The sequence below is a fragment of the Dyella sp. 2YAF14 genome (assembly GCF_052114725.1).
Lineage (GTDB): Bacteria > Pseudomonadota > Gammaproteobacteria > Xanthomonadales > Rhodanobacteraceae > Dyella.
On sequence record NZ_JBFRFH010000001.1, the window covers coordinates 168726 to 397230 of the forward strand.

Below are 228505 nucleotides of genomic sequence, written 5' to 3' on the forward strand. Positions count from 1 at the left end.
ACCGACGGCATGTCCTGCACCAGCTCGGGATGTTGCAACGCCTTCATCGCGCCGCAGTCGGAATGGCCGCAGATCACGATGTGGCTGACCTTGAGCACCTTCACCGCATACTCGATCGCCGCCACCACGCCGCTCACGTGCTGCGCATACGGCGGCACGATGTTGCCGATATTGCGATACACGAACAGCTCGCCAGGCTGCGCGGAAAACAGCAGTTCCGGCATCACGCGCGAGTCGGCGCAGGTGATGAACATGGTGCTGGGACTCTGCCCCGCCGCCAGCTTGCGGAACACTTCGCGCTGCGCGGGAAAAACCTCATTGCGGAACTGTTCGAAACCTTCGATCAAACGCTTCATGCGAATACTCCAGACAAGAATCGGTACGACGCCCACGGCGCAACGCGCGCCAGAGGAGGCGACGAAAAAAAAGAACAGATGGCCAACGCCAAGCACAGGCACGACGGGCGCGCCGCGCTAGCGGGTCAGTTCACTGACGGGACCATGGGAGGCGGCAGGCCTAAGCCATGCACGCGAGGAGAACGCGCCGCCTCAGCGGACGCGATTCAGGCGACTTCGGGTGGGCGCAGCAGTCGCGCGGGGTCGTGCGGGCTCAGCTCATCGTGCAGCGAGCGTGGAGCATGGTGGGGCATGGGCGCCCACAGGTAAGCCACATCGAAGGGATGGAGGATGTCGTCCATGCCGCTGCTGGTGTTGTCTTCCAGCGAGCCGTGCTCGCTGTCGTCGGCCGCGCTATCGGCGACATCGTCGGCCGTGACCAGCGTGGCCAGCGCCTTGTCAGCCGACGATGCCGGTGACAGTTGCGCCGGACGAACAGGCGTGCCGACCAGCAATAGCAGGCCGAACAAACACGCCAGAAACGCGGCGAAACGAGAGCGGTGGAGACGCGAAGTCATGCCGCGACGTTATCGGAAAGCGCATGAAAATCGCAAGACCTTGCGAGAAATCCATCGCGCATTCTCTTGCATGCGCCAGCAAACATTCATTTTCGCAGGCCGCTGTCATCGCGCAGAAACACCCGGCCGCAAAAAGAAAAAACGGCGGGCCAGAGCCCGCCGTTTGTCCATCCCTGGGTAGAACTCCCTTGCGATAGCCGTACCGCCGATCCGATTAGAACGGGTAGTAGCGGAAGGAGGTGAAGAACATGTTCTCCGTGGCCTTCGGCGAAGCAAGGCCATTGGCAACCGGACCGCTCACGCCATTGATGAAGCCCTGGCCCGGGAACGCTTCCTTCTGGGTGTACGAGTACTGTGCGCCGAACTGCATGCGACCGAACTTGCCCTGGTAGAACTTCCACCAGAAGCCCGCCGTGCCCTGCCAGATCTGGCGAGCGTTGCCCACGCAGTTGCTGTTGCCGGCGATGTCGCAACCGCTGTTGTTGTAAGCCGGGTTGCCATAACCGAGGGCGACGGTGCCCGCGTTGTAAGCGGTGAAGTCCTTCTTGCTGGCAGCTTCGCGGCCACCGAACAGATAGATGTCCAGATCCGGATTGGTGTGCCAGGTCAGACCGGTCAGCATCATGTTCTCCTTGATCGGAGCCAGATTGCCGTTCGGGCTGAAGGTCACGTCGGAGAGCTGGGCGCTGCCGTAACGGCCGATGCCCTTGCCCGACATGCCGGAGAACTGCCAGTCGAGGGTCTTGTCGATCAGCGGCAGGATCACGCCCAGACCCCAGCCACCGCCGTAGGTGTTGTGGTTCTGGTAGCTGCCGTTGACGGCATAGCGGTTGTAGAAGGCGCGGCCGAGGCCGAACAGCTCGTAGTGACCGAAACCCGGGTCAGCCGCGAACTTCACCACCACATCGGGGATGTGGTTGAGCGACAGCGTATTGGCCGAGTCGAAACCCGAACCCGCGGTCATGTTGTAAGCCGTCTGCTGCACCGGCGCCTTGGCCTGGTTCGGGCTCGAATAGAACGTGGTCTGCGGGTTCTCGATGGAGACGCCCAGCCAGTACTTCTTGTCCCAATCCTTGACCAGGCGGATCTGCGCCTGACGTGCCCAGGTGAAGCCCGGGATGTACTGCGCGTCGATCTGCGGCGGCATCTGCTCGCCACGCGGCATGATGCCCTTGCTGTTGAGCGTCAGCAGCGACCAGTTCTGGCCGGCCAGCAGGTGCAGGCCCGAGGTGTCCCAATCGGACGTCAGGTAGACGTTGCGGATACGCGGGTTGAACGAGTTGCTCTCATTCGAGTTCGCGGTCTGGGCGCCGCCCAGGAAGTCCAGTTCGATGTAGCCGGCCAGATGCGTGGTCGGATCCACGTCACCCTGGGCCAGGGCCGAGAGGCGGCTCTGGCGGGCGGTCATGCGGAACTCGTTCATGTGCGCGGTCTGCACGTTCTTGTACGGCATCGAGCTGTAGTTCGATGCGATGTCCGCGCCTTCGTTGGCCGAACGGTAGATCGTTTCGGCAGCGAGGAAGCCGCCGAGCGTGATGTTCACGCCCTTGTAAGCGATCTTGTCCTGCGACTTCTTGACCGTCGCGTCGGTCGTGGCGACCTGCTTCTGCACCTGCTCCACAGCCTGGCCGGTCGACACGTTGATATCGGACTGCGCGTCAGTGCGCTGCTCGAGCTCGACGACCTTGGCCTGCAGGGCCTGCAGCTGGGCCTTCAGCGCTTCGATCTCGGCGTTCTGCGTCGACTGGGTGCTGGTCTTGGTGCTGGCGCCGGCCGGGTCGGCCATGACGTGGAAGCTGGTAACGCCCAAACCGGCAGCAATGGCCACCGCGAGCAACTTGGAACGCATGGAATATCTCCGCATGTAGGTAAGAATCACCTGGACCGCCCCCTTCGATCTCCGGCCGTCCAAGCAGGTTCGGTGGGCAGGATGGGCTTCGGGCTTTACCGTTACATGGACGTTATGTGACAGAACGGAGACATGCGTTCGCGCACGTACGGATCGTCCGCCCAACGCCGCAGTGGACCTGGGGTCGCCGCCCCGGCTGATATGCTTAGGCGATGGATAAGCTCAATAACAGCATGGCCGGCCGCATGGCCGAGCGGTTTCGCGGCTTCTTGCCGGTCATCGTGGACGTTGAAACCGGCGGCTTCGATGCCGAGCGCGATGCGCTGCTGGAAATCGCCGCTGTCATATTGCGCATGACCCCCGAGGGCTATCTGCAGCCCATGCCGGCGGTCTCGGCACACGTCCACCCCTTCCCCGGGGCCAATATCGACCCGCGCGCGCTGGAGATCACCGGCATCGACCCGGACAACCCGCTGCGCGGCGCACTGGACGAGCGCCTGGCGCTGGACCATGTGTTCAAGCCAATCCGCGACGCCATGCGCGACATGGATTGCCAGCGCGCCGTGCTGGTGGGTCACAACGCCGCGTTCGACCTGGGCTTTCTCAATGCGGCCGTGCGCCGCGTCGCCCACAAGCGCAACCCGTTCCACCCTTTCAGCTGCTTCGACACCGCCACGTTGAGTGGGCTTGCCTTCGGCCAGACGGTGCTGAGCAAAGCCGTGCAGGCCGCAGGCATTCCCTTCGATACGCGTGAGGCGCATTCGGCCATTTATGACGCGGAGCGGACGGCGGAGCTGTTCTGCACCATCGTCAACCGCTGGCGCCGGTTGGAGGAGTTCGAGCGGGACCAGATCGGCATCGAGTCGATGTGAAGGCACCAGGGGACTCGCCCGGATTTCGGGCGACGATTTAATCCCCTGCGTTATCAGTGCCATATGACAATTCCCTGCAAGTTGTCATATCGCTGAAACATTGAGCTCATTTCATTGCAACACGGCGCGCATGAAATAACGGCGGGCGGGAATCCCCCGAAACCCTTATCGCTAAGGAGCAACCGTGTTGATCTCAACCAAATCTCTGACTCGCATCGGCACGGCCGCGGTGTTCGCGACGGCCTCGCTGTTTGCCATGGGCGCGCAGGCGACCGACATCACCGGCGCTGGCTCGAGCTTCGTCTACCCGGTGCTTTCGAAGTGGTCCGCGGGCTACGCCGAAAAGACCGGCAACAAGCTCAACTATCAGTCCGTCGGCTCGGGCGCCGGCGTGGCGCAGATCAAGGAAGGCACCATCGACTTCGGCGCCACCGATGCTCCGGTGAAGGCTGAAGACCTCGCACAGTTCGGCCTGGGCCAGTTCCCGGTCGTGGTGGGCGGCATCGTGCCGGTGGTGAACATCCCGGGCATCGAAGCGGGCCAGGTCAAGCTGGACGGCACCACCCTCGCCGACATCTTCCTCGGCAAGATCACCATGTGGAACGACCCGCGCATCGCCGCGATGAACGCTGGCGTGAACCTGCCCTCCAAGAAGATCACCGTCGTGCATCGCTCGGACGGTTCGGGCACCTCGTTCAACTTCACCAACTACCTGTCCAAGGTCAGCACCGACTGGGCTGCCAAGGTCAAGTTCGGCACGGCTGTTGAGTGGCCGACCGGCGTGGGCGGCAAGGGCAATGAAGGCGTGTCGCAGTACGTCAAGCAGATCGTCGGTTCGATCGGCTACGTCGAGTACGCCTATGCCGTGAAGAACAAGATCAGCTGGGTGAACCTGAAGAACGCCGCCGGCCAGGTCGTTGCGCCGAGCGCCGATGCGTTCGCCGCTGCCGCTGCCACGGCCGATTGGGGCAGCGCCAAGGACTTCAACGTGATCATGACCAACGCCTCCGGTGCGCAGGCATGGCCGATCACCGCGACGACCTGGGTGGTGATGTACAAGAAGCCCAAGAACGCCGAGCACACCAAGGTGGCGTTCGAGTTCTTCAAGTGGGCGCTCGAGAATGGCCAGAAGGACGCCGCTTCGCTCGACTACGTCGCGCTGCCGGACACCCTGGTCAAGAAGATCGAGGCTTACTGGAGCACCGAGTACAAGCACTGAGGCTGGCGTCTCGCCGGTCACGCTACGGCAACCGGCGAGTCTTAAGCTGATGGCTTGACCGCACCACGACGGCCGCCCGACTAACCTCGGGCGGCCTGTTGCTGAAAGGCGCCCGGAAGCGCCATCCATCAACCAGCCGGCCCCCACCGGACTGGCCTGAATGCCGAGGAATCCTCCGCACATGCAAGCGAACGTAGGCGCCATCGCCTCCTCCGTGCCCCAGGAAGCGCGCGCCAAGCGCGACGCCCTGCACGACCGCCTGTTCAGCTGGCTGCTCAAGGGCTGCGCCTTGCTGGTGCTGGCCTGCCTGCTCGGCGCCGCTGGCGCCACCCTGTGGGGCGGCCGCCACGCGTTCGGCACGTTCGGCTGGCACTTCCTGGTCAGCGATGCGTGGGACCCCAGTTCCGACACCTACGGCGCGCTCGTGCCGGTGTACGGCACCATCGCCACCTCGTTCATTGCGCTGTTGCTTGCCGTGCCGGTGAGTTTCGGCATCGCGCTCTATCTTTCCGAAGTGGCGCCGCCGTGGCTGCGCACGCCGGTGGCCTCGGCCATCGAACTGCTGGCCGGCATCCCTTCGATCATCTACGGCATGTGGGGCTTGTTCATCTTTGCGCCCTTCTTCGCCGACCATATCAAGCCGTGGTTGACCAACTACCTCGGCGACAAGCCCGACGACGGCAAGCTGTCGTGGGTGGCGCAACACGTGCCCTTCGTCGGCAAGCTGTTCGGCAGCGACTACCCCTTTGGCGCCAGCATCCTCACCGCGGGCATCGTGCTGGCGGTGATGATCATCCCGTTCATTTCCTCGGTGATGCGCGAAGTGTTCCAGACGGTGCCCTCGCGCCTGAAGGAATCGGCGTATGCGCTGGGTTCGAGCACCTGGGAAGTGTCCTGGGACATCGTGCTGCCGTACACGCGCTCGGCCGTGATCGGCGGCATCTTCCTCGGCCTGGGCCGCGCGCTGGGCGAGACGATGGCGGTGACCTTCGTGCTCGGCAACGCGATGAAGCTGTCGCCCTCGATCCTCGATCCGGGCGCGTCCATCGCTTCCACCATCGCCAACCAGTTCAGCGAGGCTGCGGGCCTGCAGAAGTCCACGCTGATGGCGCTGGCCTTCCTGTTGTTCGTGGTGACCTTCATCGTGCTGCTGATTGCGCGCTGGATGCTGCGACAGATGGCCCATAAGGAGGGTCGCTGATGGCCACCGGTTCGAGTCTCTACACGCAGCGCCGCATCAAGAACATCATCGCGCTGTCACTCAGCGTGGTGGCCACGCTGATCGGCCTGATCTTCCTGGCGTGGATCCTGTGGGAAACGCTGCGCCAGGGCATCGGTGCGCTGCGCCCGCAGCTGTTCACCAAGATCACCGCCTATGGCGAGGATGGCGGCCTGCTCAACGCCATGGTCGGCAGCCTGACGGTGAACATGATCGGCATCGTCATCGCCACGCCGATCGGCGTGCTCGCCGGCGCATGGCTGGCCGAGTACGCCAGCGGCACCAAGCTGGGCGAGTCGATCCGCTTCCTCAACGACATCCTGCTGTCGGCGCCCTCGATCGTGCTGGGCCTGTTCGTGTACACCATCGTAGTGTTGCCGAGCACGGCGCTCACCGACGGCTCCACCACCTTCTCCGGTTGGGCCGGCGGCATCGCGCTGGCGCTGATCGCCCTGCCGGTGATCGTGCGTACCTCCGATGAAATGCTGCGCCTGGTGCCTTCCACCCTGCGCGAGGCCTCGCTGTCGCTGGGCATTCCGCAGTGGAAGCTGACCACGCAGATCCTGATCCGCGCCGCACGCTCGGGCATCATCACCGGCGTGCTGTTGGCGCTGGCGCGCATCAGCGGCGAAACCGCGCCGCTGCTGTTCACCGCGTTCGGCAACAACTATCTGACCTTCAACCCGTCGGACAAGATGTCCAGCCTGCCGCAGGTGATCTACCAGTACGCCAACGATCCGGGTGAAGGCCTGCATGCCATCGCCTGGGCCGGTGCCTTCGTGCTCACCATGTTCGTGCTTTTGCTGAGTCTTGCCTCCCGTCTGGTCCTTTCCCGCAACAAGGTGTCCCATGACTGAGTCCGCCGCCGCCGGCATCCACCCGCAGTCCGCGGCCACGCACGCTCCGCTTGCGCCGACCAAGATCAAGGTGCGCGACCTGCACTTCTACTACAACGGTTTCCATGCGCTGAAAGGCATCAACATGGACATCCCGGAGAAGAAGGTCACGGCCATCATCGGCCCCTCCGGTTGCGGCAAGTCCACGCTGCTGCGCATCTTCAACCGCATCTATGCGATCTACCCCAAGCTCGAGGCGAAGGGCGAGATCGTGCTGGACGAGGAGAACATCCTCGACTCGCGTTATTCCATGAACCGCCTGCGTAGCAAAGTCGGCATGGTGTTCCAGAAGCCGGTGCCGTTCCCGATGACCATCTTCGAGAACGTGGCCTACGGCATCCGCCACCACGAGAAGCTGTCGCGCGCCGACATGGACATCCGCGTCGAACAGGCGCTGCGCAGCGCCGCGCTGTGGGACGAGGTGAAGGACAAGCTCAAGCAGAGCGCGCTCGGCCTCTCCGGCGGCCAGCAGCAGCGCCTGTGCATCGCGCGCGGCATCGCACTCAAGCCTGAAGTGCTGTTGCTGGACGAGCCGACCTCGGCGCTCGACCCGATCGCCACTGGCCGCATCGAGCAGCTGGTGGAAGAACTCAAGAGCGAGTACACCATCGTCATCGTCACCCACAACATGCAGCAGGCGGCCCGTTGCTCGGACCTCACCGCCTTCATGTACCTGGGCGAGCTGATCGAATTCGACCGCACCGAACAGATCTTCACCAAGCCGGGCAAGAAGCAGACCGAGGATTACATCACCGGTCGCTTCGGCTAACCGTTATGCTCCCTCTCCCCTCCGGGGAGAGGGCTGGGGTGAGGGGTCACGAAACCTCACCCTCCCCTACTGGACTCACAAGAGAATCCAAATGAGCGGCAGCAGCAAAGAACACATCATCAAGAGCTACGACGACGAGCTGACCCGTCTCACCGGCGAAATCGTCCGCATGGGCGAGCTTGCCGTGAGCCAGCTGGAAGCCGCCATCGACGTGATCGACCGCCGTGACGAGCGCGCTGCGCAGCACGTGGTCAACAACGACGACGCCATCGACCTGCTCGAACAGGAAATCAGCCACGACGTGGTGCGCCTGCTCGCGCTGCGCGCGCCGATCGCCGGCGACCTGCGCAACGTGTTTGCCGCGCTGCGCATCGCAGCCGACATTGAGCGCATCGGCGACTACGCCGCCAACGTGGCCAAGCGCTCCATCCCGCTGTCGATGGTGGCGCCCGTGAGCCCGACCAATGGCCTCGGCTACCTGGCTGAACTTGCCGCGCAGGAAGTGCGCGACGTGTTGATCGCCTACCGCGACCGCGATGCCGAACGCGCCTACCAGGTGTGGAAGGACGATGCCGAGCTGGACGAAGCCTATACCGGCTACTTCCGCCAGCTGCTCACCTACATGATGGAAGATCCGCGCAACATCACGCCGTGCACGCACCTGCTGTTCATGGCCAAGAACATCGAGCGCATCGGCGACCACGCCACCAATATCGCCGAAAGCATCTGGTACCAGGTCAATGGCGAGCCGCTCACGGCGCAGCGCGCCAAGCGCGACTTCACCTCCAATCCTGAGCTGACAAAGCTGGGCAACAAGCCCGAGTAAGGCAACGAGCTGTCCTGTGGGAGCGCACCCTGTGCGCGACTGCCTCGGTTCGCCGGCCGGCAGTCGCGCACAGGGTGCGCTCCCACAATGGTTTCTATCGCCTTGTCAGTGCGCGCCGCCGGTAAGCTTCAACCCCAGCATCCCCAGCACCACCAGCCCTACGCAGGCCAGCCGCAACGGCGAGGCCGAATCGCCAAACAGCACGATGCCGAGAATCACCGCGCCCACCGCACCGATACCGGTCCAGATCGCGTAAGCCGTACCGATCGGCAGGCCCTTCACCGCCATCGCAAGCAGCACGATGCTGGCGATCATCGCCGATGCCGTGATCACGCTCGGCCACAGCCGCGTAAAGCCTTCGGTGTATTTCAGTCCAATCGCCCAGACCACTTCGAGCAGTCCGGCGAGCATGAGATAAATCCAGGGCATGTGGCGCTCCTCTGGATGAGAGCAGGGCCGTCCCCGCTGAAAGCACTTGCGTGCGGGGCCGTCCCCGCAGACCGGTTCCATTGCAGAACCGGTCCCGCCATTTTACCGGCAACGCCTGAATGCAGCGTCAGGGCGTGAACTTGCTGCCTAGCTCGCGGGCTTCGCGGCGTGCCCGGGCCGAATGCACGATGCCAAAGATGCCGATGGCGATCCACGCCACCTCCATCAGCAACGCAGGCCAGTTGATCGCCACGCCAAACAGCAGCGACAACACCACGCCCAGCGCGCCAAACACGTTCATCAGCTGATAGACCAGGCCATTGCCGTGCAGCTTGCGCGCCTGCAACAACAGGAAGGACGACAGCACCAGCACCACGCCGATATAACCGGCCCAGTCATACCAGAAGAACGTCATCGCTTTTCACTCCTTTGTCGCAATGCCTCGAACAACACGATGCCCGTCGCCACGGACACGTTCAAACTTTCCATCACGCCCGGCATCGGAATCTGCGCCACGAAATCGCAGGTTTCACGCGTCAGGCGGCGCATGCCCTCGCCTTCGCTGCCCAGCACGATGGCCACCGGGCCACGCATGTCGATGCTATAGACGGAGGTCTGTGTATCGCCGGCCAGGCCGGTGATCCACACGCCGGCATCTTTGAGCGTGCGCAGCGCACGGGCCAGATTGGTCGCAGCGATCAGCGGCACGCGATCGGCGCCGCCCGCCGAGGCGCGTCGCACCACGGGCGTCAGGCCGACGGCGCGATCCTTGGGCACGATCACCATGGTCGCGCCCGCCGCCGCCGCGCTGCGCAGGCAGGCGCCGAGGTTGTGCGGATCGGTGACGCCATCGAGCACCAGCACTAGCGCGTTCTGCCCGGCCTCGGTGAGAAGCCGCTCGATGTCGTTTTCCGAAGCCATCGGCGGCGCTTCGTAACGCGCCACCACGCCCTGGTGGCGGGCCTCGCCCGACACGCGGTCGAGCTCATCGCGCGAGCGATGATGCACGGGAATATTCAAAGCCTTGGCGCGGGTCGCCAGCTCCTGCACGCGCGCGTTGCGCTGGCCTTGTTCCACCAGCACTTCGCGTACGCGCGCGGCGTCGTTGCTCAGCGCGCCTTCGACCGGGTTGATCCCGACGATCCAACTGTCACTCATCGTTTGCCTTTCTTCTTTCCAGCTGTCGGTGCGTTCGTGGTGTCTTTCGGCGCAGAGGCTTTCGCCTTGCGGCCCTGGGCGGCCGCCTTCGCCTTGGCGAAAGCCCCCTTGGCAGCGGCTTTGGCCTTGGCAAAGGTGCCCTTGCCAACCGGCGCCTTGTCGCCGTCACGTGTGGCGGACTTGCGATCCGCTGGCGGCAACGACGGCAGGGACGCCGCAGGAGTGGGATTATCGCGCGCCGAGGGGCGCTCCGTCCTGCGTTTGGCCTTGGGCAACGAGTAGCGATCCCCGGCTGCAGCGTAGTTGTAGCGGCGCTCGCCGCTGGGTGGGGCCACGCCCTCCTTGCCTTCCTTGCGCGGCGTGACCAGGCGGAAGTCGATCTTGCGGTCTTCCAGGCTCGCCCGCAGCACCTGCACGCGCACGTGATCGCCGAGGCGGAACTGCGCGCCGCTGCGCTCGCCCTTCAGCAGATGGCGCACCGGATCGAAGTGGTAGTAGTCGTTGGAAAGCTGGCTGATATGCACCAGCCCCGACACCTTCGAGTCGTCCAGTTCGACGAACAAGCCGAACGAGGTCACACCGGTGACGGTGCCGTCGAACTCGCTGCCCACATGCTTGGACATCCAGGCGCACTTGAAGCGCTCGTCCACATCGCGCTCGGCCTCTTCCGCACGACGCTCGCGCTGCGAGCAATGCACGGCCATCGCGGCCATCTCGCTCGGGGTATAGCTGTACGCGGTCGGCTTGCCGCCGGCAATGGCGTAGCGGATCGCGCGATGGACCAGCAGATCCGGATAGCGGCGGATCGGCGAGGTGAAGTGCGCGTACGCCTCCAGCGCCAGGCCGAAGTGGCCGCGGTTGTCCGGCTGATACGCCGCCATGCTCTGCGAGCGCAGCAGCACCGACTGAATCAGCTCGCGCTCGGGGCGGTCGTGCACCAGGCGGAGAATGTCTGCGTAGTCACCCGGCGTCACTTCCTCAACCGGCGGCATGCGCAGCTTGAATTCGCGCAGGAAGTTCTGCAGGTCTTCGTATTTCTCAGCCGGCGGGGGTTCGTGCGCACGGAACAGCGCGGGGATCTTTTTCTTTTCGAGGAACAAGGCCGCCTGCACGTTGGCGGCGATCATGCATTCCTCGATCAGCTTGTGCGCATCGTTGCGCTCGGTGGCGCCCATCGATTCCACTTCGCCGCGCTGGTCGAGGCGGAATTTCACCTCGGGCGTTTCAAAGTCGATCGCGCCACGGCGCTTGCGCTGCGCCGCCATCAGTTTGTAGAGGCCGTGCAGATGCTCGATCTGCGGCATCACATCGGCCAGCTCGTGGCGTGCATCGGCATCGTTGAGGCCAATGGCCTGCCACACGCGGTCGTAAGTGAGGCGCGCATGCGAACGCATCACCGCGTTGTAGAACTTCGAGCGGACCACCTCGCCTTCCTCATTGATCACCATGTCGCACACCATGCACAGGCGTTCGACCTTGGGGTTCAGCGAGCAGATGCCGTTGGACAGCGTCTCCGGCAGCATCGGCACCACGAAGCCGGGGAAATAGGTGGACGTGCTGCGCTCGTAGGCCTCCTTGTCGAGCGCCGAGCCCACCTTCACGTAATGCGAGACATCGGCGATGGCGACCACCAGGCGATAGCCACCGCCGCGCTTGGGCTCGGCAAATACCGCATCGTCGAAGTCGCGCGCATCGGCGCCGTCGATGGTCACCAGCGGCAGCGAACGCAGATCCACCCTGCCCTCGCGCTCGGCGGCGGTCACCTGCGGCTCGACCTGGGCCGCGTCGCGTATCACAGCGTCGGGCCAGTCGTGCGGCAGGTCGTGGCTGGCGATCGCCATCTCGACCAGCAGCGACGGCTGCAGGCGTTCGCCGAGCACGGCACGGATCGCGCCCATCGGACCGCGATGCGGCGTCGGCGGATCGGTGATCTCGGCCACCACGATCTGGCCGGAACGGGCGCCCATGTCCTGGCCGGGCACGATCATCACGTCCTGGTGCACGCGGCGGTCATCGGGCGCGACCAGGGTGACGCCGTTTTCGATCACCACGCGACCGACCAGTCGCGGCGAGCGGCGCTGCAGTACTTCGACAATCGCGCCCTGCTTGCGACCGCGCCGGTCGATGCCGACCACGCTGGCCAGCACGCGGTCGCCGTGCAGCACGATGCGCATCTGCTGGGGCGAGAGATACAGATCATCGCCGCCACCATCCGGACGCAGGAAGCCGTAGCCCTCGGCGTTGGCCAGCACCACGCCCTGGATCAGGTCCAGCTTGTTGGCCGGCGCATAGCCGCCGCGACGCCCCAGCAACAGTTGGCCGTCGCGCACCATGGCGCCGAGGCGCTTGCGCAGGGCATTGAGTTCGTATTCGTCAAACAGCGACAGCGCTTCGGCCATGCGCGCTTCGGTCAGCAATTCGCCGCGTTGTTCGAGCAGCGCGAGGATGGCCTCGCGGCTGGGGATGGGGCGCTCGTAACGCTGCGCTTCGCGCTCCGCGTGCGGGTCACCCACCACGCCCTCGCGCGGGCGGCTCGGTTCCACCGCCGAGCGCCGGCCGCGGCCACTGCCGCTCTTGGCGCTCTTGGGCGCGGGCGCCTTGGAACCCGGCTCCGGCTTGCTGCTGCGCGGTTCTTTTTTTCTGGTCACTTCCTATGCCTTTTTAGTTGGTTTTATGGGGCTTGCGGACTCGAGGCGTGTCGGTCCGGAAAAAATCCGTGAAAGGATAGTTGACAACCCACCGACACATGCCTAATCTACGCGGCTCACGCAGCCCAAAAAGCTCACGTGACACCTGCCCAGGTGGCGGAATTGGTAGACGCACTAGTTTCAGGTACTAGCGGGTAAAACCGTGGAGGTTCGAGTCCTCTCCTGGGCACCAATTGTAGACGAAGCCCGCAGCGATGCGGGCTTTTTCGTGTCTGGCGTTTACATGCGCATGCGACACGCCACGCGCATTCACCCAGTCACGCGCAGCGCGTGCAGTCCACCTGCGAGCGAATACACGTTCTGCCTGCCTTCGTCGCGCAACAGGCGCGCGGCATGCCCACTGCGACGGCCACTGGCGCAGACCAGCAGATAACGGCCCTCGATGAATTCTCCTGCCCGTTCGCCGACTTGAGCCGAGGGCACGTGCATCGCACCAGCGACCGGCATCGGATCGCTGACCAGCTCGTCGGCCTCGCGCACATCCACCAGCTGATAGCCGGCGGCGATGGCGTCGTCGAGTCGATCGAACGCCAGATCAATCTCCTGCTCGTCCACCGAACGGGCCAACGCGCGACGCGCCACCTCGATGCAACCGCCATGCGCGGCGCAGCCGTTGGCCATATCGATCGGCAAGTGCTGGATGCTCAGGTCGATCAGATTCACCAGCGACAATGCGCCAGCGTTCGGCTGCGGCAAGCCGAGCAGATATTTCAGCGCTTCAGTGGCCTGCATCGCACCCAGCACGCCGGGCACCGGACCGAGCACGCCTGACAGCACGCAACTGCCTACCGATTCCGGCGATGGCTCCTGCGGCCACAGGCAACGCAGACAGGGCGCACCCGCTTTGGCCGCCACGAACTGCAGCTGGCCTTCGTATTGATAAATGCTGGCCAGGATCAAAGGCGTGCCGCTGATCACGGCGGCGTCGCTGCTGAGATAGCGGCTGCGCATATCGTCGGTGCATTCGATTACCAGATCGAACTGGCCAAACACATCGACTGCATTGCCGGCATCCAGCGGCTGTGTCCACACCTGCACTTTCACCGTCGGATTGAGCGCCGTCACGCGGCGCGAAGCGAGCTCGGCCTTCAACTGGCCGATGTCGTGCGCGTCGTACATGGTCTGCCGATGCAGGTTGCTCGCATCCAGGCGATCGCCATCCACGATGCCGAGCGTGCCGATGCCCGCACCGGCGAGATAACTGATCACCGGACAGCCCAGACCACCGGCGCCGATCACCAGCGCGCGTGAGGATGCGAGCTTTGCCTGCCCTGCTTCGCCAACTTCGCGCAGCCGCGTCTGGCGCGAATAGTCGGGAACGAAGGGTGCGGCATGCGCATGGCGATGATGGTGATGAGCTTCGTGCTCATGCTCGCGGTAGACATGCGTGCAGGCGACCCAGTCCGATTCACCGGTAACGTAGTGTTCCTTCTTCCAGATCGGCAGCCGGTGCTTGATCTCATCGATGATGTAGCGACAGGCGCGAAACGCTTCGTCGCGGTGTGGCGCGGAGGCGCCGACCCATACCGCCATATCGCCGATCTTCAAATCACCTGTGCGATGCACGCAGCGCGCGTCGGTGACGCCGTAGCGCTCGATGGCTTCGGCGACGATGCGCTCGCCTTCGGCGATGGCGAGTTCCGCATAGGCCTCGTAGGACAGCCCGTCGACTTCGCGCCCTTCGTTGCTGTTGCGCACCCAGCCTTCAAACGCGCAATAGCCGCCGCTGGCCGGATGGCGCAGGCGGTCGCGCTGGCCAGTGGTATCGACGATCGTGCTGGCAAGTTCGAAACGACTCATCCGCCAGCCACCGGTGGGATGAAGACGATGGTGTCGCCATCGCGCAGCGGACGCTCCCATCCGCTGAACTGGGCATTGACCGCCACCTTGAGTGCATCGGCCGCCAGCGAGAAGCCTCGGGCGATACGCAGCTCCTCATACAGCTCGCGCAGCGAACCCGCCATGGTATCGACCTGCTCCGCACTGGTGCCGGCCTGCTCGCGCAGTTGCGCGTAGTACTGGAGGTTCACCACCGTCATGCCAAAGACTCCAGACGTTGCTGCATGGCTTGCCGTTCCTCGGGTGTATTGACGTTGTCCAGCGCATCGCCTGGCGCGGGCAACAAGATGATGTTCGATTGCATCAGCGCCTTGCGCGGGCAATAGCTGCCGTTCTCGTAGCGCTGCCGCAGCAGTGCGTGGCTGCGTGGTTCCCAGATGGCGCACAGCGGTTCGGGAAGACCGTCATGGCTGCTGGCGAACACAGTGGCATCGGCTTGCGGATCGCGCGCGTCGATCAGGCGACGCAGCGTGTCGTTGTCCAGCAACGGCAGGTCGCAGGCCAGGACCAGCCATGCGGCATCGGGATGACGTTCCTGGGCGGAGAGGATGCCGGCGACCGGCCCCACCGCGTCGTAGCTGTCCACGATTTGCGGCAGCGTGACGCGCAAGGCGTCGTCGCGCTGGCTCTCGCGCACCGACACAAACGCGCGCTCGGTCACCGATTCAAGCAATCGCCACGCGCGCAATAACTGCGGCTCGCCCTGATAGTCCAGCGCGGCCTTGTCCTGGCGCATGCGCTGGCTCGCGCCGCCGCTCAAAAGCAAACCGTAAAGCGGAGCCGGTGTGTCGCTCATGCTCGCTCCGTCGTCGAGAAATCCTGCTTGCCGCCGCTCTTGGCGACCAGCCGCACTTCCTGGATGACGATGTCGTGCGACATCGCCTTGCACATGTCGTAAATGGTCAGCGCAGCGATGCTGGCGCCGGTGAGCGCCTCCATTTCCACCCCGGTGCGGCCGTTGCAGGACACGGTGCAGTCGATCAGTGCGTGCACGCCTTCCATGCGAATGCTGACGTCGCACTTGTCGATGCTCAGCGGGTGGCACAGCGGAATAAGTTGCGGCGTGGCCTTGGCGCCCATCACGCCGGCGATCTGCGCCACCGTGAGCACCGCGCCCTTGGGCGTGACATAGCCCGCCTCGTGCAGTCGCGCGGCCACCTCGGCAGGGAACGTCACCCGCGCGCTGGCCTGGGCCGAACGGCGCGTGATCGCCTTGGCGCCGACATCGACCATGCGCGGTTGCTGCTCGTCGTCGACGTGGGATAGCTGGGTGGGTATCGCTGTCACGAACAACTCCTGAGTCTGTCCCGATTATCGGTCCAGCGGCGGCGGCAAGGATGAAGAATTTGTGTTTCCCTCACCGTCATTCCGGCGCAGGCCGGAATCCAGTAGCGGTGAGTCGGCTTGTCGCCTGGCGCCCGCTGCGAAAATCGCAACGCGTCGCCACTGGATTCCGGCCTGCGCCGGAATGACGAGCAGGGTGGCCTGCATATTTCCAGCACCCTCACCCCCCGATGTAATGCATCTCGATCTTCCGTGGCGCCTTGCCATGGTGCTCCGCCCGCTCCTCGCTGTAGCGGTCGTGACGGCCCAGCCAGGTCTGGCGCAGCAGTTCGGTCAGCGCCTCGTCGCTGGCGCCCGCGCGCAAGGGGCCGCGCAGGTCGGCGCCCTGGGTGGCGAACAGGCAGGTGTAGAGCATGCCTTCGGACGACAGGCGTGCCCGCGTACAGCCGCCGCAGAACGGCTGGCTGATGGAGGAGATCATGCCGATCTCGCCGGCCCCGTCTTCGAAGCGATAGCGCGTCGCCACTTCACCGGCGTACTTGGGCAGCACGGCGCGCAACGGCCAGCGCGCGTGGATGCGCTGGACGAGCGTCGCCGAGGGCACCACGTCATCGGCGTGCCAGTCGTTGCGATTGCCCACGTCCATGTATTCGATGAAGCGCACCACGATGCCGCTGCCGCGAAAGCGTTCCAGCAGATCGATCACCGTGTGCTCGTTCACGCCGCGCTGCACCACCGTATTGAGTTTCACGCCGTGCGGAAAAGCGGCGTTCTGCGCGGCCTCGATGCCGGCAAGCACATCGTCCAGCGCGCCACGCCCGCCGCTCATGCGGTGGAACAGCGCGGGATCAAGCGTGTCGAGGCTGATGGTGACGCGGTCGAGGCCGGCATCGCGCAATTCGGCGGCGTGCCGCGCAAGCAGCACGCCGTTGGTGGTCAGCGCGAGATCGGTGATGCCATCGAGTCGGCGCAGCCGTTCCACCAGCTCGGCCAGATGCGGCCGCAGCAAGGGCTCGCCGCCGGTAAGGCGCAGCTTGCTCACCCCCAGCGTCGCCGCCAGCCGGCACAGGCGTTCGATCTCATCGAAGCTCAGGCGCTCGTCGTTGCGCAGGAAGTTGAAGTGCTCGCCATAGGTCGATTCGGGCATGCAATACGGGCAGCGGAAATTGCAGCGATCCATCACCGAAATGCGCAGGTCGTGCAGCGAACGGCCGAGCTGGTCGACCGGCCATGCCGAGGTCTGGTTGAGACTGTTGATCGCGCTCATCTCACCACCGATAAAACGCCGCCACGCTTCCCGCAGGCGCCTTGCCCTGGCCGGGCGGCAACTGCACGAATCCCTGCGTGCGCGGCAACGAGGAAAAATCACCCGAGGTCTTGGACGGTACCGGATACGCCATCAACCGTCCCTGAGCATCCGATTGCACGCGCGCTGGCATGAAGCTCGCCAGCTGCGGATTGACGTCCACGTCGCTGTCCAGGCAGACCCATTCCGGCGCCGGGGCGAGCAGACCCTGCGCGGCGAGCAACGCCGGGCGTGCATAGCGCGTGGCGCATACCAGCGCGGAGACCGGATTGCCGGGCAAGGCGAACACTGCCTGGCCGCGCGGACCGACGCCAAACCACATCGGCTTGCCTGGCTTTTGGGCAATGCGATGAAACACCTTGCGCACGCCTTGTGCCACCAGCGCCGCGGGCACATAGTCGCGCTGCCCCATCGAGACGCCGCCAGACAGCAGCAGCACATCATGGCGCTCCAGCAGATGGGCGATGCGCTCGCCGGTGACGGCCTCGTCGTCGACGATATGTTCCATCACCACGCGCGCGAACCCATCCAGCCGCAAGGCGGCGCGTACCGCGCTGTCGTTGGAGCGGCGGATCTGCCCTTCGCCCAGCGGCGCGCCCACCTCCACCAGTTCATCGCCGGTCGACACGATGGCGATCGACGGCATCACCGCCACCGCCACGGTCGCCACGCCGTTGGCCGCCAGCAAGGCCATTTCGGCCGGCCCCAGGCGCATGCCGGGCGACAGCAGCAGGCTGCCCTGTGCGCAATCGGCAGCGCGGCGATGGATGAACTGGCCGGCCACCGGTGCGCAGTCGTCGGACAGCACATAGTCCTCGCCATCGCGCCGCAGTTGCTCGATCGGAATCACGCCATCGGCACCCTCGGGCAGCATCGCGCCGGTGGTGATTTCAAGACAGTCGTTGCCGGAGGGCAGCACTTGCCTGCGCATGCCGGCCATCTGTGCGCCCGCTACGTGCAGGCGACGGGGCATGGCGGCGGACCAGCGGATCGCGATGCCATCCATCATCACGCGGTCGAACGGCGGATGATCGTGTTCGGCGTGCACCGGCTGTCGAAGTACCCGTCCCACCGCCTCGTCCAAGGGCACGCGCTCGCTGCCAAACGAGGGCATATGTTCGGCGATCAGGGCTTCGGCTTGGCTGACGCTGGTCAATTCGCTCATGGTTTGGATCATGCAAAGAAGGGTGACCGCATGGGGTCGAGCATAGCGCGCCTCTCAGATTCCCAGCGCAACGGCTTTCACCTGCGCCCAGGCGTTGCTGCCGGGCGGCAGGCCCAGCGCATGCCATGAACGCCGCGTGATGCGGGCCAGCAACAGGCAGCCGCCGGCGTCCAGTTGCACCAGCACCTGGGAGGAGTGTCCGGCGTCCACGGCCGCGACGATCCGGCACGGCAGCTGGTTGAGCGCACTGGTGCCGGTCTGCGGTGCGGTGCTCAACACCACGTCGCGGGCGCTGATGCGGCAGCGCAAACGCTGCCCCACGCGTTCGTGGCGATAGGGCAACCACAGGCGTCCGCCAGCAAAAGCCAGCTCGATCAGCTGGTCGTGGGCGTCGTAGGCGACCACCTCGCCTTCGATCACGGCTCCCACCGCATCGCCCAGGGCCGGCGGCAGGTCCAGCCGGGTCAAGGTGTCCTGCAGGCCGCCCTGCGCCACCACATGGCCCGCTTCCATCAGCACCAGATGGTCGGCCAGCCGGGCGACTTCGTCCACGTTGTGGCTCACGTAGATCATCGGCACCTGCAGCGTGGCATGCAGGGATTCCAGGCATTCCAGCAAGTCCGTGCGGGCCGGACCGTCGAGCGCGGACAGCGGCTCGTCGAACATCAGCAAGGCCGGATCCGAGAGCAGCGCACGCACCATCGACACACGCTGGCGCTCGCCGCCGGACAGGCCGTCGACGCGACGCTCCAGCAAGGGCCGCAAGCCGAAGCGGTCGATCAGTCCGTCGCGATCCAGATGCGCCGGGCGTCCGGCGCGGCGAAAACCAAAATCCAGATTGCCCGCCACCGAGTGATGGGTGAACAGACTGGCTTCCTGGAACACGTAACCGATGCGCCGTTTATGCGGCGGCACGAACACCCGATGGCTGCTGTCCTGCCACACCGTCTGCCCGAAACTCACCCGGCCGACGGCCTCGCGCTCCAGCCCGGCCATCGCGCGCAAACAACTGGTCTTGCCCGCGCCGGAGGGGCCGAACAAGGCGGTAATGCCCCGCGGCGGCAGGGTCAGCTCGAACTCGAACGCCAGCGCGCCGCGGCGCCAGGCGAGCTTGGCGTCGAGCCCCAGCTGGCTCTCGCCAGCCCGCTCAGTCACGCGCCTGCCTGCGGGTACGCAACAGCGACATGGCAAGCAAGGCGGCAAACGACACCACCAGCAGGCACAGCGACAGCACATTGGCCTGGTGGTATTCGCCCGCCTGCACATGGTCGTAAATACGCATGGACAGCACGCGGGTCTGGCCGGGGATATTGCCGCCGATCATCAGGACCACGCCGAACTCGCCCACTGTGTGCGCAAAGCCAAGCACGGCGGCCGTGATCACGCCGGGCAAGGCCAGCGGCAAGGCCACGCTGAAGAACCGATCCAGCGGACTGGCCCCCAGGCAGGCGGCCACTTCCAGCGGCCGTTCGCCCACCGCTTCAAATGCGTTGTGCAGCGGCTGCACCACGAAGGGCAGCGAATACAGCATCGAGGCCACCACCAAGCCCTGGAAGGTGAATGGCAAGGCTGCCAGGCCAAGCGCAGCAAACGCACCCCCCACCCATCCATCCGGCCCGAGCAGCATCAGCAAATAGAAACCCAGCACGGTCGGCGGCAGCACCAGGGGCAAGGCCACCACGGCAGCGATCGGACGCCGCCAGCGCGAGCGCGTATGCGCCAGCCACCAGGCCAACGGCACGCCCAGCACGAGCAGCAACACGGTGACGGTGGTCGCCAGTCGCAGGGTGAGGCCCAGTGCCTCGATGTCCGCTTCGGTCAACAGGGCCATAAGGGGCGCTCAGTGCGCGGCGTCTTCCGGCAGGTTGAAGCCGTAGCGCGAAAGAATCGCCTTGGCCGGGGCACTCTGCACGTAGCGCGCAAAGTCCTGCGCGAGCGCATTGTTCGCGCCGCGCTGGGTGATCACGAAACTCTGCTTGAGCGGGTCATAGAGCGCGGGCGGCACCGGCTCGAAACTGCCTTTGACCGACGATCCGAGCACCAGCGATTCGGCCACCAAGCCGACCTGAGCGTTGCCGCTTTGCGCGAACTGCGCGGTCTGCGCGATGTTGTCGCCAAACACCAGGCGCGGCTGCACTTTGTCCCACACGCCCGCAGCACGCAGCGCCTGTTCGGCACGCTTGCCGTACGGGGCGTGCTGCGGATTGGCGATGGCGATGCGGCCGAACCGGGGCTGCGCGAGATCAGCCACCTGCACGCCCTTCATGTCGATGCTGGCGCTCCACATCACCAGGTGACCGAGCGCATAAGGCACCGGCGTACCGCTCGCCTTGCCATGCTCGACCAGTTGCTGCGGATAGCTGCTGTCGGCCGAGAAAAACAGCTCGAACGGCGCGCCCTGCTCGATCTGCGTGGACAGATTGCCCGAGGAGCCATAGACCACCTCGACGCGGCTATCGGGATGCTCGTGCCGATACGCCGCCACGACATCGTCGAGCGCCTGATGCAGGTCCGCCGCAGCCGCGACCGTGATGTGATTGTCGGTAGCGGCCGCCATCGACATCGACGATGCCGTTACCGACGCCAATACCAGCAGGCCCTGCCAAAGTCGACGCATCTTTTGTGTCATTCCTGATCGTGGCGGCCGATGCAACGGCCCAAGACTAGCCCAAGCGTAACCAGCGTCATGTCAACGCTACTGCCTCGGCGCGCGACGATGACGGACGCTGTCGCGCACGTCGACATCGAACAGCAGCTCCAGCGGATCGCCCTCTCCGCTTTCCAGCTGGAAGGTCAAACCCTCCCGCGTGGGCAGGCTGGCGGCATGGGTTCGCACCAGGGCTTGTGGGAGGTCGATCGACCAGGCGTCGGGCTGGCCGCTGAAACGAGCGGCCTCGCTGGCCACCGCCTTGAGCGTGCACGACAGCGACAGACTGCTGGTGAAACGGGTACGCGATACCAGGGGCTCGCCAGCGAGCAGCCTGGATAACTCCTCTTCGCCGATACGCACGCGCAGGCTTTGAGCTTCGATCTGCAGTTTCACGATGCGACTCCCGTTTGATCCCATCCAGCGTCCGGGTGCAGGCTGGCGACGGTCACCAATGCGCCGGCCGCCACCTCGACGGCATCCTGCTCGACCACCACCCAGGCGTTGGCCTGAGCGAACGGCTGGATGCGGAAGGGTTGCTGCTGCGCCAGCACGTGCGCGTGAAGTCGTCCCTGCTCATCCTGCGTCACCGAGGCGCGCAGGAAGTGACGCAGGCCCGGCTTGAGTTGTTGAGGCGTGTCCAGCACCGCTCGCCACAAGGGTTCCCGGGCTTGTCCGCGCATGGCGCGCACCACCGGATCGATCAGGAAGCGCAGGCCCACGGCCACGGCCATCGGCGTGCCCGGCAAGGCAAACACCAATGCATCCCCCAGCACCGCAGCAAGTTGCGGCTTGCCAGGGCGGACCGCGAGCTTGTGGAAAAGCACCTGGGCACCGAGTTTCACCAGGGCATCCGGCACGAAGTCGTAGCGCCCCATGGACACGGCGCCCGTACTGACGATGAGATCCACGCCTGCCTGCTGTGCACGCTGTACGGCGGCAACAAAGGTGTGGCTCGTATCGTCCACGGTTTCGCACGACCACACCTGCACGCCCATCGCCGCGAATGCACCAACCAGATAGGGCCCGTTGGAGCCATAGATCTGGCCATCGCCCAGCGGCTGGGTCAGATCGTCCTGCAACTCCTTGCCCGTGCAGATGATGGCGACGCGCGGCGCGCGCAGCACCTCCACCTGGGCCACACCCAACGCCACCAGCAGCATCAGCTGACTGGCCTGGATGCGCGTGCCCGCCTTGATCACCACCGCGCCCTTGGCCACGTCGCTGCCGGCGTAGCGCACATTGGCTTGGGGCGCGACGTCGTCGAGCAGCCGGATGCGTGCAGGCGAACCATCATCACGACGCTCCAGCAGCGCCGTGCGTTCCACCGGCACCACCGTGTCCAGCCCCTGCGGAAGTCGGGCGCCAGTCATGATCTCCCAGGCCATGCCAGCCGAGCCGCGCGAAACATCGCCAGCGGCCTGCGAGCCCTGCACCGCATGCTCGCTGCCGGCGGCCAACGGATCGGCCGCGTGAAGCGCATAGCCGTCCATTGCGGAGTGATCGAACGACGGCAGGTCCATCGAGCTGACGACATCGGCCGCAAGAACTTTGCCCAAGGCATCGGCGGTCTTGCATGACTGCGCCGGCAACGGCCGCACGTGCCGAAGTAGCTCAAGCAGTGCGTCGTCGTAACCGATCATGCGGAAGTCTGGCCTGCGGCAGAGTGAAGTCGCTACATGCTCGGCGTGGTGCGCATCACATTGCAAGAGTTCGATGCGCCTCGGTTGTCACAATCCGTTGCGTTGCAGCAACACAGTTGGTGCCACCTTGGCATAGTTCAGGTTCAAAGAAGATGTGTACGACCATGGTCGGGTGGCGCGACCGACATGGCGGCTCTAAACATCGCGTCTGCCATCCGGCCGCATGGCCGACGACAACCGGGGGAGATGCTCATGGTGGGTGTATCGGAAACCGATGTCCTGACTACGGCCGACACTAAGTCGGCCGTGTTGTCCCGAGAAAGCACGATTGCCGGGCCGCGCTTCAATCGCTGGCTGGTACCGCCGGCGGCCCTGGCCATCCATTTGAGCATCGGCATGGCCTATGGCTTTTCCGTGTTCTGGCTGCCGATGACCAAACTGGTGACGGAAGCGGACCCCGCGATCTGCGCCAAGCTGGGCTTTCTTGCGCAGCTGTTCACCACCGCCTGCAACTGGACGGTGCCGGCGGTCAACCACATCTTTGAAACCTTCATCGCCATGCTCGGCATTTCGGCGGCGATCTGGGGTGCGTGGCTCGAACATGCCGGCCCGCGCAAGGCCGGTTTCATTGCCGCCCTGTGCTGGGGCGGCGGCCTGATCGTCGGCGGCATCGGCGTGTCGATGCATCAGTTATGGCTGGTCTATCTAGGAGCAGGCGTGTTAGGCGGCATAGGCCAGGGATTGGGTTACATCACACCCGTCTCGACCCTGATCAAATGGTTCCCGGATCGACGGGGCCTGGCCACCGGCTTCGCCATCATGGGTTACGGCGGCGGCGCGATGATCGGCGCCCCGCTGGCCGTGGCGCTGATGAAGAAGTTCTCCATCGGCGACGTACCCGGCGTGTCGTCCGCGCTGATGTGCATGGGTGTGATCTACCTGGTGGCGATGGTCGCCGGCGCCTTCGGCTTCCGCGTGCCGCCGTCGGGCTGGCGTCCGCTGGGCTGGACGCCGCCGGCGGCATCGACCAACAAACTGATCACCCATCGCCACGTGCATCTGAACCGCGCCTGGAAAACACCGCAGTTCTGGCTGATCTGGATGGTGTTGTGCATGAACGTCACCGCCGGCATCGGCGTGCTGTCGATGGCCAGCCCGATGTTCCAGGACGTGTTCGGCGGCAAGCTGCTCGGTCTCGATGCCAGTACGGCGCTGAGCGTGGCGCAAAAGGCCGCCATCGCCGCCTCGGCGGCGGGCCTGGTCGGCCTGATCAGCCTGTTCAACAGCCTTGGACGCATCGCCTGGGCCTCGACCTCGGACTTCATCGGCCGCAAGACCACTTACTTCATCTTCTTTGCGCTGGGCATCGCGCTTTATTGCTCGCTGCCGACCCTGGGCCACATGGGCCTGGCGGGCATGTTCGTCATCGCGGTTTGCCTGATCCTGTCGATGTACGGAGGCGGCTTTGCCACGGTGCCGGCGTATCTGTCGGATATTTTTGGCACCCAGATGGTGGGCGCGATCCACGGTCGCCTGCTCACCGCATGGTCGGTGGCGGGCATTGCGGGGCCCTTCCTGATCGCCGCGGTGCGCCAGGCGCAACTGGATGCGGGCGTGGCCAAGAATCTGGTCTACGACCGCACGCTGTATATCCTGGCCGTCCTGTTGCTGGTGGGCATGATCTGTAACCTGCTGATCAAGCCGGTCAAGGAAACTGCGCTGATGAGCGATGCGGAACTTGAGCACGAAAAGTCCCTGCAACACGAAACGCCCGCCATGTCGGCCCGCGCACAGGAAGCAGCGCGCGGACCGTTCGGTGTCGTCGGTGCGGCGTCCTGGGCCTTGGTTGGCATTCCCTTCCTGATCGGCGTATGGATAGCGATTACCAAGGCTGCTGCACTGTTTTAACGCATAGAGAATTTGATTGATGAAACGCGCGGTTACAGGCTCGTCGTTGCCGGATATTCCCGAATCGGTCCGGGTCGTCGTGCTCCAAGTCACAGGGCGTCTGAAGGATTTGCCAGGCGCCCTGCTGCCGGTGCTCCATGGCATTCAGGATGCGCTCGGCTACGTACCTGAAGCCGCCGTGCCCCTCATCGCCCGCGAGATGAATCTCTCGCGGGCTGATGTGCATGGCGTCATCAGCTTTTATCACTACTTCCGGCAGCAGCCGGCGGGCGAGCACGTGATCTATCTGTGCCGTGCCGAGTCGTGCCAGGCGATGGGCGCCGTCACGCTGGAAAAACACGTCAAACAGCGCCTGGGCGTAGACTTTCACGAGACGACCCAGGACGGCCGCTACACGCTGGAGCCGGTCTACTGCCTAGGCAACTGCGCGTGCTCGCCGGCCATGATGGTGGATGGCGAGTTGAAGGGTCGGGTCACGCCCGAACGTTTCGATGCGTGGCTCGCTGCGGAGGTTTCATGAGCTTCACTGTTTTTGTGCCGCGTGATGCCAGTGCCCTTTCGCTGGGCGCTGAAGCCGTGGCCGTTGCCATCACTTCTGAAGCCGAGCGTCGTGGCGTTGACGTCCAAATCGTGCGCAATGGTTCGCGTGGTTTGTTCTGGCTGGAACCGCTGGTCGAGGTGGCGACATCGGAAGGACGCATCGCCTACGGTCCAGTGCAGGTCGAAGACGTCGCTGCACTGTTCGATGCCGACTTTCTGCATGGCGGCGCGCACGCACTCGCGCTTGGCCTCACCGAATCCATTGATTATCTGAAGAACCAGCAGCGCCTCACCTTCGCACGCGTCGGCATCGTCGATCCGCGCAGCCTTGACGACTATATGGCGCACGGCGGCTATCGCGGACTGGAAGCGGCGTTGCGCATGAGCGGCGCCGAGATTGTGCAGACCGTGACCGATTCAGGCCTGCGCGGCCGTGGCGGCGCAGCCTTCCCCACCGGCATCAAGTGGAAGACCTGCCTGGATGCTCAGGCCGTGCAGAAATATGTCGCCTGCAATGCGGATGAAGGCGACTCGGGCACCTATGCCGACCGCATGATCATGGAAGGCGATCCGTTCGTGCTGATCGAAGGCATGACCATCGCTGGCATCGCGGCGGGCGCCACGCGCGGCTACATCTATCTGCGTGTCGAGTATCCGCATGCGCACCATGCGCTGAAGGAAGCCATCGCTGCCGCCGAGGCAAACGGCTATCTCGGCGACAATGTGCGCGGCAGCGGCAAGGCCTTCCATCTGGAAGTGCGCCTTGGCGGCGGCGCGTATATCTGCGGCGAAGAAACCTCGATGCTGGAGTCGCTGGAGGGCAAGCGCGGCCAGGTGCGCGTGAAGCCGCCGCTGCCGGCCATCCATGGACTGTTCGGCAAGCCCACGGTGATCAACAACGTGGTCACGTTTGCTTCCGTACCCATCATTCTCGACAAGGGCGCTGCCTACTACCGCGACTACGGCAGCGGCCGCTCGCGTGGCACGCTACCGATCCAGCTGGCCGGCAATCTCAAACGGCCCGGACTGGTGGAGCGTGCTTTCGGGCTTAGCCTGCGCGAACTGATCGAAAGCTACGGCGGCGGCACCGCCAGCGGCCGACCGGTGCGCGCGGTGCAGGTCGGTGGCCCGCTCGGCGCCTATCTACCTGCATCACAGCTCGATGCACCGATCGACTACGAAGGCTTTGCCGCCATCGGCGGCATGCTCGGCCACGGCGGCGTGGTGGTCTTCGACGATACGGTGAACATGGCGGCGCAAGCGCGCTACGCGATGGAGTTCTGCGCGATCGAATCCTGCGGCAAGTGCACGCCATGCCGCATCGGTTCCACCCGTGGCGTCGAGGTGATCGATCGACTGCTCACCAGCGACAATGCCGGACGCCAACGCGAGGAAGTGCTGCTGCGCGACCTCTGCCAGACCATGGTGGCAGGTTCGCTGTGCGCGCTCGGCGGCATGGCGCCCTTCCCCGTGCTGAGCGCGCTGGACCATTTCCACGAAGATTTCGCGGGCTCGGCGGAGCCGGTGAACTGAGAGACTGCACCATGTCCTGCGTAAACTCTGGCGCCCCACTCACCGTCATTCCGGCGCAGGCCGGAATCCAGGAGCGGCACGGATCGGTCGCCGCGACAGAGCTAGCCGTGCTCTTTTGCGATAACCGCGCACCCTCGCTACTGGATTCCGGCCTGCGCCGGAATGACGGCGAGGGAAATGAACGCTCGGCCAAAAAATTGAAATAGGCCCCCTGGAGTCACCCTATGCTGTCCATCGTCGAAATCGATCTCGGCACACCCAAATCGACATCGCAAACCATGGTGTCGCTGGACATCGACGGCCGCCGCATCGAAGTGCCCGAAGGCACCTCGGTAATGCGCGCTGCCGCGCAGGCCGGCATCAGCATCCCGAAGCTGTGCGCCACCGAGATGCTCGATGCGTTCGGCTCGTGCCGCCTGTGCCTGGTGGAAATCGAAGGCCGCAAGGGCTATCCCGCCTCGTGCACCACGCCGGTGAGCGAAGGCATGAAAGTAGCCACGCAGACGCCGAAGCTTGCCGATATTCGCCGCGGCGTGATGGAGCTCTATATCTCCGATCACCCGCTCGACTGCCTCACCTGCCCCGCCAACGGCCACTGCGAGCTGCAGGACATGGCCGGCGTGGTGGGCCTGCGCGATGTGCGCTACGGCTACGACGGTGCCAATCACGTCAAGCCCAAGCAAACAGACGGCACCGCCAATCCCTTGTTTGCAGCCAAGGACGAATCCAACCCGTATTTTACGTTCGACCCATCCAAGTGCATCGCCTGCTCACGCTGCGTGCGCGCCTGCGACGAAGTGCAAGGCACCTTCGCGCTGACCATCCAGGGTCGCGGCTTTGAGTCCAAGGTTTCGGCCAGCCAGAACAACCGCTTCCTGGATTCGGAATGCGTCTCCTGCGGCGCCTGCGTACAGGCCTGCCCCACGGCGACCCTGTCGGAAAAATCGCTGATCGACAAAGGCCAGGCCGAACACAGCGTGATCACCACCTGCGCGTACTGCGGCGTCGGCTGCAGTTTCCGGGCGGAGATGAAAGGTCAGGACATCGTGCGCATGGTGCCAAACATGGACGGCCATGCGAACCATGGTCACTCCTGCGTGAAGGGCCGCTTCGCGATCGGCTATGCCACGCATCCGGATCGCATCACCACGCCGATGATCCGCGCCAAGATCTCCGACCCGTGGCGCGTGGTGAGCTGGGAGGTAGCGATCGGCCACGTCGCCAGCGAGTTCAAGCGCCTGCAGGCGACCTACGGTAAGCACAGCATCGGCGGCATCACCTCTTCGCGTTGCACCAATGAGGAAACCTATCTGGTGCAGAAGCTGGTGCGTGCCGGCTTCGGCAACAACAACGTGGACACCTGCGCGCGCGTCTGCCATTCGCCCACCGGTTACGGCCTCAAGGCCACGCTCGGCGAATCGGCCGGCACGCAGGATTTCGATTCCATCCGCAGCACCGACGTCGTGCTGGTGATCGGTGCCAACCCCACGGATGCCCACCCGGTGTTCGGCTCGCAGATGAAGCAGCGCCTGCGTGCCGGGGCCAGGTTGATCGTGGTCGATCCGCGCCGCATCGATCTGGTGCGCACGCCGCATATCAAGGCCGACTATCACCTGCGGCTGCGCCCGGGCACCAATGTGGCCCTGCTCGATACGCTGGCCCACGTGATCGTCACCGAAGGCCTGGTCGACGAGGACTTTGTCGCACAGCGATGCGAACCCGAAGCGTTCGCCAAGTGGCGCGCGTTCGTGTCGCAGGAAAAATACAGTCCCGAGGCCATGGAAAGCGTCACTGGCGTGCCGGCAGACTTGGCGCGCGGCGCTGCCCGCCTCTATGCCACCGGCGGCAACGGTGCCATCTATTACGGCCTGGGCGTCACCGAACACGCACAAGGTTCGACCTCGGTGATGGCGATTGCGAACCTCGCCATGGCCACCGGCAATATCGGCCGCGAAGGCGTGGGCGTGAATCCGCTGCGTGGACAGAACAACGTGCAGGGCTCCTGCGACATGGGCTCGTTCCCGCACGAATTCCCAGGCTATCGCCATGTCAGCGACACCACCGTCCGCCAGTCCTTCGAGCAGGCCTGGGGCGTGCCGCTGCTGGGCGAGCCCGGTCTGCGCATTCCCAATATGTTCGAGGCCGCGATGGATGGCAGCTTCAAGGGCTTGTACATCGAAGGCGAGGATATCGCGCAGTCCGATCCCGATACCCAGCACGTCACCGCTGCGCTGACCTCGATGGAATGCATCGTGGTGCAGGACTTGTTCCTCAACGAGACGGCCAAGTTCGCGCATGTCTTCCTGCCCGGCAGTTCGTTCCTGGAAAAGGATGGCACCTTCACCAATGCCGAGCGGCGCATGTCGCTGGTGCGCAAGGTGATGGAACCCAAGGGCGGCTACGCCGACTGGGAAATCACCCAGTTGCTGGCGCAGGCCATGGGCTATCCGATGAACTACACGCATGCCTCGCAGATCCTCGACGAAATCGCAGAACTGACTCCGACGTTCCATGGGGTCAGCTTCGACAAGATCGAAAAGCTGGGTTCCGTCCAGTGGCCGTGCAACGACGAGCATCCCGACGGCACGCCGGTGATGCATGTCGATGAATTCGTGCGCGGCAAAGGCCGCTTCATGCTGACGGAATACGTGGCGACCACCGAGAAAGTGAGCGCCGAGCACCCGCTGATCCTCACCACCGGCCGCATCCTCAGTCAGTACAACGTGGGCGCCCAGACACGCCGCACCGCCAACGTGATGTGGCACGACGAAGACCGCCTCGAAATCCATCCGCATGATGCTGAGGAACGTGGCATCGTCGACAACGACTGGGTCGGCATCGTGAGCCGCGCCGGTGAAACGGTGCTGCGCGCAGTCGTGTCCGAGCGCATGCAGCCCGGCGTGGTCTACACCACCTTCCACTTCCCGGGCTCCGGCGCCAACGTGATCACGACCGAGAATTCGGACTGGGCCACCAACTGTCCCGAATACAAGGTGACCGCAGTGCAGGTGACCCGCGTCAACCAGCCGTCCGAGTGGCAGAAGCGCTATCGCGCCTTCACCGAGGCGCAGGAAGCGTTGCTCGAACAATCGGCGAAGCCCGCTTGACCATGGCTGACGAAGACGAAGCGATGCGCGGCTATGCCGTGCGTGCCGTCGACCGCTGGCGCAATGGCGAGGCGACGCACGAAGAGGATTTCGTCGCCGAAGAAATACCCATCGCCATGAACTACAACGGCGCGACCTTCGCCGTGATGATGGCGACGCCGCACGACCTGGACGATTTCGCGCTGGGCTTCTCGCTCACCGAACGCCTGATCAGCGAGCCCGCGCAATTGCTGCAATTGGAAGTGCACGCCTTGCTGGAAGGCATCGAGCTGGCCATGCGGGTCACCGACAATGCGCATGGCGCCCACCTCGGCCGCGAGCAGGAACGCCTGCTGCCCGGCCGTAGTGGTTGCGGCATCTGCGGTACGCGGGATCTGGAGAATGCTGTTCGCCACGATGGCTCCGTGGGCGACGGCCCCACCGTGACGCGCGAGGCGCTGGAAATCGCCCTGCACGAACTCAAGAGCCGCCAACCGGTGAACCTCGCGACGGGTGCGGTGCACGGAGCCGCCTGGGCCGACGCGTCAGGCCGCATCCTGCTGGTGCGCGAGGACGTTGGTCGCCACAACGCCTTGGACAAGCTGATCGGCGCGATCACACGTGCGGGCATCGACGTCAACGAAGGCTTTGCCGTGGTGACCAGTCGCGCCAGCTACGAAATGGTCACCAAGGCCGCCAGCGCCGGCATCGCCATGCTTGCCGCCATCTCCGCACCCACCGCGCTCGCAGTCGAACTGGCGCGCAGCGCCGGCATCACCCTGGTGGGTTTTGCGCGGCCCGGCAGCCACAATATCTACAGCCATCCCGGCCGCCTGCTGCCGCCGGTGTCAGAGTAAGCACGATGCGCATCGAACGACTCGTCACCATGGCGAACGACATCGCCACCTATTTCACCGTCGAACCCGATCACGCGGCGGCGGTGATCAGCGTGCGCGACCACCTCAAGCGGTTCTGGGATCCGAGCATGCGGCGACAGTTGAAGGCCTATGTCGCGGAAGGCGGCGAGGGTTTGATTCCGCTCGCGCGAGAAGCTGTGAGTGAGTTGGAGCTGCCACCGGTAGACGTGCGCTAAACCTGCGACACCTTGTGGGAGCGCACCCTGTGCGCGACCGCGGCACAACGGCGGCAACGCTCCGTCAGGTTGTCGCGCACAGGGTGCGCTCCCACATGGCGCTTCGCCTCGTCACGGACGCGTGGTCGTCCCACCATCGACGACTTCAATCGCCGTCACGTTCCGCACCCAGCGCGCCGGCCGCTTATCCCCCGGCACCAGCAAGCGCACCGGACCATCCTTGTCCAGCGCCTTGCCATCGCGCATATCCACCAGCAGCACCTGCGTATGCCCCAGCGTGGGATCAAGATCCGCCAGCCCAAACACCACCTGATACTGATCAGCCGCCGTCACCCGCACGAACGAAGCCAGCGCGCGGCCACGCAACGGCTTGTCCAGCGACACGCCTGCCCGCGCCAGCACATCTTCCAGCTTCACGCCCCGCCACTGGCTGGCCGCCTCATCGTGCGCGGACGCCGTGACTTCTTCATGCGGCATCGCGGCCAAGGCCTTGGCATCCAGCGATAGTGCTGGCTTGCCCGCGACCGATACTTCTATGGCTGTCGGCGCAGCGGACGAAGGTGCGTCAGCGCCATGGGCAAAAAGGACCACCCAAACCCCAAGCAACAGAGCACTAAGGGCATATCGATGCCACCTGCGGATTGCCATGCCTAGCTCCCTATGTGCGGTGAATTCACGCGGCTTTCACCGCTGCGGAAAAACGTGAAGCGTACACTCGACTTGTTGCATACAAGCATGCCTTGTCAGTGATCGCCAATACGGATGGCTGCTCTGATCCAGGTCAGGGGGCCAGGGGAATGATCGGTTTAGCTTAACGCGCAGATCTGGGAAGTAACGTCCAGCCTGTGGGAGGTGCGCGTGGAACCATCGGCCAACCCAAGCACCCGCAAGCAGGAGCGCACCACGTTCCTGTTGCTGCTTTTGCTCTTCCCCGTGCTGTCGGTGATGTTTATCGCCGCCTTTGGCTTCGCCGTGTGGTTCTGGCAGATGTTTGTCAGCGGCCCGCCGCATGTCTGACCTTGGCCAAGCACAGGGGACTGCCATGAGGGATGAGCATCACATCTCCAGCCTGGTCGTGCTGCATCGCCCGGATGCCGCACCAACGCTTAGCGCCTTCGTCAACGATCACGACGCACTGGACATCGCCATACAAGGCGAATGCCGCTGCGTGATGGTGTGCGAAACCGACAACCAGCGCGCCGTGATGGATCACATCGACGCACTGCAGATGCTGCCCGGGGTCATCAACGTATCGCTGATCTACCACCACGTGGAGCCCGCCGCCGTCATGGACGAACTGGTGTCCACGGGCGCAATACATCAAGGAGCCGAGCCATGACCCTGTCCATGACGCGCCGCGAATTCATTCGCAACACGGCCGTTGCGGTTGCCGCCAACGTGGCTGGCCTGGCCGTGCCCGCCGCCGCCACCAATGTGCTGCTCGAAGGCGACATGGTCCAGCTCAAGTGGAGCAAGGCGCCCTGCCGCTTCTGCGGCACCGGTTGCGGCGTCAACGTGGCGGTGAAGGATGGCCGCGTGGTGGCCACGCATGGCGATCAGCTCGCCGAAGTGAACCGCGGCATCAACTGCGTGAAGGGCTATTTCCTCTCAAAGATCATGTACGGCGCGGATCGCCTGACTGCGCCGATGCTGCGCAAGAAGAACGGCGTCTACGCCAAGGACGGTGCCTTCACCGAAGTCTCGTGGGACGAGGCGTTCGACGTGATGGCCGAGCAGTTCAAGCGCGTGCTCAAGGAGAAAGGCCCCGAAGCCGTCGGCATGTTCGGCTCCGGCCAATGGACCGTGTGGGAAGGCTACGCAGCCAACAAGCTGCTCAAGGGTGGTTTCCGCAGCAATACACTCGACCCCAATGCACGCCACTGCATGGCTTCGGCTGTGATGGGTTTCATGCGCACGTTCGGCATGGACGAGCCCATGGGTTGCTACGACGATATCGAAGCGGCCGATGCGTTTGTGCTGTGGGGTTCGAACATGGCGGAGATGCATCCGATCCTGTGGACGCGCGTCACCGACCGGCGCCTGTCCAATCCCAATGTCAAAGTCGCCGTGCTGTCCACCTTCGAGCATCGCAGTTTCGAACTGGCCGATATCCCGATCGTGTTCACGCCGCAGACCGATCTGGTGATCCTCAACTACATCGCCAACCACATCATCAAGACGAATCGCGTCAACAAGGATTTCGTCGCCAAGCACACCAGTTTCAAACGCGGCGTCACCGACATCGGCTACGGCTTGCGCCCCGACGATCCGCTGGAAGAAAAAGCCAAGAACGCGAAGGACCCGACTGCCAGCGAGCCGATCGACTTCGACCAGTTCGCCGCCTTTGTGGCGCCGTACACACTGGAAAAAACCGTCGAGATGACCGGCGTGGACAAAGGCTGGCTGCAGCAGCTGGCCGAGCTCTACGCCAATCCGGACATCAAGGTGGTGTCGTTCTGGACCATGGGTTTCAACCAGCACACGCGCGGTGTGTGGGCCAACAACATGATCTACAACATCCACCTGCTCACCGGAAAAATCGCCACGCCCGGCAACAGCCCGTTCTCGCTGACCGGCCAACCGTCCGCCTGTGGCACCGCGCGCGAAGTGGGCGTGTTCAGCCATCGCCTGCCCGCCGACATGGTGGTCACCAATCCGGAGCATCGCAAACACGCCGAGGAGATCTGGAAGATCCCGCACGGCATCATCCAGCCCAAGCCCGGCTACCACGCGGTACAGCAGAACCGCATGCTGCGCGACGGCAAGCTCAATGCCTACTGGGTGATGTGCAACAACAACGTGCAGGCCGGCGCGAACCTGATGCAGGAGACGTATCTGGGTTACCGCGATCCACGCAATTTCATCGTGGTGTCAGACGCCTATCCCACCGTCACTGCGCAATCAGCCGACCTCATCCTCCCCGCCGCCATGTGGGTGGAGAAAGAAGGCGCCTACGGCAACGCCGAGCGGCGCACACAGTTCTGGCACCAACTGGTGAAGGCGCCGGGACAAGCCCGCTCGGATCTGTGGCAACTGATGGAATTTTCCAAGCGCTTCACCACCGACGAATGCTGGCCGGCGGAGATACTCGCCGCCAATCCGCAGTTCAAGGGCAAGACTCTGTTCGACGTGCTCTATCGCAACGGCAACGTAGACAAGTTCCCCACCACCGAGATGGAAGCGGGCTACGACAACGACGAAGCAGCCGCCTTCGGCTTCTACGTGCAGAAGGGTTTGTTCGAGGAATACGCCGCGTTTGGACGCGGCCATGGACACGACCTCGCCCCGTTCGACGATTACCACAAGGCGCGCGGCCTGCGCTGGCCCGTGGTCGACGGCAAGGAGACGCGCTGGCGTTATCGCGAAGGTGCAGATCCTTATGTGAAAGCAGGCACAGGCTTCCAGTTCTATGGCAATCCCGACGGGCGCGCGGTGATCTGGGCCCTGCCCTACGAGGCACCGCCCGAGATACCCGACAAGGAATACGACCTCTGGTTGTCCACCGGCCGCGTACTCGAGCACTGGCATTCCGGCTCGATGACCATGCGCGTGCCGGAGTTGTATCGCGCCTTCCCCGAAGCCGTTGTATTCATGAATCCGGACGATGCGCGATCGCGCGGACTCAAGCGCGGCGACGAGGTAAAAGTCATTTCCCGTCGCGGCGAAATGCGTTCGCGGGTGGAGACGCGTGGCCGCAACAAGCCGCCGCAAGGCCTGGTGTTCGTGCCGTGGTTCGACGCCGGCCAGCTGATCAACAAGGTGACGCTTGACGCGACCGATCCGATCTCCAAACAGACCGACTACAAGAAGTGTGCGGTCAAGGTCATAGCGGTTTAGGAGAGACATGATGCGCGACAAAGCCCTCATCGTCCTCGCCGTCATCGTGGTGCTGGTGGCCGCCGCGGTTGGATTCGCGGTGGGCAAGAAATCCTCGCCCGAGCCGCATGTGGCCGCCGTACCGGCCACGGCGCCACCGGCGATCGCAAGCACCGCCGAACCCGTGGCCGCAGGCGACCAGATCGACGCCATCCGTCGCGGCGCCCCGGTGAACCAGGAAATCGCCGCCCCGCTGATGGCCCGCGTGGAGAACGCAGACATCAAGCGCGTGCGCGCCTATCCGATGCAGCCACCGACGATCCCGCACTCCATCGACAACTACCAGATCGACAAGAATTCCAATCGTTGCCTGTTGTGCCACGCGCGCGCCAACGCCGACAAATTCCAGGCGCCGCCGGTCAGCGTCACCCACTACATGGATCGCAACGACCAGTTCCTCGCCACCATTTCCCCGCGCCGCTATTTCTGCAACCAGTGCCATGTGGTGCAGACCGACGCCAAGCCGCTGGTCGCGAACAACTTCAAGGACATCGACACCGTGCTCTCCGAGCAGCCCGAGCAGAAGGCGAACTGATATGTGGCCGCGGCTCAAGGAATGGCTCGTTGCCTTATGGCGGACGATCCGCCGCCCCAGCGTCCACTACAGCCTCGGCTTTCTCACCCTGGGCGGCTTTATCGCGGGCGTGATGTTCTGGGGTGCGTTCAACACGGGACTTGAGTTGACCAATACCGAGGCGTTCTGCACCGGTTGCCACGAGATGCACGACAACGTCTTCCAGGAACTGAAGTCGACCATCCACTACACCAACCGCTCCGGCGTACGCGCCACCTGCCCCGACTGCCACGTGCCACATCAGTGGACCGACAAGATCGCGCGCAAGATGCAGGCCTCCAAGGAGGTCTACGGCAAGATCTTCGGCACCGTCAACACGCGCGAGAAGTTTCTCGACCACCGCCTGGAACTGGCCGAACACGAATGGGCGCGATTGAAAGCCAACGATTCGCTGGAATGCCGCAACTGCCATAACTACACATCGATGGACCTCACGCGCCAGTCGACGCGCGCGGCGGAAATCCACAAGCGCTGGCTGGGCTCGGGCGAGAAGACCTGCATCGATTGCCACAAGGGCATCGCGCATCACTTGCCGGATATGACCGGCGTGCCGCAGGGCTGAGCAGGCCGCCCCCCTGTGGGAGCGCACCCTGTGCGCGATCGTATCGCGCATCACCTGCCAGATATGACCGGCGTGCCGCAGGGCTGAGGAGCCCGCCCTCCCTGTGGGAGCGCACCCTGTGCGCGACCGTCCCGCTGCGGCGCACCTCTCCGCCGGGTCGTCGCGCACAGGGTGCGCTCCCACAAGGGCGGTCAGGTAGTCGCAGGCGGCCCCTTCAACTCCACCATATTCCCCTGCGGGTCGTACAGGTAAATCGACGGACCCTCGCCCTTCGCCCCGTAGCGCGAACCGATATCCCCCACGCGCACGCCATGCGCCTTGAGATGGGCCACGATCGCCGCCTCGTCGTAGTTCTCCACCTGCAGGCATAGGTGATCCATGTTGTGACCCTCGCCGCCCGGACCCGCGCCACCCAGACGGCCGAGCTTGCTGTCCAGCGCCACCAGGTCGATCAGCGAGTCGCCAGCGCGCAGTTGGACCAGGCCGATCTCGTCCTGGCGGCGCTCTTCGTGGCAACCCAGCACGTCGATATAGAAGCGCTCCATGGCCTCGGCATCGCGTACGCGCAGCACCACGTGGTCGATCCGGGCCAGCTGAAACGGGGGCTTGGGCATGGGGCGGCTCCTGAGGCGGGCCTTTCATCTTATGCCGTTTGAGACAAGGGCCGCACGGTGGGCGACGCCCCGGACCGCCAGGGAGGAAATCCCGGCCGAGGCAGCTTATAATCGTCGTTTAGCGTGTGGTGGGAGAAGCGGTGAGAACCGCTGCCGAAGGCGCAACGCCCGTAATCGCTCAGGCCCCAGACCATCACACGCACAGAAACTCTGGAGAGACCGGTTAAATCCGGCGCCGAAGGGGCACGAAGCGTGGGCTCGTTGAGCCTGCTCTTCCAAACTCTCAGGCAAAAGGACAGAGGGGCGCTTCGCGTGCGGCATGCACGTTCGGCCTTTATTGGCCATTTTCGGAAGCCCCTGCCATGAGTCAGAACGCCCATCCTTCCCTGCGTGATCTCGAGCACCACGACGCCTTCATCGAGCGTCATATCGGCCCCAACGACGCTGAAATCGCCAAGATGCTGGCGCTGCTGGGCTTCGACTCGCTGGAAGCGATGACCGACGCCATCGTGCCGGGCAAGATCAAGTCGCCGGCGCCGCTGGCCCTGCCCTCGCCGATCACCGAAGTGGAAGCGCTGGCCAAGATCCGCGCCATCGCCGACAAGAACCAGGTGTTCCGCAGCTTCATCGGCCAGGGCTACTACGGCACGCTGACCCCGAACGTCATCCTGCGCAACATCCTGGAAAACCCGGCGTGGTACACGGCCTATACGCCGTACCAGGCCGAGATCTCGCAGGGCCGCATGGAAGCGCTGATCAACTTCCAGACCATGTGCGCCGACCTCACCGGCATGGAGATTGCCAACGCGTCCCTGCTCGATGAAGGCACCGCCGCCGCCGAAGCGATGACGCTGGCCAAGCGTTCGACCAAGTCCAAGTCCAATCTGTTCTTCGTCTCCAACGCCGTGCATCCGCAGACGCTGGAAGTGATCAAGACCCGCGCCGAAGCGATGGGCATCGACCTGCACATCGGCGACGACAGCGAAGCCGCCAGCGTCGACAGCTACGGCGTGCTGCTGCAGTACCCCAACACCTTCGGCCAGATCAACGACTACAAGGCGCTGGCCGACGCAGTGCACGCGCGCCACGGCGTGGTCTGCGTGGCCACCGACCTGCTCGCCCTTACCGTGATCGCCTCGCCGGGCGAATGGGGCGCCGACATCGTGGTCGGCAACACCCAGCGTTTTGGCGTGCCGTTCGGTTTCGGTGGCCCGCATGCCGCCTTCATGGCTTGCCGCGACAGCTACAAGCGTTCGATGCCGGGCCGCCTGATCGGCGTCTCCATCGATGCCGAAGGCAAGCCGGCTTATCGCCTTACGCTGCAGACGCGCGAGCAGCACATCCGCCGCGAGAAGGCGACCTCCAACATCTGTACCGCGCAGGTGCTGCTCGCCGTGATGGCCAGCATGTACGCCGTGTACCACGGTCCGGAAGGCCTGGTGCGCATTGCGCGTCGCACGCATCGCCTTGCCGCGATCCTTGCCGGCGCGCTGCGTGATGCCGGCGTCACCGTTGGCCCGGACTTCTTCGACACGCTGCACGTGGTCAACGTCGATGCCGCCGCCATCCATGCGAAGGCCAAGGCCGCCGGCATCAACCTGCGCCAGATCGACGGCAAGAGCCTGGGCATCAGCCTCGATGAAACCACCACGCGCGCGGACGTCATCGCCGTCGCTGCGCTGTTTGGCGCCACCATCGCCGATATCGACGCGCTCGACGCCAAGACCAACGACGCCCTGCCCGCCGGCCTCGCCCGTACGTCGAAGTTCATGACGCACCCGGCGTTCAACACGCACCACAGCGAGCACGAGCTGCTGCGCTACATGCGTTCGCTGGCCGACAAGGATCTGGCGATGGATCGCACCATGATCCCGCTGGGCAGCTGCACCATGAAGCTCAACGCCACGGCCGAAATGATCCCGGTGACGTGGCCCGAGTTCGCCAACATCCATCCGCTGGCCCCGGCTGATCAGGCCACCGGCTACAAGCAGCTGATCGACGAGCTGGAAGCGATGCTGGTGGAATGCACCGGCTACGACGCCGTGAGCCTGCAGCCGAACTCCGGCGCGCAAGGCGAATACGCCGGCCTGCTCGCCATCCGCGCCTATCACCGCTCGCGCGGCGAAGGCCATCGCGATATCTGCCTGATCCCCGAATCCGCGCACGGCACCAACCCGGCCTCCGCGCAGATGTGCGGCATGCAGGTGGTGGTGACCAAGTGCGACGCCAACGGCAACGTCGATGTGGAAGACATCAAGCGCGCCGCCGAGAAGTTCAGCGATCGCCTCGCCGCCCTGATGATCACCTACCCGTCCACGCACGGCGTGTTCGAGGAAGACATCGTCAAGATCTGCGAGATCGTGCACGAGCACGGCGGCCAGGTGTACACCGACGGCGCCAACATGAATGCGCTGGTCGGCGTGGCCAAGCCGGGCAAGTGGGGTTCGGACGTCTCGCACCTCAACCTGCACAAGACCTTCTGCATCCCGCACGGCGGTGGCGGCCCGGGCGTGGGCCCGTGCGCGGTGAAGTCGCATCTCGCCCCGTTCCTTCCTCGTACTTATGCCGACATCCCTGTCGGCGAAGATCAAGAAGCTGCCATCCATGGCAGCACTCCTCACAAGAGCGCTGGCTCCGTAGGCATGGTCTCCGCGGCGAGCTACGGCTCCGCCTCGATCCTGCCGATCAGCTGGATGTACATCACCATGATGGGCGCCAGCGGCCTGCGCCGCGCCACCCAGGTCGCGCTGCTCAACGCCAACTACATCGCCAAGCGCCTGGCACCGCACTACGAGACGCTCTACACCGGCCGCAACGGCCTGGTGGCACACGAGTGCATCCTCGACCTGCGCCCGCTCAAGGACGCCACCGGCATCGGCGCAGAAGACGTCGCCAAGCGCCTCATCGACTTCGGCTTCCACGCACCGACGCTGAGCTTCCCGGTTGCCGGTACGCTGATGGTCGAACCGACCGAAAGCGAATCGCAGTCCGAGCTCGATCGCTTCATCGACGCCATGATCCAGATCCGCGACGAAATCCGCGCCGTGGACGAAGGCAAGCTCGACCGCGAAGACAACCCGCTCAAGCACGCCCCGCACACCGCCGTGATGGTGTCCGCCTCCGAGTGGACCCACGCCTACACCCGCGAACTGGCCGCCTTCCCGCTACCCAGCCTGAAGTTCCAGAAGTACTGGTCGCCGGTCGCCCGCGTGGACAACGTCTACGGCGACAAGAACGTCTTCTGCAGCTGCGTACCGGTGGAAGCGTTCAAGGGCGAGATCGAGGCTTTCAGCGAACCGAACGTCGCCTGAGCTTGCCCTCAGCGTGAATAGAAAAAGGGCTCCGCATGCGGAGCCCTTTTTTTTGTTGAAAGCCATGCAGCACGTCAGACGCTTGCGACTGCTGGCTCCTGCGGTTTGGCCGCGATCATGCGATGGTAGGCGAAGGTGCCGCGCACGCCATTGATAAAGCAAAACAACAGCACCACGGCCATGAAGATGCCAAAGTAAGCCTGCGGCTGCGTGGCAAACTGGAAAATCTTTTCCAGCACAAACAACACCAGGCCAATCACCGCGAACACCCGCGAGCGACGCCGGATGCGCCAGGCAATGATGGCCAGGAACAGCGCGTCGGCGTAAGCGAACGCATTGATGCCCATGACGCTGTGGTTGGACAGCAGGCTGATGGTGGCGACAACTGCCGTCACGACCGCACAAAACACTGCGGCCCAGAATCCCTGATTGGATGCCTGCTCGGCATCGGCGATGTTTCCGAACGTCGGCCAGTACCAGCGTTCCTGCTTGTAACGCGATCCCATAACTCCCCCTGTGATTTCTTGCGCCGGCACCCCCGTGCCGGCTCAGCGATGGTAAGGGCTATCTGCTGTTTCGGCACCTGGTCAGATCGCCATGCCGACCTTAGACAACGTTGTCAGAAAAGTCTCAACGGAAACGGCTAGCCATCCAAACGTCTGAATCGTTCTAGTCGCAACGCACCATCCCGCATCGCCATAGACCTCAAGCAATCCGCCGTCGAACGCGCTGCAACGCACGAAAAACACGGCACGTCGCGCCATATAACCATCCATCCATAACGATCGATTTGGCGTCCCAAATTCACAACCCCCATCACAGTTCCCATCGTCTTTTAAGGACAACGTTGTCAAGAGTGGACACAAAGACGACATCGTCATGACCACGGCAAGTCATGACCCACAGGGAAAGCACGGGGACGCCCACCGCCGATCGGACTCGGCTCGTCGCCAGGGAAACCTTCCGCCTTAGTGATGCAACACAACCAGGAGACGCTTCCATGCACTTGAAGAAGTCGGTTGTTTGGCTACGCACGGCACTCAACGCCATCGGCACCACCGCAGGTGGTGCGATGGCCATGAGCTTGATGACGCTCGCTCCCGTTCAAGCCGTACACGCGCAGGCCACCTGCGCCGCGGCGTGGAGCGCAAGCACGGTTTACACCGGCGGCCAGACCGCGAGCGAGAACGGCACCAACTACCTCGCCAACTGGTGGACGCAGGGCAATGACCCCGCCACCAACAGCGGCGGTGCAGGCTCCGGCCAGCCGTGGACCTCGCAAGGCGCGTGTACGGGCGGATCCGGTGGTGGCGGCACAGGCGGCGGTGGTACTGGCGGTGGCGGCACGGGTGGCGGTGGCACAGGTCCCACCAATCCGCCCGGCACCGGCGCGAACCTGGTGTTCAGTCCCTACAAGGACGTGACCATCAACCTCAACTGGAACACCAATGTCATGCAGACCGCGGCGGCCACGGGCTCGTCGATACCGGTGGTCGGCAGTGGCAGCCTCAAGTCCAACTACGTGACCAACCTTGGCGCCATCACCCTCGCCTTCGCCACCGGCGAATGCGGCAGCGAAAACTGGGGCGGCGTCCCGGGCGCCAGCTTCGCCAGCGCGAATATCTCCGCGCTTTCCAATGCCGGCGTGTCCTACATCGTCTCTACCGGCGGCCAGGCAGGCACCTTCACCTGCGGCAGCACCGCCAACTTCGCTACGTTCCTGTCGCGCTACATGTCGCCGAAGATGGTGGGCGTGGACTTCGACATCGAAGGCGGCCAATCGCAGGCGACCATCAACAACCTCGTCGCTGCCGCCGTGTACGGCCAGTCGCTATATCCGAACCTGCGCTTCTCCTTCACCCTCGCCACGCTCGGCGCATCCGACGGCAGCTACGGTGGCGTCAACAGCCTCGGCGATATGGTGGTGAAGGCGATCAAGGCCTCCTCACTGACCAACTACACCATCAACCTGATGGCGATGGACTACGGCTCATCCGCCGCCTCGTACTTGTGCGTGGTAGCAAACGGCAGCTGCGACATGGGCCAATCCGCAATCCAGGCGGTGAAGAATCTCGAACACACCTACGGCATCTCGCCGAACAAAATCGAGATCACCCCGATGATCGGCATCAACGACGCCGCGAGTGAAAACTTCACCATCGCCAACGCCGACGCCATCACCACCTACGCCGTCGCCAACGGCCTCGCCGGCATCCACTTCTGGTCGCTCGACCGCGATACGCCGTGTAATCAGAACTACGCATCGCCGACGTGCAACTCGGTGCCGTCGACGACGCCGTTGCAGTATACGAAGCGGTTCTTGAGCGATTTGGGGCGGTAAGCCATCGGATCACGGGTCGGCGCAGACGCCGACCCGTGATCACTGCCCGAAGCTCAGTCCCACCAGAGAAAGACCGTGTGCGTGCGCTCTATCTCTTTCTGCAACGCATCCACCGTCAAAGTGCCTTGATCCACGATGTCCGGGCAGAATGCATACAGGTCCTTTGCGAACGCGCGCATATCACGCGGCGGCTTCTTTAGGCGAAACTGGATGGTGTCCGTTTCCGCCTGAAAAATATCGATGCCATACGCGGCATCCCATGTCCGGAGTTTCTTGATCAGATCTTCCGTACCCATGCCGTGATTGACCGCATCGGATGCAGCAATCCGCAGTACGTCGAATTGCGACGTTCCCTTTCCGATCACAATCTCGGCCCCGACCGAAGGCGGGGCGGCAAGGCTGTTGGTTGTTCCGATGAACGCCACAAGGCCCGGCCCAAGCCTGCCACGAAGATCGCGCAAGAGTGTTTCCGCAAGCTCCGGCTTTACCACCACGGAACGCGCGCCCGAATACTGATCCCGGCCGAAGTCCCTGGTCGAATAGTGGCGAACCTCACCGAGGTTCTGCTGTTCAAGGTAAGCCGAAGCTTCATCAAGAGTACGCAAGCTTTGTACGCCGGACGCGGATGCGCCCGAGGCAAATACCAACCCTGCAATCCATGTCCAAATACGCTTGCTCATGTTCACCTCCCCTGAGATGCGAGTCGTCATCGATGACCACGCGCATGATGCCGCATTCAGCGCTCGCCAAAAACAAGGCCCCGCATGAAGCAGGGCCTTGGTGTTCGGCACACTAATCGTGATCAGGCAAACGGATCATCCAGCACAATCGAGCAAACGGGACAGAGGTAGTTAGTTCGAACAATGACGGTGGGACTTAGCTGCCTCTGTCCCTTTCATCGGTCCCGCTTGTCGTGCGTTTGCCCTTAATCAACAAGAGGCCGATAAGCGCGCACCACAGGCTTTGCCCTTTCCAGGTCGTATCGCGCCTGAAGTGCCAGCCAGTAGAAGGCGGTGGTGTCGAAAGCGAGGGAGAGGCGGATGGCGATCTTGGCGGTGATGGGGTGGGTGTCGGCGATGAAGGCTTTGATCTGATTGGACGGTATGCCGGTGCGGCGGGCGAGTTGGGCGGGATTGAGGGCGTTCGGAATCAGGTAGGCGTGCAGCAGGATGTCGCCGGGGGCTCGCAGCGGTTGCGAGGGGTCGATTTCCGAATGCGGGGTGAGCTGGATCAGTTCCATGGTGGTTCCTCCCTGTCGGACACGGCCGCACAGCGGATAGGCGCTTACAGCGCTCCGTGTCAGTGAATGCTTGGCAGCTTCGTCGGTGATTGCCCGAACGCGGCGCATCGCCATGCCGGCCGATGCGCTGCAACGGCGATCATCGGAGGCGTGTGGTGTTCGCTCGAGGCTCGTCACCGAGCAGGCGGCTGTACTGCTGCAAGCAGTGAATGGCCGTGCCCAAGCTGGCCGTGACGGCCGCGGGAAGCGGCCATGGCAGCGCTCTGCCGGGGAATCCTCGCGCCTGCGCCTGGCGGCACTGCTCGCTGTCGACACGCAGGCGCATGAGGGCGAGCACCGCCAGGGCGATGTCGCCGCGAGTGCTATGACGCAGGGTTTCGGGCCATGCCACCGCCTCGGATAACGAGTCGTCAGGCGGAGGAGCGAGGGTGTCGTCAGGGGGAACGGACGAGCGAATGCGTACCGTATGATCGCGGGTAGCCATGATCAACTCTCTTGAAGTTGGTGATGGTTAGCGGGCTGTGGGTGTTAGTCGCACTCACGGCCCGCGCCTCATGACTTGGTAGTCATGGTCATTCGCGAGACGTGCAACACGACAACGCGAGTGACTGGCTGACCCTAACAATCAGGCTTGCCATCGTCTGTCAGGGATGGGCGAGATGGATGTCCGCGTGGCCACAGGTAAGCGTGAGGGCAAAGGGCTATCTCGGAGTCAACCTTTCCGGCTAGAAATCGAGGTCCAGAAGAGGTGAAAGTGCACTCTGCCCCTGTTTTGGCGAAAGATTTCCGGGTCAATGAGGTGATGTATGTTGGAATTTGAAAAGTTGCGCTTCGACGACGCTGAAATATCCAGCGTCACGTTAGTTGGCGATGAGCTACATGTCGCCTATCTCAACTGGAGAGAGCAAGAGTCCGAACTGGTCTTTAGGCAAGTTGCGGGGTATCAATGGTTCAGTCCTGAAGGCAAGGCGCTAAGCCACGGGACTATCGAGATTGAAGATCCTTTCCTATCGTTGGCCTGTGACATGGCCGATGAGGATTCTGTTGAAGGGTTTAAGGTTTTTTCGTTTGTGTCTGCATGGAACGACGCGAAAATGCTTCGAATTGTGGCTAAGGAAGTCGCCTCTTCAGGGAACTAATGGGCTAACGTAGTTAGACGACCCGTACTACAACAACGACTTTCTGAAAACGGGACGGAGGTAGTTAACACCTCATGTTGTAGCCAGTAACGCTACGCTCGTAGCCAACATGGCTACGCTTTCGAGGCGAACAGACTCCAACGCCATCCGGTAGTAAAAAGAAGCCCCGCGATTGCAGGGCCTTTTTGTTTGCCTTGCCTACGCACTAACCGATCAAGCGAACGGATCATCCAGCACGATCGTGTCATCACGATCCGCACCGGTAGCCACCAGCGACAGCTTGCAACCCGACAGCTCTTCCACCGCGCGCAGATAGGCACGAGCAGCAGCAGGCAGCTTGTCCCATTCGCGGATGCCGGCGGTGGATTCGTCCCAGCCCGGGAATTCCAGGTAGACGGGCTTGCACTCGGCCCAGCCGTCCGCGTCGAGCGGGGCCAGTTCGCGGCGCTTGCCGCGGTATTCGTAGGCGATGCAGACCTTGATGGTCGGCAGGCCGTCGAGCACGTCGAGCTTGGTGATGGCCAGGCCGTTGATGCCGTTGATCTGCACGGCGCGCTTGAGCGCGACGAGGTCGATCCAGCCGCAGCGGCGCGGACGGCCGGTGCTGGCGCCGAACTCGTTGCCGACCTTGCGCAGGCGCTCGCCCATCTCGTCGTTGAGCTCGGTCGGGAACGGACCGCCGCCCACGCGCGTGGCGTACGCCTTGCAGATGCCCAGCACGTAGTCGATGTCGCCTGCGCCAACGCCGGTGCCGGCGAGCGCGCCGCCCACGGTGGTGTTGGACGAGGTCACGTACGGGTAGGTGCCGTGGTCGATGTCGAGCAGCGCGCCCTGCGCGCCTTCATAAAGGATGTGACCGCCTTCCTTGCGCACGTCGTGCAGGATGGTGGCGACGTCGTCGACCATCGGGCGGATGAATTCGCCATAGGCCAGCGCATCGTCCAGCACGGTCTGGAAGTCGACCGGCTCGGCCTTCAGCCACTGGGTGAGGATGAAGTTGTGGTACTCGACGGCGGCCTTGATCTTCTCGGGCAGCTCGTGCGGATACATCAGGTCGGCCACGCGCACGCTGCGGCGAGCCACCTTGTCTTCGTACGCCGGGCCGATGCCGCGGCCGGTGGTGCCGATGGCGCTCTTGCCGGCAGCGATTTCGCGCGCCTTATCGACGGCGATGTGGTACGGCATGATCAACGGCGTGGCCGGGCTGATCTTGAGGCGCGAACGCACTTCCACGCCCTGCGCTTCGAGCTCTTCGATTTCCTGCTTGAGCGCCTGCGGCGAAAGCACCACGCCATTGCCGATCAGGCACAGCGCGTCGTCGCGCAGAATGCCCGACGGGATCAGATGCAGCACGGTCTTCTTGCCACCGATGACCAGCGTGTGGCCGGCGTTGTGACCGCCCTGGAAGCGAGCGACGGCGCTGACCTTCGAAGTCAGCAGGTCGACGATCTTGCCCTTGCCTTCGTCGCCCCACTGCGCACCAAGGATGACTACTGACTTGCCCATGATGATGTTGCTCTCGTCAATTTGAAAAATCGGATGGCCCAAGGGCCGCGAATTCGGCTGGCTACCTCAGCGCGTCATGCCAGCGCCTTCGACGTCGCTGGATCCCGACACCAGCCGGGATGACGATGAGGAAACCGTGGCGGTTTCCGATGGGTTGAACGGCCCATCGCCGCATCAAGTCAATGCACCAACTGCAAGGCCACAAGGCCAATGCCGATGGCCAGCGCGCCAAACACGCGCAGCGTGCGCGGGCTCATGTTGACTGCCTCGCGCATAGTGGCTTGCCACCCGCGCGGCGCGGCAAACAGCACCAGCCCTTCAAACACCAACACCAGGCACAACGCGCCTGCCAATTCCTTCGACATCGTCCCTGCCACTCAATGCTTGGACGATGCGCCGTCGCTGAAATACTTCAGGAATTCCGAATCCGGTCGCAGCACCAGCACGCCCTTGCCGTCCTTGAAGGAGGTACGGTACGCGGCCAGGCTTCGATAAAACGCGAAGAACTCCGGGTCCTGGCCGTAAGCCTGCGCGTAGATCGCCGCGGCCTGGGCATCGCCCTCGCCCTTCACCTTGGCCGCATCGCGCTCGGCTTCCGCCTTCACGACTTGGGCCTGGCGATCGGCGTCGGCCTTGATGGTTTCGGCGGCCTGCTGACCGGTGTAGCGCAATTCGTTGGCGAGCTGCGTGCGCTCGGCGCGCATGCGCTTGTACACCGACTCGCTCACTTCGTCCGGCAGATCGATACGCTTGATGCGCACGTCGACCACGGCAATGCCGAAATTCTTGCGGGCGGCCGTGTCGGTCTGCTTGCGCACGCGTTCGGTGACGTCCTTGCGGCCGGCCGAGACCAGCTCCTGCAAGGTGCGACCATTGAATTCAAAACGCAGCGCGTCCTTCACGATCGGCGTGAGGCGATTGGCCGCCTGCAGCTCGTCGCCCGCAGTGGCGCGGTAATACGCGGCGTTGTCGGCGATGCGCCACTTCACATAGAAGTCGACGTTGACGCTCTTCTTCTCGGAGGTGAAGTAACGCTCGGGCGGCGCTTCCAACGTGAGGATGCGGTTGTCGAACGTCATCACCTGCTGGATGAACGGCAACTTGGCGTGCAGGCCGGGCTGGTCGCCGGTGCGCACGATGCGGCCGAACTGCAGCACGAGTGCGGTCTGCCCTTCGTGCACGACAAACAAACTGTTGAAGCCGAGCAACACGATCAGCACGGCGATGATGGCGGAGACGATCTTCATGGCTGCTTCTCCTTGCCGCCGAGGCTGCTGTCGCTGCCTGCCGATTGCATCACCGAGCCCACGTTCGGCACATCCTTGCCGGTCGCGCGATCGAGCGGCAGGTAGATCATGTTGCGGCCGCCGGAGCCATCGAGCACCTTGGGATTGTTCGACATCACGTCCTCGACGGTTTCCAGCCACAGGCGACGGCGCGTGACATCCGGCGCGGCCTTGTATTCCTTGAGGATGAGGTTGAAGCGCGAGGCATCACCGGTGGCGGTGGCCACGCGTGCAGCGGCATAACCCTGGGCCTCGGCAGAAATGCGCGAGGCATCGCCACGTGCCACCGGTACGACCTGGCTGGCGTAGGCGCGTGCGTTGTTCTCGGTGCCCTGCTTGTCTTCGCGTGCGGCGTTGACGTCGTCGAAGGCGTCCTTCACTTCCTGCGGCGGGGCCACGTTCTGGAAGCTCACGTCGGTCACCACGAGGCCGGCGTCGTATTCGTCCAACGTGGCCTGCAGGATTTCGCGCGTCTGCTGCTGCAGGGTGTCGCGCGTCTGCGCCTTCACGCCGGTCACGGGTACAACGGCCGGGGTCGCCACGGACGAGGCGCCCGCCACGGTGCTGGCAGCGGCGGGCGCGACGGTCTCGCCTTCGCCCTGACTGGTGAGGATGTTGTCCATCACATTGGCGCCCACCACCGTGCGCACGGCGGCCTCGGAGGCCTGGCGCAGCGTGTCTTCCGGCGGGCCGCTGAGCGAGAAGAGGAACTTGCGGGCGTCGGCCACCTGGTACTGCACGTTGAAGTCGACCGAGATGATGTTCTCGTCGCTGGTCAGCATGCGCACCTTGTCGGACACCGATCGGATCTCGGTGGTGCCGACCTTGGTCACCGTTTCAATGGGGCTCGGAAACTTCAGGTGGAAACCCGGCGGCAGGGTGCGGGAGTACTGGCCAAAGCGCAGTACCACGCCGGCCTGGCGCGCATCCACGATGGTGAAGCTGCTCATGGCGATCCAGACGATCAGGAAGGCCAGCAGGATGGTGAAGATGCCGCCGGCGCCGCCGCCAAGCTTGCCCAGCCGGTTGCGCAGCTGCCTGAGCATGTCCTCCAGACCCGGCTTATTGCCAGGCTGGCGGTTCCTGTTCCACGGATCACGTTGCCCGTTACCGGGTTCGTTCCAGGCCATGGTCAGTCTCCTTAAGGCCGCTGGGAGGCCGGCTGCGTTGGCCGGAAAGCGCGTTGAACGGGTTTGGACATAGGGTCGGCTGCTTGAGATGGGTACCGCGCGAGCGCGAATGGCCGCACACAAACAGCGACCATTCTAACAGAGCCCGCCAGGGATTCCTCCCCATGGAAGCGCTCCACTTGTGGGAGCGCACCCTGTGCGCGACTGGCGCCGCAAGGCCACCCCGACAACCGGTGTTCGCCGGGCGCTCGGGCGCCTGTCGCGCACAGGGTGCGCTCCCACAGGGGGTTCGCTGGTTAGAGGGTGCCGTCCTGCAAGGCCTCTTCGGCCGTGCCAAGGATGGGCTGGAGCAAGGCTGCCTCGCTGGCGCTACCGCCGCTCAAGGGCGCAATCACGCTGCGCGGCGCATCGATGTTCAAGCGCCAGCCATCCTCGTCCACCTCTTCGCCCACGATGGCGCCGGCGGCCTTGAGTCGGGCATGCAGGCGGCCGGCGGTATGCGGCAGGCGCAGTTCGGACTGCACGCGCTCGCCGCCCAGCAGCTCGCCCAGGGCCTGCCGAAGCAGGTCCAGGCCCTGCCCGCTGGCGGCCGACAGCCACACGGTGGTGGGGCGACCTTCGGCGTCGCGGTCGATTCGCGGCTCGGTGCCCGCCAGGTCGATCTTGTTCATCACCCGCAGCTGCGGCAGGTCGCCGGCGTCGATTTCCTCGAGCACGTTGTCGACCACGCGGGCGAGGCGCTCGCGCTCCTCGTCGGCCGCGTCGCTCACATGCAGTAGCAGATCGGCATCGCGCGCCTCGGCCAGGGTGCCGCGGAAGGCGGCGACCAGGTCATGCGGCAGCTCGCGGATAAAGCCCACCGTGTCGGCCAGCACCGCCGGCCCGCAGGACAGCCCGTCGAGCTTGCGCACGGTCGGGTCCAGCGTGGCGAACAGCAGGTCGGCGGCGAACACTTCGCCTTCGGTCAACACGTTGAACAGGGTCGATTTGCCGGCATTGGTATAGCCCACCAGGGCGACCCTCGGCACGGTGTTGCGCAGGCGCGCGCGGCGCTGCTGGACGCGCTGGGTCTGCACCTTTTCCAGACGCTTGGTGAGCATCTTCACCCGCTCGGCGAGCAGGCGGCGGTCGGTTTCCAGCTGGGTTTCGCCCGGGCCGCGGTTGCCGATGGCACCGCCGCGCTGGGCGTCAAGGTGAGTCCAGCCGCGCACCAGTCGCGTCGCAAGATGCTTGAGCTGGGCCAGCTCCACTTCGAGCTTGCCTTCGTGCGAACGGGCGCGCTGGGCAAAGATGTCCAGGATCAGGCCGGCACGGTCCACCACACGCACATTGAGCAGCTTTTCGAGGTTGCGCTCCTGCACCGGGGTGAGCAGGTGATCGACCAGGACCAGGTCGGCTTCGAGCGCCCGGGCGGCCTCAGCCACCTCGTCGGCCTTGCCGGTGCCGATGTAATAGCGCGGGTTGGGCTCGACGACGCGTGCGGGGATGCTGCCGAGGATCTCGGCGCCTGCCGAGCGCACGAGCTCGGCGAATTCTTCGGCGCGCCGCGCCGTATCGCCCTCTCCACGGGAATGCGGGAGCACGAGGACGGCGCGTTCGCCTTTCTTTTGACGATCAAACACGAGGGCGGGAAGACCTTTATGAAGACGCGATGCCGCGGACCTTAAGACGGTCCACGGCACGGATCGGAGTGGGAAGTGTATGTGGATACGCCGCCGGCCGATAATGCCGCGACGCCTACCCTACTCAGATGGGTCGACCACCCGTCGTAATCAAGCTTCCGCTTCGGCGGCACCGCCCGGCGCATCGCCCGGACCGTCGTGGCCATTGCCCATGCGCACATTGCGGCTGGGTACTACGGTGGAGATGGCGTGCTTGTAGACCATCTGGCTTACCTGGTTGCGCAGCAGCACCACGAACTGATCGAACGACTCGATCGTGCCCTGCAGCTTGATGCCATTGACCAGGTAAATAGCGACCGGAACGCGTTCACGGCGCAGCGCATTAAGAAACGGATCTTGCAATGATTGCCCTTTGGACATTTCTTGTTCTCCCCTCGCAACGGACGGACCGGGATAAAAGACGCGTGACGCGCCCCGGTCCAAGGCGGAGGAATATTAACCACTTTTAAATCGTTGATGAAAGGGCGAATGCAGCTTTCGTCAGGTGTGAAAATGGTGTTTAGAGAACTGAGCGGCACACTATTGTTCGCCGAGATACAAACGCAGGGCATCCTCGGCAAGATTCCACGTCGCAGAACCCTCCGGATCAAGCATCCGTGCGTCGAGCACGCTGCGCAGCCAGGTGATCTGCCGTTTGGCCAACTGACGTGTCGCGAACACGCCGCGGTCGCGAAATTCTGCCTCGCTGGTTTGGCCGTCCAGATAATCCCAGGCCTGTCGGTAGCCTACGGCGCGTATGGCCGGGAGATCGGCATGCAGGTCGCCGCGGGCGCGCAGGGCGCGAACTTCGTCGAGAAATCCATCGCGCAACATCGTGTCGAAACGTTGTGCGATCCGTTCGTGCAAGGGCGCACGGTCCTGCGGCACCAGCGCCAGCTTGAGCACGCGCCAGGGGAAACGCTCGCCGCTGCCGCCGCGCTGCTGCTCTGACAACGGGCGACCGGTGAGCTCGATCACTTCCAGCGCGCGCTGGATACGCTGCGCGTCGTTGGGCCCGATGCGTTCGGCGGCAGAGGGATCGAGTTGTTGCAGACGCGCATGCAGCGCAGGCCATCCATCATCCGCCGCCTGCGCAGTGAGGCGCTCACGCACCGCCGGATCGGCTTCGGGCAGCTGCGAAAGGCCTTGTTGCAGCGCGCGGAAATAAAGCCCCGTGCCGCCAACGAGCAGTGGCACCCTGCCCTGCGCCGTGATGTCCTGCATGGCGGCTACGGCGTCACCGCGGAAATCCGCGGCCGAGTAAGGCTCGGCCGGATCGCGGATATCGATCAGTCGATGCGGGTAGCGCGCGAGCGTCGGCGCATCCGGTTTGGCCGCGCCGATATTGAGGCCACGATAGACCAGGGCGGAATCGACGCTTACCAGGTCGAGCGGGAACTGATCGCTCAAGGCGCATGCAAGCGCGGTCTTGCCCGACGCGGTCGGGCCCATCAGGAATACGGCGAGTGGGCGCTGATCGATCGGCATCGGCGCATTCTACCGATGAAGCCGGCATCACGACGAACCCTGTCTCACCACGAGCGCCGTTTCATTGTAGGAGCGCACTTGTGCGCGACCGCAGCGCCCTGTCGATGCCTCGGTCGCGCACAAGTGCGCTCCTACAAACGGCGGCATGAGTCTAGGTGTAGAACTCCACCTTGCCGCCAACGAGGTGATACATCGAGCCGACGATCTTGATCTTGCCGTCCTTCTCCAGGCCGGCCAGCACATCGCTGCGACGGCGGATCTCCGCCACCGTCTGACGCACATTGGTCGCGGCCACGGCATCAACGAAAGCATCGTTCTTGCTGGTGCGTTCGCCACTGAACTTGGTGGCTTCGACGGCTGGCTTGATCTTGTCGAGAAGGCCGGTGAGGTTGCCGAGCTTGGCGTTGTCGATGGCGCCCTTGATCGCACCGCAGGCCGTGTGCCCCATCACCAGCACAAGCTTGGCGCCGGCAAGCGCGCAGGCAAACTCCATGCTTCCTAAGAGATCGTCGTTGGCGACGTTGCCGGCGACGCGCCCATTGAAGGTGTCGCCGATCCCTGCATCCAGGATGATTTCGGCCGGCGCGCGCGAGTCGATGCAGCTGAGGATCACCGCTGCCGGGTATTGCCCGCCGGCGCTGGCACGCTTCTGTGCCAGATAGTCGTGTCCCTGCATCTTGCCGGCACAGAATCGCTCGTTGCCTTCCTTGAGCATGGCGATGACCTGGTCTGGCGTCATCGCATCGCGTTGCTCCTTGGTCAACGCGGCGGCCTGTGCAAGTCCAGGCATGAGCCAGGAAACGCCGCCCACCGCGGCAAACGCGGCGGCACCGATGGCAGATTTCAACAGCGAACGGCGCGCGGGATCCGTCGCGCCGGCGCAACAAGCGTCGTCATGCTGCATAACGTCCCCTCCCTAATGGAAGGAACTACTGCACGCCTGGGGGGATGAAACCGGTGTGAACCTCAGTTCGTCGGCTGTCTGTGGGAGCGCACCCTGTGCGCGACTAGCGCCGCGACAGGGTGAGGCCCTCGCGCACAGGGTGCGCTCCCACAGTGGGGGAATCAGCGCCTCGGCACACCCATCTCATTCAGCAACTGCGGGGCCGGATAGACCTTGTCCATCAGCCAACGCATATATCGCAGATCAACATGGATGGCGCGCTTGTAACGCGGATCGAACATCCAGCTCGCACTCACCGCCTCCCAGTTGCTGTCGAAATTGAGGCCTACCAGCTCGCCCTTGGCGTTCAATACGGGCGAACCCGAGTTGCCGCCGGTGGTATCCAGATTGCTCAGGAAGTCGACCGGCATGGCCTTGGTCTTCGCATCCGCATAGCCCTCGTAGTCGCCCTTGGCGATGGCGTCGAGCAAGGGCTTGGGTGCATCGAACGGTTCCGCGCCGGTGTTCTTCTCCACGATGCCGGCAGTCGTCGTCTGCGGTTCGTAGGACACGGCATCGCGCGCCTTCAACGGTGTGACCTTGCCGTAACTCACGCGCAGCGTGCTGTTGGCATCGGGATAGACAGCGCGCCCCTGCTTTTCGCGATAGGCAATCAGCGCATCCATATACGCCGGACGAAGGCGCAGCAAGTCGCCTTCGCGCGACTTGCGCTCGCCTTCCACGCGCAGCAGCGCAGGTTGCAGCTGGGCAGCCAGCGCGAGCAGTGCATCATCGGACTTGCTCACCGCCGCAGGCTCTGCCTTGAGCCACGCCAGCCGTTTCGCTTCGTCACCCAGCTGCGTGGCGCCGTAAACCTGCTCGAGCTTGTGCGACAAAGTTTCAGGCGTACGCCCGAACGCAGCGTCGAATTCAGGCAGGCGTTGCGCATCGGGCAAGGCCTGATAGCGCGTGAGCAAGGCCCGCAACAAATGTTTCTCGACCGCCGGATCGTAGCGGCGCTGAACCTGGCGCAGCGTGCCGGCGATCAGTTCTTCATCGCGCTGTTGATAGCCCGCCTCGCGCTGGGCATCCGCCTGGCCGCGCTCAATGGCGAGTCGCTGCAGCATGATGGCCGAACGCAACAACTGCGTTTGCGCCTGCATCATGCCCAACAGCAGATCGCGTTCGCGCATCGCATTGCCGGCGGCAATCAGGCGATTGACCTCGTCGATCTGCGGACGCAGCGTGCCAGCCTGCGGCTCTGCTGCCAGCCACGCCATCATCGCGTCCTCATCCGTGCGGCGGATCGTCACCGCATCACTGCGCTTGAGGCCATCCAACTCGCCCTCATAGCGCTTGATGTTGTTCTTCAACGACTGCAGTTGCGAGGCATAGCGGATGGCTGCAGGCCGATCATCGCGTCCGGCGTCTTCAATCACATGCTGCAGCTGCTGCATCACCGCCACCGTGGTCGGCAAGCGCCACTGCACCTGATCGGCAAACTCCGCCGCCGTGCGATGGCGATACGTCGTACCGGGATAACCCGCCAGCATCACGAAATCCCCATCGCGCACGCCATCGCGTGCCACCTGCAAGTGCGCAGGCGGGTGATAGGGAACGTTGTCCTTGGCGTAATCAGCCGGCTTGCCGTCGGGGCCGACGTAAGCGCGCAACAAGGTGAAGTCGCCCGCGTGGCGCGGCCACACGAAGTTGTCCACTTCGTCGCCGTAGTTGCCGATGGCGCGCGGCGGCGCGTAGACCAGGCGCAGGTCGCGCAGTTCAAGTTGTTTGACCAGGTAGAAGTCGCGGCCATAGAACATGTTGACCACGCTGCAACGCACGCCGGCTTCGCGCTCGCAATCGGCCACCAGGGTCTTGCTGATGGCGTCGATCGCATCGAAATAGGCCCGCCCCGTCTTGCCCCTGGCGGCCGCCAGCACCTGCTCGCTGACCTTGTCGAAACCGGTGGTCACGCGCAGGCGGAAATCAGGGTTGGCGAGCAGCTCTTCCGTGCGCTCGTGCGAGACGAAACCGTTCTGGATCAGATCGCGCTGCGCGTTGCTGTTGTACTGGATCACGCCGAATGCGACGTGGTGGTTGGTCAGCACCAGGCCGTCGTCGCTGATGAACGAACCCGTGGCCCCGCCCACCTTCACCACCGCGCTCAGCGGCGCCTTGGTCAGGTCAGCCAGGTCGGCCGGATTGCCCTGGAAGCCCGCCGCATGCAGCTGCTTGCCGATGGAGGGCAGCTGCGAGGGCATCCACATGCCTTCGTCAGCGTGGCTAGGAATGGCCATCATCAAGCCCCATGTTGCCGCCAGCAGCGTGAATATCCGTCGTTTCATGCCTGTTCCCGACCCGGGTTGTCGCAAAAAATTGCGACCATAATCCCTGGCCGTCCCGGGGGCAACGCTGCACTGCACGAAGGCGGCGCCCTGCCCAGGCTTCTATAATGTCCGTTTTCCCGCCCTTCCCCCACGGAAATACCATGCCTCAGATGATGAAAGCCCTGGTCAAGCGCAAACCCGAACAGGGCATCTGGATGGAAGAAGTGCCTGTTCCCGAGGTCGGCCCCAACGAGGTGCTGATCAAGCTGGAAAAGACCGCGATCTGCGGCACCGACCTGCACATCTATAAGTGGGACGAGTGGTCCCAGCGCACGATCAAGCCCGGCCTCACCATCGGCCATGAGTTCGTCGGCCGCATCGTGGAGATCGGCCCGGGCGTGACCGGCTACAAGATCGGCGACCGTGTCTCCGCCGAAGGCCACATCGTCTGCGGCCACTGCCGCAACTGCCGCGCCGGCCGCCAGCACCTGTGCCCGAACACCGTGGGCATCGGCGTGAACCGCAATGGCGCGTTTGCCGAATACATGACCATGCCGGCCTCGAACCTGTGGCCGATCCCGGACCAGATCCCGTCGGAGCTGGCCGCCTTCTTCGACCCGTATGGCAACGCTGCACATTGCGCGCTGGAGTTCGACCTGATCGGCGAAGACGTGCTGATCACCGGCGCCGGCCCGATCGGCATCATCGCCGCGGGCATCGCCAAGCATGTGGGCGCCCGTAACGTGGTTGTCACCGACGTCAACGACTACCGCCTGAAGCTGGCGGCGGACATGGGCGCCACGCGTGTGGTGAACGTGGCCAACCAGTCGCTGAAGGACGTGATGAAGGACCTGCACATGGAAGGCTTCGACGTGGGCCTGGAAATGAGCGGCAACCCGCGCGCCTTCAACGACATGCTCGATTGCATGTACCACGGCGGCAAGATCGCGCTGCTCGGCATCCTGCCCAAGGGCGCCGGCATCGACTGGGACAAGGTGATCTTCAAGGGCCTCACCATGCAGGGCATCTACGGCCGTCGCATGTACGAGACCTGGTACAAGATGACCCAGATGGTGCTCACCGGCTTCCCGCTTCAGAAAGTTCTCACGCACCAGATTCACATCGACGATTTCCAGAAGGGCTTCGATCTGATGGATGCGGGCAAGTGCGGCAAGGTCGTCTGCTCCTGGAGCTGAGCGAACCCTGTCACACCTCGGAATTTCCTGCGGGAAATCCAACCTGAAAGGTCGGCCGCCCTAGTACACTTCGACCAAGGCGGCCGACTAATCGCTGGGATTGTGAAGGTATCCGGCCCAAGGGCTGGATACGGTCGGCGCGCGATGGCACGGGAGCATCGTCCGCATGGCTGATCTGTTCAGCAATCGTCATCTGGCCGCGGGACGCGACCGCGCCATCGCCGTCTACCAATCGCATCGCACACGCAAGATCGCCTTGATCGTTGCGATCGTGGTGATTGTCTTCGGCATCCTCGGCTTTCTTGCGGCGCCATCGATCATTCGAAGTCAGATCGAAAAGCGCGCCAGCGCCGCACTGCAACGCCCCGTCACGCTGGGTGCCGCGCATCTCAATCCGTATACGTTGCGGCTGCAGCTGGATCAGCTGCATATCGCCGACAGCGATGGCAAGTCGGCCTTCGTCGATGTGGACCAGGCCGTGATCAATGTGTCATGGGCCTCGCTGTTCCGCATGGCGCCCGTGCTGGATGAACTGGTCGTGCAGCATCCGCGCGTCCGCATCGTGCGCACCGGCGACCAGCGCTTCAATTTCAGCGACATCATCGATCGCTTCAACGCCACGCCGTCCGACCCGAAGGCGGCACCGGCGCGCTTTGCGCTTTCCAACATCAGCGTGCACAACGGCGATATCCAGTTCGCCGATGAGGCGATGAAAGCCAACCATCACGTGGAAAAGCTGGAGCTGGGCATTCCCTTCATCGCCAACCTGCCCAGCGATACCGATGTATTCGTGCAGCCGCTGTTGTCGATGAGCGTGGATGGCAGCCCGCTGCGCGTCGAAGGCCACACCAAGCCGTTTGCCGACAGTCGCGATTCCACCATCAATTTCCGCCTGGATCGCCTCGATCTGGCGCGCTACATCGGCTATGCGCCCACCACCCTGCCGGTGGCGATACCCAAGGGACTGCTCAGTGGCGATCTGGTGCTGCATTTCGTGCAGGCCAAACCGACGCCGCAGCTCCAGCTCACCGGCAAACTGCAGATCGACGACTTCGTGCTCAACAGCAGCAACGGCCAGTCGATCCTGAGCCTGGGCAAAGGCACGGCCGAGCTCAGCGACGTGCAGCCGCTGACGTCGCGTTATGTGCTGGGCGCACTCGTGCTGGACCGTGCGCAGCTCTTTTACACCGCTGCCGCCGGCGGCCACAGCAATTTCGACGCGCTCACGGCGGCCCCCGCCAAAGCGGATGCAGACAAGAAGGCCGCACCCACCGATCTGCGCATTGCCTCGATGACGCTCGCCAACAGCGCCATCCATTACACGGATGCTGCCGGCAGCAAGATCGACCTGGGCAATCTGCGCGGCAATATGCAGGGCCTGAGTCTGCAGGCAGCCCCTGTGGCAAAGCTTGATGTGACGGCGCAGTTCTTCGGCGGCGACCTCGGTATGAAGGGCACGGTGGATCTGGCCAAGAACAAGCTGGTCGCTGCGCTGACGCTCAAGCAGGTCGACATGGCGCCGCTGCAGGCAGCCACCTATCAAGGTATCAATGCACGCCTGACCAAGGGCAAGCTCGATGCCACCGGTCAGCTGCAAGTGGATTGGGGCACACCGTTCAACGTCCACCTCGCCGATGCGCACGCCACGGTGACCGACTTTGCGATGGAGCCGCAGTTCAAGGGACATGGTTCGCCCGTGTCCTGGAACACGATGGAAGCGGAGATCACCCAGGTCGACCTGGTCACGCAACAGGCGCAGCTGGGAACCGTCAAAGCCACCGGCCTCAGCCTGGACGTGCAGCGCGACAGCAAGAAGTACATCAGCCTGGTCGATCTGTTCGCTGCCAAGGACGCGCCGAAGAAGCCCGTAGCCGCCAGCGGTCCGCCGTGGCACTGGAGCGTGGCTCACCTCACCTTCGACAATGCCGCGGTTGCGTTCACCGACATGGCGGCCGGCGACAAGCCGGTGAAGATCAAGATCGATTCGGTCAGCGGCTCGATGGACAACCTGAGCGACAAGCTCAACGAACCGCGCGATATGAAATTGTCGGGCACGGTGGCCAAGGGCAGCTTCACCGCCAACGGCAAGCTGCAACCGCTGCCTACGATGGCCGACCTGCAGATCGATACCAAGCGACTGGATATCACCAATTTCCAGCCGTATATCAGCGTGCCGTTGAACGTGGTCATTTCCAGCGCGCGCGTCACCAGCAACGGCAAGCTGCATTACGACGGGCGCAGTGCGGAACCGAAGTTCACCTATAAGGGCAATGCGGCGCTGGAACAGGTGCGCATCCAGGACAAACTTACCGGCGATGATTTCCTGCGCTGGCGCACGCTCAGTGGCTCGAACCTGGATGTCGCCTATGGCTCGGGCGCGCCGCGCATGCATGTGGCCGGACTGGTGCTCAGTTCGTTCTACGCGCGCGTGATCGTCAATCCCAACGGCACCTTGAACCTCTCCGAAGTGGTGGCCAATCCCGAGGTGGCACCGGTGTCCGTCACGCGTGCCGCCAACGAGCAGCCTTCCGGTGCAGCGGTGCCGCCCACCCCGGCACCAGCGGCAACGGCACCAGCGCCTGCCGCTGCGACCGCCGCTGCGCCGTCCAAGACCACCAAGGGCACCACCACTACGGCGGTCGTCCCTGCCACCAACGCACCGGCGACACCGGCTGCGGATGTGCGTATCGGTGGCATCACCCTGGTCAACGGCCAGCTCAACTACACCGACAACTTCATCAAGCCCAACTACACGGCCAACCTGACCAAGGTCACTGGCAAGATCGGCACGATTGCGACCACGCCTGGCGATCCGCCGGCGGAGCTGTCGGTGCAGGCGGCGCTCAACGACAACTCGCCGGTGGATATCGACGGCACCATCAATCCGCTGCAGCCGGTGGCCTTCCTCGACATCAAGGGCAAGGCCAACGAAGTCGAGCTGACCGGGCTCAGCGCCTATTCCACCAAGTACACCGGCTATCCCATCACGGCCGGCAAGCTGACGATGGACGTCCATTACACGCTGGACCAGCGCAAGCTCAACGCCGACAACCATATCTTCATCACCCAGCTGACTTTCGGCGATCGCGATGAAAGCCCGGGCATCAAGCACATGCCGGTCAAACTGGCCGTGGCCTTGCTCAAGGACACGCAGGGCAATATCGACGTGGACGTGCCGGTATCGGGTTCGCTCGACGATCCGCAGTTCAGCATGGGTGGCTTGATCTGGCGCGCCATCGGCAACCTGATCGCGAAGGCCGCCACCGCGCCGTTCCGCCTGCTCGGTGCAGCCTTCGGTGGCGGCAGCCATGAGGATCTGGGTTACGTGGAGTTCGATGCGGGCTCGGCCGTGCTCGACAAGAATGCGCAGGATCGCCTGGGCAAGGTCGTGGCCATGCTCAACCAGAAGAACACCTTGAACCTGGACATCATCGGCCGTATCGATCCGTCCAAGGATCAGGACGGCCTGCGCAAGGTGACCGTGGACAACATGGTTCGCCGCGCGAAGGCGCTCGACCAGGACGGCAAGAATGCCGATACGTCGGATGCCGCACTCGCCTCGGTCAACGTGACGCCCGACGAGTACGAAAAGTACCTCAAGCGCGCCTATAAGGACGATGACTTCAAGGGCAAGCCCAAGAACATCATCGGCCTGAAGAAATCGCTGGAACCGGACGAGATGCGCAGCCTGATGGAAACCAACATCTCCGTCGACGATGCCGCCATGCGCGACCTGGCGCAGCGTCGTGCCACCGCGGTGCAGGCGTGGCTGAAGGGCAAGATCGACGACAAGCGCGTTGCGATCAAGGATCCGAAGCTGGATACCAAAGACATTGACGACAAGGGCAAGACGACGCGGGTGGAGTTTGGGTTGCACCAGGGGTGAGGGGCTTCTTTGCTCCCTCTCCCCTGCGGGGAGAGGGCTGGGGTGAGGGGCCGGCCTAGCCTCATGCTTTGATGGATGCGAACTCGGGGCTCTGAAGAGCCACCCAGGCTAAAGAAGAAACGCTGTCGCGAGCACCCGCCCCTCACCCCAACCCTCTCCCCGCAGGGGAGAGGGAGCAAAAAGCTCGCCTTCCCAGTCCGCTCTTAAAGGCTCAAAATAGCCTTTTGCCCCAGCGGAACTATCCCCATGAGCTACCCCGGCCAGTCTCGCTACGCCAGCGAACTCGAATCGATCCGTGAGCAGGGCCTGTTCAAGGCCGAGCGCATCATCGTCTCGCCGCAGTCGGCGAAGATCCGCCTCGACAGCGGCAAGGAAGTGCTGAACTTCTGCGCCAACAACTACCTGGGACTCGCCGATCATCCCGAGGTGATCCAGGCAGCGAAGGACGCGCTCGACACGCATGGCTTCGGCATGGCGTCGGTGCGTTTCATCTGCGGCACGCAGGATCTGCACAAGGAACTGGAAAAGAAGATCTCGGAGTTCTTCGGCAAGGAGGACACGATTCTCTACGCCGCCTGCTTCGACGCGAACGGCGGTCTGTTTGAGCCGCTGTTGGGCGAAGAAGATGCCGTCATCTCCGACGCGCTCAATCACGCCTCCATCATCGATGGCATTCGTTTGTGCAAGGCCAAGCGCTTCCGCTACAGCAATTGCGACATGGCCGATCTGGAAAAGCAGCTGCAGGCTGCCGATGCTGCAGGCGCGCGTACCAAGCTGATCACGACCGACGGTGCATTCTCGATGGACGGCTTTATCGCGCCGCTGGATCAGATCACTGCGCTGGCCAAGAAGTACAACGCCCTGGTGCATATCGACGAATGCCATTGCACCGGCTTCCTCGGCGACACCGGCCGCGGCTCGGCCGAGGTCAACGGCGTGCTCGACAAGATCGACATCATCACCGGCACGCTGGGCAAGGCACTCGGTGGTGCGCTGGGCGGTTTCACCACCGGCCCGCGCGAAGTAATCGAGATGTTGCGCCAGCGCTCGCGCCCTTACCTGTTCTCCAACTCGCTGCCGCCGCACGTGGTGGCCGCCGGCACCAAGGTGTTCGAGATGCTGGCCGCTGCAGGCGATCTGCGTGACAAGGTCAAGGAGAACACCCGCTACTTCCGCGAAGCGATGACCAAGGCAGGCTTCGACATCAAGCCCGGCGTGCATCCCATCGTGCCGGTGATGATCTACGACGCCAAGAAAGCCCAGGCCATGGCGACCGAGCTGCTTGATGAAGGCATCTATGTCACGGGCTTCTTCTACCCCGTGGTGCCGCAGGGCCAGGCGCGCATCCGCACGCAGATGAGTGCGGCGCATACGCGTGAGCAGCTGGATCAGGCGATTGCGGCGTTTACGAAGGTGGGTAAGAAGCTGGGCGTGATTTAAAGCGGATTGGAGCTGCGCCTTTCCCGATGGGAGAGGCGCGGTCTCTGGCTTTCTGTAGGAGCGCACTTGTGCGCGACCGCCGACCACATCCCTTGCGTGAGAGGCTGGTCGCGCACAAGTGCGCTCCTACAAGGGAGAAACAGGTTATCCGGCGCCGCCTAGAGATCGCACTTCTTCTGCGGTCAGATGCCGCCACTGCCCCTTCGGCAATTCGCCAAGCGGCATCGAACCAATCGCCACGCGGATCAGCCTCAGCACATCGATCCCATGCGCTGCCAGCAATCGCCGGATATGGCGGTTGCGTCCCTCATCGAGCACGATTTCCAGCCACGCATTCTTTTCGCCATGTCGCAGCAAGATCGCGCGACGTGCAGCAAGGCGTTCGCCCTCTTCCACCACACCGGCGACCAACTGATCCAGTAGAGCCTGATCGGGAATATCGTTGACCTGCACGTGATAGGTCTTGTCGACGTGATGCCTCGGTTCGGTCAAGCGCGCCGCCCAGACGCTGTCGTTGGTCAGCAAGAGCAGGCCTTCGCTGGCCTTGTCCAGTCGCCCCACCGGTCCCAGCCATGGCAGGCCGGCATCCTTCAGCAAGTCATACACGGTGTCGCGACCGCGCTCATCGGCAGCACTGACGACTATCCCGCGAGGCTTGTTGATCGCGATATAGACGCGCGTACTGGCGGCAATGGGTTCGTTGTCCAACAAGATGCGTTGGCGCTCCGCATCGGCGGGACGCTCCGGATCGAGCACGACCTTGCCGTCGACGCTGACGCGTCCTTCGCGTATCGCCTTCTCTGCCTGGCTGCGCGAACACACGCCCAGCTTGCTGAGCACGCGCGCCAGACCATGGCGAGGCGCCGATGGTGTGGACGGGCGTGAAGCGGGACGAGGCGGACGCATGAGTGAAACTCGCAAAACAGATGACGACACCACGCATGGTAGGCGATACCTGCGTGTCCACAAAAGAAAAGCCCGGCTTGCGCCGGGCTTCTCCGTACAGCTTGTAACAGATCCTATTACTGCTGGACCTGCAGTTCGGTGCGACGGTTGCGAGCGCGACCGCTGTCCGTGTCGTTGGAGTCGATCGGGTCGTTCTTGCCGTGACCGATCGGGCCAACCAGACGATCAGCCGTGATGCCGTGGGCCGTCAGGTACTTGAACACGATCGCAGCGCGACGCTCCGACAGATCCTGGTTGTACTGGTCCTTGCCGACCGAGTCGGTGTAACCGGCAACCGTGACCTTGACCTGCGGGTAACGCTGCAGGGTGTCGACAGCCTGGTCGAGGATGGCAACCGAGTCGGTGGTCGGCTCAGCCAGCGCCTTCTTGATGTCCGTCTCGCCCTTCTTCGGGCGGTCGAACTTGAAGTTGACGCCGCGCAGGTCGATCACGACCTTCTGCGGGCAGCCGTCCGGACCAACGATCGTGCCTTCCGGCAGATCCGGGCACTTGTTGTCGCACAGGTTCACGCCGTTGCGGAACTGCTTGGAGCAGTCCGGAGCGGCCGGAGCCACCGGAGCGGCAGCCACGGGAGCAGCAGCCGGCTCGCCGAAGCGCGACACGATGCTGAAGCCCAGGAACCAGTCGCCGTAACCGTTCTTCTCCGGCTGGGACTTGTCATCCCAGTCGTAACGGTAACCACCTTCCACGCGGAAGTCGGTGCTGTCGGTGACCGTCTTGGAGAGGCCGACGCCCACTTCAGCAGCCGGCGACCAGGCGTGGTCAGCCGGGTTCATGTGGTAGCTGCCCATCACGCCCACGAGAGCGTACGGACGCCATGCGTTCCAGTCACCGTAGTAGAAGCGAGCAGCAACGCCGACGTTGTTGTTGGCCCAACGATCCGAACCGCCGTCGATGGTGCGCTTGGTGCGGTCGAAGAACACGTCGATCGAGGTGTTCGGCGCAATGAAGCGACCAAAGCCCAGACCGTAATAGACCTGGCGGCTGTTGGTGTTGCGATCGGTATCGTTGTAGTAGCCGCCCACGGTCGGGGCGATGTACCAACGGCCGTCGTAGCTCGACGTCGTCGACGTGGTGGTGCTGTCTTGCGCGTGAGCGGCACCTACGCCGCCCAGAGCCAGGGCAATCAGGAAATACAGGCCCTTACGATTCATCAGGTGTCTCCTCATATTATTGGTATTCGCGTCCGTTCCACCCCAGACGGAAAACGCGCGTCTCCTACTACGGGACGTTTCCTGTCCCGTGCTTTGCGTCCCGATCGGGGGAAATGTCACAAGACTTCAAGCGCGGCGGAGTGTAGCAAAATCGTTAAGAGCATCGCACGGCTCGCAAGACGCTGTTGGTGAGCCACTGTTCAGGCAAAGAACGCGTCGATGACGATGTTGTTGAACAACTGCGACAACCTGTCACTGCAAAACAACGCCTTACTTCGATAAGCCATATTGCAAAAAAGAAAAGCCCGGCTTTTGCCGGGCTTTTCCTACATCTAACGCAGTGGTTCGATTACTGCTGAACCTGCAACTCCGTACGACGATTGCGGGCGCGACCAGCATCCGTGTCGTTCGTGTCGATCGGATCGTTCTTGCCGTGACCGATCGGACCTTCCAAACGACTTGCATCGATACCGTGCGAGGTCAGGTAGTCGTACACGATCTTCGCACGACGTTCCGACAGACCCTGGTTGTACTCCGCCGTACCCACGCTGTCGGTGTAACCGGCAACGGTGACGTGCACCTGCGGATAACGCTGCAAGGTATCGACAGCCTGGTCGAGCACGGCCAACGAATCCTTCGTCGGCTCAGCCAGCGCCTTGCTGATGTCCTTCTCGCCCTTCTTCGGACGATCGAACTTGAAGTTGACGCCGCGCAGGTCGATGACGACCTTCTGCGGGCAACCATCCGGACCAACGATGGTGCCTTCCGGCAGATCCGGGCACTTGTTGTCGCACAGATTTACGCCGTTGCGGAACTGCTTGGAGCAGTCCGGAGCCGGCGGCGGCGGCGGCGGAGCCGGCGGGGCCGGCGGCGCACCGATGCGCGACACGATGCTGAAGCCCAGGAACCAGTCGCCGTAACCACTCTTGTCCGGCTGGGTCTTGTCGTCCCAGTCGTAGCGGTAGCCGCCTTCGAAGCGGACGTCGGTGCTGTCGGTGACGGTCTTGGATACACCAACACCCACTTCAGCCGCCGGCGACCAGCCGTGCTCGAAGTCGCTGATGTGCTGGCTGCCCATCACGCCGCCCAACAGGTACGGACGCCATGCGTTCCAGTCGAGGAAGTAGTAGCGAGCTGCCACGCCGTAGGTGTTGTTCGACCAACGACCGCCGCCGGCAGCGGTATCCACGGTGCGCTTGGTGCGGTCACCGAAGAAATCCAGCGAGAAGTTGGGCGCGAAATAGCGACCAAAGCCAATGCCGTAATAGAACTGGCGGCTATTGGTGTTGCGGTCGGTGTCGTTGTAGTAGCCACCCACCGTCGGCGCGATATACCAGCGGTCGTCGTAGCTGGACGTTTCGGTGGTGGTGACCGGTGCCGCAGTGCCGGTGTTGTCCTGTGCATGGGCGGCGCCTGCGCCGCCCAGGGCCAGGGCAATCAGGATGTACAAGCCCTTACGTTTCATCAGGTGTCTCCTCGTTTATTGGTGTACGCGTCCGTTCACCCCAGACGGGAAAAGCGATCAAGCCTCGATTCCTACTCCTAGTGAATCTCGGACCTGACTTCTAACCTAGTGCTTGTTTACCCGAAACGGGCGCGGAGTAGCTTAGCAAAAGTTAAGCAATTGCAAATCGACCCCAAACGCCCGTTCATTTTCAGCTCACGCCGTCTTTACAGCGTGAAGAAACCAAGGAACTGCTGGATTGGCATGGCGTCTAGCTTAACGGGGTCTGCCGTGGCGTTCAGGATGGTTTTGACCTGGTGGGAGGGCAACTGGCTGCGCATGGCGGCCTCAAACTTCTTTAACAACACCGGGATACCCTCCCCCCTGCGCTTGCGGTGGCCGATCGGGTAGTCGATGGATACCTTCTGGGTGCTGCTGCCGTCCTTAAAGAAGACCTGAACCGAGTTGCCGATATAGCGCTTTTCCGGGTCGTAGTAGTCCTTGGTGAACTGTGGATTCTCGCTGACCACGGTCTTTTCGCGCAGGGCGTCGATGCGGGGATCGGCGGCCACCTCGTCGCCATAGTCGTCGGCGGTCAGGCGGCCGAAGATCAGGGGCACGGCCACCATATACTGGATGCAGTGGTCGCGGTCGGCGTAATTGGCCAGCGGGCCGGTCTTGTCGATGATGCGGGCGCCCGCCTCCTGGGTCTCGATCACCACCTTGTCGATCTGCCCAAGCTTGCCGGCGACCGCGCCGTGCAGCTGCATGGCGCATTCCACCGCCGTCTGGGCGTGGAATTCGGCCGGATAGCTGATCTTGAACAGCACGTTTTCCATCACATAGCTGCCGAACGGGCGTTCGAACTGGAAAGCGTTGCCCTTGAAGGCCACGTCGTAATAGCCCCAGGTCTTGGCGCTAAGGGCCGAGGGGTAGCCCACCACCCCGCGGTAGACCGCATTAATGGCATGCATGACGGCGCGGCGGCAGGCGTCGCCGGCGGCCCAGCTCTTGCGCGGGCCGGTGTTCGGGGCGTGCCGGTAGGTGCGCAGCGCCCCGTTGTCGACCCAGCTATGGGAGACCGCGGTGACGATCTGCTCCTTGCTGCCCCCCAGCATCGCCGTGGCGACGGCCGTGGAGGCCAGGCGCACCAGGATCACATGGTCCTGCCCGATGCGGTTGAAGCTGTTCTTGAGGGCGTAGCAACCCTGGATCTCGTGGGCCTTGATGGCATAAGTCAGCACGTCGCGGACGGTCATCGGCTGCCCGCCCTCGCGCTCGGCCTTGCGACTGAGGTAGTCGGCCACCGCCAGGATGCTGCCCAGGTTGTCCGAGGGATGGCCCCATTCGGCCGCCAGCCAGGTGTCGTTGAAGTCCAACCAGCGGATCTGGCTGCCGATGGCAAATGCCGCCTGCACCGGATCGAGCTCGTGGCTGGTGCCCGGTACGCGGGCGCCGCCCGGCAGGTTCGCCCCCGGCACGACCGGGCCGAGGTGCTTGACGCACTCGGGAAACTTCATGGCCATCATCGCCGTCGCCAGCGAATCCAGCAGCATGTAGCGCGCCGTGTCATAGGCCTCGGTGGAGTCGATGCGGTAATCGATCACATAGTGGGCGACGTCCACCATCGGCTGATCCGGATCGGGACGCTGGGCGGAGCGGATGTCATGCGCACTCATGGGGACCTCGCGGCTGGGGACGATGCTGCATGGAGGATCGGAGCGATCATCGCATTAACTGATAGCCGTCACCCGCAGAGCCAGCCTGAGGCGGGTCGGGAACGCTGCGTTACAATAGCGGGCTTCATAGTGCGATTTCGGCCTGCGGTCAGCCGCGCGATTACTCCAGGGTTCTTGATACTTATGAATACCGTCTACCGCCAATCCCTTCCCGGCACGTCGCTGGATTATTTCGATGCGCGCGCCGCCGTGGAGGCGATCGAAGCCGGCGCCTATGACGCGCTGCCCTATACCTCGCGCGTGCTGGCAGAGAATCTGGTGCGCCGCTGCGATCCGGCGATCCTCACCGCGTCGCTCAAGCAGATCATCGAACGCAAGCGCGATCGCGATTTCCCCTGGTTCCCGGCGCGCGTGGTATGCCACGACATTCTCGGGCAGACCGCCCTGGTCGACCTGGCCGGCCTGCGCGATGCGATTGCCGAGCGAGGTGGCGATCCGGCCAAGGTCAATCCGGTGGTGCCGGTGCAGTTGATCGTCGATCACTCGCTGGCGGTGGAGTGCGGTGGCTTTGATCCGAACGCGTTCACCAAGAATCGCGCGATCGAAGATCGCCGCAACGAAGATCGCTTCCACTTCATCAACTGGACCAAGAAGGCGTTCGAGAACGTCGACGTGATCCCGCCAGGCAACGGCATCATGCACCAGATCAATCTGGAGAAGATGTCGCCGGTGATCCAGGTGCAACACGCCGATAACGGCAGGGGTGTGGCCTATCCCGATACCTGCGTTGGTACCGACAGTCATACGCCGCACGTCGATGCACTCGGCGTGATCGCCATTGGCGTCGGTGGTCTTGAAGCAGAAAACGTGATGCTCGGCCGCGCGTCGTGGATGCGCCTGCCCGACATCATCGGCGTGGAGCTTACCGGCAAGCGTCAGCCTGGCATCACCGCCACCGACATCGTGCTCGCGCTCACCGAATTCCTGCGCAAGGAAAAAGTCGTCGGTGCGTACCTGGAATTCCGCGGTGAAGGCGCGGCCAGCCTGACCCTGGGCGATCGCGCCACCATCTCCAATATGGCGCCCGAATACGGTGCCACCGCCGCGATGTTCTTCATCGACGGCCAGACCATCGACTACCTGCGCCTCACCGGTCGCAGCGACGAGCAGGTCAAGCTGGTGGAGACCTATGCGAAGGCTGCCGGCCTGTGGGCCGACACACTGGCCCATGCGCAGTACGAGCGCACGCTCACTTTCGATCTGTCGTCGGTGGTGCGCAACATGGCCGGCCCGTCGAATCCGCACAAGCGCCTGCCCACCTCTGATCTCGCCGCACGCGGCATTGCCGGCGAGTGGACCGAGCAGCCGGGTCAGATGCCCGATGGCGCGGTGATCATTGCCGCCATCACCAGTTGCACCAACACTAGCAATCCGCGCAACGTGATCGCTGCTGCCTTGCTGGCGCGCAATGCGAATGCGCGCGGCCTTGTGCGCAAGCCGTGGGTGAAGAGTTCGCTCGCGCCCGGCTCCAAGGCGGTGGAGATGTATCTGAAGGAAGCGAACCTGCTGTCGGATCTGGAGCAGCTTGGCTTCGGCATCGTCGCGTTCGCCTGCACCACCTGCAATGGCATGTCCGGTGCGCTCGATCCGGTGATCCAGCAGGAGATCATCGATCGCGACCTGTATACGACCGCCGTGCTTTCCGGCAACCGCAACTTCGACGGCCGCATCCATCCGTATGCCAAGCAGGCGTTTCTCGCTTCGCCGCCGCTGGTGGTCGCCTATGCGATCGCCGGCACCATCCGCTTCGATATCGAGAAGGATGTGCTGGGCCTCGACGCCCATGGACAGCCGGTGACGCTCAAGGACATCTGGCCGTCCGACGAAGAGATCGATGCGATCGTGGCATCGAGCGTGAAGCCCGAGCAGTTCCGCAAGGTCTACGAACCGATGTTCGCGCGCAGCGGCAGCAAAGGCACCAGCGCTGCGCCACTGTACGACTGGCGCGCTCAGAGCACCTATATCCGCCGTCCGCCGTACTGGGAAGGCGCGCTTGCCGGTGAGCGCACGCTAAAGGGCATGCGTCCGCTGGCGGTGCTCGGCGACAACATCACTACCGATCATCTGTCGCCGTCGAACGCGATCATGCTCGACAGCGCCGCAGGCGAATACCTCGCCAAGATGGGCCTGCCGGAAGAGGACTTCAATTCGTACGCGACCCATCGCGGCGATCACCTCACCGCGCAGCGCGCCACCTTCGCCAACCCTACCCTGAGCAATGAAATGGCGGTGGTCGATGGCGCCGTGAAGAAGGGCTCGCTGGCGCGCGTGGAGCCCGAAGGTAAGGTGATGCGCATGTGGGAAGCCATCGAAACGTATATGGAGCGCAAGCAGCCGCTCATCATCATCGCGGGCGCCGACTACGGCCAGGGCTCGTCGCGCGACTGGGCCGCCAAGGGCGTGCGTCTTGCCGGCGTGGAGGCGATTGCGGCCGAGGGCTTCGAGCGCATCCATCGCACCAACCTGATCGGCATGGGCGTGCTGCCGCTGGAGTTCAAGCCGGGCACCGACCGCAAGACGCTGGGCATCGACGGCACCGAAACCTTCGACGTGATGGGCGCGCGCACGCCGCGCGCGGATCTCACGCTGGTCATTCATCGCAGCAACGGCGAACGCGTCGAAGTGCCGGTGACGTGTCGCCTGGATACCGCCGAAGAAGTATCGATCTACGAGGCGGGCGGCGTGCTGCAGCGTTTTGCGCAGGACTTCCTCGAAGCCTCGCAGGCGGCGTGATCACATGTTGATGCGCGGGGCGGCAACGCCTCGCGCCTGGCGGCTCCTGCCTGCAACGCGGTGAGCCCTGGTCATTACAGGACAATCCATTCATGGCATCGCTTCCCCAGATCCGCATTCCCGCCACCTACCTGCGCGGCGGCACCAGCAAGGGCGTGTTCTTCCGCCTTGAGGACCTGCCGGCAACGGCGCAGGTACCGGGCGCGGCGCGTGATGCGCTGCTGCTGCGTGTGATCGGCAGCCCCGACCCGTACGGCAAGCAGATCGACGGCATGGGCGGCGCCACCTCCAGCACCAGCAAGACGGTGATCGTGTCCAAGAGCACGCGCCCGGACCACGACGTGGACTACCTGTTCGGCCAGGTGGCGATCGACAAGGCCTTCGTCGACTGGAGCGGCAACTGCGGCAATCTCTCGGCAGCCGTCGGTCCGTTCGCCATCGCAGGCGGCCTGATCGACCCTGCGCGTGTGCCGCGCGACGGCATCGCCATCGTGCGCATCTGGCAGGCCAATATCGGCAAGACGATCATCGCCCATGTGCCGATGACCGACGGTGCGGTGCAGGAAACCGGCGATTTCGAGCTGGACGGCGTGACCTTCCCCGCCGCCGAAGTGCAACTGGAATTCATGGATCCGGCCGCCGAGGAAGATGGCGCCGGCGGCGCGATGTTCCCCACCGGAAACCTGGTCGACGAGCTGGATGTGCCGGGCGTCGGCACGCTCAAGGCGACCATGATCAACGCCGGCATTCCCACCATCTTCATCGAGGCCGCCGCGATCGGCTACACCGGCACGGAGCTGCAGGACGCCATCAACAGCGACGCCGAGGCGCTGGCAAAGTTCGAGACCATTCGCGCGCACGGCGCGCTGCGCATGGGCCTGATCCCATCGCTGGATGAGATCGCCACGCGCCAGCACACGCCCAAGGTGGCCTTCGTTGCCGGCCCCGCCGATTACGTCGCCTCGAGCGGCAAACCGGTAAAGGCGACCGACATCGACTTGCTCGTTCGCGCCATGTCGATGGGCAAGCTGCATCACGCCATGATGGGCACGGCAGCCGTAGCCATTGGCACCGCGGCGGCGATCCCGGGCACCCTGGTGAACCTGGCGGCGGGCGGCGGCGAGCGCCAGGCGGTGCGCTTTGGCCACCCGTCGGGCACTTTGCGGGTGGGCGCCGCGGCGGCGCTGGTGGATGGGTCGTGGACGGTCACCAAGGCGGTCATGAGCCGCAGCGCACGCGTGCTGATGGAAGGCTGGGTGCGCGTGCCGGCAGCTTGACCCACGCACGCCATGGCATCGACAATAGATAAATACTGATCCCAAAAGGGAGTAGTTCAGGACACCGGTTCCATCGGTGTCCTTGCAGTGGTCGTCATCACGAGCGTCAAAAACGCTCCGGTCACTGCGGCGGTTCTGCCGCGAACGAGACTTTTGCAGTCATCACGGGCCGCGCGCGTCCGTCTTGATTGCATTCGTCTTGACGCGCAGAGACCCGCACATGGACCTTGCTGTTACCGAATTCCTCTCCGGCCTGATGGCCATCATCCTGCTCGATCTGGTGCTCGCGGGCGATAACGCCATCGTGATTGCACTGGCTGCGCGCAAGCTTCCCCGCGATATCCAGAGGAAAGCGGTGCTATGGGGCACCCTCGGCGCCATCATCGTGCGCCTGGCGCTCACCGGCGTGGTGGTCTATCTGCTCAAGCTGCCCGGCCTGATGCTGATCGGCGGTGTGTTGTTGCTGCCGATCGCGTGGAAGCTGATGAAGCCGGATGACCACGCGTCGCATCACGTCGGCGCCGCCGGCAGCTTCTGGGCAGCCATGCGCACGATCATTGTTGCCGATGCGCTGATGGGCATGGACAACGTGCTTGCCATCGCGGGCGCCGCCAAGGGTCATATGGCGCTGGTGATCATCGGCCTTGCGATCAGCGTGCCGCTGGTGGTGTGGGGCTCTTCGCTGATCCTGCGGCTGATCGAACGCTTCCCGGTGATCATCTATATCGGCGCAGGTGCCATCGCATGGACGGCCGCGCGCATGATCGCGCACGATCATTGGGTATCGCCGTGGTTCGATGCGCATGAGTGGGCGCGTTACGTGCTCGATGCGGTACTGGTGATCAGCGTGTGCCTGGGCGGTTGGTGGATGCAGCGCCGCCGCCTGCGCGCGCAAGCGTCGGCTTGAGCTGCAGGCACCCGGCGGGCGACACTTCAAGGCTGACGCCACCCAAGGAATTCCCATGAAGTTGTACTACCTGCCGGGCGCCTGTTCGCTCGCCGACCACATCGTGCTCGAATGGATCGGCCAGCCGTACGAAGCGCATCGCGTCGCGCGCGAAGAACTGGGCTCGCCCGAGTATCTGCGCATCAATCCCTCGGGCGTGGTCCCTGCCCTGCAGGAAGCGGACGGCTGGGTGCTGACCGAGAACGCGGCCATCCTCAATTACCTGGCGGACAAGTTTCCGCTCGCCGGTCTCGGCGGCGAAGGCGCGCGCGGCCGCGCCGAAGTCAATCGCTGGCTGGCCTATCTCAATTCGGATCTGCATCCGACCTTCAAGCCGGTGTTTCGTCCAGAGCGCTACATCGATGGCGAGCACGCGCAGGAAAATCTTCGCAGCAAGGCGGTCGATCGGCTGCGCATCTACTACCAACGCCTCGATGCGCAGTTGCATGGTCGCGACTGGCTGACGGGCACGCGCTCGTTCGCCGATCCGTATCTGTTCGTGGTGCTGCGCTGGGCCATGGGCAAGGGCGTGGATCTGTCAGGCCTGGACAATCTGACCCGCTTCCATGCACGCATGCAGGACGACGCCGGCGTCAAGGCGGCGATGCAGCAGGAAGGCCTCTGAGCGGGCCTGCGTGCGAGGCTTAGAACATCATCGGCACGCGCACCGTCACCGTCGCATCCGGCGTGTCGCGCGTGACGCCTACGCCCAACGTGAAGTTGAGGGTGCGCTTGTCGCTGAAGCGCCATGAGCCACCGATCAGCAGCGTGCCCAGCACGACCTTGGTCGAACCGGGAACATTGTGATTGTTCTGTTTCGTCGCGCCGACGAAGCTTTGGTCGTAACCAATACTGATCGACGCCTTTTCGTTGAGCGAAAGACCCATGCCGATGCTCACGTCGACGATATCGCCCAGCTTGACCTTGCCCAGATCTTCCGTACCGCCCAGGAGGATTTTGCGGGTCACGTTGTCGCGCGGCACGTTGTAGAGATAACTGAGGTTGCCGAAGAACACCACCGGATCGGTCGGATACAGCCAGGTCACGCCTGGCTGTATCGCCCAGAAGCCGGTACCCACCGGCTGCGACAGGGGCAGGCCCGTGCCGGTGGCCGACAAGTCCACTTCGTTGATCACGTTTTCCACGCAACGCTGCACGCAATCGGTGGTGACCTGGAACGGGTCCCTGCCCGTGTTCGACTTCACGCGCAGCCAGCCCACGTAGTACGCCTTGTCCGGGCCACCGACATTCAACTGGTAGCGCAAGGTGGCTTCGACGTCGCCGAGGCCATGTCCGCTGTTGCCAAACGCCTTGTCGGTGGCGCTGCCGGTGAATATCTCGCGGCTGGTCACGTCTTCATGCGCATAGACATAGGGCACGCGGACTTCCACTTCCATCCGGTTGCTGATGCCGTAGCGGCCGGTCAGCCAGCCCACTTGCGTGGTCGTCCTGACCTGCCGCGCATCGATAAGGCCGATGAGGATGGCGGGAATCACCGTATATCCCACCAGCGCCACGCGATCGACGTTCGAATAGCCGAACTGATACGCCGGCTCGATGATGAACTTGCCCTTGGGCGTGAGTACGCCGGGCTGCTGGAAGATGGGCGCCACTTCCGGCGGACGCGTATCGGCCTTGGGCGCCTCGCCGACCGGCTGTTGCTGTTGTTGCTGGGGTGCGTTGGCTGCCACCGCATCGCCGGCCGGCATCGGTTGCGCGGATGCCATCGGGCCGCCGGCGGCGATGCTGCCTGCACGTTGCTTGTCCAGCACGTCCATGCCTACGGCATGCCGCAGCGATTGATAGTCGGCCTCCTGCTCGGCCAGCGCACGTTTCATTGCATCCAGTTGCGCGATCTGCGCACTGATCTGGCTGCGCATGGCATCGATGCGGTCGCCCTGTTCGGCGACCTGTTTGCGCAAGTCGGCTGGATCGATTGGCGCGGGTTTCGCGGATGGGGCCGCCGCAATGGCGTTAGCCGCTACCGCCGGCGTCGTCCCGGTATTGGCCTGCTGGGACGGCGACTCCTGTTGGGCCGCGACAGGCATGCCGAGCGCCACCAGCCCCGCACATCCTGCCGACCATACGTATCGCAACGCTGAGTGTCGCATCATGCTTCCTCATGCCCGTTGTTCAAATCGCGCAGACGAACGCGCCGCGGCGAGAGCCGCGGCGCGTTCGCGGAAAGGTCCAAAGCTTGGCGGTGCGCGTCCCATGTCAGTGCCCCAGGGACTGCAGCTGCGCCTGTTGCAACGCTTCCTGGAGACTTCCTGCCCGGAATGCGTTGAGCGAATTGGTCGCTGCGTTGATCGTGGTGATGTTCTGGATGTTCTGATTGTTCAACGTGTTCTGGATCACCGTGCCGCCCATCTTGCCGGCCAGGGCGGACGGATCGAAGCTGTTGTTCGGGCCGATCTGCGTCACTTGCACGGTGTTCAGCGCCGACTGCATGGCCTGCGCCTGCGCTGTCGTCATATGCGCGATATCGGGCACGTAGAAACTGGTCGAGGACACCAGGTTGCCGTTGACGTAGACCGCGCGATCGATACCGAAGGAGGCCACCAGGCCGTTGCCAAGGTCGAAGCCGCCGCGTGTCTGATCGAGCGTGTCCTCGCCCACCGGCGTCCAGCCCGGCATATCCTTGGAGGTGGGGATGCCGGCGACCACCGTCTCCAATGCTGCCGTGGGCGCCGCCGCAGTCGCCATCGCCGGCGGCGACGCCAGGGTGGAAGCACTGTCCTGCGCCTGTGCTCCCACCATCCCCGATACGCATGCCACGCAAAGGACGGCGAAACCAGCGATGTGTGCGAGCGGTTTCATCATCCGTCCTCAAATGTCGTCCGGCCCGTGCTTGGGCATCACGGTGTTGTAGAGACCGTTGCGATCGATCGCGTTGCTGATGGGCGCCGCTGGCGCCACTCTCCAATCGTTGGGACTGTTGAACACGGCCAGGTTGCGACGGTTGTGGATGACGAACACCAGGTCGTTCTTCCACAGCGCCTTGAACTTGGCAGTCGACATCACGCGCGTGCCTAGCGCGGGATCGCCCACCAGCAGCCGATCGTTGCGCATGCCTTTGACGACGACGAAGTGGTGGTAGCCCTTCTCGTCGATCAGCACGATCGCCGGCAGGTTTTCCTGCGCCAGCTTCTCGATGGGCACCTTGAAGCCATCGGCTTCGAAACCATTGGCGGCAAGGAAGCGCTTGATGTCCAGCAGCGAAAAGCCCTCTTTGCTGATCTTGGCCTGGTCGCCGTGCGTGTACATCTGCTCGAAGGCAACCTGCTCGTTGACGGGATAGCCGTACTGATAAGTCAGCAGCGTCGCCACCGCGGCCGATCCGCAGCTGAAGTCGTATTTCTGGTGGATGGTGGCCTTGTAGCGGGCCTCTTTGAGGCTCGTCAGATGCACGGTGTAGTTGCCGGGGCCGTTGCTGACCACGCTTACCGGCGTGGACGCATGACTCCCCGGCGGCAGCGCCGCGATGAGGATCAGCAGCGCCGCGAGCTTGTTCATTGCTTGAATTCGACGTTGAGTACCGTCGCGTTCTGGATCAGGACGTTGTTGCCCGAATTCTGGATGATGGTCGGGAAACCTGTTGCCCCTGCGACGGATCCACCGGTGATCGTATTGTCGCCCGTGGTGAGATGGTCAGCCGAGTTGTCGGACACGGTGCCCGTAAGATTGGTGTTCTGCACGATCAAGGTGCCGCCGCTGAGCTTCTCCAGCGTCGCGCTGTCGACGCTTTCGCCCAGTCCGGACGCTACGCCCTGGTGATCCACCTCGACCGCCGCGTTGTAGATCGCAAGAGGAGAATCCGCGCCCTGCACCATATACGCGGGAGGAATGCCTGCGTCTTCCGCGCAGACAACCGCAGGAAGAGCGAGCGCGCTTAGCGCGGTGATACCCAGTAGCCACTTGCACGATTGCACGGCACTTCTCCCTCACGCATGAGCTAACCCATGACCGACGCCGATATCGGCGAGGCCATTCCCTTTGAAACCGACACGAGGGAACGCAAGCGTTCCCTCGTGCCAGCCGCCCTATGGCTCAGTGCGCGAAGTTCAGGTTGGCCTGAACGTTGACGCTCTGCTGTACCAGCGCTGCCGCGCCGCTGTTCTGCGCAAGGATCGACACACCGGCTGCCGCCGCTGCCGAGCCGTTCATCTGGTTCGACATATCGAACGCACCAGTCGTCGACGATGCCGTACCGCCTGCGCCGCCAGCACCGCCAGCCGCACCTGCGCCGCCCGTGCCTGCGCCACCCGTATTGGTGCCGCCTGCGCCGCCCGCACCGCCGGTGCCTGCCGTAGCGGTATCTGCACCGCTCGTGCCGCCCGTCGCGCTTGCTGAGCCGCTGGTTCCGGTCGGTGATGCTGCACCTGCCGTGCCACCTGCGCCTGCGCCGCCCGCTCCACCGGTACCACCGGTGTTGGCGCCGCCACCTGCCGTACCGCCACCGCCGCCAGCACGATTGTGGTTACGGATGCCACCGGCGTTGCCGCCGTCGCCGCCGTCACCGCCGCCAGCCAACGAAGCACCCCAACCACCGGCGTCGCCCGAATCGGCGCCCGAACCACCGGCGCGACCGCTGTGAGCACTGGCGCGACCGCCATTACCGCCGTCGCCACCGTTGGCGCCGCCGGCCTTGCCGCCGTAGCCCTTGCCGCCATCACCGCCGCTGCCTCCACGACCTCCGTTCGCGTTGCCATCGTTGTAAGACGAATTGCCGATGCCCCACACGGCTACTTTGGTGACTTCGCCGTTGAGGGTGCTGTTCGCTACTGCCTTGCTGGTGTTGAAGGAACTGGCCGTGCCACCGCTGCTAGCGGCTGAACCATTCGCACCAGCCGCTGAGGTGGTGTAGGTGCTGGTGTCAGTCCGTGTACGGGTGCTCGAATCGGTATTAGTAAGCGTGCTTGAACCTTTCGAAGTGTTGTTGTCGTCTGCAAACGCAGGGAGCGTAAGCCCCAGACCCAACACAATCGCGGTCGCTATTAGAGTCTTGCGCATAGTCTTTCTCCTGGAACGATGCGGTGACCCCCTGTGTTGCCGGAGTTGCAAATCCAGCACGCTCTTGTCGCAACATGCGTGCCACGGCTTGTGCACGTCAGCTCACAAACATGAAGACCATGAAATCAGCCACTTGAAGAGAATCACGGAGGCTGAGTTTGACTACGGTCAGGGAGCTGGAAAGCAGGACTGCATCAAGGCTGTTACACCGCGTCGTCGACCAGGCCTTGCACCTGGGACATAAACGCTCGTGCATGAGTCTATATTTCAGCGCTTTAGCGCGTGTTGCTGTCTTCTCATAACGCTGTGGAACACATGTATCAGGTGGTTTACACCGACGCATACGAAACCATAGCAATGTCGTACAGGGTCCTGAACCATAACGAAACTTGGAAAGAATGAAGGAGCCTTTCGGCTCCTTCATTCGACATAGGCCTAGGCCGCGATCAACGCTTTTCGATCGGCACGTAGGCCAGATCTTCCGGACCGGTGTAGTTGGCGCTGGGGCGGATGATCTTGCCGTCCTCGCGCTGCTCGATCACGTGGGCGCTCCAGCCAGAGGTGCGGGCGATCACGAACAACGGGGTGAACATGGCTGTCGGCACGCCCATCATGTGATACGCGCTGGCCGAGAACCAATCGAGATTCGGGAACATCTTCTTCTGCTCCCACATCAGCTTCTCGATCTTCTCCGACACGTCGAACAGGGTCGGGTTGCCGCCTTCCGTGCACAGCTTGCGCGAGACCTCTTTGATGATCTCGTTGCGCGGATCGGACACCGTGTACACCGGGTGGCCAAAGCCGATGATGATTTCCTTGCGCTCGACGCGGGCGCGGATGTCCGCTTCCGCCTCGGCTGCATTGCGGTAGCGCGCGATGATCTCCATCGCCACTTCGTTCGCGCCGCCGTGCTTGGGACCGCGCAGCGCACCGATCGCACCCGTGATCGCCGAGTACATGTCCGACCCCGTGCCGGCGATGACACGCGCGGTGAAGGTGGACGCGTTGAACTCGTGCTCGGCGTACAGGATCAGCGACTTGTCCAGCGAATGCGTGCACAGCTCGCTCGGCTTCTTGCCATGCAGCAGGTGCAGGAAGTGACCGGCGATGGATTCGTCTTCGGTCTCCGTTTCAATGCGCTTGCCGTTGTGGCTGAAGTGGAACCAGTACAGCAGGATCGAACCGAAGCTCGCCATCAGGCGGTCGGCGATGTCGCGCGCGCCGGTGACGTTGTGGTCGTCCTTCTCCGGCAGCACCGTGCCCAGCACCGAGCAACCGGTGCGCATCACATCCATCGGATGCGTGGCGGCGGGCAGCAGCTCCAGCGCGCTCTTCACCGGCGCCGGCAGGCCACGCAGTCGCTTGAGCTTGGCGCGATAGGCATTGAGCTCGGCCCAGTTCGGCAACACGCCGTGCACCAGCAAATAGGCGACTTCCTCGAAGCAACCCTTGGCCGCCAGGTCATGGATGTCATAACCGCGGTAATGCAAGTCGTTGCCGCTGCGGCCCACCGTGCACAGCGCGGTGTTGCCGGCGGCCACGCCCGACAGCGCGACGGATTTCTTGGGCTTGGGAAGAGTTTGCTCAGTCATTCGGTACATCTCCTGAAGACATGCTTGCGTCAAACGTGGGCGGCACCGCGGTGCCGGTTATCTCGATGGGGACGATCAGCTCTTCTTTGAGAAAAGCTCATCCAGGCGGCGCTCGTACTCGTGATAGCCGATGCGGTCGTAAAGCTCTTCACGCGTCTGCATGGTGTCGATCACGTTGCGCTGGTGACCATCACGGCGGATGGCCTGATAAACATTTTCCGCCGCCTTGTTCATGGCGCGGAACGCGGAAAGTGGATACAGCACGATGCCTACGCCCGCGCTGGCGAGCTCTTCCACGCTGAACAGCGGGGTCTGGCCGAACTCGGTGATGTTGGCCAGCACCGGTACCTTCACGGCATCGACGAAGCGGCGATAGGTCGGCAAGTCATACGCGGCCTCGGCGAAGATGCCGTCGGCACCGGCTTCCACGCAGGCGATGGCGCGCTCGATGGCGGCGTCCACACCGTCGACGGCAATCGCGTCGGTGCGGGCGATCAGGAAGAAATCGGCATCGGTCTTCGCATCGGCCGCGGCCTTGACGCGATCAGCCATCTCGCTGGTCGACACGATCTCCTTGCCCGGACGATGACCGCAGCGCTTGGCGCCCACCTGGTCTTCGATATGGCAGGCGGCCGCGCCGAACTTGATCAGGCTCTTTACCGTGCGGGCGATATTGAATGCGCTAGGACCAAAGCCGGTGTCGATGTCCACCATCAGCGGCAGATCGCACACGTCGGTGATGCGGCGCACGTCGGTGAGCACGTCGTCCAGCGTATTGATGCCCAGATCTGGCAGACCCAGTGAACCGGCCGCCACACCGCCGCCCGAGAGGTAGATCGCGCGGTAGCCGGCGCGCTTGGCCAGCAAGGCGTGGTTCGCGTTGATGGCGCCGATCACCTGCAAGGGGTGTTCGGCCGCCAGGGCCGCGCGGAATGCCGCGCCAGGGGATGCGATGTGGGCCATGAAACCTCCGCTTAAAGGGGAGATTTTAGCGCAGGGTTTGTAAGGGGGCTGTTGCGCGGCAGCATGAATGGTTTCGAAGGGAGCGTGTAGTGGATTGGGGGGTGGTTTTTTTCTTCGTCGCGCGGCGGGGTGGCGATTTGTTCGTCGTCTGGGCGCACCCCACAAGTGGGGGCGAGGGCCGGCGCTTTTCAACAGCCGAAGGCTGGTTATCCGGAGGCTCGGTTTCTGGTTGTTGCGTTACCGTCAGGGTGCCGCCTACGACGCGAAGCTAGTCCCTGTGGGACGCGGCGGGCGTTTCGATCGGCTGCCGCCGCTCGAGTCACTTTTCTTTTGCTGGCCCAAAAGATCCCACAGGACTAGCTTCGCGTCGAAAGTAACCCAAAGAAAATGGCCTGATGACGCCCGCAGCATCGTGTTTGGATAAGCCCGAACGCTCGAGGCGCGCTGTTGTGGGACAACCTCCGAGGGTACACAGGGGGTACTGCAAAGCGCTGCGCAACGCGCCCGAATCGCTGAGGACTTAAAGCCGGGCCTCGCTGCGCATCGGCTTTAGTCAGCCCTTCTTCCGTCTGCCGCGCCTGCTTGTCTGTGGGAGCGCACCCTGTGCGCGACAGCCACGCTGCGGTGTACCGCTCCGTAGGTTCGTCGCGCACAGGGTGCGCTCCCACAAAGAGCCGATCGATACTGGCTTGCGCGATCCCTTGTAGGAGCGCACTTGTGCGCGACCGCGGCGTCGCAGTGCATCGCTCCGGTTGGTCGCGCACAAGTGCGCTCCTACAAAAAGACCTGCTCGGCCCCGCAACGCCGGGTGTTGGGCTCTTGATGTGGCTCTGCCCCGGGGTCCCCGTATGACGCGGCGGGCGGGTGGAGGAAAGCCCGAAGGGTGGCCGCAGGGATGCGGCCAGTTTTTCGACAGGACAGGGATGTCCTGTCGAAAAACCCCGTAACCCGTCCGCGCACCTGGAGGGCGCAGCCCGGAAGGCGCGTCATCCGGGGGGCCCTTTCTTTTGGTTACTTTTCTTTGGGCAAGCAAAGAAAAGTTACCCGGCCTCCGGCAGGAGGTCGGAAGCCCGCGGCAGGCGAGCCAGGTCGCGGCAGCGCGACAACTAAATACCGAGGCTCTGGATCCCGGCCTACGCTGGGATGACGAGCAGAACGAAGATTGTGGCACTGCCACACAATGGGGCTAGGTTGGCCCCTCACCCCAACCCTCTCCCCGGAGGGGAGAGGGAGAAACTCAACCTTGATCGGGCCCCCTCTCCAACGCCCTGCGAATCTCCTCCAACGCCGCCGGATCATCCAACGTAGAAAGATCCCCAGGATCCGTGTGCTGCACCAAAGCCTGCAGCGACCGTCGCAGCAGTTTTCCGGAGCGTGTCTTGGGCAACGCATTGACCACATAGATGCGCGCCGGCTTCGCAATCTTGCCCAGTTGATCCACCACGCATTGCTGCATGCCTTTGGCAACCTCCACCGAAGCCTCCGTCACGCCTTGGCGGAGCGTGGCAAACACCACCGGCACCTGCCCCTTCACATCGTCGTGCATGCCGATCACCGCAGCTTCCGCGCAGGCAGGATGCATCGCTACGGATTCTTCGATTTCGCGCGTGCCCAGGCGATGTCCCGCCACATTGATCACATCGTCGGTGCGTCCAAGGATGGTGGTATAGCCATCCTCGTCGCGGATCGCCCAATCCAGCGAGCTGTAGAGCAGTTCCTTGAAGTGGCTGAAGTAACTTGCCACGTAGCGTTCGTCGTTGCGCCATACCGTGGTCAGGCAACCGGGCGGCAGCGGAGGAACAAATACGAGCACGCCCTTCTGGTGCGGTGGCAGTTCCTCGCCGGTGTTCTCGTCGATCACCTTCATGCGATAGCCGGGGCTGGGCAATCCGGGCGAGCCGAATTTCAGCCTTTTCAAATCCAGGCCGGGCATCAAGGTGATCGCGGGCCAGCCGGTTTCGGTCTGCCAGTAGTTATCGATAACGGGTACGCCCAGGCCTTCGGTGGCCCAGTGCGCGGTGGGTTCGTCGAGTGGTTCGCCGGCGAGGAACAACCAGTGCAGTTTCAGCAGGTCGTACTTCTTGAGCCAGCTCGGGTCCTGTTTCTTGAGCACACGCAACGCCGTGGGTGACGAGAACATGCTGTGCACGCCGTAGCGTTCGCACAGACGCCACCAGATGCCCGGATCGGGGTGTGCCGGCAGACCTTCGTATAGCAACGACGTGGCGCCGCCGATCAGCGGCGCGTACACGTTGTACGAATGGCCCACGGCCCAGCCCACATCCGAGGTGGAGAACATCACCTGCCCCGGCTTGATGTCGAAGATCGCGTCGATCGACATCGCCATGGCGACAGCGTAGCCGCCCACGTCGCGCTGTATGCCCTTGGGCTTGCCCGTGGTGCCCGAGGTGTAGAGCAGATAGCTGGGCTCGTTCGATTCGAGCCACTCGACCGGCACTTCGGCGCCCTCATAGGAGGCGCGCAAGCTGGCGTAGTCGAGATCGCGTCCGGCGACACGCGTCATCTGGGGATCGAGTCCACGATCGATGATGAGCACGTTTGACGGCTGGTGTTTGGCTTCCTCGAGCGCAGCGTCGACCAAGGGCTTGTACGGGATGATCTTGCCGCCACGCATGCCCGCGTCAGTGGCAATGAGCAGCGCGGGCTCGGCATCATCGATGCGCAACGCGAGGTTGTGCGCGGCAAAGCCGCCGAAAACCACCGAGTGGATTGCACCCAGGCGCGCGCAAGCGAGCATGGCGAACACCGCTTCGGCGATATTGGGCAGGTAGATCACCACGCGATCGCCCTTGCCTACGCCCAAGGAGGCGAGCACGGCAGCGAAGGTGTTCACTTCACGATAGAGATCGCGATAACTCAGCTCGCGCGTGATCCCGGTTTCGCTGGAGATCGCCACCAGCGCGAGCTGGCCGCCGCGCTCTTCGAGATGGCGGTCGACGGCGTTGTAGCAGAGATTGGTGGTGCCGCCGACGAACCACTGGCGGAACGGCGGATGGGAAACGTCGAGGATGCGCTGGGGTGGCGTATGCCAATGGATGCGCTGCGCCTGCTCAGCCCAGAACGCTTCGGGCTGCTCTATCGAACGCTGATAGAACTCCTCATAGCGCATCGCGATCACCCTCGTTTCAACGGCTGATCGGTCTAGCCTAGATCAGCGCTGCCCAATGGGCTTTGCGACCTTGGTCGAGTCGTGCGTGGACGATCGCCATGCGCGGCGATCATCCACGCGCATAACTTACAGGCAGGACACCGCCGCGTCGCGATAGGCGGAGTTGTAGTCCTTCTTCATGTCCTGGCCTTCGTACATCACGACCAGGGCGCCGGTGCCGTCAGCCGTCACGTTGATCAGTTCATGCGCGCCCTGCTTGTCGTTGCCAGACAGCTCGCCCGACTGGTCCTTGTGCGACATGCTCACTTGGGCAGTTTCGGCCCACTTGGCGCGCACGCATTCCAGATAGGTCGGAATGTCCTTGTTGGTACGGCTGCTCATCTTCGGCGTGGTGTCGCGCAAGCCGTGGGTGCCACCGCAGGCGGTGAGCAGGGCGCAGAGGGAAAGGGTCGCAAGAAGTCGCTTCATGTCTGGGTTCCGGTTAATGCTCCGCCGATTCTACCGTTCCCAGGGCACGCCGCCAGCCACCCCCGGGGAAATGGCTGCCCTGCCCCCAAAAAGAAATGGGCAGCCGAAGCTGCCCATTTCGATCATCGCAAAGCTTGCGCGTGCGACTTACTTCTTGGCGAACAGGTGCTCGACGCCGGCGCGCTCTTCGCGCAGTTCCTTGTTGGTGGCGTCCATGCGGGCGCGCGAGAAATCGTTGATTTCCAGGCCCTGCACGATGGCGTATTTGCCATCCTTCACCGTCACCGGGTAGCCGTAGATCACGCCCGGCTCGATGCCGTACGAACCGTCGGACGGGATGCCCATCGAGGCCCAGTCGCCTTCCGCGGTGCCCATCGCCCAGGTGCGCATGTGGTCGACGGCAGCCGAAGCAGCCGAAGCGGCCGAGGAAGCGCCGCGCGCCTTGATGATCGCCGCCCCGCGCTGCTGCACGGTCGGGATGAAATCGCTCTCGTACCAGGACTGATCAACCAGCGACAGCGCCGGCTTGCCGCCCACGGTGGCGTGGTGCAGGTCCGGGTACTGGGTGGAGCTGTGGTTGCCCCAGATGGTCATCTTCTTGAAGTCGGTGCTGTGCTTGCCGGTCTTCTCGGCCAGCTGCGACAGCGCGCGGTTGTGGTCAAGACGAACCATCGCGGTGAAGCACTTCGGATCCAGATCCGGTGCGTTCTGCTGGGCGATCAGCGCATTGGTGTTGGCCGGGTTGCCAACCACCAGCACGCGCACGTCGCGCTTGGCGTGATCGTTCAGCGCCTTGCCCTGCGGGCCGAAGATGGCGCCGTTGGCTTCGAGCAGATCCTTGCGCTCCATGCCCGGGCCGCGCGGACGCGCGCCGACGAGCAGCGCGTAATCGACGTCCTTGAAGGCGACGTTGAGGTCGTCGGTGGCGACCACGCCGGCCAGCGTCGGGAACGCGCAATCGTTGAGTTCCATCACCACGCCCTGCAGCGCGGGCAGCGCCGGGGTGATTTCCAGCAGGTGCAGGATCACCGGCTGATCCGGACCCAGCATGTCGCCCGCGGCGATGCGGAACAGCAGGGCGTAACCGATCTGGCCGGCAGCGCCGGTAACGGCAACACGAACGGGGGCTTTCATCGGAGAAACTCCTTCAACTTGGCTAGCGTACAAAAGACAAAGGCCCACGCCGTACGGCGCGGGCCCAAGACCATCAGGTCAATTCTGCAAAGAACGCCTGGATGCGTTCCAGCCCGGGCTGCAATTGTGCCGTTGGGCAGGTATAGGAAATGCGCAGGGCGCGCGGCTCGCCAAATGCCGAGCCTGGCACGCAGGCCACGCCCGCCGCTTCGAGCAGCACAGCGCACAACTCGACGTCGTCGTTGATGCGCGTGCCCTTGTAGCTCTTGCCGAATGCCACCGAGATATCGGGGAACGCGTAGAACGCGCCCTGCGGATACGGGCACACCACGCCGGGAATCGCACGGAGCGCATTGACCACGATGTCGCGCTTCTCGGCAAATTCCTTGCACTTGGCCTGCGGAATATCCTGCGGTCCGGCAAACGCGGCGATGGCGGCGGCCGTGATCACTTCGGGCAGACTGGTGATGTGGTTGGAGTTGAGCGTGGTGATGGCCTTGGCCACGATTTCCGGCGCGGCGATCAGGCCCACGCGCCAACCCGGCATGCCATAGGTCTTGGACACCGAGTCGACGAAGATCAGTCGATCCTTCAGCTCCGGCCTGGCATGCACGAAGTTGTGATAGCCGATGCCGTCGAACACCATCGAGTTGTAGATGTCGTCGGTGATGATCCAGGTATCCGGATACTTCGCCAGCACGTCGGCCAGCGCGGCGATTTCGTCGCGCGTATAGACCATGCCGGTGGGATTGGACGGATTGTTGAACAGGAACACCTTGGGCTTGCGCGCGAGCGCCGCATCGAGCTGCGCCGGCGTGAGCTTGTAGTTCTGCTCGGGGCCGCAATGCAGGATGTTGGCCTTGGCGCCCAGGATGTCGGCGATGTCGCGATAGGTGGTCCAGAACGGTGCGGCGAAGCAGATTTCATCGCCTTCGTTCAACAGCGCTTCGCCCAGGTTGTACAACACCTGCTTGGCGCCGATGCCGATCGAGAGATTCGCGCGGCCATAGCCGGTGAAACCGAGCTTTTCGATGTGCACCAGGAAGGCATCGAGCAGCGCATCCGCACCGCGGTTGCTGCCGTACTGGCCGGAATCACGCTGCAGCGCTTCGCGTGCGGCGGCATACACATGCTCGCCAGGTAGAAAATTGGGAACGCCAATCGAGAAGCTGATGATGTCGCGACCGGCAGCCTTGAGCTGCTTGGCCTTTTCGGCGATGACCATGATCGCGCTGGGCTTGGCGCGACCGACACGCTGGGCAAGCTGGGGCATGACTTCCTCGTGTATGGGGAACGAAGACAGCAAACCCCACGATTTTAGCATGTGACAGCGCGCCATCCGACGCCCCGGGTTCACCCGATGGTCTAAAGCCCCGCCCATGCGTGAGATGGTCAGGCCCATGCCAGTGACGTTCGTGACTTGCAAAACCGTGCCGTCAACTGGCTGATCTGCCTATGGATTGGCGCACGATGTAAGCCTAGATTCGACCCACCAATGGCCGCCAAGGAACGCATATGCACTGGCTCTGGGTATTCATCGTGGGTCTGGTCGTGGGTCTGATCGCCAAGATGCTGATGCCGGGCAAGGATCCGGGCGGCTTCATCATCACCGCGATCCTGGGCATCCTCGGCTCGGTCATCTCCACCTATATTGGCGAAAAGCTGGGATGGTGGGGCGAGACGGGCCTCGCGCATTTCCTCGGATCGATCGGCGGCGCGATCGTCCTGCTGCTGCTTTATCACCTGCTGTTCAAGCGCAAAGCCAACGCCTGACCTCCTGGCGCAGGGACGCGAAACCGGCGACGCCTTGCGCGTCGCCGGTGTTTTTTTCAGTGCCTGGACTCAGGCCCGGTTGGCCCCGCCGAACAGCTTGCCTGCCAGCGACGCCAGCGAACCCAGGTCGAAACCACCCTGCCCCTGCGCCGGCAACTGGCCCTCGGGCGTCAGATGATCGACCGCATGCGGCAACACCTGCGAGAGCTGGCCCAGCAGCTGGCCCTGGTCGACACCCAGCTTGCCTGCCGCCTCTTGCAGCACGGTGCCGAGCCCGCCGTTCTGCAGTGCCTGGCCGAGCTGGTCGCCCGACACCGCCTGGTTGCCACCGGTACCGACCCACGACTGCACGGCATCGCCCAGACCGTGCTGCTGCAGCATGGCCACCAGGCCCTGCACACCGCCGGCCTTTTCGATCAGCTGGCCCGCCACGGCCACCAGGGATGAACCACCTGCCGGATTGCCCTGACCGCCGCCGAGCAGATCATTGAGAAAGGACATTACTGCATCTCCTTGGGAATGGGATTGACGCACATCGCTTCTTGCGTGGAGCCGTCCGATTCTAGGCCCCTGTTTCCCACATCGCCATGACAGCGCAGCCACAAAAAAAGCCGCCGTCGATGACGACGGCGGCTTCTTCACGCAATGACGACGAACGGACTCAGCCGCGCTCGTCGAGCACTGCGTTCCATTCCTTCACGCGGTCGGCCTGGGCGGCCAGCAACGCATCGACGTCGCCTTCCACAGTGACTTTCTCGACGATGTCGCCCTGGCGGATCGCATTGACCACGGCCTGATCTTCCGGGCCGAGGATTTCGCCGAACACGCTGTGCTTGCCATCCAGCCACGGCGTGGCGCCATGGGTGATGAAGAACTGGCTGCCATTGGTGCGCGGGCCGGCATTGGCCATGGACAGCACGCCCGGCTTGTCATGACGCAAGGATGCGTCGAATTCGTCTTCGAAACGGTAGCCCGGGCCGCCGCGACCGCTGCCTTCCGGGCAGCCGCCCTGCACCATGAAATCGGCGATGACGCGATGGAACGACAGGCCATCGTAATAGCCGCGACGGGCCAGGTTGACAAAGCTGGCCACGGTCACCGGCGTCTTGTCATCGTGCAGGCGCAGATGGATGGGACCGCGGTTGGTGGTCATGGTGACGTTGATGGTCATCAGGGGATCCTTCGTTGAAAGGCAGCGCGCAACCACAGGCGCCCTGCAAGCACGCAAGGATACCGCAGCTGGGATGAGCCGCCAGCCTCTGGTTCAGCGAGGGGCCTGGGTCCAGGTGGCGGGGAGATCCAGCGCATCGCGAGCCAACGCGTTCGAACCGCGCGGCCGTGGCGATGGCGTCGGCACCAGGGCGGGCCACGGCGCGCCTTCATAGATATGCGACCACAGCCGATCCAGCGCCGCATAGCCGTACGGCAGCAAGGGCACGTGGCGGTCGCCGAAACCGGGGATGGCGAGAAAGGCATCGAAATGCTGGGCGTGCGGCACTTTCCAGTACAGCGGATGGCCGCCCTTGCTGCGCAGCCAGGTGACATAGGGTTCGGAGGTGAACGCCGTCGGCAACAAGCCGTCGGAGGCGCCATGCACCACCCATACCGGCAGGCTGGCGCGTGGTGCTTTCACCGTGGTCGCGGCGACGCCATCGCGCAGCGCCTGCGTGCTCGCATCCCGGTCTTCCCATAGCGAGCGCAAACACAGCACGCCGGGCAGCGTGGGATCGCCGGAACGATCGGCGCCGCCAAACAAACCCACGCCATTCCCGGGCGGAATGCCCGAGGCATCGGCCCACCAGGTGGCACGTGCCGCTGCATCGACCGGCACCGATACGCCTGATGCAGCCACGCCGCCGTAGCGAAATCCGCAAGGCATATCGTCGGGCCCACGACGCATATACGCGGAGGCATAGGCGACCGTGATGGCACGCCACAGATCCAGCGAGGTGGTGGAGGCTGCGGTGGTCATCGCCTCGTCAGTCCAGCCGCTGGCGCGCAGGTGCTCATACGCCTCGGCAGCCTGCGCCGCCACGCGTGTGCCGCTGACCAGCTGGCGCTCATGAAGTTGATGGCAGCGCTGTGCCCAGCGCGGCGGCACCTCACCCTGCGGCGTGCGTGCCATCGGTGCCGCATCGAATCGCGCATCGGCGAGCGCACACGGCAACCAGATCGAGGCATCGGTGGCGTAATCGAACAACGCACGCCCCTGCTCAGGCACGCGCACATTGGGCTCGAGCGCCACGACGCCAGCGAGCATGCGGCCGTCATCCAGTCCCGCCGCCTGCAGCACCGCACCGCCACCATTGGAAAGGCCGGTGGCAATGATGCGTGTGTTGTCCGGCGTAAAAGGCGCCTGGTCGGGGAAGGCGCGATTGAGCATGGCCAGCCCAAATTGCGCTGCCTGCAGGACATGCCGGCCCCAGTCGGCCTCGGGGCTGTCGCCTGAATGGGCGTGCTTCACACCTAGATCGACGCGACTGGCGTGGGAGGTCGGTTCGAATTCCAGTGTGGTCGTGCCGCGCTTGACCCGCGTGCCGTCGAGCGCGACGCCTGAGTCGTTGGCGGGGTCGAAATAACCTGCGCCAGCGGCCTTGTCCGTATAGGCCACCGCGCAGCCGCGCGGCAGGCCCCAGGCGCCAGCCAGCGCAATCGCCCCATAGATGCCGCGCGAACCCGACGACGCCGTTACCACCAGACAACGGCGCGAGCGGTCGAAGTTGTCGGGCGCCTGCAACAGCACGCGGTGCGGCGCGTTTGCCCCCGAAATCCAGGCGAACGCCTGGTATTCGCGGCCGGGCACATCGGGCACTCCACCATAGACATGGCCGTAGCCGCCCAGCGGTCCCAGATCGGCAATGCCCTTCCAGCTCGCCTGGATCGCACGGCGGCGCAATTCGGCGGCCGTGGGCTGCAAGGGATGTGCGATCGGCGATGGCGGACCGGCCAAGCCATCCAGCCCCAGGCCCGCGCTCAGAAGGTCGTCGCCCTGGCGATGCTCGGTCTGGAGCACCTCGCCACGCACGAAATCGGGGGCATGCATGCCGGAATCCTTGGTCAACGGCGGTGCGGCGCACGACGCCAGCAACGGTGCGACCAAGCATATCCACTGGGAAAGGCGATGGCCCATGCCCTCCATCCCTCTCGGGCGACAGGCCGCCCTCGGGATCAGTCCAGCACAGGTTCGGTCGCTCCCGGGTGACGAACCCCTCCCGGAGCGGCCTTAAACCGTCGTCGAGTCACGGTCTGAACAATTTACTAAGACTTTTCAAGCAAGCTGTCACATAACCCCGTATAATTCTCGGGTTATCCCTCCAGAAACCTCACGCGGCGGCTTTATCCCGCCCGAGCCGACCTCATGTCCATCGAAAATCTGCGCAATATCGCCATCGTCGCCCACGTCGACCATGGCAAGACCACGCTCGTCGACCAGCTGCTCAAGCAGTCCGGCACGCTCAATGAGCGCACCGTGCTGGCCGAGCGCGTGATGGACAGCAACGACCAGGAAAAGGAGCGTGGCATCACGATCCTGGCCAAGAACACGGCCATCACCTGGGAAAACAAGAAGACCGGCGCCAAGAACCGCATCAACATCGTCGACACCCCAGGCCATGCCGACTTCGGCGGCGAGGTGGAGCGCGTGCTGTCGATGGTGGACACCGTGCTGATCCTGGTCGACGCGATGGACGGCCCGATGCCGCAGACGCGCTTCGTGACCCAGAAGGCGTTCGCCATGGGCTTCAAGCCGATCGTCGTGGTCAACAAGGTCGACCGTCCGGGCTCGCGTCCGGAGTGGGTGGTCGAGCAGGTGTGGGATCTGTTTGAGAAGCTCGGCGCCACCGATGAGCAGATGGACTTCCCGATCGTTTACGCCTCGGCGCTGAACGGTTACGCCTCGCTGGACGAGAACGCCCGCGAAGGCGACATGACCCCGCTGTACGAAGCGATCATGCAGCACGCGCCCAAGCCGGACGTCGATCCGGACGGCGCCTTCCAGATGCGCATCAGCCAGCTCGACTACAACAACTTCGTCGGCGTCATCGGCATCGGCCGCATCCAGCGCGGCACCCTGAAGAAGGGCATGCCGGTCTCCGTGATCGACCGTGAAGGCAAGAAGCGCCAGGGCAAGATCGGCCAGGTGCTCGGCTTCCTCGGCCTCGAGCGCATCGAGCAGGAGTCGGCCGAAGCTGGCGATATCGTCGCCATCTCGGGCATTTCCGAGCTGACCATTTCCGATACCGTCACCTCGCTGGAAGTGCCTGAAGCGCTGCCGGCGCTGAGCGTCGACGAGCCGATGATCAGCATGACCTTCCAGGTCAACAACTCGCCGTTCGTCGGCAACAAGGATCTGTCGGGCGGCAAGTTCCTCACCAGCCGCCAGCTGCGTGAGCGCCTCGACCGCGAAAAGGTGCACAACGTGGCACTGCGCGTGGAAGACGGCTCCGACGCCGACAAGTTCCTGGTCTCGGGCCGTGGCGAACTGCATCTGTCGGTGCTGATCGAAAACATGCGCCGCGAAGGCTACGAGCTGGCCGTGTCGCGTCCGGAAGTGATCATCAAGGAAATCGACGGCCAGAAGATGGAGCCGATCGAACAGCTGGTGGTCGACATCGAAGAGCAGCACCAGGGCGGCGTGATGGAGCGCCTGGGCATCCGCAAGGGTGACCTGAAGAACATGGTGTCGGACGGCAAGGGCCGCGTGCGCCTTGAATACCTGATCCCGGCCCGTGGCCTGATCGGCTTCCAGAACCAGTTCAAGACCCTGACCCAGGGTTCGGGCCTGCTGTTCCACGTGTTCGACCATTACGGTCCGTACACCCCGGTGGCCATCGCCAAGCGCCTCAACGGCGTGATGATCGCCAACGCCGGCGGCACCACCCCGGCCTACTCGCTTGGACCGCTGCAGGATCGCGGCAAGCTGTTCGCCGCCGAAGGCGACTCGGTGTACGAAGGCCAGCTGATCGGCATCCACGCCAAGGACAACGACCTCACCGTCAACGCCATCAAGCCCAAGCCGCTGACCAACATGCGCGCCTCCGGCAAGGACGATGCGATCCAGCTCACCCCGGCGACCAAGTTCTCGCTGGAGCAGGCGCTGGACTTCATCGACGACGACGAGCTGGTCGAAGTCACCCCGAAGGAAATCCGCATGCGCAAGAAGCACCTGACGGAAAACGACCGCAAGAAGGCTTCGCGCGGCGTGGCTTGATCTTTGGATCAGCGATACGAGTAAAGAAAAGGCCGCCGAAAGGCGGCCTTTTTTATTGCCTCAGCTCTACTGTGGGAGCGCACCCTGTGCGCGACAAACCTACGCAGCGATACACCCAGGCGTGGCCGTCGCGCACAGGGTGCGCTCCCACAAGGGGTGTCGGTGTCACACGGGCGGCGGTGTCCCACGGAGGGAAACAGCGCCGCAACACGCAACTCCAGCCGTGGCCCCAGAAAGCAAATTTGAACCCCACGACATCGGGCCGATCTCGATGAATGCGTGAGCTCTAAACTGTGGGAGCGCACCTTGTGCGCGACAAACCTACGGAGCGATACACCCAGGCGTGGCTGTCGCGCACAGGGTGCGCTCCCACAGGGGTGCCAGGTACCTCGTAGAGGGAGATATCAAGCGGGTGACTGCGCGCGCTCCAGCGCCGCAACGCGCCGTTCCAACCGCGGCCCCAGATAACAATGCGACCCGCACGGCATCAGGCCCACTTCGTTGAACGCCTTCAAATACCAGGACGGCGCGCGTGCATGGAAGCCGTCCATATCGCCATCCACCCCGTCCTTGCTGGTGAACACTTCCAGGAAGGCGACGCCCTCGAGCATGTCGCTGATGCCGGTCAGGCCCGCTCGAATTTCCGCAGGCTTGAGGTAGTGCAGCACATCCGTGCAAACGATGATGTCGAAGCGCTGGTCAAAGCGCAGATATTCCAGTTGCCCAAAGCGCGCCAGGCCGATATTGCGGCTGCGCCCATAACGCGCCACGGCGTATTCACTCGCATCGATGCCCTGGTAAAGCAGGCCGGGACGCAGCTTGAGCAGCGGCGCACGCCACACCCCTTCCCCGCAACCCACATCAAGCACTGAGCGTACCGGCTGGCCAAGGTAGTACTCGGCCTGTGCCACTACCATGGCGACTTTACGGCGCAGCTCAGCGGCTGATGCCACGGTGTGGTCGGGGTGGCGATACCACTTGTCGAAATAGTCGCGGTCGTAAATCTTGGGCACAAGCGATCTCCGGCTTAAGGATAAATAATAGCCCAGCGACGGCGATCACCTGGCCTGAACATGCCATGCAGCAGCATTTACGCAGGAACCTGGGAGCCGCCCCTGATGCCCACGATCCGCATCCGCATGACCGGCACGCGCGACGATGCCGATACCTTGCTCACGATCCTGCACGGGATCGATGGCATCGAACACGTCGAGGAAATCGACGACGAGACCGCCTACCCGCGCGACGATTCCAGCTCCACCGAACTGCCCGACGACAACGGCAGTGAGCTCTTCATGATCGAGGTGCTTGCCTCCGATCGTTTGCACAGTGACGCCGTGCGCGCGGTGACCGAAGTGGAAGCCTCCCTGCTTGGCGCGGTCGTCGAGTTCGTCGACGAATTCTGACGACGCCCGCGCTGCCAAGGCACGCTCGCCACCAAGGACTTGCGCGACGAAACCTGCGGCGTGTCACAGCGCCTACCTGCTTCGTGCATGGACCATCGGTTACAACCCCCGCTGCGTCTGGCTTTCGCGAGTATGACGAAATCGAACCAAACGCCTCGCCGACGGGGCGCGCCGCATGAATCCGCGCCGAACAAAATCGCGAGAGCCGTGCACCCCACGGTAAGCCGGGCGTGCGGAACTGCGTTCCCATGACTGAATCCCAGCCCTCACCTCAGGACATCCGCCGCATGCGTGATACCCCGAACCGCCCTGGCATTCGCCCCTGGCTGGCCGCCTGCAGCCTGTTGTTGGTACTCGGTCCCGGCGCCGCAGCGGCACGCGATGCGCATGCGCTGTCACAGGACGATGTGGACTGGCTGCGCCGCGACAGCTTCGAGCTCGACAGCGCCACCGTCGCCACATATCGCGACCTGGGCCGTTCCCGCCTGCTCGACCGACAACTCGATGGGCGCATCAGCGACGACCTGCCCGCGCCGATCCAGTCGCTGATCAACTCCTACGAAGCCGCCAATACGCCGACCGAGCAACTGCTGGGCAACCTGCGCGACGAGCAGGAGAAGATCAAGAACATGCCCGACGGCGATGACAAGACCGCCGCCAAGAAAGCGCAGCAACAACACGCCAATGATCTGCTGCAGCAGGCGCAGGAAATCGAACTGCTGCACGCCATCTACGGACCGAACCAGCTGAAGGAACAGATGGTGTGGTTCTGGCTCAACCATTTCAGCGTGTACGGCGCCAAGGGACGTGTGCGCTGGGTGGCGGCCGACTATACGCAGAACGCGATTCGCCCCCACGCGCTGGGCAAGTTCCGCGACCTGGTGATGGCGACGCTGGAAAGTCCGGCGATGATGGAGTTCCTGGACTACGCGCAGAATGCGAAGGGCCACGTCAACGAAAACTATGCGCGCGAGCTGATGGAGCTGCACACGCTGGGCGTGGGCTCGGGCTATACGCAACAGGACGTGCAGCAGCTCGCCCTGATTCTTACCGGCGCCGGCGTGGCGCCATTGCGTGACCCCGGCGTCATGCGCCCTCGCCTTGCCGAGATGGTCGTACGCAATGGCCTGTTCGAGTTCAATCCCAAGCGCCACGACTATAGCGACAAGATGTTGCTCGGCCACACCATCAAGGGCAGCGGCTTCGATGAAATCAGCGAAGCGGTGGACCTGATCACCAAACAGCCGGCGTGCGCGCAGTTCGTCTCGAAGAAAATCGCCGAGTACTTCGTTGCCGATGATCCGTCACCCGAACTGGTGGCGAAGATGGCGCACACCTTCCAGCACACCGATGGCGATATCGCCCAGGTGTTGCGCACGATGTTCGAGTCCAAGGAATTGGCCGCCAGCTATGGCAAGAAGTTCAAGGACCCGATGCAATTCATGGTGTCCTCGGTGCGCATGGCTTATGACGGCAAACCGATCGCCAACGCCAAACCGCTGCTCAACTGGCTCAATCAGCTGGGTGAGCCGGTGTTTGGGCGCCTGACGCCGGACGGCTGGCCGCTCGACAGCGCCGGTTGGTCCAGCTCCGGACAGATGGCCAAACGTTTTGAGATTGCCGGCGCCATCGGCACCGGCAACAACCGCCTGCTGACGCCGGAAGGCCAGCCCAAGAGCGGTGGCGATTTCCCCATGCTCACCACGCGCCTGTATTACGACACGTTTGATACGACGCTGAGCGCGCCCACGCGTGATGCGCTGGCCAAGGCGACGACTCAACAGGAATGGAACACCTTCCTGCTCTCGTCGCCCGACTTCAATTATCGCTGAGGCATCGCCATGAATCGTCGCGAATTTTTGCTTGCCGCTGCCACCGCTGCCGTTGCCGCACCGGCGATGTCGTTCTCCGGCAAGCTGTTTGCCGCACCGGCGAATACGCCGCGCTTTTTGCTGGTGTTTCTGCGCGGCGGCTACGACTGCAACAACCTCTTGGTGCCCTATAGCAGCGATTTCTACTACGAGTCGCGTCCGACCCTGGCCATCGCCAAGCCAGATCCGTACAACACCAACAGCGCCATCGGCCTCGACAGCAACTGGGCTTTGAACCCGGTGCTGCGCGATTCCATCTATCCGTTATGGCAGAAGCGCCAGGTCGCCTTCGTTCCCTTTGCCGGCACCGATGATTTGTCGCGCAGCCATTTCGAAACGCAGGACAATATCGAATCGGGCGAGCCATCGGCACAACGCAGCAATTACCGCTCGGGTTTCATGGCGCGGCTGTCGGGACAGATGAGCACGGTGCCGTCGATCGCCTTTACCGACGCGCTGCCGCTCAGCTTCCAGGGCAGCGGCCGCGACATTCCCAATATCTCGCTGCGCGGCAATCCCAAACCGGTGTACGACGAGCGCCAGGCAGGCATTCTCGCCAGCATGTACCGCAATACCTCGCTGGCCTCCGCCGCGGCGGATGGCCTTGAACTGCGCCAAAGCGTGTCCAAGGAGCTGCAGGACGAGATGGTGAAGGCCAATCGCGGCGCGCCGAACGCCAAGAATTTCGCCGACGAGACCCAGCGCATCGCCACCATGATGCGCGACCAATATCGGCTTGGCTTCGTCGATGTCGGCGGCTGGGATACCCACGTCAACCAAGGCAATACCACCGGCCAACTGGCCAACAATCTCGCCAACCTCGGCAAGGGACTGGCCGCCTATGCCGATGCACTGGGCGACGAATGGAACAACACCGTCGTGGTCGTCGTGTCCGAATTCGGCCGCACGTTCCGTGAGAACGGCAACAAGGGCACCGACCATGGACACGGCACGGTGTACTGGGTGCTGGGCGGCAAGGTGAACGGCGGTCGCATTGCGGGCGAGCAAGTGGCCGTGAATGCGCAGAGCCTGCTGCAGAATCGCGACTATCCGGTGATCAACAATTACCGCGATGTGTTGGCTGGGGTGATGGGAAGAATGTGGGGATTATCGAACAGCCAGTTGTTGTCGGTGTTTCCGGGGGCAAGGCCGCGAGATTTGCAGCTTGTCTGATCGCCGAGTCGCGCACAGGGTGCGCTCCCACAAGGGTGAGCGGCAGCCCTACCCCTGTGGGAGCGCACCCTGTGCGCGACGCTTTTCACCCACAACGGCCATAACGCCCCGTCATCACCAACTCCCAACTCACGCCACCATCAAACGAACTCTCGAGCTTCAGCGTAAACACCTCATCGCTCTCGAACACGTACACATGTCGTGTCTGCCCGCGCGGTGAACTGCGCACGAAGGTCAGCCGCTCGCCATTCCACAATCCCGGCGCCGGCGTGCCCGGCACGAAGCCGTAGCTATCGAACCAATAGAGGCTGTACTGATCATGCTCGGGTTCGGCCACGAACACTGCGTGTACCCGCAATGACGGCTTGCCGTCGCGTTCCTCGCGGTAGTCCTGGATCAGCACGCGCCCATTGAGTTGCATGTGCGCCGAGAACCAGCCCATCGCCACTCCGCCTTGTCCCCAGCGCGTGGTGGCGATGGTTTCCTCGCCCTGCCATTCGCCTGCGAGGCGGGTCAGCATGTTCGCGGACATGACTCAGGCGCCCTCGTTCACGCTGCGCACCAGCAAGCCCTTGGCGATGGCGCCGTGCAGTTTGCCCAGGCCGCGCACCATATGCAGCGTTGCGAACAACAGGAACACGCCGCCGATGCAGGTGAGTATGGCCAGCGGCCAGTAATTGTTGTCGCACAGCCAATGCGGGATGCCGCATTGCAAGTAGATCACATCGGCCACGCTGAGCGCCTTGAGGATCGGCGTGGCGATCAAGCCCAGCGAGATGCTCAGGAAGGTGATGGTGAGCGTGAAATACAGGATGCCAAGCGGCAGCATCAGGATCATGTAGAACATCGTGGTCCAGGTGCGGCCATCGGTGAAGATCGCACCCACGCGCCCCCAGAACGACTTGCTGCCGTTCGTCGGATACGGCGGGCGACGCGGCATGCGCACGCCAAGCATGGTTTCCACGATGCGCCCTTCCAGCAGCGACAGCGCACGCACTGTGCCGAGGAACAAAATCATGAAGGGAATGCCGATCACCAGCACTGCCAGACCCAGCGAAAGCGAAAGCCCGGTCACGGCCCACGTGAAGTAGAAGATGCCCGTGCCCAGTGCCAGCAGCATGTAGAACAAGGCGCCCCAGGTATGGGAATCGACCGCGACGCCAAAGAAGCGGCCCAGTGCCGAGCGACGACGCGGCACCGGCGGCGGACGCAGCGCGCGCTGGATCTTGATCTCCTGGTCGCGATAGATATCGGCAACCTCTTCCGGCGCGCCATAGGTGCTCACCACGTGGGCCAGCATGTCCGCTTCGCTGCGCTTGGGGTCTTCGGCCAGCTCGGCGCGCAAGTGTTCCTCGGCGTCGTACAGCGCATCCTGGATCAAGGCCGGATCCGCGCCCTTGAGCGCAGCGCGCAACTGATTCAGATATTCGGCAATCGTGCGTGGTGCGTTCATTACACCCCTCCTTGCAAAACCCCGTCGACAGAATCGCGCGTGGCCGCCCAGGCTTGCACCCAGTCGCGCAACACCTCGCGCCCTTGTTTGGTGATGCGGTAATAGCGCCGCGGCGGACCGCTGATGGAAGGCTCCACCTCGCTGGCCAACAACCCCGCCCCTTCGAGATTGCGCAGCACCGGATACAGCGCGCTCTGCTTGCCGGCGAGCACGCCTTCTCCCACCTCTTCCAGCCGCTTGGCGATCTGGTAGCCATACATCGGCTGCCGCGACTGCCCCAGCACCGCCAGCAGCACCAGCGACACCGTGCCCGCCGACAGCTCCTTCTGGAATTTCTTCAGATGGCTGCTGTTGTCTTCCACGCCCCACCCGCACTGCTACTCATCATGGAGTGAACAATAGTGTGAAGTTCGTACTAGTGCATGGGTATGAAGTCATGGGAGGCCGCTCCAGATACAAACATTGGTGTCAGAGGGGGGTACAGACATTGGTGTCAGCGCGCTTAGGCGGCTGAGGGGACACGCGGCACCTCGGGACTCGGGGATCAGTTCGCGTGGGTCGGGCGACGGGCTCAGCTCGGCCGCCTAGCTCCCGGACTTGATCGCCTAGGCCGATTTTGACCTTCCCCACCGTCGATGCCGAATGCGATCCCATGCTGTATGTCGTGGTCGCCGGACGCGCGCCGGCCTAGCACCCCGAGGCGAGATAGCTTGTATTAACTCCTACAGATACGTAGAGTTCGTGACCATGCATAAGGCACGAAGCTGGCTGCTGTTGATTCTCACCTTGCCGACCGAGAACGCCACGGCGCGCATGCGCTTCTGGCGCGCTCTGAAAGCGATGGGCTGCGCGGTGCTGCGTGACGGGGTCTATCTGCTGCCCCAGGCCCCTCAACACCGCGAGGCGCTGCAGGAGCTGGCCGACGCCATCGTCGAAGCCGGCGGCACGGCCATGCTGATCGACACCTCAAGCCGCGATGAGACCCAGGACATGTTGTTCCTCGGCCTGTTCGATCGCAGCGAGGCCTACACGGAATTCGGCCAATCGCTGTCCACGGTGCGCAAGTCGCTATCGGGCCTGTCCGCACCCGAAATGAATCGCCTGCTACGTCGTTTGCGCCGCGAGTACGACGCCTTGCGAGCCATCGATTATTTTCCTGGCGAGGCTACGGTACGCGCCGAAGCCACGTGGAGCGATTTCGTAGGCGTCGTCGATATGCTGCTTTCACCCGACGAACCACACGCCGCCCATGGATCGATTGCACGGCGAAATATCGGCGACTACCAAGCTCGTACATGGGCGACGCGGCGGGGCCTGTGGGTAGACCGCGTTGCCAGTGCCTGGCTGATCCAGCGCTTCATCGATACACAAGCGCGCTTTCTATGGCTGGAGAAGCCCTCGGCCTGCCCAAAAAAAGCGCTGGGCTTCGACTTCGACGGTGCAGCCTTCACCCATGTTGGCGAACGCGTGACCTTCGAGGTGCTGCTGGCCAGCTTCGGGCTGGACGACGATCGCGGCCTGTTACGCCTGGGCCAAATGGTGCACGTGCTCGACGTCGGCGGTGCGCCGGTGCCGGAGGCGGGTGGCTTTGAAGCCTTCCTCGGCGGTGCGCGCGAACGTGGCCTCAATGACGATCAACTGCTCGAACAGGCGGGCTACGTACTCGACTCCCTCTATGCCCATTTCGGCAAAAGCGATACCCAACAGAAGCGCTCATGAGCCGCTCTCCGCGATGCTGCATGTAGCGATGCCATGAATGTTTTCCGTCCCCAAGGAAATAACGCCATGAACAATGATTCTCGCCGCCAATTCCTGCAAACCGCCTCAGTCGCCGTGGCCGGTGCCATGCTAGCTGGCACGGTTCAGGCCGCCGACCAAGTCGGTGCTGCCGCTGGCGCGACGACAGTCGCCAATCCTGCTTTCACGCCGCGGCACCAGCCCAAACCGCTGCCGTTCGATCCGACCAAACTGCACGGCATATCCGAAAAGTTGATCCGATCGCACTGGGAGAACAACTACGGCGGTTCGGTGAAAGCGCTGAACACCGTCAAGCAGAAGCTGGCCCTGGCCCTGACCGACAAGGAAACGCCGCCCTACGTCTACGACGACCTCAAGCGCGAGCACCTGATGCGCACCGGTTCGGTGGTGTTCCACGAACTCTATTTCGAGAACCTCGGTGGCGATGGCCAGGCCGACGAGACGCTGCGCCGCGCCATCGGCGAGGCCTTCGGGAGCTACACGGCCTGGGAGGAAGAGTTCCGCAAGATCGGTGCGGGCCTGGGTGGTGGATCGGGCTGGGTGATACTTGGCTACAACCTGCACACTGGGCAGATCGAAAACTACTGGCTGTGGGACCATCTGCACGGTCCCGCCGCGACCTGGCCGCTACTGGTCATGGACATGTACGAGCATTCCTACCAGATGGATTACGGCGCCGCCGCGCCCAAATACGTCGATGCCTTCTTCCAGAATATCCGCTGGAGCGTGGTGGCAACGCGTTTGGCTAGCGCGCACCGCTTTGCCGAGGCGAGTTAGACCTTCCTAAGCCGATCGCTGGCGTAACTTGCTGGCCTTCGCCCGACCGTTGCCCGTCGTTAAGTGAAAAGAATTTAGGCGACGCGAGCTGGAACGCTCAGAAGTGAACTGCGATCAGCTTCGCGATGAGTGCGTCGGGCGAAATTGCGTCGACCACGGCATTTCTTCGGGAAGCTTCGGTTAGCGCTCGGCTAGGAGATCTTCGATGCAAATCGGAAGATCAAGCACGCTTTACCCGTAGCGAGAGCAAACGGGACGGAGGTAGTTAATTCGAACAATGGCGGTGGGACGCAACTATCTCCGTCCCGTTTGTCGTGTCGCGCGTTTGCCCTCAATCAACGAGCGGACGATAAGCGCGGACCACAGGCTTCGCCCTTTCCAAATCGTATCGCGCCTGAAGTGCCAGCCAGTAGAAGGCAGTGGTGTCGAAAGCCAGGGAGAGGCGGATGGCGACCTTGGGGGTGATGGGGTGAGTGTCGGCGATGAAGGCTTTGATCTGATCGGAGGGTATGCCGGTGCGACGGGCGAGTTGGGCGGGGTTGAGGGCGCTGGGAATCAGGTAGGCGTGCAGCAGGATGTCGCCGGGGGCTCGCAGGGGTTGCGAGGGGTCTACTTCCAAGTGCGGGGTGAGCTGGATCAGTTCCATGGTGGTTCCTCCCTGTCGGACACGGCTCCGCAGCGGCTCAGGCGCTTACAGCGCTCCGTGTCAGTGAATGCTTGGCAACTTCGTCGGTGATCGCCCCGATGCGGCGCATCGCCATGCCGGCCGATGCGCCGCATCGGCGATCATCGGAGACGTGTGGTGGTCACTCGAGGCTCGTCACCGAGCAGGCGGGCGCACTGCTGAAGGCAGTGGATGGCCGCGCCCAGGCTGGCCGTGACGGCTACGGGAAGCGGCCATGGCAGTGGCCTGCCGGGGAATCCCCGCGCCTGCGCGTGGCGGCACTGCTCGCTGTCGAGACGCAGGCGCGTGAGGGCGAGCACCGCCAGGGCGACGTCGCCGCGAGTGCTATGACGAAGGGTTTCGGGCCATGCCACCGCCTCGGATGACGAGTCGTCAGGCGGAGGAGCGAGGGTGTCGTCAGGGGGAACGGACGAGCGAATGCGTACCGTATGATCGCGGATAGCCATGATCAACTTCCTATGAGTTGGGGATGGTTAGCGGGTCGTGGGTGTTCTCAGCACTCACGGCTCGCGCATCATGACTTGGTCGTCATGGTCACCCTCTAAGCCTTGCAGTACGACAGCGAAAGTGACGGATCGACCCTAACAAGCAGGGGCGGCATCGTCTGTCAGGGTTGAGCGAGATGGACGTCCGCGTGGCCGCAGGCGAGCGCGAGGTCTCTGGGCCGGCGAAATGTCAGCGCCCTTCCCTTTGAAAGCAGAAGAGAGCATGCGACTTTCTGCGGAGCAAGCGGGAAGGAGATAGTTTATTCGAACCATGGCGACGGGACTTAATTACCTCGGTCCCGCTTGTCGCGCTCTCGCATCAAATCAGCCTGATTCCCAGCGGGCGCACGGCCCACGCAAACAAGGCAAAGCACACGATGGTGATGACCGCGCTGAGACCGAGTGCCGGCCAGAATCCAAATCGTGCAAAGAGGCGCGGGAACGCCAAGAACATCGGCAAGGTCGGCACCACATACCAGAAGGTGTACCAAGCATGGTTGGTGATTTTCTCAGCCGGCTGCTTTTCGATGTAAAGCCATGTCAGCGCCAGTAGCGTCACCAATGGCAGCGACGCCAGCAGAGCACCCGCCCGATCGCTGCGCTTGGCGACTTCTGACACAGCCACGACGATGGCGGCTGTGATGAAGTATTTCGTAATGATCCAGAGCATGGTCGGAGTCTAACGCGCGGCGGGATCTGCGGATTGAAAAACGTCCGCTATGGATCGAAGGCAGACCCTGTGAATCAAGCTGCCTCGCTTCAACAAGCAGGTGATCTGCACGCGGCGGGAACGTCGTGACAACGGAATCACGCTCGCGGTGCTATTGAACGGTGCGAACCGCCCGAGACACCAGGGGACAGACCACGAGAGGAGGTGTCAGTAATGGCTACGATCACCACGCCGGACGGCGTAGAGATCTTTTATAAAGACTGGGGCTCCGGTCAGCCGATCGTCTTCAGTCATGGGTGGCCCTTGTCGGCCGACGACTGGGACGCCCAGATGACGTTTTTTCTTCAGCACGGCTACCGGGTGATCGCCCATGACCGGCGCGGGCACGGTCGGTCCGAGCAAGTCGGCACCGGCAACGACATGGACCACTGGGTCGCTGACCTCGCTGCACTGACCGAGTACCTCGACATCCACGACGCTATCCACATCGGGCACTCGACCGGCGGTGGCGAAGTGGCCCGCTACGTCGCTCGCCACCAGAAGCGTGTCGCCAAGGCAGTGCTGGTGGCCTCGTTGACACCGAACATGGTGAAAACCGACGCGAACCCTGGCGGCCAGCCGCAGGAGTTTTTTGAAGGGGTCAGGTCAGGCGTGCTTGGCAACCGGTCGGAGTTTTACCGGGCCGTCCCTGAGGGTCCGTTCTACGGATTCAACCGTCAGGGCGCCAAGCCGTCCGAGGCGGTGATCGCGAACTGGTGGCGCCAGGGCATGGCCGGCAGCGCTCAGGCCCACTACGAAACCGTCGCCTCCTGGCTGGAGGACTACACCGAAGATCTGAAGAAGATCACGGTGCCGGTCCTGGTCATGCATGGCGAAGACGACCAGATCGTCCCATTCGCCAGTGCGGTGCCGCGCGCGGTCGACCTGCTCGCGAACGGTAAGCTGAAGACATACCCTGGCTACCCGCACGGCATGCTCACTACCCACGCGGACGTCCTCAACCCCGACCTTCTCGCATTTATCAAATCCTGACGGGACACCCGCCCGAACCAGAGCCAGGCAATTTGAGTGGCGCGCCCATGGGTGTGCCACTCAATCTAAGTGCCGCTTCGCGTCGGAAACGGGGACATCTCGATCGACCTTATGTAACCCCGCAACGGCCGCAATGTTCTACCGTGTACGGCCACCGTCGGTCATTTCGTCGGTACGGAACATGGTTTGCCAGCGCAGTGTCTCTGGCTCCGACGGGTAGGTGGCGTCCGGGCTCCGCGCTGGGCGGGGCTCGATCACCCTGAGGCGATGACCCAGATCCCGCTTGTCCATTGTCTGGATAACTACGGAACGGCAGTCGTGCGAAACGCCGGCATCGAGCGACACGATGCGGCTCCCTGACAGCACCGGCTGCGGGCAGCCTTCATCCGTGGTCACGAGCCAGACATCCTTATGCGATCCGTCCACGGTATAGACGGCAATACGATGATCGCCGAGCGGATCCACGCTAGTCACGACGGCGGTATCGGCGATGCTTTCCACCGCATGGCCGGCGGACTTCATGTAGGCATCGCGCTCGGCGGCCTGCAGATCTTTTTGCGGACCCGCCATGGCAACGCCACTCGCTATCAGCCATGCGAAGCAGGCCAGACTCCAAACCTTTCCCTTGCGCATCTTCATGACGACGCTCCCTGGGACGATGCTCGGTTACCTCTTCTACAAGCCGCGCCCCGCAGGATCAACCGGCGGCGCATGAAGACTGTTTCATGCGCTGTCTCGAGGGATGAGGGCATGGCAAACCAATCGGAAAAGAGACCGAGGTAGTTAACCTAATTAACTGCCTCCGTCCCCTTTTCCGACTCAGACGGCTCCTCGGATGCCGCGAGAATGTCACCCCCTTTGGGGATCTGTACCAACGCGGCGGTCGACAAACCTGACGACGACATTGGCGGCAATGCGAACGAGAGCGGCGCTCCGTTCCACGTCCCCAAGTGAACAAGCTCGTGCACAACATTGCGATGCAGCAGCGTACGGCCACTGTTCTCCCCCGCGCGAACATGGACACTGACCGCACGAGGGTCATAACGCACCAGCCACACGTCGCGGGGCGACGATGCCTGGCCGGCGCCTATCGCAAGTTGGCCTCTGTCCCAGCTCATGGAGGGGCCTTGGCTGGAGGCATGTTCAATGGCCTCGTCGAGCTGGCGGCGATTGGTTCCCACCAGGTCGACCTGACCGTTGATATAGATCTGTGGCGTCCAGACGTTATCGTGCTTCTTGTTATGCGCGTAGTCCCACTGCCTTTGTGTATAGGCGTCTCGAGCAAACGTATCTTTCCACCCGAGGTTATCCCAGTAGGTCACGGCAAAGGACAGCGCAAGAATCCCTGGCTTTCCGGCAATGGCATTGAGGTTGTCCTGCGCGGGTGGGCATGACGAACAACCTTGGCTCTGGAATAGCTCGACAACGACCAGTGGACGCTGTGGCGTCGGCGGCCCGTCCTGTGCGTGGCTTAGGGCTGCGAATCCCCCTGCCCCGATGATGCTGACAAGCAACTTCAGTAACGCTCGAGCAATCATGGCCATGCCCCTCCGAGTCGGTTGTCAGGTCAGCTACGCCTAGTGCGCGCCTTCGTAAAGTACTTCGTTGCGGCCGGAGGCAAAGTTACACGAAGCGGGATGCGCGTATCCGGCCCAAGTCATTGGAGCGTGATACTCGACGAGCGGATAGCCAAGATCCCCGAATGATGGGATGTCGATTGTTCCCGGGGCCACTTTGGGTCGACAGCGGACATTCCCTTCTACGCTTCAACGGACTACGCGACAAGTCGATGTTCTGCACGCAGCCCGCTTCGGCCGCAGACCAGCTGACTCCCTTGTTGACATGGCGCTCTTCAGGAAATCGCGTCTGAGCACACCGTTCTCACGAGGCGCGGAACTGATCAGCGCGGCGGGGGATGGTGTGCTTCATCGCCATTCCTTCCATGCGTCGGTAGCCGCCGTATGTTTACGATCGGCCTGCGAGCAAGTCATCCAGTTGTGCGAACTGTTCGGGCAGGCCTTCCGCCGAACCCGCGAGGGCTTCGTCGAGTGCCGCTTCTGTGGGGTAGAGTTCGTGAAAGGTGACCAGCGTCTTGCCGGCATTTTCTTCGAACGTTACCGTGGTCAATGCGCCTTGGTCGCTATCTTCGTTCGTCCATACGAGGCGCCTGTGCGGCGTTACTTCTCTGTAGGTGCCGAAGAACGCCATCGGTTGATCGAAGGCCGGATGGCTGAACACGAGGCGATACGTGCCCCCGGTGCGAACATCCATGTCGCACGAGACCAGCGACATGCCCACCGACTTCGGAACCCACCACTGCTTGAACAATTCGGGTTTGCTCCACGCTTCGAAGACGATGCGCGCGGAGGCATTGAACGTTCGCCTCACCACGAGTTCGCGGTCGGACATGCGTTCCACGGTGGTGCGGTTCGTGGCGGCGGGACTACCTTTTTCTTCGTTGGGCATCTGCCTTCTCCTTGGATTTCAAGTGCTCGACAAGCTTGTCCAGTGCATCGAAGCGTGCGCTCCATAGTTGGCGGTGCTGCTCGATCCAGGCGGCCTCTTCTTCAAGTCGGCGCTTTCCGAGCTTGCAGGTTCGTACACGCCCGACCTTCTCCGTAGTCACAAGGCCCGCCTGCTCCAGGATGCTGACGTGCTTCTTCATGCCCGTGAGCGTCATGTGAAACCTTTGGGCGAGCTCGGAGATCGAGGCGTCTGAACCCCCAAGCTGCTCCAGCACGCCGCGTCGGGTGACATCGGAGAGAGCGGCGAACGTTGTGTCGAGGCGGGCTTGATAGTGAACCATATGGTTCACTGTATGGCACGCATTGCGGGTTTGCAAGCGGATGATCCGCGGGAGCAAATCGCGCAGTTTGGGCTCGGCCGCTCCGGGCCCAAACTGCGCATGCCTGGCGCAGCCAACGTTCCGACTGGCGCCCTCGGCCTTCCGCGCTGGATTTTGTTCATAAGAGCAGCGTCGCCACTGTGCGCCACTCGCTGGATCATAGGCGTGCCGGTTGGCGGGAACACGATGCCTTGACGCCACCTTCTCGCACGACCGCCATCCGCCTCACACGCCAGGCCGCACGCTCCGTCTACTCTTCCACTCAACGCGAGAACACCGTGGACGCCATCCAATTGCTGAAATCCGAGCACAAAGAAGTCAAAGAGCTCCTTGTTGAGCTCACCGAAACAACATCACGTGCTGTCAAACGACGCGCGGAGCTGATCGCGACGATTCAAACCAAACTGTCCGCACACGTCGCCATCGAAGAAGAAATCTTCTACCCGGCCTATCGGGATGCGGGTGGCAAGGAGCAGGAGAAGATGTATTACGAGGCTCTTGAAGAGCATCGAGCTGCGAAGGACCTGGTTCTAGGCGACCTCTTCAAGACCGAGCCAGATTCAGAGAAATTTTCGGGTCGCGCAAAGGTGCTCAAGGAGCTCATTGAGCATCACATCGAAGAGGAAGAACAGGAGATGTTAAAACAGGCCAAGGAGCTGCTCGACAAGGACCAATTGCGGTCCCTTGGCGAAGCGATGGCAGAGCGGAAAAAGGAATTGGTCGCCGAGGCCAAAAAGCAACAGGCAGCCTGAGCAGGCACTCCCCAGTTGGCAAAGCAAAGCCGGTCGAACAGTTCAGTCGCCGTCTTTGCTCGGCGAGCACATCGACGCCAAACGTGGCGCGTATCTTTATATCGCCGGCCACCCGTCCGGCTCCAACTCATAGCCGCCGCGTAGCAAGGTAGCCTCGATATAGAGCTGCAAGGTCACGTGCATTCTGATATCCGGATCTGCTAACGGCGACCAGTCGTTGCGGACCGAACCCAGCGCTTCGGATGTTTGTCCGTCGTAGTGAAACCTGGCGTGCCAGTGCGTTTGCCCGTCTTGCTCGCGTGATGTCGCTCGATACGAGACGGTGCGGTGCACACCTCTGATGTCGCCCATGGTCGATGTCCTGTAGGGCACCCTGCCGTTGGAGTTTATCCAGACGGTTGTAGGGCATCGTGAAACACGGCGGTATTCACCGTTAACAGGGGAGGCGCACGTCGCTAATGCTCAGCGACTTCTAAAAATGCGTCAAAGCCGTATACCGCCCGTATTTTCTCACGTGCATCGACGGCGTTATCGACTGCGTCGGACTCTAATGTGAAGGGCCCCACGTCGGTCTTATGATGCGCATAATTGGTCACGACCCAGTAGCCGCTATAGTCTTTCTCGCAATACACGTCCCAATGCATGTGGACACTGTATGCCTCCATGGAGCGCTGTGCGGGACGAGGGCTATCGATCTTCAGCTGCCGGTCGGCTAATGATGGCCAGGGTTGCCACGCTTTGACGAAGGAGCTCGCGATACGACGCGCGCATCAAAGCCACGAGGAGTCCGCATGCTTCATGTCAGGTCGAACCATGCCTGTTCGATATCGTTAGCGACGGCTTGGTCGGTTTCGACTACCGTAAAGGTACCGACGCCGAAGACCCTCCCGTTGCGCCTTCCGCTATAGACCCCGTCCTTACGATAGGTCGCGGCCCAAACGACACTGTTCGAGGCTGCATGGGTGTACAGCCCAGTGAAGCTGACTCCATCACTGGTATTGCCGGCTACATCGAACATGGAATAAATCTCTAGAAGGACGCACTGCAGACGCTGCTCCCGCGAGCATGCGTACCCAACCTCGCGCTCGTGCACCAAAGGGCCGCGCAAAGGCGGCCCTCATGGCGATCCAATGGTCGTTACTTCTTCGAATGTCCCGGGTTATCGGACGGCTGTCCCTTCGTGTCCTTTTCATCCTTGGATCGATCGGTACGCTGCGCTTCCTTTTCTTGAGGCGCTTTGGACGGATCCGTCTGCGGGGTGCGGGGTGCATTCATGTTGTTGGCGTTGCTCATGTACTACTCCAGGGCGGTAGGTATGCCGCGGGGTCCACACTGGCCATTGGAGGGTCGCGGCAGCGTGACATCTCTGTTGGGGGCTGATGTTTGCATTCATTCCTTCCGAGTTGTCCGCAACGAAATGCAAAACCTACACACCCATCACGTCTCCTGTGCGCCACCGTGAACTGCAAGGAGAAGTCAGGTCAATTCGCTCGCCGAGCACTTCAAGCGTACGCACCGTGAAAAAAGCAGGTGCAGTCGCACGCCGCAAACGACTAATCTTCCTGGCTCGCTTCCTCCGAATCCGTGCTTGCGAACCGACACGTCCCCGTTTGTGTCACTCTCAACACAATCGCCACTTGGCATAGAGGTCTCGACATGGCTGAGCGTCACGAACGGATTGAGACTGTAGACAACAGCGGCAAGCGTGTTGCCATCACCAAGGTCACGCCGCGGCTGCCGGCAGCATCGGCCAGCGACCCGCACGCCAGCTCCGAAGGTCCACCGACTTACTTTCTAGCCGATGGCACACGGCTCCATCGAACACCTAACGGCTTCGAAACAGTGTGCGGCACGTCCTGGTTCACTCGCGTGTAGCTCCGTGGTCACCATGCCAAGCCACCCGCCGCGAATCGGCCAGAGTGGAACGGCGCTACCCCGTTGCCAGTAGATCTTCGATGCGTACGGGAAGATCACGCACGCGTTTACCTGTAGCGTGATAGACCGCATTGGTAATCGCCGCGGCGATGCCCGCCAGGCCGATTTCGCCGATACCGCGCACGCCCATGGCGTTCACCTTGGTATCGGGGTAGTCGAGGAAAATGACCTCCATCTCTGGCGGCATATCGGCATGGCTGGTCATGATGTAGTCGGCCAGGTTGCTGTTGACCGCCATGCCGTTGCGCGCGTCGTACTGCGTTTCTTCGAACAGGGCCATGCCCATGCCCATCACCAGCGCGCCTTCGATCTGGTTTTTGCCGGTCAACGGATTGACGATGCGGCCCGCATCGATCACAGTCACCACGCGATGAACGCGTAGCCGCGCCAGCTCAGGCTGCCAGCGCACTTCGACGAAGTGTGCGCCGTAGGAGTGGGTGGAATAGCTCTTTTTCTTCTGCCCGAAGGTGCCCTCGGCCTTGCCATGTCCTTCGACCTGTCCCAGACGCGCCTGGCGCAGCAGGTCGGAAAAATGCGTGCCTGAGCCCGGCTCCTGGCCCTGGCGATGCACCCTCCCCTGTGTAAAGGCAAGCTGGTCGGGCGTGGCGCCCGAGAACGACTTGGCATCTTCGGCGGCGATCTGGATAAGTTGATTGCCCGCCTGCTCGACGGCCTGCACCAGCGCGGGGACCATCGATCCGGTGGCCATCGAACCGCCAGACCATGGGCCAGGCGGCAGCTGGCTGTCGCCGATGGTGACCTTGACCTTGTCGACATCGACGCCGGTAAGGCCGGCGACCATCTGCGCGATCACGGTATAGGTGCCCGTGCCTATGTCCTGCGTACCGCTGGCGATGCGCACTGAACCATCCGCGAGCAACGTAACGGCGGCCTCCGCACTGAATCGCTCGGCGATCCAGCTACACGCGGCGACGCCCCAGCCAAGAATGCTCTCGCCCTCGCGCATCGATCCCACCTTGGGATTGCGGCGAGCCCAGCCGAAGGATTCGGCGCCTCGCGTGAGGCACTCCTCAAGATGCCGCGACGAGAACGGGATGTTTTCCTTCTCGTCGATCTTGGGCTCATTCTTGAGACGCAACGCAACGGGGTCCATCTTCAGCGCGATGGCGAGTTCGTCCATCGCCGATTCAAGCGCATATAGCCCAGGCACGGCGCCGGGCCCGCGCATGGAGGTGGCCGGTCCGACGAAGTGCTCTGCGTAGGTGCCGGTCACGCGCAGATGGGGCGTGCTGTACAGGAAGCCCGTGGCCTCGCCGCAGTCCTCCTTGTAGTCGGCCAGCAGTGCGCGCTGGTAGACGTAGTCCTGCCGCAACGACGTGAGCTTGCCGGACGCATCGCAGCCAAGGCGTATGCGTTGTTTGGTGGATGGTCGGTGGCCCACGTTGTGGAACATCATCTGGCGATCGACGACCAACTTCACGGGACGATGAAGATCGCGTGCCGCAGCCGCGGCGAGCAGCGCCTGCGTCCACGGCCATAGCTTGCCGCCGAAGCCCGAACCGAGATATTCGGTGATGACGCGCACATGGTCCGTCGGGACACCGAGCATCTGCGCCATCACGGCGCGAAAGTTCATGATGGCCTGAGTCGTTTCATACAACGTGAAGCGCACGCCATCCCAGAGCGCCAGGCTGGCGTGCAGCTCGATGGGGTTATGCGTTTCCACTGGCGTGCTATAGGTGTGGTCGACCTTGATGGCAGCATGCTCGAACGCGGCATCGGGATCACCGCGCTCGGTCTCGGTCTGCGGCGGCTGGCTGGAGTCCAGTGTGGGCGAAACGGATGGCGTCTCCACGTTCGCGTAACGGACCGCTACGGATCGCGCCGCTGCAGTGGCCTGTTCGAAGGTATCGGCAACGACTAGCGCGACGTACTGACCGTAGTAGCGCACCTCATCGTCGTCGAGCGGCGGCCGGCTCTCGTCGATCTTGGCCTTGCTGCCTTTGGAGACGCGATAGAAGCGTCCGATATTCTCTCGCGTATAGATCTTGCGGACACCGGGCAGCGCTTGCGCCCGCACGATATCGATGTACTCGATGTGCGCCTTGGCCACGGTGGCGCAAACTGGTACGGCGTAAACCATGTTGGGGAAGGAGAAATCAGAGGCATAGCGAGCGGCGCCACTGACTTTCAGAGGGCCGTCGATGCGACTCATCGCTTTGCCGACGATCGGCAGTTCGACGTAGTTTGCGGGCTGACTCATGCTCAGCGTCTCCTGTCACGCCGCCGTGGACACGTCGCTCATGGCCTTGATCAGGCAACGGCGGGCCAGTTCCACTTTGAATCGGTTGTCCGCCTGCGGCTGGGCGTTGGCGAGGAAAGCGTCGGCGGCGCGCTTGAACAAGTCGGGGCTGGGCGCGTTGCCGCGCAGCACCTGTTCGGCGGAAGCGGAACGCCACGGGCGCGTACCGACGCCGCCCATGGCCATGGCCACCTGTTGGATATGGCCATCCTGCAGCACGAGCACGATGGCGACGGAAGCGAGCGCGAACTCATAGGAAGCACGATCGCGCAATTTCAGATAGAGCGATTTCGCATGGTCCGTCGCCTTGGGCAGACGAACCCCGGTGATCAGGTCACCCGGCTCCATCACGGTCTCGCGCTGCGGCGTCGCGCCGGGCAAGACGAAGAACTCCGCCACCGGTACATCACGCCGTCCCTGCGGCCCTTGGATGGATACAACGGCATCGAGCGCCGTGAGTGCCACATTCATGTCCGACGGGTTGGTAGCGATGCAATGCTCGCTACCGCCAAGGATGGCGAGATTTCGATGATAGCCACTCAACGCCGAGCAGCCGCTGCCAGGCTCGCGCTTGTTGCAGGCGCTGTGAATATCACGAAAATACACGCATCTGGTGCGCTGAAGCAGGTTGCCGCTGGTCGTGGCCATATTGCGTATCTGTCCCGACGCCCCGGCGAGGATGGCCTGGGACAACACCGGATACTTGGCGCGAATCTCGGGATGATTGGCGAGATCCGAGTTACGCACCAAGGCGCCGATCGTGAGGCCACCCTCCGCGCTCGATTCAATGGACGACAACGGAAGCCGGTTGATGTCGACCACCTGCACGGGGTGCTCAACGTCCAGCTTCATCAGATCAAGCAGGGTGGTGCCACCAGCGACGAAGCGAATCTCGGCGCCTTGCTGCGCCGTGGTGGCCTGCGCGGCGGTCGCGATCGCCTGGTCGATGCTCTTTGCGCGTGTGTAGTTGAATGCCTGCATGGGGATCGCCTAGGCAGATTGGACCTGTTTGATCGCTGCGAGTATGTTTTTGTACGCGCCGCATCGGCAGATGTTTCCGCTCATCGCCTCGCGGAGGCTGTCATCGTCCCTGCCCCATGGCTCTTTCAGCACGGCGACTGCCGACATGATCTGTCCAGAGGTGCAGTAGCCGCATTGATAGCCGTCGTGATCGACGAACGCCTGCTGCATCGGATGCAGCGAGCCGGGCTGACCCAGGCCTTCGATCGTCGTTACGGTGTCGCCGTCGTGCATCACGGCGAGACTCAGGCACGAGAGCACGCGGCGACCGTTGACGTGGACGGTGCAGGCCCCGCACTGGCCGTGATCGCAACCTTTCTTGGTGCCCGTCAACTGAAGATGGTCACGCAGCGCGTCCAGCAGCGACGTCCGGCTGTCGACCGACACGTTTCGCGTCTGGCCATTCACCGTCAGCTTGATGGTTTCCCGCCCCGAACCTGCCGTTTTTTCCGGTGCGTCTCGTGTGGGCACCGACGCGGCAATCAAGTTGAATGACGCGAGCCCTGACGTGGCTCCCGCGACCGTGATCATCTGCAAAAATTTGCGGCGGCTGAAGGGCAGTCCCGCAAATGGCAAGTGTTGTTGGTGAGCCATGCCAACACCTCACAAGGGAATGGCGTCATTCCAAACCAGAAAGAGTTAGCGCGATGTACAGGGAGGGCGAAAGTCAGCTCGCGCGAGTCACGTTGGACGCATGTGCATAGCTTCCAAAGCCCTCTTCCGCTCCATCACGCAAGCAGGCGCAGCTTGGGCTCGCGATCCCACTGTCGCGTCTTGGCAGCCTTGATGAAGGCCTTGATATCGGCTGCCTCGACCACGCCGGCGTCCCGGCCCACGTTGCCAGCCTTGAGCACCTGCTGGCCGCCCGCATCCATTGCGATGGCCTTGAGGTGAGCAAACGCATCGCGCGCGAAATCCACCGCCGATCCATTCTTGGCAAGGCGCTTACCGGCCTCTTCGGAAAGGATCAGGGCCACGGCGTCAAACACGGTCGATGGGGTACCCGCGAGTTGGGCATCGGCGTTCAATCGCTTACCGTCACTCAGGGTCGTGCCCAGCTTGGGTGCCACCAGTTTCACGGTGGCGCCGGCGTCCGTGGCTGCTTTCCGCAGTGCCTTGACCGCGGCAGCGTCGGAGCCATCATCAACGAGGATGCCGACGGCACGACCCTCCAGCGTGTCCTTCATCTTGCCGATGATCTGCAGGGCCGGCGACGGCGCCATATCGATGGGCTGGACGGCGGCGGGCGGAGCTGCAGGCAGCGAGGCCAGTCCGAGCCCATTGGCCACGCGCTGGGCCAGGTCGGGATCGACATGACGAAGATGACCAACGATAGCCTCGCGCACATGCGGCGTGCCTACCTTGGATAACTCGAAGGTGATGGCGGACGCGATATGCGCCTGCTCCGTCTTGCTCTGGCTCCGGAAGAACAGCCGAGCCTGGCTGTAGTGATCGGCGAAGCTATCGGCGCGGATACGGCCTTTGGCGCCCTCTTCTTCCGGCACAGCGGCGCTGCGAAAACCGTCAACCGTTTCACGCGGCGAATCGGCCTGCAGCGAACTCGGCTCGTAGTTCACCCGCCCTTTCGGCACCTGCATTTGCATGTGGCCATCGCGCTGCAGATTGGCGAACGGACACTTGGGCGCGTTGACGGGAATCTGGTTGAAGTTGGGCGAACCCAGCCGCGAGAGCTGCGTATCGAGATACGAAAACAGGCGCCCCTGCAGCAGCGGATCGTTGGAGAAATCGATACCGGGCGGAACGTTGGCAGGGCAGTAGGCCACCTGCTCCGTCTCCGCAAAGAAATTGTCCGGCCAACGATCCAGCACCATGCGCCCGATCATGGTGAGCGGCACCATCTCTTCGGGGATCAACTTCGTCGGGTCAAGATGGTCGAATGGGAACTTTGACGCGTCTTGTTCCGTGAACAACTGGACGGCCAGGTTCCACTCCGGGTAGTTCCCGCCCTCGATCGCTTCGAACAGATCGCGGCGATGGAAATCGTTGTCAGCCGCCTGCAGTTTCACCGCCTCGTCCCACACCGTGGACTGGATGCCCAGTTTGGGCCGCCAATGGAACTTCACGAACGTCGATGCCCCATTGGCATCCACCAGGCGGAAGCTATGCACGCCAAAGCCTTCGATCATGCGCAGGGAGCGCGGAATGGTGCGATCGCTCATCGCCCACATGATCATGTGCATGGCTTCGGGCATGAGCGACACGAAATCCCAAAAGGTGTCGTGCGCCGAACCTGCCTGTGGGAAGGCGCGATCCGGCTCCATCTTGACGGCATGAACAAGGTCCGGGAACTTGATCGCATCCTGGATGAAGAACACCGGGATGTTGTTGCCCACCAGGTCCCAGTTTCCTTCCTTGGTGTAGAACTTCACCGCAAAACCGCGTACATCACGCGGTGTGTCGACTGAGCCGGCGCCACCCGCCACCGTGGAAAAACGAGTGAACACGGGCGTCTTCACTCCTACTTCGGTGAGTATTTTTGCTCTCGTGTACTTCGCCAGCGATTTGGTGAGTTCAAAGAAACCATGAGCGGCGCTACCGCGCGCATGCACGATGCGCTCTGGAATGCGCTCATGGTCAAAATGCGTGATCTTTTCACGAAGAACGAAGTCCTCGAGCAGCGTCGGTCCCCGCGGTGTGGCGCGCAACGAGTTCTGGTTGTCCGAAACGGGAAGGCCCTGGTTCGTCGTCAGCACCGGATGATCGCCACCGGCTTGCTCGTGCAATTCATCCCCTGACCCGCGATTAGCCGCCTGCCGGTGGGAGGTTGGGGTTTTCTTGCCTGGCTTGGGCGACAATTTCTTCGATGCCATGATCTCAGCTCCGATATCCAACGATGGGTGACGGTCGAGTCCACCGAGAAAAAAAGAGTGTCCCTGTCCACGTGAAACCCATGTCGTACTCGTGTTTCCTACTCAGGGCCAGAAGAGCGCTGTGGCTGAACCTTTGTGCGCTCGGCTGCGGGGCTCAATCGGCGTCGTGGCTCGAGAAATATTCGCTTGATCTCGGGATGGTGGGTTCGGATGTGGTCCTCGATTTCGGCGATGACTTGCTCAAGCTGGGGGACCGTAAGGCGATCGCTGAACTTGATGCTGGCCGTGAGTAGCACGTCCTCCGGCGCAAAATGCATGGTCAGTACGCGGTGTACATCCTCAACGGCAGTGTTCTGGTACAGGAGTGCGCAGATCTGCTTGCGCACCGCTGCGCTGGCCGCTTCGCCCGTGAGCAGGCCCCGGCACTCGTTGGCGAGCAGCGTTGCCGTGGCAGCCAGGATCAATCCAATGACGATGGAAGCCACGGCGTCATAGATCGGCTCGCCCGTGAGCTCCGACACCCAGATGCCTGCCAGTGCGACAAACAGGCCCAGCAAGGCCGCCGTGTCTTCGAACAGTACGGTGAATACGGTCGGGTCCTTGCTGGAGCGGATGGCTCGAATCCATCCGAGCTTGCTGTTCGTGCGGCGAAATTCGCGCAAGGCGAATGTCCAGACGGCGCCTTCAAACACCACCCCTACGCCCAGTACCACGTAGTTGACCCAGACGTTCCGAATGGGCTCCGGATGGAGGATCTTCTCAATGCCCTAGTAGATAGAAACGCCCGCACCCAGGCCAAAGATCATGATGGCAACGACAAACGACCAGAAATACAGCTCCAGGCCATGCCCGAACGGGTGTGTCTCCGAGGGTGGCCTCGACGAACGGCGCATGCCCAGCAGCATCAACCACTGATTGCCCGTATCGACCAGCGAATGGACGGCCTCGCTCCACATCGCGGAGCTCCCGGTGAAGCTTGCTGCGATGACCTTGGAGATCGCAATGGCGAGATTGCCGCCCAACGCTGCCCAGACCACCGCCTTGGAGCGATGGGCCTGACTTTGCGGCTGGGACGAGGTGCCGTCCATATCGCTCCTTTACAGGGATTGGATTGCCAGCCTGGCAGCGGTGCCTAGGCTTTCCTTTTCAGTTCGCGCTCCACGTCCTCGGACATGACCCCCACTTTGGCGATGGCGTCGCAGATCTCTTGTTCGGTGACGCCGAATTCCTTTGCCCAGGCGCGAAGTTCATAATCCTCGTGAATATTGATGCGCTGCCTGTCCCTGATGCCTGTTCCGGATTTGTCATTGCTCATTGCGCACCCTCCATGTTCTTGCAACGAGCAATGACACAGCGCTTGTAAAGCGAAGCACTCACCCGTGTGAAGCGCAGGTCTTCAATCACGGCCGGGTCAGGTTGGCTGCCGCCGGGCCTGTTGCCGCGTGCACCCAAGCGAACTGACGTTGATTGCGCGGTCCGCTCGCTTTGTGTATCGCTTCCATCAAGTCCCGGCGCCCAAACGGTTTCGGCAACGCACGACGTCAGATCCGGACCCCGAGGGCAGTTCGGCGCCCCGTTCCTTTGGACGATTCAGAGCGCGATGCCGAGGCGCCGACCGGAACGCCGGCGTCTTTGCGCGGCCGCGAGCTGATCGAGGGCGTCAATCTATCGTTCGCAGGCGATGGATTTGTCGCAGCAGCCTGCCAGGTGACGACACGCGACAACTAGACGTCCGCCTTGCCCACACTCGCCCTCAACTCATCCAGATGGGCGAGGAACAGCTGGAGAATCGGCGATGGATTGGACTCGCTGTAACCCACCACCAGGTCGATGGTCGGCGCCTTGCCCGCCAACGGTCGACTGACCACCGACCAGGGCATCAGCGGTTCCACGTAGGACGGAATAAGTGCGATGCCGCGGGTAGACGCCACCAGGGACATCACCATCGCGGGGTTGTCGACCACTTGCGCAGGCGTGATCTCGATGCCGGCATCTTCGAGGTATTGGTCGATCACCGCGCGCAGCACTTTCGCCTTGCTCGCCATGGCAATGAACGGCAGGCCGACGAGATCCTTTGCACGTACGGAAGCACGCGCGGTCAACGCATGGTCGCTCGGCATCAGGGCCACCAGAGGTTCCTTCGCTACGCGCCGGTAAGTCAGCTCCAACTCCGGCTCGGCTCGCATGAAGGCCACATCCAGTCGCCCGCGGGCCACTGCTTCGCCGAGATCGGGCGAGTAATCGCTCGACACGATGACCTCGATATTGGGCAGTTCGGCGCGAAGTACACGCATGACTTCAGGCAGCCACGTCATCTCCTGACCGGTCAGAAACCCAAGGCTGAAACGTTGTTTGGCAGGTTGCGCAGCACGCCGTGCTGCCTCCACCGCGGCATCCACCTGGTGGAGTGCAAGTCGTGCGTGATCCAGGAATGCCTTGCCGGCCTCGGTGAGGGTAACGCCGCGCGCACTGCGGTTGAGCAAGGGCGTGCCGACCTGGTCTTCAAGATCCTTGATCTGGCGGCTCAGTGAAGGCTGCGAGGTAAAGAGCTTTTTCTCGGCGGCCACGGTAAGGCTGCCTGTCTCGGCGATGGCCACGAAATAGCGAAGATGGCGAAGCTCCATGGCGGCTCGACTTGGCCATGCCTGCTCGGCATGGGGAGGAGCTTACAAAGTCTTATTCAAAAGCGCCATGAAGGCCTAAATTTCGCGCCATCGGAAAACGCATCGCGCAGCGGCGATGCCTCAAAGGCCTTCCCGCCCGCACCAAACGCAGCCCGCCCCAGACACCGAAACCAACGGCACGTGTTGCCCAGGAGGATCGACCATGAACCAGCCTCAGCCATCCACCACCCGCACGATCAGAGAGCCCGGACCCGACCATCCGATCGACATCGCCCCCAATGCCCGTCGAGTCGTGGTCACCGTCGCTGGACGCGTGGTTGCCGATACTCATCGTGCCTTGACGCTCAAGGAAGCCGGCTATCCGGCCGTGCAATACATCCCGCGAGAGGACGTAGCCATGTCCTTGCTCGATCGCTCGGCTCACACCACGTACTGCCCGTACAAGGGCGAGTGCAACTACTTCAGCATCCCGTCCGGCGGCGAGCGCTCCATCAACTCGGTATGGACTTATGAAAACCCCTACCGCGCCGTTGCTTCCATCAAGGACCACGTCGCGTTCTATGCGGATCGCGTCGATGCGATCGAAGAAATCCTCTAACGCCCCACACTGGCAGGATTCAACCATGTCGACGCTTACTGGCAAGACTGCCCTGGTCACCGGGGCATCCCGCGGCATCGGTCGCGCTGCCGCACTCGCGCTCGCCAAGGAAGGCGCGCAGGTCATCGTCCACTACGGCAACGCGCAGAAGGAAGCCGATGCCGTCGTGAAGGAGATCCTCGCCGCGGGCGGCCGCGCGCAGAAGGTAGCGGCCGATCTGAGCAAGCCCGACGGCGCGCATGAATTGGCCAGGCAGGTGCGCGACATAGTCGGCCACCGCCTCGACATCCTCGTGGCCAATGCCGGCATCTCCAAAGCGGCATCGATCGAAGAGCTCACCGTGGATGAGTTCGACCAGCTGTTTGCAGTGAACGTACGCGCACCCTACTTCTTGGTGCAGCAGCTGCTGCCGATCATGTGCAAGGGCAGCAGCATCATCTTCACCTCATCGCTGGTGGCGCGTGCCGTTGCCGGCACGCTGTCTGCCTATGCGGCCACCAAGGGCGCCGTCGACACGCTGGTGAAGCACTTTGCCGCAGCGCTGGGCGAACGTGGCATTCGCGTCAACGCGGTGGCGCCGGGCGTGGTCGATACCGACATGTCCAACTTCACCAAGACCGAGGAAGGTCGCGACCGCGCACTGTCCATGCAGGCACTCAAGCGTCTCGCGACGCCGGCGGACATTGCCGACGCCATGCTGTTTCTCGCTACCGACGGTGCGCGCTGGGTGACCGGCGAGACCCTGCGCGTCGATGGTGGCTCCAGGCTCTGAGCTTTGTCATCGCCCGGACTGCGCGCAACGCAGTTCATCTACGCAACATGCAATCCCGTTCTTCTCAACCCCCCCCTCCCCCATGAAACCCGAGGAAATTCCATGTCCAAGTTAGCCAAGAAAGTAGCCCTTGTAACCGGTGGTTCGCGCGGCATTGGCGCAGGCATCGCCAAGCGCCTGGCCGCCGATGGAGCAAGCGTGGCCATCACCTACGCGAAGGACGCCAGCATGGCGACCGCCGTGGTTCAAGCCATTGAAGCCAATGGCGGCAAGGCTATGGCCATCCAGGCGGATGCCGCCGACGCCGACGCCGTGAAGAGCGCGGTGGGAAAAGCGGTTGCCGCGTTCGGCCGGCTCGATGTACTGGTGAACAATGCCGGCACGGCCATTCCCAAGCCGTTTGAAGAAACCACGCTGGAAGAATTGGATCGCGTGATCGATATCAACGTCCGCGGTGTCTTCATCACGACGCAGGCAGCGTTGAAGCACATGAATGACAACGGCCGCATCATCATGATCGGCTCGTGCGTGGGCGAACGCGTGCTGACGCCCGGACTGGTGCCGTATGCAGCGACGAAGGGCGCCGTGAAGATGTTCACCCAGGGCCTGTCCCGTGAAGTGGGCAGTCGCGGCATCACCGTCAACAACGTGCAGCCCGGCCCGATCGACACGGATCTCAATCCCGCCGCAGGCGAATGGGCGGTGCCGCAGAAGGCAGCCACGGCGCTCAATCGCTACGGCCAGGTGGATGAAGTCGCCGCGCTGGTGGCATTCATTGCTAGCCCGGAGGCCGCCTATATCACCGGCGCTAATCTGACTGTTGATGGCGGGACGAACGCGTAAGCGCACGCGCCAAGTCGTCTGTAAGCCAGCATGGGCGCGGAGCGGATCGAAAGACCCGCTCCGCGCTGCGTAATGAAACCCCGCCCAACGACGGCGTCGTGCCGCCTTTCGCAAGCCATTGTCCACGCGAAATCGACACCGCTGGAGCGATAAACGCTTACCTAGACACGGACGCGCCGCCATGGCCCTGAGCACCTGTCCTGAGTGTGGAGCAGAGGTTGGCGAAGGTGAGCTCGTCTGTCCTTCCTGCGGGGTGACCCTTTCGAAAGCGGCATCCACACCTGCGGATACCGTCACCGGAAAGAAGTCCTTGGGATCGTTCCCCCTGCTTCCGGTGCTCGTCGGCGCACTGCTCGTTGTGGGAGTCATCGCTGCAGTCTGGTCCGCAAACCACTACCGCAAAGCTGCCGATGCCGCCATGGCGCCCTCTGCAGAGAAGCGCGAGCGGAGCGACGCTGACGCGAAACGCCATGATTCAATACGCCGAGCCATGCTTGGCAGCATCATGCTTCACGATGCCCAGCTCCACACGGATGGCTACGGCGTGGATCGCGCGATGCTCATGGATGATGGCACCGTGTGTTACAGCTATCACACCCAAAATCCATCCGGCGGCACGGACGCCAAAACTGCTGTCTTATTGCCGGATAGCCAGGTGCTCAAAGCCGATGTCGGCAGCGAACAAACCTCTTGGGCGAAGTCATGTGCGCAGCAGACGGGCATGGATGTGACTGCCCGTGTCCGCTTGCAGTGACAGATATCATTCGTCGCGCGCAGATCGAAGACCGTCACGCAAGGCGACAGTCGCTTACAGCAGCCGCGAGAAATCCTTCTTGGCGCTCGATGCTTAGCTATCGAAGGTGCCAACAATCAGGCTCGATGCCTTGATGATCGCGACGACGGGCGTCCCTTCGCGCAGGGCAAGCGAATCGAGGCTCGCAATGGTGATGATGGAAACGAGGGCGTTGCCGCCATCCAGCTCGATGCCGACTTCGGCATTCACCGCGCCGCGCTTGATCGAAGCGACTTTTCCCTGCAACTGATTGCGTGCGGACAAGCGCGTCGATTTATCCGGCAGGCCGATGATGACGGAGGATGCCTTGATCAGTACAAAGGCACTCTTGCCTGCTGCAAGACCGAGGTTCTGGGTGCTCTCATGGGTCACGGTGGCAACCAGCTGCTGTCCACCCTGGATGTCCAGCTGGATCACGTCGTTGACGACGCCGGACTCCACGGCTGCCACCGTACCGGCCAATTGATTTCGTGCACTCGTCTTCATCGTGAAGCGCCTCACCAGGTCGATATCGGAAAGCGGGTTGTCCGCAATCTGGGACAAATGCTTGAGGAATTGCTGATGGACGGCTTCCATGCGCTGAAAGACGTCGATGAGCCGCCGCGCGCGCGCCGTCAGCACGGTGCCTCCGCCGCTGCGTCCACCGACGGCCCGAAGCACCAGGGGCTCGCCCGCCAGGTTGTTCATGGCGTCAACAGCCTCCCACGCGCCCTTGTAGCTCATGCCCACTTCACGGGCAGCGGCTGCGATGGAGCCTGATTCGTCGATCTTCATCAGCAACGCGATGCGTTCGCGCCCGCCGAAGTTGCGGCCATCGGCTTCCAGGCCGAGTGTCCCTTTGATGGCTAGCATGGGGCTTGCTCCTTCTTCACGCCCGACACGTGCGTCCCCGCGCCGAGGGTGCCGGGGTGCGACCGTCCTAGCGTACATCCCGTGGATGCAGGCATCGACCGGCCACGCCCCACGCACCGTCGCGCCTGCTCAGGCCCCGACCTCGACGCCCCCGATAGCTGCCTAGACAAATAATTGCGCAGCAGACGCAAAAATTTGTCGCAAGAAGCTGATGCAAGCCTGATCTTCGCTATATAGTTACCTACATAACGGTAGGGCAAGGCTACCCCGCCCTCACGTGCGCCAGTCCACCGCTGTGTCGACCAAAAGGACTCAACACCCATGCGTCGTGCACCTCTGTTTGCCGCCATGCTGGCGTGTTCGACCACGATGGCCGCCTTCGCCCAGCCCGATGATGCGCCGGCACCAGCACCACCGCCGCCCGCCGACAAGAACGACGCCGCTACGCTCGACAAGATCACCGTCACCGCCCGCCAGCGTGAAGAGGAGCTGCAGAAAGTTCCGGTTGCCGTATCCGTCGTGAGCGGTGAATGGCTCGACCGCTCGTACACGGTCAACACCCAGCAACTGAGCCTGCTCGTACCCTCGCTCTATTACAACTCCGCCAACCCACGCAACACCGCTTACACGATACGCGGGCTGGGCTCGAACACCTTGTCAGTCAGTGCGGCCAACGATGGCATCGAGCCGGGCGTGGGTTTCTATGTGGATGGCGTCTATCACGGCCGCCCGGCGACGGCCGCGTTCGACTTCACCGATATCGAACGCATCGAAGTGCTGCGCGGCCCGCAAGGCACGCTGTACGGCAAGAACACCACGGCCGGTGCGATCAACATCACCAGCCGTGAACCTACGTTCGTGCCGGAGGGCAGCGGTGAGCTTTCGGTCGGCGAGAACGGCTTCCTGCAGGCCAAGGCGAATGTCTCCGGCCCGCTCAGCGATACGGTCGCCGGTCGTTTCGCCGCGCAATTCACCGAGCGCGATGGCGTCTTGCACAACGTCAACACCGGCAAGGATGAGAACTCACTGGACAACTACGCCCTGCGCGGCCAGTTGCTGTTCAAGCCCAACGACGATCTCAACGTGCGCCTGATTGCCGATGTGTCCAATCTCGATTCGGACTGCTGCACGCAAAACTATCTGCGCGTCGGCACCAGCCTGAAGAGCGCGGCGCGGCAATTCGAAGGACTCGCCCTCAACCTGCCCGCGCATGGCTTTCCGGTGTATGTGCCGCCTAGCCGCAACGTCTACGATCGGCTCACCGATATCGACGCGCCCTTGCACATCAATACGCAGGATGGCGGCGTGTCGCTGAATGCGGATTGGAATCTTGGCGCCGTCACGCTGACCTCGATCACGGCCTGGCGCTACTGGAAATGGGATGTCGCCAACGATCGCGACTACATCGGCCTGCCGATCCAGACAGTGCAGCGCATACCGTCGCGGCAGGATCAGTACAGCCAGGAGTTTCGCGTTGCCTCCAACGGCGAGGGGCCTTTGAGCTACGTCGGCGGCCTGTATTTCTACACACAGGAAATCAATGGCAAGCCGATCAGCGTGTATGGTCCGGCCGCCACGTACTGGCTGGTGAGCACCACGAATTTCCCGCGCATGCCGGACAATCTTGCCGACGGCTATGGCCAATACGGCAACTCGCATTTCGAAATGAAGAGCTATGCCGCCTTTGGCGAGGCCAACTACCGCATCACTGACAAGCTGACCGCGACGCTGGGCCTGCGCTATACGTACGAAGACAAGAATGGCGACTATTCGACCACGGTGTCGGGCGGCCTGCCGACCACGCCGGGCAGCATCCAGGACAACGCCAAGCTCTCGCTGTTCCGGCCGCAGAGTTACTCGGCCTCCGACAGCGGCGGCAACGTTTCAGGGCGTACGAATCTGGCCTATCAGTTCACCGACTCGCTGATGAGCTACTTGAGCTATGCACGCGGTTACAAATCCGGCGGTCTCAACATGTCCGGCCTGCCACTGGACGCCTTGAACAATCCGGCGCTCGCCACGGCCGTGATCAAGGACGAAACGAACAAGACGTGGGAAGCAGGCCTGAAATCGGCGTGGTGGAACGGCCGCGCGACACTGAACCTCGCCGCTTATCACACGACTGTCGACAACTACCAAGCCAACATCACCTCCAGCGTCGAGACGGCAGCACTGCGCACGTATCCGGCGAATATCCCCGAAGTCACCGTCAAAGGCTTCGAAGCGGACTTCGCGGCACAGGTGTTCCAGGGGTTCGTGCTGCATGCATCGCTAGCCTATGCCGATGGCAAGTACTCCGATTACCCACTGGGGCCCTGTCCGCTGGAATGGCAGAACCCCAATGCCACGGGCGGCTGCCAGCCGTTCAAGGCGCCGGCCTCGCTGGCCAACAAGACGTCCAATCCCCGTGGCAACCCGAACGTGCCGGGTGCCTACGTGCTGACCGGATTGCCGTTGGCGGGCTTGTCCAAGTGGGCGGGTTCGCTGGGCTTCGACTACGTGTTGCCGTTCCGTACCGGCGCCTTCCTCTTCCATGTCGATTCGAGTGCGCGCAGCGGCTACAACAGCGATACCAGCAATTCCATCTATACGAGGATTGCCGGCTACAACGTCACCAATGCGAGCGTGGGCTACCGCTTCAACGACCATTGGGAAGCAGACGTGTTCGCGCGCAACGTGTTCGACAGCAATTACATCACGGCACTCACCATCCATACGGGCAATTCCGGCCTGATCCTGGGACAGCCCAGTGATCCGAGGATGGTGGGCGTGACGGTGCGTGCGAACTTCTAGGTTTTTTTCGCCCGGGCAGCTTTAACGCTGCGCGGACCGTTGACTCGGCCCGCGCAGCGATCGATCACGATGGCATCGGCGAAAAGAGCAAGACGATTTCCGATTGCCCGCCGCAGATCCCGTCAGACCTGCGCCTGACCGCCGTCCACGAACAGCTCGGTCGCGGTGATGTAGCTGGCTTCATCGGATGCAAGGAACGACATCGCGCTGGCGATTTCCTCGGTAGTTCCCGCGCGGCCCAGCGGCGTGATCTCGGATACCTGGGCGACGAATTGCTCGATCTGCTCGTCGTTGAGGCCAAGTTCCGACTTGTACGCCGGCGTCACCACGGTGCCGGGGGCGACGATATTGACGCGGATGCCCCGACCCTTGAGGTCCGATGCCCATGTGCGGACGAACGAACGCAAAGCGGCCTTGGTCGCCGCGTACACGCCAAAGGCGGGAGCCCCTTTGACCGCAGTGATCGACCCGGTCACCACGATCGAAGAGCCCTGCCCCATCAACGGCAGTGCCTTCTGGACAGTGAAGAGCGTTCCCTTGACGTTGATGTTGAAGTACTTGTGGAACTGCGCTTCGGTGATCGCGCCCAGTGGAGCAAACTCACCGCCGCCGGCATTGGCGAAGAGCAGATCCAGGCGGCCTTCGGCGGTCTGGATGACCTCATAGATCCGGTCGAGATCGGCGTTGTCCGACACGTCTCCCTGGATCGCCGTCGCGTGATGTCCGATCTCGGCGACTGCCGCGTCCAGCTCGGTCTGGCGACGGCCAGTGATGTAGACCTTGGCGCCCTCCAGGGCCAGACGCATGGCGGTGGCCAGCCCGATGCCTGAGCTCCCGCCAGTCACCAGGGCGATCTTCCCCGCATGACGTTCGACATTGATTTTGCTGCGATTTACGGTGTTCATGTGCTCTCCTGTGGGTCAACTCGCCCGGTGAGCTCAGTTAATGGGTGTCCAATCTGGTGAATAAATGCCGCTTCGGTGGTTTGTTTATCCACGCGTGTGGATAATCGAGCGAAGTTCTGGAGCCTCCCATGGATCATTTGCAAGCCATCCGAGTCTTTTGTCGCGTGGTCGAAACTGGCGGCTTCAATCGAGCCGCCCAATCGCTGCAGATGCCCAACGCCACCGTGAGCAAATGGGTGCGCTCGCTGGAGACCCACCTTGGCGTGGCCCTGCTTGAGCGCAACACGCGTCGGGTGCAGGTCACCAACGAAGGCACGGCTTACTACGAACGCATGCGCCAGTTGCTGGCCGAACTGGACGATGTCGAGTCGACGCTCGGCCGGACCCATGCCAATCCGCGCGGCCGCCTGAGGGTCGACACCGGAGGTTCAACCGCAAGCGGCATCCTGATACCCGCCCTGCCGGAATTTCGCGAGCGCTATCCCGACATCCATCTCGATATCGGCGTGACGGATCGCGTGGTGGATGTCATCGGCGAAAATGTCGACTGCGCCATCCGAAGCACGGCCAATGACGGTTCGCTGATCGCCCGTCGCATTGCCAAACTCCGTTGGACCACCTGCGCCAGCCCCGCCTATATCGAACGCTACGGCGTGCCTGGCCATCCTCGCCAGATCCTCACCGGCAGCTATCCCGTCGCCGGCTATTTCTCCGCGCGAAGTGGCCTGGTCCAGCCACTGCACTTCCAAGACCAGGACGGTGCGTTCCAGATCGAGCCGGTCACCAGCGTGACCGTTAACGAAAGCAATGCGCATCTGGCCACGGCACTTGCTGGTCTTGGCCTGATCCACACGCTTGATTTCATGGTGCGACCCTCGATCGCGCGTGGGGAGCTTGTTCCCATGCTGGAGCCATGGCGCCCCGATCCTTTGGACGTCTATATCGTTTACGCCCCGAGTCGGCAATTGAATGCCAAGGTCCGGGTCTTTGTCAGCTGGATTACCGAGGTCTATGCGCGGTATCAGGATGCTTAGCAGCGCAGCTTGCTTGTTGCAGACCAGCCGTCGATGATGGCGAATCAGTCGTCGGCATGCACGGTGGAGGCTCCATGAACAAGATCGACGCACCTGTCTTATTTCTCGCTCTTTCCCTGAGCCTCGCCGGGACCATCCAGCCCGTGCATGCGGAGGATGCCACCAAGAATGCGGCCGCCATCGCCGACGCCATGCCGGCTGGCTACCGGGATTGGAAGCTGGTCTCCGTGGCCCACGAGGAAGGGAGTCTCAACGATATACGGGCCATCCTTGGCAACGATATCGCGATCGAGGCCTATCGAACGGGCAAGCTGCCCTTCCCTGACGGCGCCATCATTGCGCGAATCGCCTGGCAATACGTTCCGTCGGAAGAGAACAACAAGGCGTTCGGCCGTGCCCAGTCTTTCGTCGCGGGCCAGCCGACGAATGTTCAGTTCATGATCAAGGATTCCAAAGCCTATGCGTCATCGGGCGGCTGGGGATTCGTGCAGTTCAACGATGGGAAACCGGCCCACATGGATGCGCACGCCTGCTATGCGTGCCATGTGCCGGTCGAGAAACGTGACTTTGTGTTTACGCGCTATTCGCCCTGAGCATTCAGGCGGAAGCCTGCTGTCATCAGGGCTCGAACTCAGTGGCAACACGCGATGCCAACCTGCTTGCAGTCGTCAGCCGCTGGCCGCCTAGCAGACGTGGGTGCGCATGAAGATCAGGAACTGCACGATGCGAATCGAAGCGAACAGGTAACCCAGGCCCAGGGCGATCTGCAGCACCACATGCCAACGCAAGCGAGCCAGCTTGCGCAGTCCGTCGAGAAAGTTGAGCGCAACGAGCGCACAACCGAGCCCCGCAACGACATAGCCAGCGATCAGCGGATACGGGACACCAATCAAGTCAGTCAGGTCCTGGGTGCGGGCCGTGCCGAGTCCCGCTGCCACGATAAGCGTGGCGACCACCGCATTTCTGGCATGGTCGAAGATGGCTCTCAAGCCGCCTCGATCAAACAGCCCGGCGATGAGAGAGTCAGAAGTCGTACGCATGAATGCCACTCGTTAGCGTCGGCCGAAAGAACGACCACAGCGCCACTCCGGTTCGGCCCAAGGGCGGGATTGAGAGCAATGCAGCCAGCGTGGCCGATATCCGCCAGCTTGCGCGCTCAGTCAGCCAGCTTGCGATACAGGCGGACGATCAGCTCTTCGGCGACCAGCATCACCACGACCACAACGATAAGCGCGACGATGCCGTGGAATGCACCGTAGAACCGCACGTCCTCGCCAAAGAGCTGGACGATCGCCTCCAGTATCACGAACTTCGATCCGAACAGGATCAGCCACGCACAGAAGAACCGGAGGAACTTCATCCACCCACCGGGCTTCTTCTTGAAGTAGCCGCCGACTTTATGTTCGAGGGCTACCGTCAGTTTCAGCAGCACCTGCAACACGATCGCGCAAAGCAAGGACGTCGTGAAGGTATCGACGTAGACATTCTTCCAGTACTCGGCAAAAAGGTTGAGCACCACCAGGTCCATCAGGATCCCGGTGTAGTAGCGCACGAACAGACGCTGCCTGTTCGACGGTGCTTCACCTGTGACCGGCAGGAGCGCTTCGCTCGTCATGGCTATTCCCCAACGGTGTCAGTTCAAGGCGCATGGCAGCCCATCTGCGGATACGACAACCTCCCGCGCCGTTACCCCAAGATAGCGCAGAGTTTGTCGATGCGGTGGTTAGCTGATTCGCCCGAGGCGAGTGGATGCGCATGCCTAATCGATGCATGTTGGAGAACGCGAAAAAGATATACGTAGTGATTTTAGGTAGATCTACTGAACGCCGCGTCATCAAGACGGGATAGCTCAGATTACCCATGCGCATTTTTGATGGGAGCGCGATCGATAGCGCGCAAATTCACGAGGATGCTACGTCACGCGTCTCATGATTTGGTAGGGATCTTCCATGCGATCGGGGTGTCGCGTGAATCATCTGACCACGACCGGCTGTGCGCATCAGCGCATGGTCAACGGGTAGTGATTCAACGAAGGGGGATATATGAAGTATCCACTCATCGCCTTTGCGCTGTTGTCCTGCGTGCTTGCCGATGCGCTAGGTCCCGCCTTGGCCGACGACCATCCGATGCTCGATTACATCGCCGTCGATGCCGGCATTTTTTCCAATGACCTGTCTGCGACGATGCGTGTCGACGGTGACATCAAGCGTTCCGGTACCTCGCTCGATTTTTCTCGCGACCTTGGCCAGGGCGGAACCAAGAGCCTGCCTTTCATCTCGGCGAGCTGGCGCCCGTGGGAGCGCCATGAATTTGAACTGACTTACTTCCATGACGACAGCGACCATTCGCGCACGGTCAACCGGACGCTGGTGTTCAACAACCAGACCATTGCGGTCGGTAGCACCCTGAGTTCCAAGTTCACGCTGGATGCGGGCGGGTTGACGTACCGGTATTGGATCTGGATCGGCGACAAGGGCGCCTTTGCTCTCGCCGGCGGCTTGCAGAATTACAGTTTCGACCTGCGTCTGAAGGGCACGGTCAACGCGGCCGGTGCAAGCGGCAGCGCCTCGGCGACGCGCACGGTCTCGGCCAGCGCATCCACCGACTTGCCTGATCCGTCCGTTGGCGTGTCCTATCGTTACCAGTTGGAAGATTGGGCCCGCTTTGTCGCTGATGCCGGCGCCTTCAAGGCCAATATCGGCGACATCGACGCCAAGCTTTACAACGCGCGCCTGGGCGTGGAGTTCTATCCATGGCCAAACTTCGGCGTCGTGACCCAGTACGCCTATAACAAGATCAACGCCGACATCGACAAGAGCAGCTTCAAGGGGCACACGAGCTTCAAGTTCAATGGATTCCAGCTGCTGCTCAAGGTCCGCTTCTAGTGGCAGATCCCACAGCATGTTCGTTTCCGATCGCCCGGGCGAACGTGCGACCTGGCCACCCGTGGTCTTGAGCCAACGCGAGAGGGGGAAGCGTGAGTCGCAAGCCGCGAATCGACCAGCTCCCCTTAGCCATCGCGATGATCGTCGTCGCGATGGCATGCGTGGGTTCGGGCTGCACACTCGGCCCCGACTATGCACGGCCGACGGTCGATGCGCCGCAGGGCTATCGCTTTGCCGATGCCGCCAAAGGCTACGCCATACCCACGGCGACCCTGGCTGATGTACCCGCCTGGTGGCGCAGTTTTGGCGACACTGAGCTCGATGCGTTGGTGGATGAAGGATTGGCGGCCAACCACGATCTGCGTATTGCGACGGCTCGCGTCGATGAATTCGCCGCGCTGGTGATCAGCTCTCGGGCGCAAGGTCTGCCGCAAATCGGCTATGGCGCCAATGCCAGCCGCCAACGCGTGAGCCAGAGCACGACGCCGCTGCCGGCGGGCGCCAATCCCGAAATCACCAGCTATTCCGCCCTGCTGTCGGCGAGCTGGGAGCTCGACCTTTGGGGGCGTATTCGTCGTGAGAACGAAGCGGCGCGAGCCAACCTGTTCGCGACTGAGGAAGCGCGCCTGGGCGTCGCCCTGACCCTGGTGTCCAGCATCGTCTCCGGCTATATCACGCTGCTCGATCTGGATCGCCAGCTGGAGATTTCCCAAGCCACGCTGGATGGCCGCAAGCGCACCGTCGAAGTGTTTCAGCTGCGCCTGGATGGCGGCGCGGTATCGGAGTTCGAGATGATGCAGGTCACGGCGGAGTATGAAACCGCCGCGTCCGCGATCCCGGTGCTGCAGCAGGCCATTGCGCAGCAGGAGCATGCCTTGTCGGTGCTGATCGGTCGCAACCCGGGACCAATCAAGCGCGGACACACCCTGCAGCAATTGAGCGTGCCGCGCGTACCTGCCGGCTTGCCTTCGGAGCTGATCACGCGACGTCCCGATATCCTGCAGGCAGAGCAACAGCTGGTGGCGGCCAATGCCCTGATAGGTGCAGCACGCGCGCTGTACTTCCCCACCCTCTCGCTGACTGCTGCCGGCGGCGGTGCAAGCCCGGAACTCAATGGGCTGTTCTCCGGACGTTCCCGCACATGGTCGTATGCGGGCCAACTGCTCGGCCCCATTTTTTCAGGTGGCGCCATCGATGCCGCCAACCGTCAGGCCGAAGCGCGCCGCGACCAGGCGCTGGAGGCCTATCAGAAGACCATCCAGAGCGCCTTTCGCGATGTCGACGATGCGCTCGCGGCCATCCAGGCCAAGCGCGTCCTGGTCGCCTCGCTGGAACGGCAGGTGGCGGCGCTGACGCGTGCCGTCGAGCTCACGCGGGAACGCTACGACAACGGCTATACCGACTATCTCGAAGTGCTCGATACCGAACGCAGTCTGTTCTCCGCGCAACTGTCGTTGAGTTCGGCGCGCGGCGACGGCTATCGCTCGCTGGTGGATTTGTACCGTGCGCTGGGCGGCGACTGGATCGCCCAGGTGGCGCCGCTGCCGGTAGCCACCAAGGCGAACAGCCAAGACCATGCCACCGACGCATCGCGCCGTCCCGGCGCCCGGCCCGCTTTACCGTGAGTCACGTGACGAGAGCGCCCATGCCCACCGAGCCATCCAACGAGAGCCAAGAGCGCGCCCAGAGCACAGCGAAGGAGTCGCCATCTCCTGCGCCGGCACCCGCCGCCCCAGCAGCAGGCGCGTCGAGGGAACGCCGTATCGTGCTGGTGACGCTGCTGGTGTTGCTGGTGATCTTCATCTATCACATGATCGCCGATCGCTTCACGCCGTACACATCGCAGGCAGCGATCGACACGTTCCTGGTGCAGATCGCACCGGAGGTTACCGGACCGGTGGTGACGGTCGAGGTGTCCGACAACCGCCGGGTGAAGCAAGGGGACGTGTTGTTCCGCATCGATCAGCGGCCGTTCCAGATTGCGCTGCGGGCAGCCCAGGCCAACCTGGTGCTGGCGACGCAGGCCGCCGACGCGTCGGTGGCCGACGTTCAAGTGGCCGAAGCGCAACTGAACCGGCAGCGCGTGGATCTGGCCGCGTCCCAGCAATTGGGCAAGATCGTGCTGGATCTGTCGGCCAAGCGCGCGCTCTCGGAGACTTCGGCCATCCGCGCCCGCTCCGATATCGCCAAGAACATTGCCGATATCGGCCAGGGCGAGGCGCAAACCGAACGCGCACGCATACGCATGGGCGAGACCGGTGCCAGCAATGCGCAGGTACGCCAGGCGCGCGCTGCCCTCGACCAGGCCGAACTCGACCTGCGCCACACGACCGTGGTCGCCCCGAGCGATGGCGTGGTCACCAACCTGCGTCTCTCGCCCGGCCAGTTCGCCAGCCGCGGCCAACCCGTGATGAGTTTCGTCGCCGACGGTCCGCGCTGGATCAGCGCGGCCATGCGCGAGAACCAGCTCGGCCATATCGCCACGGGCAACCGCGCCCTGGTGGTGTTCGACGACCAGCCGGGCAAGGTCTTCCCCGCGCACGTCGACAGCGTGGGCTGGGGCATCGCACAGGGCGATGAAGCGCCGAACGGCCAGCTGCCCACGGTCAATGCACCCAGCGGATGGCTGCGCGAGCCGCAGCGTTTTCCGGTGCGCATCATGCTCGATCCACCCCGCAGCCCGGACCAACAGCTGCCGCCCGGCCGCAGTGGTGCGCAGGCCAACGTGGTGGTCCTCACGCGCGAACACTCGCTGATGAATCCATTGGCGCGGGTGTGGATCTGGATGATCGCCATGCTCAGTTACGTGCGATGAGCGCCTCGCGCACCGAGGCTCCCACACAAGGCGATGTGACCTTGCATGCCACCTTGCGCTTTGCGGTGGGTGTCACGGCGGCGTTCGTGCTCAGCGAGATGCTGCAATGGGCGCCAAGCTTTCTGGGGCCGGTGCTTGCCGCGGTACTACTGTCGAACCTCCCGATGCGACCGCCGCTGAAAATGGCGATAGGCCTGATGGCGGTGATGTCGGTGACGTCGCTGTTCGCCTTTGCCATCGCCTCGCTGTTTCGCGACACGCCGGTGGTGCTGTTCGGCTTAATTGGCCTGGGCGTGTTCCTGGCCTTTCTTCGCATACTCAGGGGCTCGCCACCGCTGCCGCCGCTGCTGCTGTTGATCAGCCTGGCCACTATCCCCGTGGTCGTGATGGTGGCGCCCGCCCATGCGGGCATCCTGCCACTCGCCTTCATTCGCAGCATGGCGGTCGCGCTGCTGGCGATCTGGCTGGTATACGCCGCGTGGCCGCTCACGGCGGCGCCCAAGCCGCCGGCCAACGCCGCACCGGGCCGGGAGGCGCCCGTAGCCATGGCCGTGGCCGGCGTTGCCATCGTAATGCCCTTGATGCTGGTCTATCTGCTCTTTGGCCTGACCGATGTCTTGCCGGTGATGATTGCCACCGTGATGCTGGTGGCCAATTTCGACCTGCAGCGTGGCCGCGCCCACGCGATGGGCATGATCATCGGCAACTTTGCCGGTGGTTTGCTGGGCTTGTTGATGCATACGTTGTTGCTGACATCGCCCAGCCTGCCCTTCCTCGCCGGATTGTTGCTGGTGGTGCTGATCGGCTTTGGACAGCGCGTCTGCGCCGGCGGGCCGGCCGCCGCCGTGGCCGTGCTGGCGTGCAACGCGATGTTGATCATCCTCAGTACGTCGATTTCCTCTGACACAGGCACGCTTTGGCTGTGGCTGACTCGCGTCATCCAGTTCGCCCTCGCCGGTGCTTTTGCGGTGGGCATGATGACCCTGGCCTGGCATCGCGCGATGAGTCGGCCGCTCGCGAAACACCCTTCCGCCACTCATTGAAGGGTATGGGGCGGTATGAGCCTGCGCAGGTCTACGAGCGGGGCGTGGATAATCTTCGCGCGGTGAGCCGCGTGTTGGGATCGCGTGATTATGTGTTCGGCGCAAGGCTGCGTTCGCTCGTTGCATGAGGACATGGCCAAGCGCCAAGGCTGAGAACCGACGCGCGTAGTGCCAACCTGTGGGAGCGCACCCTGTGCGCGACAAGCCGACGAAGCGATACACCCAGGCGTGGCAGTCGCGCACAGGGTGCGCTCCCAAAGGGGCTTTTCGCACGCCGCTGCATGGCGGATGAAATGACCTGGGCGGCTCCCTTGTAGGAGCGCACTTGTGCGCGACAAACCGACGGAGCGGAACACCACAGCGCTGCGGTCGCGCACAAGTGCGCTCCTACAAAGGGGGCGCAGGCCGGCGAATGGTGGGTCAACGTTGCCGTTCGGCCATTTGTGGGAGCGCACCCTGTGCGCGACAAGCCTACGAAGCGATACACCCAGGCGTGGCAGTCGCGCACAGGGTGCGCTCCCACAGGGGTGACCCTACGGTGTTGGCTTTCGAATGAAAGGACGCAGCCGCTCCCTTGTAGGAGCGCACTTGTGCGCGACAAACCGACGGAGCGGAACACCACAGCGCTGCGGTCGCGCACAAGTGCGCTCCTACAAAGGGGGCGCAGGCCGACGAATGGTGGGTCAACGTTGCGGTTCGGCCATTTGTGGGAGCGCACCTTGTGCGCGACAAACCGACGAAGCGATACACCCAGGCGTGGCAGTCGCGCACAGGGTGCGCTCCCACAGAGGTGACCCTACGGTGTTGGGTTGCGAATGAAAGGACGCAGCCGCTCCCTTGTAGGAGCGCACTTGTGCGCGACAAACCAACGGAGCGGTACGCCACAGCGCTGCGGTCGCGCACAAGTGCGCTCCTACAAAGGGGGAGCAGGCCGACGAATGGTGGTCAACGTTGCCGTTAGCCCATTTGTGGGAGCGCACCCTGTGCGCGACAACCCGACGGAGCGGTGCACCCGAGCGTGGCCGTCGCGCACAGGGTGCGCTCCCACAGACAAGCAGCGGGGCCCGTCTTACGCGCAATCATATTTTTATACCATTGCGCACAAAAACTCTTGACTTCCCGCCGCCACTGATTATTATGCGTACTTGTACAAAATAAGACGCGCCCAGCAGGGATGCGGATTCAATGCAGGGAGCCAGCTCGGGGCGGTCGTCGCCACCATCTATCGGAACCCTAATCATGAACGTCACTTATTCATCTAACTACCGCAGATTTTCAGCCAGGCGCCTGGTTGCAACCTCCATGATGTTGGGGGCTGCCTTGGTCGCCACCCCGCTGCTTGCGGAACAAAACGCCCAAGCCGAGGCCGTGGCGCAAGCCGCCGTGCAAGCGCAATCCCTGGCCGCCGCCCACAACAGCGAGGCTCTTGAAGTGTCGAGCAGCCGCATCAACGGCCGTATTGACTGGGATGTGGACTACCCTTCCCAGCTCGCGCCGCAACCGGTGCAGTCCGCCAGGCATGCTCAAGACGTCGCGGTGTTTGCCACCACGGCCGCGTCTACACAGGTCACAGTGCGCTGAACCATCTGAAGCCGCGACTGACCGCGGCGCAACCAGCAACGACACGACGGGTCTGAAGCGATGGCGCGAGTGTGATTCGTCGCCCTGTGCGGTGACGCGCCATCGCGGATGAAGATCACTTGTCGGGCCGGGCGGCGGTGATCGCAGGCTTCACCACCGCCACGGGCAACCATGGCGGCTACGAGCAGCGCTGCGGCGGAACAACCTCAAAGGCGCAACATCGCGGCGCCCATATCCCGCCTTCGTGTTGTTTCAATACCTCAAGTTCAACTCCGGCACATGCGGCCGGTTGCGCTCGAACAGATCCTGGAACTCCTCCTCGCTGAGTTCGTCGGGCGCATACACAGCCACCGGATCCCACACGCGATCGGTCGTCTGGGGCTGGCGCGGTCCGCCACGCAACGAGAACAGCACGCCATCGCGCTCAAGCAGCTCGGGGGCATCGTCGACGCGCTCGGTTTTCACGTCGTGGGGGGCAACAAGGAACACGGCGAAAATCATGGGTCACTCCTCGTGCAACTACATCAGGCCGTTACCGGCCGATGTTACCTGCTTGCGCGATGAGGTGCCGGCCATGCGACAAGCCGCTCCTGCCCACCGCGTCGATACCAAAGTATCGGTGACACTTTGGTGCAATGGTGCCGGCCAGATGGCCTGCCTATGGTGCCCCCTTGGGTGACAGCGTCTTTCGGGGGCAAGCTCAGGCGTGGCGTCTCGGATAGCGCGTTCTTCGGGAAACATCCGGCGCAAGCCGTTCGTCAAACCGCAGCGCTCCATCGAGGCCTTACACCATGGCAGTGAGCAAGTTGCCCGTTGTTCCTGCGAGCTTCTTCGGCATCGTGCTTGGCATTGGCGGCCTGGGCAACGCCTGGCGGGCGGCGCATCAGGTTTGGCAACTGCCTTCGTGGGTCGGCGAGACCCTGCTCGCCCTGGCGGCCCTGGTATGGATCGGTTTGATCGTGCTGACCTCGGCCAAATGGATCTATGCGCGACCGGCCGCGCTCGCTGAACTAAGCCATCCCGTGCAAAGTTGCTTCGTGGGACTTGCCGGCCTCACCACCATGGTGATGGCTGGCGCCGTATTGCCCTATTCGCGCGCCACCGCGCTGGTGCTGTTCGTGCTCGGCTTTCTTCACACGGTGAGTTTCGCCGTGTGGCTGACGGGTACGCTTTGGGTGGGTGGACGGGACAAAGCGTGCACCACCGCCGCGCTCTATCTGCCGGTGGTGGGTGGTTCGTTCGTGGCGGCAGCCGTGGCAGCGAACCTGGGCTACGCCGACTGGGGCCAGCTGGCATTTGGCGCCGGCGCGTTCACCTGGCTGGCGATCGACGCGGTGCTGTTGCATCGGCTCTATACCGCCGACGCCATGCCGCCGATGATGCGCCCCACCCTGGGCATCCAGCTGGCGCCGCCGACGGTCGGCGCGATCGCATACATCAATCTGAGCAGCGGTCCGCCGGACCTGTTCATCCACGCCATGCTGGCCTATGGCCTGATGATCGCGGTGGTGTTGCTGCGCCTGCTGCCGTGGATACGCGCCCAGCCTTTTGCAGTGAGCTACTGGGGCTTCACCTTTGGCGTGACGTCCCTCACGGCGGCACCACTGCGCCTCATCCAGCATGGCGAACAAGGTCCGTTCGCCCTGATGGCGCCGTATCTGTTCATCGGCGGCAACCTGGTCATCCTGATCATGACGGTGGCGACTATTCGTCTGCTCGTGCCGGGGAAACGTTCGTCTCCGCAGTGAGTCGACTCCATGGGCGCCGAGGCTGCCCCTGATGTGCGCGGAGTTGTCAGCCATGAGCCACGTCGTATCCGTCAATGTCGGCCTTCCCGCAGAAGTGTCGTGGCGCGGCAAAGTCGTTCGGACGGCCGTATGGAAACGCCCCGTGAGCGGACGCGTGATGGCGCGCCGGCTCAATCTCGATGGTGACGGCCAGGGCGACCTGCAAGGCCACGGCGGCGTGCATCGTGCGGTGATGGTTTACCAGGTTGCCTCGTACCGATACTGGGAACAGGTGCTGCAGCGAACGCTGGGCGAATACGGCATGTTCGGTGAAAACCTGACGGTGGATGGACTGCCCGACGACGACGTATGCGTCGGCGACCGTTATCGCATCGGCGGAGCCCTGTTCGAAGTATCGCAACCGCGAGTCACCTGCTATCGCGTCGGTATACGCATGGATGAACCGCGCATGCCCGCCCTGCTCGTCTCGCATCGTCGGCCAGGCTTTTATTTTCGGGTGATCGAGGAAGGCGAGATCGGCTCTGGCGACGAGATCGTGCGCGTCGAGCGGGGACGTGAAGGCATGACCGTGGCCGAAGTAGATGGCTTGCTCTACCTACCTGATCATCCCAAAGACCGGCTGCAACGCGCAGCCAGCGAGCCTTCGCTCAGTCCTGGCTGGAAGCAGTCCTTCGATGCCTTACTGGCGAATACCGAGGGCCTGCCGGGCAACGCCGGGCTCGCACCAGTGCTGCCACCGGCTGCGTGGCCGGGCTTTCGCACCTTGAAAGTAGTGAGCGTGGTGGAGGAAAGCAGCGAGGTGAAGTCCCTGCTGCTGACCGCGACGGAGCCACCCTTTCTCGCGCCGCCGGCCGCAGGATCGTTCGTGGTGTTGCGCCTGCCTGCGGCCGATGGCGGCAGCGCGGTCACGCGCAGCTACTCGATCTCCAATATCGGTGAAGACGGCTGCTATCGCGTGAGCATCAAGCGCGGTTCCGGCGAGGGCAGCCAATATATCCACAGCCAAATTCATGCGGGGGACCTGCTTGAGGTCAGCGCGCCACGCGGGACGTTTACGCTGCAGGCGGGTGATGATCCGGTAGTGTTGGTGAGCGCGGGCATCGGCGTTACGCCGGTGCTCGGCATGCTGCATCAATTGGTGGCGGAAGGAGCGGCGGCCAGGCGCGAGGTCTACTGGATCTATGGCGCACGCAACGGCGCCGAACGTCCGTTTGCATCGGAAGTCCGCCACCTGCTTGGCGCACTACCGCATGTACATGCGCTCGTCGCCTTTAGCCAGCCTCGCGCTGAAGATCAGTTGGGCCACGATTTCGATGTCGCCGAACGCATCAGCGCCGCGACGATCCAGCGACTGGGCGTACCCGGCAACGCCCAGTTTTACCTCTGCGGCCCAACTGCCTTCATGTCCGACCTGATGGACGGACTGGCAGCGGCGGGTTACGCGTCCACGCATCTGCATACGGAGATCTTCGGCAGCGTAGGGTCGATCACGCCGGGCATCGCTGCAGGGCCCGCCAGGTCTCCGCATCTGCCGCAAGGTCCGGCGGGGCAAGGCCCCACGGTGTCTTTCAGTCGTAGCGGCCTGGCGCTGCCCTGGTCCGATCGCTATCAAAGCCTGCTGGAATTTGCCGAGGCCTGCGATGTGCCCGTGCGCTGGTCGTGCCGTGCGGGCGTGTGCCACACCTGCGAGACCGCGCTTATCGCCGGCCAGATTCGCTACGACACCGAACCGGTGGGCGCGCCCGCCAGTGGCAGCGTGCTGATCTGCTGTGCACGCCCCACGACCGACATTGAGCTTGATCTCTAAGGCAGTCCGCCCACTTACTTACGCCGCGGCACGAACCCAGGAACACCAGTCTCGACCACGGCATTCAAGCGCACCGAGGTGGTGATGTCCTCTTTCATCTGGCGCATCGCTTCGTCGGGCAGTGAATCGATGGCGAAGTTCTCCTCGATATGCGCGGGGTTGGTCGAGGTGGTCAGAAAGGCCGTGCCGCGTTGCGCCGCCCAGGCCAGCGCCACTTGCGCCGGCGTCTTGCCAACGCGCTGGGCGATGCCGGTGATCACCGCGTCGTCGGTGATGCGCGGCTCCATGCCATGACCCAGCGGCGCAAACGCGAGCAGCACGATGCCATGTTGCTGGCAGTACTCCAACAGCTCCCATTCGGGCAGATACGGGTGGCACTCCACCTGCACCGCCGCGGGCTTGATGCGCGCCACGTCGACAATCTCCTTGAGCTTGGGCAGCGTGACGTCCGATAGCCCGATGGCGCGGCACTTCCCTTCGTCCACCAGGCGTTCCATCGCGCGCCAGGTTTCCACCAGGGCCACGCCGGTGTCGTAGATGGGCTGGTCGTGCTCGTCACGGGGATCCATCTCGTCGCCCGGCTTGAACGCAAACGGCGTGTGGATCAGGTAGAGATCGATGTAGTGGAGCCGGAGCCGGCGGAGGCTCGCTTCAAACGCAGGCCTGACGCGTTCCGGGCGGTGATTGGTGTTCCACAGCTTGGTAGTGACGAAGAGCTCCTCGCGCTTCACGGTGCCGGCCGCAAACGCCGCTTGCATCGCCGCGCCGACGACGTCTTCGTTGAGATAGCGTTCTGCCGCATCGAGATGACGGAAGCCGGTTTCCAGTGCCGCCTTGATGGCCAGCCTGGCGGCATCGCGGTTGGCGATCAGGGTGCCGAATCCCACCGCCGGCATGTCACCGGTGCCGTGGGCCAGGGGAATGGTGGTGTGACGAAGATGGTCGGACGAACGCATGTCGTGCTCTCTGGTCGTATGGGCGGCTTGCACAGGGCAGCCGCCGCGTGAGTTGAAGATTTCTATCGGCGCCGCTGCTCAGGGTTGATCGCGCGACGCCACGCGCTGCTCGGAGACGCCGTTGGCGTTGCCACCCAGGGCGATCGAAAGCTGCACGCTGTCGAGGTGGCGTGCCGTCTGTGCCTGGATATGGCCAATCAAGGCACGCTGGTAAGCACGCTCGGCATCCAGCACTTGCAGCACGCCGATCTCGCCGACCCGATAGCCCTGCTGGTTCAATTTCAAGCTGGCCTCGGCCGCGTTCAAGGCGCGCTCCTGCGCTGCGTATTCCTCGGTGTCGTGGTTGATCGCCTGCAGCACGTCCGCCACCTGGCCCAACGAGGTGATGACGGTTTGCTGGTAACCCGCGAGCGATGCCTTATAGCCGTCGACGGCGCCGCGCCGGTTGGCCTTCAGGGTGCCGCCGTCGAAAATCGGCCCGGCCAGCGCGCCGGCGAGTCCAAACAGTGTTCCGATGCCAGGACCCGCCTGGGTGAGCGACGCGGACAGGGTCAGATGCGGATACATATCCGCCGTAGCCACACCAATCTCGGCGCTGGCCGCATGCAGTTGCGCCTCAGCCTCGAGGATGTCGGGGCGTTCGCGCGCCAGCTCAGAGGGCAGCGTCACGGGCAGGCTTTCCGGCAGCGCAAAATCGCTGAGATCGAAATCCGGTGCGGTCCAGTCGCCTGGGCTCTTGCCGACCAGGATAGCCAAGGCATGCCGCGCAACATCACGCTGCTGCGCCAGCGGCGGCAGCAGGGTTTCGTCCTGCGCCAGCTGCGTGGTGGCCAGCGCGATATCCACTTGCGTGGCCGTGCCGTATTCGTGCGCCTTGCGCACCAGGTCCAGGTTTTTCTGGTCGTCGGCAATCAGCACTTGCACTGCCTTGATCTGTGCACGGGCCGAAGCCAGTGCAATCGCTTCGCTGGCCACATCGCCGGTCACCGTGAGGTAGGCCGCATCGAAGCGATGCTTCTCCAGCTCGGCGAGCGCGGTGCGCTCTTCGACCTTGCGCTTGGTGCCGCCGAAAAGGTCGAAGTCAAAACTCACCTGCGGCCCGACGGCATAAAAGTTGGACGTGCCAACTCCCGCACCGTTGCTGCCCTTCTGGCGACCGCCCGTGGCGCCAAATCCCACTTGCGGACTCAAGGCGCCGGCAGTGGCAGCCACCGCTTCATTCGCTTGCGCGATCGTGGCATCCGCGGCCTGTAGATCAAAATTGCCAGCGATGGCTTTGCGCATCACTTGATCGAGCTTGGCCGAGCCGAGCGTCGACCACCAGTCGCCCTGCATGGTTTTGCCAAGCTCGACGTGCGCCGTGCCCGCCGACGCATGGCTGCCGTCGAGCGCCTGCTCGGCCTGGGCGTCGTAGTGCTCGGTGGTCGGCGCTGCCGGACGTTCAAAGTTGGGCCCCACCATGCACGCGGACAAAAGCGCGGGCGCAGCAGCGGCCAGCAGGAGCGTTCGGACAAAAGGCCCCAACGCGAGTGAGTTCATCGATTTCATGGCGTGACTCCAGAAGATCAGTTGCCGGCACGCGGCTTGCGCAGGAACAGAGCCAGCGGACTGACGATCAGCATGGCTATCATCAAAAGCTTGAACTGGCCGATCACCGCGACCACCGCCGCCTGGCCGGTCACCAGTTCATTCATCATGGCGAGCGCCTGGCCCGTCAGAGGACCGGTACGATGCGGCGTGAGGTGGTTGGCGAGCGCCAGGTGCATGCTCTGTGTGTTGCAGTAGAAGTAGATCTGCACGATGGCGATGCCGATCGTGCTGCCGTACAAGCGCGAGAGGTTGAAAAGCACGGTGCCTTCCGCGCGGAATTGGGGATCGAGCGTACTGAAGGCAGCACGGGTAAGCGCCGGCATCAGCACGCCGAGCCCTGCGCCTTGAATGGCGCCCGCGACGGCGACCGGCCACCAGTCCATCAAGGGCGAATAGCCCAGCATCCGCCAGTTGCCGTAGACCACCAGCGCCAAACCGCCGAGGATCAGCCAGCGATTGTCCAAGCGCGACGGTGCGCGCCAGGTCAGCAGCAAGGCTGTCACCAAGGCAGCACCGCGTGGAATGCTGAGGTAACCCGCCGTGTCGGCTGGATAGCCGAGCAGTTCCTCGAGCATCGGTGAGGTCAGCGCCAGGGTCGGCAGCAGCACAAAGCCAAACGCAAAGAACATCACCGTCGCCACGCGGAAGTTGCGGTCCTTGAACAAGGCCTTGTGCAGGAAGTGATGGTCCCTGGTCAGCACGTGCACGATGTAGAGATAGAAGCCCAGCGCCGAAGCGATGGCTTCCACCCAGATCTCCGGCGACGCAAACCATTCCAGTCGTTCGCCGCGGTCGAGCATCATCTGCAGACCGGCGATGCCCATGGAAAACGTCACCAGCCCGAAGAAGTCGAAGTGCTCAAGCTTGTGCAGCTTCTTTTCCTTAAGGTACGCACTCATCGCCAGCGCGATAAACGCAGCCATCGGCAGGCTGAAGTAGAAGATCGCGTGCCAGCCGACATATTCGCCCAGCCATCCGCCGATCGCCGGTCCACTTAAGATGCCCAGCAAGGCAATCACGCTCCAGGCCATGCCGATGCGGCCATGACGCAGGGGCGGCAGTTCATGCAGCAGGATCGCCATCGACAGCGGCGCCAGCCTGCCGCTCGCGGCACCTTGCAGGATGCGCGCGGAGACGAATTGCAGCGGCGTCGTCGCCAGCGTGTCGAGGATCAGTGCCACGGTGAACAGCGCCAGCGAGACCAGAAACACTTTCTTCCTGCCAAACCGGCCAGCCAGCCAATGCGTCAACGGCATCACGATGGCGCTTGCAGCGATATACGAAGAAAACACCCAGCCAATCTCGTCGTCCGTCATCGACAGGCCGCCCTGCACGTGCAGTACCGCTGCGTTCGGGATCGAGATGTTCACGGCTTGCATATACGTCGCCATCAACGCGGCGGCGACAAGGCTCCAATGCGCCCGCACCTCGCTGTTGTGGGCATGGGCGGCATTCACTGCCTTGCTCCCCCGGCTTGCCGACGCGTATCGACTTGCGCGGTGACGCTCATGCCCGAGTACAGCGGCCAGTTGGGATCGATCGCGTCCAACTCCAGGCGCACCGGCAGGCGCTGCACCACCTTCACCCAATTGCCGGTGGCGTTTTCCGGCGGCAGCAGCGCGAATTCCGAGCCGGTGCCGGGACTCATGCTCACTACGTGGGCCTTGAAGCCGTGACCGGGATAGGTATCGACATCGATGATGGCTGACTGGCCCGGCCGCATATGGGTCAGGCCGGTTTCGCGGAAATTCGCTTCAATCCACACATGCCGGCTCGACATCATCGAGAACACGGTGGCGCCGCTGCTGACGAAATCGCCGACCTGCAGATCGTCCACCTTGGTCACCACGCCATCGTCCGGCGCCAAGACGCGGGTATAGGAAAGATCGAGTCGCGCGCGGTCGAGCTGTGCACGCGCTTCGCGCACGGTCGGATGGCGATCGACGTCGATATTGGGATCGCCATTCAAGCCCGCGACGGTGTTGGCGACATCCTGCTGCGCCGATGCAATGTGCTGACGCGATACCTGCATGTCGGTTTCGGCACGCTCGTAGGAAGCGCGCGAGGCGAAATCCGAGGCGAGCAATTCCTTCTTGCGCGCGTATTCGCGGCCGTCGAAATCCGCCGATGCCTTGGCCGATTGGAGATCGGACAACTGGCGGCGATAAGTCGCCTTGAGCGCTTCCACCTGCAGGCGTGCGCTGTTCAGGCGCGCCTCGGCCTGTTCCACCGCAATGCGGTAAGGCTCGGGATCGATCTCGAACAGCAATTGGCCGGCCTTGACCGGCTGGTTGTCGATCACCGCCACTTTCACCACCTGGCCGGGAATGCGGGCATTGATGGAGACCTTGGCGGCTCGCACGAACGCATCGTCCGTCGCGACATCGCGCTCTCCATGCAGATATCTGGCGCCACCGCCGACGAGCAACAGCAGTGGCAAGGCCGCCATCAGGGGCCAGCGCAGCCGCTCCTTCAAGCTTCGGCCCGCCGTCTCGGCACTGCCTGAGCCCAGGCCGTCGCTCGTTTCATCAAATTGCTTACGCATGACTTCGATCCCGTTGACTGGCCACCGCTGCGAACCTCCGCGCAGTGCCTGTTGAATTTTGTACTGATCAGGATAATAATCCCGGCACATACGAGAGGTCAAGTTTTTTATGCGATCAGGAACAAAAATAGAGAAGACCGAAAAAAGGCCCCGCGGCCGGCCCCGTGCCTACGAACCGGAAACGGCGTTGCGGCAGGCCGCCGAGGCGTTCTGGAAGACTGGCTACTCGGGCACCTCGCTGGACGACATCTCCGCCGCGACCGGCATGAACCGCCCCAGCCTTCGGGCCGCGTTTGGCGACAAGCACGACATCTACGTCAAGGCGCTGAACGACTATTGGGAACGCAAGTTCAACCTGATGCACAAGGCCTTCGCCAGCGGCGGCAGCCTGGCCGAGACCTTGATGAAGGTTTACGACGCCGCGCTGTCGATTTATTTCTCCGGCGACGACCAGGTGCTGGGATGCTTCGTGGTGGGCACGGCGATTACCGAGGCGCCGGGCGATCCGCAGATCCAGAAGCTGGCCGCGGATGGTTTTCGCAAGCTGGATGCCGATTTCGAAGCGCGCTTCAAATTGGCACGCAGCGCAGGCGAGTTGAAGCCCGATGCCGATCCCAAGGCGCTCGCCCTGCTCGCCTCCGCCACCATGCACTCGCTGGCCGTGCGCGCCCGCTCCGGCAGTTCAAAGGCGGAGCTGCGCAAGCTGGCGCAGAAGGCGGTCAGCGTGATGTGCGAGTGACGGGCCGATCGTGAGCAACGAGCTCCCCGACCTCCTGGCCGACCGGCTCGAGGTCGTCTTCTGCGGCATCAATCCGGGCATGACGGCGGCCACGGCCGGCCATCATTTCGTGAGCGGGAGCAATCGCTTCTGGCGGGTGCTTCATCTCGCGGGATTTACGCCCGAGCAGATCGCACCCGCGCGGGATCGCAGCATCCTGCGCTATGGCTATGGACTGACGACGGTGGTGTCCCGGGCGACGGCAGCTGCCGATGAGTTGTCGCCCCGCGAATTCACCGCGGCCGCTGCAGCATTCAAGCGGAAGATCGCGAGCCACGCGCCGCGTTTCGTGGCCTTTCTCGGCAAGGCGGCTTATGCGGGACTTTCCGGCCAGCGTGAACTCAACTGGGGAAGACAAGCGATGGGCTTCGAAGGCGCGATCGTGTGGATACTGCCCAACCCCAGCGGCAGGAATCGCGCTTTCACCCTCGACGGTCTGGTGGCTGCGTATCGCGAGCTTTATCTGGAAATGATGGCGCCCGCAGCGCACAACGTGCGGACGGAGAACTAGGGTGGGTCAAAGGAAAGCTGCGCCGATCAGCTGGCCGGGCAAGCCCTTGTCGCGTGCCTTCTTCCAGCGCCCGGCCACCACGTTGGCGCCGCGACTGCTCAATAAAGTGCTGGCGTCCGCGGATGGCCGGGCGGGACGGATCGTGGAAGTGGAAGCTTATCTCGGCGCGCTCGATCCGGCAGCGCACACGTACCGCGGAAAAACGCCGCGCAATGCCGTCATGTTCGGACCGCCGGGGCATATGTATGTCTACTTCACCTATGGCATGCATTGGTGCAGCAACTGCGTCAGCGGTCCGGTGGGTAGCGGTTGCGGCGTACTTATCCGCGCCCTCGAACCCATCCACGGCCTCGCACAAATGCGTGCAGCGCGGCCCCACACCTTGCTCGATCGCGACTTGTGCCGCGGGCCCGCCCGGCTGACGCAGGCGATGGGTATCGACAGCGCACAAAACGGCATCGACCTGGTGGTGGGGCTCGAGGGTTTCGCCATCGTCGACGATGGCGTGGCGCCGCCCAAAGATCCGCTGGTAAGTCTGCGCATAGGCATCAGCGTGGGCAAGGAACATCCATGGCGCTGGAGCGTGCGCGGCAGCCCTTACGTCTCCGGCTCGTCGGCACAGCGCGGCTGACAGATCACGCGCGTTAACGGCGATTGCACATGGATTGCATCGGAACTAACACAAGGCCGCGTAGTATCAATCTGCGCTTCAACCATAGGCTCTCCAGGCACCGCATGTCTTGGCAGATGCTTCGGTAAGCGCAACGGGGCAGTGTCCCAATGCGTTTCATGGGACCCACTGCCCCTCTTTTATGCGCGGCGCGAAAGTGAGATCACTTCCCAGGCATGGCACTCGTCATGGAAGCCGCAATGTCCCGATGCGTCGCCCGCCACTGCGCCAGCGAAAAGGCGTGGATATGTTGATCCTTGCCGCTGTAATAGAGCGTGGAAAGATCGGGCGTAAGCCGCGCCTCGATGCCCATCGGGCCCAGCGGCTGCGGCGCACTCCAGCCCTGCGGCGTGGCGACGCTGATAAGTAGCGCGCTGCCACTGGACGCCGTCGCCGGTGGCCGCGACGAGCTGAACACCAAGAAGGACTGATCGGGCGCGACCGCCGGGTCATAGTCGCCCGCCGTCCCGTCGCTGAAACTCAAGGGACTCGGCGCCTGGTACTCACCGTGCTGCCAGCGACTGAGATACAGCCGGAACTTGCCGGTGCCGGGATCGGGCTTCATGAAATACAGGCTGCCATCGGCCGCGATGGCCGGCGAGAAGATCGCGTTGCCGTCATTGATGGTGTCCGGCAATCGCTGCGGCACGCCCCACCCTTGCGCCGTGCGATCGACCCGCCACAGGTTGCCACCACGTCCGGGCCTGGGCTTGCCCATGAAATAGCCGTCCAACGCCGCGCCATCGTTGTGCGCCGGCCGGTTGGATGCAAACACCATGTACGAGCCATCCGGCGCCATCGCCGGCTCCAGGTCCATCCACGAGGCGGAGAACGGCGCCAGCGTCGCCGGCATCCAATCCGCCGTGCCACGCTCGGCGACATAGAGATGCCGCTCGGCGCCCTCGCCACGGGAGAACACCACCGATCGTCCATCAGGAGCGAATGCGGGCGAAGCATCTTCGACCTGTTGCCAAGGGTCGGTGGCATGGGCTGTACCAGCGACGAGGAGAGCAGCCAGCAAGATCGTAGGGCGCATGGTGTGGGTCCGTCGGGAGATTCGCCAAGGCTAGGGGCGATCTCGCCGGACGGTCCACGCATCTGTGTCGACCGGCTTCGCTTGGGTGACCAACGGCCTGCGCTGGAGGCCGAGCGGTCTGCAGCGATGATGGGCGCCGAGGTATACGCCTTGCGCTCGGAGATCTCGACCGAGAACAGCGGCGCATCATTCATGCGATGTTGCAGGACAAGGTTGCCATGCACATCCATCACGGACACCGCGACCGGCACCTTGACTCGCGCTGCCTCGGCTTCCACGCGTTCCGCCAGGGCCTTCGCTGTCGCAAGCAGGTCCATACGTCACTCCTTTCGAAGACAGTCACTGGCCCAGTTGGCCGATGTAGTAGGCAAGACGTTCTTCCACATCGCCCGGCTTGTGGAAGCCCTTGGCCATCAGCGCCTTGATGCTCTGCTGCGCGTGCTCGCGGCCAATCGAGGCCATGCAGGTATCCCACCCGGCGCCGATCTCCACGTCCGGCGGCAGCTGGGTATTGACCAGGCGCTTGGTATTGGCCAGCGCCCATTTGTCGAAGCGCGAGATGCGCAGCGCAAGCGCCTCCACGAAGTCGTCGAGTTCGGCATCGGGCAAGGCGCGATTGACGTAGCCATAGGCGGCCGCCTGATCGCCGCCAAGATCTTCCGAGCTCAGCAGCACTTCCAGTGCACGATTGCGGCCGATCAGTTGCGGCAAGCGCGCCATCGGCCCACCACCCGCCACCAGGCCGACGCCCGCCTCCCACTGCGAGATGATGGTCTTTTCGCGACTGGCAAAACTCATATCGCAGGCGAGCGTGAGTTCGCTGCCATTGCCCGTCGCGCGACCGCGTATGAGCGCAATCGACGCCACGGGTGCATGCGTGAGGCGCACCAGCACGTCCGGCCATGGCGGCAAGCCGGTAGGCCCGTTCGGCATGCTGGTCAAGTCCTCGAACCGTGCGTTGAAATCGGAGTGGTTGAGGAAATAGCCGTCTACGGCACTGTCAAATACCACGACCCGAACCTGCTCATCCGCTTCGATCGCGTTGATGACGTCCTGGAAGTCTCGCACCATGGGCGGGCCCATGACGTTGATGGGCGGGTTGTCGATGGTGACGCGCCAATACGCGGGAGTGCGACGCGTGATGCGAAGTTGCGCGGAAGGCTGGCTGTCATTCATGGCGGCTCCTGTCGCTGGCATGGGTGAAGGCAGCTGCCAGTGTCCCGCCAGCCATGGCGCCAGGCCACCACACTTTGGTATCGCTACGAACCCGTCACGCTGGCTGCGATCGCGCAACACTCATTGGGCGACACCTTGGTGCCATGGCGTGCACCAAGGCGTCTGCCTGGCATCGCGTCTCGACACGGCGGCGGCGATTTTGTGGGAGCGCACCCTGTGCGCGACAGCCTTTGGCGAGGACGCCCGGGACCGTGGTACACCGAAGCGCCGCTGTCGCGCACAGGATGCGCTCCCACAAGAAGCGCGGCACCTCGCGCCAGCCTTCCTGCTCGCCACCGGCTTATTCGTCCATGGCGGCCATCGGCACCAGCAGGCCGCGCTTGAGCGTGCTCAGCGCGACGCGCGTGTGGAACCGGCGCACATTCGCGTTCTCGGCAATCATGCGTTGCATCGACGCTTCGAAGTCATCCACGTCGCGCGCGATCACGATCAGCACGTAATCACCTGCGCCCGTGACGTACCAGGCCTCCTGGATGAAGGACTGGGCGGCAATCCACTGCTTGAGGCTCGCCAGCAGCTCCGGTCGTTCGCGCTCCACTTCCACATCGACAATCATCGTCAACGGGTGACCGACGCTCATCGGGTCGACTACCGCCACTTCCGCCGTGATGACGCCCTCGTCGCGCATCCGCGCCATGCGGCGCTGCACGGCCGAAGCCGATAGTCCGACATCCGCGCCGATCAGCTCGGCCGGACGGCGTGCGTCCTTTTGCACGATGGCCAGGATGCGTCGATCGATCTTGTCCAGCGGCGGGGCCATGGGCGCGAAACCTCCGTAAGGCGGGGAAAAATCCTGTCTTGCCTTGCACAATCGCGGCCTGGCCGCGCGAGCGCACCCTAGCATAGCTCGCACCGTCCACCACCGAAGCGTGCATTCGTCTCATGAGGCTCCTGTATCAGTCCCATTCGCCATATGCGCGAAAAGTGCTAGTCGCCGCGCACGAAATCGGTCTCGCCAACCGGCTCGACGTGATCCATCACGAAACCAGCCCGACCGTGCGCAACAGCGAGGTGTTTGCACTCAATCCGCTGGGCAAGGTCCCCGTGCTGATCTGCGATGACGGCACGGTCTTGTTCGATTCCAGCGTGATCTGCGAATACCTGGATGGCCTGCATCAGGGCCGCCCGCTCATTCCTGCCGAGCCAAAACAACGCTTCGTCGCGTTGCGAAATCAGGCCATCGCCGTGGGTATCGCCGATGCCGGCATCGCCGTGCGTTGGGAAACCACGCGCCGGCCCGAGGCGTTCCGTTGGACACCGCTGCGGGATGGGCATCTGCAAAAGATCGAGGCTGCCTGCGATTTCCTCGAAGCGCATATCGGCCATGAGCCAGACATCGACATCGGCGATATCGCACTGGCGACGGCGCTCAGCTGGATCGAATTTCGCCAGATCCTCGCCTTCCGGAACGGCCGCCCGCGGCTGGCCTCATGGTACGAGCGCATCGGCGAACGTCCATCGATGAGGGCCACCGGCTTCGCAGGCGACACCGTCGATGCTGCGCCAGTCGCCGATGCCAACACGGGAGGCTCGCATGCGCTGGCCGTGGCTTGACCTGCTGTTCCTGCATGGCCATATCGTTCAACCGTTGCCCACGCCCGCTGCCGAGGCGGATGAAAGCTCGGCCAAGTCTGGCGAGACGGAGCAACCAGCGTCCCCAGGCTTCGGTCGATGCAGCCTGGCCGCCTTGCGGCTCTGCCTGGGTATCGGCGATGGCGCCATTCGCACGCAATAAGTCCATCCGGCGGTCGTCACGGCGCGAGTGAAGCATGCACAGGGCAGCCACCGCATCAAGCGGATGGCTCCGCATCGCTGCGGAGCCAGGTCATGCTCAGTGCCGGTGATCGGACAACTTGGGCGTCGCGATGAAGCCGTGACGCTTGCCGGTCGTATCGAAGTACTCGCCCGCGACCACGCCGAAATTATTGATCGCCGTGACGATCGTTGCTGCGGCGCCCGGCAGGTCGAGTGTCTGGAACTTGCCCTTGGTTTCGACGAAGCCGTGGATCGCCCCGCTCGGCTCGGTGTAGTAGCCCGCGATCACACCGTTGTCGGTGATGCCGAAGGCGACGCTGCTCGCGGCGCCGGGCACATCGACGTTGGTGATCTTGCCGTTGGCGCTGCGATAGTAGCCGTGCGTCACTGCCGGATCGTTGTCCCAGTAGCCGACGATCTCGCCGCTGCCATTGATGCCCAGCGGATAGGTATCGCGCGCGCCGGGCACGTCGATCGGCGTGTCCCAGCCAAAGCCGCGGCGCAGGACGCCGTGATAGATGCCGTCGGCGTCCCAATACACGCCGGCGATGGCGCCAAATTCATTGAGACCGTCCACGTTCGAGTTGAGATGGCCGGGGAAGTCCACCGTGACGGTGCGCTTGCCGATGATCACAAAGCCGTGCTGCCGCCCTGCTGCGTCCGTGTAACCGCCGAAGGTCTGACCCAGGTCGGTGGGGCCGCCGGCTGCACTGAAGTAGGTGCCCATCAGCGCGGGATCCAGTGGCTCGAAATGGCCGTGTCGATAGGCCATGGCGTGCGAGGTGCCTCCATTGACGGCGTATTGCCCCGCCACTTCGCCGAAATCGTTGATGCCCCAGAAGATCGTCAACGACGAGCCCGGTACATCCAGCGTTTGATAGCTATAGGTCACGGCCTGGTTGTTGGACGACGCTGCGGCAACGCTGGTGTCCGCCATCGCGGCGGTGGAAAAGCCGGCCAGCGCAATCGCCAGCAGTCCAGCGGCCCTTGTGAGAACGCCGTGCGTAGAGCGATGATTCCACATGATTTCATTCCTCTGTAGGGTGCGACGGGCGATGGCCTTCCCAGGGTGTGCAGCCGTTCCGAATCACGCCATCTCTCCCTACAGCGCAAAGCGGGAGCATTTACCGACACGCTCTGCGCAAAGTCAGCCAGCGGATATCCAGGGCGCATGACCGCCGACTCGCCCATCACCGAAGTGCTCGCGCGCGCCGCCCACGGTGACGCCGCCGCGCTCGACACGCTGATCCCCAAGATCTATGCCACGCTGCATCGCCTCGCCCGCCACCAGCGCGCGCGCGAAGCGGCGCACACGCTGGAAACCACGGCCCTGGTCCACGAGGCCTATCTGAAGCTGGTCAGCCAGGACGCCGTCTCGTTCACCGACCGCGGGCATCTGTATGCGTATATGAGCCAGGTGATGCGCCACATCCTGATCGACCACGCAAGGCGCAGGAAGGCGCAGAAGCGCCAGGCGCCCGAGATGACCGCGGGCCAGGATTCGTCGGACATCATCGACGTGCTGGCCATCGACGAAGCACTGACCCGGCTGGCAGCGACCGACGAGCGACTGGCTCGCGTGGCGGAACTGCGCCTGTTCGCCGACTTGTCCAGCCCGGATATCGCCGAGGTGCTGGGCGTCAATGCACGCACTGTCGAACGGGACTGGTTGAAGGCGCGTACCTTTCTCAGCGCCTGCCTGATGCCCGAGCCGAGTTGATGTCGGTAGTCGCGCGGTAAATACGCTATAGAGGTAGGTCACCGAACCGGAAATGCGCCGCCGATGATTTCCGCCTTCTCCCAACGCTGGCACGAGATCGAACCGCTGATCGACCGGCTGTTCGACGTGCCCGTCGCCAAACGCACCGAGTGGCTGCGCCAACACTGCGCAGACGCCACCTTGCGGACCCTGGTCGTGCAGGCGCTGGACAACGCATCGGGCATCGAAGCGCTGGAACGCGGCATGGCGCAGTGGCTGCCTGCGCTCGCCGACGAGGCCGCGCAGGCGCTGCCGACCATCGCCGGCTATCGCGTGCTTCGCTTTGTGGGCGCCGGCGGCATGGCCAGTGTGTTCGAGGCCGAGCGCGAGCTGCCAGGCGGTCCGCAGCGGGTGGCGCTCAAGCTGTTGCGCATCGATGTGCACGATGCGGACGAGCGTCGTCGATTCCTGCAAGAACAGCGCATTCTGGCGCGGCTGCAGCATCCGCATATTGCCCAACTGCTCGATGCAGGCTTTTCGCCCACGGGCACGCCGTTTCTCGCCCTCGAATATGTGGCGGGCGACAACCTGGTCGCCCATGCCCAACGCATGCACCTGTCGCGGCGCGAACGGCTGGCACTGTTTATCGATGTCTGCGCCGCGGTGGAGCACGCGCATCGCGCCCTGATCGTGCACCGCGACCTGAAACCCAGCAACGTGCTGGTGGGGGCGGATGGTGGCGTGAAGCTGGTGGATTTCGGCATCGCCAAACTGCTCACCGGCGATGGGGAGCGCACGCGCACCGAGGCACGACGTCTCACGCGTTCCTATGCGGCACCGGAGCAGTTTGCGGGCGACGTGGCGACGACGGCGATCGACGTCTATGCCCTGGGCATCCTGCTTGCCGAGTTGTTGGAGGAAAAGGCGCCGCGCAGGGACGGCGAGCACGGCATCGACGAAGAGGCATGGCGGCGAACGCTGGGCGTCGATCTGCACGCCATCGTGCAGCAGGCCACACGTGCAGAACCCGCTCGCCGCTACGCAGGCGTCGCGGCCTTGAGCGACGATGTCCAACGCTATATGGATGGCAAGCCGCTGCAGGCGCGCGCCGATACGCTGAGCTATCGCGTTCTCATGTTCACCCGCCGGCATGCACTCGCCGTGTCGCTGGGCGCAGTGATTGCCGTGCTGCTCGCTACCGCGACGGCTGTCGGTGTGTACGAAGCGCGCGAGGCCAGTCGCGCTGCGAACACAGCGCACGCACAAGCGATCGCCGCCGAGAGCGAAGCGCAGCGTGCGGGCGCGCTCAAATCATTTCTGGAAGGTCTGTTCGATAGCTCATCGCACGGCACGGAAGCAAATGAGACGGCACAGGAACTGCTTGCGCGAGGACGCGAACGCGCCGACCGTGACTTTGCCATGCAGCCTGCCCTGCGCGCGGAAATCATCGCCCTGGTCGGCGATCTCGAACGCCGCAGCGGTCATCCGGAACGCGCCTGGCTGCCGCTGCAGGAAGCGGCTGCACTTGCCAACATGCAGTTTGGTCCCACCGACCCGCGCACCCTGCACGTCGAATACCTGCTGGCCAAGGAAGCCGACGAGCTGGGCCGCGTTCGCGACGCCACCGCAAGATTGCAGCACGCCATCGAGGCGTTCGAGCGAGGCCCGCATCGGGATTCCACCGAAGAGGTCCTCGCGCTGGCCTGGCTGGCCGGGCTGGACGAGCGTATCGGCGAATCCGCCAAGGCCATCGAGGTGGGCGACAAAGCGCTCGCCCTTGCACGGCGCTCGCTACCGGTGGACAGCGATGCACTGACCGAGGCGGTGATGAATCTGGGCTGGATCCAGATGGATGCCGGCCACGCCGACAGCGCCGCGCCGTTGCTGCGCGAAGCGCTGGCCCGCAAGCGCAGCCATCTGGGCGCCGGCCATGCCGAGGTAGCCGATGCGATGACCATCCTGACCTCGGACCTGGTCAAGCAGGGCCGCTATGCCGAGAGCGAACAGACGATGCGCGACGCGCTCGATATCGATGCCAACGCCTACACGCACCCCAATGCGCACACGGCGTGGCACCTCAACGACCTGGCCAATGTGCTCGCCTACGAAGGCAAGTTCGACGAGGCCAGCGTGTTCTACGCCAAATCCGTGGCCATCGACCAGGCGCTGGCGCCGGCCGGCGCGCTCAATGAAGCCATCAGCATCGGCAATCTGGCGCGGCTGCAATTTACGCAAGGCGCATATGCCGCCGCCGAAACCGGGCTCAGGGAGTCGATCAACCGCAAGCAAAGCTTGCTGGGCGCCGACTATGCCGACAACGGGCGCAGCTATGATCGAGCCTGCCTCGCGCAGGTGCTGATTGCACGCACGCATCTGGACGAGGCGCGGCTCATCATCGACAGCGCGCTGCTGGAAGCGCGGCAGCGACACCGCGACGCCCACCCCGACATCGCGTTTGCGCTTACCGTCGAAGCCCAATTGATGGCCGCGCAAGCGGCGAAAGAGCGCGCTGCCGCAGTCGCGGGAGAAGCGGTTGCCATGTATGCCGGCCTGGACGACCGTCATTCGGAAAAGGCCATACGCGCGGACCTGCTGTTCGCCGACACGCTGCATGCGCTGGGTCGCAACGACGAGGCTGCCGCCCAACTGGGCAAGGCTTTGGATGCGGCCAAGGCGATCACGCCACGAGCAACCGCACTGATGGCCTTGATCGATGCGCATCTGGCCCGTGTCGATGATGCGCTGGACCAACATGCCGAGGGCGATCAACGGCGCGCTGAGGCCACGTCGCTGCTGGCCGAGCTGCAAGCAGGCCCCAACAGCGACCGCGACGCCGCGACACGCTGGCTTGCCGGCATCACGACCAGGCCACGCAGTCCATAAAAGCTCCGGTTGTTACCCTGCCCGATGCGGTGCGACCAGGCTCGTATCCTGGCGATTCGCCCACCGGTTCAACCAGGCACACAACACCAGCAGTACGGCAGTGACGAAGAACACATCGCGCAATCCCACCCACGCGCCGATCTGGCCGCCGATCAGCGGCCCTATCACTTGACCGGCAAATTGCGCGGATTGCAGATAACCCAGCGTCTTGCCGGTCTTGCGGTCCTCGACCAGGGCGCGCACGCCCTTGGCCACCGCGGGCAGCATGCCGGCCATCGACATGCCCATCAGCCCGCGCAGCACGGCCAGTTGCCACCACTGCGTCACGAACGCCTGCGGCACCATCAGCAGCGCCGTGACCAGCAGACATCCGATGATCACCTTGTTGCTCCCGACGCGATCGGCCAGGGAGCCAAGCCGCGCTGAAGTGAGCATGCTGCCGAAGGCGGACGCTGCCATCACGATGCCGGCCATGCGCGCGAGGTGGTCGTGCGGCACGCCAAGCTGGGCGATATAGACCGTGATGATGGGCTCGATCGACATATTGGCAAGCAACACCATCATGGCTGTAACCAGCAGGGTGACGATCAAGCCCTTGTGCGCCATGCCGGTGGTGTCGTCGCTGCTGCCCAGCGGCGCGCGAGTGTCCAACTCGTGGTTGAAATCCTCCCGCACGAAAAAAATCGTGACCAGGGCCGCCACGCCGATCACGCCGCCGCCTACGAAGAACGTGCCGCGAATACCGACGAGATCCGGCAGAAAGCCGCCGACCAGCGGTCCGATCAGACTGCCGGACAGCGCACCGATCGACAGCACGCCGAGCGCCCAACCCGACCGCTCGCGTGGCGCCTGCGTGCCGACCATCACGGTAGCCGCCGACGCATAGCCACCCACCAGGCCAGCCACCAGGCGCAGCGTCACCAGTTGCGTGACGGTATGCGCGGTGCCGATCAGCGACATGACAATCGCCATGCCGATCGCCGCGCGCACCAGCATGGGTTTGCGGCCGTAGCGATCCGCCAGGTGGCCCCACAGGGGCGCGGTCAGCGCGGTGCCAAGAAACGTCGCGCCGAAGGCGATACCCGACCACTGCACAATCGCCGATGGTGTATGAGCGCCCAGCTGCTCCACATAAAGCGGCAGGAACGGCAGCAACATGCTCAGACTCACCAGCGTGGTGAACGAACCAAACACCGCGATGGCAAGATTGCGCTTCCAGTAGGCCTCGTTGCGTTCGGCGTAGCTGGCGGTAGCGCGATTCAATGGGACGGACGGCTGGGATGCAATGATCTGGGCGGACATGCGTTCGGTTCGACTTTCGTGGCAACGTTGACTCGGCGCAAGCGTTCGATGGCGCGATCGCTCGCGCCACCGCAGGCGTTATTTCTTTTCCGCGGCGCGTTGCGCTCGGAATTCGGCGGCTGGCAGTCCACCCCAGCCCCAGTTTTCCATCTCCACTTCATCGATGACGACGAAGGTCGAATCCAGCGGCTTGTGCAGCACGTCGAGCAGCAGCTGGCTCACGCCCTTGATCAGCAGCGCCTTCTCTTCGGCGGTCACTGCGCTGCGGCCCGGCGCGGAACCCTCACGGGTGACCTTGATGTTCACGATAGGCATGGTCTTCTCCTTGAAGTAATGCACGGTGGACGAAATGCCACCTCGTTACGGCGGCAAGGGGTGGACGTTTGCCCACCCCTCGTGAGGACTTAGTGACCGGCGCTCTGGCCACCGTCGACGTGCAGGATCTCGCCGGTGACAAAGCCCGCGTTGTCGAGGTAGATCACCGCGTCGGTGATGTCGGCGATATCGCCCATGCGACCCACCGGGTGCAGGCCCGCCAGCGCACCGTGCGTTTCCACGCCGTGCATCGGCGTCTTGATCACGCCCGGCGCCACGGCGTTCACGCGGATGCCGCGCTTGGCGTACTCGATGGCGAGCGAACGCGTGGCGGCGTTCAGGCCACCCTTGGTGAGCGAAGCGAGCACCGAGGGCACGCCGTCGATCGCGTGATCGACCAGGCTGGTGGTGATGCTGACGATGTGGCCGCTGCGCTGCTTCTCCATCTCCGCAATGGCGAACTGCGTGATGTGGAAGAAGCCGTTGAGATTGACCGAGATATTGTCGGCGTAGTCTTGCTCGGTGAATGCGGTGAACGGCTTGGCGGTGAAGATGCCGGCGTTGTTCACCAGCGTGTCGATGCGACCGAAATGCTTGATCGCCTCTTCCACCACGCGCTTGGCCACGGCACGGTCGCCGATATCACCGGCCACCGTGATCACGTCCGGATCGCTGGACGGCTTGATCGAACGCGAGTTGGCGACCACGCGATAGTTGCGGTCGCGGAATGCCTTGACCAGGCCCGCGCCAATGCCTTGCGACGCACCAGTGATGACGGCGACTTTCTGCTGATTGCTCATGAGTGTTTGCTCCAGATGGGGTTGGGGGATTCAGTTGAAGACTGATCGGCTTCGTTTGCCGACACCCACAATTTAGGAGCGCAACAGGCGTTCGAGAATTCCTGCTACTCGGCAGACACTCTTCCGCGTGGCGGTTGAATCAGCGTTTCCGGCGGGGAGGCCGCGTCCTTGGCCAGGGAGGCGAAGCGTGCGCGCAGGCGCGGCAAGGCGAAGTCGACGAAGGCCCTCACCTTGGGCACGGCAAGTCGTCCGTACGGCGACACGATGTTGACGGGAAACGGCGCCGGCTCCTCATCGGCCAGCAGCACCTGCAACTTGCCCTGTTTGATTTCCGGCGCCACGTGGTAGGACAGCAGGCGTGTCACGCCGTATCCATCCACCGCCGATTCAACCGCTGCGCGAATGTTGTTGACCACCAGTCGCGCCGTGAACGACACCGAACGCGACACGGACGAGCCTTCCAGTGGCGGAAAACTCCAGGAATCCATGCCCATGTTCTCCATCGCGATGATCTGCTGCTTGCCCAGGTCGGCGATGCCGGCAATGCGCGGGTGCGTGGCCAGGTACCGCGGCGACGCCACAATCACGCGGCGCACCTCGCCGATGGGATGCGCCACCAGGGTGGAGTCGGACAGATGGGTGATGCGCAGGGCCAGGTCCATGCCCTCCTCGACCAGGTTGACCGGCCGCTCGAGCAGATGGAGCCGCACATTCACGGTGGGAAATTCATCCATGAAGGCATCGACGATGGGGCGCAGGATTTCCACGCCGGAAAATACCGTGGCGGAAATCGTCAGCGTGCCGCGTGGCACCGAACGTTCGCCAGCCGCATTGCGATCGGCTTCCTCAAGATCCGCCAGCAGCTTGCGGCAGGCGATGGCGTAGCGCTCGCCTGCTTCGCTCAATTTGATCGAGCGTGTGGTCCGGTGCAGCAAGGGCACGCCCACGTGGTCTTCGAGAAACGCGATGGCGCGACTCACGGCCGCCGCCGAACGCCCGGTCTTGCGGCTCGCGCCGGCGAGGCTGCCCTCGTCGAGCGCGGCGACGAAAACCTTCATGGCATCGATGCGATCCATAGGACGAGCCTTGCCTGTCAGCGCGAAAACGTGGGTCGGGGAAGTGTCCTACAACTGGTCCAATCGCGCATCGAACCCTTCAACTCAGCCCGTGGCTTGCCGCCATTCGCCGATCAAGACCTGCATCAATGAGCGCGTGGACATGGCGCGCGCCAGCGGCGCGCCCTGCCCGGCCCAGTGTGCGCCATAACCTGCTTCACCGGCCGCGCGGCCCGCTGCATTCAGTGCCTTGCCTGCGTCGTAGGCGATCGGATAGTCGGGTACGTCGGCGTTGGGCACGCTGGCGCCCAGCCGCGTGAACAGGCTCGCCAGGCTGCGCGCCGGTCGACCGGAGACGGCACGCGTCATCACGGTGGCGTAGGCAGCATCGCTGGCCAGCGCCTTGCGATAGCCGGCATCGGCGAGGGATTCGTCGGTGGAGACAAAGGCCGTGCCCAGTTGCGCCGCGGCTGCGCCCAGCTTGAGCACGGCGGCGATGCCGGCACCGTCCATGATGCCGCCCGCGGCGATCACGGGAATGCGCACGTTTTCCACCAGCAACCGGGTCAAGGCCAAGGTGCCCAGCTGGCTGTCCTCATCATCGGGATCGAACATCCCCCGATGACCGCCCGCCTCATAGCCCTGCGCAATCACCGCATCGATGCCGGCGGCTTCCACCGCCTTGGCTTCGCGCACATTCGTGGCCGATGCCATCAGGTAAATGCCGGCGCCATGGAGCGCCTTGATCTGTTCGGCCGTGGGCAGACCAAAATGAAAGCTCACCACGGCCGGTCGTTCCTCGACCAGCATGGCGAGCATGTCGTTGTCGACCAGGAAAGACGTGTAGATCTCGCCCAGCGACGATGGCGGGGTCGCCCCGAAGCGTTGGAACTCCGGCGCGAGTCGCGCGATCCAAGCCGCCTGCCTGGCGGCATCCGCATGCGCCGGCCGGTGCACGAACAGGTTCACATTGAGAGGGCCCTTGCTCAGCTGGCGAAACGCGTGGATGGCTTCACGCGCCTTGCCTGCCGTCATGGCGCCCACGCCCAGCGAACCCAGGCCGCCGCTATCGCTCGCCGCTGCCGCCATGGCCGGAGACGATATGCCGGCCATGGGGGCCTGGATGATGGGCACGCTGATGCCGATCGCGCGGAGCAATGATGAAGACGCGGCATTCGCCATGACGGGCCACTCCAGGCTCTGGGGGGATGCATGCGACTTTACGCGCCCCGCCCGTCACCTCGAAACCATCAGAGCCGGCAGTCAGTCTTCCATCGTGCGGAACAATCCCCGCACGCCGCTTCAGGCCTTGGCCACGCCGTAGCGCGACGCGGGCTGCGAATGGGACAGGTTGGGCATCAACTTCTGGCGCGCGTCTTCATAGGCGCTCCAGTCACCCGCATCGGGCAAGGCCGGCACGGTGAACACTTCGCCCTGGTCCAGGCCTGCCAGCGCCGCGTCCACCATGTCGGCAGCCGACATCACCCATGCCGGCGGCAGGTTGCTGACCGGATGGCCGAGCACGTCCCAGAACTCCGTCGCGGTCGCACCCGGCAGTACGGCCTGCACACGCACGCCCTTGTCCGCCAGCTCGTGCTGCAGGGAGCGGGTGAAGGCGAGCACATAGGCCTTGCTGCCGCCGTACACGCCGTTGAGCAGTTCCGGCGCCACCGCCACGATCGAGGCGATGTTGATCACCGTGCCATTGCCCCGCTCCACGAGGCCCGGCACCGCTGCATAAGTGAGGCGCGTGAGTGCGTTGACGTTGAGCGAAATCATCTCCGACATGCGCGCCACATCCGACTGCAGCAGCGGCGTGGCGGCGCCGAAACCGGCGTTGTTCACCAGCACGGTGATGCTGCGATCGGTGCGCAGCAAGTCTTCCACCTTGGCCAGATCGGCGGGCTCGCTGAGGTCGGCGGGAAAGACCTGCACGCTGCGGCCGGTCGCGTCGGTCAGGCGGCGCGCCAGCTCGGTCAGGCGTTCGCGGTTGCGCGCCACCAGGATCAGGTCATGGCCGCGGCGAGCCAGGCGCTCGGCGTAAATGGCACCAATGCCCGAGGAAGCGCCAGTGATCAGGGCGGTGCCCTTGGTTTGCGTCGTCATATCGATACTCCACAGCGTCCGGCGGGATGCCGGCGTCTGGAGAACGTTGTAAGCTCTGCGCTTGAAGACTTAAATGTCGCATATGCCACCTTTTAGGCCATAGCGAGGCCGAGCCATGCAAGTCATTGGTTTTGTAATGTTTCCTCAGTTCCAGGCGATGAGCCTGGCGGCGGCTTCGGCCTTCGAATTCGCCAATATCGAGCTGGGCGAGACGGTTTACGACGTGCGTTTCCTGTCCGAAACCGGCGCCACCATCCGCAGTTCGTTCGGCATGGCCACCCAGAGCGAACCGTTTTCAGCGCAGCCGATCGATACCTTGCTGATCTGCGGCGGCGTGGGCGTGCCCGAATCGACGCCTGCGCTGCTCGACTTCATCCGTGAGGCGCCCGCCCGCACAAGACGCATCGCTGCCATCTGTACAGGCGCGTTTCTGCTGGCCGAAACCGGCCTGCTCGATGGACGCCGCGCCACCACGCATTGGCTGCTCGCGCGCGACCTGGCCGAGCGCTTTCCCAAGGTGCAGGTGGAAGAAGACCGCATCTTCATCATCGACGGGCCGATCTGGACCTCGGCCGGCATGAGCGCCGGCATCGACCTGGCGCTGGCCATGGTGGAGAAGGACCTGGGCGCCGAAGTGGCGCGCCAGGTGGCGCGCAAGCTGGTGCTGTATCACCGGCGCGCAGGCGGACAATCGCAGTTTTCCACGCTGCTGGAACTGGAACCCAAATCGGACCGCATCCAGAGCGCGCTGACCTACGCCAAGAGCCATCTGCAATCGGCACTGTCCGTGGAAGAGCTCGCGGCAGCCGCCAACCTCAGCGCTCGCCAGTTCAGCCGCGCGTTTCGCGCGGAAACCGGGCAATCGCCGGCGAAAGCGGTGGAGCATCTGCGCATCGAGGCGGCGCGACTGATGATGGAGCAGACGCGCCATCCGGTCGAAGTGGTGGCGCGTGAAGTGGGTTTCGCCGATCGCGAACGCATGCGCCGCGCATTCCTGCGCGCGTTCGGGCAGCCGCCGCAGGCGATCCGGCGACAGTCATCGCTGCCTGAAGCGGACGAGCTGGCGACGGCCTAGGATGCGGGTCGATCAGCGCGGGCGTGCATGCGGCCGTAAGCGCCGGGCGGCGCGCCGTAGCGCGTCTTGAAGGCGCGCGTGAAAGCCGCTTCCGAGGCATAGCCGGCGAGCTCGGCCGCCCTGCCCGCCGACAAGGTGCCAGCGCGCAGCGATTGCGCGGCCACGGCGAGCCGCACGCCATTGACCCACTCCATCGGCGTCATGCCGCTGATCTCGCTGAAGTGCCGCGCAAAGCTGGCGCGCGAGATATGCGCAAGGTCAGCCAGGCTCTGCAGCGTCCACGCCTGCGCCGGGTCCTTCAGCACGGCATCCACCACGTTGGCCAGCCTTGGATTGGCCAGCAGGCCGAGTATGCCCAGCTGCAGATGTCCGCTCGCCGTCATGCTGCGCAGGATCAGCGTGAACATCGCGCCAGTGACCATCTCGACCACCGCGCCGCCGCCCGGCAGCACGCGCGCCGCTTCATCGCGCAATACCTGGATCAGGCCCAGCAGCGCATCGCGACGATCAGTGCGCACATGCAGCACCTTGGGCAAGCCCGTCCATAACGCGTCCGTCGCACCCGACAGCTCGAACTGGCCGCACAACATGTCCAGTGCCGGGCCCTCGCCGCCATGTTCAATCAGGGTGACGCGTCCCTGCGAGCGGCGGCGGTTTTCCAGCTCAGGCCGACGACCGTCGGCGCCTGCCACGGCGCTGCGCAGGATGTGCGCGTCGCCATAGGGAAACAGCAACACGTCGCCCGGCGCCAGTGCGGTGGTCTTGCCGTCGATCTCCAGCTCGGCGCTGCCCTGCAGGATCACGTGGTAGGGCAAATGGTTCGGCGGCAACGGCGGGTGATCGAGCGTCCACTCCCCGGCAAAGCGGCATTGCAACTCCACCGAACCGGTGGGTGCAATGGCATGGACCAGGCGATCGAGGCCATCCATCGAGGTGAGACTCCGGAGCAAGAGGTTGAGACGCGCGTGTGCGGACCAGCGCGGCCGTCGTTCCTATCATTTTCACACGGTCAAGCTTCTCCCACACCGGTTTCATCAACTCAATCTCGGAGTACATGTCATGAACCGTCTCACCACGATCAACAATATCGCCGACGCCCCTGAAGCCTCTGCCGCACTGTTCGCCGGCATCAAGAAGGCCATGGGCAAAGTCCCCAACGCCTATGCCACGGTCGGCAGCAGCGCACCAAACGTGCTGGCCAACGTGCTGCAGACCAATGCCGTGCTGAAGCAAGGCGAGCTGTCCGCGCTGGAACTGGAAGCGATCAACCTCGCCGTGAGCGAAGCATCGCAGTGTGACTACTGTCTGGCCGCGCACACCACGACCGGCAAGATGGCCGGCTACACCGCCGAGCAAATCATGCAGCTGCGCAAGGGTGGGCTGGAAGGCAACGCCAGGATCGATGCGCTGGTGAAGTTTGCGCTGACCCTGGTCACCACCAGCAACACGCTGTCCGCCGACGCCGTGGATCGCGTCAAGAACGCCGGTTACAGCGATCGCCAGATCGTGGAAGCCATCCTCGCCATCAGCGCGATCCTGTTCACCAACATGGTCAATCGCGTCAACGACACGGTGCTCGACTTCCCGAAAGCGGCGTAACGCACGGGCACGGCCGCGACCCTGATCGCGGCCGTGCCGGTTCAGATGGCCGAGCCGTCCTGGTCCTCTTCGGATCGGCCCATGCAGGCGGGATGACCGCAATGGCACTGGCCCTCGATGTGACCCGAAGCCTGCGCCTTGCGGCAATGGGAGCTGCAGAACTCACCCGGCTTCTCCACATAGCATTGGCAGGGTGGATACGCGCATTGGAAACCGGTCGGCATAGCCAAGCTCCCGTGTTGGAAAACGCTAGCGTAGGCTTCCCCGCCCCTGCATAGGTCACGGCCGCGTCAGCAAGGCGTTGCCGTTTCGATAGGTTCACTGCGACGTCTGGTGTGTCCATCGCATGTGAATCCAGCGTTTGGACAACGGTATATGCGCGACAAGAAGATGCACACACCGATGTCACACGTCCGGGAGTGCGCTGGCACTACGGTCGACGCCACTCCCCTGCGGATCAAGGTGGCAGCCATGAAACAAACCTCTCTCATCATCGCCGCGGCATTGTTGATCTCCGTGCCGGTATGCAACGACCTGTGGGCACAGGCCGCCACATCGGGCGCGTCGCCGTCGGCCAAGAGCCCGGTGTCGGACCAGGAGTTCTTCACCAAGGCATCGAGCGATGGCGCGGGCGAAGTGCAGATGGCGCAACTGGCGCAGCAGAAAGCGTCCTCGCCCCAGACCAAGGCCCTGGCACAGCAGCTGATGAAGGATCACACCGCCGCCAACAAGCAACTGGCGGCACTGGCCAATCGCAAGCACGCCAACGTGGTGCTGCAGCCGCAGCCCTCTGACGTCATGGACAAGTTGCAGAGCTTGAGCGGCAGTGATTTCGACAAAGCCTATGCCTCGGCCATGGTGGGCGGACACCAGAAGGCCATCGAACTGTTCGATGCCGCCTCGCACAGCAGCGATCCGGATGTCGCCGCTTTCGCCGGCAAGACACTGCCCACGCTCAAGCATCACCTGGAAATGGCCCAGGCCTTGTCGCCCGGCCAGCCCTTGAGCACGCCCTGAGCTGTCGCACGGCAGCAGCAAACCACGCGATCCCGCGCCACGGGATCGCGTGGTCATGGCTTGGGCGCCGTCAGTGCGTAGACGCAGCCGGAGCCGGTGAGCTCTGCGGATACGCCGGGCTGGGCGTCATCGCGGTGCTGCTGGGCGACGTCGTCGTGGCGGGCATCGCCGGCGATGGCGCTGCGGAGCTGGCGGGTGCCGGCGGCGGCGAGGCGCTGTCGTCACCCTGGTGACTGCAGCCGGCAACGGCTAGCAAAGCGAGCAACAGCGGCGCACAGACCTTGCGGGTCGGGAAAACCATGTCTTACCTCCATGGGCGTTGGTTCAACTGAGTTTGACGCGATGCGCAGTGATTCACGCACGCGCCTTGCGGGTACGGGCAGCTTTCTTGGCGGCGGCGGAACGGCCTGCTGCACCTTTGGTACGCGCGGCCTTCCTGGCTGCCGCCGATCGCGATGCGCTGGTCCGTTTGCGCGCACTGCTCTTGGCCTGCCTGGACAAGGCAGTGTGGGATGCCGCCGCATGACCTTCCTTCTTCAACGCGCCACTGGTGGCGCGCGAACGGGTGGTAGAGGTCTTGCGGCGATGCTTGGATGCGGTTTCGTCCTGCGCGGCTTTCTTGCGCGTGGCCTTGCTGGCGGTCTTGCTGACCGGCGCTTTCACGCCGGCGCGGCGGGCCTTGGACAAGCCAATGGCGATGGCCTGTTTGGCCGAGCGTGCGCCGTGTTTGCCTTTGCGCACATGCTCCATCTCTTCACGCACGAACTCGCCAGCCTGCGTGCCGGCCGATTTTCCTTGCCGTTTATCGCGCGCAACGGCCTTGCGCGTTTTTGCCTCGGGCATGGGGCGGACTCCTGTTCGAGTGTGTCTAAACGTCTAAGCCACGAGATGTGCAGCTGGCGTCATCCTTTTGCACATCAAGGGAAAACATTCAGTGGACACTCATGCTGATGCCCTGCCGGTCACGCCGCGCCATCGCCCGGTTAACACCTGTCATGCAAGGCTTTGCGAGCCGAGCCATCCCCGCGGGAGAGAGCCATGAGCGCCCTTATCGTTGCCAAGTTCAGCAATCAGTTCGGCGCGGCGTCCGCGTTCGACAAACTGATGTCGCGCGGTCTTCCTCGTCGCAAAGGTGTGGTCCAGTGCGATGAAAGCGTGGGTGGGTGCGCGGCAAGCGCCAGTGCGCCGACCAGCGTGGTGTCGCGCGTCAGCCACCGCGGCGAACGCGAAGGCAAGCAACATCATCTGCGTGAACCCGCCAGCTTGCCGCCGGCGGTCGAGATCGGCTTCGCGGTGCTCAGCGTGGAAATCGATGACGATGCTCAGATCGAGGAAGTCTCGGACATCCTGCGTGGTCTGCACGCTGTCGACGTGCACGTGCTTCCCGGTGAATCGCTGCGGGAAGACGATGCGTCGCTGTGGCCGGAACAGGCCATGGGCAGCCAGACAGACGTGGATCGCGCGATTTTTGCCTCGCAGCAAGGCAAGCCGCGCCTGCATTGAGTCATCAGCTCGCCGGTGGCGCGTCGTATCGGGACAGGCCATCGAGCACGGGACCCAGGGCCTTCATCAGCTTGTTCAGCAGGCGCTCGACCTCCTCTGGTGGCGCACCTTCCTTGCAAGCATGCTGCAACTCGCCGGCGGCCGCGGCGACATCGATCGCGCCGATGTTGGCGGCCGATCCACGCAGGGTGTGGGCCATGCGATAGGCCACAGACGCGTCGTCCCCCTGCCTCGCCTGATGGAATGACTGCTCGAAGTGCGCGTTGCTCTCGAGGAACAGGTGCAGCAGCCGCCGATACAGCGAGGCGTTGTCGCCACAGGTGCGCAGACCCGCCGCTTGATCGATGCCGGGAAGCACAGCCGAGGCCACCACGGTTTCCCCGCCAGGCCCAGGCGATGCAGACTCCGCGTGACGCGGTTTGATCCATCGCGCCATGGTGGCGAACATGCGGCGGATGTCGAGCGGCTTGGCGATGTGGTCGTTCATGCCCGCCGCGATCGCCCTCTCGCGATCGGCAGCGAGCGCGTCGGCCGTCATCGCGATAATGGGCAGGGCGGTGAGGTGCAATTGCTCACGGATGGCGCGCGTCGCGGCGTAGCCATCCATCACCGGCATCTGGCAATCCATCAGCACGCCGTCGACATCGGCATCCTGCCTCAGGCGCTCCAGCGCTTCGCGCCCGTTGCCGGCCGTGACGACTTCGATGCCCGCGCGCCGCAGCAATTCGGTGGCCAGCTCGCGGTTGAGATCGTTGTCCTCCACCAGGAGCACGCGGCTACCGGCGAGCGACACGGCCTCAGGTTGCGACGGATGAGCCGTCATCTGGGTTGAGCCTGCCAAGGCCGGCGCAAGCGCGTTCCGCAACGACTCGCGCAAGCCCTTCGGCGTGATTGGCTTGGTCAGCACATCAAGGCGTGCATCCACCTCCATGGCATGGGCGATGGCAGCGTCGTCGCCCTGGACAAAGGCGATCACCACCAGTTGCTCCGCGCCCGTCGCGTGCGCGGGTTGCTTCAGTTTGTCGATGACGGTTTGGAAGCCGGGCAAGCGCGCATCGATCAGCACGACGCTGTACGGGCGTGCCGCGTCCCTGGCGTCCGCCAGCTGCTGCTGCGTCTGCTCGTCGCTCGCCACCGCATCCACCTCAAAGCCCAGCCTGCGTGCCATGCCGGCGACGACGGCACGCGTCACCGCGCCACCTTCGACGACGAGCAGCCGTGTACCTGCCGGCGCCAGCCACGGCCTCTCACCTGCCCCCTCTGGCGCCGCGCCCACGCGCACTTCGACGTGAAAGGTGGATCCTTGTCCCGGCGCGCTGTCGACCCAGATCGTGCCGCCCATCATTTCCGCCAGTGTTTTGGAGATCGCCAGGCCCAGTCCGGAGCCGCCGTATTTTCGCGTGGTGGACGAATCGGCCTGCACGAAGGGATGGAAAATGCGTTGGCACTGTTCCTCCGTCATGCCGATGCCGGTGTCGCGAATGCGGGCGTGCAGGATCACCTCATCGCCCTCCGCGCCGGACTGCTCGATGCCCACCACGATGGCGCCGTGCTCTGTGAATTTCACCGCGTTGTTGCCCAGGTTGATCAGGATCTGTCCCAGCCGCAGCGGATCGCCGATCCAGTAACGGCGCAGACCCGCGCCGTATTCGAACAGCAAGTCCAGGCCCTTCTCCTGCGCCTTGAGGCCGATGATGCCGGCGACCTGGCCAATCACGTCGTCCAGATTGAACGCCACCCGCTCCAGGCTCATGCCACCGGCTTCGATACGGGAAAAATCGAGAATGTCGTTGATGATGCGCAGCAGGTTTTCCGCGGATCGATGGATGTTCTCCAGGTAGCCGCGCTGCCTGGCATCCTGCGACGACTCCAGCGCGAGATGACTCATGCCGATGATGGCGTTCATCGGCGTGCGGATCTCGTGGCTCATATTGGCGAGGAAGGCGCTCTTTGCCCGTGTGGCCTCCTCGGCCACTTCTTTGGCGTGGCGGATGGCCGCTTCGGCCGCCCTTGCTTCGGTGACATCGAGCAACCAGGCAAGCACGCCCGCTTCGCCGTCGAAATCGATCGGCAGGAACGTCGCCACCATGTCGCGTTCGCGACGCTGCGCATCGTGCATGCGGATCTCTTCATTGGTCACCGAGCCTTCCCGCGCCAGCGTCGCCCAGATATGCGCGCGCGCCGCGGTTTCCACGTAGATCGGCGCGGTACTGTCGCCCAGGCCGGTGCCGAAGGTCTCCACGAATTTCGGATTGGCAAAGCAGATGCGTCCCTGCGTGGAGACCGCAATGCTGATGGGCGAGTTGTCGAGGATGGTCTGCAGGCGCTCCTGGCTCTGCACCAGCGCCATCTCCATCATCCGACGCTCGCTCACGTCACGCACGGCGGCGCAGACGCAACGGCCCTGCCCGTCCAGTTCGGGCAGGAACGACACGCCGATCTCCACCGACAGCTCGCTGCCGTCCCTGCGCCTGCCGCGCAGATCGACATTGCCTCGACCCATCTTGCGGCTGACGCCCTCGGCGAAGAACGCTCCGCGCAGCCCCCGGTGTTTCCCATGGATGCCGGCAGGCACGAGCTGTTCCACCGGCACGCCGTCCAGTTCGCCCTTGGCATAGCCGAAAATGGTCTCCAGACGCGGATTGGCCAGCAGGATGCGCCCCTCCTGGTCGACGATCATCATGCCGTCGGGTGCCGATTCAATGATTCCGCGATACCACGCACGGGCGGCTTCGATGGCGCGCTGGGTGGCCTCCAGCTCCCTGGTTTTCTCCGAAAGCGTGGTGGCCTGCCGCGCGGCCAGTTCGGCGTGCTCCTGGCTCTTGGCGAGCAGACTGCGCAGATCCGCGGCGCGCTCGAGCAGATCCACGTTCATCGCCAGCAGCGGCATCAATTCGTCCAGCAGTTCCAGCTGCGCCTCATCGAATGGCGACAGGCTGGCCAGTTCCACCACGCCCAGCGGTCGATCGTTGCGCAGGATAGCCATCACCACGAGCTGGGCGGGCCTGGTGCCGCCCAGGCCGGAGGCAATCTTGAGGTAGTCCGCCGGCACCTCGCGCAGGCTGAGCGTCTTGCCATCCAGCGCGCATTGTCCCACCAGCCCCTCGCCCAGCATGACGAACTCGCGCGCATCGGCGGCGGCATAGCTGCCTGTCAAACGCAGTCGCTGCATGCCCGGTTCGAAGATATAGAGCGCGCCATGGTTGATCGCCAGCAGGGGCGCGAGTGCGCAGAGGAAGCGATCGGCCAGCGCATCCATCCCGGTCAGCGATTGCAGCTCGCCGGCGATCGCTGCCACGTGTGTCTTCACCCAGCGCCGCGCCGCCATCTGCCGCGCCTCGTCCCGCAAGGTGACGATGGCGCGCGCCAGTTCGCCGGCTTCGTTTGGATACTCCGTATAAGGCACCGCGATATCCAGTTGCCCGGCGCTCAACGAATCCAGTGCGCGCCGAAAGGCGGCGGCGGGTCGCCGGATGGTGCGGCTGATCAGGCTGCCGAACAGCACGCCGGCCACCAGTCCCAGGATCAGCAACCAGACCGTGAGCTGCACGCCGAACAGGTAGCGGGCATTGGCGTTCTTGACCTCGTCGTCGGCCCCTTCCCGCTTGAGGCGTTCAACGCGCTCAAGCGCATGCTTGGCCGCTTCGTCGGCGCGCTGAAATTCCGGCGACACGATCAGATCGGCGGCGGAGCGCCCACTGTCCGCCTTGGTTTCCAGCAGTTCGGCGATGGTATCCACCCGCCGCTCATAGTCGGAGAATGCGAGCTCGAACTCGGCCAGGCTGCGCACAATGGCGTCGCGGTAGATCCTGGTCCTGGCCAGCTCGATTTCGCGTCGCACCAGCGTATGCGCTCCGGCCAGCTGGTACAGCGCCTCCGCGCGCGCCGGACCCTGGCGCATGAAGACGGCTTCGCGCAGATCCTGCCCCATGTCGGCCAGCGCGGCACGTGCCGCCTCGATATGCAGCAGGCCTTGCATGTCCTGCTCGTAGAGCCGGCGCATCTGTTCTTTCTGCAGATGCTGTACGCCAAGGCTGTACACACTCAGCAAGGTCATCAGCAGAAGGATGCCGCCAAACCCCAGCTGCAGTCGTCGACGTAGCGACAGGCGTTGCAGGCGTTCGAGCAGCGCGTTCATGGCGTAGCGTCAGGTCGCCAGGTGATGCGCCGAGCCACTGTGGGCGGCCTCGTCATCGGCAAAACGATGGGCTATACCGCGAAACGTGTCCTGGATGGAAAGAAAGGCATCCACGATGTCGGGATCGAAATCGATACCGCGCTTGGCGGCAATCGCCGCTGCCGCCGCATCGTGCGTCATGCCCTGCTTGTAGACGCGCTTGCTGATCAAGGCATCATAGACATCGGCGACCGCCATCAGGCGTGCCGAGATGGGAATCGCATTTCCTTTGAGCCCCTGCGGATAGCCGCTGCCGTCCCAGCGCTCCTGGTGGCCATAGGCCATCTCCTTGGCGATGCGCAGAAACGACACGGGCGTGGTGAGCCGCTCTTCGGCGCGCTGCAAGGCGTCGCGCCCCAGCGTCGTGTGCGTCTTCATGATCTCGTATTCTTCAGGCGTCAGGCGTCCCTGTTTGAGCAGGATGCGATCGGGTATGCCGATCTTGCCGATGTCGTGCAGCGGCGCCGACTGGAACAGCATCTGGCGCGTGACTTCATCCAGCGTCGCGGCGAAACGCGGGTGATCCTGCAACTTGTCCGCCAGCGCTTTCACGTAATGCTGCGTGCGCCGGATGTGATTGCCCGTTTCGTTGTCGCGTGTCTCCGCCAACGAGGTGAGCGCGACCACGGTGGCCTCCTGGATGGCCGTCACTTCGCGCGTGCGGCGCGAGATCTCCTGTTCGAGAAAGGCATTCTGGTCGCGCAGGAAATCCGCCGCCGCCCGCAGGCGCAGATGGTTGGCCACGCGCGCCATCACCACCGGCGGATTCACCGGCTTGGTGATGTAGTCGACGCCGCCCAGCACCAGCCCGCGCGTTTCATCCTCGGGCGCGTTCAACGACGTCAGGAAGATCACGGGGATGCCGCGCGTCTCGCCATGGGACTTCAGCTGGCGACAGACATCGAAGCCCGACATGCCCGGCATCACCACATCCAGCAGGATGATGTCCGGTTGTTCGGCGGCGGCCATGTGCATGGCGGTCTCACCGTCCGGCGCCTCGATGACGCGATAAAGCGGCGTCAGCAGTTCGCACAGGATCATCCGGTTGTCGGGGGCATCGTCCACCACCAATACGGTGGGGATGCCGGTCACGCCAGTCGCACCCATGGCAACGCTCCTTCCGCATGCGGTGTGATGAGTCGTCGTGGTTGCAGGCCATAAGGCATGTCCAATCCCCCGCGGGGAACCCTGCCGATGCCGCAAAGACGCGACGTGCGCGCTGGTTTCCCAGCCGGAATAAGCGCGCAACCGACGTGAAGATCGCGCGTAGGTCCGTGTCCTCTGCGTGAGCCTCGCCAGATCTGCATCTACTTAGGGGAAATTACTTAGTCATATGCACGTAGATGTTCGCTAGCACCCTGTGTATCCAAGCGTATGAAATAGCCCGGGTCTACGCTTCGCGGGACGCCTCCGGCGCAGGTGATCCCCGACCCCACCCGGCCTGGCGCATCGGCGGAGAACAGCATGGGAGCCATGGCGAAAATCAAACACGAAATGTTGAAGATGCTGCCGCCCACCATCTTCTTCTTCGTCATGCTCAATATCGTCCTGCTGGTGCGCGCGCTGCTGACACGGGGAACCGGCCTGTCGCTGCCCACCTTCGCCACGGTGCTCATTTCCGCGCTGATCCTGGGCAAGGCGGTGCTGCTTGCCAATATGCTGCCCTTCATCAACCGCTTTCCGGAAAAACCGCTGATCTGGAACGCGGCATGGAAAACCGTGATCTACACCGTGGTCGCCACCTTCATCCACTACCTGGAGCGTCTGCACGAGTTCTGGAAGGACACGCACGATCTTTCCGCCGCCAATCACCAGCTCGTCGCCAGCATGAACTGGGCACACTTCTGGGCGATCCAGATCCTGCTGCTGGTGTTGATCTTCAACTACTGCGTGTTTGCCGAACTGGCGCGCGTGATCGGCGTGGAGCGGCTGCGCGCGATGTTTCTCGGCCCGCTGCCGCCCAACCCGAATGCGCTGGGTGGTTCTTAGGAAGCAGCCGCGTCCCGGGCTTCCACCACCGTCACCGTGGCGCTGCCCTCGGCTATCGCCAGGCATTGATCGGCTACCGCGGCGACGCCGGCGCGATGGGATACCACAATCAGCACCGTTTGCGACAAGCGGCGCTTGAGCACGGAAAGCACGGACAGTTCCGACTCCGCATCCAGCGCGCTGGTGGCCTCGTCCAGCAGCGCGATCGCCGGCCCGTGCAGCAGCACCTGGGCCAGCAGCAAGCGCTGCAGCTCGCCGCCAGACAGGCGGCTGGACGAACTGTTCAAGGTCGTATCCAGCGCGGTGGATGCATCGGCGAGGCGCTTGCCCAGGCCAACGTCGACCAGCGCCTGCAGCATCATCGCCTCCGTGGCATCCGGCGCGGCCCACAACAGGCATTCGCGCACGGTGATTTGCCACGGTCGCACGCTCTGGCTCACATAGGCCGACTTGCGCACGAGTGCGGCGTAGCTGGCGAAGTCGATGGATTTGCCGCCGACCCTCGCACGGAACATGGCGGGCGTCACCATGCCTGCGAGCACATCGACCAGGCTGCTCTTGCCGATGCCCGAATCGCCGCAGACCAGGGTCAGTTCACCGGGCACCAGGGTGAGTTCGCGCAAGTCCAGCGCCGTGGGCGCCTCAAGCCGAAGCTGATGGATATGCAGGGCCTCGTTCAAGCGTGCCGAAGAGGCCGCCTGCGGTGCCTTGGCCGCAGCCATGCCCACATGGCGAAGCCACAGTTCGAACGCCGGTATGGAAGAGCGAACCTGCTGGAACCCTTGCCGGGTGGAGACGAGATAAGGCAGCAGACGCCCCAGCAACAGGCATACCGCGATCAGGGCGGCACGGTCCACGCCGTGCCATCGATTGGCGATCAGGAAGATCGACGCAATACCGAGCGCTGCCAGCATCTCCAGCGCGAGCCGACCGGACGCGATCAACTCCTGCTGACGTCGATAGCCGCGGCCAAGCCGCTGCGCGATATCGGCGTAATGGGCCTTCTCGGCGTCTTCGCGCCCAAAGGAGCGGATATGCCGCCAGCGCCGCGGGAAATCCTCGCTCAACCAGAACAGGCGCGTGAGATCGGCCACGTATTGCCGGCTCACCACCACCTGCTCGCGACTGCTGATGCGAGCAGCGATCAAGCCGAAAGCCAGCACGAACGGAACCGCCAGCAACAGCGGTGGCGACAACCACAACGCCATGGCCAGCGTCACGGCCGCGGTCATGCCGGCTACCAGCAACTGCAATAGCGCGTTGAAGCCCTGGGTGACGACTTCGATATTGTAGGTGAGCACATTGGCCACCTCGGCCGAGGTGGCATCCGACAACGACGACAGTCGTGCATCGATCAGACGGGCATGCACCGTCTGCCTGAGCGTCATCGCATAACGCCCGCTCAGGCGCGCACCGACGCGCGCAGCCTGCCAACGCAGCAAGGCGAACAGTGCTGACGCCACCAGGAAGGCCACCGCTTGCGTATCGGCCTGGCCGCGCACCAGCCAGCCAAAACCCGACGGCAAGGGCTGGCCCGGCTCGACCAGCGGCACCAGGCAGATCGCAGCGAGATTGCCGATCAGCGCGCTGGCCAGCGACAACGCGACATACCACGCGATGCCGCCAGCCCCGAGGCTGGCGAGCGTGGCAAAAAAAGGCCGCGACAGGCCACGTAACTGCTGATGCGATCGTGCGGTTGCGTTCTGCATGACTAACCAACCACACGACTTCTTACACGCGCCCGTCGCGGCACAGGTGGCACCTGATGACAGTGCAGAAAAACCTCTCGATCCGCTTCAGCTCCCATGCCCATGGGTGCGCGGCGGGGCATGGAAGGTTGCATGCCGCGGCGGTCGCGTCAGCCCAACAGCTGCATCAAGGCGTCGACCGAGTCAGCGGGATGACGGCCACGCCGCAGCTCGTACGCGCCACGCCGCCGGATCGCGCCGACGAACGCGTCCCACCCTGGCTGCGACGCCGCGTAGGGCTGTTCCGCGCGCAGGCGCTCTTCGATCTGGTGATCGGGAATGGCCTGCACCAAGGCCTGCGGATCATCGGCCGACCGGGCCGAAGCGAACACCACGCAGGCCAGCTCCAGCGGCTCCGGCGCCAGCCGACCGTGGCCATGGCGCAGGTCCACTTCGTACTTCTCCACGCCGCTGCGGCGGCGGATCACGGGCGATTGCCCGATCCAGTCACGCAGGCGCTGCTCGTCGACGAAACGCAGGGCGTCCGCCTGCACGTGCAGATAGTTCGCCACGCCGGTGACCTTTCCGCTTGGCGGATGCACGAACACCGCATCCTCGGAAAGAAAGTCCATGCCCCGCAGCAGGCTGTGCAAGGCCAGCGTGGACTTGCCCGCACCGCTGCTGCCCATCACCAGCGCAGCCCGCCCGTGCCAGCCCACGCAGGCGCCGTGCAGCGGCGCCAGTGAAAGCGCACGCGTGGCCAGCGTGAACACGGCGAATTCGATCAGCTCATAACGCAGGTGATACGGACGCACCAGCTGATCGGCGGAGGCCACCACCAGCGCCCGGCGCTGTTCGGGAAACAGCACCGCATAGTTGTTTGCGTCCATCACGCCGCACAGGAAACCAGCCCCCGACTGCATGCGCGCCGGCGGGAGATCCTCCGTCGATGGCCCGGCACCGGCAGGTGCGAGTCGCAGCTCGACGTGAAAGCCCGGTGACGCCACCGGCAGCGCGTGGGCTGGCAGGCCCGCATAGGCCGTCGCCACCACGTCGATCAGCGCGGCGCTGTCGCTGGTGAAATGGAAATGGCCGCCCAGCACATGGACGTCCATCGAATACCGTTCAGGCATCCGTTCGAGGAAGGGATCGGGGCTGAGATCGCCCGTCAGGAGGTCCAAGGTCGCGGCCATGAGCTTCATTCGCAGGGTTGCGGCGCTGTGATAGCACAAGCCTTCACGCGGCGACATCGAAATATTTTCGAAACAGCCCGCAACCCCTGCGTCCCTGCCCGGCACTCACGTGCGACGAGCTTTGAACGCAGGAGACCGGGCCGTCGGTCTGCCGTGGAACGGGCTCACCCATTGAGGCTCTTCGAAGATGCTAACGATTCAGGTCGGCCACTCCTACTTCCTGCGGTTCGACCGCAAGCAATGGGAGCGCGGCAAGCCGTATCCGCCGCTCGCGACCCTGCATGTTGCTGCCTTGTTGCGGCGCATGGGCCACGAGGTTTCGCTGTTCGACTCCATGCTCGCCGAAGGCGTGGACGAATTCGACACGTCCTTGCGCGCCGCGTCGCCCAAGGTCGTTGTCATCTATGAAGACAACTTCAACTACCTGACCAAGATGTGTCTTGGCCGCATGCGCGACGCCGCATGCGAGATGATCGCCATGGCGCGCGCCAACGGTGCACGCGTGATCGTTGCCGGTTCCGATGCTTCCGATCAGCCGGAGGCTTTTCTCGCAGCCGGCGCCGATGCGGTGTTGATCGGCGAAGGCGTCGCGCCGTTGATCGAACTGATGGGACGGCTCGACAAGAATCCGACGATCAGCACCCAGGATTGGGTGGCCAACCTTCCCGGGGTTGCCTCGCGCAGCGCCGGACAGTTGCAGCTGACGCGAATCGGCGCCGTGCCGCCCGATCCGCGCATCGTCGGCCAGCCTGCGTGGGACCTGGTCGACATCGAGCGCTACCGCACGCTGTGGAAAGAACGCCACGGCTATTTCAGCCTCAACATGGCGGCTTCGCGCGGCTGCCCGTTCCGCTGCAACTGGTGCGCCAAGCCGATCTGGGGCAATCACTACAACCGCCGCACCGCTGAAGACGTGGCGGCGGAGATGAGTTACCTCAAGCACACCTTCCAGGCCGACCACATCTGGTTGGCCGACGACATCTTTGGCTTCCACGTGGATTGGGTGGAGGCATTCGCTGCGCATGTGAATGCATCGAACGGTTCCATTCCCTTCACCATCCAGACCCGCGCGGACCTGATGAGCGAGCGCATGGCTGCAGCACTGAGCCACGCCGGTTGCAAGGAGGCATGGATCGGGGCGGAGAGCGGCAGCCAGCGCGTGCTCGATCACATGAACAAGGGCACCAAGGTCGAAGAACTGATCACGGCGCGCGAGCGGCTCGGCGCGGCAGGCATTCGGGTGGGCTATTTCATCCAGCTGGGCTATCTGGGCGAGCAGCTCGAGGACCTGATGGCCACGCGCGATCTGATTACCCGCGCCGCGCCTGATGACATCGGCGTGAGCGTGTCCTATCCCCTGCCCGGCACGCGCTTCTACGAACAGGTGAAGGCGCAGCTCGGCGAGAAGACGCATTGGCAGGACAGCGATGACCTCGCCATGATGTTCCAGGGCGCTTACGATTCGGAGTTCTATCGCCACGTGCGCGACCTGCTGCACGAACAGGCGATCGTGCAGCAGTGGAAAGTGGTGGGCCAGACCGATCGCCATCGCACGGCGGCGCATGCGCTGGACGCGCGCTGGGACGCCCTGATCGCCACCGAGGCGGTGCACCGCACCGGCGCCGCAGAGATCACGCTGCGACCGCGAACCTCGTGCCATGTGTGATGCCTTCGCCATGTCCACCTCCATGCCACCGCTGGACGCCATCAAATCCGGTCTGAAACACACCACCGAGATGCTGGCTGCCGAACTGGCCCACCCCAGCGGCGAGACGCCGGGCTGGACCGAACTGGAATGGCGGCTGGCCACCGCGGTAGCTGCCGCGCACGGCGTCGCGTCGTTGTTCGCCCTGCAGCCGCGCTGGCAGAACCCGGGATGGTCCCGTTTCATCGACAGCCAGTACGAACACGTGGCACTGCGCCATCAACGCATCGCCTCCCTGCTGAAACGCATCGATGCCGATGCGCGCCATGCGGGTATTGCGCTGGTCGCGCTGAAGGGTTCGGCGTTGCATGCGCTCGGCGTCTACTCGCCGGGCGAACGGCCGATGGCCGACATCGACCTGCTGGTCAGCGAAGCCGACGCCGAACGCGCCGGCGCCTTGCTGGAAGCGCTGGGTTACGCGCAGTCCTACGCGTGCTGGAAACACCGCGTCTACAAACCGCTCCATGGCACGCCGACGGTGGGCCTGGGCGACCATCGCGACACGCCGGTCAATATCGAGCTGCATACGCGTATCCAGGAACGGCTGCCGGTGGCGACCGTCGATATCACTGAGCGCATCTATCCGCGCCATCCATTGCCGGGCATCCAGCCCTACCCCTCGCTCGGTGCGTTGATGTGCCATCTGCTGCTGCATGCCGCGGGCAATATCTGCAGCCGCACGCTGCGCCTGATCCATCTCAACGACATTTCGCTGCTGGCCTCGCGCATGCAGCGCAACGACTGGCATGTCCTGTGGGATCACGACACCGACGAGGCACCGTGGTGGGCACTGCCGCCGCTGCAGCTGGTGTCGCGCTACTACCAGGGCGCCGTGCCGGCTGCCTTGCTGTACGAGCTGGAATTGGACTGTCATGCGCTGCTGCGCAGCGTCTCGCGCCATCACACGCTCACCCAGGTGTCCTGCTCGGAGCTGTGGCTGCATGCGTGGCCGGGCCTGGAATGGGTGCGCTCGGTACGCGAAGCAGGCCACTACCTGCTCAACCGCCTGCGCCCCTCCGAGGAGGCCAAGCAGGAACGCGACGACATGATCCGCACCCAGCTCTGGCTGCAAGGCTCGCCATGGGCGAAGTCGCGCCAGCTGAGCCGCATCGTCACCCTGCTGACCCGTTCGGTGCCACGCATGGACACCATGTACGTGGTGCGCGCCGCGCTGACGCAAACCACCACGAGCCGGGCTCAGCGCCCGGAACCGGCCGTCAGCACCTGCAGATAAAGTGCTTCGAAGGCGCGGGCGGTGTAGTCCGCATCTTCGGTGACCGCGCGACGCTGCGCAGCCACCGCCAGGCGCAGGCGCAGCTCGTCATCGGCCAATACCTGCCTGATCGACTCCGCCAGCGCTGCCCAATCACCCACCGGTACTGCCAACGCCGCACTCGGCGACCATTCCGCCAGATGGCCCACGGCGGTGCCGACCGTGGGCAGCCCCATCACTGCCGCTTCCAGCAATACCAGCGGTCCGGCCTCATGGCGCGATGACATCACCAGCACGTCGGCCGCTTCCATCATCGGCCGCAACTCGCGCTGCGTCTTGAAACCATGAAAGTGCACGTGGCCGTTGAGCCGCAGCTCGCGCGCAAGTCGCTGGATCTCGCCATCGAGCGTGTCCACGCCCACGATATCCATCTGGAAGTCCACACCCGATTCGGCCAGCACGGTCAGCGCCCGCAGCAAGGTCGATTGATCCTTGACGCGATTGAGGCTTGCCACATGGATCAAGCGCGCGCGACCGGTGCGACGACAGCGCGGCGGCAACGGCGGCCACGCGCGCAGATCCACGCCCAGCGGCACGCGACGGGCGCGCAGTCCCAGCGCCTGCAGCGAGTCGATGATGGGCACGCTCGCCGCGGTCACGGCGTCCGCACTGCGCAGCACCAGCGCTTCGCGAATCCGCCCTTTCAGGCGCTGGCGGCCGCCATAGCCGATATCGTGCAATGCGACCAGCTCGCCGCCGGCGATATGCACGAAGCTGGGCAGGCGCAGCAGCATCGCTGCCGCCACCGCTACGAAACTGCATGAGCCGGAAAAAATCGCCTGCACCAGGTCAAACGGCGCACGGCGATGCTCGTTGCGTATCGCCTGGATGGCGCGCAGGCGCGACCAGCCATCGCCGATGTTGTGGATGTGCGCGCCGGCCAGATGCCAGCAGTCGGCCGACGCTTCCTGGCGCAGGGCAAACACGTGCACTTCGTGCTCGCAGGCAAGACGGCGAATCAAGGCCAGCAACACGGGGATCACGCGGAATTCGCCGCTGCGATCGACGCCGCCGGGGACTACCAGCGCCAGTTTCATGCGGCGCCTCCCCGCCGACCGGCGTGCAGCTGTGCATACGCGTCGGCCCAGCGGTGACCCACCGCCTGCAGCGACAGACAGCGGTCGAAATGACGGCGCACGTCGGCAGCCGACGGGCGGCGCGTCGCACTGCGCAACAAGGCGCTGGTCAGCGCCTTGGCGTCGCCGCGCGGCCATAGCTCGCCCATGTCGCCTACCAAGGCGCGAAACGAAGGAATATTGGTCACCACCGGCGTCACGCCGCAGGCCATCGCCTCCAGCAGGGCGTAGCCGCAGCTTTCCGCATGGCTGCCTGACACGAAGATATCGGCGGCGCGCATCAGCGACTGCACCTGCTCGTGAGGCACCTTGCCCAGCAGATGCACGCGCCCGTGCAGGCGCGCATCGCCATCGATGCGCTGCTGCACCTGCGCCAGCAACGGCGCGCTGCCAAAGGCGCACCACAGTTGCAGGCCAGGCAGATGCGTTGATGCCTCGGCGACACCATCCAGCACCGTCAAGGGATCCTTGCCGGACTGCAGATGCCCCACCCAGACCACGCAGGGGTCACCGTGCAGACCGGTCTCGGCCCGCGCCTGCTCGCGACTGCCCGGGGTGAAGCGGCTGGTGGATTCGGGTATCACGAACAGTCGCGTCGACAAGCCCAGCAGGCCAGCCGTCACGTATGGGCGCGCAAGTTCCGGCGCGGTGAAGGCAACGCCTGCCGCCGCCGCGTACCAGCGCCGCCAGCGCAGCCGGCGCCAACGCGGCGGCATGCGGTCGGCGTGATCCTGCAACAGGATCGGCAGTTGCGGCAGCGCGCGCGACAGCGCATAGGCATCGCCGGCTGCGCCAAGACTGTGGACATGTGCCACCTCGACGTTCAACTCGCCGAGCAACCGGGCGATCCGTCGAACGCGATCGGTGGCGTTGCCGTCATGGCCCGCGACAAAGTGATAGTCGACGCCGTTGCGCTGCAGGCTCTGCGCATGCGCCGCCAGTTGCACCACGCTGACCCGCGTGCCTGCGCTCGCGGCGATCTCGGCAATGTCCACCAGCGAAGGCCATGTTTGGAGGATGTCAGCCGGCATGAGGTCCACCGGTGCAGGAATAAAATTGATCTGCGCAACATGCAATGGCACGGGTCAGAGTCCCGAAACCTGAGGCATGCGCAGGCGCACCAGGCGGTTGGCGAGATTCAACTCCCACGGCCGGTCGTAGCGACGCATCCGGTAGCGCCACGAGGCCGCCGCGGACAGCGTGCGCTTGGCCCAGGTCGGCGAACGCAGGTCCTGCACAGTCGGATAACGGCAGCGAAGCACGGTGACAAAATCGTGGATGCGTTGACGCAGCTTGTCGGTCACCCATGGCGCATCCGCATGGCAGGCGTAGTCCACCCACCGCTTCTGCGTCCATTCCTCCGGTGTCGAGGGAAACACCAGGGGCTCGCCGTTGAGGTCGAGCAGCGGCGTGGAAGCACGCTTGCCGCGATCCTTCTCATGCTTGCTGCTTTCCGGCAGCGGCGTATAGACGTAGACGATGATTTCCGATTGCGGATTGACGCGCTTGAGTTCGCGGATGAACTCGAACGTATGCTCGGTCTCCTCTTCGGAGTTCTCCGGCGGCGCGACCATGAAGGACAGCTCGGGGATCACCCCATGCCGCCGGCACAGCTCGGCCACCGCCAGCGTCTGGTCCGGACGCGTGCCTTTGCGGATTTCCTTCAGCATGGTCGGGCTCGCCGATTCCGCGCCGATGTAGGCCATGCGCAGGCGACTCTTGCGCACCAGCTTCCAGGTACTCTCGGAGAGATTGAGCAAGGCATCCGCGCGCGCATAGCACCACCAGGGCAGCTCATAGCGCGCCATGATTTCCAGCAGCGGAATCATGTCCTGCTCGCGGTCGAAGAAATTGTGGTCGAAGTACTGGATGGAATCGGCGCCCAGCTCGTACTTCAGGTATTTGAGATCGCGTTCCAGACGCTCTAGCGGCGGCAGCGCGGTGGCGCCGCCAAACATCGCGGCCACGCCACAGAACGTGCAACGGAATCGGCAACCCACCGACGCCTGATGCGCAGCCGTGCGACGACCGAGGAACGTACGCGCCAGATAGCGGCTGGGATCGCCGAGCTTCTCGTACGGCAATACCGTCGGCGGCCCATTGCGGGAGAACGGCCGGCTCGTGTTGTTGACCAGCTCGCCATCCTTGAGCCAAGACAGGCCGTTGATGGTGGAAAGCTTGTCCGGATCGCCCGCATGCAGGGCGGCGACCAGTTCCGGCAGGCTGTCTTCGCCCTGCCCGCGTATCGCGTAATCCACGTACGGCGCACGGAGCGCCGTCTCGGTATAGAGCGTGGGAAAATAGCCGCCCCACACAATGGGCACGTCGGGCCGATGCGCGCGAATCGCGCGTGACACCGCGATGGCCGGCTCGATCTGCGGGCCGCCCATCACGCTGATGCCGACCGCCGTGCAGTGGCCTTCATCCAGCGCGTGCAGCGTGCGCTGGACGAAGTCGCGCTCCATATTGCCGTCGATGATGCGACTACTGCCCGCACGATCGAGCGAGGTCGACAGGTGCAGCAACGACAGCGGAAAGCGCGCGCTGGAACGCGACGTGATGGTCGGGTTGATCAGAATCGTGTGCGGCGCGTGGTTCATGGGCGGACGTGTCGTGGCGGTGATCATGGCTTGCGCCACAGCTGGAAAATAAGGGCGACCGGCACCTCCAGCGCGGCGCGGTCGAAATGCGCGCCGGGCGGAATATCGGTGGGGTCGAGCATGGGTTCGAGCACGCAGCCGATATCCAGGCCCAGCCTGCCGCAGGCAGCGTGCCAGTGGCTGTAGAGATGGGCCGTGTGGCGCACGGCGTAGCGACGGCCCTCGGCCTTGAAGTCGCGCAACCAGCCCAGCGCATGGCCGATCGGATGGACGTCGCTGCACAACACCATGCCGCCCGGCTGGGTGACGCGGCACAGCTCGGCGAGCACGGGCTCCAATTGTTCGACATGGCCCACGGCCAGTCCGCAGATGGTCAGGTCTGCCCAGGCGTCGGTGACCGGCAGCTGGTCCAGGCTGCCCTGCATCAATTCGATCGAGGCGCGTCGACGAACGTTGCCCAGTTCATCGTGAGCGCGCATCAACATGTCGGGCGACAGGTCCACGCCCACCACGCGCGCGGCGCCGCGCTGCACTGCATGCCGCATATAGCGGCCGGTGCCGCAGCCGGCGTCGAGCACGTTGCGTCCGCTGAAATCCTGCGGCAGCAGGCTGAGCATGGCGCGTTCTTCAGCCAGCATCACCGGGTTGTGCGCCCGCGCCGGGTAGCTGGGAGCCCACAGCGCATACGCGTCGGAGGGATCGAGGATGGGAGTGTGGTGCAGCATCAGCAGCGCGCCTCGACGGATACAGCGTTGACCGGCGCGTGGCGCACCGTGGCAAGTTCGAGCCCCGGTTCCAGCGCCAGCAACTCGGGATCGGCCAGCGCCTTGGCCAGCAATTTGGGACGACCATCCAGCAGCACTGACACGGTCTCCACGCCCGCCACGGCAAACCAGTCGGCAAAGTCGGTATCGGCAATGCGCGGCAGACCGTCGCGCACCACCGCGCGGATGTCGCTGCGCTCCAGTCCGAGCAGGCTCGCCTGCGGGTCGCCGCCGCGGTCTTCCACGATCAGCAGATCGGCGTTCGCGCCAGCCTGCAGGCTGCCGTGCCATGGCAGGCGCAGCAGTCGCGATGCATCGGTGGAGACCAGGCCAAGCAACTGTTGTGGGGTGAGGTCTGCGTGCATCGATGCAGCCCGCAATTCCTCCAGCAGGTCGCGCGAACCGCTGAGCCGGGAATCCGTACCCAGCGCGAGACGTCCCGCCTCGGCCAGGCGACGAGGATCCAGCGTGCGGCCCAACAGACGTTGATTGCTGGTGGGACACCACACCACGCCCGCGCCGCGTTCGATCACCCGATCGATATCCTGCTCGCGCATGCCCACGCCATGTACCAGCACGCTGTGGCCCGCCAGACCGCCCAGCTCGTCCAGCTCCGCCAGTTCGCCCTGCGCCGTGGCATCGCTGCCTTCGGCCAGATGGATCATCCAGGGTTGGTCGATCGGCGTCTGCGCAAAGCTCTGTTGCACCGGCGGCCCGTACGAGCTCCAGCCCAGCGCATAGCTCCAGCCGTAGTCGCGCAGCAGCGCCACCGGGAAATCCTCCGCGTCCAGCGCCTCGTGCCAGGGATCGTGGTGCGCCACGCAGGTGGTGCCGGCCAACAGGTTTTTCAGTGCGCCGTGGCGCAGGCGCAGCGCCTTGGGCACGCGCAGGGCCGCCAACACGGCCGCATCGCCGAAGTGCGACTGGAACGCCTCGATCCACGCGTAGCTGTTGGGAAATACCTGCGCGCCCGGCAACGGCGGCACGGCATTCACCTGCAGGTGTTCGTGCGAGTTGATCAGGCCTGGAAAAATCAGGTGATCGCGCAGGTCGATGCGATGCGCCCAGGCCGGCACCGAGGCGTCGATGCGGCTGCCGCGTATCCGCAATGGCCCGCGCGTGATGCCCTCAGGCACGACGCATGCCGCTCCGCAGAGACTGGCATGGGTTCGAGCGAACCAGGCGTCCATGGCGTCAGCGCTTGCGCATCACGATCAGAAAGTGATCGCCCATGTCGCGCAGCAAGGGCAGCGCGCCGAGGCGGTCGTCGAGTCGGCCCAACTTCTCGTACCAGGGCTTGCGGCGACGGTAGTAGTCCACCAGGTAGGGCGGCGGCATGAACAGGCTGAGCGCGCGATAGTCGTCCAGTGTGAACAGATCGGCGAACGCCCGGTAGAACTCGCGCGGCAGGTAGTAATAAGTCCAGATCGTGTGCTTGTTCATGCCCACCGCAGCGGGACCGCGGGTGCCGCGCACGCTGGCGCGGCGGAAGCGTCCACGCATCGCGTAGTGCCCCATTTCCCACGGACAGATGCGTCCGATCACCGAGAAGATCAGTTTGCCGCCGGGCTTGAGCAGCCGTGCGCACTGCTCGGCCACCGCGTGCAGGTCGGGTGCGCAATTGAGCGGACCGAAATTGGAATAGATGCCGTCGAACTGTTCCTGCAGCTGATCCAGTTGCTGCACGCCAAGATGCCTGGCCTCCACATGCGATTCCAGACCCGCCACGGCGGCGCGCGAGCGCGTGCGTCCCACCATCGCCGGCGACCAGTCGGTGGCCACCACCTGGTAACCGCGGCCGGCGAATTCCAGCGCATCGATCCCCGTGCCGCAGCCGATGTCCAGCAGCTGGCCGTTGGCCGGCACCTCGCGGCAGACGGTATTCCACAGGGTGACGCGCATGCGCTGGATCAGCTCATTGTTGCCGCGCGGACCGTCGTAGTCGGCGGCCACGCTGTCGAAGGCGCGCTGCGTGTCGAGCAGTTGCGCCTCGTTCAAGGTGGCTTCCAGGGGGCGCCGGCTCGCTTGTTCCATGGCTGATTCCAACAGTGTTTGCAGGTTGATCGATGCGACCGCGCATGCGGTCCGTTGTAGGTGCCGTCAGGCGTGTGTTTGGTTGAATGAGACCGTGGCGACATGCGCGCGGCGCAGCGCATTGCGCACGATCGCAGCCAACACGCCCAACGACAGGCCAAACAGCACGCCCATGCCCCAGATCAGCGCAAGATTCGGGGATGCCGGCCCTTGAGGCACGTAAACCGGCCACATCAGCGAGGTCTGGTAGGTGAAGTTATGGGCCAGGCGCACGCTGAGCTCGCCCTGCGTCTGGCGCAGCTCGCGGATCTGCGCATCCGTGGCCGTCAACAGCATCGAGGCGACGCCCGCGCCCTGCGCATCCTTGTCATGGGCACCTGCCGGCGTGGCCGCCTGCAACAACTGGCTGCGTTCGGCCTCGGCCGCCTTCAGGTCCGCACTCACTTCATCCAGGCGCGCCTGGGTCAATGCCAGCGGCTTGGCCATCAAGGCCTGATGCACGACCTGCAACTCCGCCACGGTGGCCTCGGCGAACTTGCGCGCCTGCTCGGGCGACCAGCCGCGCACGCTGAATTTGATCAGGGGGCCGGCATAGGGCAAGGGATCCAGTTTCACGCTCTTGCGATACAGCTTCGCTTCCGGCGCGTCTTCCTTGATGCCCAGATTGGCCAGTACGTGGTTCTGGAACGGCACCAGTTGAAGACGTTCAAGGACGCGCGCCAGGGGCTCCACCTTGGGATCGGTACCCTGAAGCGCCGGCACCTGCCCGATCTGGATGAACGCCGTGGCTTCCCACTGTCGTCGCGCCGTGTGCGCATACGCAAACACCGCCAGCAGCACCACCAGCAGGCCGGCCAGGAACCACGCCCATTCGCGCGCCAGGATGTGCCATAGATCCATTACGTAGACTTCGTCGTTTTGCATGATGGCGTGACTCATGGAAGAGAAGGTGGGACCACGCCGCTCGGCAGCGCGTGGGCATGGGAGTGTTGGGGACGGGCGTGCCGGCGGTTCGGCAGCAGCGCCGCAATCAGCTGCATCAGCAGGCACAGCAGGATGAAACCGGCATTGGTCCAGGTGAAGGCTTGCGGCGCGAACGGCGCCATCAGGCAGGTATAGGACACGCGCAGAAAGATCAGCCAGCCAAACAGCGGCACGGTGGGCTGCAACCGCCGCACGCTCCACAGTAGCAACGCGTAAAGCGCCACCATCGATCCCACGGCGCCGACGGGGCCGAACGCCATCAGGAACGGAAAGAACTCCGTGCCCACGTTGATGTTCGCTGCATCCAGCGGGATGCCCGTGCCGGCCGTGGCAATCGAACCGGACATCGGCACCAGCTGATTGATCAGGAAATGACTGTCCGTGTAGTGCTTGGCGAGAATGGAGCCGAAGTTGTACGGCCCCGCGCTGGCGTAGAGCAGCAACCACTTCACGCCTTGCGGCGAGGCCTTGTACATGTCGCTGAAGGGAAGCGTCACGTAGTCGAGCGTGCCCGAACGCAGGATGCCCAACACCGAGAACATCACCGCCCCGCCCACCGCCAGCACGGTGACGGTCTTCCACGGCAAGGGGCGCGCGTCGTCGCGACGGAACAGGAAGATCAGCGCCATCGAGAACAAGGCGGCGAAGATGCGGTTGCGATCGATCACCAGCACCGGGAAGAGCAAACCCGCCACCACCAGCGCCGCACGCAGCCACTTGTTGCGCGCGCAGAGCAGGCCGATGGGTGGCAGCACCCAGCACATGTCCGATACGTGCCGGATATGATCGCGACCGCCCTCCATGTTCGCGTAGGCCGACGGCGTCGCGAACAACGGGATGGGAAACAGGGTGAGATCGAGCGCGCAGAACACCACGATCAAGCCGGCAAACAGCAGCGCGACCAGGCCGTCGCGCGTGCCCACGTAATCGCGATGACGGAACACCGTGCTGCGCGGCAGCCGTATGCCAGCCACCGCATCGAACACAAAGATGGCGACCGCCATCACCGCCAGCAACAGGATGCCCTGCAGGTAATCCGGCGGCAGGTCGTAGCTGAGCAGGGTCAGCCCGCAGGTCAGCAGCAGCGGAAAGCTGATATAGAACGACGGCAGGCGCAGCAATTGTTTCATGCCCGCTCCAGTTGGTGGTGCGGCCAGCGGCTGCGCGTGCGCGACATCAACCTCAGCAAGGCGTAGCCCGCCATGTGCACGCCCACCGCCCACACCCGTCGCTCGAGGAAGGCGATCTTGGCGCCCATGTGATGCGACTGCGCCAGCAGCAGGGTGCGATACGGCTCTTCGAACATGGCCGAGCGCCGGATGGCCACGTCGCGCGCCTCCATCAGGTTATGGATGCGCGTACGCGTGTCGCGCGTGCGGCTCAAGTTGTTGCCATGGATGCGGTAGGCGCACACATTGCGATCGATGAAGCCGATCGCATCATGCGCGGCCAGGCGCAGGAAGAAATCCCAGTCGTCGATACGCAGGGTCTCGCTCCAGCCGGCCACGGTTTCCAGCGCGCGGCGGCGCACCAGCGTCACCGGCCCACCGATGGCCCACTGGGTGATCACCGCGCGGCGGATGCCCTCGGCACTGCCATACAGCCCCTTGTCCGCGTGGTGCAGGTCGCGCATGCCGCTGTCGTACAGGCGATGTCCGTCCTGATCCACCACTTCCGAATCGCCGATCACCGCCCATTTGTCGGGATGCGCCAGCAGATAGTCGACCTGCGCGTCGAGGCCGCCCGGCAGCAGGTAATCGTCGCTCGCGCCCAGCCGCAGAAATTCGCCACGCGCCCGCGCCGCCAGCTCGTTGAGCGTGGCCGCCACGCCCTTGTTGGCGCGACGCACGTACTCCACCGGCACGTCGTTGCCGTGCCTGGCGATCCACGCGGCAATGCGCAGACCCGTATCGTCCGTGGAACCGTCATCGATGATCACGATTTCCTTGCACGGGTACGGATCCTCCAGCACGCTGTCCAGGCAGCGTTCCACGAACCGCTCGTGATTGAACGCGGGCACCAGGATGGAGACCAGCGGCATGCGCGCCCCCGTCGAGTTGGCGTCGTTCATCGTCATAGCTCCCTCAGGTAGCGGCGAACCACGATCACGTTGAAGACCAGGTACAGCGCGTAGTTCACCGTAAATGCGTACATCGCCCCGACCAGCCCGAAGCGCGCGGTGAACAGGTACACCAGCACCACATAGCTGATCGCGAAGGCGAATTCCGAAGCCACAAACAGCCGCGTCATGGCCTTGGCGAGCATCACGTAGGAGAGTACGAACGAGGCGATCTTCACCACGTCGCCGACCAGCTGCGGCGCGTACAGGCTGTTGGCGGCGGAGAAATCCGCGCTGAACAGCAGCGCCGTCACCCAGCCGCGGCAGACATAGATGCCCACCGCCAGCAGCAGCACGGCCGGCATGATGTAGCGATAGGCGAGGCGCAGTTCCGCCAGCAGCGGCGCGCGCTCGTGGGTCGAGGCCAGTTTCGGCAGGTAGTAGACATTGATGGCGGTAGTGAGGAACAACAGATAGGCGTCCGACACCTTGCTCACCGCCTGCCAGTAACCCACCTGCCCCCAGCCGAACTGCGCGGCCAGATGATCGCGCACGGCGATATTGACCAGCGGCGGCACCAGCGCGGAGGTCAGCGTCATCACCGAGAAGGTCGCCAGCCGCAGCGTCATGTCGCGGTCAAAACGAATGCGCAACATGCCGCGGTGGAAATACGGGCTGCGCCACCACGCCGGCAGGCCCACGGCGAGCACCAGCAGTTGCCCGATCACGAGCGCCAGCAGCGCGCCGTAGAGCTGCAGCCAGCGCGCCAGCAGCAAGGCCACCACGATGCTTAGCAACGAACCCAGCGCCTGCACGAAGGCCAGGCGCTTCACATCCATGAAGCCATTGATCACGGCAAGGATGTAGTTGATCAGCGCAATGCCCAATTGCGCAGCCGCCAGCACGGCAATCAAGCCCTGATAGCGGATATCGCCCAGCAGCCAGCCGGCCAGTTGCCGGCTGAGCAGCAGGCCGAGACAGCCGATCAGGCAGGACGCACACAGCGCATACCACAGCGCGGCTGACAGCAGACGCGACAGGCGCTCGGGATGATCCCGATATTCGGCGACGTACTTGACCACGCCCGCACTGATGCCGCCGCCGGCCAGCACCGCCAGCATGGACATCAGGCTCATGAACTGGCCCAGCCGGCCCACGCCCTCCGGCCCCGCCATCCACGCCACCAGCTTGAGTATCACCAGGCCCGCGAGCAGTTTTGCCGCGGTGGCGAAGGAGGCATAGAAACCGGCGCGCAGGATGTTCATGGCGCACGCTCGAATGCATTGCAGGCGGCGACCACGCGGTCGATCGCCTGGTCATTCATGGTCGGCCCCATCGGCAAGCTCAGCACTTCATCGTGCAACTGCTCGGTGATGGGCAGGCTCAACGTGTGCAAGGACGGATACGCCGCCTGGCGATGCGGCGGCACCGGGTAATGCACCTGGCTATGCACGCCCTGGGCTTCCAGATGTCGGCGCAGCGCGTCGCGCTGGCCACAGCGAATCACGAACAGATGCCATGCGTGGCGCTCATTGCTCTCGACGCGCGGCAACACGATGCGGGGGTGATCGATGCCTGCGCGATAGCGGCTGGCCACTTCGCGGCGGATCGCCACCTCCTCATCCAGATGCGCCAGCTTCACCCGCAACATGGCGGCCTGGATTTCATCCAGTCGCGAATTGGCGCCTTGGTACAGATGCTGGTACTTCACTTCCGAGCCGTAGTTGCGCAAGGCTTTCACGCGCGCCGCCAGTTCGTCGTCGTTGGTGACGATGGCGCCGCCATCGCCCAGCGCGCCCAGGTTCTTGGCCGGGAAAAAACTGAATCCGGCCGCGTCGCCGAAAGCGCCCGCGCGCTGCCCTTTGCTGCTGGCGCCGTGCGCCTGGGCGGCATCTTCGATCAGCAGCAGCTTGTGCTGGCCGGCGATGCCCGATAGCGCGGCCATATCCGCCAGCTGGCCGTACAGGTGCACCGGCATGATGGCGCGCGTGCGTGGGCCAATGGCCGCCTCCACGCGCTGCGGATCAAGGTTGAAGGTCGCCGGATCCGGCTCCACCAGCACCGGCACCAGTTGATTGGCGGTGATCGCCAGCAAGGTGGCGATGAAGGTGTTGGCGGGAACGATGACTTCGTCGCCGTCGCGCAGCGCACCGAGTTCCTTGTAGCCACGCAGGATCAGCGACAAGGCATCCAGACCGTTGCCCACGCCCACGGCATGGGCAACGCCGCAGTACCCCGCGAACTCGCGCTCGAACGCGGCCAGTTCATCACCCATCACGTACCAGCCCGAGTCGATCACGCGCGACGCAGCCGCCTTCAGCTCGTCGGCGTAACGGGCATTGACGTCGCGCAGGGAGAGAAAGGGCACGTCCATCACAGCACCCACTCGTAGATATCGTGCACGATGCCGCGGGCGCCGAACGATTCCTTCTGCGCGATCAGGCCGCTGTTGAGCACCGTGCCCTCCTGCTCGGTCGAGATGCCGAAACTCAGATAACTGCGGTCCGCATAGGCCTCGGTGACCAGGCTGCCCAGCAGCAGGCTCAGCGCATCGACGCGCCTGCCCTCCTCCGACGCGGCGAGGTATTGCGTATGCACCGTGCGGCCAAAGTCGTAGACCAGCGCACCGGCAAGCAGCAGATCGCCCTGCCGCGCTTCGTGCAAGGTGATCTGTCCCGGAAAGCGCGAGCGCAGGAGTTGCAGCTCGGCCAGGGTGTGCGTCGGCACGGCGTCGTGCCGGCGCAGCACGTCGCCAAGCAGCGCGTGATAGCCGGCCAGATCGTCGCTGCGACGAACTTCCACGCCCATCGCACGCGCACGCCGGATCGCCCGCCGGCGCGCCTCGGAAAACCCGACGGCGTGCTGCAGCGGCACCACCGAGGAGATGTCGCGCCGCTTCAGGTTGGCGCCCACCCGCTGCAGGGCGTAGAGATCCTCTTCCGACGGATAGGCATGGAAGATATGCGGCACCGCCTTGTAGATCAGGCGATCCACGGCCGCCTGCTGGTAGTGCTCGCCCATCATCTCGAACACCGACAAGGTGGAGTCGGCGCGCAGGTCGTGGGTAGTAATCAGGCCGGCATAGGTCAGGCCGCCATGGCTGGTGACCACGTTGTCGCGACGGCTGGCGGGAAATACGGCGACGATCTCGGTGCCGCGTTCCACCACCAGCGAACTGTCGAGGAAACGATCGGCGTGATAGTCCATGTAGCCGCGTCGATGCAGAAAGTTGCCGTTGCGCGAACGGCCCACCACGGCGTCCCACGCGGCGGCGTCTTCGGCGCGATACGGGCGCAGCCTAAACATGCGCCATCCCCGCCAGCGGCTCGCGGGCCACGGCCACGCCGAAGCCATCCAGGCCCATGTCGTTGCCGTTGTAGAACATCAGTACGTCGTCGCCGCGCTCGATCAAGGCCGGGTAGCAGATGGTCCGCGAGTCCCAGCCGCTCTCGGACAAGGCCATGCCCAGGGCCTCGTCGCGGCGTTCCCAGTGGATGCCGTCGTCGCTGAAGGCCACGCCAGGGAAATAATCGCCGCCGACGTTGCCGCGGGTGAAATACATCGCGTACCGGCCATTCATGCGATACACGCGCGGTCTCCCTATGCGGTACTCGCTGCCTCGCGGCTGCAGGCAGACGTGGTCCTCGCGTGGGATACGCGAGAGGTCGTCGGTGCTCACGCAACGAATGTGGTAGCGGGGAAATGGACGCCCGTCGATGACTTCCCAGTCATCACCCACGGCATACCACAGGCGCCATTGCCCGCCCTCAAACATGGCCGAGTGCACGGCCGCTATGGTGCTGCGTCCCGGCGCGCGGTCGAGGATGGGGGTTTCCTGCACGCGCTCGAAATGCTCGCCGCCGTCGGTGGACACGGCCAGGCCGGTGAAGGCCAGGAACTTCGCGCGTGCCACGCGCTGGAAACCCACGTAGAACATATGCAGGCCACCGGGCGCCTGCACGATGTCACCCAGGATCATGCCGTTGTCGTCGAAACAGCCGCCGCGCCCGATGTCGAGCACGGGCTCCGCACTGACCCGCAATACTTTTGAAGGATCGCTCGCTCGCACGTCGACATAGCCGATGCGGCTGACCCCGTCCTCGTCGCGAAACCCCGCGTAGACGCGGATGGTTTCGTCATCCAGTCGCCACGGCGTAGGCGTCAGGGCGGAATGACGCATCCACCCGCCCACGCCCTGCCGCGCGGTATCAAATACCAGCCCCTGCTTGCGCCACGCCGCCATGGGCGTCAGAGCCTCACGTCAAAGCTGGATCGGTCCGGCACCGCCTTGGCAGGCGAGCCGACGTAGATGCGCCCTTGCTCGGTGTCCCGATGCACCAGCGCACCGGAACCGATCACGTTGTCCGCGGCCACCTTGATGTGGTCGTTGAAAGTGGTGTTGACCCCGATGAAGCTGCTCTCGCCGATTTCGCAAAAGCCGGAAATCACGGCATGCGAAGCGACGAATACGTGATCGCGCACCACCGTGCGGTGACCCACGTGGTTGCCGCTCCACAAGATGCAGTTGTTGCCGATGCGAACGAATGGCTGGATCACATTGTTCTCGAAGATGAAACTGTTCTCGCCGATCTCTGCATTGCGCCACACGAAGGCGCGCGAACTCACATAGGTGGCGAAGTTGTAGCCGCGTCGCTTGGCGTCTAGGTAGAAGCGCGTACGCAGGCGGTTGAGCTGGCTGGCGGGAATGGCCACGAACGCATCGAACTCCCCCGGCGGGTAATGCGTCTCCAGTTCTTCATAGGGAACCACCGGCCGGTCAGCCAGCGTGGATTGGGTCAGGTATTGCCTTTCGACACTGAAGCCGGCGACTTCGTAGTCACTGTCGTGCTCGAAGTATTCGCAGGCGATCTGCGCCATCTCGCCCGCCCCGATCAGGACTAGGCGCTTTGGCATGCGACCAGTTCCGTGGCAAAGACGACACCGCGCACTTCGCGCAGGAACTCGTCGTAGTCGGTGATGTAGTCGGCGGGGTCATAAAGATGGTCGGCCAGCACCATCAGCACGCAGTCGTCGCTGAAGTCGTATAGCTCGCGCCACACCATGCGGCCAAGCAGCAGGCCCTGCGACGGGTCGTTGAGCACTACCTCGACCGGCCCGGTGCCGTCATCGAGCATGAAGGTGACCGAGCCGCGCACGGCCACGGCAAGCTGGTGCAGATGGCGGTGCGCATGCTTGCCGCGGTGCACATCGTGCTGGGTCGCGAAGATGTAATACACGCGACGAATTTCGAAGGGCACGTTGCGGTCTTGCTCAAGGGCAATGAGCATGCCGCCGTGATCGCCATGTTTCTGCAACTGGACGCGTTCGATTTCCATGTTCTCGGCCGGGGCTCAGGGGCCGTCGACGACGACCCACGCAACTGAGTGCCAGCCCCATCGCGAAAGGTTGCCTCACGCGCGGGCCGTCAGATTCCCGACAACCTTTCCGCGCCTTCCTGGCACATACCCGCACAAAGTGAGTTTCATTCCACGCGCCCCCTGTCCCCAGGTCGTTCCCGGAGGGACGCGTGCGAGGTGGATGCCCCCGATTGAGATGCAGAGGTCTGGACATGGAATGGCAGAAAGACGCGCCGCCAGCAACGCATGCCGACGAGACGCCCAGCGTTGATCCTCGCCTGCAGGAGGACGCGCCGACGCGGCCACGCGCCCTGGTCGTCATGCACTGGCTGACGGTGCTGTTTCTCATCGTTGCCGCCACCCTCATCCTGTGGCGCGACCAGGTGGACGGTCGCAGCCTGCGGCTGTGGCTGCTGGAAGGCCACCGTCATTTCGGCCTGTTCATTCTGTTGCTCTTTGTGGCCCGCGTCGCGTACCGCTTCCGCGTGGGCAAGCTGCCCAGCGAGGGCAATACCTCCGCCCTGCTCCGCCTCGCCGCGGGGTCGACGCATGTGGCGTTGTACGTCTTGCTGCTGGTCCAGCCGCTGTTGGGCTGGGCGCTCAGCAATGCCGAGGACAAGCCGGTGCATTTTCTCGGCCTCACCCTGCCGACGCTGGTGGCCAGCGACGAAGACCTCGCCGACACGCTGACCACCTGGCACCAGGATGTGGCCTGGGTGCTGCTTGCCTTCATCACGCTGCACGCGGGCGCCGCGTTGTGGCACCACTTTGTACTGCGTGACCGAACGCTACGCATGATGTTGCCGAAGCGTCGTCCCTGATGAGCGTCGGAGCCCGCCCCTACCGCCGCACCACCCGAGACAAGGAGCTTTCATGTCGCCCTCTCTGACCCGAATCCTGCACCGGGCCGCGTATGCGCCGTGGATCCTGCTGATTGCATGCCTGATGCTGGCCAGCAACCGCGCCCATGCCGTGCCTGCCTATGCCCGCCAGACCGGCAACGCCTGCGCCGACTGCCACGCCGGCGCCTACGGCCCGGCACTCACGCCCTACGGCATGCGCTTCAAACTCAACGGTTACACCGACACCGACGGCCAGGGCACCAAGATTCCGGTGGCGGCGCAGCTCACCGGCGCGCACAACGTGCCCGCGCGCGGCGACAACACCACCGAGCTCACCGAGGTGGACGTCTATCTCGCCGGCCGCATCAGCGATCACTTGGGCGGCTTCGTCAAGGTGGTGACGGAAAACACCGGCGACGATCACTACAACACCAAGCTGAGCAACCTGGACCTGCGCTTCGTGGCGAAGGATCTGAAGGTCGCCGGCAAGGACACCATCGTCGGCGTGAGCGTCAACAACAGCCCCGGATTCGACGATCCGATTTCCGCACTGCCGTATGCGTCGGGCCTGGGCCCGCCGGCCGTGTCCGGCACCCTGCTCAACCTGTCCAGCGCGAACACGCTTTACAACCGCGTGATCGGCGGCAGCGTGTATGCCCTTTACAACAATGACTGGTACGGCGAAGTCGGCACCTACAACACCATGCCGACCTCGGTGCAGGATCACCTGGGTTTCAACCCGGCCAGCGATCCGGGCCATATCAGCGATACCGGTTATTTCCGCTTCGCTTATATGAAGGACATGAAGCGGCAGTTCTTCTCCGCCGGCGTGGTGGCGCTCACCACCAAGCGCCAGTTGCCTCGCAATGGACCCAGCGACGACATCACCGATCTGGGCTACGACCTCACCTACCAGTTCCTGGGCAATCGCGAGAACATCATCCAGGCGAGCTACGTGAACATCCTGGAACAACGCGACTATGGCAGCACGCCGACCATCAACGGCATCATGGCCAAGCCCAACGGCAACGCACGCGATCAGACACTGAGCGTGACCTACACCTTCAAGCAGAGCTACGCGCTGCAGGTGGCGCATCTGATCAGCACGGGCAGCCAGGACCCGGCGCGTTACCCGCCTTATGGCAAGCCCGACAGCACCGCCAACATGATCACCTTGTACTGGACGCCGTTTGGCAAGGACGACTCGTTCACCTCGCTTGCCAATCTGAAACTCGCCGCCACGTGGTACCGCTTCACGCGCTTCAACGGCGCCAGCGCAAACATTTTCGGTGCACCGCCCGGCGCGCTGATCACCGATGCGAAAGATCTCAACGCCTTCACCTTGAGCGCAAGTGTTGCGTTCTGACACCCCCCTAGGAGCCTGGACGTGACCAAAGCAAGGCTTGCAAGAGCGGCGCGCTGCGCCTTGATGACCGGTATGTTGTGCTACGGCGCGGGCGCCCTGCCCGCGCTGGCCGGCGACGCCGATGCCGGCAAAGATGTGTTCAAGCAGGAATGCTCCGAATGCCACAGCCCCAGGGAAGGCAAGAACAAGAAAGGACCCAGCCTGTTCGGCATCGTGGGCCGCAACGCCGGCAGCATTTCCGACTACAACTACTCCGATGCGCTGAAGAATGCGAAATGGGTGTGGACCGAGGACAAGCTGCACTGGTACCTGTCACAGCCTGCAAAACAGGCCAATCCCGGCACCAAGATGAAGTATTCGGGCCTCAACGATGCCAAGCAGCTCGACGACCTGATCTCGTATCTGCAATCGAACCATTGAGAACACCGCGCCTGGTGTGTGCACAAACGCCTTCCTCCTACTAACCTTGGACGGCGCCGACGCGGCTCGCTCAAAGGACCGATGTTGCAGGTCGATTTTTTAGCCAGTGATTGCCAGGTACCTCTTCCCGCGGCGGGCCAGCTTCCGCGGCGTGCGGGTGTGGGTGCCTGAAGGTGATACCGCGACGGCTTCATCGTCGCCTTGCGCTCGCGGCTCTGGCCACGGGCGCCGGGCTGCCGTGGCCAGTGGCGCAGGCGCAGACCGCGACCTGGAGCGGCACCGTGGCGCTCAGTTCCCAACTGGTGGATCGCGGCCTCGCGATTACGCCCGACACCGCCATCCTGCAGGCGGCCGGCTCGGTGAGCCTGCCCTCGGGCTGGGTCTTCGGCGCCTCGGCCAGCGGGGAAGTACGCGATCTTTCGCCGCTGGCCGAAGCCTTCGTGCAGGCATCCCATTACTGGCGACTGACACCGGACTGGCAATTCCAGGCCGGGCTCATCTACTACGACTATCCCAGCCGCGGCGGCGGCACCTTCAACCGTGTGGAAGCCAGCACCAACTGGATCTACCGCGACGTGCTCACCTTGGGCGTCTCCGCCATCCAGCCCGTCGGCAGCAGCAGCCACAAGCTGCGCGGCGCCGCCGACGTGGGCTTCCACTGGCCCTTGCCCTGGCAATTCTCGTTTTCCGCGGGGGCCGGCTATGCCCAGGCCCAGGTGCCCTATTACGTGACCTACCCCAACGGCCACAGCAGTTACGGCTATCACGGCGGCGACCGCGTAAACTCTTATGGCTACGGGCATCTTGGCCTGATCTGGAGCCAGGGCCCGTGGCGCGTGGAGGTCGATCGCATGGTGGTCGACCATGCCATGCGGGCGGAAAACTTGGCCGCCTCGCCTTGGGTTGCCACGATTTCGTTCACTTTTTGATCACGCAACCATTTCGGCCTGGGCGGGCACTTACGTGGTAACCCCCATGGGTAGTTCTAGCCATGAAAGACGCCGATATCGACGCTGACGAGACAGACCGCCTGCTGCTTCAACGCATGGTCGCGGGCGACCGCGCCGCGCTGGCGACGCTTTACCGCAGCTATCACGGACGCTTGTGCCGGTTCCTGTCGCGGCTGACGCGGCGGGCCGACCTGATCGAAGAGGTCATCAACGACTGCTTCTGGATCGTCTGGCAGAAGGCCGGCAGCTTCAAGGGCGAGTCGCGGGTGTCCACCTGGATCATCGGCATCGCCTACCGCTGCGGCCTGAAGGCGCTGCGCCAGCGCGGCGACGAACCGGTGGACGACGAAGGCATGCCCGAAGACCGCATGCCCTCCCACGACCCCGGCGAGGACCGCGAACTGCGCGACTGGCTGGGCAAGGGCATGGAGCGGCTGTCGGCCGACCAGCGCGTGGTGGTGGAACTGGTTTATGGCGTGGGCCACACGCTGGATGACGTGGCCACCATCATGCAATGCCCGGTGGGCACGGTGAAGGCGCGCCTGTTCCACGCCCGAGTGAAATTACGAAACGTACTGCCAGCCTTGGCTGGTGACCAGCTCACGCAGAAAGAGAGCGTGCCATGAAGTTGACGAAGGATACTGACAGGGACTGTTCCCGAGCCTGGGAAGCGATGCCGTGGGTGCTGCAGGACAGCGCCCCGCAGGAGCAGAGCGCCTGGCTCACCGAGCACCTTGCGCAATGTGAGGCCTGCCGCGAGGAATTCGCGCAGCAGAGCCAGTTGCGGCTTGCACTTGCGCTACCCACGGACGTACAGCTCGATCCGGAGGTCGGCCTCAAGCGCCTGATGACCCGCATCGACGACCAGGTCCAGGAAACCACGGCGCACGCGCGCAGCGGCACCTGGTTCCAGCGTGCGCTGGTGGCCGCCGTGCTGGTACAGGCGCTGGGCATCGGCGTGCTGGGCGTGAAGCTGTGGTCCGAAGATGCTGCGCAACCGTATCGCACCCTCAGCCAGCCATCGCCGGTGGCCATGCCGGGCGCCATCCACGTGGTGCCGGACGCCAACATGAAGCTGGCCGACTGGGACCACCTGCTGCATTCGCTGCAGCTGCAGGTGGTGGGCGGCCCCAACGATGTGGGGGCGTACACAGTGGTGCCGGAGCATGCGACGGCCACGCAGGACACGCTGCAGCAGTTGCGCGCGATGCGTGGCATCCGGCTTGCCGAACCGGCCACCACGAGTCCGTGAACACGTGCCCATGAAGATCCGCGCCCTGCTGCTACTGCTGGCCATGACGGTGTTGGGCGCGTGCACGGCGGCGCGCCCCTCCTCGTTGCCTGGCGCGACGGTCGGCCCCGGCGCATCCGGCGGCGACCACGTGGCCAGCATGAACAGCTCGCGCGACATCGTGCTGGCGGTGGCCAACCCGCAGGAGCCGCCGCCGACCCACGCGGGCTCCAGCATGCTCGGCTATGCGCCGCCGTCCAATTACGGCAAGGGCCAGCGCGCCATTTCAATGCTCGACAGCATGCGCGAGCACTACGGCTGGCATGAAGTCGCAGGCTGGCCGATCAAGGCGCTGAGCCTCTACTGCATCGTGCTCGAACCGCCCGCAGGCATGAGCCGGGATGACCTGCTCGCCGCCCTGGCCAAGGACGAACGCGTGGCGCTGGCCCAGCCGCTGCAGGATTACACCGTGTATTCCGCGCAGAACACCGACGACGCACACAAGTACAACGATCCGTATGCGGACCTGCAACGCGGCTTCGTCGAGACCGACGCTGCGCTCGCGCACAACAGCAGCCAGGGCGATCACGTGGAGATCGCCATCGTCGACACCGGCATCGACACCTCGCACCCCGACCTGCAAGGACGCATCCACGACGCCAGCAACGAAGTGGATGGCGACGATGCCGCGTTCAAGCGCGACGCGCACGGCACCGAAGTCGCCGGCATCATCGGCGCCATCGGCGACAACCATGTGGGCATCGTGGGCATGGCGCCCAAAGCCATCATCAGCAGCTACAAGGCTTGCTGGTACCCCACCACGGTGGAAGCCGGCGCACGCTGCAACTCGTTCACCCTGGCCAAGGCGCTCGCCGCGATCCTCGATACCGATGCGCGCGTGATCAATCTCAGCCTGGGCGGTCCGTCCGATCCCCTGCTCAACAAGCTGTTGATGCAACTGCTCGAGGAGCGGCGCATCGTGGTGGCCGCGATGCCGCCCAATGGCAGCACCCGGGGGTTTCCCGATAGCGCTCCCGGTGTGCTGGTGGTGCGCGTGAGCGGGCCCACGCCCGCGCCTCCCGAGGTGTTGAGCGCGCCAGGCAGCGACATCCTGACCACTCAACCCGGCGGGGGCTACGATTTCACCTCCGGCTCGTCGATGGCTGCCGCTCATGTGAGCGGCATTGTTGCGTTATTGCTGTCGATATCGCCGAACCTGGATCCAGGCAGCATCCGCGAGCTGCTGCTGAGCAGCAGCAAGCTGGTGGGCGGCATGCGTCAGGTGGATGCTGCCGCCGCCGTCACCGCGCTCAACAAGAACCTCAGTTCCTCGCGGCGTTGACGCCCCCGTTTCCTTCCCTTATCGCGGATCCCCAACCGTGAAGCAGATTGCCGAATCCCCCTCCTGCATGCCCGATGTCGCCGCCCAGCCCTATCTTGGCGGCCCACTCGACTGGGTTGGCATGGCAGGTATCGACGCCCCCGTGCGCATCGGCGCGGGCGACGGAGACATCCAAAGCGTGCATGCGCGACTGGATGCCTTCGTCAACCTGGTGCGCACCGACCGCCGCGGCATCCACATGTCGCGCCTGTACCTGTTGATCGACGAACACCTGGGCGCTGCCGCGCTCAGTCCGTTTGCGCTGGAACGGCTGCTGCGGGCCTTCCTGCAATCGCATCATGAGCTGGCCGATCGCGCGCGCATCCGTTTGCGCTTCGACCAGTTGGCGCCGCGCAAGGCGCTGCGCAGCGATTACTACGGCTGGCGCAGCTACCCGGTCACGCTCGAAGCCACCCTTGGTCACGAGGGCTTCGAGCTGACGCTGGCCACCGACATCACCTACTCATCGACGTGCCCTGCTTCGGCAGCGCTGTCGCGCCAGCTGATCCAGCAGCGTTTTGCGCAGGACTTCCCTGCCCATGAGCCCGTGCAGCACGCCGATGTGTTCGCCTGGCTGGGCAGCGAGCAAGGCATCGTGGCCACGCCCCATGCCCAGCGCAGCGTGGCGCACGTGTCGGCACGGCTCGCCCACGGCGCTCCGCTGGATGTGATCGGCCTGATCGACCAGGTGGAAGCGGCGCTCGGCACGCCCGTGCAGACCGCGGTCAAGCGCGAAGACGAGCAGGCCTTCGCACTCGCCAACGGCGGCAATTTGATGTTTTGCGAGGATGCCGCGCGCCGCATCCAGCGCGTACTGGACGCCGACGATCGTCTCGCCGATTTCCATGTGCGACTGGAGCACCAGGAGAGCCTGCACGCGCACGACGCCGTCGCGTACGCGAGCAAGCGTCGATAAGCAGGGCCATGCATGTCGGGGCGGCAGTGCCGCCCTTCACATCTCGTTGGCGAGCGTGGGTATGCACTGGATGGGACCCCAACGGAGACCATGCGCATGTCCGACCACGTCTACAAGTCCATCGAACTGACCGGCTCCTCCAAGACCAGCTGTGATGACGCCATCCGCACCGCCATCGCGCATGCCTCCAAGACGATCCGCAATATCCGCTGGTTCCACGTGATCGAAACACGCGGGCACGTGGACGAGGGTCAGGTGGCCTATTGGCAGGTGACGCTGAAGGTCGGCTTCACGATCGAATAGCGGGCGCTTCCTGTCTGCATTGGCGACAGGCGCCCTGCCACCGCAGCGTTGATCACGCGGCCATCGCTGGCGCCGCGTGATAGCTGCGCTTGAGATCCAGGAAGTCGATGGTCCGTTCTGCCCGCAGCCACTGCGCCAACTGCGCCTCATACGCCTGCCGATACGGCTTGCCCAGGTGATGCTGCATGAAATGCTCCCGGCTGCACGCCCACACTTCATACAACACGAACGTGTCCGGATCGTCGGGCTGTTGATGCATATAAGTGGTGACGAAATCCGGTTCGCTTGCCATCGCATCAAGCACGCCGAGCAGACCCTGCTCGAGTTCGCGCACATGGGCATGCTTGGCCGGCAGTCGCACGATGAAGGCAATCGTCTCGTTCATGGGGATCACACTCGGACGCGTTGAAGGGGTGATGCATGATCGGACGCGCCCGATGCCAACACGTCCGGGGCCTTCGATGAACATATGCGATTTCATCGAACGGGACGCGGCGTGGACTTGCGCTTGACGTGGCCAGCCTCAACCTGACCCGGACAGGTCAGTTCGACCACACCTTTCCGCCCCTACTTCCGGAGTCAAAAGCATGCATATCGACCTCACCGGCCGCACGGCCATTGTCACGGGTTCCACCGCCGGCATTGGCCTGGCCATCGCCAGCGGCCTTGCCGGCACCGGCGCTCACGTCGTCGTCACGGGCCGCACGCAGGCCCGCGTGGACGAGGCCATCGCCACCATCAAGAGCGCCGTGCCGAACGCCAGGCTCACCGGCGTGGCGGGCGACCTGGGCAGCGCGGAGGGCGCGCGCCAGCTGATCGCACAGGTGCCTGAGGCGGACATCCTGGTCAACAACCTCGGTATCTTCGAGCCCAAGGCGTTCTTCGATATTCCCGATGAAGACTGGACGCGCTTCTTCGAAGTGAATGTGCTCAGCGGCGTGCGCCTCTCGCGCCACTATGCGCAGGGCATGGCCAAGCGTGGCTGGGGCCGCATCCAGTTCATCTCCAGCGAATCGGGCCTGCAGATTCCCGCCGAGATGGTCCACTACGGCACCACCAAGACGGCGCAGCTCGCGGTGTCGCGCGGTCTGGCCGAGTCGCTCGCCGGCACCGGCGTAACCGTCAATGCGATCCTCCCTGGTCCGACGCGCTCCGAAGGCGTGGGCGACTTCTTCGCCAAGATCGCCAGCGACCAAGGCATCACGCAGGATCAGGTGGAGCGCGATTTCATCCAGACCCATCGCCCCTCGTCGCTGATCAAGCGCCTGGCCACGGTGGAGGAAGTCGCCAATCTCTCGGTCTATCTCGCCTCGGAACAGGCCTCGGCCACCAACGGCGCATCGGTGCGCGTGGACGGCGGCGTGGTGCGCTCGATCGCCTGACCGGCAAGCTCGACGGACGCCCGATCATGCGGGCGTCCGTCGGCGCAGCAGCCTCAATGCGATGAAACGAAGTCCGATGCCGCTGGCATCGGGGGCACCGCAAAGTCGTTGCGCATGCGCCGCACTTCGGCCACCGGCGTGCGCCCGAACAGGCGCTTGAACTCCCGGTTGAACTGCGACGCGCTGGCATATCCCACGGCATAGGCGGCTGCTTCCGCCGTCATGTCCCGCCGAGCCATGAGCAGTCGCGCCTGATGCAGTCTCGTGGACTTCAGGTATTGCATCGGCGATGTCCGGGTGACCGACCTGAAATGGCTGTGGAACGTGGGCACGCTCATGCCGGCTTCGCGGGCCAATTGCGCCAGACGAATCGGCTGGGCGTAGGCAAGATGGATGTGGCGCAGCGCCTTTCCTATCCGGCCGAAAGCACCCTGCATTTCCAGGGTCGAGCGCAGCGCCGCACCCTGTGCCCCGCTGAGCACGCGGTAATAGATTTCCCGCACGAGACCGGGCCCAAGAACCGCTGCGTCCAGGGGTTCATTCAATGCCTCAAGAAAGCGCACTACCGATGTCTGCAACGCCCGATCCATCGGGCTGGACATCATGCTGCTGGGCGCATCCTGGACGGCGTGCGAGGGATGCTGGGCGATCTGCAGCATCAGATCGGCGGCGACCTGGAAATCCAGATGCATATAGATGGCTAAAAGCGGACGCTCCGGCGTCCCGTCCGACTCCATCGTAAACGGGACAGGCACGCCAACCGCCAGATAATGCTGCTCGTCGTAGACATAGACCTGGTCGCCAAAATAGCCACGCTTGCATCCCTGGCACACGATCACGATGCCGGGGTCGTACAAGACCGGAGTTCGGTGCAGGGCGCGGTCGGAACGCAGGATTCGCACCCCCGGCAAAGCAGTGAGGTTGTAGCCCTCCTGCGGCGCAAGCTGTCGAGCAAGGCTGCCCATCGATGGGCTTTCGACCGGCACCTCCTGGGGCTTGGATGAGACGCGTCGGCTCATAGGAATGGGCAATACTTCAAGAACATCAGACGTAAAATATCCTCCCGTCATTCACTATTGTGCAAGCACCAAATTCAAACCCGAGGTGCAGTCGCCATGTCGGCAAGCAAAACGTTGTTGATTACCGGAGTCAGCAGTGGCTTCGGCAGGGCCCTGGCCCAGGAGGCCCTGGCCATGGGGCATCGCGTGGTGGGGACCGTACGAAACGAGCAAGCGCGCGAGGAGTTCAAAGCGCTTGCCGGCGGCGATGCCACAGGGCGCCTGCTCGATGTCACTGACTTCGACGCCATCGATGGCGTCGTTGCCGACATCGAGAAGACCGTGGGACCGGTGGACGTGCTGGTCAACAACGCCGGCTATGGCCATGAAGGCATTCTGGAAGAGTCGCCGCTGGCCGATATGCGACGGCAGTTCGATGTGAACGTCTTTGGCGCCGTGGCCATGATGAAGGCCGTGCTGCCCTACATGCGCAGTCGCCGCCGGGGACACATCCTCAACATCACCTCGATGGGCGGCCATATCACGCTGCCCGGCATCTCCTATTACTGCGGCAGCAAGTTTGCCCTCGAAGGCATTTCCGAAGCCGTCGGCAAAGAAGTGAAGCCCCTGGGCATTGCCGTAACAGCCGTGGCCCCCGGCTCGTTTCGCACAGACTGGGCAGGACGCTCGATGGTCCGCACGCCCCGCTCCATTGCCGACTACGACGGGCTGTTCGACCCCATCCGCGAAGCCCGCCAGCAAAAAAGCGGGCGGCAGCTTGGTGATCCCGTCAAAGCAGCACGAGCCATGCTCGAGCTGATTGCCCATGACTCGCCTCCAGCACACCTGTTGCTGGGAAGCGATGCACTCGAGCTGGTGCGACAGAAGTTGTCGTTGCTCGGCGAGGACATCGATCGATGGGAGTCCATCACCCGTTCAACGGACGGCTGACAACGCCGGCCAGTCACCGGGAGCAGCGTCGGCACTGCTCCCCCAAGGTTCACTCCCCGATCGAACATTGCGGCGAGAACCGGCACGGCTATTGAACAAGAAACGCCACGCGTTCTGGCACGCCCCGTAAAGCAACGCAATGGCAGCGGCGTAGATGAGCTTGGGCGAAATGGTGGAGGAACGCAGCAACGCCACGCCTGCCGAGGCAAGCATGAGCGTGGCCAGCATCGGCACGAAGTAGTCGGTGAGTGAGGTCCTGAACGCGTCGGCGCTGCGATAACCGCGCAAATGCTTGACATGCCAGGCGATGCGGGCCGTCGCGATCAACAAAGCGGTTCAGCCGACGAAAACCAGCGAACCTGCGGGAATCAACAGAAGGAGCGCGATCCCAAGCACCGCCAGAAAGTCGAAAAAACTGCGCTTGGCGACCAGCAACATCCACCCGCGGTGCTCGCCGGTGACGGCATGCAGCTTCATGGATAGCGAAACAAACAGCAGCCCGCTCAACGTGGCGGCAACTTCCGCCATGGTCGAGTAAGCCGATTGCCATTCATTCATAGCTTCGGCTCCGTAAAACGGCTCGGTTGCGCCGCAGCCTAATGCGCAGTCAACCATTGTGCGCAGCGTTCGATGTCTCTCGTGTCATGCCACCCATGCAGGGCAATGCGCAGATAGCCCTCGCGTGTGCTGGTGCTGATGCCTTGCGCGTCGGCGGCACGCAGCAAGCGTTCGCAACGTTCCGCCGGAACAGCGAACGACAAGATGGATCCCAACCTGCCTGCGTTGAGGAGTTCATCCAGTCGCTGTGCTTCAGCAACCCACGCTGCGTTTGCCGCCAGAGCGGCCAGCAAGGCGCGCTGCAAGCCAGCGATGTGCGCCTGCAGCCTGACCGCGCCGCCGCTTTCCACCAGCAGGCGAATGGACGACGCCAGCGCCGCACATGACACGATCGACGGGCTGCCTGCTTCCAGGCGCCGACCGTCGGTGGCCCACAGCGCATCGTTCTGCGCCTGCGCGCCGCTCTGCGAAAAATCATCCGGTGCCGAAAGCCAGGTGCCCAGCGGTACGAGCTGTTGACGGAAGCTCCGCTCGGTCCACAGCAACCCCTGCCCCTGCATGCCGAGCAAACCCTTGTGCCCGCCACTGGCAAACGCACTGATGCCCTCGAACGAGGTCGCGACGGTGCCCGCGCCCTGGATGCCATCGACCACCAGATGCACGCCGCGTGCGCGACAACCGCGACCGAGTTTTTCCAGGTCGAGGCGGATGCCATCCTGGTAACGCACCCACGAAACCGCCATCACGCGCGTGCGCGGCGTGATCGCATCCAGCAAACGCTGCTCCGGTTCGATCTGCGCATCGGGCGCGACAGACGGCTGGGCAAGCTGGCCGGCCCACAGCTCCACTTCCGTACACGTCACGCCCTTGCCGGCCAGCGCCAGCCACGGCAGTCGATTGCTCGGGAATTCGCCGGCGGGAATCACGACCTCGTCGCCCGCCTGCCACGCATAACCCAGCGCTACCACTTCCAGCCCGGTGGATGTGCAGGTGACCAGGCTGATGTCCTGCGCGTCGACACCGAGCAAGGTGGCGCCGATCTCGCGCAGCGAACGCTGCACGTCGAGGAAGTCTTCGTTCCAGCGCACGTCCCAGGGCCGCAACTCCGACGCCATCAGCGCGCGCACTGCGTCGGCCGACGCGCGGGGCAAGGGGCCATCCTTGCAGTGCGAAAACCACCGCACGGTCGGCGGCATATCGAACAGGTCGCGGGAAATCAGGGGCGCTATCGGCGGCACAACGCGTATTCCTTGATGCGGTAACGCCTATGGCCGCTCATAAACGATGTGCGCGGCCGCGGCAAACAGATGGCGCACGCTAGCACAAGGATTTGCGCGCCCGGCCTGTCGCTGCGCCAATCGAAAGCACCGACGTTCACACGGTCTGCACGTCTTGCGCGTCCGCTGTACGTGTCCGCAGTCCGCCGTGCTTGTCCGGACACCGTCCGCGGACACTGACGATCCAACGTAGCGATGCGCACAAATGGCTTGGGAATGCGGGATGCCAGCGATGTGCGAGGTTGGCACGGGGCTTGCCATATATCCAGTGAAAGGCCCAGTAAGAGCCACCCGACAACCCCCGTGAAGGAGAACGACCATGAAATTCGAAAACCTGATGCTGCACAGCCTGTTCGCCGCCTGCATGCTGGTCTGCGTGTTGACCCTGGGTGCGATGATCGCCGCCCCGACCTATACCAACGCCGCTGTCGCCAGCGCGGCTCCGGTGGCCACCACGGCACAGCCGGCCGGTTGAGTCACTCGCTTGCGCACCGCGTCGCTTGCCGTCGCACGCTCGAACGATCCCATCAGCGAGATCCGCACCGACAGCTAGCCCCGGGGATATCCCGGGGCTAGACCAGCGCCAGCACCCGCACCTGAAGGCCGCACCCGATGCCTGCACGCGCGGCATCGCCCATCCGTCGCTGCATCGTCGAGGGCTTCAGCCCGCGGCGGAGGCCTGCCGGCTGAGTTCGGTCAGTCCGTGACGTTCCATCGCGGCGTAGACCTGCTCCCACCACCATCGGCTATCCCCGCGATCGATCGATGATGACGGCACCTGGACCAGCTGCTCGAATGCTGCCCACAAGTCCTCTTCCGGCGCATCGCGCCTTGCCAATCCGTTGAGTTCCTCATCCAGCGCGGCAAACATCGTTGCCCATTGCTCTTTGGAGTAACGCACGATCTTGGGCCCTCGGTCGAAAGTGGCTACGGTTGCACCGGTCCCTTTCTCGTCCATTTCGCAGCGCTCGCGGCGAGCCTTGCGACTGGCAACGACGAGCCACCCGCTTGACGTCCACTTCACTCGCAAAAGTGGACTCTTTTTCGGCGTGTCGTGCGACCGGCGCTGTGACGCAACGCTGGGATCCCCAGCCAATCACCTGCCCGGCATTGGCGGCTCCCCGCGCCCGGTTCGGATGCCACGCCAGCCACAGGGGTCAACGAGTACGGGAAACGGTCACGTTTCCACGTCGTCGTGCGCGGCTGCATTCGCCATCACCGCTTATCGCTCCACTCCTCAACTGGCGTCGTCGACGCCAGGTCTTAAGTCACGCGCAACTCAACCAACAGGTGCAAGCACATGGGCAGCAGTACGATCACCACCAAAGACGGCGTCGAGATTTATTACAAGGATTGGGGCAAGGGCCAGCCCATCGTTTTCAGCCATGGCTGGCCGCTGTCGGCAGACGACTGGGATGCACAGATGTTGTTCTTCCTCAGTCATGGCTATCGCGTCATCGCGCATGACCGTCGCGGCCATGGTCGATCCACGCAGACCGAAGACGGCAACGACATGGACCACTACGCGGCCGACCTGGCCGCGCTCACCGAGAAACTCGATCTGCACGACGCCATCCACGTGGGTCACTCCACTGGCGGTGGCGAAGTCGTTCATTACGTGGCCAATCACGGCCTCAAGCGCACGGCCAAGATCGTGCTGATCAGCGCCGTGCCGCCGCTCATGCTCAAGACCAAGGACAACCCCGATGGCTTGCCGCTGGAAGTGTTCGACGGTTTTCGCGAGGCACTCGCGGCCAACCGCGCGCAGTTCTACGTGGATGTCGCCTCAGGGCCGTTCTACGGTTTCAACCGTCCGGGCGCCAAGCCCGTGCAGGGCACCATCGACAACTGGTGGCGCCAGGGCATGATGGGCGGCACCAAGGCCCACTACGACTGCATCAAGGCCTTCTCCGAAACCGATTTCACCGAAGACCTCAAGAAAATCGACAAGCCCGCCCTGGTCTTGCACGGCGACGACGATCAAGTCGTGCCGTACAAGGACGCGGCCCTGCTGTCGGCCAAGCTGCTCAAGAACGCCACGCTGAAGATTTATCCGGGCTACCCGCATGGCGCATTCACCATCCATCATGACGTGATCAACAAGGACCTGCTCGAGTTCTTCAAGAGCTGATGCACCCCGCAGCCCCTGCGCCCGGCGCGGGGGCTGCTTTCATCGCAGCTGAAGCACCGCCCGCGGCACGCCCTGTGACCGCAACCACAGCGTGCTCACAAATACCGGCGGATAGTCTGGCGCACACGAATGCCCGGGGGTTTTATGGCCGTGTCGGCTCCGCTATCCACCGACGAAGGACGACGGCTCGAGCGCCTGCTTTCGCTGGGCGTACTCGACACGGAAGCGGAGCCCCTGTTCGATGCCCTGACCAAGGCCGCCTCCCTGCTCACCGGCGCCCCTATCGCGCTGATGACCCTGGTGGACGATCAGCGGCAGTGGTTCAAGTCCAACGTGGGCCTGGAGGGCACCCGCGAAACCTCGCGTGCCGTGGCCTTCTGTTCGTACACCATACTTGGCGATCAGCCATTCGTCGTGCCCGATGCGACCGAAGATCCGCGCTTCGCCGACAATCCCCTGGTCACTGGCGACCCGCATATCCGTTTCTATGCCGGCGCGCCGATCACGCTCAATGATGGCCTGCGCATGGGTGCGCTGTGCGTGATCGATCGCCAGCCGCGACGTTTGTCCAGCGAGCACGCGGCCATCCTGCAGGAGCTGGCGATCGCCGCTGCCGAGGCCCTGGAACAACGCAAGGCCGCGCTCGAACACAGCGAGTCCCTGCACCGCGAGGCCTTGCTGCATCGCCTGTTGATGGAAGACCGCACGCGCCTGGCAGCCATCCTCGATGCCTCGCAGGCGGGCACCTGGGAATGGAACGTGCAGACCGGCGAGATGCGCTTCAACGAACAGTGGGCCAGCATTCTCGGTTATGCGCTGGAAGATCTGGACCTGCTCTCCTCCAGCGTATGGCGCGATGTGCGGGCGGACGAAGGCGGCATCATCCAGGGCGCGCAACGCCGCCTCACCCATCCCGACGACTTGCCGCAAATGGACCAGTGCCTGCAGGAACATCTGCGGGGCGAGCGCTCGCTGTTCGAGAGCGAAGCACGTCTGCGCCATAAGGATGGCCACTGGTTGTGGGGCCTGCTGCGCGGCCGTGTGATCAGCCGCACCGACGAGGGCAAAGCGCTATGGATCTACGGGACGCTGGTCGATGTTTCCGAGCGCAAGCGCATGGAGCGTCGCCTGCATGAAAGCGAGGCCTTCCTCGATCGATCGGGACGCGTCGCCGGCGTGGGCGGCTGGCAGCTGGATCTGGCGACCCATCAACTCACCTGGTCGGATCAGACCTGCGCCATCCATGATCTGCCGGCAGGCCATATCCCCACGCTTGGCGAAGCGATCCACTACTACGCTCCCGAAGCGCGCGAGCAAATTCAGCAGGCCGTGGCCAGGGGCGCCGAAGACGGCAAGGGCTGGGATCTCGAACTGCCGATGATCACCGCGAAGGGACGCCACATCTGGGTTCGCGCCGCCGGCGCGGTCGAGTTCGAGCATGGCAGGCCGTGCCTGCTCATTGGCGCGATCCAGGACATCACGGCGCGCAAGCAGGCGGTGGAATCGGTTCAGCGCAGCGAACGCCGCTTCCGCAAACTGTTCGAGGAAAGCCTGGGCCTGATCTGCACGCATGACCTCCACGGCACCATTCTTTCGGTGAATCCGGCGGCGGCGCAGTCGCTGGGCTATTCGATCGGCGAACTGTTGGGACGTCCGTTCAAGGAGCTGATCGATCCTTCGCTGCACGGCAGTTTCGATGCGTACCTGCGCCGCGTCACCGGCGAAGGCGTTGCGCACGGCCTGTTGCAGATCAAGGCCAAGGACGGTCGCAACCTGGTCTGGCAGTTCCACAATTCGCTGGATACCGAGGACGAGGAACCCTATGTGCTCGGCCACGCGCTGGACGTGACCGAACGCATGCGCCATGAAAGCCAGCTGCGCGAATGGAGCGTGCGCGATTCACTCACTGGCTTGTTCAACCGACGCTACCTTGGCCAGGTTTCCGAGCAGCTTGGACACAACGATCGCTGGGGCTGCATCGTGATCGATCTGGAAGGGTTCAAGTCGGTCAACGATACGCATGGCCACCAGCGCGGCGACGAAGTGCTGGTGGCCATGGGCCACTTCCTCACCATGCACGTGCGTCCCGACGATATCGTGATCCGCTCCGGCGGCGATGAATTCCTGGTGTTGCTGCCGCACGCCGGCGAGCAGGAAACGCTGGCCATCGTGCGGCGACTGGAAGCGGCGCGCGCCAGCGCGCCCAACCGCTTCACCATGGGCTACGCCATACGCATCGGCGGCATGCCGCTGGATGCCGCGCTGGCCAGCGCAGACAGCCAGTTGTATCGCGTGCGGCGCGACCGCGGCTACCAGGGGCGCTGAGTCCGCTCAGCGGAACAGATTGGTCTTGGCCAGTTCAATCAATTCGTCGCCCCGTCCGTTGATGACCGTGCGCAGCGCCCACAAGCCAAAGCCCTTGGCCTGTTCCAGCTTGATGCTGGGCGGCATGGCTAGCTCCTGCGTATTGGTCACCACATCGAGCAAGGCGGGGCCGTCGTGCGCGAGGATATCCTTGATCGCGGCGGGCAGATCGCCGGGATCTTCCACGCGTATGCCATGCACGCCGACGGCACGAGCCATCGCGGCAAAGTCGGGATTGACCAGCGACGTGCCGGTTTCCAGATAACCGCCTGCCTTCATCTCCAGCGCCACGAAGCCCAGCGTGTGGTTGTTGAACACCACGATTTTCACCGGCAGCTTCTGCTGCACGAGAGTGAGAAAGTCGCCCATCAGCATGGAGAAGCCACCGTCGCCGGAAAGGCTGATCACCTGCCTGCCCGGATAGGCCGCCTGCGCGCCAATGGCCTGCGGCATCGCGTTGGCCATCGACCCGTGCACCAGCGAACCAATCAGGCGACGTCGCCCATTCATCTTCAAATAGCGCGCCGCCCAGATCGATGGCGTGCCTACGTCGAAGGTGAATACCGCATCGTCCGTCGCCGCCTCGCTCAGCAGCTTGGCGAGGTATTGGGGATGGATCGGCTTGCGGCCGGGCTTGCCCGTGGCCAGTTCGTCCAACCCCTCGCGCGCCTTGCGATAGTGCGACACGCTAGCGTTGAGATGGGCCTTGTCCTGCTTCGCCTTCAGTTGCGGCAGCAAGGCCTCGATGGTGGCCGCCACATCGCCCACCATGCCCAGGTCCAGGCGCGCGTGCTGACCAAGACTGTCCGGGCGAAGATCCACCTGTGCAATCTTCGCGTCGGTGGGATAGAACTGCCGATACGGGAATCCCGTGCCCAGCATCAGCAAGGTGTCGCAGTTCAACATGGCGTAATAGCCGGAACTGAATCCGATCAGGCCGGTCATGCCCACGTCGTACGGGTTGTCGTATTCCAGGTATTCCTTGCCGCCAAACGCGTGCACGATGGGTGCCTGCAGGGTCTCTGCCAGCTTTACCACGGCGTCATGCGCGCCTGCGCAGCCGCGACCGCACAGCAAGGTGATGTCCTTGCCGCTGTTGAGCAGTTGCGCCAGTGCATCGATATCTTGTTGCGCCGGACGCACCACGGGCGGACGCAGCGCGATGGATGAACCGGCCGACGGTTTGGCATCCAGTTCAAGCAAGGCCACGTCGCCGGGAATGACAACCACCGCCACGCCGCGCTTGCCGATGGCCGCGCGCATCGCGCTTTCCAGCACGGCGGGCAATTGCTCGGGCGTGGATACCAATTCGCAGTAGTGGCTGCACTCGCGAAACAGCGATTCCGGATGAGTCTCCTGGAAATAGCCGCGGCCGATTTCCGCGCTGGGAATCTGCGCCGCAATCGCCAGCACCGGCACGCGCGAGCGATGGCAGTCGAACAGGCCATTGATCAAATGCAGATTGCCGGGGCCGCAGCTACCTGCGCAAACCGCAAGATCTCCCGTCAGATGCGCCTCGGCGCCGGCGGCGAAAGCCGCGGCCTCCTCGTGGCGCATATGGATCCAGTCGATGTCGCCGCGCTGTCGCAAGGATTCCGTGATGCCGTTGAGACTGTCGCCCACCACGCCGTAGATGCGTCGCACGCCGGCGACGTGCAGGGTTTCGGTGATGACATCAGCCACTTTCGTACGCGCCATAACTCGACCTCTTCGATGGAAGGCCCGCGCCAGAGACGGCATGACGGGTCCAGCGAGTATCGCGTCGGCGGCGTGACAACCATGTCAGCCTCGCGCGCCTCCGCACGACCTGCGTGGGTCGTGCGGAGGCAAGCTTGCGAACTACTTGGAGATCAACAACAGCAAGGACTGCCCGCACTGCCCGTAGGTTGTTCCGGCGCCACCAATCAAGGCTTCGTTGCCGGGTGATACGAAGGTATTGGCGCCATCGTTCCAGTTGCAGGTGTCGGTGACGCGATACCACTGCGTGCCCGAGGGCGGCGCTGGCAGCGTGAAGGTGACGCTGCCCGACCAGCCGTTGTAGGCGATATACATGGAGTTGCTGTCGCCCAGCGCCGGACCATTGATGGTGTATGCAAGCGCGTAGTTGCTGGTGTTGTTCCAATAGTTGGTGTCTGCCGTCGCACCGCTGGACTGGTACCAGACCACCTGGCTGGCGGAATACCAGCTGGCCGGGCGCAGGGCCGGATGCGCCTTGCGGAACGCGATCAGGCGCTGTGCAAACGTGTAGAAATTGCTCTGATCCGTGGTCCAGCTGTTGGTGAGCCAGTTCGCGCTGGAGTCCAGGTTGTAGGCGTTGTTGTTGCACTGGAGCGTGCGCAGGTATTCATCGCCACCCTGCATCAGCGGCGTGCCCGCCGAGAGCATTTCGAACGCCATACCGGTGCGCGCGGCACGACGCTGGTCCAGCGCCGTACCGGTGCCGGCCGACATGCCCTGGTCCCAGCTGTAGTTCGTGCTGGTGCCACCGTCGGATGGGCCGTAAGGCCATGCCTGGCTGTTGCTCGCGCCGTTGCACGAATAGACGTCCTTCAGCGTCATGCCGTCATGCACGTCGATAAAGTTCACCGAGTTCCACGGCGAACGTCCATTGGCCTGGAACAGGTTGGACGAACCGGAGAAGTCGTTCGCATCCTGCGTGATATGGATGGTCATGCTGCCCAGTTCGTTCTGCGCCTGGCGCAGGCTGTCGCGGAACACGCCGTTCCACTCGGACCATCCTTGCGGAAAGCCGCCTAGCTGATACGAATTGCCACCGATCGCCCAAGGCTCGGCAAACAGGTCCAGGCCGCTGCCACCCGTGGCCGGGCGCACGCTGAATTCGCGCAGGATACGGTTGATCGCCACATTGGAATCGGCTGCATCGAAGTTGTATCCGCCGCTCGGGCAATTGGGCGCCGCCGAGGTGTACGCACCGTTGAGGCAACTATTGCCCAGCACGGAAGCAAGATCGAAGCGGAAGCCGTCCACGCCCATGGTGTTCGCCCAATAAGCCAGCGAATCCACGATCAGGTTCTGCGCCACCGTGTTGTACGTGTTGTAGTTGGCGCCAATGCCGGTGTTGTCGTAGAAATATTGGTTGCCGGAGGTCAGCTCGTAATAAGTGGCGTTATCCAGGCCACGCCACGATTCGATCGTTGCCGTGGTCGGGTCGTTGCTGGTCCACGTGCCGCCCTCGGCCGTATGGTTGTAGACCACGTCCATGTACACCTTGATGCCGGCATTGTGGAAGGCCTGCACCATCGCCTGAAATTCCGCCGTGGGGCCGCCGGGCGCCTTGTTATAGGCGTAGCGTCGGTCCGGCGAAAAATAGTTCTCGGTCATGTAGCCCCAGTAGTTCTGGTTGGCATCCGAGTTGGGCACCACATCGTTGGCGTCGTTCTGCGTTTCCTGCACGGGCAGGAATTCCACCGCGGTGACGCCGAGGCTGGCCAGATAACTCGCCTTCAGCCCCGCCCCGTAATAGGTGCCGCGATACTGCGCGGGAATCGACGTGTCCTGTTCGGTGAAGCCGCGCACGTGCACTTCGTAGATCACGTCGTCCTTCTGCGCACGCGTGGGCTTGGTGCCGGTGCCTTGCGTGCTCGGCGCCAATACAACGCCCTTGGGCGCGTAGATGCCGCTGTCCGTCGTGCGATAGCTGGCGCCAGAGGCGAACACGTTGCCGTTCTGGTTCGACGGGTTGAGCGGATCCTGGCTCACTTCCTGTGCATAGGGATCGAGCAGCAGCTTGTTGGGATTGAAACGATTGCCACTGGCGTCGACATCGGAAACGAAGCCCACCTGCGAGCCCTTGCCCCAACTGCTGCTATACGGCCAGTTCGGTCCCCAGGCGCGGTATCCGTAGTACACCGAACCGGTGATGCCCGCCGCCTGGATCGACGACACCGGCACCGTCACCGCCCATACGCCGCTGCCGACGGAGCTTAGTGTGTAAGTAGCCGATTCCTGCGCGCCATAGCCGCTCGCATACAGGTACAACACGATGCGCGTGGCGCTGGACGAGTAGACGCGAAAGGTGATGCTGGTCTTTTGCGCGTTGTAACTGGCGCCAAGACTCATGCTGTTGATAGCCGCGTGGGTCGTTGCAGCGGGCACGCCGGCGAGCGCCGCGCAGGCCAGCAGCGCGGCGAGGATTTTCGAGCACTTCATGGGTGAGCCTCCATCCTGCTTCGTTGACGATCAGGTCGAACAGCAGCAACGCCATGGGGCACTCCCTGCCACGGCTGGCGGCCTAGCGAACACCACTGTCGTTCGCAACTTCAGCGCGGTCGCGCGCACTCCCCTCGCGCAACCGCCTTTCGGGCGGCAGTGCGTCGCATCCTAGAAAGCATCGCAGTGCAGCAACCAGCGGCTGCATACGTATTCATTGCGAACGGGGTCCGCAAAAACGTCACTCGCTGGCGGAACGTTCCCATCGGGCGAGCTGTTCGCGCAGCGCTTCGTTGTCGGCCTTGAGCTCCGCCACTTCGGCCTTGAGCTCGGCAACGCGACGCTGCAGGGTCGGCAAATCCTCGCCCTCGCCTGCTTCCACCACCGGCTTGGGCTTGCGCTTGGCCTCGCGCACGCGCTTGGCCGCCTGCTTGAGTTCGTCGTCGCCGGCGCTGGCAGCGGCGCGCTGCTCGTCCTCCGGCAAGGTCGCCACGGCCGCGGCCGCATTGATCGACAACACGCCGGATTTCACCGCCGCCACCACTTCCGGTGCAGCCTGCTTCTGGATCTTTTCGATCATCACCACCTGGTTGTTGCTCAGCCTCGCCTCGCGCGCGATGGCCTGGCGGCTGGGCAGCGGCTCGGACTTGGCGGGCGCTTCGGCCACGTCGGCCGCCGGGGACGGCGGCACCTCGTCGGCAGCCGGTGCGGTTTCCTGCTCCGCCGGCTTGGTGCGCGTGCGACGCTCCTGCAGGATCTCGCGCTTGCGCAGTGCCAGCACGCCGCGCTGGAAATCGGACACGCTGCGACGTCCAAGGTGCTGCTCGATCATCCACAGGTGCACGTCTTCCATCGACTGGAAGCGCGTGTTCTGCACCGTGTTGAACGGCAGGTCGTGCTTGCGGCAGATGCCGTAGCGGTTGTGGCCGTCGACCAGGACATCGCCCCATAGCACCAGCGAGTCGCGGCAACCCTCCGCGAGCAGGCTGCGTTCCAGCGCCTCGTATTCGTCCGGGGTGAGCGGGTCGATATAGGCCTTGAGTTCTTCGTTGACGACGATGTCCATGGGAGCGTGCTGCGGCGGGCAAAGGGGCGGCATTGTAGAGAACCTGCGCGCTGGTTTCGCGGCTTGCGCGGGGCGGCGGAACGTGCGCAGGCACTGGTAAGGCCGTCGCGCACAGGGTGCGCTCCCACAGGGATGGGCATGGAGGCGCCAGGACAGCTCTGCTACCTTGCTGGCTTTCCGACGAGGGGGATTCCATGCTGCTGCGCCAATGCCTTGCCCTTGCGCTCGCTGTCTCGCTGTCCGCCACCGTGGCGGCCGACGAAGCGAAGCCTGCCCATACGCCCTCGCCGAAGGAACTGCTGGCCAAGTCGCAGGCGCAGGAGTGGCGCACGCCCGACCCGCAGAACCTGCTGGTCATGCAACTGCCGCAGGGGCGCGTGCTGATCGAGCTGGCTCCCGATTTTGCGCCGCTGCATGTGGCCAATATCCGCACCATGGCGCACGAGCACTATTACGACGGCCTCGCCATCGTGCGGGTGCACGACAACTTCGTCACCCAGTGGGGCGACCCGGCCAGTGACGATGAGGGCGACAAGAGCAAGCTCAAATCCCTGGGCTCGGCCAAGGACCGGCTGCCGCCGGAATACACCCGCCCTTACGACGCCAAGCTCCCGTTTACCGCGTTGAAGGACGGCGATTTCTACGCAGCGGAAGTCGGCTTCTCCGAAGGGTTCCCGGTAGCGCGCGACAAGGCCAGCCAGCAAGAGTGGCTGACCCATTGCTACGGCATGGTGGGCGTGGGCCGCGACATCGATCCTGAAACCGGCAGCGGCAGCGAGCTTTATGCCGTGATCGGCCAGTCGCCGCGCGCACTCGATCGCAACATCGCCGTAGTCGGCCGCGTGCTGCAAGGCGTGGAATACCTCTCGGGCCTGCCGCGCGGTACCGGCCCGCTGGGCTTCTATGAAAAGGCCGAACAACGCGTGGCGATCCCCTCCGTGCGCCTCGCCGCCGATCTTCCCGCTGACCAGCGCCCCCACGTGGAAGTGCTGCGCACCGACAGCGCCACCTTCGCGGCTTTGGTGGATGCCAAGCGCAATCGCCTGGACGACTTCTATCGATTGCCGGTGCACAAGGTGGACCTGTGCAGCGTGAGCATTCCCGTGCGCGACGCCAAGCCGGCGCACTGATCAAGTCAGACGTTGCCGCTCCCTGGCGGCAACGTCCTGGTTTCAGCTACTACGGGGGCGCTTCGCGCAGGCGGGACTTGCGCGTTACGCGGCGCCAGATCCAGCGCCATCCCAACGCCAGCGGGAACGCCAGCAACAGGAACGGGATGCCATAGGCAAGCATCGACAAGGCGTCGCGAATGCCGTCGTATAGTTGGTCCATCCATTCGCCGAGCGACACACCAAGCCGGTGGCCGCGACTCTTATCGGCGAAATCCAGCTGTAGCAGATTGGTGTCGAGACGCCGCTGTTGTTGCGCGGCCGTGTTCTGAAGGCTTTCGCGCTGCACCTGGATCTGAGCGCGTTCATGGCCCAGCGCAATGAGGTCGCTGGTGGCCAGGTCCTTGCGTTGCGCCAGCTGTTCCATCTGCGCTGAATAAGCTTCCAGCTGCTGCAGCTTCTGCTCGTTGTCATTCACCGCGTCCGCCAGGTCTTCAGCGCGGGTTTGCCGCCACGCCACCGTCCCATCCTTGCTGGCCATGCCGGTCAGCGGCTCCACGCCGGACGGCACCACGCGCAGCGTCAACATCGCGCTGTTTTCGCCCTGCTCGATGCGCAACACATTGCATGCGCCAAACTGTGCCGACTCACACGCCTTTCGCACGGCGGCCATGCGCGCTGGAATCTCTGCTTCAGGCAAGGTGATGCGCAGGTGGTGCTCATACGCAAGCTTGGCCCCACCGCTGGCCGTTTCGCCTGGCACAGGTAACGGTGCCACTTCCTGCTTCTTCGAACATCCGGCTGCTACCACCACAAGCGCTGCCAACAGCACTGCTCGTTCCAACATGCGCATGCCTTTCCCCTGTTAGTCGACGTTTCTGATCCCGCGCGTCGGCAGCGTTCAGCGCCATGCTGCGTGAACATTGCCGCGGCCCTATACCCAAAGACGACGCGCTCTTCACCCCTCGCACCGGCAGGATGGCCGCAGACCCTCACGGGAGCAAGGCATGCGGCGGGGTTGGAAAATAGTGGCATGGATCATCGGCGTCTGCCTGGCGCTGATCGTGGTGTTGTTGATCGTGATCGCCACGTTCGACTGGAATCGTCTCAAGCCCACCATCAATGCGCGTGCCAGCGAAACCTTGGGGCGGCCGTTCGCCATCAATGGCGATCTGAGCGTGCGCTGGCGACGCGAAGAGCGCGCCAGCGGCATCGAAGGCTGGGTGCCGTGGCCGGAGTTCATCGCGCAGAACATCAGCATCGGCAATCCCGACTGGACCGAGCAACCGCATTTTGCACAGCTCGATGCCTTGCGCTTCCGCATTTCGCCGCTGCCGCTGATCGTGCATCGGGTGGAAATCCCGGTGCTCTATCTCACCCAGCCCGCCATCGACCTGGAGCGCAATGCGCAAGGGCAGGCGAACTGGGAGTTTGCGTTCACCAACAACACCACGCCCTCGGCATGGAAACTCGATCTGCATGCGATCGGTTTTGACCGCGGTCATATCATGCTGAACGATGCGATCAACAAGGCCGATCTGCAGATCACCATGGAGGCCTTGCAGCGCGCCATCCCCTATGGCGACATCGTCTCGCAGCAATCGGCCGATGCACGCGAGCAGGCCAGCAAGACCGTCGGCGCCAATGCGAAGACCACGCTTGAGAAGGATGCGGGCACACAGGAAAACCAACCGGGCCACACCAGCGCCACCTACCAGTTTGCGTTCCAGGCCCAGGGCAAATACCAGGGCGCCGCGGTCGACGGCAACGGCAAGACCGGCGGCGTGCTCGCGCTGCAGGAGACCGACCAGCCGTTCCCGCTGCAGGCCGACATGCATGTGGGAGATACGCATATCGCCATGGTGGGCACGCTCACCGACCCGCTGCACCTGGCCGCGCTCAATATCCGCCTGTGGTTCTCCGGCAGCAGCATGGCCAAGCTGTATCCGCTGATTGGCGTCACCCTGCCCGACACGCCGCCGTATGCGACCGAAGGCCATCTGCGCGCGACCCTGAAAAAGGGCGCCAGTCATTTCTCCTACGATCATTTCCGCGGGCGGGTGGGCGGCAGCGATCTGGCCGGCGATCTCGCCTTCGACACCGGCAGTGCACGTCCGACATTGACCGGCACGGTGAAGTCGCAGCTGCTGCGCTTCTCTGACCTTGCTCCTTTGATCGGCGCGGACTCCAACGCAGAGAAAGATCAACGCGGCGACGCCACACCGCAACCTAGCGACAAGGTGTTGCCCGTCGAGCCGTTCCGCACCGATCGTTGGCGCGCGATGGATGCGGATGTCACGTTCAGCGCGGCCAAGATCGTGCGCGATACGGCGCTGCCGATCGATGCGCTGCAGACCCACATCGTGATGACTAACGGCGTGCTGACGCTCAGTCCACTGAGCTTCGATTTCGCCAGCGGCAAGATCGACAGCAACCTGCGCCTCGACGGCAGCACCAGCCCGATGAAGGGCGACATCAAGCTCAAGGCGCGGCACCTCAAGCTCAAGGAACTGTTCCCCAAGTTCGCGCCGATGCAGACCAGCTTTGGCGAGATCAATGGCGACGCGGCGCTCAATGCGCGCGGCAACTCGGTGAGCGAACTGATGGGCACCTCCACCGGCGAGCTGAAGCTGCTGATGAACGACGGCGCCATCAGCAAGGCGTTGCTGGAAACGGCCGGCCTCAATGTGGCGAACATCGTGATCGTCAAGCTGTTCGGCGACAAGACGGTGAAGATCAATTGCGCGGCATCGGATCTGTCGGCCACCAACGGCTTGTACCAGACCCAGCTGTTCGTGTTCGACACGGAAGACGCCACCATCCGCGTGAATGGCACGGTCAACTTCGCCAACGAAAAGCTCGACCTCGACGTGCGGCCCGAATCGAAGGGCGTGCGCATCCTCTCCCTGCGCTCGCCCCTTTACGTGAAGGGCACGCTCAAGGATCCCGATGTCGGCGTGCAGCCGGGGCCGCTGATCCTGCGTGGCGGCGGCGCCGTGGCGCTGGCCGTGTTCGCCGCACCGGTCGCCGCGCTGCTGCCGCTGGTCGCCACCAGCAAGGGCGAGCAGGACAATACCTGCGCCACCGTGCTCGAGCAGATGCGCGGCGCATCCAAGGCGCGCACCGCACCGCTGCCGGACAAGGCCAAGGCCGCCGCCACGCACCAATGATCGCGCCGCAAGGCTAGAATGCCGGACTCCCTCTTCGTCGACATTCGTGCATGCAACCGGTCAACAAGGCCCGCTGGCAGATCCATTTCTGCGTGCTGCTCTGGGGCTTCACCGCCATCCTGGGCAAGCTGATCACCCTGCCGGCCATGCAACTGGTGTGGTGGCGCATGCTGCTGGTGTCGGGCGCACTGTTGCTGGTGCCACGGGTATGGCGTGGCTTGATGGCCATGCCGGCGAGACTGCGCTGGGCTTATGCCGGTATCGGCGTGCTGGTGTCTCTGCACTGGCTGACCTTCTACGCCGCCATCAAGCTTGCCAATGCCTCGGTCGGCGCCACCTGCATCGCGCTGGGGCCGGTCTTTCTTTCGCTGGTGGAACCCTGGATCGCCCGCCGCAAGTTCGACCCGCGTGAGCTGTTGATCGGCGTCGCCGTGGTCCCCGGCGTGGCGATGGTCGTGGGCGGCGTGCCGATGGGCATGCGCATGGGCATCGTCGTGGGCGCACTCTCCGCACTGCTGGTGGCGCTGTTCAGCGCCTTCAACAAACGCATGGTGGAACACGGCGACCCGCTCACCGTTACCTGCATCGAGCTGGGCACCGGCACGTTATTCCTTACGTTGCTGGCTCCGCTGCTACCGCACTCCGGGCCTGCGTTTGTATGGCCCAGCCTGCACGACGCCACCCTGCTCACCGTGCTCTCGTTCGGCTGCACGTTGCTGCCGTTCGCCCTGGCACTGGTGGCCTTGCGCCATATGAGCGCTTTCGGCACGCAGATGGTGACCAACCTGGAGCCGGTCTACGCCATCGTATTGGCGATCCTTCTGCTGGGTGAACAACGCCAACTGGATGGCTGGTTCTATGTCGGCGTCGCGGTGATCCTGGCTGCCGTATTCGTTCACCCGCTGTTGACGCGCAAACAGACGGCGACCACCCAGCCGGAACTGCTGGGCACGGCCGAAAGCCACAATGTGGTTGAATAGGCCGCCGTCGCTACGGTGACTTACGCCACCGGGTGAACGTGCACGACGCCCAGCGTCGATCACGGCTGCGGGGAGGTGCTTGCGATGACGCGGGTCAGATTCCCTAGAATCGTACGGCGCGAGTGGTTCCTGGCCATCAGTGCGGCCACCGCCCTCGCCTTCCTGCTCTTTGGTCCGCGACTGCTGGACGGGCTCGATCATCCGCTGTGGCTCGCCGTCATTTTTGGATGGCTGTTCACCGTGATCCTGGGTTCCGCCCTGGCCGTGGTGCGACACGCGGAACACCTGGGCGAACAGCTGGGCGAACCCTATGGCACCTTGGTGCTGACGCTGTCGATCACCACCATCGAAGTGATCAGCATCACCGCCATCATGCTGCACGGGGCGAACAACCCCACGCTCGCGCGCGACACCTTGTTCGCCGTCACCATGATCGTGCTCAACGGCATGGTCGGCCTGTCGCTGCTGGTCGGTGGCTGGCGGCATCGCGAGCAGCAGTACAACCTGCAGGGCGCGAACGCCTACCTGGCCGTCGTCATTCCATTGGGCATCCTGGCGCTCGTGATGCCCAACTACACCATCGACCCGCACAAGACGCTCACCTTGGCACAAGAGGTCTTCCTCGCGGTGATCTGCGCCGGGTTGTACATCGCGTTCATCGGCCTGCAGACCCGTCGCCACCGTGCCTATTTCGCGGCCGTGGAGGACGACGACGAAAGCCCTTCTGAGATGCAAGGAGGCGCGACACGCACCACCTTTCACGCGCTGCTCTTGCTGGCCTATATGGTTCCCGTGGTGTATCTGGCGGAAAAGCTCGCCCACCCGATCGATTACGTCGTGGAAACGCTGGGCAAACCGGCGGCGCTGGCCGGACTGGTAATGGCCGTGCTGGTCGCCACGCCGGAAGGCATCGGCGCCGTGCGTGCCGCGCGCGGCAACCATATGCAGCGCTCGGTAAACATCTTCCTGGGCTCGGTACTGTCGACCATCGGCCTCACCATTCCGGCCATCCTCGTCATCAGCCAGCTCACCGCGCATCCCATCGAGCTTGGCCTGCAGCACACCGACCTGGTGTTGTTCCTGCTCACGCTGACGGTGAGCCTGGTGACGTTTTCCAGCGGTCACACCAACGTGCTGCAAGGCGCCGTGCACCTGATCCTGTTCGTGGCCTATCTGTTCTACATGTTCCAGGTCTGAGCCCATCAGCCCGAAGCAGCGAGCGTCGCGCGCAGGTGGTCGATGAAGGCGCGCACCTTAGCCGGCGGCTGGCGTCCGGGATACACCGCGTAGATGCCACACACCGGCAAGCTGTATTGCGCCATCAGCACGACCAGCCGGCCCTGGCGGATATCTTCCGTGACCAGATAATCCGGCAGCACGCTGACGCCCGCACCATGGCATACCAGCGCATGTGCGGTCGTCACATTGTTCGCTTGCACGCGCTGGCGCATGCGCACGGTGCGTCGTGTGCCGTCGGGCGCGGTGAACGTCCATCGCAGCGGCGTGGCCAGCAGGGTGAGCGCGACCCAGTCGTGCGATGCGAGATCGGTGATCACACGCGGCTGCCCGCAGCGCGCGAGATACTCAGGCGCAGCGACCATCAACTGGCGAAACGTGCTCAGGCGGGTGGAACGCAGATTGGAATCGCGCAACCAGCCCATGCGGATGGCCAGGTCGAAACGCTCGGCGATCAGGTCGCTCATGTGATCGTTGAGCACCAGATCCGCCTGCAACGACGGATGCTCGCGCAGGAATTGCGCCAGCGCCGGCGCGACCACGGCCGTGCCGTAATCGCCGGTGGCAGTGAGCCTCAGCGTGCCGCTGGGTTGCTCCTGACTGCGCCCGACCTGGGCGATCGCGGCCTGGGCCTCGGCAAGAATGCTCAAACAGGCGGCGTGAAACGTGCTGCCGGCCTCGGTCAAGGTCATGCGCCGCGTGCTGCGCGACAACAGCGTTACGCCCAGCTCGCTCTCCAGACGCGCAATGTGCTGGCTCACCATGGCCTTGGTCATGCCGAGCACGTCGGCTGCCGCGGTGAATGAGCCCGCGCGCACCAGCGCGGTGAACACGGACAAGCGATTGAGATTGACCTCGGCCATGCCATCCTCCGTACTGTCAACTTAAACTTTACAGTGAATTCTCCTTTGATGCGTTTATCTGGATCTGTCGCGGGCGCATGCTGGGCCTTGTTGGTGGCGCTGGCAGTTTTTTCACGGCAGCCCCGTCATCGTCCCCCGCACTCCCCTATCCCCGCTGGAGAGCACTACCCATGAAGATCGCCTTGTTCGGCGCTACCGGCCATGTCGGCCACGCCATCCTCGACGAAGCGCTTGCACGCGGTGCCGATGTCACCGCCATCGTGCGTGATCCGTCGCGCCTGACTGCCAGGGACGACCGCGTCGACGTCGTCACCGGTGATATCGCCGATCCGGAAAGCTGGCTGGACGCGGTACGTGGTTCCGACGTTCTCGTCGTGAGCATCTCGGCCCGTCGCGATGGCTCCAACGACGCGGTGCCTGCCATCGCCGCGACAGTGCTCGACTACCTGCCCAAGGCGGGCGTGAAGCGCCTGGTATGGGTGGGCGGCGCTGCGTCGCTGGAAACCTCGCCTGGCGTGCGCGTGATCGATGACCCGCACTTTCCCGCGGCATGGAAGGACGAAGCCCAAGGCCAGATCAAGGCGCTGGAAGTCTTTCGTCACGACAAGAATGCGGTGGAATGGACGTATATCAGTCCCTCTGCGCTGCTTGAAGACGGCCCGCGCACCGGCAAGTATCGCGTCGGCAGCGACCAGTTGCTGGTGGACGCCAACGGCAAGAGCCATATCAGCGTGCCGGACTATGCGGTGGCGTTGTTGGACCGCGTCGAGAAGAACGATGCGCGCCGGCAGCGGATCACGGTGGGCTACTGAAGCTGCGGGCCTGCGATCATTACGGGAGGCGCGGGATGCCGACGAATGCCGGCATCCCGCTGCTCACCTTCAAAACCACAAGCGCACACCTGCCACCCACGTTGTCTCGCGCGCTTGCACGGGTGGCAAGCCGGGCTCGCTTTGAATATCGCCGAACCGTCGCGCCCAATCCACGCCGATATACGGCGCAAACTTGCGACTGACTTCATAGCGCAGACGCAGACCCGCCTCGACTTCGGAAAGGCCGGATGAGATGCCGCGCTGCGGATCGTCCTTGCCGTAGAGATTGACCTCCAGCTTTGGCGTCAGGATCAGCTTCTGCGTGAAGCGCAGGTCGTAGCTGGTCTCCACGCGCAGCGCGGTACGCCCCTGTTCGCCCACGTAGAACGTGGCCTGCGTTTCGAACCAATACGGCGCCAGGCCTTCCACGCCCATCGCCAGCCATGTGCGATTCGGACCCTGGCCGAAATCCTGGCGCACGCCCAGCTGCCCGTCCCAGAAGCTGGTCCAAGCATGACTCCAGAGCGCTTCGATGCGAGCATCCTGCGTGCCGTCGCTGCCACGCTCGCCTTCGGTCTTCAGCCACAGGCGGTTGATGGGGTTGCCATACCAGCCTTCGGCTTCCCAGTTGGTCGCGTAGTCACCGGAGGTGCTGCGACTGCGCTCGAGCCGGTCGACCAGCAGCATGCCGATCGATTCGTTGTCGTCCATCTGCATCATCGCGTTCATCTGCGAGGGCGACATGTCATGCAGCACGTATTGCGGTGGCGGCGGCGCCATGTGGCCGTTGGCCGGCAACACCTTGGCCTCATCCATATTCGCCATGTCATGGCTGCCGTGCTGCCTGTCGTCATGCTGCGACGGTGTTTGCTGGTTCGCGTGTGATGGCGCCGCGCCGCCTTGAGGCATCGGCATGGCCATGCCCGGCATGTCCTGCATGTCCATGCTCTGCGCCTGCAGGCTCATCGGCAGTGCGCCAAGGCACGCCATGATCCATCGCCTGGATGCGCGGCTCATGCCACCACCACTTCGCGGAACATGCCCGCTTCCATGTGGTACAGCAGATGGCAGTGATAGGCCCAGCGGCCCAGGGCATCCGCATTCACGCGATAGGCGATGCGCTGCGCCGGCTGCACCATCACCGTGTGCTTGCGCACCTGGAAATTGCCGTCCGGCGATTCGATTTCGCTCCACATGCCATGCAGGTGGATGGGGTGCGTCATCATCGTGTCGTTCACCAGCACGATGCGCACCTGCTCGCCGTAGTGCAACCGCAACGGCTCGGCACCGGAATAGCGCTTGCCGTCGAACGACCACAGGTAACGCTCCATATTGCCGGTCAGACGCAGCGTCATCTCGCGATCGACCCGCGGAGCAATGGGCGCATCGACGGCGTGCAGATCAGCGTACGTGAGCACTCGGCGCCCGTTGTCGCGCAGGCCCACGCCCGGGTCGTCGAGATTGCTGCGTGGTGTGGTCACGCGCGCATCCACCTCGGGTCCCGTCTTCAACGGCGCGGCTCCCTCGTGACCATGCGACATCGCCATCCCCGGCATGCCGCCCATGTCCATGCCGGGCATGTCGTGTCCCATCGCGCCGTGATCCATCGTGCCCATCATGTCGCCCATGGCGAGCAAGGGACGGGCGTCGAGCGAAGGCACTTCAGTCGTCATCCCTGCACGCGGTGCCAGCGTGGCGCGTGCATAGCCGGTACGGTCCATGCTCTGCGCAAAAATCGTCCACGCACGATCGGCCGACGGCTGCACGATCACGTCATAGGTCTCGGCAGTGCCGACGCGAAATTCGTCCACGCTCACCGGCTCGATGGCCTGACCGTCCGCAGCGACCACGGTCATGCTCAAGCCGGGTATGCGCACGTCGAAAAACGTCATCGACGAACCGTTGATGAAACGCAACCGCACTTTCTCGCCTGCATCGAACAGACCGGTCCAGTTGCCTGCCGGCGTGCAACCGTTCGTCAGATACGTATAGGCGACGGAAGAAACGTCAGCCAGATCGCTGGGATCCATCCTCATCTGGTTCCACATGCGGCGTTCGTCCAGGGCCTTGGCGATGCCTGCGCCATTGGCGTCGTGGATGAAGTCGCCCAGAGTGCGCTTGCCGATGTTGTAGTAGTCGCTTTGCTTCTTGAGGTTCGCGTAAATCGTTTCCGGATCGAGATCGGTCCAGTCGTTGAGCATCACCACGTAGTCGCGGTCTGCACGATGGCGCTCGCCCTCGCGTGGCTCGACCACGATCGGACCGTACAGACCCGTCTGCTCCTGAAAGCGCGAATGGCTGTGGTACCAGTACGTACCCGACTGGTTCACCGTGAACCGATAGGTGTACTCGCCCCCGGCGGGAATCCCGTCGAAACTCAGCCCCGGCACGCCGTCCATATCCGCCGGCAACACGATGCCATGCCAGTGGATGGAACTGCTGACCTTCAGGCGATTGCGCACGCGCAGCGTCACCGTCTCGCCCTGCCGCCAGCGCAACAGTGGCGCCGGCAGCTGACCGTTCACCACCGTGGCAATGCGCTTGCGGCCGGTGAAGTCCACCGGCAGCTCATCGATATCCAGTTCGAAATGGTTGCCACGCAACTCCGCCCGCGGCGCTGCCACCTGCGCCATCGCATTGCCGCGCCAAAGGCCCAGCCCGGCAGCGACGCCGCCCAGCGCCAGACCTTGTACAAACCGCCGGCGCGGCAGTTGAAAACCGCGCGGTTCCTGCTTGTTCATTGCATTGCTCCGTGCCGCGCGCCCGCATGCAGGCGCATCGAATCGGCCGACGCGTGCCGGCCCGTTGCCTTCAACGGAGAATCAGGCGACCGGTGGCCGCAGCGGTGGTTCGTAGACGGGTTGCGGCGCAGCCTCGCGATGCGACTGCCGCGGCGAACCATCGGCCCGCACATGCAGTACGTGCGGCACCATCGACAGCGGCACACTCGCGGGAGCGTGGCTGCAGCAGCTATCGGACATCACGTTCGAGGGATGCGCCGGCGCGTGATCCGGCGACGCGTGCTGCATGGTCATCATGCCCATGGCCGCCGTCGACGGACAGCAATCGTCATGCCGCGGCATCGCCCAGGCCACGCTGGACAGCGCCAGCCACGCGCACATCACCAGCACCAGCAAGGTGCGGCAGCGGCGGAGGTGGCGGAGCAAAAGGCGAGGCATGGGGTGGAGGATAGCGATGCGATGGGTGGCGGCTCAACTCTGGAGGTGGGTCTTGTTGGGTTTGGGGGGCGATTGGGGTCCTCCATGGCACCGAATAGCGGGTTCCCGATTTCTGCCTCGCATCGACTTTAGCCGCCGCTCCCTGTCGCGCCCGCCTGTCTGTGGGAGCGCACCCTGTGCGCGACAGCCACGCAGGGGTGTACCGCTCTGTAGGTTTGTCGCGCACAGGGTGCGCTCCCACAGAAGAGCCGACCGGCAAGATTGATCCACCATCCACAGGCCAGCGCGATCCCTTGTAGGAGCGCACTTGTGCGCGACCGCGGCGCTCGGATGTACCGCTCCGTCGGTTGGTCGCGCACAAGTGCGCTCCTACAAAAGACCTGCCCGGCCCAGTAGCGCCTGGCGTTGTTCGGCTCTTGATCCGGCTCTTCGCTCCCGGAGTCCCCGTATGACGCGGCGGGCGGGTGGAGGAAAGCCCGAAGGGTGGCCGCATGGATGCGGCCAGTTTTTCGACAGGACAGGGATGTCCTGTCGAAAAACCCCGTAACCCGCACGCGCACCTGGAGGGCCGAAGGCCCGGAAGGCGCGTCATCCGGGGTGCCGTTTCTTTTGGTTACTTTTCTTTGGGCAAGCAAAGAAAAGTAACTCGGGCCGCGGCAGCGGCACGGAAGCCCGCGGCAGGCGAACCAGATCGCGGCATCGCGACAATCAAAGACCGCCGCTACTGGATGACCAGCCATCCGGCTGTTGAAGAGCGCTTCCGGCCCTCGCCCCCTCTTGTGGGGTGCGCCGGGATGACGAGCAAGAACTACGCACCGTCTCTGTTTCACGATGAGTCTAGATTGGCCCCTCACCCCAACCCTCTCCCCGGCGGGGAGGGAGTAAAGGCGCGCCCCACCACCCCCTATACTGTCCCTCCGCCCGGCGCCCCCTCCTCCCCATGAACTACCGCCACGCCTACCACGCCGGCAACTTCGCCGATGTCCTCAAACACAGCGTCCTTTTCGCGCTGATCGAAGCCATGCAGGCGAAGCCGACCCCGTTCGCCTTCATCGATACGCACGCCGGCAGCGGCTGCTATGCGCTGGACAGCACCGAGGCGGGCAAAACGGGCGAATACAAAGACGGCATCTCGCGCCTGCTGTTTCCGGACCTGTCTCCAAACAACGGCAAGGCCCAGGCGCTGCCGCCGCTGCTGCGCCGCTGGCTCGATGCCATCCTGCGCCTGCCGGGCAACGATCACGGCCTGAAGCTCTACCCAGGCTCGCCGCTGCAAGTCGCCAACGCGATGCGCGACATCGACAGCGCCCAGCTATGCGAACTGCATCCGGAGGAAGCCACGCGCCTGCGCGACCTTTTCCATCGCGACCACCGCGTGCACGTGCATCAGCGCAACGGCTATGAAGCACTCAAGGCCCTGCTGCCGCCCAAGGAAAAACGCGGCCTGGTGCTGATCGACCCGCCTTATGAAGCGCAGGACAGCGAGTATCGCGTGATCGAGAAGGCGCTCAAGGCAGCGCTGGAACGCTGGCCCACCGGCGTGTATGCGGTGTGGTATCCGATCAAGCTGCGCAGCCAGGTGCAGCCCTTCCATCGCTGGTTGCAGCACTGCGGCGCGCGGCGCGTGCTGCGCGCGGAGCTGATGGTGCATCCGGACGATTCGCCGCTGCGACTCAACGGCTCGGGCATGGTGATCCTCAACGCCCCGTGGAAGCTGGACGACGCCCTGCGCGATTCGCTGCGCGCCATGGCGCCCATGTTGTCGCAGGAACGGCCTGCCCAATGGCGGCTCGACTGGCTGGCGCAGGACAGCGCCAGCTGAATGCCTGATCCGGTTTCCACTTGCCGTATACCTTCCGCGCGACGAGCCCGTTAAGCTCAAACCAACTCACGCGGAATACGGCCATGACCCACGCCTCCAGCACCCTCCTGCGCAGTGCCGCCGCCCTCGCCATGCTGACGCTCGCGGCTTGCGCGCCGGCGCCCATCTACAAGCCGTCGGCCAACACCGTGGTCACGACGCCGAACAACGTGGCGCAGTCACCGGACCGCTATGCCAATGCCGACGTGATCTGGGGCGGCACCGTGGTCGAAGTGCGCAACTTCCCCGACCGCAGCGAAGTGGAAGTGGTGGGTTATCCGCTGGACAGCTCGCAGCGTCCCAAGCTGGACAACAACGGCGGCTGGGGTCGTTTCGTCGCGGTGATGCCGGGCTTCGTGGAGCCATTCAACTATCCGACCGGCTCGCTGATCACACTGGCCGGCCGTATCACCGGCACGCGCCCAGGCAATGTGGGCCAGGCCAGCTACGTGTTCCCGACGGTCAGCGTGGCGCAGTCGCACGTCTGGACCGCCTCCGAAATGGAAGCCGGCAAGTCGAACGTGAGCTTCGGCATCGGTGTGGGCGGCGTCATACACTGACGCGACGCATAGCCGGCTAAACTCAGCGCCTTCGTCCAAAGGAAGGCACGATGTCCGGTCAGGCAAACTCACTCAGGGCGATCCTGCTCGCCCTCGGCGCCAATTTCGCCATCTTCATCAGCAAGCTCGTGGCCGCGTTCATCACCGGCTCGGGCGCCATGCTGGCCGAAGCGGTGCATTCGCTGGCCGACTGCGGCAACCAGGGCCTGTTGCTGCTGGGCATGCGCCAGGCCGACCGACCGCCTTCGGATGAATACCCGCTGGGCTGGGGCCGCGCCCTGTATTTCTGGTCGTTCCTGGTCGCCATCCTGCTATTCAGCGTGGGCGGCATGTTTTCCATCTACGAAGGCATCCACAAGCTCAACCATCCGGAGCCGCTGAAATGGGCGTGGCTGGCGATCGGCGTGCTGACGTTCGGCGTGGTCGCCGAATCCATTTCGATGCACGGCTGCCTCGTGGAAGTGAACAAGGCACGCGAAGGCCGCAGCCTGTGGCGCTGGTTCCGTGAAACCCGCTCGAGCGAGCTGCTGGTGATCTTCGGCGAGGATCTCGCCGCCTTGCTCGGCCTGACCATCGCGCTGGTCGCCGTGCTGGCCACCATGATCACCGGCAACCTGCTCTACGACGCCGCCGGCACCGTCGCCATTGGCGCGCTACTGATGCTGGTGGCCGTGGTGATCGCCAACAAAGTGAAGGATCTGCTGATCGGCCAGGGCGTGGAGCCCAGGCGACGCGAGGAGCTGGTGGCCTTCATCAATGCGCGCCCTGAAGTGGACGTCGTGCTCAACCTGCTCACCCTGCAGATGGGCCCGGACGTGATGGTCGCCGTGAAGGCGCGCATGTCGCCGGCGCCGGATCAGTCGGCGTTGATCGAAGCGATCAACAACGTCGAGCGTGCGATGAAAGAGCAGTTCCCTGATATCCGCTGGAGCTTCTTCGAGCCCGACGTCGCCGATTGAATGCGGCATACCTTGTAGGAGCGCACTTGTGCGCGACCGCCACCTCCAGGGCCTTCGCTCCGTGAGGCTGTCGCGCACAAGTGCGCTCCTACAATGGCTTGGCTATTTGAGCTGCAACAAATCCCACTTGTTGCCATACAGATCCTGGAACACCACCACGGTGCCATAGGCCTCTTCGCGCGGCGTTTCGCAGAACACAGCCCCCGCCGCTTCCATGCGCCGATAGTCGCGCCAGAAGTCGTCGGTATGCAGCAACAGAAACACGCGACCGCCGGCCTGATCACCCACGCGTGCGGATTGCTCCGGTGACGTCGCCTTCGCCAACAACACACGCGTTTCCGTGGCACCCGGCGGCGCCACCACGACCCAGCGCTTGCCGCCGCCCATATCGGTGTCGTCAATCAGCGTGAAGCCGAGTACGCGCGTGTACCAGTGGATCGCTTCGTCGTAGTCCGCCACGACGAGGGCGATGCTGCCGATGTATTGCTTCACTTCTTGTGTTCCTTTGATGGCGGCCACTCGCCCAACTCGGCCTGCAGTTTTTTGGTCAGCTTGGCGCGGATCAGCCCGTAAGCCGTGCCGATCAGCTCCGACAGTTCCGCGGTGCTGAAACGCTTGGGCTCCACCACCGAAATCCAGCGGGCGCGGGCCAGATAAGGGGCGGCGATCATACCCGGCTGGTCGCTGAGTTCCAGGAAGCGCTCGTCCTCCACCTTGAAGGAGATCCGTCCGCCGTCGGTGGGCATGACCGCAAACATCTTGCCGCCCACGCTGAACACCAGGTCCGCGCCCCATTTGATGTCCCGGGTCACGCCGGGCCAGCCCCCGCAGAGCTTCTCCAGTTGTGCCGGGGTGATGCCTTTGGACGCAGTCGCCATGGATTTCACTCTCTCTCAACGCCGTCACAGGCGTGCTGGCGCATTCTGCCCGGGTCCGGCCCGCTCTCGCAGAATTTCGCGTGCGCTCAGCCATGCGGTGCGACATAGAGTCACCAAGAAGCGCTGCCTTGAAGGCCTTTTGTTCATGTTGCACTGCACACAGTACGGTAAAGTATGGGCATGACTCCCGCCATCGACTACTACTCCAACAGCCGCGCCCTGGTGCCCCTGCGCAGCCCCGAGCGTTTTGCACGCCCGCGCCTGGTGGAGCCGCCCAAGGCGAAAGGCGAGCGGGTGCAGACCCATGATG

General features: G+C 63.8%; 213 protein-coding genes, 1 tRNA gene, 2 pseudogenes and 1 riboswitch (2 of these 217 only partly in view). Of the genes and pseudogenes, 88 read left to right on the forward strand and 128 right to left on the reverse strand.

Annotated elements, in window-relative coordinates; all coding sequences use genetic code 11:
- The 3 genes from AB4Y82_RS00815 to AB4Y82_RS00825 form a co-directional block, all read right to left on the reverse strand.
- Positions 1–356: the 5' portion of a carbonic anhydrase gene (locus tag AB4Y82_RS00815; protein WP_441603511.1), read on the reverse strand. It extends 328 nt beyond the left edge of the window; 356 of the gene's 684 nt are visible here — the first part of the coding sequence; its start codon is at positions 354–356; its stop codon lies beyond the left edge, outside the window.
- Positions 357–562: 206 nt separating this feature from the next.
- A complete protein-coding gene (locus AB4Y82_RS00820; RefSeq protein ID WP_441603512.1) occupies positions 563–913 on the reverse strand; it encodes a hypothetical protein in 351 nt (116 codons plus the stop codon).
- A gap of 214 nt (positions 914–1127) precedes the next feature.
- Positions 1128–2762: a hypothetical protein gene (locus tag AB4Y82_RS00825; protein ID WP_441603513.1), complete on the reverse strand. Its 1635-nt coding sequence runs from the start codon at positions 2760–2762 to the stop codon at positions 1128–1130.
- A 212-nt stretch (positions 2763–2974) separates the two neighbouring features.
- Between AB4Y82_RS00825 and rnt the strand changes: the two genes are divergently transcribed.
- The 6 genes from rnt (at position 2975) to phoU (ending at position 8563) form a co-directional block, all read left to right on the forward strand.
- The gene (gene rnt, locus AB4Y82_RS00830) at positions 2975–3634 is read left to right on the forward strand and encodes a ribonuclease T (RefSeq protein ID WP_046970448.1); all 660 of its coding nucleotides are present in this window, start codon (positions 2975–2977) and stop codon (positions 3632–3634) included.
- A 184-nt stretch (positions 3635–3818) separates the two neighbouring features.
- Positions 3819–4853 (forward strand): phosphate ABC transporter substrate-binding protein PstS, encoded by a 1035-nt coding sequence (gene pstS, locus AB4Y82_RS00835; RefSeq protein WP_441603514.1) that lies wholly within the window; start codon positions 3819–3821, stop codon positions 4851–4853.
- Positions 4854–5034: 181 nt separating this feature from the next.
- Entirely contained in the window at positions 5035–6054 is a 1020-nt protein-coding gene (pstC, locus tag AB4Y82_RS00840; RefSeq protein ID WP_441603515.1) for a phosphate ABC transporter permease subunit PstC, read from the forward strand.
- Positions 6054–6929 (forward strand): phosphate ABC transporter permease PstA, encoded by an 876-nt coding sequence (gene pstA / locus AB4Y82_RS00845; protein ID WP_441603516.1) that lies wholly within the window; start codon positions 6054–6056, stop codon positions 6927–6929. Before pstC ends, pstA begins: the two co-directional genes overlap by 1 nt.
- Positions 6922–7737, forward strand: a complete 816-nt coding sequence (pstB, locus tag AB4Y82_RS00850; protein ID WP_121879214.1) for a phosphate ABC transporter ATP-binding protein PstB — start codon at positions 6922–6924, stop codon at positions 7735–7737. The genes pstA and pstB overlap by 8 nt, the downstream gene beginning before the upstream one ends.
- A gap of 91 nt (positions 7738–7828) precedes the next feature.
- Positions 7829–8563, forward strand: coding sequence for a phosphate signaling complex protein PhoU (gene phoU / locus AB4Y82_RS00855; RefSeq protein ID WP_121879212.1), 735 nt, complete (start codon positions 7829–7831; stop codon positions 8561–8563).
- Positions 8564–8668: 105 nt separating this feature from the next.
- Here phoU and sugE read toward each other — a convergent pair whose 3' ends face one another.
- From sugE to rnr, 4 genes are all read right to left on the reverse strand, one after another.
- Positions 8669–8992, reverse strand: a complete 324-nt coding sequence (gene sugE, locus AB4Y82_RS00860; protein WP_441603517.1) for a quaternary ammonium compound efflux SMR transporter SugE — start codon at positions 8990–8992, stop codon at positions 8669–8671.
- Positions 8993–9119: 127 nt separating this feature from the next.
- Positions 9120–9407, reverse strand: coding sequence for a CBU_0592 family membrane protein (locus AB4Y82_RS00865; RefSeq protein ID WP_046970454.1), 288 nt, complete (start codon positions 9405–9407; stop codon positions 9120–9122).
- Positions 9404–10150 carry a 23S rRNA (guanosine(2251)-2'-O)-methyltransferase RlmB gene (gene rlmB / locus AB4Y82_RS00870; protein WP_441603518.1) on the reverse strand — a complete coding sequence of 249 codons (747 nt, stop codon included), beginning with the start codon at positions 10148–10150 and terminating at the stop codon, positions 9404–9406. Before rlmB ends, AB4Y82_RS00865 begins: the two co-directional genes overlap by 4 nt.
- Positions 10147–12798, reverse strand: a complete 2652-nt coding sequence (rnr, locus tag AB4Y82_RS00875; RefSeq protein WP_441611070.1) for a ribonuclease R — start codon at positions 12796–12798, stop codon at positions 10147–10149. The genes rlmB and rnr overlap by 4 nt, the downstream gene beginning before the upstream one ends.
- A 147-nt stretch (positions 12799–12945) precedes the next feature.
- Here rnr and AB4Y82_RS00880 point away from each other — a divergent pair.
- A tRNA-Leu gene (locus AB4Y82_RS00880) sits at positions 12946–13030 on the forward strand.
- A 77-nt stretch (positions 13031–13107) separates the two neighbouring features.
- Here AB4Y82_RS00880 and AB4Y82_RS00885 read toward each other — a convergent pair.
- The 11 genes from AB4Y82_RS00885 to AB4Y82_RS00935 all read right to left on the reverse strand — a co-directional run bounded on the left by AB4Y82_RS00885 (position 13108) and on the right by AB4Y82_RS00935 (position 22742).
- A complete protein-coding gene (locus AB4Y82_RS00885; RefSeq protein ID WP_441603520.1) occupies positions 13108–14658 on the reverse strand; it encodes a ThiF family adenylyltransferase in 1551 nt (516 codons plus the stop codon).
- Entirely contained in the window at positions 14655–14897 is a 243-nt protein-coding gene (locus AB4Y82_RS00890) for a MoaD/ThiS family protein (protein ID WP_441603521.1), read from the reverse strand. The genes AB4Y82_RS00885 and AB4Y82_RS00890 overlap by 4 nt, the downstream gene beginning before the upstream one ends.
- Positions 14894–15493: an NTP transferase domain-containing protein gene (locus tag AB4Y82_RS00895; RefSeq protein ID WP_441603522.1), complete on the reverse strand. Its 600-nt coding sequence runs from the start codon at positions 15491–15493 to the stop codon at positions 14894–14896. Before AB4Y82_RS00895 ends, AB4Y82_RS00890 begins: the two co-directional genes overlap by 4 nt.
- Positions 15490–15975: a cyclic pyranopterin monophosphate synthase MoaC gene (moaC, locus tag AB4Y82_RS00900; protein ID WP_441603580.1), complete on the reverse strand. Its 486-nt coding sequence runs from the start codon at positions 15973–15975 to the stop codon at positions 15490–15492. The genes AB4Y82_RS00895 and moaC overlap by 4 nt, the downstream gene beginning before the upstream one ends.
- A gap of 226 nt (positions 15976–16201) precedes the next feature.
- Positions 16202–17248, reverse strand: a complete 1047-nt coding sequence (moaA, locus tag AB4Y82_RS00905; protein ID WP_441603523.1) for a GTP 3',8-cyclase MoaA — start codon at positions 17246–17248, stop codon at positions 16202–16204.
- Position 17249: 1 nt separating this feature from the next.
- Positions 17250–18452 (reverse strand): molybdopterin molybdotransferase MoeA, encoded by a 1203-nt coding sequence (locus tag AB4Y82_RS00910; RefSeq protein ID WP_441603524.1) that lies wholly within the window; start codon positions 18450–18452, stop codon positions 17250–17252.
- Positions 18453–18506: 54 nt separating this feature from the next.
- Positions 18507–19607 (reverse strand): molybdenum ABC transporter ATP-binding protein, encoded by a 1101-nt coding sequence (gene modC, locus AB4Y82_RS00915; protein WP_441603525.1) that lies wholly within the window; start codon positions 19605–19607, stop codon positions 18507–18509.
- Complete coding sequence (gene modB, locus AB4Y82_RS00920; protein WP_441603526.1) at positions 19600–20283, reverse strand: molybdate ABC transporter permease subunit; 684 nt, start codon at positions 20281–20283, stop codon at positions 19600–19602. The genes modC and modB overlap by 8 nt, the downstream gene beginning before the upstream one ends.
- A 9-nt stretch (positions 20284–20292) precedes the next feature.
- A complete protein-coding gene (gene modA, locus AB4Y82_RS00925; protein WP_441603527.1) occupies positions 20293–21069 on the reverse strand; it encodes a molybdate ABC transporter substrate-binding protein in 777 nt (258 codons plus the stop codon).
- Between the two features lie 78 nt (positions 21070–21147).
- The gene (locus AB4Y82_RS00930; protein WP_441603528.1) at positions 21148–21495 is read right to left on the reverse strand and encodes a DUF7009 family protein; all 348 of its coding nucleotides are present in this window, start codon (positions 21493–21495) and stop codon (positions 21148–21150) included.
- Entirely contained in the window at positions 21492–22742 is a 1251-nt protein-coding gene (locus AB4Y82_RS00935) for a molybdopterin molybdotransferase MoeA (protein ID WP_441603529.1), read from the reverse strand. The genes AB4Y82_RS00930 and AB4Y82_RS00935 overlap by 4 nt, the downstream gene beginning before the upstream one ends.
- Positions 22743–22994: 252 nt before the next feature.
- On the opposite strand from AB4Y82_RS00935, the gene AB4Y82_RS00940 reads away from it, so the two are divergent.
- The 6 genes from AB4Y82_RS00940 (at position 22995) to AB4Y82_RS00965 (ending at position 30902) form a co-directional block, all read left to right on the forward strand.
- Positions 22995–24650, forward strand: coding sequence for an OFA family MFS transporter (locus AB4Y82_RS00940; protein ID WP_441603530.1), 1656 nt, complete (start codon positions 22995–22997; stop codon positions 24648–24650).
- Positions 24651–24669: 19 nt separating this feature from the next.
- Positions 24670–25170 carry a formate dehydrogenase subunit gamma gene (locus AB4Y82_RS00945; RefSeq protein WP_441603531.1) on the forward strand — a complete coding sequence of 167 codons (501 nt, stop codon included), beginning with the start codon at positions 24670–24672 and terminating at the stop codon, positions 25168–25170.
- Complete coding sequence (locus AB4Y82_RS00950; RefSeq protein ID WP_441603532.1) at positions 25167–26723, forward strand: formate dehydrogenase beta subunit; 1557 nt, start codon at positions 25167–25169, stop codon at positions 26721–26723. Before AB4Y82_RS00945 ends, AB4Y82_RS00950 begins: the two co-directional genes overlap by 4 nt.
- A 224-nt stretch (positions 26724–26947) precedes the next feature.
- A complete protein-coding gene (gene fdhF / locus AB4Y82_RS00955; protein ID WP_441603533.1) occupies positions 26948–29830 on the forward strand; it encodes a formate dehydrogenase subunit alpha in 2883 nt (960 codons plus the stop codon).
- A 2-nt stretch (positions 29831–29832) separates the two neighbouring features.
- Positions 29833–30666 carry a formate dehydrogenase accessory sulfurtransferase FdhD gene (gene fdhD / locus AB4Y82_RS00960; RefSeq protein ID WP_441603534.1) on the forward strand — a complete coding sequence of 278 codons (834 nt, stop codon included), beginning with the start codon at positions 29833–29835 and terminating at the stop codon, positions 30664–30666.
- Positions 30667–30671: 5 nt separating this feature from the next.
- Complete coding sequence (locus AB4Y82_RS00965; RefSeq protein ID WP_441603535.1) at positions 30672–30902, forward strand: formate dehydrogenase subunit delta; 231 nt, start codon at positions 30672–30674, stop codon at positions 30900–30902.
- A gap of 111 nt (positions 30903–31013) precedes the next feature.
- On the opposite strand, the gene AB4Y82_RS00970 is transcribed toward AB4Y82_RS00965, so the two are convergent.
- Complete coding sequence (locus tag AB4Y82_RS00970; RefSeq protein ID WP_441603536.1) at positions 31014–31550, reverse strand: molybdopterin-dependent oxidoreductase; 537 nt, start codon at positions 31548–31550, stop codon at positions 31014–31016.
- A 210-nt stretch (positions 31551–31760) separates the two neighbouring features.
- Between AB4Y82_RS00970 and AB4Y82_RS00975 the strand changes: the two genes are divergently transcribed.
- Genes AB4Y82_RS00975 through AB4Y82_RS00995 form a run of 5 tightly spaced genes read left to right on the forward strand, consistent with a single transcriptional unit; the run spans position 31761 to position 35914 of the window.
- A complete protein-coding gene (locus tag AB4Y82_RS00975; protein WP_441603537.1) occupies positions 31761–31919 on the forward strand; it encodes a periplasmic nitrate reductase, NapE protein in 159 nt (52 codons plus the stop codon).
- Positions 31920–31944: 25 nt separating this feature from the next.
- Positions 31945–32241, forward strand: a complete 297-nt coding sequence (locus AB4Y82_RS00980) for a chaperone NapD (RefSeq protein ID WP_441603538.1) — start codon at positions 31945–31947, stop codon at positions 32239–32241.
- Complete coding sequence (napA, locus tag AB4Y82_RS00985) at positions 32238–34739, forward strand: periplasmic nitrate reductase subunit alpha (protein ID WP_441611071.1); 2502 nt, start codon at positions 32238–32240, stop codon at positions 34737–34739. The genes AB4Y82_RS00980 and napA overlap by 4 nt, the downstream gene beginning before the upstream one ends.
- A 10-nt stretch (positions 34740–34749) precedes the next feature.
- Positions 34750–35313 carry a nitrate reductase cytochrome c-type subunit gene (locus tag AB4Y82_RS00990; RefSeq protein ID WP_441603540.1) on the forward strand — a complete coding sequence of 188 codons (564 nt, stop codon included), beginning with the start codon at positions 34750–34752 and terminating at the stop codon, positions 35311–35313.
- Position 35314: 1 nt separating this feature from the next.
- On the forward strand, positions 35315–35914 hold the full coding sequence (locus AB4Y82_RS00995; RefSeq protein ID WP_441603541.1) for a cytochrome c3 family protein: 600 nt from the start codon (positions 35315–35317) through the stop codon (positions 35912–35914).
- A 191-nt stretch (positions 35915–36105) separates the two neighbouring features.
- Here the strand turns inward: AB4Y82_RS00995 and AB4Y82_RS01000 are convergent, their stop codons facing one another.
- On the reverse strand, positions 36106–36528 hold the full coding sequence (locus AB4Y82_RS01000) for a VOC family protein (protein WP_441603542.1): 423 nt from the start codon (positions 36526–36528) through the stop codon (positions 36106–36108).
- Positions 36529–36728: 200 nt separating this feature from the next.
- Positions 36729–36837: riboswitch (glycine riboswitch) on the forward strand.
- A 53-nt stretch (positions 36838–36890) separates the two neighbouring features.
- On the opposite strand from AB4Y82_RS01000, the gene gcvP reads away from it, so the two are divergent.
- A complete protein-coding gene (gene gcvP / locus AB4Y82_RS01005) occupies positions 36891–39839 on the forward strand; it encodes an aminomethyl-transferring glycine dehydrogenase (RefSeq protein WP_441603543.1) in 2949 nt (982 codons plus the stop codon).
- 74 nt (positions 39840–39913) lie between these two features.
- On the opposite strand, the gene AB4Y82_RS01010 is transcribed toward gcvP, so the two are convergent.
- The gene (locus AB4Y82_RS01010; RefSeq protein WP_441611072.1) at positions 39914–40375 is read right to left on the reverse strand and encodes a hypothetical protein; all 462 of its coding nucleotides are present in this window, start codon (positions 40373–40375) and stop codon (positions 39914–39916) included.
- A gap of 464 nt (positions 40376–40839) precedes the next feature.
- Here AB4Y82_RS01010 and AB4Y82_RS01015 point away from each other — a divergent pair, with 464 nt between their 5' ends.
- Positions 40840–42180, forward strand: a complete 1341-nt coding sequence (locus AB4Y82_RS01015) for a carbohydrate-binding protein (RefSeq protein ID WP_441603545.1) — start codon at positions 40840–40842, stop codon at positions 42178–42180.
- Positions 42181–42233: 53 nt separating this feature from the next.
- Here the strand turns inward: AB4Y82_RS01015 and AB4Y82_RS01020 are convergent, their stop codons facing one another.
- A complete protein-coding gene (locus AB4Y82_RS01020) occupies positions 42234–42860 on the reverse strand; it encodes a DUF4253 domain-containing protein (RefSeq protein WP_441603546.1) in 627 nt (208 codons plus the stop codon).
- Positions 42861–43105: 245 nt separating this feature from the next.
- Positions 43106–43420 carry a HigA family addiction module antitoxin gene (locus AB4Y82_RS01025; RefSeq protein WP_441603547.1) on the reverse strand — a complete coding sequence of 105 codons (315 nt, stop codon included), beginning with the start codon at positions 43418–43420 and terminating at the stop codon, positions 43106–43108.
- Positions 43421–44226: 806 nt separating this feature from the next.
- Between AB4Y82_RS01025 and AB4Y82_RS01030 the strand changes: the two genes are divergently transcribed.
- Positions 44227–44559 (forward strand): hypothetical protein, encoded by a 333-nt coding sequence (locus AB4Y82_RS01030; protein WP_441603548.1) that lies wholly within the window; start codon positions 44227–44229, stop codon positions 44557–44559.
- 213 nt (positions 44560–44772) lie between these two features.
- Here AB4Y82_RS01030 and AB4Y82_RS01035 read toward each other — a convergent pair whose 3' ends face one another.
- The 9 genes from AB4Y82_RS01035 to AB4Y82_RS01075 all read right to left on the reverse strand — a co-directional run bounded on the left by AB4Y82_RS01035 (position 44773) and on the right by AB4Y82_RS01075 (position 54858).
- A complete protein-coding gene (locus tag AB4Y82_RS01035) occupies positions 44773–46065 on the reverse strand; it encodes an adenylosuccinate synthase (RefSeq protein ID WP_441603549.1) in 1293 nt (430 codons plus the stop codon).
- 179 nt (positions 46066–46244) lie between these two features.
- Complete coding sequence (locus AB4Y82_RS01040; protein WP_441603550.1) at positions 46245–46430, reverse strand: DUF2065 domain-containing protein; 186 nt, start codon at positions 46428–46430, stop codon at positions 46245–46247.
- A gap of 12 nt (positions 46431–46442) precedes the next feature.
- Positions 46443–47312, reverse strand: a complete 870-nt coding sequence (gene hflC, locus AB4Y82_RS01045; RefSeq protein ID WP_441603551.1) for a protease modulator HflC — start codon at positions 47310–47312, stop codon at positions 46443–46445.
- Complete coding sequence (gene hflK, locus AB4Y82_RS01050) at positions 47309–48481, reverse strand: FtsH protease activity modulator HflK (RefSeq protein ID WP_441603552.1); 1173 nt, start codon at positions 48479–48481, stop codon at positions 47309–47311. Before hflK ends, hflC begins: the two co-directional genes overlap by 4 nt.
- Before the next feature lie 296 nt (positions 48482–48777).
- On the reverse strand, positions 48778–50103 hold the full coding sequence (gene hflX / locus AB4Y82_RS01055) for a ribosome rescue GTPase HflX (RefSeq protein WP_441603553.1): 1326 nt from the start codon (positions 50101–50103) through the stop codon (positions 48778–48780).
- Between the two features lie 150 nt (positions 50104–50253).
- A complete protein-coding gene (gene hfq / locus AB4Y82_RS01060; RefSeq protein WP_046970487.1) occupies positions 50254–50523 on the reverse strand; it encodes an RNA chaperone Hfq in 270 nt (89 codons plus the stop codon).
- A gap of 159 nt (positions 50524–50682) precedes the next feature.
- Positions 50683–51630 (reverse strand): tRNA (adenosine(37)-N6)-dimethylallyltransferase MiaA, encoded by a 948-nt coding sequence (gene miaA / locus AB4Y82_RS01065; RefSeq protein ID WP_441603554.1) that lies wholly within the window; start codon positions 51628–51630, stop codon positions 50683–50685.
- A gap of 151 nt (positions 51631–51781) precedes the next feature.
- Positions 51782–52534: a carbonic anhydrase family protein gene (locus AB4Y82_RS01070; RefSeq protein WP_441603555.1), complete on the reverse strand. Its 753-nt coding sequence runs from the start codon at positions 52532–52534 to the stop codon at positions 51782–51784.
- Positions 52535–52695: 161 nt separating this feature from the next.
- Positions 52696–54858: a S46 family peptidase gene (locus AB4Y82_RS01075; RefSeq protein ID WP_441611073.1), complete on the reverse strand. Its 2163-nt coding sequence runs from the start codon at positions 54856–54858 to the stop codon at positions 52696–52698.
- Between the two features lie 143 nt (positions 54859–55001).
- Between AB4Y82_RS01075 and tdh the strand changes: the two genes are divergently transcribed.
- The 3 genes from tdh to kbl all read left to right on the forward strand — a co-directional run bounded on the left by tdh (position 55002) and on the right by kbl (position 61362).
- Positions 55002–56036, forward strand: a complete 1035-nt coding sequence (tdh, locus tag AB4Y82_RS01080; protein WP_441603557.1) for an L-threonine 3-dehydrogenase — start codon at positions 55002–55004, stop codon at positions 56034–56036.
- Positions 56037–56202: 166 nt separating this feature from the next.
- A complete protein-coding gene (locus AB4Y82_RS01085; RefSeq protein ID WP_441611074.1) occupies positions 56203–59922 on the forward strand; it encodes a DUF748 domain-containing protein in 3720 nt (1239 codons plus the stop codon).
- Between the two features lie 246 nt (positions 59923–60168).
- Positions 60169–61362: a glycine C-acetyltransferase gene (gene kbl / locus AB4Y82_RS01090; RefSeq protein WP_441603559.1), complete on the forward strand. Its 1194-nt coding sequence runs from the start codon at positions 60169–60171 to the stop codon at positions 61360–61362.
- 144 nt (positions 61363–61506) lie between these two features.
- Here the strand turns inward: kbl and AB4Y82_RS01095 are convergent, their stop codons facing one another.
- From AB4Y82_RS01095 to AB4Y82_RS01110, 4 genes are all read right to left on the reverse strand, one after another.
- Positions 61507–62268 carry a pseudouridine synthase gene (locus tag AB4Y82_RS01095; protein WP_441603560.1) on the reverse strand — a complete coding sequence of 254 codons (762 nt, stop codon included), beginning with the start codon at positions 62266–62268 and terminating at the stop codon, positions 61507–61509.
- A 116-nt stretch (positions 62269–62384) separates the two neighbouring features.
- Positions 62385–63482 carry an OmpA family protein gene (locus tag AB4Y82_RS01100; protein ID WP_441603561.1) on the reverse strand — a complete coding sequence of 366 codons (1098 nt, stop codon included), beginning with the start codon at positions 63480–63482 and terminating at the stop codon, positions 62385–62387.
- A gap of 349 nt (positions 63483–63831) precedes the next feature.
- A complete protein-coding gene (locus AB4Y82_RS01105) occupies positions 63832–64947 on the reverse strand; it encodes an OmpA family protein (protein WP_441603562.1) in 1116 nt (371 codons plus the stop codon).
- Between the two features lie 206 nt (positions 64948–65153).
- Positions 65154–66605: a bifunctional 2-methylcitrate dehydratase/aconitate hydratase gene (locus tag AB4Y82_RS01110; protein WP_441603563.1), complete on the reverse strand. Its 1452-nt coding sequence runs from the start codon at positions 66603–66605 to the stop codon at positions 65154–65156.
- A gap of 183 nt (positions 66606–66788) precedes the next feature.
- Between AB4Y82_RS01110 and acnD the strand changes: the two genes are divergently transcribed.
- The 4 genes from acnD to AB4Y82_RS01130 all read left to right on the forward strand — a co-directional run bounded on the left by acnD (position 66789) and on the right by AB4Y82_RS01130 (position 72246).
- Positions 66789–69398 carry a Fe/S-dependent 2-methylisocitrate dehydratase AcnD gene (gene acnD / locus AB4Y82_RS01115; RefSeq protein WP_441603564.1) on the forward strand — a complete coding sequence of 870 codons (2610 nt, stop codon included), beginning with the start codon at positions 66789–66791 and terminating at the stop codon, positions 69396–69398.
- Between the two features lie 92 nt (positions 69399–69490).
- Positions 69491–70675, forward strand: coding sequence for a 2-methylaconitate cis-trans isomerase PrpF (prpF, locus tag AB4Y82_RS01120; RefSeq protein WP_441603565.1), 1185 nt, complete (start codon positions 69491–69493; stop codon positions 70673–70675).
- 220 nt (positions 70676–70895) lie between these two features.
- The gene (locus tag AB4Y82_RS01125) at positions 70896–71582 is read left to right on the forward strand and encodes a TerC family protein (protein WP_441603566.1); all 687 of its coding nucleotides are present in this window, start codon (positions 70896–70898) and stop codon (positions 71580–71582) included.
- A gap of 55 nt (positions 71583–71637) precedes the next feature.
- Positions 71638–72246: a glutathione S-transferase family protein gene (locus AB4Y82_RS01130; protein WP_441611075.1), complete on the forward strand. Its 609-nt coding sequence runs from the start codon at positions 71638–71640 to the stop codon at positions 72244–72246.
- 19 nt (positions 72247–72265) lie between these two features.
- Here the strand turns inward: AB4Y82_RS01130 and AB4Y82_RS01135 are convergent, their stop codons facing one another.
- From AB4Y82_RS01135 to AB4Y82_RS01185, 11 genes are all read right to left on the reverse strand, one after another.
- Positions 72266–73669: an acetate kinase gene (locus AB4Y82_RS01135; RefSeq protein ID WP_441603568.1), complete on the reverse strand. Its 1404-nt coding sequence runs from the start codon at positions 73667–73669 to the stop codon at positions 72266–72268.
- Between the two features lie 169 nt (positions 73670–73838).
- A complete protein-coding gene (locus AB4Y82_RS01140) occupies positions 73839–74441 on the reverse strand; it encodes a hypothetical protein (protein ID WP_441603569.1) in 603 nt (200 codons plus the stop codon).
- A gap of 9 nt (positions 74442–74450) precedes the next feature.
- Complete coding sequence (locus AB4Y82_RS01145) at positions 74451–75137, reverse strand: C39 family peptidase (RefSeq protein ID WP_441603570.1); 687 nt, start codon at positions 75135–75137, stop codon at positions 74451–74453.
- Positions 75134–75553, reverse strand: coding sequence for a hypothetical protein (locus tag AB4Y82_RS01150; protein WP_441603571.1), 420 nt, complete (start codon positions 75551–75553; stop codon positions 75134–75136). The genes AB4Y82_RS01145 and AB4Y82_RS01150 overlap by 4 nt, the downstream gene beginning before the upstream one ends.
- A gap of 118 nt (positions 75554–75671) precedes the next feature.
- Positions 75672–76634, reverse strand: a complete 963-nt coding sequence (locus AB4Y82_RS01155; protein ID WP_441603572.1) for a hypothetical protein — start codon at positions 76632–76634, stop codon at positions 75672–75674.
- A 446-nt stretch (positions 76635–77080) separates the two neighbouring features.
- Complete coding sequence (gene prpC / locus AB4Y82_RS01160) at positions 77081–78226, reverse strand: bifunctional 2-methylcitrate synthase/citrate synthase (RefSeq protein WP_441603573.1); 1146 nt, start codon at positions 78224–78226, stop codon at positions 77081–77083.
- A gap of 75 nt (positions 78227–78301) precedes the next feature.
- Complete coding sequence (prpB, locus tag AB4Y82_RS01165; protein WP_441603574.1) at positions 78302–79189, reverse strand: methylisocitrate lyase; 888 nt, start codon at positions 79187–79189, stop codon at positions 78302–78304.
- Between the two features lie 1237 nt (positions 79190–80426).
- A complete protein-coding gene (gene prpE, locus AB4Y82_RS01170; protein ID WP_441604644.1) occupies positions 80427–82319 on the reverse strand; it encodes a propionate--CoA ligase in 1893 nt (630 codons plus the stop codon).
- A gap of 126 nt (positions 82320–82445) precedes the next feature.
- Entirely contained in the window at positions 82446–82787 is a 342-nt protein-coding gene (locus AB4Y82_RS01175) for a hypothetical protein (protein WP_441604643.1), read from the reverse strand.
- 147 nt (positions 82788–82934) lie between these two features.
- On the reverse strand, positions 82935–83921 hold the full coding sequence (locus tag AB4Y82_RS01180) for a malate dehydrogenase (RefSeq protein ID WP_441611076.1): 987 nt from the start codon (positions 83919–83921) through the stop codon (positions 82935–82937).
- A gap of 73 nt (positions 83922–83994) precedes the next feature.
- Positions 83995–85194, reverse strand: coding sequence for an aminotransferase class I/II-fold pyridoxal phosphate-dependent enzyme (locus AB4Y82_RS01185; RefSeq protein ID WP_441604641.1), 1200 nt, complete (start codon positions 85192–85194; stop codon positions 83995–83997).
- Between the two features lie 242 nt (positions 85195–85436).
- Here AB4Y82_RS01185 and AB4Y82_RS01190 point away from each other — a divergent pair, with 242 nt between their 5' ends.
- Positions 85437–85694: a GlsB/YeaQ/YmgE family stress response membrane protein gene (locus AB4Y82_RS01190; RefSeq protein WP_441604640.1), complete on the forward strand. Its 258-nt coding sequence runs from the start codon at positions 85437–85439 to the stop codon at positions 85692–85694.
- Between the two features lie 69 nt (positions 85695–85763).
- Here the strand turns inward: AB4Y82_RS01190 and AB4Y82_RS01195 are convergent, their stop codons facing one another.
- The 3 genes from AB4Y82_RS01195 to AB4Y82_RS01205 form a co-directional block, all read right to left on the reverse strand.
- A complete protein-coding gene (locus AB4Y82_RS01195; protein ID WP_441604639.1) occupies positions 85764–86195 on the reverse strand; it encodes a YidB family protein in 432 nt (143 codons plus the stop codon).
- A gap of 160 nt (positions 86196–86355) precedes the next feature.
- A complete protein-coding gene (locus tag AB4Y82_RS01200) occupies positions 86356–86865 on the reverse strand; it encodes a peptidylprolyl isomerase (protein WP_441604638.1) in 510 nt (169 codons plus the stop codon).
- 93 nt (positions 86866–86958) lie between these two features.
- Positions 86959–88737 carry a 3-hydroxybutyrate oligomer hydrolase family protein gene (locus AB4Y82_RS01205; RefSeq protein ID WP_441604637.1) on the reverse strand — a complete coding sequence of 593 codons (1779 nt, stop codon included), beginning with the start codon at positions 88735–88737 and terminating at the stop codon, positions 86959–86961.
- A gap of 315 nt (positions 88738–89052) precedes the next feature.
- On the opposite strand from AB4Y82_RS01205, the gene typA reads away from it, so the two are divergent.
- Complete coding sequence (gene typA, locus AB4Y82_RS01210; RefSeq protein ID WP_441604636.1) at positions 89053–90903, forward strand: translational GTPase TypA; 1851 nt, start codon at positions 89053–89055, stop codon at positions 90901–90903.
- A gap of 404 nt (positions 90904–91307) precedes the next feature.
- Here the strand turns inward: typA and AB4Y82_RS01215 are convergent, their stop codons facing one another.
- Positions 91308–91916 carry a class I SAM-dependent DNA methyltransferase gene (locus AB4Y82_RS01215; RefSeq protein WP_441611077.1) on the reverse strand — a complete coding sequence of 203 codons (609 nt, stop codon included), beginning with the start codon at positions 91914–91916 and terminating at the stop codon, positions 91308–91310.
- Positions 91917–92021: 105 nt separating this feature from the next.
- Here AB4Y82_RS01215 and AB4Y82_RS01220 point away from each other — a divergent pair, with 105 nt between their 5' ends.
- From AB4Y82_RS01220 to AB4Y82_RS01230, 3 genes are all read left to right on the forward strand, one after another.
- Positions 92022–92309, forward strand: coding sequence for a hypothetical protein (locus tag AB4Y82_RS01220; protein WP_441604634.1), 288 nt, complete (start codon positions 92022–92024; stop codon positions 92307–92309).
- Between the two features lie 287 nt (positions 92310–92596).
- The gene (locus AB4Y82_RS01225) at positions 92597–94141 is read left to right on the forward strand and encodes a DUF1800 domain-containing protein (RefSeq protein ID WP_441604633.1); all 1545 of its coding nucleotides are present in this window, start codon (positions 92597–92599) and stop codon (positions 94139–94141) included.
- Between the two features lie 9 nt (positions 94142–94150).
- Positions 94151–95353 (forward strand): DUF1501 domain-containing protein, encoded by a 1203-nt coding sequence (locus AB4Y82_RS01230; protein WP_441604632.1) that lies wholly within the window; start codon positions 94151–94153, stop codon positions 95351–95353.
- A gap of 85 nt (positions 95354–95438) precedes the next feature.
- On the opposite strand, the gene AB4Y82_RS01235 is transcribed toward AB4Y82_RS01230, so the two are convergent.
- Genes AB4Y82_RS01235 through AB4Y82_RS01245 form a run of 3 tightly spaced genes read right to left on the reverse strand, consistent with a single transcriptional unit; the run spans position 95439 to position 97168 of the window.
- Positions 95439–95885, reverse strand: coding sequence for a DUF1579 family protein (locus tag AB4Y82_RS01235; protein ID WP_441604631.1), 447 nt, complete (start codon positions 95883–95885; stop codon positions 95439–95441).
- A gap of 3 nt (positions 95886–95888) precedes the next feature.
- Positions 95889–96806 (reverse strand): sensor domain-containing protein, encoded by a 918-nt coding sequence (locus tag AB4Y82_RS01240; RefSeq protein ID WP_441604630.1) that lies wholly within the window; start codon positions 96804–96806, stop codon positions 95889–95891.
- Entirely contained in the window at positions 96806–97168 is a 363-nt protein-coding gene (locus AB4Y82_RS01245) for a PadR family transcriptional regulator (RefSeq protein WP_046972573.1), read from the reverse strand. Before AB4Y82_RS01245 ends, AB4Y82_RS01240 begins: the two co-directional genes overlap by 1 nt.
- 385 nt (positions 97169–97553) lie before the next feature.
- Here AB4Y82_RS01245 and AB4Y82_RS01250 point away from each other — a divergent pair, with 385 nt between their 5' ends.
- Both AB4Y82_RS01250 and AB4Y82_RS01255 read left to right on the forward strand, forming a co-directional pair.
- A complete protein-coding gene (locus AB4Y82_RS01250; protein ID WP_441611078.1) occupies positions 97554–98525 on the forward strand; it encodes a chromate resistance protein ChrB domain-containing protein in 972 nt (323 codons plus the stop codon).
- Between the two features lie 66 nt (positions 98526–98591).
- Complete coding sequence (locus tag AB4Y82_RS01255; protein ID WP_441604628.1) at positions 98592–99341, forward strand: Fe-Mn family superoxide dismutase; 750 nt, start codon at positions 98592–98594, stop codon at positions 99339–99341.
- Positions 99342–99672: 331 nt separating this feature from the next.
- On the opposite strand, the gene AB4Y82_RS01260 is transcribed toward AB4Y82_RS01255, so the two are convergent.
- Together AB4Y82_RS01260 and AB4Y82_RS01265 are read right to left on the reverse strand one after the other, a co-directional pair.
- A complete protein-coding gene (locus tag AB4Y82_RS01260; protein WP_441611079.1) occupies positions 99673–99987 on the reverse strand; it encodes a HigA family addiction module antitoxin in 315 nt (104 codons plus the stop codon).
- An 843-nt stretch (positions 99988–100830) separates the two neighbouring features.
- The gene (locus AB4Y82_RS01265; protein WP_441604626.1) at positions 100831–101181 is read right to left on the reverse strand and encodes a DUF3147 family protein; all 351 of its coding nucleotides are present in this window, start codon (positions 101179–101181) and stop codon (positions 100831–100833) included.
- A gap of 213 nt (positions 101182–101394) precedes the next feature.
- Between AB4Y82_RS01265 and AB4Y82_RS01270 the strand changes: the two genes are divergently transcribed.
- Complete coding sequence (locus AB4Y82_RS01270) at positions 101395–102213, forward strand: alpha/beta fold hydrolase (RefSeq protein ID WP_441604625.1); 819 nt, start codon at positions 101395–101397, stop codon at positions 102211–102213.
- Positions 102214–102351: 138 nt separating this feature from the next.
- Here the strand turns inward: AB4Y82_RS01270 and AB4Y82_RS01275 are convergent, their stop codons facing one another.
- The 4 genes from AB4Y82_RS01275 to AB4Y82_RS01290 all read right to left on the reverse strand — a co-directional run bounded on the left by AB4Y82_RS01275 (position 102352) and on the right by AB4Y82_RS01290 (position 105019).
- Positions 102352–102852: a DUF6491 family protein gene (locus tag AB4Y82_RS01275; protein WP_441611080.1), complete on the reverse strand. Its 501-nt coding sequence runs from the start codon at positions 102850–102852 to the stop codon at positions 102352–102354.
- 149 nt (positions 102853–103001) lie between these two features.
- Entirely contained in the window at positions 103002–103757 is a 756-nt protein-coding gene (locus tag AB4Y82_RS01280) for a DUF1223 domain-containing protein (RefSeq protein WP_441604623.1), read from the reverse strand.
- Between the two features lie 421 nt (positions 103758–104178).
- Positions 104179–104679 (reverse strand): SRPBCC family protein, encoded by a 501-nt coding sequence (locus tag AB4Y82_RS01285; protein ID WP_441604622.1) that lies wholly within the window; start codon positions 104677–104679, stop codon positions 104179–104181.
- Positions 104657–105019, reverse strand: coding sequence for an ArsR/SmtB family transcription factor (locus AB4Y82_RS01290; protein WP_441611081.1), 363 nt, complete (start codon positions 105017–105019; stop codon positions 104657–104659). The genes AB4Y82_RS01285 and AB4Y82_RS01290 overlap by 23 nt, the downstream gene beginning before the upstream one ends.
- A gap of 317 nt (positions 105020–105336) precedes the next feature.
- Between AB4Y82_RS01290 and AB4Y82_RS01295 the strand changes: the two genes are divergently transcribed.
- Complete coding sequence (locus AB4Y82_RS01295; protein ID WP_441604620.1) at positions 105337–105810, forward strand: hemerythrin domain-containing protein; 474 nt, start codon at positions 105337–105339, stop codon at positions 105808–105810.
- A gap of 96 nt (positions 105811–105906) precedes the next feature.
- On the opposite strand, the gene AB4Y82_RS01300 is transcribed toward AB4Y82_RS01295, so the two are convergent.
- The 10 genes and pseudogenes from AB4Y82_RS01300 to AB4Y82_RS01345 all read right to left on the reverse strand — a co-directional run bounded on the left by AB4Y82_RS01300 (position 105907) and on the right by AB4Y82_RS01345 (position 116483).
- On the reverse strand, positions 105907–106161 hold the full coding sequence (locus AB4Y82_RS01300; protein WP_441604619.1) for a hypothetical protein: 255 nt from the start codon (positions 106159–106161) through the stop codon (positions 105907–105909).
- A 445-nt stretch (positions 106162–106606) separates the two neighbouring features.
- Positions 106607–106828, reverse strand: a complete 222-nt coding sequence (locus AB4Y82_RS01305; protein ID WP_441604618.1) for a hypothetical protein — start codon at positions 106826–106828, stop codon at positions 106607–106609.
- A 119-nt stretch (positions 106829–106947) separates the two neighbouring features.
- Positions 106948–107103: a hypothetical protein gene (locus AB4Y82_RS01310; protein ID WP_441604617.1), complete on the reverse strand. Its 156-nt coding sequence runs from the start codon at positions 107101–107103 to the stop codon at positions 106948–106950.
- Between the two features lie 637 nt (positions 107104–107740).
- Positions 107741–109969 carry a xanthine dehydrogenase family protein molybdopterin-binding subunit gene (locus tag AB4Y82_RS01315; RefSeq protein WP_441604616.1) on the reverse strand — a complete coding sequence of 743 codons (2229 nt, stop codon included), beginning with the start codon at positions 109967–109969 and terminating at the stop codon, positions 107741–107743.
- Between the two features lie 15 nt (positions 109970–109984).
- Positions 109985–110989: an FAD binding domain-containing protein gene (locus AB4Y82_RS01320; protein ID WP_441604615.1), complete on the reverse strand. Its 1005-nt coding sequence runs from the start codon at positions 110987–110989 to the stop codon at positions 109985–109987.
- Positions 110990–110998: 9 nt separating this feature from the next.
- On the reverse strand, positions 110999–111622 hold the full coding sequence (locus tag AB4Y82_RS01325) for a (2Fe-2S)-binding protein (RefSeq protein ID WP_441604614.1): 624 nt from the start codon (positions 111620–111622) through the stop codon (positions 110999–111001).
- Positions 111623–111756: 134 nt separating this feature from the next.
- Positions 111757–113844, reverse strand: a complete 2088-nt coding sequence (locus tag AB4Y82_RS01330; protein WP_441604650.1) for a catalase — start codon at positions 113842–113844, stop codon at positions 111757–111759.
- Between the two features lie 113 nt (positions 113845–113957).
- A pseudogene (locus tag AB4Y82_RS01335) lies at positions 113958–114947 on the reverse strand (cation diffusion facilitator family transporter).
- A gap of 44 nt (positions 114948–114991) precedes the next feature.
- The gene (locus AB4Y82_RS01340; RefSeq protein WP_441604613.1) at positions 114992–115174 is read right to left on the reverse strand and encodes a DUF3606 domain-containing protein; all 183 of its coding nucleotides are present in this window, start codon (positions 115172–115174) and stop codon (positions 114992–114994) included.
- A gap of 409 nt (positions 115175–115583) precedes the next feature.
- Positions 115584–116483: a LysR substrate-binding domain-containing protein gene (locus AB4Y82_RS01345; protein ID WP_441604612.1), complete on the reverse strand. Its 900-nt coding sequence runs from the start codon at positions 116481–116483 to the stop codon at positions 115584–115586.
- 202 nt (positions 116484–116685) lie between these two features.
- On the opposite strand from AB4Y82_RS01345, the gene AB4Y82_RS01350 reads away from it, so the two are divergent.
- The 4 genes from AB4Y82_RS01350 (at position 116686) to AB4Y82_RS01365 (ending at position 119450) form a co-directional block, all read left to right on the forward strand.
- A complete protein-coding gene (locus AB4Y82_RS01350; RefSeq protein ID WP_441604611.1) occupies positions 116686–117081 on the forward strand; it encodes a DUF427 domain-containing protein in 396 nt (131 codons plus the stop codon).
- Positions 117082–117106: 25 nt separating this feature from the next.
- The gene (locus AB4Y82_RS01355) at positions 117107–117853 is read left to right on the forward strand and encodes an SDR family NAD(P)-dependent oxidoreductase (protein ID WP_441604610.1); all 747 of its coding nucleotides are present in this window, start codon (positions 117107–117109) and stop codon (positions 117851–117853) included.
- 102 nt (positions 117854–117955) lie between these two features.
- The gene (locus AB4Y82_RS01360; protein WP_441604609.1) at positions 117956–118696 is read left to right on the forward strand and encodes an SDR family NAD(P)-dependent oxidoreductase; all 741 of its coding nucleotides are present in this window, start codon (positions 117956–117958) and stop codon (positions 118694–118696) included.
- A gap of 181 nt (positions 118697–118877) precedes the next feature.
- On the forward strand, positions 118878–119450 hold the full coding sequence (locus AB4Y82_RS01365) for a hypothetical protein (protein WP_441604608.1): 573 nt from the start codon (positions 118878–118880) through the stop codon (positions 119448–119450).
- Positions 119451–119543: 93 nt separating this feature from the next.
- Here AB4Y82_RS01365 and AB4Y82_RS01370 read toward each other — a convergent pair whose 3' ends face one another.
- The gene (locus AB4Y82_RS01370; RefSeq protein ID WP_441604607.1) at positions 119544–120341 is read right to left on the reverse strand and encodes a TOBE domain-containing protein; all 798 of its coding nucleotides are present in this window, start codon (positions 120339–120341) and stop codon (positions 119544–119546) included.
- Positions 120342–120662: 321 nt separating this feature from the next.
- Here AB4Y82_RS01370 and AB4Y82_RS01375 point away from each other — a divergent pair, with 321 nt between their 5' ends.
- Positions 120663–123134 carry a TonB-dependent receptor gene (locus tag AB4Y82_RS01375; RefSeq protein ID WP_441611082.1) on the forward strand — a complete coding sequence of 824 codons (2472 nt, stop codon included), beginning with the start codon at positions 120663–120665 and terminating at the stop codon, positions 123132–123134.
- Between the two features lie 122 nt (positions 123135–123256).
- Here AB4Y82_RS01375 and AB4Y82_RS01380 read toward each other — a convergent pair whose 3' ends face one another.
- Entirely contained in the window at positions 123257–124039 is a 783-nt protein-coding gene (locus tag AB4Y82_RS01380; RefSeq protein WP_441604605.1) for an SDR family oxidoreductase, read from the reverse strand.
- A 128-nt stretch (positions 124040–124167) separates the two neighbouring features.
- Between AB4Y82_RS01380 and AB4Y82_RS01385 the strand changes: the two genes are divergently transcribed.
- Both AB4Y82_RS01385 and AB4Y82_RS01390 read left to right on the forward strand, forming a co-directional pair.
- On the forward strand, positions 124168–125073 hold the full coding sequence (locus AB4Y82_RS01385) for a LysR substrate-binding domain-containing protein (protein ID WP_441604604.1): 906 nt from the start codon (positions 124168–124170) through the stop codon (positions 125071–125073).
- A gap of 74 nt (positions 125074–125147) precedes the next feature.
- Entirely contained in the window at positions 125148–125666 is a 519-nt protein-coding gene (locus AB4Y82_RS01390; protein ID WP_441604603.1) for a cytochrome P460 family protein, read from the forward strand.
- Positions 125667–125756: 90 nt separating this feature from the next.
- Here the strand turns inward: AB4Y82_RS01390 and AB4Y82_RS01395 are convergent, their stop codons facing one another.
- Complete coding sequence (locus AB4Y82_RS01395) at positions 125757–126113, reverse strand: hypothetical protein (protein ID WP_441604602.1); 357 nt, start codon at positions 126111–126113, stop codon at positions 125757–125759.
- A gap of 116 nt (positions 126114–126229) precedes the next feature.
- Positions 126230–126688 carry a hypothetical protein gene (locus AB4Y82_RS01400; protein WP_441604601.1) on the reverse strand — a complete coding sequence of 153 codons (459 nt, stop codon included), beginning with the start codon at positions 126686–126688 and terminating at the stop codon, positions 126230–126232.
- A gap of 427 nt (positions 126689–127115) precedes the next feature.
- Here AB4Y82_RS01400 and AB4Y82_RS01405 point away from each other — a divergent pair, with 427 nt between their 5' ends.
- The 5 genes from AB4Y82_RS01405 to AB4Y82_RS01425 all read left to right on the forward strand — a co-directional run bounded on the left by AB4Y82_RS01405 (position 127116) and on the right by AB4Y82_RS01425 (position 133397).
- Complete coding sequence (locus tag AB4Y82_RS01405; protein WP_441604600.1) at positions 127116–127958, forward strand: hypothetical protein; 843 nt, start codon at positions 127116–127118, stop codon at positions 127956–127958.
- Positions 127959–128050: 92 nt separating this feature from the next.
- Positions 128051–129583 (forward strand): efflux transporter outer membrane subunit, encoded by a 1533-nt coding sequence (locus AB4Y82_RS01410; protein ID WP_441604599.1) that lies wholly within the window; start codon positions 128051–128053, stop codon positions 129581–129583.
- Positions 129584–129603: 20 nt separating this feature from the next.
- Entirely contained in the window at positions 129604–130773 is a 1170-nt protein-coding gene (locus tag AB4Y82_RS01415; RefSeq protein WP_441604598.1) for an HlyD family secretion protein, read from the forward strand.
- Positions 130770–131816: a DUF2955 domain-containing protein gene (locus tag AB4Y82_RS01420; protein WP_441604597.1), complete on the forward strand. Its 1047-nt coding sequence runs from the start codon at positions 130770–130772 to the stop codon at positions 131814–131816. The genes AB4Y82_RS01415 and AB4Y82_RS01420 overlap by 4 nt, the downstream gene beginning before the upstream one ends.
- Before the next feature lie 1239 nt (positions 131817–133055).
- Positions 133056–133397 (forward strand): hypothetical protein, encoded by a 342-nt coding sequence (locus tag AB4Y82_RS01425; RefSeq protein WP_441604596.1) that lies wholly within the window; start codon positions 133056–133058, stop codon positions 133395–133397.
- A 252-nt stretch (positions 133398–133649) separates the two neighbouring features.
- Here the strand turns inward: AB4Y82_RS01425 and AB4Y82_RS01430 are convergent, their stop codons facing one another.
- A complete protein-coding gene (locus tag AB4Y82_RS01430) occupies positions 133650–133898 on the reverse strand; it encodes a hypothetical protein (protein ID WP_441604595.1) in 249 nt (82 codons plus the stop codon).
- Between the two features lie 290 nt (positions 133899–134188).
- On the opposite strand from AB4Y82_RS01430, the gene tehA reads away from it, so the two are divergent.
- Together tehA and AB4Y82_RS01440 are read left to right on the forward strand one after the other, a co-directional pair.
- On the forward strand, positions 134189–135145 hold the full coding sequence (gene tehA / locus AB4Y82_RS01435; protein ID WP_441604594.1) for a dicarboxylate transporter/tellurite-resistance protein TehA: 957 nt from the start codon (positions 134189–134191) through the stop codon (positions 135143–135145).
- A 52-nt stretch (positions 135146–135197) separates the two neighbouring features.
- Entirely contained in the window at positions 135198–136952 is a 1755-nt protein-coding gene (locus tag AB4Y82_RS01440; protein ID WP_441604593.1) for an MOSC domain-containing protein, read from the forward strand.
- 14 nt (positions 136953–136966) lie between these two features.
- Here AB4Y82_RS01440 and AB4Y82_RS01445 read toward each other — a convergent pair whose 3' ends face one another.
- The 4 genes from AB4Y82_RS01445 to AB4Y82_RS01460 form a co-directional block, all read right to left on the reverse strand.
- Positions 136967–137908 carry an aldo/keto reductase gene (locus AB4Y82_RS01445; RefSeq protein ID WP_441604592.1) on the reverse strand — a complete coding sequence of 314 codons (942 nt, stop codon included), beginning with the start codon at positions 137906–137908 and terminating at the stop codon, positions 136967–136969.
- 78 nt (positions 137909–137986) lie between these two features.
- Positions 137987–139456 (reverse strand): efflux transporter outer membrane subunit, encoded by a 1470-nt coding sequence (locus AB4Y82_RS01450; protein WP_441604591.1) that lies wholly within the window; start codon positions 139454–139456, stop codon positions 137987–137989.
- Between the two features lie 17 nt (positions 139457–139473).
- Positions 139474–140955: an MDR family MFS transporter gene (locus AB4Y82_RS01455; RefSeq protein ID WP_441611083.1), complete on the reverse strand. Its 1482-nt coding sequence runs from the start codon at positions 140953–140955 to the stop codon at positions 139474–139476.
- Positions 140952–142043, reverse strand: coding sequence for an HlyD family secretion protein (locus AB4Y82_RS01460; RefSeq protein ID WP_441604589.1), 1092 nt, complete (start codon positions 142041–142043; stop codon positions 140952–140954). Before AB4Y82_RS01460 ends, AB4Y82_RS01455 begins: the two co-directional genes overlap by 4 nt.
- Positions 142044–142230: 187 nt before the next feature.
- Between AB4Y82_RS01460 and AB4Y82_RS01465 the strand changes: the two genes are divergently transcribed.
- The 3 genes from AB4Y82_RS01465 to AB4Y82_RS01475 are packed head-to-tail and all read left to right on the forward strand — an operon-like array spanning position 142231 to position 143963.
- On the forward strand, positions 142231–142782 hold the full coding sequence (locus AB4Y82_RS01465) for a TetR/AcrR family transcriptional regulator (RefSeq protein WP_441604588.1): 552 nt from the start codon (positions 142231–142233) through the stop codon (positions 142780–142782).
- Between the two features lie 10 nt (positions 142783–142792).
- The gene (gene mug, locus AB4Y82_RS01470) at positions 142793–143332 is read left to right on the forward strand and encodes a G/U mismatch-specific DNA glycosylase (RefSeq protein ID WP_441604587.1); all 540 of its coding nucleotides are present in this window, start codon (positions 142793–142795) and stop codon (positions 143330–143332) included.
- A 1-nt stretch (position 143333) separates the two neighbouring features.
- On the forward strand, positions 143334–143963 hold the full coding sequence (locus AB4Y82_RS01475; RefSeq protein ID WP_441604586.1) for a DNA-3-methyladenine glycosylase: 630 nt from the start codon (positions 143334–143336) through the stop codon (positions 143961–143963).
- 202 nt (positions 143964–144165) lie between these two features.
- Here AB4Y82_RS01475 and AB4Y82_RS01480 read toward each other — a convergent pair whose 3' ends face one another.
- The 4 genes and pseudogenes from AB4Y82_RS01480 to AB4Y82_RS01495 all read right to left on the reverse strand — a co-directional run bounded on the left by AB4Y82_RS01480 (position 144166) and on the right by AB4Y82_RS01495 (position 147034).
- Positions 144166–145038 (reverse strand): TolB family protein, encoded by an 873-nt coding sequence (locus tag AB4Y82_RS01480; RefSeq protein ID WP_441611133.1) that lies wholly within the window; start codon positions 145036–145038, stop codon positions 144166–144168.
- A gap of 146 nt (positions 145039–145184) precedes the next feature.
- Positions 145185–145355 (reverse strand): annotated as a pseudogene (locus tag AB4Y82_RS01485) (GlcG/HbpS family heme-binding protein); the annotation flags it as partial.
- A gap of 22 nt (positions 145356–145377) precedes the next feature.
- Complete coding sequence (locus tag AB4Y82_RS01490) at positions 145378–146214, reverse strand: enoyl-CoA hydratase/isomerase family protein (RefSeq protein WP_441604585.1); 837 nt, start codon at positions 146212–146214, stop codon at positions 145378–145380.
- 340 nt (positions 146215–146554) lie between these two features.
- Complete coding sequence (locus AB4Y82_RS01495; protein WP_441604584.1) at positions 146555–147034, reverse strand: Lrp/AsnC family transcriptional regulator; 480 nt, start codon at positions 147032–147034, stop codon at positions 146555–146557.
- Positions 147035–147156: 122 nt separating this feature from the next.
- On the opposite strand from AB4Y82_RS01495, the gene AB4Y82_RS01500 reads away from it, so the two are divergent.
- Complete coding sequence (locus AB4Y82_RS01500) at positions 147157–147828, forward strand: glutathione S-transferase family protein (protein WP_441604583.1); 672 nt, start codon at positions 147157–147159, stop codon at positions 147826–147828.
- A complete protein-coding gene (locus tag AB4Y82_RS01505) occupies positions 147809–148009 on the forward strand; it encodes a hypothetical protein (RefSeq protein ID WP_441604582.1) in 201 nt (66 codons plus the stop codon). The genes AB4Y82_RS01500 and AB4Y82_RS01505 overlap by 20 nt, the downstream gene beginning before the upstream one ends.
- 96 nt (positions 148010–148105) lie before the next feature.
- Here AB4Y82_RS01505 and AB4Y82_RS01510 read toward each other — a convergent pair whose 3' ends face one another.
- Entirely contained in the window at positions 148106–149053 is a 948-nt protein-coding gene (locus AB4Y82_RS01510; protein WP_441604581.1) for a hypothetical protein, read from the reverse strand.
- A 147-nt stretch (positions 149054–149200) separates the two neighbouring features.
- Between AB4Y82_RS01510 and AB4Y82_RS01515 the strand changes: the two genes are divergently transcribed.
- Positions 149201–149749 (forward strand): ECF-type sigma factor, encoded by a 549-nt coding sequence (locus AB4Y82_RS01515; RefSeq protein WP_441604580.1) that lies wholly within the window; start codon positions 149201–149203, stop codon positions 149747–149749.
- A 63-nt stretch (positions 149750–149812) separates the two neighbouring features.
- Entirely contained in the window at positions 149813–152611 is a 2799-nt protein-coding gene (locus tag AB4Y82_RS01520) for a protein kinase domain-containing protein (RefSeq protein WP_441604579.1), read from the forward strand.
- Positions 152612–152623: 12 nt separating this feature from the next.
- Here AB4Y82_RS01520 and AB4Y82_RS01525 read toward each other — a convergent pair whose 3' ends face one another.
- The 6 genes from AB4Y82_RS01525 to AB4Y82_RS01550 all read right to left on the reverse strand — a co-directional run bounded on the left by AB4Y82_RS01525 (position 152624) and on the right by AB4Y82_RS01550 (position 158189).
- On the reverse strand, positions 152624–153913 hold the full coding sequence (locus tag AB4Y82_RS01525) for an MFS transporter (protein ID WP_441604578.1): 1290 nt from the start codon (positions 153911–153913) through the stop codon (positions 152624–152626).
- A gap of 78 nt (positions 153914–153991) precedes the next feature.
- A complete protein-coding gene (locus AB4Y82_RS01530) occupies positions 153992–154228 on the reverse strand; it encodes a tautomerase family protein (RefSeq protein ID WP_046972535.1) in 237 nt (78 codons plus the stop codon).
- 89 nt (positions 154229–154317) lie between these two features.
- Positions 154318–155028: an SDR family NAD(P)-dependent oxidoreductase gene (locus AB4Y82_RS01535; protein ID WP_441604577.1), complete on the reverse strand. Its 711-nt coding sequence runs from the start codon at positions 155026–155028 to the stop codon at positions 154318–154320.
- Between the two features lie 104 nt (positions 155029–155132).
- Positions 155133–156104, reverse strand: coding sequence for a LysR family transcriptional regulator (locus tag AB4Y82_RS01540; protein ID WP_441604576.1), 972 nt, complete (start codon positions 156102–156104; stop codon positions 155133–155135).
- An 84-nt stretch (positions 156105–156188) separates the two neighbouring features.
- Positions 156189–157265, reverse strand: coding sequence for an NAD(P)H-dependent flavin oxidoreductase (locus AB4Y82_RS01545; protein ID WP_441604575.1), 1077 nt, complete (start codon positions 157263–157265; stop codon positions 156189–156191).
- Positions 157266–157385: 120 nt separating this feature from the next.
- Positions 157386–158189, reverse strand: a complete 804-nt coding sequence (locus tag AB4Y82_RS01550) for an SDR family NAD(P)-dependent oxidoreductase (RefSeq protein ID WP_441611084.1) — start codon at positions 158187–158189, stop codon at positions 157386–157388.
- 136 nt (positions 158190–158325) lie between these two features.
- On the opposite strand from AB4Y82_RS01550, the gene AB4Y82_RS01555 reads away from it, so the two are divergent.
- Positions 158326–159264 (forward strand): GlxA family transcriptional regulator, encoded by a 939-nt coding sequence (locus tag AB4Y82_RS01555; RefSeq protein WP_441604573.1) that lies wholly within the window; start codon positions 158326–158328, stop codon positions 159262–159264.
- Here AB4Y82_RS01555 and AB4Y82_RS01560 read toward each other — a convergent pair.
- On the reverse strand, positions 159261–160193 hold the full coding sequence (locus AB4Y82_RS01560; RefSeq protein ID WP_441604572.1) for an AraC family transcriptional regulator: 933 nt from the start codon (positions 160191–160193) through the stop codon (positions 159261–159263). The genes AB4Y82_RS01555 and AB4Y82_RS01560 overlap by 4 nt on opposite strands.
- A gap of 130 nt (positions 160194–160323) precedes the next feature.
- Between AB4Y82_RS01560 and AB4Y82_RS01565 the strand changes: the two genes are divergently transcribed.
- Both AB4Y82_RS01565 and AB4Y82_RS01570 read left to right on the forward strand, forming a co-directional pair.
- A complete protein-coding gene (locus AB4Y82_RS01565; protein WP_441604571.1) occupies positions 160324–160863 on the forward strand; it encodes a carboxymuconolactone decarboxylase family protein in 540 nt (179 codons plus the stop codon).
- Between the two features lie 471 nt (positions 160864–161334).
- On the forward strand, positions 161335–161880 hold the full coding sequence (locus tag AB4Y82_RS01570) for a DUF4142 domain-containing protein (RefSeq protein WP_441604570.1): 546 nt from the start codon (positions 161335–161337) through the stop codon (positions 161878–161880).
- A gap of 70 nt (positions 161881–161950) precedes the next feature.
- Here AB4Y82_RS01570 and AB4Y82_RS01575 read toward each other — a convergent pair whose 3' ends face one another.
- Both AB4Y82_RS01575 and AB4Y82_RS01580 read right to left on the reverse strand, forming a co-directional pair.
- Entirely contained in the window at positions 161951–162181 is a 231-nt protein-coding gene (locus AB4Y82_RS01575) for a hypothetical protein (RefSeq protein ID WP_441611085.1), read from the reverse strand.
- A 53-nt stretch (positions 162182–162234) separates the two neighbouring features.
- The gene (locus tag AB4Y82_RS01580) at positions 162235–162723 is read right to left on the reverse strand and encodes a DUF6496 domain-containing protein (protein ID WP_441604568.1); all 489 of its coding nucleotides are present in this window, start codon (positions 162721–162723) and stop codon (positions 162235–162237) included.
- Between the two features lie 195 nt (positions 162724–162918).
- On the opposite strand from AB4Y82_RS01580, the gene AB4Y82_RS01585 reads away from it, so the two are divergent.
- The gene (locus AB4Y82_RS01585; RefSeq protein WP_441604567.1) at positions 162919–163383 is read left to right on the forward strand and encodes a hypothetical protein; all 465 of its coding nucleotides are present in this window, start codon (positions 162919–162921) and stop codon (positions 163381–163383) included.
- 4 nt (positions 163384–163387) lie between these two features.
- Here the strand turns inward: AB4Y82_RS01585 and AB4Y82_RS01590 are convergent, their stop codons facing one another.
- The gene (locus AB4Y82_RS01590; RefSeq protein WP_441604566.1) at positions 163388–167521 is read right to left on the reverse strand and encodes a response regulator; all 4134 of its coding nucleotides are present in this window, start codon (positions 167519–167521) and stop codon (positions 163388–163390) included.
- Between the two features lie 9 nt (positions 167522–167530).
- Positions 167531–168667, reverse strand: coding sequence for a response regulator (locus AB4Y82_RS01595; RefSeq protein ID WP_441604565.1), 1137 nt, complete (start codon positions 168665–168667; stop codon positions 167531–167533).
- A 366-nt stretch (positions 168668–169033) separates the two neighbouring features.
- On the opposite strand from AB4Y82_RS01595, the gene AB4Y82_RS01600 reads away from it, so the two are divergent.
- On the forward strand, positions 169034–169549 hold the full coding sequence (locus tag AB4Y82_RS01600; RefSeq protein ID WP_441604564.1) for a hypothetical protein: 516 nt from the start codon (positions 169034–169036) through the stop codon (positions 169547–169549).
- On the opposite strand, the gene AB4Y82_RS01605 is transcribed toward AB4Y82_RS01600, so the two are convergent.
- Both AB4Y82_RS01605 and AB4Y82_RS01610 read right to left on the reverse strand, forming a co-directional pair.
- Entirely contained in the window at positions 169546–171258 is a 1713-nt protein-coding gene (locus AB4Y82_RS01605; protein ID WP_441604563.1) for an ATP-binding cassette domain-containing protein, read from the reverse strand. The two genes, AB4Y82_RS01600 and AB4Y82_RS01605, sit on opposite strands and share 4 nt — an antisense overlap.
- 149 nt (positions 171259–171407) lie before the next feature.
- A complete protein-coding gene (locus AB4Y82_RS01610; RefSeq protein ID WP_441604562.1) occupies positions 171408–172439 on the reverse strand; it encodes a serine kinase in 1032 nt (343 codons plus the stop codon).
- A 178-nt stretch (positions 172440–172617) separates the two neighbouring features.
- On the opposite strand from AB4Y82_RS01610, the gene AB4Y82_RS01615 reads away from it, so the two are divergent.
- On the forward strand, positions 172618–174096 hold the full coding sequence (locus AB4Y82_RS01615; protein ID WP_441604561.1) for a B12-binding domain-containing radical SAM protein: 1479 nt from the start codon (positions 172618–172620) through the stop codon (positions 174094–174096).
- Positions 174097–174118: 22 nt separating this feature from the next.
- Complete coding sequence (locus AB4Y82_RS01620; RefSeq protein WP_441604649.1) at positions 174119–175369, forward strand: nucleotidyltransferase family protein; 1251 nt, start codon at positions 174119–174121, stop codon at positions 175367–175369.
- Here the strand turns inward: AB4Y82_RS01620 and AB4Y82_RS01625 are convergent.
- The 15 genes from AB4Y82_RS01625 to AB4Y82_RS01695 are packed head-to-tail and all read right to left on the reverse strand — an operon-like array spanning position 175333 to position 190261.
- The gene (locus tag AB4Y82_RS01625; protein WP_441604560.1) at positions 175333–176445 is read right to left on the reverse strand and encodes a glycosyltransferase family 4 protein; all 1113 of its coding nucleotides are present in this window, start codon (positions 176443–176445) and stop codon (positions 175333–175335) included. The two genes, AB4Y82_RS01620 and AB4Y82_RS01625, sit on opposite strands and share 37 nt — an antisense overlap.
- Positions 176442–177515, reverse strand: a complete 1074-nt coding sequence (locus tag AB4Y82_RS01630; protein ID WP_441604648.1) for a glycosyltransferase family 4 protein — start codon at positions 177513–177515, stop codon at positions 176442–176444. The genes AB4Y82_RS01625 and AB4Y82_RS01630 overlap by 4 nt, the downstream gene beginning before the upstream one ends.
- Positions 177516–177569: 54 nt before the next feature.
- Entirely contained in the window at positions 177570–179084 is a 1515-nt protein-coding gene (locus AB4Y82_RS01635) for a B12-binding domain-containing radical SAM protein (protein WP_441604647.1), read from the reverse strand.
- Between the two features lie 23 nt (positions 179085–179107).
- Positions 179108–179809 (reverse strand): class I SAM-dependent methyltransferase, encoded by a 702-nt coding sequence (locus AB4Y82_RS01640; RefSeq protein ID WP_441604559.1) that lies wholly within the window; start codon positions 179807–179809, stop codon positions 179108–179110.
- Positions 179809–181038, reverse strand: a complete 1230-nt coding sequence (locus tag AB4Y82_RS01645; RefSeq protein ID WP_441611086.1) for an amidohydrolase family protein — start codon at positions 181036–181038, stop codon at positions 179809–179811. The genes AB4Y82_RS01640 and AB4Y82_RS01645 overlap by 1 nt, the downstream gene beginning before the upstream one ends.
- Positions 181039–181042: 4 nt before the next feature.
- Positions 181043–181894 carry a class I SAM-dependent methyltransferase gene (locus tag AB4Y82_RS01650; RefSeq protein ID WP_441604557.1) on the reverse strand — a complete coding sequence of 284 codons (852 nt, stop codon included), beginning with the start codon at positions 181892–181894 and terminating at the stop codon, positions 181043–181045.
- A gap of 54 nt (positions 181895–181948) precedes the next feature.
- Positions 181949–182806, reverse strand: coding sequence for a Wzz/FepE/Etk N-terminal domain-containing protein (locus tag AB4Y82_RS01655; protein WP_441604556.1), 858 nt, complete (start codon positions 182804–182806; stop codon positions 181949–181951).
- An 11-nt stretch (positions 182807–182817) separates the two neighbouring features.
- Positions 182818–183996, reverse strand: a complete 1179-nt coding sequence (locus AB4Y82_RS01660; protein WP_441604555.1) for a hypothetical protein — start codon at positions 183994–183996, stop codon at positions 182818–182820.
- A complete protein-coding gene (locus AB4Y82_RS01665) occupies positions 183993–184937 on the reverse strand; it encodes a glycosyltransferase (RefSeq protein WP_441604554.1) in 945 nt (314 codons plus the stop codon). The genes AB4Y82_RS01660 and AB4Y82_RS01665 overlap by 4 nt, the downstream gene beginning before the upstream one ends.
- A 2-nt stretch (positions 184938–184939) precedes the next feature.
- Positions 184940–186190 (reverse strand): O-antigen translocase, encoded by a 1251-nt coding sequence (locus AB4Y82_RS01670; protein WP_441604553.1) that lies wholly within the window; start codon positions 186188–186190, stop codon positions 184940–184942.
- The gene (locus tag AB4Y82_RS01675; RefSeq protein WP_441604552.1) at positions 186187–187299 is read right to left on the reverse strand and encodes a DegT/DnrJ/EryC1/StrS family aminotransferase; all 1113 of its coding nucleotides are present in this window, start codon (positions 187297–187299) and stop codon (positions 186187–186189) included. The genes AB4Y82_RS01670 and AB4Y82_RS01675 overlap by 4 nt, the downstream gene beginning before the upstream one ends.
- Entirely contained in the window at positions 187299–188231 is a 933-nt protein-coding gene (locus tag AB4Y82_RS01680; protein WP_441604551.1) for a GNAT family N-acetyltransferase, read from the reverse strand. The genes AB4Y82_RS01675 and AB4Y82_RS01680 overlap by 1 nt, the downstream gene beginning before the upstream one ends.
- Positions 188224–189168: a hypothetical protein gene (locus AB4Y82_RS01685; protein ID WP_441604550.1), complete on the reverse strand. Its 945-nt coding sequence runs from the start codon at positions 189166–189168 to the stop codon at positions 188224–188226. Before AB4Y82_RS01685 ends, AB4Y82_RS01680 begins: the two co-directional genes overlap by 8 nt.
- A 5-nt stretch (positions 189169–189173) precedes the next feature.
- Entirely contained in the window at positions 189174–189839 is a 666-nt protein-coding gene (locus AB4Y82_RS01690) for an acetyltransferase (RefSeq protein ID WP_441604549.1), read from the reverse strand.
- Positions 189824–190261 carry a sugar 3,4-ketoisomerase gene (locus AB4Y82_RS01695; RefSeq protein ID WP_441604548.1) on the reverse strand — a complete coding sequence of 146 codons (438 nt, stop codon included), beginning with the start codon at positions 190259–190261 and terminating at the stop codon, positions 189824–189826. Before AB4Y82_RS01695 ends, AB4Y82_RS01690 begins: the two co-directional genes overlap by 16 nt.
- A 233-nt stretch (positions 190262–190494) precedes the next feature.
- Between AB4Y82_RS01695 and AB4Y82_RS01700 the strand changes: the two genes are divergently transcribed.
- The 9 genes from AB4Y82_RS01700 to AB4Y82_RS01740 all read left to right on the forward strand — a co-directional run bounded on the left by AB4Y82_RS01700 (position 190495) and on the right by AB4Y82_RS01740 (position 197691).
- Positions 190495–191103 (forward strand): cytochrome b, encoded by a 609-nt coding sequence (locus AB4Y82_RS01700; RefSeq protein WP_441604547.1) that lies wholly within the window; start codon positions 190495–190497, stop codon positions 191101–191103.
- 52 nt (positions 191104–191155) lie between these two features.
- Positions 191156–192490 carry a cytochrome C gene (locus AB4Y82_RS01705; RefSeq protein WP_441604546.1) on the forward strand — a complete coding sequence of 445 codons (1335 nt, stop codon included), beginning with the start codon at positions 191156–191158 and terminating at the stop codon, positions 192488–192490.
- 72 nt (positions 192491–192562) lie between these two features.
- On the forward strand, positions 192563–192910 hold the full coding sequence (locus tag AB4Y82_RS01710; protein ID WP_052950019.1) for a c-type cytochrome: 348 nt from the start codon (positions 192563–192565) through the stop codon (positions 192908–192910).
- Positions 192911–193191: 281 nt separating this feature from the next.
- The gene (locus AB4Y82_RS01715) at positions 193192–193839 is read left to right on the forward strand and encodes a hypothetical protein (RefSeq protein ID WP_441604545.1); all 648 of its coding nucleotides are present in this window, start codon (positions 193192–193194) and stop codon (positions 193837–193839) included.
- Positions 193840–193901: 62 nt separating this feature from the next.
- Entirely contained in the window at positions 193902–194486 is a 585-nt protein-coding gene (locus tag AB4Y82_RS01720; protein WP_441604544.1) for a sigma-70 family RNA polymerase sigma factor, read from the forward strand.
- Positions 194483–195112, forward strand: a complete 630-nt coding sequence (locus tag AB4Y82_RS01725; RefSeq protein ID WP_441604543.1) for a zf-HC2 domain-containing protein — start codon at positions 194483–194485, stop codon at positions 195110–195112. Before AB4Y82_RS01720 ends, AB4Y82_RS01725 begins: the two co-directional genes overlap by 4 nt.
- 10 nt (positions 195113–195122) lie before the next feature.
- The gene (locus AB4Y82_RS01730; RefSeq protein WP_441604542.1) at positions 195123–196433 is read left to right on the forward strand and encodes a S8 family serine peptidase; all 1311 of its coding nucleotides are present in this window, start codon (positions 195123–195125) and stop codon (positions 196431–196433) included.
- Positions 196434–196500: 67 nt separating this feature from the next.
- Positions 196501–197388 (forward strand): GTP cyclohydrolase FolE2, encoded by an 888-nt coding sequence (gene folE2 / locus AB4Y82_RS01735; protein WP_441604646.1) that lies wholly within the window; start codon positions 196501–196503, stop codon positions 197386–197388.
- Positions 197389–197484: 96 nt separating this feature from the next.
- The gene (locus tag AB4Y82_RS01740; RefSeq protein ID WP_441604541.1) at positions 197485–197691 is read left to right on the forward strand and encodes a dodecin; all 207 of its coding nucleotides are present in this window, start codon (positions 197485–197487) and stop codon (positions 197689–197691) included.
- A gap of 52 nt (positions 197692–197743) precedes the next feature.
- Here AB4Y82_RS01740 and AB4Y82_RS01745 read toward each other — a convergent pair whose 3' ends face one another.
- Positions 197744–198076, reverse strand: a complete 333-nt coding sequence (locus tag AB4Y82_RS01745; protein WP_441604540.1) for a putative quinol monooxygenase — start codon at positions 198074–198076, stop codon at positions 197744–197746.
- Between the two features lie 202 nt (positions 198077–198278).
- Here AB4Y82_RS01745 and AB4Y82_RS01750 point away from each other — a divergent pair, with 202 nt between their 5' ends.
- Positions 198279–199073 (forward strand): SDR family NAD(P)-dependent oxidoreductase, encoded by a 795-nt coding sequence (locus AB4Y82_RS01750; RefSeq protein ID WP_441604539.1) that lies wholly within the window; start codon positions 198279–198281, stop codon positions 199071–199073.
- Positions 199074–199126: 53 nt separating this feature from the next.
- On the opposite strand, the gene AB4Y82_RS01755 is transcribed toward AB4Y82_RS01750, so the two are convergent.
- The gene (locus AB4Y82_RS01755) at positions 199127–200059 is read right to left on the reverse strand and encodes an AraC family transcriptional regulator (protein ID WP_441604538.1); all 933 of its coding nucleotides are present in this window, start codon (positions 200057–200059) and stop codon (positions 199127–199129) included.
- A 90-nt stretch (positions 200060–200149) separates the two neighbouring features.
- Here AB4Y82_RS01755 and AB4Y82_RS01760 point away from each other — a divergent pair, with 90 nt between their 5' ends.
- Entirely contained in the window at positions 200150–201022 is an 873-nt protein-coding gene (locus tag AB4Y82_RS01760; protein ID WP_441604537.1) for an oxidoreductase, read from the forward strand.
- Here the strand turns inward: AB4Y82_RS01760 and AB4Y82_RS01765 are convergent.
- From AB4Y82_RS01765 to AB4Y82_RS01775, 3 genes are all read right to left on the reverse strand, one after another.
- The gene (locus tag AB4Y82_RS01765; RefSeq protein WP_441604536.1) at positions 201008–201349 is read right to left on the reverse strand and encodes a hypothetical protein; all 342 of its coding nucleotides are present in this window, start codon (positions 201347–201349) and stop codon (positions 201008–201010) included. The genes AB4Y82_RS01760 and AB4Y82_RS01765 overlap by 15 nt on opposite strands.
- Positions 201350–201358: 9 nt before the next feature.
- The gene (locus AB4Y82_RS01770; RefSeq protein WP_441604535.1) at positions 201359–201550 is read right to left on the reverse strand and encodes a hypothetical protein; all 192 of its coding nucleotides are present in this window, start codon (positions 201548–201550) and stop codon (positions 201359–201361) included.
- A gap of 68 nt (positions 201551–201618) precedes the next feature.
- The gene (locus AB4Y82_RS01775; RefSeq protein ID WP_441611087.1) at positions 201619–202731 is read right to left on the reverse strand and encodes an aminotransferase class V-fold PLP-dependent enzyme; all 1113 of its coding nucleotides are present in this window, start codon (positions 202729–202731) and stop codon (positions 201619–201621) included.
- 445 nt (positions 202732–203176) lie between these two features.
- On the opposite strand from AB4Y82_RS01775, the gene AB4Y82_RS01780 reads away from it, so the two are divergent.
- A complete protein-coding gene (locus AB4Y82_RS01780) occupies positions 203177–203332 on the forward strand; it encodes a hypothetical protein (protein WP_441604533.1) in 156 nt (51 codons plus the stop codon).
- A 186-nt stretch (positions 203333–203518) separates the two neighbouring features.
- Here AB4Y82_RS01780 and AB4Y82_RS01785 read toward each other — a convergent pair whose 3' ends face one another.
- Positions 203519–203758 carry a hypothetical protein gene (locus tag AB4Y82_RS01785; RefSeq protein ID WP_441604532.1) on the reverse strand — a complete coding sequence of 80 codons (240 nt, stop codon included), beginning with the start codon at positions 203756–203758 and terminating at the stop codon, positions 203519–203521.
- A gap of 399 nt (positions 203759–204157) precedes the next feature.
- On the opposite strand from AB4Y82_RS01785, the gene AB4Y82_RS01790 reads away from it, so the two are divergent.
- Both AB4Y82_RS01790 and AB4Y82_RS01795 read left to right on the forward strand, forming a co-directional pair.
- Positions 204158–204988 (forward strand): alpha/beta fold hydrolase, encoded by an 831-nt coding sequence (locus tag AB4Y82_RS01790; RefSeq protein ID WP_441604531.1) that lies wholly within the window; start codon positions 204158–204160, stop codon positions 204986–204988.
- 150 nt (positions 204989–205138) lie between these two features.
- Entirely contained in the window at positions 205139–207313 is a 2175-nt protein-coding gene (locus tag AB4Y82_RS01795) for a PAS domain S-box protein (protein WP_441604530.1), read from the forward strand.
- A 6-nt stretch (positions 207314–207319) separates the two neighbouring features.
- On the opposite strand, the gene poxB is transcribed toward AB4Y82_RS01795, so the two are convergent.
- From poxB to AB4Y82_RS01810, 3 genes are all read right to left on the reverse strand, one after another.
- Positions 207320–209035, reverse strand: a complete 1716-nt coding sequence (gene poxB, locus AB4Y82_RS01800; RefSeq protein ID WP_441604645.1) for a ubiquinone-dependent pyruvate dehydrogenase — start codon at positions 209033–209035, stop codon at positions 207320–207322.
- Between the two features lie 156 nt (positions 209036–209191).
- Positions 209192–211522, reverse strand: coding sequence for an alpha-amylase family glycosyl hydrolase (locus tag AB4Y82_RS01805; protein ID WP_441611088.1), 2331 nt, complete (start codon positions 211520–211522; stop codon positions 209192–209194).
- Between the two features lie 241 nt (positions 211523–211763).
- Complete coding sequence (locus tag AB4Y82_RS01810; protein WP_441611089.1) at positions 211764–212588, reverse strand: plasmid replication/partition related protein; 825 nt, start codon at positions 212586–212588, stop codon at positions 211764–211766.
- Positions 212589–212782: 194 nt separating this feature from the next.
- Between AB4Y82_RS01810 and AB4Y82_RS01815 the strand changes: the two genes are divergently transcribed.
- Positions 212783–213718: a peptidylprolyl isomerase gene (locus AB4Y82_RS01815; protein ID WP_441604527.1), complete on the forward strand. Its 936-nt coding sequence runs from the start codon at positions 212783–212785 to the stop codon at positions 213716–213718.
- A 49-nt stretch (positions 213719–213767) separates the two neighbouring features.
- On the opposite strand, the gene AB4Y82_RS01820 is transcribed toward AB4Y82_RS01815, so the two are convergent.
- The gene (locus AB4Y82_RS01820) at positions 213768–214544 is read right to left on the reverse strand and encodes a DUF4349 domain-containing protein (RefSeq protein ID WP_441611090.1); all 777 of its coding nucleotides are present in this window, start codon (positions 214542–214544) and stop codon (positions 213768–213770) included.
- A 160-nt stretch (positions 214545–214704) separates the two neighbouring features.
- Between AB4Y82_RS01820 and AB4Y82_RS01825 the strand changes: the two genes are divergently transcribed.
- The 3 genes from AB4Y82_RS01825 (at position 214705) to AB4Y82_RS01835 (ending at position 219044) form a co-directional block, all read left to right on the forward strand.
- Positions 214705–216867, forward strand: coding sequence for an AsmA family protein (locus AB4Y82_RS01825; RefSeq protein ID WP_441604525.1), 2163 nt, complete (start codon positions 214705–214707; stop codon positions 216865–216867).
- A 50-nt stretch (positions 216868–216917) separates the two neighbouring features.
- A complete protein-coding gene (locus AB4Y82_RS01830; protein WP_441604524.1) occupies positions 216918–217847 on the forward strand; it encodes a DMT family transporter in 930 nt (309 codons plus the stop codon).
- Positions 217848–217931: 84 nt separating this feature from the next.
- A complete protein-coding gene (locus AB4Y82_RS01835; protein WP_441604523.1) occupies positions 217932–219044 on the forward strand; it encodes a calcium:proton antiporter in 1113 nt (370 codons plus the stop codon).
- A 5-nt stretch (positions 219045–219049) separates the two neighbouring features.
- Here AB4Y82_RS01835 and AB4Y82_RS01840 read toward each other — a convergent pair whose 3' ends face one another.
- Entirely contained in the window at positions 219050–219946 is an 897-nt protein-coding gene (locus tag AB4Y82_RS01840) for a LysR family transcriptional regulator (RefSeq protein WP_441604522.1), read from the reverse strand.
- A gap of 170 nt (positions 219947–220116) precedes the next feature.
- Here AB4Y82_RS01840 and AB4Y82_RS01845 point away from each other — a divergent pair, with 170 nt between their 5' ends.
- Positions 220117–220758, forward strand: coding sequence for an NAD(P)-dependent oxidoreductase (locus AB4Y82_RS01845; protein ID WP_441604521.1), 642 nt, complete (start codon positions 220117–220119; stop codon positions 220756–220758).
- Positions 220759–220827: 69 nt separating this feature from the next.
- On the opposite strand, the gene AB4Y82_RS01850 is transcribed toward AB4Y82_RS01845, so the two are convergent.
- The 3 genes from AB4Y82_RS01850 to AB4Y82_RS01860 form a co-directional block, all read right to left on the reverse strand.
- Positions 220828–221775 (reverse strand): copper resistance protein B, encoded by a 948-nt coding sequence (locus AB4Y82_RS01850; RefSeq protein ID WP_441611091.1) that lies wholly within the window; start codon positions 221773–221775, stop codon positions 220828–220830.
- Positions 221772–223499 carry a copper resistance system multicopper oxidase gene (locus AB4Y82_RS01855; protein WP_441604519.1) on the reverse strand — a complete coding sequence of 576 codons (1728 nt, stop codon included), beginning with the start codon at positions 223497–223499 and terminating at the stop codon, positions 221772–221774. Before AB4Y82_RS01855 ends, AB4Y82_RS01850 begins: the two co-directional genes overlap by 4 nt.
- Before the next feature lie 81 nt (positions 223500–223580).
- Complete coding sequence (locus tag AB4Y82_RS01860; RefSeq protein ID WP_441604518.1) at positions 223581–223925, reverse strand: hypothetical protein; 345 nt, start codon at positions 223923–223925, stop codon at positions 223581–223583.
- Positions 223926–224877: 952 nt separating this feature from the next.
- Here AB4Y82_RS01860 and AB4Y82_RS01865 point away from each other — a divergent pair.
- From AB4Y82_RS01865 to AB4Y82_RS01875, 3 genes are all read left to right on the forward strand, one after another.
- A complete protein-coding gene (locus AB4Y82_RS01865; RefSeq protein WP_441604166.1) occupies positions 224878–225759 on the forward strand; it encodes a 23S rRNA (adenine(2030)-N(6))-methyltransferase RlmJ in 882 nt (293 codons plus the stop codon).
- 83 nt (positions 225760–225842) lie between these two features.
- Positions 225843–226358 carry a Slp family lipoprotein gene (locus AB4Y82_RS01870; protein ID WP_441604167.1) on the forward strand — a complete coding sequence of 172 codons (516 nt, stop codon included), beginning with the start codon at positions 225843–225845 and terminating at the stop codon, positions 226356–226358.
- 50 nt (positions 226359–226408) lie between these two features.
- Positions 226409–227317 carry a cation diffusion facilitator family transporter gene (locus AB4Y82_RS01875; protein ID WP_441604168.1) on the forward strand — a complete coding sequence of 303 codons (909 nt, stop codon included), beginning with the start codon at positions 226409–226411 and terminating at the stop codon, positions 227315–227317.
- Between the two features lie 102 nt (positions 227318–227419).
- Here the strand turns inward: AB4Y82_RS01875 and AB4Y82_RS01880 are convergent, their stop codons facing one another.
- Entirely contained in the window at positions 227420–227809 is a 390-nt protein-coding gene (locus tag AB4Y82_RS01880) for a VOC family protein (protein ID WP_441604169.1), read from the reverse strand.
- Positions 227806–228195, reverse strand: a complete 390-nt coding sequence (locus AB4Y82_RS01885; protein ID WP_441604170.1) for an MmcQ/YjbR family DNA-binding protein — start codon at positions 228193–228195, stop codon at positions 227806–227808. Before AB4Y82_RS01885 ends, AB4Y82_RS01880 begins: the two co-directional genes overlap by 4 nt.
- Positions 228196–228375: 180 nt before the next feature.
- On the opposite strand from AB4Y82_RS01885, the gene AB4Y82_RS01890 reads away from it, so the two are divergent.
- A protein-coding gene (locus tag AB4Y82_RS01890; protein ID WP_441604171.1) for a GNAT family N-acetyltransferase crosses the window boundary here: on the forward strand, positions 228376–228505 show its start. 479 nt of this gene lie beyond the right edge of the window; only the first 130 of its 609 coding nucleotides appear in the window; it begins with the start codon at positions 228376–228378; the stop codon falls past the right edge of the window.

Bases quoted from the DNA above. Each gene is read 5' to 3' on its own strand.
- AB4Y82_RS00820 (WP_441603512.1), bottom strand. From the start codon at position 913: ATGACTTCGCGTCTCCACCGCTCTCGTTTCGCCGCGTTTCTGGCGTGT.
- AB4Y82_RS00825 (WP_441603513.1), bottom strand. From the start codon at position 2,762: ATGCGTTCCAAGTTGCTCGCGGTGGCCATTGCTGCCGGTTTGGGCGTT.
- rnt (WP_046970448.1), top strand. From the start codon at position 2,975: ATGGATAAGCTCAATAACAGCATGGCCGGCCGCATGGCCGAGCGGTTT.
- pstC (WP_441603515.1), top strand. From the start codon at position 5,035: ATGCAAGCGAACGTAGGCGCCATCGCCTCCTCCGTGCCCCAGGAAGCG.
- pstA (WP_441603516.1), top strand. From the start codon at position 6,054: ATGGCCACCGGTTCGAGTCTCTACACGCAGCGCCGCATCAAGAACATC.
- pstB (WP_121879214.1), top strand. From the start codon at position 6,922: ATGACTGAGTCCGCCGCCGCCGGCATCCACCCGCAGTCCGCGGCCACG.
- phoU (WP_121879212.1), top strand. From the start codon at position 7,829: ATGAGCGGCAGCAGCAAAGAACACATCATCAAGAGCTACGACGACGAG.
- sugE (WP_441603517.1), bottom strand. From the start codon at position 8,992: ATGCCCTGGATTTATCTCATGCTCGCCGGACTGCTCGAAGTGGTCTGG.
- AB4Y82_RS00865 (WP_046970454.1), bottom strand. From the start codon at position 9,407: ATGACGTTCTTCTGGTATGACTGGGCCGGTTATATCGGCGTGGTGCTG.
- rlmB (WP_441603518.1), bottom strand. From the start codon at position 10,150: ATGAGTGACAGTTGGATCGTCGGGATCAACCCGGTCGAAGGCGCGCTG.
- AB4Y82_RS00885 (WP_441603520.1), bottom strand. From the start codon at position 14,658: ATGAGTCGTTTCGAACTTGCCAGCACGATCGTCGATACCACTGGCCAG.
- AB4Y82_RS00890 (WP_441603521.1), bottom strand. From the start codon at position 14,897: ATGACGGTGGTGAACCTCCAGTACTACGCGCAACTGCGCGAGCAGGCC.
- AB4Y82_RS00895 (WP_441603522.1), bottom strand. From the start codon at position 15,493: ATGAGCGACACACCGGCTCCGCTTTACGGTTTGCTTTTGAGCGGCGGC.
- moaA (WP_441603523.1), bottom strand. From the start codon at position 17,248: ATGAGCGCGATCAACAGTCTCAACCAGACCTCGGCATGGCCGGTCGAC.
- AB4Y82_RS00910 (WP_441603524.1), bottom strand. From the start codon at position 18,452: ATGAGCGAATTGACCAGCGTCAGCCAAGCCGAAGCCCTGATCGCCGAA.
- modB (WP_441603526.1), bottom strand. From the start codon at position 20,283: ATGGCCCTGTTGACCGAAGCGGACATCGAGGCACTGGGCCTCACCCTG.
- modA (WP_441603527.1), bottom strand. From the start codon at position 21,069: ATGCGTCGACTTTGGCAGGGCCTGCTGGTATTGGCGTCGGTAACGGCA.
- AB4Y82_RS00935 (WP_441603529.1), bottom strand. From the start codon at position 22,742: ATGATCGGTTACGACGACGCACTGCTTGAGCTACTTCGGCACGTGCGG.
- AB4Y82_RS00940 (WP_441603530.1), top strand. From the start codon at position 22,995: ATGGTGGGTGTATCGGAAACCGATGTCCTGACTACGGCCGACACTAAG.
- AB4Y82_RS00945 (WP_441603531.1), top strand. From the start codon at position 24,670: ATGAAACGCGCGGTTACAGGCTCGTCGTTGCCGGATATTCCCGAATCG.
- AB4Y82_RS00950 (WP_441603532.1), top strand. From the start codon at position 25,167: ATGAGCTTCACTGTTTTTGTGCCGCGTGATGCCAGTGCCCTTTCGCTG.
- fdhF (WP_441603533.1), top strand. From the start codon at position 26,948: ATGCTGTCCATCGTCGAAATCGATCTCGGCACACCCAAATCGACATCG.
- fdhD (WP_441603534.1), top strand. From the start codon at position 29,833: ATGGCTGACGAAGACGAAGCGATGCGCGGCTATGCCGTGCGTGCCGTC.
- AB4Y82_RS00965 (WP_441603535.1), top strand. From the start codon at position 30,672: ATGCGCATCGAACGACTCGTCACCATGGCGAACGACATCGCCACCTAT.
- AB4Y82_RS00970 (WP_441603536.1), bottom strand. From the start codon at position 31,550: ATGGCAATCCGCAGGTGGCATCGATATGCCCTTAGTGCTCTGTTGCTT.
- AB4Y82_RS00980 (WP_441603538.1), top strand. From the start codon at position 31,945: ATGAGGGATGAGCATCACATCTCCAGCCTGGTCGTGCTGCATCGCCCG.
- napA (WP_441611071.1), top strand. From the start codon at position 32,238: ATGACCCTGTCCATGACGCGCCGCGAATTCATTCGCAACACGGCCGTT.
- AB4Y82_RS00990 (WP_441603540.1), top strand. From the start codon at position 34,750: ATGCGCGACAAAGCCCTCATCGTCCTCGCCGTCATCGTGGTGCTGGTG.
- AB4Y82_RS00995 (WP_441603541.1), top strand. From the start codon at position 35,315: ATGTGGCCGCGGCTCAAGGAATGGCTCGTTGCCTTATGGCGGACGATC.
- AB4Y82_RS01000 (WP_441603542.1), bottom strand. From the start codon at position 36,528: ATGCCCAAGCCCCCGTTTCAGCTGGCCCGGATCGACCACGTGGTGCTG.
- gcvP (WP_441603543.1), top strand. From the start codon at position 36,891: ATGAGTCAGAACGCCCATCCTTCCCTGCGTGATCTCGAGCACCACGAC.
- AB4Y82_RS01015 (WP_441603545.1), top strand. From the start codon at position 40,840: ATGCACTTGAAGAAGTCGGTTGTTTGGCTACGCACGGCACTCAACGCC.
- AB4Y82_RS01020 (WP_441603546.1), bottom strand. From the start codon at position 42,860: ATGAGCAAGCGTATTTGGACATGGATTGCAGGGTTGGTATTTGCCTCG.
- AB4Y82_RS01025 (WP_441603547.1), bottom strand. From the start codon at position 43,420: ATGGAACTGATCCAGCTCACCCCGCATTCGGAAATCGACCCCTCGCAA.
- AB4Y82_RS01030 (WP_441603548.1), top strand. From the start codon at position 44,227: ATGTTGGAATTTGAAAAGTTGCGCTTCGACGACGCTGAAATATCCAGC.
- AB4Y82_RS01035 (WP_441603549.1), bottom strand. From the start codon at position 46,065: ATGGGCAAGTCAGTAGTCATCCTTGGTGCGCAGTGGGGCGACGAAGGC.
- AB4Y82_RS01040 (WP_441603550.1), bottom strand. From the start codon at position 46,430: ATGTCGAAGGAATTGGCAGGCGCGTTGTGCCTGGTGTTGGTGTTTGAA.
- hflC (WP_441603551.1), bottom strand. From the start codon at position 47,312: ATGAAGATCGTCTCCGCCATCATCGCCGTGCTGATCGTGTTGCTCGGC.
- hflK (WP_441603552.1), bottom strand. From the start codon at position 48,481: ATGGCCTGGAACGAACCCGGTAACGGGCAACGTGATCCGTGGAACAGG.
- hfq (WP_046970487.1), bottom strand. From the start codon at position 50,523: ATGTCCAAAGGGCAATCATTGCAAGATCCGTTTCTTAATGCGCTGCGC.
- miaA (WP_441603554.1), bottom strand. From the start codon at position 51,630: ATGCCGATCGATCAGCGCCCACTCGCCGTATTCCTGATGGGCCCGACC.
- AB4Y82_RS01070 (WP_441603555.1), bottom strand. From the start codon at position 52,534: ATGCAGCATGACGACGCTTGTTGCGCCGGCGCGACGGATCCCGCGCGC.
- AB4Y82_RS01075 (WP_441611073.1), bottom strand. From the start codon at position 54,858: ATGAAACGACGGATATTCACGCTGCTGGCGGCAACATGGGGCTTGATG.
- tdh (WP_441603557.1), top strand. From the start codon at position 55,002: ATGCCTCAGATGATGAAAGCCCTGGTCAAGCGCAAACCCGAACAGGGC.
- AB4Y82_RS01085 (WP_441611074.1), top strand. From the start codon at position 56,203: ATGGCTGATCTGTTCAGCAATCGTCATCTGGCCGCGGGACGCGACCGC.
- kbl (WP_441603559.1), top strand. From the start codon at position 60,169: ATGAGCTACCCCGGCCAGTCTCGCTACGCCAGCGAACTCGAATCGATC.
- AB4Y82_RS01095 (WP_441603560.1), bottom strand. From the start codon at position 62,268: ATGCGTCCGCCTCGTCCCGCTTCACGCCCGTCCACACCATCGGCGCCT.
- AB4Y82_RS01100 (WP_441603561.1), bottom strand. From the start codon at position 63,482: ATGAATCGTAAGGGCCTGTATTTCCTGATTGCCCTGGCTCTGGGCGGC.
- AB4Y82_RS01105 (WP_441603562.1), bottom strand. From the start codon at position 64,947: ATGAAACGTAAGGGCTTGTACATCCTGATTGCCCTGGCCCTGGGCGGC.
- AB4Y82_RS01110 (WP_441603563.1), bottom strand. From the start codon at position 66,605: ATGAGTGCGCATGACATCCGCTCCGCCCAGCGTCCCGATCCGGATCAG.
- acnD (WP_441603564.1), top strand. From the start codon at position 66,789: ATGAATACCGTCTACCGCCAATCCCTTCCCGGCACGTCGCTGGATTAT.
- prpF (WP_441603565.1), top strand. From the start codon at position 69,491: ATGGCATCGCTTCCCCAGATCCGCATTCCCGCCACCTACCTGCGCGGC.
- AB4Y82_RS01125 (WP_441603566.1), top strand. From the start codon at position 70,896: ATGGACCTTGCTGTTACCGAATTCCTCTCCGGCCTGATGGCCATCATC.
- AB4Y82_RS01130 (WP_441611075.1), top strand. From the start codon at position 71,638: ATGAAGTTGTACTACCTGCCGGGCGCCTGTTCGCTCGCCGACCACATC.
- AB4Y82_RS01135 (WP_441603568.1), bottom strand. From the start codon at position 73,669: ATGCCTGTCGCGGCCCAACAGGAGTCGCCGTCCCAGCAGGCCAATACC.
- AB4Y82_RS01140 (WP_441603569.1), bottom strand. From the start codon at position 74,441: ATGAAACCGCTCGCACACATCGCTGGTTTCGCCGTCCTTTGCGTGGCA.
- AB4Y82_RS01145 (WP_441603570.1), bottom strand. From the start codon at position 75,137: ATGAACAAGCTCGCGGCGCTGCTGATCCTCATCGCGGCGCTGCCGCCG.
- AB4Y82_RS01155 (WP_441603572.1), bottom strand. From the start codon at position 76,634: ATGCGCAAGACTCTAATAGCGACCGCGATTGTGTTGGGTCTGGGGCTT.
- prpC (WP_441603573.1), bottom strand. From the start codon at position 78,226: ATGACTGAGCAAACTCTTCCCAAGCCCAAGAAATCCGTCGCGCTGTCG.
- prpB (WP_441603574.1), bottom strand. From the start codon at position 79,189: ATGGCCCACATCGCATCCCCTGGCGCGGCATTCCGCGCGGCCCTGGCG.
- prpE (WP_441604644.1), bottom strand. From the start codon at position 82,319: ATGCGCTATGAGGAGTTCTATCAGCGTTCGATAGAGCAGCCCGAAGCG.
- AB4Y82_RS01175 (WP_441604643.1), bottom strand. From the start codon at position 82,787: ATGAAGCGACTTCTTGCGACCCTTTCCCTCTGCGCCCTGCTCACCGCC.
- AB4Y82_RS01180 (WP_441611076.1), bottom strand. From the start codon at position 83,921: ATGAAAGCCCCCGTTCGTGTTGCCGTTACCGGCGCTGCCGGCCAGATC.
- AB4Y82_RS01185 (WP_441604641.1), bottom strand. From the start codon at position 85,194: ATGCCCCAGCTTGCCCAGCGTGTCGGTCGCGCCAAGCCCAGCGCGATC.
- AB4Y82_RS01190 (WP_441604640.1), top strand. From the start codon at position 85,437: ATGCACTGGCTCTGGGTATTCATCGTGGGTCTGGTCGTGGGTCTGATC.
- AB4Y82_RS01195 (WP_441604639.1), bottom strand. From the start codon at position 86,195: ATGTCCTTTCTCAATGATCTGCTCGGCGGCGGTCAGGGCAATCCGGCA.
- AB4Y82_RS01200 (WP_441604638.1), bottom strand. From the start codon at position 86,865: ATGACCATCAACGTCACCATGACCACCAACCGCGGTCCCATCCATCTG.
- AB4Y82_RS01205 (WP_441604637.1), bottom strand. From the start codon at position 88,737: ATGCATGCCCCCGATTTCGTGCGTGGCGAGGTGCTCCAGACCGAGCAT.
- typA (WP_441604636.1), top strand. From the start codon at position 89,053: ATGTCCATCGAAAATCTGCGCAATATCGCCATCGTCGCCCACGTCGAC.
- AB4Y82_RS01220 (WP_441604634.1), top strand. From the start codon at position 92,022: ATGCCCACGATCCGCATCCGCATGACCGGCACGCGCGACGATGCCGAT.
- AB4Y82_RS01225 (WP_441604633.1), top strand. From the start codon at position 92,597: ATGCGTGATACCCCGAACCGCCCTGGCATTCGCCCCTGGCTGGCCGCC.
- AB4Y82_RS01230 (WP_441604632.1), top strand. From the start codon at position 94,151: ATGAATCGTCGCGAATTTTTGCTTGCCGCTGCCACCGCTGCCGTTGCC.
- AB4Y82_RS01235 (WP_441604631.1), bottom strand. From the start codon at position 95,885: ATGTCCGCGAACATGCTGACCCGCCTCGCAGGCGAATGGCAGGGCGAG.
- AB4Y82_RS01240 (WP_441604630.1), bottom strand. From the start codon at position 96,806: ATGAACGCACCACGCACGATTGCCGAATATCTGAATCAGTTGCGCGCT.
- AB4Y82_RS01250 (WP_441611078.1), top strand. From the start codon at position 97,554: ATGCATAAGGCACGAAGCTGGCTGCTGTTGATTCTCACCTTGCCGACC.
- AB4Y82_RS01255 (WP_441604628.1), top strand. From the start codon at position 98,592: ATGAACAATGATTCTCGCCGCCAATTCCTGCAAACCGCCTCAGTCGCC.
- AB4Y82_RS01260 (WP_441611079.1), bottom strand. From the start codon at position 99,987: ATGGAACTGATCCAGCTCACCCCGCACTTGGAAGTAGACCCCTCGCAA.
- AB4Y82_RS01265 (WP_441604626.1), bottom strand. From the start codon at position 101,181: ATGCTCTGGATCATTACGAAATACTTCATCACAGCCGCCATCGTCGTG.
- AB4Y82_RS01270 (WP_441604625.1), top strand. From the start codon at position 101,395: ATGGCTACGATCACCACGCCGGACGGCGTAGAGATCTTTTATAAAGAC.
- AB4Y82_RS01275 (WP_441611080.1), bottom strand. From the start codon at position 102,852: ATGAAGATGCGCAAGGGAAAGGTTTGGAGTCTGGCCTGCTTCGCATGG.
- AB4Y82_RS01280 (WP_441604623.1), bottom strand. From the start codon at position 103,757: ATGGCCATGATTGCTCGAGCGTTACTGAAGTTGCTTGTCAGCATCATC.
- AB4Y82_RS01285 (WP_441604622.1), bottom strand. From the start codon at position 104,679: ATGCCCAACGAAGAAAAAGGTAGTCCCGCCGCCACGAACCGCACCACC.
- AB4Y82_RS01290 (WP_441611081.1), bottom strand. From the start codon at position 105,019: ATGGTTCACTATCAAGCCCGCCTCGACACAACGTTCGCCGCTCTCTCC.
- AB4Y82_RS01300 (WP_441604619.1), bottom strand. From the start codon at position 106,161: ATGGGCGACATCAGAGGTGTGCACCGCACCGTCTCGTATCGAGCGACA.
- AB4Y82_RS01305 (WP_441604618.1), bottom strand. From the start codon at position 106,828: ATGTTCGATGTAGCCGGCAATACCAGTGATGGAGTCAGCTTCACTGGG.
- AB4Y82_RS01310 (WP_441604617.1), bottom strand. From the start codon at position 107,103: ATGAGCAACGCCAACAACATGAATGCACCCCGCACCCCGCAGACGGAT.
- AB4Y82_RS01315 (WP_441604616.1), bottom strand. From the start codon at position 109,969: ATGAGTCAGCCCGCAAACTACGTCGAACTGCCGATCGTCGGCAAAGCG.
- AB4Y82_RS01320 (WP_441604615.1), bottom strand. From the start codon at position 110,989: ATGCAGGCATTCAACTACACACGCGCAAAGAGCATCGACCAGGCGATC.
- AB4Y82_RS01325 (WP_441604614.1), bottom strand. From the start codon at position 111,622: ATGGCTCACCAACAACACTTGCCATTTGCGGGACTGCCCTTCAGCCGC.
- AB4Y82_RS01340 (WP_441604613.1), bottom strand. From the start codon at position 115,174: ATGAGCAATGACAAATCCGGAACAGGCATCAGGGACAGGCAGCGCATC.
- AB4Y82_RS01345 (WP_441604612.1), bottom strand. From the start codon at position 116,483: ATGGAGCTTCGCCATCTTCGCTATTTCGTGGCCATCGCCGAGACAGGC.
- AB4Y82_RS01350 (WP_441604611.1), top strand. From the start codon at position 116,686: ATGAACCAGCCTCAGCCATCCACCACCCGCACGATCAGAGAGCCCGGA.
- AB4Y82_RS01355 (WP_441604610.1), top strand. From the start codon at position 117,107: ATGTCGACGCTTACTGGCAAGACTGCCCTGGTCACCGGGGCATCCCGC.
- AB4Y82_RS01360 (WP_441604609.1), top strand. From the start codon at position 117,956: ATGTCCAAGTTAGCCAAGAAAGTAGCCCTTGTAACCGGTGGTTCGCGC.
- AB4Y82_RS01365 (WP_441604608.1), top strand. From the start codon at position 118,878: ATGGCCCTGAGCACCTGTCCTGAGTGTGGAGCAGAGGTTGGCGAAGGT.
- AB4Y82_RS01370 (WP_441604607.1), bottom strand. From the start codon at position 120,341: ATGCTAGCCATCAAAGGGACACTCGGCCTGGAAGCCGATGGCCGCAAC.
- AB4Y82_RS01375 (WP_441611082.1), top strand. From the start codon at position 120,663: ATGCGTCGTGCACCTCTGTTTGCCGCCATGCTGGCGTGTTCGACCACG.
- AB4Y82_RS01380 (WP_441604605.1), bottom strand. From the start codon at position 124,039: ATGAACACCGTAAATCGCAGCAAAATCAATGTCGAACGTCATGCGGGG.
- AB4Y82_RS01385 (WP_441604604.1), top strand. From the start codon at position 124,168: ATGGATCATTTGCAAGCCATCCGAGTCTTTTGTCGCGTGGTCGAAACT.
- AB4Y82_RS01390 (WP_441604603.1), top strand. From the start codon at position 125,148: ATGAACAAGATCGACGCACCTGTCTTATTTCTCGCTCTTTCCCTGAGC.
- AB4Y82_RS01395 (WP_441604602.1), bottom strand. From the start codon at position 126,113: ATGCGTACGACTTCTGACTCTCTCATCGCCGGGCTGTTTGATCGAGGC.
- AB4Y82_RS01400 (WP_441604601.1), bottom strand. From the start codon at position 126,688: ATGACGAGCGAAGCGCTCCTGCCGGTCACAGGTGAAGCACCGTCGAAC.
- AB4Y82_RS01405 (WP_441604600.1), top strand. From the start codon at position 127,116: ATGAAGTATCCACTCATCGCCTTTGCGCTGTTGTCCTGCGTGCTTGCC.
- AB4Y82_RS01415 (WP_441604598.1), top strand. From the start codon at position 129,604: ATGCCCACCGAGCCATCCAACGAGAGCCAAGAGCGCGCCCAGAGCACA.
- AB4Y82_RS01420 (WP_441604597.1), top strand. From the start codon at position 130,770: ATGAGCGCCTCGCGCACCGAGGCTCCCACACAAGGCGATGTGACCTTG.
- AB4Y82_RS01425 (WP_441604596.1), top strand. From the start codon at position 133,056: ATGAACGTCACTTATTCATCTAACTACCGCAGATTTTCAGCCAGGCGC.
- AB4Y82_RS01430 (WP_441604595.1), bottom strand. From the start codon at position 133,898: ATGATTTTCGCCGTGTTCCTTGTTGCCCCCCACGACGTGAAAACCGAG.
- tehA (WP_441604594.1), top strand. From the start codon at position 134,189: ATGGCAGTGAGCAAGTTGCCCGTTGTTCCTGCGAGCTTCTTCGGCATC.
- AB4Y82_RS01440 (WP_441604593.1), top strand. From the start codon at position 135,198: ATGAGCCACGTCGTATCCGTCAATGTCGGCCTTCCCGCAGAAGTGTCG.
- AB4Y82_RS01445 (WP_441604592.1), bottom strand. From the start codon at position 137,908: ATGCGTTCGTCCGACCATCTTCGTCACACCACCATTCCCCTGGCCCAC.
- AB4Y82_RS01450 (WP_441604591.1), bottom strand. From the start codon at position 139,456: ATGAAATCGATGAACTCACTCGCGTTGGGGCCTTTTGTCCGAACGCTC.
- AB4Y82_RS01460 (WP_441604589.1), bottom strand. From the start codon at position 142,043: ATGCGTAAGCAATTTGATGAAACGAGCGACGGCCTGGGCTCAGGCAGT.
- AB4Y82_RS01480 (WP_441611133.1), bottom strand. From the start codon at position 145,038: ATGCGCCCTACGATCTTGCTGGCTGCTCTCCTCGTCGCTGGTACAGCC.
- AB4Y82_RS01490 (WP_441604585.1), bottom strand. From the start codon at position 146,214: ATGAATGACAGCCAGCCTTCCGCGCAACTTCGCATCACGCGTCGCACT.
- AB4Y82_RS01495 (WP_441604584.1), bottom strand. From the start codon at position 147,034: ATGGCCCCGCCGCTGGACAAGATCGATCGACGCATCCTGGCCATCGTG.
- AB4Y82_RS01500 (WP_441604583.1), top strand. From the start codon at position 147,157: ATGAGGCTCCTGTATCAGTCCCATTCGCCATATGCGCGAAAAGTGCTA.
- AB4Y82_RS01505 (WP_441604582.1), top strand. From the start codon at position 147,809: ATGCGCTGGCCGTGGCTTGACCTGCTGTTCCTGCATGGCCATATCGTT.
- AB4Y82_RS01510 (WP_441604581.1), bottom strand. From the start codon at position 149,053: ATGTGGAATCATCGCTCTACGCACGGCGTTCTCACAAGGGCCGCTGGA.
- AB4Y82_RS01515 (WP_441604580.1), top strand. From the start codon at position 149,201: ATGACCGCCGACTCGCCCATCACCGAAGTGCTCGCGCGCGCCGCCCAC.
- AB4Y82_RS01520 (WP_441604579.1), top strand. From the start codon at position 149,813: ATGATTTCCGCCTTCTCCCAACGCTGGCACGAGATCGAACCGCTGATC.
- AB4Y82_RS01525 (WP_441604578.1), bottom strand. From the start codon at position 153,913: ATGTCCGCCCAGATCATTGCATCCCAGCCGTCCGTCCCATTGAATCGC.
- AB4Y82_RS01530 (WP_046972535.1), bottom strand. From the start codon at position 154,228: ATGCCTATCGTGAACATCAAGGTCACCCGTGAGGGTTCCGCGCCGGGC.
- AB4Y82_RS01535 (WP_441604577.1), bottom strand. From the start codon at position 155,028: ATGAGCAATCAGCAGAAAGTCGCCGTCATCACTGGTGCGTCGCAAGGC.
- AB4Y82_RS01540 (WP_441604576.1), bottom strand. From the start codon at position 156,104: ATGGATCGCATCGATGCCATGAAGGTTTTCGTCGCCGCGCTCGACGAG.
- AB4Y82_RS01545 (WP_441604575.1), bottom strand. From the start codon at position 157,265: ATGGCGAATGCCGCGTCTTCATCATTGCTCCGCGCGATCGGCATCAGC.
- AB4Y82_RS01550 (WP_441611084.1), bottom strand. From the start codon at position 158,189: ATGACGACGCAAACCAAGGGCACCGCCCTGATCACTGGCGCTTCCTCG.
- AB4Y82_RS01555 (WP_441604573.1), top strand. From the start codon at position 158,326: ATGTTTCCTCAGTTCCAGGCGATGAGCCTGGCGGCGGCTTCGGCCTTC.
- AB4Y82_RS01560 (WP_441604572.1), bottom strand. From the start codon at position 160,193: ATGGATGGCCTCGATCGCCTGGTCCATGCCATTGCACCCACCGGTTCG.
- AB4Y82_RS01565 (WP_441604571.1), top strand. From the start codon at position 160,324: ATGAACCGTCTCACCACGATCAACAATATCGCCGACGCCCCTGAAGCC.
- AB4Y82_RS01570 (WP_441604570.1), top strand. From the start codon at position 161,335: ATGAAACAAACCTCTCTCATCATCGCCGCGGCATTGTTGATCTCCGTG.
- AB4Y82_RS01575 (WP_441611085.1), bottom strand. From the start codon at position 162,181: ATGGTTTTCCCGACCCGCAAGGTCTGTGCGCCGCTGTTGCTCGCTTTG.
- AB4Y82_RS01580 (WP_441604568.1), bottom strand. From the start codon at position 162,723: ATGCCCGAGGCAAAAACGCGCAAGGCCGTTGCGCGCGATAAACGGCAA.
- AB4Y82_RS01585 (WP_441604567.1), top strand. From the start codon at position 162,919: ATGAGCGCCCTTATCGTTGCCAAGTTCAGCAATCAGTTCGGCGCGGCG.
- AB4Y82_RS01590 (WP_441604566.1), bottom strand. From the start codon at position 167,521: ATGAACGCGCTGCTCGAACGCCTGCAACGCCTGTCGCTACGTCGACGA.
- AB4Y82_RS01595 (WP_441604565.1), bottom strand. From the start codon at position 168,667: ATGGGTGCGACTGGCGTGACCGGCATCCCCACCGTATTGGTGGTGGAC.
- AB4Y82_RS01600 (WP_441604564.1), top strand. From the start codon at position 169,034: ATGGCGAAAATCAAACACGAAATGTTGAAGATGCTGCCGCCCACCATC.
- AB4Y82_RS01605 (WP_441604563.1), bottom strand. From the start codon at position 171,258: ATGCAGAACGCAACCGCACGATCGCATCAGCAGTTACGTGGCCTGTCG.
- AB4Y82_RS01610 (WP_441604562.1), bottom strand. From the start codon at position 172,439: ATGAAGCTCATGGCCGCGACCTTGGACCTCCTGACGGGCGATCTCAGC.
- AB4Y82_RS01615 (WP_441604561.1), top strand. From the start codon at position 172,618: ATGCTAACGATTCAGGTCGGCCACTCCTACTTCCTGCGGTTCGACCGC.
- AB4Y82_RS01620 (WP_441604649.1), top strand. From the start codon at position 174,119: ATGCCACCGCTGGACGCCATCAAATCCGGTCTGAAACACACCACCGAG.
- AB4Y82_RS01625 (WP_441604560.1), bottom strand. From the start codon at position 176,445: ATGAAACTGGCGCTGGTAGTCCCCGGCGGCGTCGATCGCAGCGGCGAA.
- AB4Y82_RS01630 (WP_441604648.1), bottom strand. From the start codon at position 177,515: ATGCCGGCTGACATCCTCCAAACATGGCCTTCGCTGGTGGACATTGCC.
- AB4Y82_RS01635 (WP_441604647.1), bottom strand. From the start codon at position 179,084: ATGAACCACGCGCCGCACACGATTCTGATCAACCCGACCATCACGTCG.
- AB4Y82_RS01640 (WP_441604559.1), bottom strand. From the start codon at position 179,809: ATGCTGCACCACACTCCCATCCTCGATCCCTCCGACGCGTATGCGCTG.
- AB4Y82_RS01645 (WP_441611086.1), bottom strand. From the start codon at position 181,038: ATGGACGCCTGGTTCGCTCGAACCCATGCCAGTCTCTGCGGAGCGGCA.
- AB4Y82_RS01655 (WP_441604556.1), bottom strand. From the start codon at position 182,806: ATGCAAAACGACGAAGTCTACGTAATGGATCTATGGCACATCCTGGCG.
- AB4Y82_RS01660 (WP_441604555.1), bottom strand. From the start codon at position 183,996: ATGAAACAATTGCTGCGCCTGCCGTCGTTCTATATCAGCTTTCCGCTG.
- AB4Y82_RS01665 (WP_441604554.1), bottom strand. From the start codon at position 184,937: ATGAACGACGCCAACTCGACGGGGGCGCGCATGCCGCTGGTCTCCATC.
- AB4Y82_RS01670 (WP_441604553.1), bottom strand. From the start codon at position 186,190: ATGAACATCCTGCGCGCCGGTTTCTATGCCTCCTTCGCCACCGCGGCA.
- AB4Y82_RS01675 (WP_441604552.1), bottom strand. From the start codon at position 187,299: ATGGACGTGCCCTTTCTCTCCCTGCGCGACGTCAATGCCCGTTACGCC.
- AB4Y82_RS01680 (WP_441604551.1), bottom strand. From the start codon at position 188,231: ATGTTTAGGCTGCGCCCGTATCGCGCCGAAGACGCCGCCGCGTGGGAC.
- AB4Y82_RS01685 (WP_441604550.1), bottom strand. From the start codon at position 189,168: ATGGCGGCGTGGCGCAAGCAGGGGCTGGTATTTGATACCGCGCGGCAG.
- AB4Y82_RS01690 (WP_441604549.1), bottom strand. From the start codon at position 189,839: ATGCCAAAGCGCCTAGTCCTGATCGGGGCGGGCGAGATGGCGCAGATC.
- AB4Y82_RS01695 (WP_441604548.1), bottom strand. From the start codon at position 190,261: ATGGAAATCGAACGCGTCCAGTTGCAGAAACATGGCGATCACGGCGGC.
- AB4Y82_RS01700 (WP_441604547.1), top strand. From the start codon at position 190,495: ATGGAATGGCAGAAAGACGCGCCGCCAGCAACGCATGCCGACGAGACG.
- AB4Y82_RS01705 (WP_441604546.1), top strand. From the start codon at position 191,156: ATGTCGCCCTCTCTGACCCGAATCCTGCACCGGGCCGCGTATGCGCCG.
- AB4Y82_RS01710 (WP_052950019.1), top strand. From the start codon at position 192,563: ATGTTGTGCTACGGCGCGGGCGCCCTGCCCGCGCTGGCCGGCGACGCC.
- AB4Y82_RS01720 (WP_441604544.1), top strand. From the start codon at position 193,902: ATGAAAGACGCCGATATCGACGCTGACGAGACAGACCGCCTGCTGCTT.
- AB4Y82_RS01725 (WP_441604543.1), top strand. From the start codon at position 194,483: ATGAAGTTGACGAAGGATACTGACAGGGACTGTTCCCGAGCCTGGGAA.
- AB4Y82_RS01730 (WP_441604542.1), top strand. From the start codon at position 195,123: ATGAAGATCCGCGCCCTGCTGCTACTGCTGGCCATGACGGTGTTGGGC.
- folE2 (WP_441604646.1), top strand. From the start codon at position 196,501: ATGCCCGATGTCGCCGCCCAGCCCTATCTTGGCGGCCCACTCGACTGG.
- AB4Y82_RS01740 (WP_441604541.1), top strand. From the start codon at position 197,485: ATGTCCGACCACGTCTACAAGTCCATCGAACTGACCGGCTCCTCCAAG.
- AB4Y82_RS01745 (WP_441604540.1), bottom strand. From the start codon at position 198,076: ATGAACGAGACGATTGCCTTCATCGTGCGACTGCCGGCCAAGCATGCC.
- AB4Y82_RS01750 (WP_441604539.1), top strand. From the start codon at position 198,279: ATGCATATCGACCTCACCGGCCGCACGGCCATTGTCACGGGTTCCACC.
- AB4Y82_RS01770 (WP_441604535.1), bottom strand. From the start codon at position 201,550: ATGGCGGAAGTTGCCGCCACGTTGAGCGGGCTGCTGTTTGTTTCGCTA.
- AB4Y82_RS01780 (WP_441604533.1), top strand. From the start codon at position 203,177: ATGAAATTCGAAAACCTGATGCTGCACAGCCTGTTCGCCGCCTGCATG.
- AB4Y82_RS01790 (WP_441604531.1), top strand. From the start codon at position 204,158: ATGGGCAGCAGTACGATCACCACCAAAGACGGCGTCGAGATTTATTAC.
- AB4Y82_RS01805 (WP_441611088.1), bottom strand. From the start codon at position 211,522: ATGAAGTGCTCGAAAATCCTCGCCGCGCTGCTGGCCTGCGCGGCGCTC.
- AB4Y82_RS01810 (WP_441611089.1), bottom strand. From the start codon at position 212,588: ATGGACATCGTCGTCAACGAAGAACTCAAGGCCTATATCGACCCGCTC.
- AB4Y82_RS01815 (WP_441604527.1), top strand. From the start codon at position 212,783: ATGCTGCTGCGCCAATGCCTTGCCCTTGCGCTCGCTGTCTCGCTGTCC.
- AB4Y82_RS01820 (WP_441611090.1), bottom strand. From the start codon at position 214,544: ATGTTGGAACGAGCAGTGCTGTTGGCAGCGCTTGTGGTGGTAGCAGCC.
- AB4Y82_RS01825 (WP_441604525.1), top strand. From the start codon at position 214,705: ATGCGGCGGGGTTGGAAAATAGTGGCATGGATCATCGGCGTCTGCCTG.
- AB4Y82_RS01830 (WP_441604524.1), top strand. From the start codon at position 216,918: ATGCAACCGGTCAACAAGGCCCGCTGGCAGATCCATTTCTGCGTGCTG.
- AB4Y82_RS01835 (WP_441604523.1), top strand. From the start codon at position 217,932: ATGACGCGGGTCAGATTCCCTAGAATCGTACGGCGCGAGTGGTTCCTG.
- AB4Y82_RS01840 (WP_441604522.1), bottom strand. From the start codon at position 219,946: ATGGCCGAGGTCAATCTCAATCGCTTGTCCGTGTTCACCGCGCTGGTG.
- AB4Y82_RS01845 (WP_441604521.1), top strand. From the start codon at position 220,117: ATGAAGATCGCCTTGTTCGGCGCTACCGGCCATGTCGGCCACGCCATC.
- AB4Y82_RS01850 (WP_441611091.1), bottom strand. From the start codon at position 221,775: ATGAGCCGCGCATCCAGGCGATGGATCATGGCGTGCCTTGGCGCACTG.
- AB4Y82_RS01855 (WP_441604519.1), bottom strand. From the start codon at position 223,499: ATGAACAAGCAGGAACCGCGCGGTTTTCAACTGCCGCGCCGGCGGTTT.
- AB4Y82_RS01865 (WP_441604166.1), top strand. From the start codon at position 224,878: ATGAACTACCGCCACGCCTACCACGCCGGCAACTTCGCCGATGTCCTC.
- AB4Y82_RS01870 (WP_441604167.1), top strand. From the start codon at position 225,843: ATGACCCACGCCTCCAGCACCCTCCTGCGCAGTGCCGCCGCCCTCGCC.
- AB4Y82_RS01875 (WP_441604168.1), top strand. From the start codon at position 226,409: ATGTCCGGTCAGGCAAACTCACTCAGGGCGATCCTGCTCGCCCTCGGC.
- AB4Y82_RS01885 (WP_441604170.1), bottom strand. From the start codon at position 228,195: ATGGCGACTGCGTCCAAAGGCATCACCCCGGCACAACTGGAGAAGCTC.